Annotated in this window: 215 protein-coding genes, 1 tRNA gene and 1 other RNA gene (1 of these 217 cut by a window edge); 108 read left to right on the top strand and 109 right to left on the bottom strand. The window is 72.2% G+C overall.

Annotated elements, in window-relative coordinates; all coding sequences use genetic code 11:
- Window positions 1-421: 421 nt before the first annotated feature.
- The 3 genes from JJI54_RS13260 to JJI54_RS13270 form a co-directional block, all read right to left on the bottom strand.
- The gene (locus JJI54_RS13260; RefSeq protein ID WP_203073494.1) at window positions 422-1,393 is read right to left on the bottom strand and encodes a Bug family tripartite tricarboxylate transporter substrate binding protein; all 972 of its coding nucleotides are present in this window, start codon (window positions 1,391-1,393) and stop codon (window positions 422-424) included.
- 97 nt (window positions 1,394-1,490) lie between these two features.
- The gene (locus tag JJI54_RS13265; RefSeq protein ID WP_226381747.1) at window positions 1,491-2,468 is read right to left on the bottom strand and encodes a tripartite tricarboxylate transporter substrate-binding protein; all 978 of its coding nucleotides are present in this window, start codon (window positions 2,466-2,468) and stop codon (window positions 1,491-1,493) included.
- A 75-nt stretch (window positions 2,469-2,543) separates the two neighbouring features.
- Window positions 2,544-3,452: a LysR family transcriptional regulator gene (locus tag JJI54_RS13270; RefSeq protein ID WP_203073495.1), complete on the bottom strand. Its 909-nt coding sequence runs from the start codon at window positions 3,450-3,452 to the stop codon at window positions 2,544-2,546.
- Between the two features lie 143 nt (window positions 3,453-3,595).
- Here JJI54_RS13270 and JJI54_RS13275 point away from each other — a divergent pair, with 143 nt between their 5' ends.
- The 4 genes from JJI54_RS13275 (at window position 3,596) to JJI54_RS13290 (ending at window position 10,563) form a co-directional block, all read left to right on the top strand.
- On the top strand, window positions 3,596-3,835 hold the full coding sequence (locus tag JJI54_RS13275) for a DUF1127 domain-containing protein (RefSeq protein ID WP_203073496.1): 240 nt from the start codon (window positions 3,596-3,598) through the stop codon (window positions 3,833-3,835).
- An 89-nt stretch (window positions 3,836-3,924) separates the two neighbouring features.
- The gene (gene gltX, locus JJI54_RS13280; RefSeq protein ID WP_203073497.1) at window positions 3,925-5,322 is read left to right on the top strand and encodes a glutamate--tRNA ligase; all 1,398 of its coding nucleotides are present in this window, start codon (window positions 3,925-3,927) and stop codon (window positions 5,320-5,322) included.
- A gap of 208 nt (window positions 5,323-5,530) precedes the next feature.
- Complete coding sequence (locus tag JJI54_RS13285; protein ID WP_203073498.1) at window positions 5,531-6,292, top strand: hypothetical protein; 762 nt, start codon at window positions 5,531-5,533, stop codon at window positions 6,290-6,292.
- 83 nt (window positions 6,293-6,375) lie between these two features.
- Window positions 6,376-10,563 (top strand): calcium-binding protein, encoded by a 4,188-nt coding sequence (locus JJI54_RS13290; RefSeq protein ID WP_203073499.1) that lies wholly within the window; start codon window positions 6,376-6,378, stop codon window positions 10,561-10,563.
- 3 nt (window positions 10,564-10,566) lie between these two features.
- On the opposite strand, the gene JJI54_RS13295 is transcribed toward JJI54_RS13290, so the two are convergent.
- From JJI54_RS13295 to JJI54_RS13310, 4 genes are all read right to left on the bottom strand, one after another.
- Window positions 10,567-11,847, bottom strand: a complete 1,281-nt coding sequence (locus tag JJI54_RS13295) for a TRAP transporter large permease (protein ID WP_203073500.1) — start codon at window positions 11,845-11,847, stop codon at window positions 10,567-10,569.
- A 4-nt stretch (window positions 11,848-11,851) separates the two neighbouring features.
- Window positions 11,852-12,388, bottom strand: coding sequence for a TRAP transporter small permease (locus tag JJI54_RS13300; RefSeq protein WP_226381777.1), 537 nt, complete (start codon window positions 12,386-12,388; stop codon window positions 11,852-11,854).
- A gap of 2 nt (window positions 12,389-12,390) precedes the next feature.
- Window positions 12,391-13,392, bottom strand: coding sequence for a TRAP transporter substrate-binding protein DctP (gene dctP, locus JJI54_RS13305; protein ID WP_203073502.1), 1,002 nt, complete (start codon window positions 13,390-13,392; stop codon window positions 12,391-12,393).
- A gap of 88 nt (window positions 13,393-13,480) precedes the next feature.
- Window positions 13,481-13,555 (bottom strand) — tRNA-Val (locus JJI54_RS13310).
- 85 nt (window positions 13,556-13,640) lie between these two features.
- Here JJI54_RS13310 and JJI54_RS13315 point away from each other — a divergent pair.
- The 4 genes from JJI54_RS13315 (at window position 13,641) to JJI54_RS13330 (ending at window position 17,743) form a co-directional block, all read left to right on the top strand.
- Window positions 13,641-14,489: a GGDEF domain-containing protein gene (locus tag JJI54_RS13315; protein ID WP_203073503.1), complete on the top strand. Its 849-nt coding sequence runs from the start codon at window positions 13,641-13,643 to the stop codon at window positions 14,487-14,489.
- Window positions 14,486-15,865 (top strand): hypothetical protein, encoded by a 1,380-nt coding sequence (locus JJI54_RS13320; protein WP_203073504.1) that lies wholly within the window; start codon window positions 14,486-14,488, stop codon window positions 15,863-15,865. Before JJI54_RS13315 ends, JJI54_RS13320 begins: the two co-directional genes overlap by 4 nt.
- A gap of 76 nt (window positions 15,866-15,941) precedes the next feature.
- A complete protein-coding gene (locus JJI54_RS13325) occupies window positions 15,942-16,817 on the top strand; it encodes an N-formylglutamate amidohydrolase (RefSeq protein ID WP_203073505.1) in 876 nt (291 codons plus the stop codon).
- A 536-nt stretch (window positions 16,818-17,353) separates the two neighbouring features.
- Window positions 17,354-17,743: a hypothetical protein gene (locus JJI54_RS13330; RefSeq protein WP_203073506.1), complete on the top strand. Its 390-nt coding sequence runs from the start codon at window positions 17,354-17,356 to the stop codon at window positions 17,741-17,743.
- Here the strand turns inward: JJI54_RS13330 and JJI54_RS13335 are convergent.
- Window positions 17,737-18,906, bottom strand: a complete 1,170-nt coding sequence (locus JJI54_RS13335) for an acyl-CoA dehydrogenase family protein (RefSeq protein WP_404817622.1) — start codon at window positions 18,904-18,906, stop codon at window positions 17,737-17,739. The two genes, JJI54_RS13330 and JJI54_RS13335, sit on opposite strands and share 7 nt — an antisense overlap.
- Window positions 18,907-18,982: 76 nt before the next feature.
- Window positions 18,983-19,927, bottom strand: coding sequence for a LysR family transcriptional regulator (locus tag JJI54_RS13340; protein WP_203073507.1), 945 nt, complete (start codon window positions 19,925-19,927; stop codon window positions 18,983-18,985).
- 95 nt (window positions 19,928-20,022) lie between these two features.
- Between JJI54_RS13340 and JJI54_RS13345 the strand changes: the two genes are divergently transcribed.
- On the top strand, window positions 20,023-20,550 hold the full coding sequence (locus JJI54_RS13345) for a thiamine pyrophosphate-binding protein (protein WP_203073508.1): 528 nt from the start codon (window positions 20,023-20,025) through the stop codon (window positions 20,548-20,550).
- Window positions 20,547-21,131: a thiamine pyrophosphate-dependent enzyme gene (locus tag JJI54_RS13350; RefSeq protein WP_203073509.1), complete on the top strand. Its 585-nt coding sequence runs from the start codon at window positions 20,547-20,549 to the stop codon at window positions 21,129-21,131. The genes JJI54_RS13345 and JJI54_RS13350 overlap by 4 nt, the downstream gene beginning before the upstream one ends.
- A gap of 14 nt (window positions 21,132-21,145) precedes the next feature.
- Here JJI54_RS13350 and JJI54_RS13355 read toward each other — a convergent pair whose 3' ends face one another.
- The 7 genes from JJI54_RS13355 to JJI54_RS13385 form a co-directional block, all read right to left on the bottom strand.
- On the bottom strand, window positions 21,146-21,439 hold the full coding sequence (locus JJI54_RS13355; RefSeq protein WP_203073510.1) for a glycine zipper domain-containing protein: 294 nt from the start codon (window positions 21,437-21,439) through the stop codon (window positions 21,146-21,148).
- 13 nt (window positions 21,440-21,452) lie between these two features.
- Window positions 21,453-21,896 (bottom strand): Rap1a/Tai family immunity protein, encoded by a 444-nt coding sequence (locus tag JJI54_RS13360; RefSeq protein WP_203073511.1) that lies wholly within the window; start codon window positions 21,894-21,896, stop codon window positions 21,453-21,455.
- Between the two features lie 70 nt (window positions 21,897-21,966).
- Window positions 21,967-22,554 carry a LysE family translocator gene (locus JJI54_RS13365; RefSeq protein WP_226381748.1) on the bottom strand — a complete coding sequence of 196 codons (588 nt, stop codon included), beginning with the start codon at window positions 22,552-22,554 and terminating at the stop codon, window positions 21,967-21,969.
- Between the two features lie 62 nt (window positions 22,555-22,616).
- The gene (locus tag JJI54_RS13370) at window positions 22,617-22,976 is read right to left on the bottom strand and encodes a hypothetical protein (RefSeq protein ID WP_203073512.1); all 360 of its coding nucleotides are present in this window, start codon (window positions 22,974-22,976) and stop codon (window positions 22,617-22,619) included.
- A 102-nt stretch (window positions 22,977-23,078) separates the two neighbouring features.
- Window positions 23,079-24,545, bottom strand: coding sequence for an N-acyl-D-amino-acid deacylase family protein (locus tag JJI54_RS13375; protein WP_203073513.1), 1,467 nt, complete (start codon window positions 24,543-24,545; stop codon window positions 23,079-23,081).
- A gap of 9 nt (window positions 24,546-24,554) precedes the next feature.
- Window positions 24,555-24,863 carry a type II toxin-antitoxin system RelE/ParE family toxin gene (locus JJI54_RS13380; protein ID WP_203073514.1) on the bottom strand — a complete coding sequence of 103 codons (309 nt, stop codon included), beginning with the start codon at window positions 24,861-24,863 and terminating at the stop codon, window positions 24,555-24,557.
- Entirely contained in the window at window positions 24,860-25,111 is a 252-nt protein-coding gene (locus JJI54_RS13385) for a ribbon-helix-helix domain-containing protein (RefSeq protein WP_203073515.1), read from the bottom strand. Before JJI54_RS13385 ends, JJI54_RS13380 begins: the two co-directional genes overlap by 4 nt.
- 136 nt (window positions 25,112-25,247) lie before the next feature.
- Between JJI54_RS13385 and JJI54_RS13390 the strand changes: the two genes are divergently transcribed.
- The 10 genes from JJI54_RS13390 (at window position 25,248) to JJI54_RS13435 (ending at window position 32,346) form a co-directional block, all read left to right on the top strand.
- Window positions 25,248-25,919 (top strand): hypothetical protein, encoded by a 672-nt coding sequence (locus JJI54_RS13390; protein ID WP_203073516.1) that lies wholly within the window; start codon window positions 25,248-25,250, stop codon window positions 25,917-25,919.
- Between the two features lies 1 nt (window position 25,920).
- A complete protein-coding gene (locus JJI54_RS13395) occupies window positions 25,921-26,541 on the top strand; it encodes a hypothetical protein (RefSeq protein ID WP_203073517.1) in 621 nt (206 codons plus the stop codon).
- Window positions 26,542-26,551: 10 nt separating this feature from the next.
- Window positions 26,552-27,166, top strand: a complete 615-nt coding sequence (locus tag JJI54_RS13400; RefSeq protein WP_203073518.1) for a hypothetical protein — start codon at window positions 26,552-26,554, stop codon at window positions 27,164-27,166.
- 10 nt (window positions 27,167-27,176) lie between these two features.
- Window positions 27,177-27,791 carry a hypothetical protein gene (locus tag JJI54_RS13405; RefSeq protein ID WP_203073519.1) on the top strand — a complete coding sequence of 205 codons (615 nt, stop codon included), beginning with the start codon at window positions 27,177-27,179 and terminating at the stop codon, window positions 27,789-27,791.
- 76 nt (window positions 27,792-27,867) lie between these two features.
- Window positions 27,868-28,461 carry a hypothetical protein gene (locus tag JJI54_RS13410; protein ID WP_203073520.1) on the top strand — a complete coding sequence of 198 codons (594 nt, stop codon included), beginning with the start codon at window positions 27,868-27,870 and terminating at the stop codon, window positions 28,459-28,461.
- Window positions 28,458-29,093, top strand: a complete 636-nt coding sequence (locus JJI54_RS13415) for a hypothetical protein (RefSeq protein ID WP_203073521.1) — start codon at window positions 28,458-28,460, stop codon at window positions 29,091-29,093. Before JJI54_RS13410 ends, JJI54_RS13415 begins: the two co-directional genes overlap by 4 nt.
- Window positions 29,094-29,173: 80 nt before the next feature.
- Entirely contained in the window at window positions 29,174-30,394 is a 1,221-nt protein-coding gene (locus JJI54_RS13420; RefSeq protein ID WP_203073522.1) for an ABC transporter substrate-binding protein, read from the top strand.
- A 5-nt stretch (window positions 30,395-30,399) separates the two neighbouring features.
- Window positions 30,400-31,653: an anthranilate 1,2-dioxygenase large subunit AndAc gene (gene andAc / locus JJI54_RS13425; protein ID WP_226381749.1), complete on the top strand. Its 1,254-nt coding sequence runs from the start codon at window positions 30,400-30,402 to the stop codon at window positions 31,651-31,653.
- A complete protein-coding gene (andAd, locus tag JJI54_RS13430; RefSeq protein ID WP_203073524.1) occupies window positions 31,650-32,126 on the top strand; it encodes an anthranilate 1,2-dioxygenase small subunit AndAd in 477 nt (158 codons plus the stop codon). The genes andAc and andAd overlap by 4 nt, the downstream gene beginning before the upstream one ends.
- Before the next feature lie 31 nt (window positions 32,127-32,157).
- Window positions 32,158-32,346, top strand: coding sequence for a hypothetical protein (locus tag JJI54_RS13435; RefSeq protein ID WP_203073525.1), 189 nt, complete (start codon window positions 32,158-32,160; stop codon window positions 32,344-32,346).
- On the opposite strand, the gene JJI54_RS13440 is transcribed toward JJI54_RS13435, so the two are convergent.
- Genes JJI54_RS13440 through JJI54_RS13460 form a run of 5 tightly spaced genes read right to left on the bottom strand, consistent with a single transcriptional unit; the run spans window position 32,343 to window position 39,182 of the window.
- Complete coding sequence (locus JJI54_RS13440; protein WP_203073526.1) at window positions 32,343-33,341, bottom strand: serine hydrolase domain-containing protein; 999 nt, start codon at window positions 33,339-33,341, stop codon at window positions 32,343-32,345. The genes JJI54_RS13435 and JJI54_RS13440 overlap by 4 nt on opposite strands.
- A 46-nt stretch (window positions 33,342-33,387) precedes the next feature.
- Window positions 33,388-35,043 (bottom strand): hydantoinase B/oxoprolinase family protein, encoded by a 1,656-nt coding sequence (locus JJI54_RS13445; protein ID WP_203073527.1) that lies wholly within the window; start codon window positions 35,041-35,043, stop codon window positions 33,388-33,390.
- Window positions 35,043-37,118: a hydantoinase/oxoprolinase family protein gene (locus JJI54_RS13450; protein WP_203073528.1), complete on the bottom strand. Its 2,076-nt coding sequence runs from the start codon at window positions 37,116-37,118 to the stop codon at window positions 35,043-35,045. Before JJI54_RS13450 ends, JJI54_RS13445 begins: the two co-directional genes overlap by 1 nt.
- The gene (locus JJI54_RS13455; protein WP_203073529.1) at window positions 37,115-38,380 is read right to left on the bottom strand and encodes a Zn-dependent hydrolase; all 1,266 of its coding nucleotides are present in this window, start codon (window positions 38,378-38,380) and stop codon (window positions 37,115-37,117) included. Before JJI54_RS13455 ends, JJI54_RS13450 begins: the two co-directional genes overlap by 4 nt.
- 13 nt (window positions 38,381-38,393) lie before the next feature.
- Entirely contained in the window at window positions 38,394-39,182 is a 789-nt protein-coding gene (locus JJI54_RS13460) for an SDR family oxidoreductase (RefSeq protein WP_203073530.1), read from the bottom strand.
- A gap of 114 nt (window positions 39,183-39,296) precedes the next feature.
- Here JJI54_RS13460 and JJI54_RS13465 point away from each other — a divergent pair, with 114 nt between their 5' ends.
- The 5 genes from JJI54_RS13465 (at window position 39,297) to JJI54_RS13485 (ending at window position 44,390) form a co-directional block, all read left to right on the top strand.
- Window positions 39,297-40,274 (top strand): 2-hydroxyacid dehydrogenase, encoded by a 978-nt coding sequence (locus JJI54_RS13465; RefSeq protein ID WP_203073531.1) that lies wholly within the window; start codon window positions 39,297-39,299, stop codon window positions 40,272-40,274.
- A 169-nt stretch (window positions 40,275-40,443) separates the two neighbouring features.
- Window positions 40,444-40,806, top strand: a complete 363-nt coding sequence (locus JJI54_RS13470; protein ID WP_203073532.1) for a hypothetical protein — start codon at window positions 40,444-40,446, stop codon at window positions 40,804-40,806.
- A gap of 154 nt (window positions 40,807-40,960) precedes the next feature.
- Entirely contained in the window at window positions 40,961-41,602 is a 642-nt protein-coding gene (locus JJI54_RS13475; RefSeq protein ID WP_203073533.1) for a flavin reductase family protein, read from the top strand.
- A 10-nt stretch (window positions 41,603-41,612) separates the two neighbouring features.
- Window positions 41,613-43,325 (top strand): ABC transporter permease, encoded by a 1,713-nt coding sequence (locus JJI54_RS13480; protein WP_203073534.1) that lies wholly within the window; start codon window positions 41,613-41,615, stop codon window positions 43,323-43,325.
- A gap of 81 nt (window positions 43,326-43,406) precedes the next feature.
- Entirely contained in the window at window positions 43,407-44,390 is a 984-nt protein-coding gene (locus tag JJI54_RS13485; RefSeq protein WP_203073535.1) for an MBL fold metallo-hydrolase, read from the top strand.
- A 6-nt stretch (window positions 44,391-44,396) separates the two neighbouring features.
- On the opposite strand, the gene bfr is transcribed toward JJI54_RS13485, so the two are convergent.
- From bfr to JJI54_RS13505, 4 genes are all read right to left on the bottom strand, one after another.
- Window positions 44,397-44,882, bottom strand: a complete 486-nt coding sequence (gene bfr, locus JJI54_RS13490) for a bacterioferritin (protein WP_203073536.1) — start codon at window positions 44,880-44,882, stop codon at window positions 44,397-44,399.
- Between the two features lie 39 nt (window positions 44,883-44,921).
- On the bottom strand, window positions 44,922-45,098 hold the full coding sequence (locus JJI54_RS13495; protein ID WP_203073537.1) for a (2Fe-2S)-binding protein: 177 nt from the start codon (window positions 45,096-45,098) through the stop codon (window positions 44,922-44,924).
- Window positions 45,099-45,134: 36 nt separating this feature from the next.
- The gene (locus JJI54_RS13500; protein WP_203073538.1) at window positions 45,135-46,181 is read right to left on the bottom strand and encodes a Fe(3+) ABC transporter substrate-binding protein; all 1,047 of its coding nucleotides are present in this window, start codon (window positions 46,179-46,181) and stop codon (window positions 45,135-45,137) included.
- A 79-nt stretch (window positions 46,182-46,260) separates the two neighbouring features.
- Window positions 46,261-47,154: a LysR family transcriptional regulator gene (locus JJI54_RS13505; protein ID WP_203073539.1), complete on the bottom strand. Its 894-nt coding sequence runs from the start codon at window positions 47,152-47,154 to the stop codon at window positions 46,261-46,263.
- Window positions 47,155-47,258: 104 nt separating this feature from the next.
- Between JJI54_RS13505 and JJI54_RS13510 the strand changes: the two genes are divergently transcribed.
- Together JJI54_RS13510 and JJI54_RS13515 are read left to right on the top strand one after the other, a co-directional pair.
- On the top strand, window positions 47,259-48,095 hold the full coding sequence (locus JJI54_RS13510) for an oxidoreductase (protein WP_203073540.1): 837 nt from the start codon (window positions 47,259-47,261) through the stop codon (window positions 48,093-48,095).
- A gap of 603 nt (window positions 48,096-48,698) precedes the next feature.
- A complete protein-coding gene (locus tag JJI54_RS13515) occupies window positions 48,699-49,511 on the top strand; it encodes a family 16 glycosylhydrolase (RefSeq protein WP_203073541.1) in 813 nt (270 codons plus the stop codon).
- Between the two features lie 336 nt (window positions 49,512-49,847).
- On the opposite strand, the gene JJI54_RS13520 is transcribed toward JJI54_RS13515, so the two are convergent.
- Window positions 49,848-50,408 (bottom strand): GNAT family N-acetyltransferase, encoded by a 561-nt coding sequence (locus JJI54_RS13520; protein ID WP_203073542.1) that lies wholly within the window; start codon window positions 50,406-50,408, stop codon window positions 49,848-49,850.
- Between the two features lie 134 nt (window positions 50,409-50,542).
- On the opposite strand from JJI54_RS13520, the gene JJI54_RS13525 reads away from it, so the two are divergent.
- Complete coding sequence (locus JJI54_RS13525) at window positions 50,543-52,600, top strand: DUF4139 domain-containing protein (RefSeq protein WP_203073543.1); 2,058 nt, start codon at window positions 50,543-50,545, stop codon at window positions 52,598-52,600.
- 163 nt (window positions 52,601-52,763) lie between these two features.
- Here the strand turns inward: JJI54_RS13525 and JJI54_RS13530 are convergent, their stop codons facing one another.
- On the bottom strand, window positions 52,764-54,365 hold the full coding sequence (locus JJI54_RS13530) for a cisplatin damage response ATP-dependent DNA ligase (RefSeq protein WP_226381750.1): 1,602 nt from the start codon (window positions 54,363-54,365) through the stop codon (window positions 52,764-52,766).
- Between the two features lie 41 nt (window positions 54,366-54,406).
- On the opposite strand from JJI54_RS13530, the gene JJI54_RS13535 reads away from it, so the two are divergent.
- Together JJI54_RS13535 and JJI54_RS13540 are read left to right on the top strand one after the other, a co-directional pair.
- Complete coding sequence (locus JJI54_RS13535) at window positions 54,407-54,598, top strand: hypothetical protein (protein ID WP_203073544.1); 192 nt, start codon at window positions 54,407-54,409, stop codon at window positions 54,596-54,598.
- Window positions 54,599-54,622: 24 nt separating this feature from the next.
- Window positions 54,623-55,192 carry a hypothetical protein gene (locus JJI54_RS13540; protein ID WP_203073545.1) on the top strand — a complete coding sequence of 190 codons (570 nt, stop codon included), beginning with the start codon at window positions 54,623-54,625 and terminating at the stop codon, window positions 55,190-55,192.
- Here the strand turns inward: JJI54_RS13540 and JJI54_RS13545 are convergent.
- Window positions 55,091-56,215: a ligase-associated DNA damage response exonuclease gene (locus JJI54_RS13545; RefSeq protein WP_203073546.1), complete on the bottom strand. Its 1,125-nt coding sequence runs from the start codon at window positions 56,213-56,215 to the stop codon at window positions 55,091-55,093. The two genes, JJI54_RS13540 and JJI54_RS13545, sit on opposite strands and share 102 nt — an antisense overlap.
- Before the next feature lie 185 nt (window positions 56,216-56,400).
- Between JJI54_RS13545 and JJI54_RS13550 the strand changes: the two genes are divergently transcribed.
- The 4 genes from JJI54_RS13550 to pdeM all read left to right on the top strand — a co-directional run bounded on the left by JJI54_RS13550 (window position 56,401) and on the right by pdeM (window position 62,735).
- Complete coding sequence (locus JJI54_RS13550; protein WP_203073547.1) at window positions 56,401-56,970, top strand: GNAT family N-acetyltransferase; 570 nt, start codon at window positions 56,401-56,403, stop codon at window positions 56,968-56,970.
- Between the two features lie 129 nt (window positions 56,971-57,099).
- A complete protein-coding gene (locus JJI54_RS13555; protein ID WP_203073548.1) occupies window positions 57,100-59,442 on the top strand; it encodes a glycosyltransferase 61 family protein in 2,343 nt (780 codons plus the stop codon).
- 9 nt (window positions 59,443-59,451) lie between these two features.
- Window positions 59,452-62,010, top strand: a complete 2,559-nt coding sequence (locus tag JJI54_RS13560; RefSeq protein WP_203073549.1) for a ligase-associated DNA damage response DEXH box helicase — start codon at window positions 59,452-59,454, stop codon at window positions 62,008-62,010.
- A complete protein-coding gene (gene pdeM, locus JJI54_RS13565; protein ID WP_203073550.1) occupies window positions 62,007-62,735 on the top strand; it encodes a ligase-associated DNA damage response endonuclease PdeM in 729 nt (242 codons plus the stop codon). Before JJI54_RS13560 ends, pdeM begins: the two co-directional genes overlap by 4 nt.
- A 57-nt stretch (window positions 62,736-62,792) precedes the next feature.
- Here pdeM and JJI54_RS13570 read toward each other — a convergent pair whose 3' ends face one another.
- A complete protein-coding gene (locus tag JJI54_RS13570; RefSeq protein WP_203073551.1) occupies window positions 62,793-63,392 on the bottom strand; it encodes a fasciclin domain-containing protein in 600 nt (199 codons plus the stop codon).
- A gap of 150 nt (window positions 63,393-63,542) precedes the next feature.
- Here JJI54_RS13570 and JJI54_RS13575 point away from each other — a divergent pair, with 150 nt between their 5' ends.
- The 4 genes from JJI54_RS13575 to JJI54_RS13590 all read left to right on the top strand — a co-directional run bounded on the left by JJI54_RS13575 (window position 63,543) and on the right by JJI54_RS13590 (window position 67,835).
- Window positions 63,543-65,024 carry a cryptochrome/photolyase family protein gene (locus tag JJI54_RS13575; protein ID WP_203073552.1) on the top strand — a complete coding sequence of 494 codons (1,482 nt, stop codon included), beginning with the start codon at window positions 63,543-63,545 and terminating at the stop codon, window positions 65,022-65,024.
- Window positions 65,021-65,764: a metallophosphoesterase gene (locus JJI54_RS13580; protein ID WP_203073553.1), complete on the top strand. Its 744-nt coding sequence runs from the start codon at window positions 65,021-65,023 to the stop codon at window positions 65,762-65,764. Before JJI54_RS13575 ends, JJI54_RS13580 begins: the two co-directional genes overlap by 4 nt.
- 76 nt (window positions 65,765-65,840) lie before the next feature.
- On the top strand, window positions 65,841-66,833 hold the full coding sequence (gene ppk2, locus JJI54_RS13585; protein WP_226381751.1) for a polyphosphate kinase 2: 993 nt from the start codon (window positions 65,841-65,843) through the stop codon (window positions 66,831-66,833).
- A gap of 45 nt (window positions 66,834-66,878) precedes the next feature.
- Entirely contained in the window at window positions 66,879-67,835 is a 957-nt protein-coding gene (locus tag JJI54_RS13590) for a hydroxymethylglutaryl-CoA lyase (RefSeq protein ID WP_203073554.1), read from the top strand.
- Between the two features lie 49 nt (window positions 67,836-67,884).
- Here JJI54_RS13590 and JJI54_RS13595 read toward each other — a convergent pair whose 3' ends face one another.
- The 6 genes from JJI54_RS13595 to JJI54_RS13620 form a co-directional block, all read right to left on the bottom strand.
- Entirely contained in the window at window positions 67,885-68,460 is a 576-nt protein-coding gene (locus JJI54_RS13595; RefSeq protein WP_203073555.1) for a hypothetical protein, read from the bottom strand.
- A 124-nt stretch (window positions 68,461-68,584) separates the two neighbouring features.
- Window positions 68,585-69,406 (bottom strand): TIGR00282 family metallophosphoesterase, encoded by an 822-nt coding sequence (locus tag JJI54_RS13600; RefSeq protein WP_203073556.1) that lies wholly within the window; start codon window positions 69,404-69,406, stop codon window positions 68,585-68,587.
- The gene (locus JJI54_RS13605; protein ID WP_203073557.1) at window positions 69,406-69,984 is read right to left on the bottom strand and encodes a 5-formyltetrahydrofolate cyclo-ligase; all 579 of its coding nucleotides are present in this window, start codon (window positions 69,982-69,984) and stop codon (window positions 69,406-69,408) included. Before JJI54_RS13605 ends, JJI54_RS13600 begins: the two co-directional genes overlap by 1 nt.
- Window positions 69,985-70,106: 122 nt before the next feature.
- Window positions 70,107-70,263: non-coding RNA, 6S RNA (ssrS, locus tag JJI54_RS13610), on the bottom strand.
- A gap of 9 nt (window positions 70,264-70,272) precedes the next feature.
- Window positions 70,273-70,602 carry a cell division protein ZapA gene (locus tag JJI54_RS13615; RefSeq protein WP_092958122.1) on the bottom strand — a complete coding sequence of 110 codons (330 nt, stop codon included), beginning with the start codon at window positions 70,600-70,602 and terminating at the stop codon, window positions 70,273-70,275.
- A 2-nt stretch (window positions 70,603-70,604) separates the two neighbouring features.
- Entirely contained in the window at window positions 70,605-70,835 is a 231-nt protein-coding gene (locus JJI54_RS13620; RefSeq protein WP_203073558.1) for a hypothetical protein, read from the bottom strand.
- Window positions 70,836-70,955: 120 nt separating this feature from the next.
- Here JJI54_RS13620 and JJI54_RS13625 point away from each other — a divergent pair, with 120 nt between their 5' ends.
- The 5 genes from JJI54_RS13625 (at window position 70,956) to thiE (ending at window position 74,387) form a co-directional block, all read left to right on the top strand.
- The gene (locus tag JJI54_RS13625; protein WP_203073559.1) at window positions 70,956-71,426 is read left to right on the top strand and encodes a hypothetical protein; all 471 of its coding nucleotides are present in this window, start codon (window positions 70,956-70,958) and stop codon (window positions 71,424-71,426) included.
- A gap of 47 nt (window positions 71,427-71,473) precedes the next feature.
- The gene (locus JJI54_RS13630) at window positions 71,474-72,385 is read left to right on the top strand and encodes a class I fructose-bisphosphate aldolase (RefSeq protein ID WP_203073560.1); all 912 of its coding nucleotides are present in this window, start codon (window positions 71,474-71,476) and stop codon (window positions 72,383-72,385) included.
- A 125-nt stretch (window positions 72,386-72,510) separates the two neighbouring features.
- Window positions 72,511-73,239, top strand: coding sequence for a sulfite exporter TauE/SafE family protein (locus JJI54_RS13635; protein ID WP_203073561.1), 729 nt, complete (start codon window positions 72,511-72,513; stop codon window positions 73,237-73,239).
- A gap of 43 nt (window positions 73,240-73,282) precedes the next feature.
- Entirely contained in the window at window positions 73,283-73,696 is a 414-nt protein-coding gene (locus JJI54_RS13640) for a DUF4345 domain-containing protein (protein ID WP_203073562.1), read from the top strand.
- A 49-nt stretch (window positions 73,697-73,745) separates the two neighbouring features.
- Window positions 73,746-74,387 carry a thiamine phosphate synthase gene (gene thiE, locus JJI54_RS13645; protein WP_203073563.1) on the top strand — a complete coding sequence of 214 codons (642 nt, stop codon included), beginning with the start codon at window positions 73,746-73,748 and terminating at the stop codon, window positions 74,385-74,387.
- Here the strand turns inward: thiE and JJI54_RS13650 are convergent.
- Window positions 74,379-74,831 (bottom strand): hypothetical protein, encoded by a 453-nt coding sequence (locus tag JJI54_RS13650; RefSeq protein ID WP_203073564.1) that lies wholly within the window; start codon window positions 74,829-74,831, stop codon window positions 74,379-74,381. The genes thiE and JJI54_RS13650 overlap by 9 nt on opposite strands.
- An 85-nt stretch (window positions 74,832-74,916) precedes the next feature.
- Between JJI54_RS13650 and JJI54_RS13655 the strand changes: the two genes are divergently transcribed.
- The gene (locus tag JJI54_RS13655) at window positions 74,917-75,819 is read left to right on the top strand and encodes a PhzF family phenazine biosynthesis protein (protein ID WP_226381752.1); all 903 of its coding nucleotides are present in this window, start codon (window positions 74,917-74,919) and stop codon (window positions 75,817-75,819) included.
- A gap of 10 nt (window positions 75,820-75,829) precedes the next feature.
- Here the strand turns inward: JJI54_RS13655 and JJI54_RS13660 are convergent, their stop codons facing one another.
- Entirely contained in the window at window positions 75,830-76,204 is a 375-nt protein-coding gene (locus JJI54_RS13660; RefSeq protein ID WP_203073565.1) for a hypothetical protein, read from the bottom strand.
- 263 nt (window positions 76,205-76,467) lie between these two features.
- Here JJI54_RS13660 and JJI54_RS13665 point away from each other — a divergent pair, with 263 nt between their 5' ends.
- The 3 genes from JJI54_RS13665 to JJI54_RS13675 are packed head-to-tail and all read left to right on the top strand — an operon-like array spanning window position 76,468 to window position 78,518.
- A complete protein-coding gene (locus JJI54_RS13665; protein WP_203073566.1) occupies window positions 76,468-76,944 on the top strand; it encodes a peptidase S1 in 477 nt (158 codons plus the stop codon).
- Between the two features lie 59 nt (window positions 76,945-77,003).
- A complete protein-coding gene (locus JJI54_RS13670) occupies window positions 77,004-77,726 on the top strand; it encodes an FkbM family methyltransferase (protein ID WP_203073567.1) in 723 nt (240 codons plus the stop codon).
- 42 nt (window positions 77,727-77,768) lie between these two features.
- Window positions 77,769-78,518, top strand: coding sequence for a sulfite exporter TauE/SafE family protein (locus tag JJI54_RS13675; protein WP_203073568.1), 750 nt, complete (start codon window positions 77,769-77,771; stop codon window positions 78,516-78,518).
- Here JJI54_RS13675 and JJI54_RS13680 read toward each other — a convergent pair.
- Window positions 78,487-78,960, bottom strand: coding sequence for a hypothetical protein (locus JJI54_RS13680; RefSeq protein ID WP_203073569.1), 474 nt, complete (start codon window positions 78,958-78,960; stop codon window positions 78,487-78,489). The genes JJI54_RS13675 and JJI54_RS13680 overlap by 32 nt on opposite strands.
- Window positions 78,961-79,036: 76 nt before the next feature.
- Complete coding sequence (gene epmA, locus JJI54_RS13685) at window positions 79,037-80,140, bottom strand: EF-P lysine aminoacylase EpmA (protein ID WP_203073570.1); 1,104 nt, start codon at window positions 80,138-80,140, stop codon at window positions 79,037-79,039.
- Between the two features lie 38 nt (window positions 80,141-80,178).
- Here epmA and JJI54_RS13690 point away from each other — a divergent pair, with 38 nt between their 5' ends.
- The gene (locus tag JJI54_RS13690) at window positions 80,179-81,177 is read left to right on the top strand and encodes a lysine-2,3-aminomutase-like protein (protein ID WP_203073571.1); all 999 of its coding nucleotides are present in this window, start codon (window positions 80,179-80,181) and stop codon (window positions 81,175-81,177) included.
- Here the strand turns inward: JJI54_RS13690 and JJI54_RS13695 are convergent, their stop codons facing one another.
- Window positions 81,178-82,095 carry a hypothetical protein gene (locus tag JJI54_RS13695; RefSeq protein WP_203073572.1) on the bottom strand — a complete coding sequence of 306 codons (918 nt, stop codon included), beginning with the start codon at window positions 82,093-82,095 and terminating at the stop codon, window positions 81,178-81,180.
- Window positions 82,096-82,614: 519 nt separating this feature from the next.
- Window positions 82,615-83,676 carry a hypothetical protein gene (locus JJI54_RS13700; RefSeq protein ID WP_203073573.1) on the bottom strand — a complete coding sequence of 354 codons (1,062 nt, stop codon included), beginning with the start codon at window positions 83,674-83,676 and terminating at the stop codon, window positions 82,615-82,617.
- 166 nt (window positions 83,677-83,842) lie between these two features.
- On the opposite strand from JJI54_RS13700, the gene efp reads away from it, so the two are divergent.
- The 8 genes from efp to JJI54_RS13740 all read left to right on the top strand — a co-directional run bounded on the left by efp (window position 83,843) and on the right by JJI54_RS13740 (window position 93,249).
- A complete protein-coding gene (gene efp, locus JJI54_RS13705; RefSeq protein ID WP_203073574.1) occupies window positions 83,843-84,412 on the top strand; it encodes an elongation factor P in 570 nt (189 codons plus the stop codon).
- Window positions 84,413-84,525: 113 nt separating this feature from the next.
- The gene (locus tag JJI54_RS13710; protein ID WP_203073575.1) at window positions 84,526-85,377 is read left to right on the top strand and encodes an inositol monophosphatase family protein; all 852 of its coding nucleotides are present in this window, start codon (window positions 84,526-84,528) and stop codon (window positions 85,375-85,377) included.
- Window positions 85,378-85,459: 82 nt separating this feature from the next.
- The gene (locus JJI54_RS13715; RefSeq protein WP_203073576.1) at window positions 85,460-85,936 is read left to right on the top strand and encodes an OmpA family protein; all 477 of its coding nucleotides are present in this window, start codon (window positions 85,460-85,462) and stop codon (window positions 85,934-85,936) included.
- A gap of 5 nt (window positions 85,937-85,941) precedes the next feature.
- Window positions 85,942-87,081 (top strand): flagellar motor protein MotA, encoded by a 1,140-nt coding sequence (locus tag JJI54_RS13720; RefSeq protein WP_203073577.1) that lies wholly within the window; start codon window positions 85,942-85,944, stop codon window positions 87,079-87,081.
- Window positions 87,081-89,942, top strand: coding sequence for a peptidoglycan -binding protein (locus JJI54_RS13725; protein ID WP_226381753.1), 2,862 nt, complete (start codon window positions 87,081-87,083; stop codon window positions 89,940-89,942). The genes JJI54_RS13720 and JJI54_RS13725 overlap by 1 nt, the downstream gene beginning before the upstream one ends.
- Before the next feature lie 43 nt (window positions 89,943-89,985).
- Entirely contained in the window at window positions 89,986-90,618 is a 633-nt protein-coding gene (gene upp / locus JJI54_RS13730; RefSeq protein ID WP_203073578.1) for a uracil phosphoribosyltransferase, read from the top strand.
- On the top strand, window positions 90,615-91,466 hold the full coding sequence (locus tag JJI54_RS13735; protein ID WP_203073579.1) for an isocitrate lyase/PEP mutase family protein: 852 nt from the start codon (window positions 90,615-90,617) through the stop codon (window positions 91,464-91,466). Before upp ends, JJI54_RS13735 begins: the two co-directional genes overlap by 4 nt.
- An 85-nt stretch (window positions 91,467-91,551) precedes the next feature.
- The gene (locus JJI54_RS13740) at window positions 91,552-93,249 is read left to right on the top strand and encodes a methyl-accepting chemotaxis protein (RefSeq protein WP_203073580.1); all 1,698 of its coding nucleotides are present in this window, start codon (window positions 91,552-91,554) and stop codon (window positions 93,247-93,249) included.
- 34 nt (window positions 93,250-93,283) lie between these two features.
- Here the strand turns inward: JJI54_RS13740 and JJI54_RS13745 are convergent, their stop codons facing one another.
- Entirely contained in the window at window positions 93,284-93,616 is a 333-nt protein-coding gene (locus JJI54_RS13745) for a DUF1491 family protein (RefSeq protein WP_203073581.1), read from the bottom strand.
- A 121-nt stretch (window positions 93,617-93,737) separates the two neighbouring features.
- Between JJI54_RS13745 and JJI54_RS13750 the strand changes: the two genes are divergently transcribed.
- A complete protein-coding gene (locus JJI54_RS13750) occupies window positions 93,738-93,959 on the top strand; it encodes a hypothetical protein (RefSeq protein ID WP_203073582.1) in 222 nt (73 codons plus the stop codon).
- A 7-nt stretch (window positions 93,960-93,966) separates the two neighbouring features.
- Here the strand turns inward: JJI54_RS13750 and JJI54_RS13755 are convergent, their stop codons facing one another.
- On the bottom strand, window positions 93,967-94,548 hold the full coding sequence (locus JJI54_RS13755) for a cytochrome b (protein WP_203073583.1): 582 nt from the start codon (window positions 94,546-94,548) through the stop codon (window positions 93,967-93,969).
- Window positions 94,549-94,615: 67 nt separating this feature from the next.
- Between JJI54_RS13755 and JJI54_RS13760 the strand changes: the two genes are divergently transcribed.
- Together JJI54_RS13760 and JJI54_RS13765 are read left to right on the top strand one after the other, a co-directional pair.
- Complete coding sequence (locus JJI54_RS13760) at window positions 94,616-95,536, top strand: DUF429 domain-containing protein (protein ID WP_203073584.1); 921 nt, start codon at window positions 94,616-94,618, stop codon at window positions 95,534-95,536.
- Window positions 95,537-95,568: 32 nt separating this feature from the next.
- Window positions 95,569-95,979, top strand: coding sequence for a hypothetical protein (locus JJI54_RS13765; protein WP_203073585.1), 411 nt, complete (start codon window positions 95,569-95,571; stop codon window positions 95,977-95,979).
- On the opposite strand, the gene JJI54_RS13770 is transcribed toward JJI54_RS13765, so the two are convergent.
- Together JJI54_RS13770 and JJI54_RS13775 are read right to left on the bottom strand one after the other, a co-directional pair.
- Window positions 95,961-96,944 (bottom strand): ketopantoate reductase family protein, encoded by a 984-nt coding sequence (locus tag JJI54_RS13770; protein WP_203073586.1) that lies wholly within the window; start codon window positions 96,942-96,944, stop codon window positions 95,961-95,963. The two genes, JJI54_RS13765 and JJI54_RS13770, sit on opposite strands and share 19 nt — an antisense overlap.
- Window positions 96,941-98,116: a M20 metallopeptidase family protein gene (locus tag JJI54_RS13775; protein ID WP_203073587.1), complete on the bottom strand. Its 1,176-nt coding sequence runs from the start codon at window positions 98,114-98,116 to the stop codon at window positions 96,941-96,943. The genes JJI54_RS13770 and JJI54_RS13775 overlap by 4 nt, the downstream gene beginning before the upstream one ends.
- Before the next feature lie 124 nt (window positions 98,117-98,240).
- On the opposite strand from JJI54_RS13775, the gene JJI54_RS13780 reads away from it, so the two are divergent.
- The 6 genes from JJI54_RS13780 to JJI54_RS13805 all read left to right on the top strand — a co-directional run bounded on the left by JJI54_RS13780 (window position 98,241) and on the right by JJI54_RS13805 (window position 102,997).
- The gene (locus JJI54_RS13780; RefSeq protein WP_203073588.1) at window positions 98,241-99,221 is read left to right on the top strand and encodes a Bug family tripartite tricarboxylate transporter substrate binding protein; all 981 of its coding nucleotides are present in this window, start codon (window positions 98,241-98,243) and stop codon (window positions 99,219-99,221) included.
- A gap of 208 nt (window positions 99,222-99,429) precedes the next feature.
- A complete protein-coding gene (locus JJI54_RS13785; protein WP_203073589.1) occupies window positions 99,430-99,876 on the top strand; it encodes a tripartite tricarboxylate transporter TctB family protein in 447 nt (148 codons plus the stop codon).
- A gap of 19 nt (window positions 99,877-99,895) precedes the next feature.
- Window positions 99,896-101,398, top strand: a complete 1,503-nt coding sequence (locus JJI54_RS13790) for a tripartite tricarboxylate transporter permease (protein WP_203073590.1) — start codon at window positions 99,896-99,898, stop codon at window positions 101,396-101,398.
- A 112-nt stretch (window positions 101,399-101,510) separates the two neighbouring features.
- Window positions 101,511-102,263, top strand: coding sequence for an SDR family NAD(P)-dependent oxidoreductase (locus JJI54_RS13795; protein WP_203073591.1), 753 nt, complete (start codon window positions 101,511-101,513; stop codon window positions 102,261-102,263).
- Window positions 102,264-102,346: 83 nt separating this feature from the next.
- On the top strand, window positions 102,347-102,835 hold the full coding sequence (locus JJI54_RS13800; protein WP_203073592.1) for a DUF1003 domain-containing protein: 489 nt from the start codon (window positions 102,347-102,349) through the stop codon (window positions 102,833-102,835).
- Window positions 102,836-102,838: 3 nt separating this feature from the next.
- Entirely contained in the window at window positions 102,839-102,997 is a 159-nt protein-coding gene (locus JJI54_RS13805; protein ID WP_203073593.1) for a hypothetical protein, read from the top strand.
- 10 nt (window positions 102,998-103,007) lie between these two features.
- Here JJI54_RS13805 and JJI54_RS13810 read toward each other — a convergent pair whose 3' ends face one another.
- Complete coding sequence (locus JJI54_RS13810) at window positions 103,008-105,455, bottom strand: FG-GAP-like repeat-containing protein (RefSeq protein ID WP_203073594.1); 2,448 nt, start codon at window positions 105,453-105,455, stop codon at window positions 103,008-103,010.
- Window positions 105,456-105,593: 138 nt separating this feature from the next.
- Window positions 105,594-106,541 carry a S1C family serine protease gene (locus JJI54_RS13815; protein ID WP_203073595.1) on the bottom strand — a complete coding sequence of 316 codons (948 nt, stop codon included), beginning with the start codon at window positions 106,539-106,541 and terminating at the stop codon, window positions 105,594-105,596.
- A 101-nt stretch (window positions 106,542-106,642) separates the two neighbouring features.
- Here JJI54_RS13815 and JJI54_RS13820 point away from each other — a divergent pair, with 101 nt between their 5' ends.
- The 3 genes from JJI54_RS13820 (at window position 106,643) to JJI54_RS13830 (ending at window position 113,732) form a co-directional block, all read left to right on the top strand.
- Window positions 106,643-108,217, top strand: a complete 1,575-nt coding sequence (locus JJI54_RS13820; RefSeq protein WP_203073596.1) for a Na+/H+ antiporter — start codon at window positions 106,643-106,645, stop codon at window positions 108,215-108,217.
- A gap of 9 nt (window positions 108,218-108,226) precedes the next feature.
- Window positions 108,227-112,774: a DUF4011 domain-containing protein gene (locus tag JJI54_RS13825; protein ID WP_203073597.1), complete on the top strand. Its 4,548-nt coding sequence runs from the start codon at window positions 108,227-108,229 to the stop codon at window positions 112,772-112,774.
- A gap of 136 nt (window positions 112,775-112,910) precedes the next feature.
- A complete protein-coding gene (locus tag JJI54_RS13830; protein WP_226381754.1) occupies window positions 112,911-113,732 on the top strand; it encodes a peptidoglycan-binding domain-containing protein in 822 nt (273 codons plus the stop codon).
- 60 nt (window positions 113,733-113,792) lie between these two features.
- Here the strand turns inward: JJI54_RS13830 and JJI54_RS13835 are convergent, their stop codons facing one another.
- The 8 genes from JJI54_RS13835 to JJI54_RS13870 form a co-directional block, all read right to left on the bottom strand.
- A complete protein-coding gene (locus tag JJI54_RS13835) occupies window positions 113,793-115,097 on the bottom strand; it encodes a TRAP transporter large permease (RefSeq protein WP_203073598.1) in 1,305 nt (434 codons plus the stop codon).
- Between the two features lie 4 nt (window positions 115,098-115,101).
- Window positions 115,102-115,653 carry a TRAP transporter small permease gene (locus tag JJI54_RS13840; RefSeq protein ID WP_203073599.1) on the bottom strand — a complete coding sequence of 184 codons (552 nt, stop codon included), beginning with the start codon at window positions 115,651-115,653 and terminating at the stop codon, window positions 115,102-115,104.
- Window positions 115,654-115,839: 186 nt separating this feature from the next.
- A complete protein-coding gene (locus JJI54_RS13845) occupies window positions 115,840-116,823 on the bottom strand; it encodes a TRAP transporter substrate-binding protein (RefSeq protein WP_203073600.1) in 984 nt (327 codons plus the stop codon).
- A gap of 63 nt (window positions 116,824-116,886) precedes the next feature.
- Complete coding sequence (locus JJI54_RS13850; protein WP_203073601.1) at window positions 116,887-117,870, bottom strand: TRAP transporter substrate-binding protein; 984 nt, start codon at window positions 117,868-117,870, stop codon at window positions 116,887-116,889.
- Window positions 117,871-117,956: 86 nt separating this feature from the next.
- Window positions 117,957-118,223 carry a hexulose-6-phosphate synthase gene (locus tag JJI54_RS13855; protein WP_203073602.1) on the bottom strand — a complete coding sequence of 89 codons (267 nt, stop codon included), beginning with the start codon at window positions 118,221-118,223 and terminating at the stop codon, window positions 117,957-117,959.
- 78 nt (window positions 118,224-118,301) lie between these two features.
- Window positions 118,302-119,894, bottom strand: a complete 1,593-nt coding sequence (locus JJI54_RS13860) for an ABC transporter substrate-binding protein (protein WP_203073603.1) — start codon at window positions 119,892-119,894, stop codon at window positions 118,302-118,304.
- The gene (locus JJI54_RS13865) at window positions 119,851-120,288 is read right to left on the bottom strand and encodes a CBS domain-containing protein (protein ID WP_203073604.1); all 438 of its coding nucleotides are present in this window, start codon (window positions 120,286-120,288) and stop codon (window positions 119,851-119,853) included. Before JJI54_RS13865 ends, JJI54_RS13860 begins: the two co-directional genes overlap by 44 nt.
- Before the next feature lie 144 nt (window positions 120,289-120,432).
- Window positions 120,433-122,202, bottom strand: coding sequence for a glucan ABC transporter ATP-binding protein/ permease (locus JJI54_RS13870; protein WP_203073605.1), 1,770 nt, complete (start codon window positions 122,200-122,202; stop codon window positions 120,433-120,435).
- Between the two features lie 223 nt (window positions 122,203-122,425).
- On the opposite strand from JJI54_RS13870, the gene JJI54_RS13875 reads away from it, so the two are divergent.
- Window positions 122,426-123,427 (top strand): Bug family tripartite tricarboxylate transporter substrate binding protein, encoded by a 1,002-nt coding sequence (locus tag JJI54_RS13875; RefSeq protein ID WP_226381755.1) that lies wholly within the window; start codon window positions 122,426-122,428, stop codon window positions 123,425-123,427.
- Between the two features lie 27 nt (window positions 123,428-123,454).
- On the opposite strand, the gene JJI54_RS13880 is transcribed toward JJI54_RS13875, so the two are convergent.
- Complete coding sequence (locus JJI54_RS13880) at window positions 123,455-124,423, bottom strand: Bug family tripartite tricarboxylate transporter substrate binding protein (RefSeq protein ID WP_203073606.1); 969 nt, start codon at window positions 124,421-124,423, stop codon at window positions 123,455-123,457.
- 51 nt (window positions 124,424-124,474) lie between these two features.
- Here JJI54_RS13880 and JJI54_RS13885 point away from each other — a divergent pair, with 51 nt between their 5' ends.
- Together JJI54_RS13885 and JJI54_RS13890 are read left to right on the top strand one after the other, a co-directional pair.
- The gene (locus tag JJI54_RS13885; RefSeq protein ID WP_203073607.1) at window positions 124,475-125,509 is read left to right on the top strand and encodes a TauD/TfdA family dioxygenase; all 1,035 of its coding nucleotides are present in this window, start codon (window positions 124,475-124,477) and stop codon (window positions 125,507-125,509) included.
- A 78-nt stretch (window positions 125,510-125,587) separates the two neighbouring features.
- Complete coding sequence (locus JJI54_RS13890) at window positions 125,588-126,562, top strand: Bug family tripartite tricarboxylate transporter substrate binding protein (protein WP_203073608.1); 975 nt, start codon at window positions 125,588-125,590, stop codon at window positions 126,560-126,562.
- Window positions 126,563-126,574: 12 nt separating this feature from the next.
- On the opposite strand, the gene JJI54_RS13895 is transcribed toward JJI54_RS13890, so the two are convergent.
- The 3 genes from JJI54_RS13895 to JJI54_RS13905 form a co-directional block, all read right to left on the bottom strand.
- Window positions 126,575-128,974 (bottom strand): Calx-beta domain-containing protein, encoded by a 2,400-nt coding sequence (locus JJI54_RS13895; RefSeq protein WP_203073609.1) that lies wholly within the window; start codon window positions 128,972-128,974, stop codon window positions 126,575-126,577.
- A gap of 124 nt (window positions 128,975-129,098) precedes the next feature.
- Entirely contained in the window at window positions 129,099-131,543 is a 2,445-nt protein-coding gene (locus JJI54_RS13900; protein WP_203073610.1) for a Calx-beta domain-containing protein, read from the bottom strand.
- A 140-nt stretch (window positions 131,544-131,683) separates the two neighbouring features.
- A complete protein-coding gene (locus tag JJI54_RS13905; RefSeq protein WP_203073611.1) occupies window positions 131,684-133,132 on the bottom strand; it encodes a M81 family metallopeptidase in 1,449 nt (482 codons plus the stop codon).
- Window positions 133,133-133,188: 56 nt separating this feature from the next.
- On the opposite strand from JJI54_RS13905, the gene JJI54_RS13910 reads away from it, so the two are divergent.
- A complete protein-coding gene (locus tag JJI54_RS13910; protein WP_203073612.1) occupies window positions 133,189-134,130 on the top strand; it encodes a TAXI family TRAP transporter solute-binding subunit in 942 nt (313 codons plus the stop codon).
- On the opposite strand, the gene ypfJ is transcribed toward JJI54_RS13910, so the two are convergent.
- The gene (ypfJ, locus tag JJI54_RS13915) at window positions 134,127-134,987 is read right to left on the bottom strand and encodes a KPN_02809 family neutral zinc metallopeptidase (protein ID WP_203073613.1); all 861 of its coding nucleotides are present in this window, start codon (window positions 134,985-134,987) and stop codon (window positions 134,127-134,129) included. The two genes, JJI54_RS13910 and ypfJ, sit on opposite strands and share 4 nt — an antisense overlap.
- A gap of 41 nt (window positions 134,988-135,028) precedes the next feature.
- Window positions 135,029-135,907, bottom strand: coding sequence for a LysR substrate-binding domain-containing protein (locus JJI54_RS13920; protein WP_203073614.1), 879 nt, complete (start codon window positions 135,905-135,907; stop codon window positions 135,029-135,031).
- Window positions 135,908-135,994: 87 nt separating this feature from the next.
- Between JJI54_RS13920 and JJI54_RS13925 the strand changes: the two genes are divergently transcribed.
- Complete coding sequence (locus JJI54_RS13925) at window positions 135,995-136,738, top strand: TSUP family transporter (protein WP_203073615.1); 744 nt, start codon at window positions 135,995-135,997, stop codon at window positions 136,736-136,738.
- Window positions 136,739-136,754: 16 nt separating this feature from the next.
- Window positions 136,755-137,000 carry a hypothetical protein gene (locus tag JJI54_RS13930; RefSeq protein ID WP_203073616.1) on the top strand — a complete coding sequence of 82 codons (246 nt, stop codon included), beginning with the start codon at window positions 136,755-136,757 and terminating at the stop codon, window positions 136,998-137,000.
- Here the strand turns inward: JJI54_RS13930 and JJI54_RS13935 are convergent.
- Window positions 136,978-138,375, bottom strand: coding sequence for an L-lactate permease (locus tag JJI54_RS13935; RefSeq protein ID WP_203073617.1), 1,398 nt, complete (start codon window positions 138,373-138,375; stop codon window positions 136,978-136,980). The two genes, JJI54_RS13930 and JJI54_RS13935, sit on opposite strands and share 23 nt — an antisense overlap.
- A 47-nt stretch (window positions 138,376-138,422) precedes the next feature.
- Between JJI54_RS13935 and JJI54_RS13940 the strand changes: the two genes are divergently transcribed.
- Window positions 138,423-138,845 carry a gamma-glutamylcyclotransferase family protein gene (locus JJI54_RS13940; protein WP_203073618.1) on the top strand — a complete coding sequence of 141 codons (423 nt, stop codon included), beginning with the start codon at window positions 138,423-138,425 and terminating at the stop codon, window positions 138,843-138,845.
- Here the strand turns inward: JJI54_RS13940 and JJI54_RS13945 are convergent.
- Together JJI54_RS13945 and JJI54_RS13950 are read right to left on the bottom strand one after the other, a co-directional pair.
- Window positions 138,764-139,663, bottom strand: a complete 900-nt coding sequence (locus tag JJI54_RS13945) for a DMT family transporter (protein ID WP_318987504.1) — start codon at window positions 139,661-139,663, stop codon at window positions 138,764-138,766. The two genes, JJI54_RS13940 and JJI54_RS13945, sit on opposite strands and share 82 nt — an antisense overlap.
- Window positions 139,660-140,523 (bottom strand): DMT family transporter, encoded by an 864-nt coding sequence (locus JJI54_RS13950; RefSeq protein WP_318987505.1) that lies wholly within the window; start codon window positions 140,521-140,523, stop codon window positions 139,660-139,662. Before JJI54_RS13950 ends, JJI54_RS13945 begins: the two co-directional genes overlap by 4 nt.
- A 133-nt stretch (window positions 140,524-140,656) precedes the next feature.
- On the opposite strand from JJI54_RS13950, the gene JJI54_RS13955 reads away from it, so the two are divergent.
- The 3 genes from JJI54_RS13955 to JJI54_RS13965 are packed head-to-tail and all read left to right on the top strand — an operon-like array spanning window position 140,657 to window position 142,957.
- Window positions 140,657-141,718 (top strand): ketopantoate reductase family protein, encoded by a 1,062-nt coding sequence (locus JJI54_RS13955; RefSeq protein ID WP_318987506.1) that lies wholly within the window; start codon window positions 140,657-140,659, stop codon window positions 141,716-141,718.
- Window positions 141,715-142,473 (top strand): SDR family NAD(P)-dependent oxidoreductase, encoded by a 759-nt coding sequence (locus JJI54_RS13960; RefSeq protein WP_203073619.1) that lies wholly within the window; start codon window positions 141,715-141,717, stop codon window positions 142,471-142,473. The genes JJI54_RS13955 and JJI54_RS13960 overlap by 4 nt, the downstream gene beginning before the upstream one ends.
- Window positions 142,460-142,957, top strand: coding sequence for a hypothetical protein (locus JJI54_RS13965; protein ID WP_203073620.1), 498 nt, complete (start codon window positions 142,460-142,462; stop codon window positions 142,955-142,957). Before JJI54_RS13960 ends, JJI54_RS13965 begins: the two co-directional genes overlap by 14 nt.
- Before the next feature lie 9 nt (window positions 142,958-142,966).
- Here the strand turns inward: JJI54_RS13965 and JJI54_RS13970 are convergent, their stop codons facing one another.
- Both JJI54_RS13970 and JJI54_RS13975 read right to left on the bottom strand, forming a co-directional pair.
- Window positions 142,967-143,347, bottom strand: a complete 381-nt coding sequence (locus tag JJI54_RS13970; RefSeq protein ID WP_203073621.1) for a hypothetical protein — start codon at window positions 143,345-143,347, stop codon at window positions 142,967-142,969.
- Window positions 143,344-144,513, bottom strand: coding sequence for a M20/M25/M40 family metallo-hydrolase (locus tag JJI54_RS13975; protein WP_203073622.1), 1,170 nt, complete (start codon window positions 144,511-144,513; stop codon window positions 143,344-143,346). Before JJI54_RS13975 ends, JJI54_RS13970 begins: the two co-directional genes overlap by 4 nt.
- A 113-nt stretch (window positions 144,514-144,626) precedes the next feature.
- On the opposite strand from JJI54_RS13975, the gene JJI54_RS13980 reads away from it, so the two are divergent.
- The 8 genes from JJI54_RS13980 (at window position 144,627) to JJI54_RS14015 (ending at window position 152,142) form a co-directional block, all read left to right on the top strand.
- On the top strand, window positions 144,627-145,625 hold the full coding sequence (locus tag JJI54_RS13980; RefSeq protein WP_203073623.1) for a TauD/TfdA family dioxygenase: 999 nt from the start codon (window positions 144,627-144,629) through the stop codon (window positions 145,623-145,625).
- A gap of 5 nt (window positions 145,626-145,630) precedes the next feature.
- Entirely contained in the window at window positions 145,631-146,362 is a 732-nt protein-coding gene (locus JJI54_RS13985) for an aspartate/glutamate racemase family protein (RefSeq protein WP_203073624.1), read from the top strand.
- 280 nt (window positions 146,363-146,642) lie between these two features.
- A complete protein-coding gene (locus tag JJI54_RS13990) occupies window positions 146,643-147,275 on the top strand; it encodes a YjbE family putative metal transport protein (RefSeq protein WP_203073625.1) in 633 nt (210 codons plus the stop codon).
- Window positions 147,276-147,400: 125 nt separating this feature from the next.
- Window positions 147,401-148,390 carry a DctP family TRAP transporter solute-binding subunit gene (locus JJI54_RS13995; protein WP_203073626.1) on the top strand — a complete coding sequence of 330 codons (990 nt, stop codon included), beginning with the start codon at window positions 147,401-147,403 and terminating at the stop codon, window positions 148,388-148,390.
- A gap of 74 nt (window positions 148,391-148,464) precedes the next feature.
- Window positions 148,465-149,061 carry a TRAP transporter small permease gene (locus JJI54_RS14000; RefSeq protein ID WP_226381756.1) on the top strand — a complete coding sequence of 199 codons (597 nt, stop codon included), beginning with the start codon at window positions 148,465-148,467 and terminating at the stop codon, window positions 149,059-149,061.
- Window positions 149,062-149,066: 5 nt separating this feature from the next.
- Entirely contained in the window at window positions 149,067-150,335 is a 1,269-nt protein-coding gene (locus JJI54_RS14005; protein ID WP_226381757.1) for a TRAP transporter large permease, read from the top strand.
- 83 nt (window positions 150,336-150,418) lie between these two features.
- Window positions 150,419-151,051, top strand: a complete 633-nt coding sequence (locus tag JJI54_RS14010; RefSeq protein WP_203073944.1) for a DNA-3-methyladenine glycosylase family protein — start codon at window positions 150,419-150,421, stop codon at window positions 151,049-151,051.
- A gap of 95 nt (window positions 151,052-151,146) precedes the next feature.
- Window positions 151,147-152,142 carry an ABC transporter substrate-binding protein gene (locus JJI54_RS14015; protein ID WP_203073628.1) on the top strand — a complete coding sequence of 332 codons (996 nt, stop codon included), beginning with the start codon at window positions 151,147-151,149 and terminating at the stop codon, window positions 152,140-152,142.
- Here JJI54_RS14015 and JJI54_RS14020 read toward each other — a convergent pair.
- The 8 genes from JJI54_RS14020 to JJI54_RS14055 all read right to left on the bottom strand — a co-directional run bounded on the left by JJI54_RS14020 (window position 152,118) and on the right by JJI54_RS14055 (window position 160,263).
- Window positions 152,118-153,308: an FAD-binding domain-containing protein gene (locus JJI54_RS14020; RefSeq protein WP_203073629.1), complete on the bottom strand. Its 1,191-nt coding sequence runs from the start codon at window positions 153,306-153,308 to the stop codon at window positions 152,118-152,120. The two genes, JJI54_RS14015 and JJI54_RS14020, sit on opposite strands and share 25 nt — an antisense overlap.
- Window positions 153,309-153,354: 46 nt before the next feature.
- Window positions 153,355-154,665, bottom strand: coding sequence for a PAS-domain containing protein (locus tag JJI54_RS14025; protein WP_203073630.1), 1,311 nt, complete (start codon window positions 154,663-154,665; stop codon window positions 153,355-153,357).
- Window positions 154,662-155,810: an FIST signal transduction protein gene (locus JJI54_RS14030; protein ID WP_203073631.1), complete on the bottom strand. Its 1,149-nt coding sequence runs from the start codon at window positions 155,808-155,810 to the stop codon at window positions 154,662-154,664. Before JJI54_RS14030 ends, JJI54_RS14025 begins: the two co-directional genes overlap by 4 nt.
- Window positions 155,811-155,972: 162 nt before the next feature.
- The gene (locus JJI54_RS14035; protein WP_203073632.1) at window positions 155,973-156,740 is read right to left on the bottom strand and encodes an alpha/beta fold hydrolase; all 768 of its coding nucleotides are present in this window, start codon (window positions 156,738-156,740) and stop codon (window positions 155,973-155,975) included.
- Window positions 156,741-156,753: 13 nt separating this feature from the next.
- Window positions 156,754-157,617: a DMT family transporter gene (locus JJI54_RS14040; protein WP_203073633.1), complete on the bottom strand. Its 864-nt coding sequence runs from the start codon at window positions 157,615-157,617 to the stop codon at window positions 156,754-156,756.
- 80 nt (window positions 157,618-157,697) lie between these two features.
- Window positions 157,698-159,041, bottom strand: a complete 1,344-nt coding sequence (locus JJI54_RS14045) for an NAD(P)H-dependent oxidoreductase (protein WP_203073634.1) — start codon at window positions 159,039-159,041, stop codon at window positions 157,698-157,700.
- Window positions 159,042-159,063: 22 nt separating this feature from the next.
- Window positions 159,064-159,258, bottom strand: a complete 195-nt coding sequence (locus tag JJI54_RS14050; RefSeq protein WP_203073635.1) for a hypothetical protein — start codon at window positions 159,256-159,258, stop codon at window positions 159,064-159,066.
- Window positions 159,259-160,263 carry an NAD(P)H-quinone oxidoreductase gene (locus JJI54_RS14055; RefSeq protein ID WP_203073636.1) on the bottom strand — a complete coding sequence of 335 codons (1,005 nt, stop codon included), beginning with the start codon at window positions 160,261-160,263 and terminating at the stop codon, window positions 159,259-159,261.
- A 218-nt stretch (window positions 160,264-160,481) separates the two neighbouring features.
- On the opposite strand from JJI54_RS14055, the gene JJI54_RS14060 reads away from it, so the two are divergent.
- Window positions 160,482-161,723, top strand: coding sequence for an ABC transporter substrate-binding protein (locus JJI54_RS14060; RefSeq protein ID WP_203073637.1), 1,242 nt, complete (start codon window positions 160,482-160,484; stop codon window positions 161,721-161,723).
- Window positions 161,724-161,728: 5 nt separating this feature from the next.
- On the opposite strand, the gene JJI54_RS14065 is transcribed toward JJI54_RS14060, so the two are convergent.
- From JJI54_RS14065 to JJI54_RS14075, 3 genes are all read right to left on the bottom strand, one after another.
- The gene (locus JJI54_RS14065; protein WP_203073638.1) at window positions 161,729-162,739 is read right to left on the bottom strand and encodes a Bug family tripartite tricarboxylate transporter substrate binding protein; all 1,011 of its coding nucleotides are present in this window, start codon (window positions 162,737-162,739) and stop codon (window positions 161,729-161,731) included.
- Between the two features lie 126 nt (window positions 162,740-162,865).
- Window positions 162,866-163,843 carry a Bug family tripartite tricarboxylate transporter substrate binding protein gene (locus JJI54_RS14070; RefSeq protein ID WP_203073639.1) on the bottom strand — a complete coding sequence of 326 codons (978 nt, stop codon included), beginning with the start codon at window positions 163,841-163,843 and terminating at the stop codon, window positions 162,866-162,868.
- 81 nt (window positions 163,844-163,924) lie between these two features.
- Window positions 163,925-165,094, bottom strand: a complete 1,170-nt coding sequence (locus JJI54_RS14075) for a diaminopropionate ammonia-lyase (protein ID WP_203073640.1) — start codon at window positions 165,092-165,094, stop codon at window positions 163,925-163,927.
- 66 nt (window positions 165,095-165,160) lie between these two features.
- Here JJI54_RS14075 and denD point away from each other — a divergent pair, with 66 nt between their 5' ends.
- The 6 genes from denD (at window position 165,161) to JJI54_RS14105 (ending at window position 169,897) form a co-directional block, all read left to right on the top strand.
- Window positions 165,161-166,147, top strand: coding sequence for a D-erythronate dehydrogenase (denD, locus tag JJI54_RS14080; protein WP_164693185.1), 987 nt, complete (start codon window positions 165,161-165,163; stop codon window positions 166,145-166,147).
- Between the two features lie 12 nt (window positions 166,148-166,159).
- The gene (locus JJI54_RS14085; protein ID WP_203073641.1) at window positions 166,160-166,678 is read left to right on the top strand and encodes a hypothetical protein; all 519 of its coding nucleotides are present in this window, start codon (window positions 166,160-166,162) and stop codon (window positions 166,676-166,678) included.
- Window positions 166,679-166,744: 66 nt separating this feature from the next.
- The gene (locus JJI54_RS14090; RefSeq protein WP_164693187.1) at window positions 166,745-167,716 is read left to right on the top strand and encodes a tripartite tricarboxylate transporter substrate binding protein; all 972 of its coding nucleotides are present in this window, start codon (window positions 166,745-166,747) and stop codon (window positions 167,714-167,716) included.
- An 89-nt stretch (window positions 167,717-167,805) separates the two neighbouring features.
- Entirely contained in the window at window positions 167,806-168,477 is a 672-nt protein-coding gene (locus JJI54_RS14095; RefSeq protein ID WP_203073642.1) for a hypothetical protein, read from the top strand.
- Between the two features lie 77 nt (window positions 168,478-168,554).
- Entirely contained in the window at window positions 168,555-169,634 is a 1,080-nt protein-coding gene (locus tag JJI54_RS14100) for a WD40/YVTN/BNR-like repeat-containing protein (RefSeq protein WP_203073643.1), read from the top strand.
- Window positions 169,631-169,897 (top strand): MoaD/ThiS family protein, encoded by a 267-nt coding sequence (locus JJI54_RS14105; protein ID WP_203073644.1) that lies wholly within the window; start codon window positions 169,631-169,633, stop codon window positions 169,895-169,897. The genes JJI54_RS14100 and JJI54_RS14105 overlap by 4 nt, the downstream gene beginning before the upstream one ends.
- Before the next feature lie 3 nt (window positions 169,898-169,900).
- Here the strand turns inward: JJI54_RS14105 and JJI54_RS14110 are convergent, their stop codons facing one another.
- The 21 genes from JJI54_RS14110 to JJI54_RS14210 form a co-directional block, all read right to left on the bottom strand.
- Window positions 169,901-170,860 (bottom strand): SLAC1 family transporter, encoded by a 960-nt coding sequence (locus JJI54_RS14110; protein ID WP_164693191.1) that lies wholly within the window; start codon window positions 170,858-170,860, stop codon window positions 169,901-169,903.
- Window positions 170,857-171,741, bottom strand: coding sequence for a PhzF family phenazine biosynthesis protein (locus tag JJI54_RS14115; protein WP_203073645.1), 885 nt, complete (start codon window positions 171,739-171,741; stop codon window positions 170,857-170,859). The genes JJI54_RS14110 and JJI54_RS14115 overlap by 4 nt, the downstream gene beginning before the upstream one ends.
- Window positions 171,738-172,553, bottom strand: coding sequence for a bifunctional hydroxymethylpyrimidine kinase/phosphomethylpyrimidine kinase (gene thiD, locus JJI54_RS14120; RefSeq protein WP_203073945.1), 816 nt, complete (start codon window positions 172,551-172,553; stop codon window positions 171,738-171,740). The genes JJI54_RS14115 and thiD overlap by 4 nt, the downstream gene beginning before the upstream one ends.
- Before the next feature lie 5 nt (window positions 172,554-172,558).
- Entirely contained in the window at window positions 172,559-173,950 is a 1,392-nt protein-coding gene (gene glmM, locus JJI54_RS14125; protein ID WP_203073646.1) for a phosphoglucosamine mutase, read from the bottom strand.
- Between the two features lie 43 nt (window positions 173,951-173,993).
- Window positions 173,994-174,767, bottom strand: coding sequence for an ATP-binding cassette domain-containing protein (locus JJI54_RS14130; RefSeq protein WP_203073647.1), 774 nt, complete (start codon window positions 174,765-174,767; stop codon window positions 173,994-173,996).
- Window positions 174,764-176,005, bottom strand: a complete 1,242-nt coding sequence (locus tag JJI54_RS14135; RefSeq protein ID WP_203073648.1) for a sugar ABC transporter permease — start codon at window positions 176,003-176,005, stop codon at window positions 174,764-174,766. The genes JJI54_RS14130 and JJI54_RS14135 overlap by 4 nt, the downstream gene beginning before the upstream one ends.
- 92 nt (window positions 176,006-176,097) lie before the next feature.
- A complete protein-coding gene (xylF, locus tag JJI54_RS14140; protein WP_203073649.1) occupies window positions 176,098-177,162 on the bottom strand; it encodes a D-xylose ABC transporter substrate-binding protein in 1,065 nt (354 codons plus the stop codon).
- A 99-nt stretch (window positions 177,163-177,261) separates the two neighbouring features.
- Window positions 177,262-178,311, bottom strand: a complete 1,050-nt coding sequence (gene folP, locus JJI54_RS14145) for a dihydropteroate synthase (protein WP_318987507.1) — start codon at window positions 178,309-178,311, stop codon at window positions 177,262-177,264.
- A 175-nt stretch (window positions 178,312-178,486) separates the two neighbouring features.
- Window positions 178,487-180,412: an ATP-dependent zinc metalloprotease FtsH gene (gene ftsH, locus JJI54_RS14150; RefSeq protein WP_203073651.1), complete on the bottom strand. Its 1,926-nt coding sequence runs from the start codon at window positions 180,410-180,412 to the stop codon at window positions 178,487-178,489.
- Between the two features lie 116 nt (window positions 180,413-180,528).
- Window positions 180,529-181,752, bottom strand: coding sequence for a tRNA lysidine(34) synthetase TilS (tilS, locus tag JJI54_RS14155; RefSeq protein WP_203073652.1), 1,224 nt, complete (start codon window positions 181,750-181,752; stop codon window positions 180,529-180,531).
- 33 nt (window positions 181,753-181,785) lie between these two features.
- Window positions 181,786-182,703, bottom strand: coding sequence for a tol-pal system YbgF family protein (locus tag JJI54_RS14160; protein ID WP_203073653.1), 918 nt, complete (start codon window positions 182,701-182,703; stop codon window positions 181,786-181,788).
- A gap of 76 nt (window positions 182,704-182,779) precedes the next feature.
- Window positions 182,780-183,256 carry a peptidoglycan-associated lipoprotein Pal gene (pal, locus tag JJI54_RS14165; RefSeq protein WP_203073654.1) on the bottom strand — a complete coding sequence of 159 codons (477 nt, stop codon included), beginning with the start codon at window positions 183,254-183,256 and terminating at the stop codon, window positions 182,780-182,782.
- Window positions 183,257-183,462: 206 nt separating this feature from the next.
- Window positions 183,463-184,821 (bottom strand): Tol-Pal system beta propeller repeat protein TolB, encoded by a 1,359-nt coding sequence (gene tolB, locus JJI54_RS14170; RefSeq protein ID WP_203073655.1) that lies wholly within the window; start codon window positions 184,819-184,821, stop codon window positions 183,463-183,465.
- Window positions 184,818-185,975 (bottom strand): hypothetical protein, encoded by a 1,158-nt coding sequence (locus tag JJI54_RS14175; RefSeq protein ID WP_203073656.1) that lies wholly within the window; start codon window positions 185,973-185,975, stop codon window positions 184,818-184,820. The genes tolB and JJI54_RS14175 overlap by 4 nt, the downstream gene beginning before the upstream one ends.
- A 16-nt stretch (window positions 185,976-185,991) precedes the next feature.
- Window positions 185,992-186,516 carry a protein TolR gene (gene tolR / locus JJI54_RS14180; protein ID WP_226381759.1) on the bottom strand — a complete coding sequence of 175 codons (525 nt, stop codon included), beginning with the start codon at window positions 186,514-186,516 and terminating at the stop codon, window positions 185,992-185,994.
- A gap of 3 nt (window positions 186,517-186,519) precedes the next feature.
- Window positions 186,520-187,305, bottom strand: coding sequence for a protein TolQ (gene tolQ, locus JJI54_RS14185; protein ID WP_203073657.1), 786 nt, complete (start codon window positions 187,303-187,305; stop codon window positions 186,520-186,522).
- A 30-nt stretch (window positions 187,306-187,335) separates the two neighbouring features.
- The gene (locus tag JJI54_RS14190) at window positions 187,336-187,761 is read right to left on the bottom strand and encodes a YbgC/FadM family acyl-CoA thioesterase (protein ID WP_203073658.1); all 426 of its coding nucleotides are present in this window, start codon (window positions 187,759-187,761) and stop codon (window positions 187,336-187,338) included.
- Complete coding sequence (gene ruvB / locus JJI54_RS14195; protein WP_203073659.1) at window positions 187,761-188,813, bottom strand: Holliday junction branch migration DNA helicase RuvB; 1,053 nt, start codon at window positions 188,811-188,813, stop codon at window positions 187,761-187,763. Before ruvB ends, JJI54_RS14190 begins: the two co-directional genes overlap by 1 nt.
- Complete coding sequence (ruvA, locus tag JJI54_RS14200; RefSeq protein WP_203073660.1) at window positions 188,810-189,433, bottom strand: Holliday junction branch migration protein RuvA; 624 nt, start codon at window positions 189,431-189,433, stop codon at window positions 188,810-188,812. The genes ruvB and ruvA overlap by 4 nt, the downstream gene beginning before the upstream one ends.
- The gene (gene ruvC / locus JJI54_RS14205; RefSeq protein ID WP_203073661.1) at window positions 189,430-189,954 is read right to left on the bottom strand and encodes a crossover junction endodeoxyribonuclease RuvC; all 525 of its coding nucleotides are present in this window, start codon (window positions 189,952-189,954) and stop codon (window positions 189,430-189,432) included. The genes ruvA and ruvC overlap by 4 nt, the downstream gene beginning before the upstream one ends.
- 18 nt (window positions 189,955-189,972) lie before the next feature.
- Window positions 189,973-190,722, bottom strand: coding sequence for a YebC/PmpR family DNA-binding transcriptional regulator (locus JJI54_RS14210; RefSeq protein WP_203073662.1), 750 nt, complete (start codon window positions 190,720-190,722; stop codon window positions 189,973-189,975).
- A gap of 170 nt (window positions 190,723-190,892) precedes the next feature.
- Between JJI54_RS14210 and JJI54_RS14215 the strand changes: the two genes are divergently transcribed.
- A complete protein-coding gene (locus JJI54_RS14215; protein WP_203073663.1) occupies window positions 190,893-192,761 on the top strand; it encodes a putative bifunctional diguanylate cyclase/phosphodiesterase in 1,869 nt (622 codons plus the stop codon).
- 25 nt (window positions 192,762-192,786) lie between these two features.
- Window positions 192,787-193,263, top strand: coding sequence for a GNAT family N-acetyltransferase (locus JJI54_RS14220; protein ID WP_203073664.1), 477 nt, complete (start codon window positions 192,787-192,789; stop codon window positions 193,261-193,263).
- On the opposite strand, the gene JJI54_RS14225 is transcribed toward JJI54_RS14220, so the two are convergent.
- Genes JJI54_RS14225 through JJI54_RS14235 form a run of 3 tightly spaced genes read right to left on the bottom strand, consistent with a single transcriptional unit; the run spans window position 193,157 to window position 196,127 of the window.
- Window positions 193,157-194,797, bottom strand: coding sequence for a cryptochrome/photolyase family protein (locus JJI54_RS14225; RefSeq protein WP_203073665.1), 1,641 nt, complete (start codon window positions 194,795-194,797; stop codon window positions 193,157-193,159). The two genes, JJI54_RS14220 and JJI54_RS14225, sit on opposite strands and share 107 nt — an antisense overlap.
- A complete protein-coding gene (locus tag JJI54_RS14230) occupies window positions 194,794-195,405 on the bottom strand; it encodes a DUF6134 family protein (RefSeq protein WP_203073666.1) in 612 nt (203 codons plus the stop codon). Before JJI54_RS14230 ends, JJI54_RS14225 begins: the two co-directional genes overlap by 4 nt.
- Window positions 195,405-196,127 carry an SDR family oxidoreductase gene (locus JJI54_RS14235; RefSeq protein ID WP_203073667.1) on the bottom strand — a complete coding sequence of 241 codons (723 nt, stop codon included), beginning with the start codon at window positions 196,125-196,127 and terminating at the stop codon, window positions 195,405-195,407. The genes JJI54_RS14230 and JJI54_RS14235 overlap by 1 nt, the downstream gene beginning before the upstream one ends.
- Window positions 196,128-196,236: 109 nt before the next feature.
- Between JJI54_RS14235 and JJI54_RS14240 the strand changes: the two genes are divergently transcribed.
- The 7 genes from JJI54_RS14240 to JJI54_RS14270 all read left to right on the top strand — a co-directional run bounded on the left by JJI54_RS14240 (window position 196,237) and on the right by JJI54_RS14270 (window position 204,398).
- On the top strand, window positions 196,237-196,794 hold the full coding sequence (locus JJI54_RS14240; protein WP_203073668.1) for a SixA phosphatase family protein: 558 nt from the start codon (window positions 196,237-196,239) through the stop codon (window positions 196,792-196,794).
- A 5-nt stretch (window positions 196,795-196,799) separates the two neighbouring features.
- Complete coding sequence (locus JJI54_RS14245) at window positions 196,800-198,227, top strand: CHAD domain-containing protein (RefSeq protein WP_203073669.1); 1,428 nt, start codon at window positions 196,800-196,802, stop codon at window positions 198,225-198,227.
- Window positions 198,228-198,392: 165 nt separating this feature from the next.
- Window positions 198,393-198,893 carry a thermonuclease family protein gene (locus tag JJI54_RS14250; RefSeq protein WP_203073670.1) on the top strand — a complete coding sequence of 167 codons (501 nt, stop codon included), beginning with the start codon at window positions 198,393-198,395 and terminating at the stop codon, window positions 198,891-198,893.
- A gap of 248 nt (window positions 198,894-199,141) precedes the next feature.
- Complete coding sequence (gene gltA, locus JJI54_RS14255; protein ID WP_203073671.1) at window positions 199,142-200,446, top strand: citrate synthase; 1,305 nt, start codon at window positions 199,142-199,144, stop codon at window positions 200,444-200,446.
- 423 nt (window positions 200,447-200,869) lie between these two features.
- Window positions 200,870-201,520: a hypothetical protein gene (locus JJI54_RS14260; RefSeq protein ID WP_203073672.1), complete on the top strand. Its 651-nt coding sequence runs from the start codon at window positions 200,870-200,872 to the stop codon at window positions 201,518-201,520.
- 225 nt (window positions 201,521-201,745) lie between these two features.
- Window positions 201,746-202,735, top strand: a complete 990-nt coding sequence (locus tag JJI54_RS14265; RefSeq protein ID WP_203073673.1) for an ABC transporter substrate-binding protein — start codon at window positions 201,746-201,748, stop codon at window positions 202,733-202,735.
- A 10-nt stretch (window positions 202,736-202,745) separates the two neighbouring features.
- Window positions 202,746-204,398, top strand: a complete 1,653-nt coding sequence (locus tag JJI54_RS14270) for an ABC transporter permease (protein ID WP_203073674.1) — start codon at window positions 202,746-202,748, stop codon at window positions 204,396-204,398.
- Here the strand turns inward: JJI54_RS14270 and JJI54_RS14275 are convergent.
- Entirely contained in the window at window positions 204,395-205,216 is an 822-nt protein-coding gene (locus JJI54_RS14275) for a sulfite exporter TauE/SafE family protein (RefSeq protein WP_203073675.1), read from the bottom strand. The genes JJI54_RS14270 and JJI54_RS14275 overlap by 4 nt on opposite strands.
- A gap of 160 nt (window positions 205,217-205,376) precedes the next feature.
- On the opposite strand from JJI54_RS14275, the gene JJI54_RS14280 reads away from it, so the two are divergent.
- From JJI54_RS14280 to JJI54_RS14295, 4 genes are all read left to right on the top strand, one after another.
- Window positions 205,377-206,147, top strand: coding sequence for a sulfite exporter TauE/SafE family protein (locus tag JJI54_RS14280; protein ID WP_203073676.1), 771 nt, complete (start codon window positions 205,377-205,379; stop codon window positions 206,145-206,147).
- Window positions 206,147-206,839, top strand: coding sequence for a cysteate racemase (gene cuyB / locus JJI54_RS14285; protein ID WP_203073677.1), 693 nt, complete (start codon window positions 206,147-206,149; stop codon window positions 206,837-206,839). The genes JJI54_RS14280 and cuyB overlap by 1 nt, the downstream gene beginning before the upstream one ends.
- A 112-nt stretch (window positions 206,840-206,951) precedes the next feature.
- The gene (locus JJI54_RS14290) at window positions 206,952-208,502 is read left to right on the top strand and encodes an ABC transporter substrate-binding protein (protein ID WP_203073678.1); all 1,551 of its coding nucleotides are present in this window, start codon (window positions 206,952-206,954) and stop codon (window positions 208,500-208,502) included.
- 171 nt (window positions 208,503-208,673) lie between these two features.
- Window positions 208,674-208,913 carry a hypothetical protein gene (locus JJI54_RS14295; protein WP_203073679.1) on the top strand — a complete coding sequence of 80 codons (240 nt, stop codon included), beginning with the start codon at window positions 208,674-208,676 and terminating at the stop codon, window positions 208,911-208,913.
- 38 nt (window positions 208,914-208,951) lie between these two features.
- On the opposite strand, the gene JJI54_RS14300 is transcribed toward JJI54_RS14295, so the two are convergent.
- Entirely contained in the window at window positions 208,952-212,914 is a 3,963-nt protein-coding gene (locus JJI54_RS14300) for a PAS-domain containing protein (protein ID WP_203073680.1), read from the bottom strand.
- Window positions 212,915-213,039: 125 nt separating this feature from the next.
- Between JJI54_RS14300 and JJI54_RS14305 the strand changes: the two genes are divergently transcribed.
- Complete coding sequence (locus JJI54_RS14305; RefSeq protein ID WP_203073681.1) at window positions 213,040-213,777, top strand: response regulator; 738 nt, start codon at window positions 213,040-213,042, stop codon at window positions 213,775-213,777.
- Between the two features lie 44 nt (window positions 213,778-213,821).
- Window positions 213,822-215,030: a benzoate/H(+) symporter BenE family transporter gene (locus JJI54_RS14310; RefSeq protein ID WP_318987508.1), complete on the top strand. Its 1,209-nt coding sequence runs from the start codon at window positions 213,822-213,824 to the stop codon at window positions 215,028-215,030.
- Here JJI54_RS14310 and JJI54_RS14315 read toward each other — a convergent pair.
- From JJI54_RS14315 to JJI54_RS14340, 6 genes are all read right to left on the bottom strand, one after another.
- Window positions 215,006-216,019 (bottom strand): ABC transporter substrate-binding protein, encoded by a 1,014-nt coding sequence (locus JJI54_RS14315; protein ID WP_203073682.1) that lies wholly within the window; start codon window positions 216,017-216,019, stop codon window positions 215,006-215,008. The genes JJI54_RS14310 and JJI54_RS14315 overlap by 25 nt on opposite strands.
- A 146-nt stretch (window positions 216,020-216,165) precedes the next feature.
- Window positions 216,166-217,038 carry an ABC transporter permease gene (locus JJI54_RS14320; protein WP_226381761.1) on the bottom strand — a complete coding sequence of 291 codons (873 nt, stop codon included), beginning with the start codon at window positions 217,036-217,038 and terminating at the stop codon, window positions 216,166-216,168.
- Window positions 217,035-218,069, bottom strand: coding sequence for an extracellular solute-binding protein (locus tag JJI54_RS14325; RefSeq protein WP_203073683.1), 1,035 nt, complete (start codon window positions 218,067-218,069; stop codon window positions 217,035-217,037). The genes JJI54_RS14320 and JJI54_RS14325 overlap by 4 nt, the downstream gene beginning before the upstream one ends.
- Window positions 218,070-218,102: 33 nt before the next feature.
- Complete coding sequence (locus tag JJI54_RS14330) at window positions 218,103-219,155, bottom strand: ABC transporter ATP-binding protein (protein ID WP_203073684.1); 1,053 nt, start codon at window positions 219,153-219,155, stop codon at window positions 218,103-218,105.
- 4 nt (window positions 219,156-219,159) lie between these two features.
- On the bottom strand, window positions 219,160-219,969 hold the full coding sequence (locus JJI54_RS14335) for an ABC transporter permease (RefSeq protein WP_203073685.1): 810 nt from the start codon (window positions 219,967-219,969) through the stop codon (window positions 219,160-219,162).
- A protein-coding gene (locus JJI54_RS14340) for a TetR/AcrR family transcriptional regulator (RefSeq protein WP_203073686.1) crosses the window boundary here: on the bottom strand, window positions 219,969-220,024 show its 3' end. Its footprint extends 670 nt past the window's final position; 56 of the gene's 726 nt are visible here — the last part of the coding sequence; its start codon lies beyond the right edge, outside the window; it ends in the stop codon at window positions 219,969-219,971. The genes JJI54_RS14335 and JJI54_RS14340 overlap by 1 nt, the downstream gene beginning before the upstream one ends.

Consider the following 220,024-nt stretch of genomic DNA (forward strand, 5'->3'; position numbering starts at 1 on the left):
ACCCTTCCCCCCGTGTCCACCCCCGCCACATGACCCAAAAGCCACACAGCAAAAGCAGCAGGAAGCCAAAAGGCAACCTAACTTCTCTTCCCTCAACAGATGCACAGCTTGAATGAACAAGTGAGGCAACCACCAACCGCCCCCCTCTCAGGGCAACCGGCCTCGGCTGTCTCGATCACCGCCTCCAGGGCGGGCCAGAGAAGCTAGCGGATCTCCCGCTCACCTTCAAGACCACCTCGTCGTCGGTGAGCGCTTTCTAAGTCCGCCACCCACAACTGTCAAACACCACCGCCAGCGCCGCCAAAGACCCGCAAAACCTAGGGAACTCCTGGCCCCGCCATGCAGAAGGGGCGGCCCCGGAAGGACCGCCCCTGCACATCGTCTCAACTTATCCACAGAAATCGCGCGGTGACCCGCCCGCTCAGCTATCCGCGCGGATGTTGTTGTCGCGGATCACCTGGCCCCAGCGCTCGATCTCGTTGGCCACGAAGCGCCGGCAGGTCTCGGGGTCGCTCGCCTGGATGTCGCAGCCCTGCTCCTCGATCCGCGCCTTCACCTCCGGCTCCCGCAGCACCTGCGTCAGCGCGGCATGCATCCGCTCCAGGATCGGCTGCGGCGTGCCCGCCCGCCCGAACATGGCCCACCAGGTCGGCGCCTCGAAATCGCCGAAGCCCTGCTGCGCGAAGCTCGGCGCGCCCGGCACGTGCCGGCTCTCGGTCCGCGTCGTGACGCCGAGCGGCCGCAGCGTCCCCGCCCGGATGTGCTGGGACACGATGACCACATTGGTCATGAACAGCGGCACCTCGTTCGCCACCGCCGCCGTCACGGCCGGCCCGCCGCCGCGATAGGGCACATGGGTCAGCTTGAAGCCGTTCTGCTGCTGCAGCAGCGTGGTCGCGATATGCGCCAGGCCGCCGGCGCCGGAGGTCGCGTAATTGTACCGGTCCGGCTCCCGCTTCGCCGCCTCCACCACGTCCCGGAAGTTCCGGAAGGGCGTGGAGGCATGGCACACCATCGCCAGCGGCCCCGTCGCCACCAGGCTCACCGGCGCGAAGGCCTCCAGCGTCCGGTAGGTCAGCCGCATGAGGGTCTGGTTCGGCCCCTCATTGTCGTACTGGAACATCCAGGTGGACCCATCCGCCGGCGCCCGCGCCGCTTCCGCGGCACCGATGGCGCCGGAGGCCCCTCCCCGGTTCTCGATCACCACGGGCTGGCCCAGCACCGCCGCCAGCCGCGGCTGGAACAGGCGCGCGATCGTGTCGGTGGAACCGCCCGGCGCCCAGGGGACGATCAGGCGGATCGGCCGGTCGGGCCAGGTGCCCTGGGCACGCAGGGTGGCGGGCGCGGCGATGCCCGCGGCGGACAAGGCGATCAGACTGCGGCGCTGGAACATGCGCTCGACTCCTCCCGGCAATGGCGGGCTACTGCCCTTTGCGGTCCCATGCCATCCGCCGCGCCGCCGCACAAGCGACGCGGCCCTGAAGGCCCCTTCAGCTATCCGCGCGGATGTCGTTGTCGCGGATGACCTTGCCCCATTTCTCGATCTCGGACCGGACGAAGGCCTCCGTCTGCTGCGGCGTGCTGGCGACGATCTCGGCCCCCTGGTCCGCCATGCGGGCCTGCACCGTCGTATCCTGCAGCGCCTGCGCCACCGCCTGCTGCATGCGCAGCGTGATCGGCGCCGGAATCCTCGCCGGCCCCACCAGCACCCAGTAGGTTAGCGCCTCGAAGTCGGGAAAACCCTGGTCGGCGAAGGGCACGACATCGGGCAGGAAGCGGCTGCGCGTCTTCTGCGTGATGCCGAGCGGCCGCAGCGCCCCCTGCCGGATATGCGGCAGGATGATGACGATGTTGGACATGAACAGCGGCACATGCCCGGCCAGGCTGTCCTGCAGCGCCGGCCCGCCGCCGCGGTAGGGCACATGCTCCAGCTCGAACCCGCCGCGCTGCTGCAGCAGCACGGTCGCGATATGCGCGCCGCTGCCCACCCCCGTGGTGGCGTAGTTCAGCGATTTCGGCGCCCGCTTCGCCGCGGCCGTCATCTGGGCGAAGTTCTGGAAAGGCTGCTGCGGATGCGTCACCAGCGCGTAGGGGCAGGTGCCGACCACGGTGCAATAGGTGAAGCTCTCCCCCGCCCGGTAGGGCAGCGACATCAGCGTGTCGTTGGTGGCCAGCGTGTCGTTGGCCAGGCACCAGGTGTAGCCATCCGGCGCCGCGCGCGACGCCTCCCCGTTCCCGACCGAACCCGAGGCCCCGGCCCGGTTCTCCACCACGATCGGCCTGCCCAGGATCTCCTGCATCTTCGGCTGCAGGATCCGCGCCACCGTGTCGTTGGACCCGCCTGGCGGGAAGGGGATGATGATCCGGATCGGCCGCTCCGGCCATGCACCCTGCGCGCCCGCGATCCGCGGCGCGGCCAGCCCGGCGCCGATCGACGCGGCGGCCAGCAGGTGGCGGCGATTCATCATCTTGGTGGCTCTCCCTGATCCCTTCCCCGCATTGCCGCACGGCGCGGGCGGTCGATCAAGCTCCGAACCGATCCTTCACGCCGCGATGGGAACGCCGCCCCCCGCCGCCCGGCCGAAGCCCTCCGCGATGTGCCGCGCCAGGGCGTCCGCCGCCGGCACGCCGATCGCGGCTTCGTGACGCAGCAGCAGGATGCCCATCTCCGGCAGTACCGGCAGCCCCTCCGCCTCCCCCATCCAGGAAAGCCCCTCGGGCAGCGTCGTCGGCGTGCTGACGGTCAGGGCGAGCCCCGCCAGCGCCACGGTGAAGCACCCCGTCTGGGTGGCGGAGTTGTAGGTGACGCGCGCCGCCCGCCCCGCCTTGCGCAGCGCCCCCAGCGCCGCGTTCCGCCAGGGGCAGCCGGAGGCCGGCAGCGCCATGGCCAGCGGCAGCGGATCGCGCCGGTGCAGCGCGTGACGCGGGCTGCCGACCCAGCGCAGCGGCCCCCGCCAGATGCGCTGCGCCGCGCTGCCCGGCGCCTCATGCCCCTCCGTCAGCAGCGTCATGTCGAGCCGCCCCTCCCGGAACCGCTCGGCCAGCACGTCCGAATTCAGGCAGGTGACGTCGAGTTCGACGGCCGGATGCGCCTCCGCGAAGCGGGCCAGGATCTGGGGCAGCCAGTTCAGCGCATAATCGTCCGGCGTGCCGAGCCGGACCGTCCCCACCATCGGCGGCGCGCGGAAATTGCCGATGATCTCGTCGTTCAGCGCCAGCATCTCCCGCGCCCGGTCCAGCAGCCAGGCGCCCTGCGGCGTCGGCTGCACCCCCTTCGGCGTGCGCATCAGCAGCGGGTGGCCGAGCATCTCCTCCAGCCGCCGGATCTGCATTGAGATCGCGCTCTGCGTCCGTCCCACCCGCTCCGCCGCGCGGGTGAAGGATCCGCCCTCCGCGATGAAGACGAAGCTGCGGAGCAGATCGGGGTCGAGGCCGGGGGGTGGGGCTGCCATGGGCCCATCATCAACAACTCTGATGCGCAACGTCAACAGAACTCGTTTTACTGATCCTTCCCGCCATCCGATCCTTCCGGTGTCACCAGACACGCCAGCCTCCGCCCTGCCGGGGCGGGGCGGCAGCAGAAGGAATGCAGACCATGTCCGGCTTCGTGATCTCTCCAGGCGCCCTGCGGCAGGCCGGCCGCGCCGCCTCCCGCAAGGTCGCCGGGGCGCACACCTGGCTGGATTGGCTCAGCCAGGCCCTCCGCGCCATCACCACGCGCCGCTACCTGGCGGAGATGGATGACCGCATGCTGCGAGACATCGGCATCACGCGGATGGAGGCCAGCCAGGAAGCGAACCGCGCCCCCTGGGATTTCGGCCCGCGCCCCATGTAGCGGCCAGCCCCGCGCCCGCCGGCAGTTCCGGCGGGCGCGGTTCTGCGCTACCGGAGCGGCCTTCACTGCCGTCTCCGGAACTGGAACCCATGTCGGTCCGCACCCGCTTCGCCCCCTCCCCCACCGGCTACCTCCATATCGGCGGTGCCCGCACGGCGCTGTTCAACTTCCTCTTCGCGCGGCGCCACGGCGGCCAGTACCTGCTGCGCATCGAGGATACCGACAAGCAGCGCAGCACGAAGGAAGCGGTGGACCAGATCCTGGAAAGCCTCGCCTGGCTCGGCCTCTCCCCGGATGAGCCGCCGGTGATGCAATCCGCCCGGGAAGCCCGCCACGCGGAGGTCGCGCGCGAGCTGCTCGCCAAGGGCCAGGCCTACCTCGCCTACGACACGCCGGAGGAACTCGCCGCCGCGCGCGCGGAGGCCGAGGCCCAGAAGCGCCCCTTCAAATATGATGGCGGCCGCTGGATCGGCCTCGCCCCCTCCAAGGCCCCCTCCATCGCCCCCGCCATCCGCATCAAGGCGCCCAAGGGGGGCGAGACGCTGGTGCCGGACCTGGTGCAGGGCGATGTCCGGGTGAACCATGCGGAGCTGGATGACATGATCATCCTGCGATCCGACGGCACGCCCACCTACCTGCACGCCGTGGTGGTGGATGACCACGACATGGGCATCACCCATGTCATCCGCGGCGACGACCACCTGACCAACACCTTCCGCCAGTGCATGGTCTATGACGCCATGGGCTGGCGCCGGCCCGCCTTCGCCCACATCCCCCTCATCCACGGGGCGGATGGCGCCAAGCTGTCCAAGCGCCACGGCGCCGTCGGCGCGCTGGAGTTCCGGGAGCAGGGGCTGCTGCCGGAAGCCGTCTGCAACTACCTGCTCCGCCTCGGCTGGGGCCATGGGGATGAGGAGATCGTCCCCCGCGACCGCGCCATCCAGCTCTTCGACCTCAAGGATGTCGGCCGCGCGGCCTCGCGGATGGACTATGCCAAGCTCTCCCACGTCAACGCCGTCTATCTCCGCGCCGCGGATGACGACCGGCTGCTGGCGGAGGTCACGGCGCGGCTGACCCGCCGCGGCATCGATTTCGGCACCACCGCCGCCGCCCGGATCCGCGCCCTGATGCCGGACCTGAAGGAACGCGCCCGCACCATCGAGGACCTGGCCAATGCCACGATCTTCGCGGTCGGCAACGGCGCGCCGGAGCCCGATGCCAAGGCCGCCGCCCTGCTGACGCCGGAAGCCCGCGCCCGCCTCGCGGACCTCGCCGCCTTCCTCGCCGACGCGCCGTGGGAGAAGCAGGACCTGGAGCGCTGGCTGCGGGACTATGCGGAGGTGAAGCAGGTGAAGCTCGGCCAGGTGGCCCAGCCGCTCCGCGTGGCGCTGACCGGCAGCACCCAGTCGCCGCCAATCGATTCCGTGCTGGTGGCGCTCGGCCGCACCGAATCCCTCACCCGCATCGCGGCCGCCGCGAACGGCTGACCGCCGCGCCGCCCCCGCCCCGCGCCCCTGCCGTTGAGGCAGGGGCGGCGGCGTCCCGGATTGCCTCACCCCCTGAAATTATCTAAATAATAAGAATATCCGCCAGATTAGGCATAATCTGGCGTTTGTGCTTGACCGCGCGCCCCTGGCACATCTAAAAAATAACTTAAGGAAGGCGATTTGGGTCGCTTCCGGTCAGGAGGATGTCATGCGTGGTCTGCCCAAGCTGGCTTTCTGGATCCTCGGCCTCACCGGCGTCGCCCTCTGGACGGCGCTCATCATGGCCCTCGCCCACCTCCCCCTCCCGGTGGAGCTCGCCCTCGGCGGCATGGGGCTCGTGACCTGCTTCTGGGGCCACGCCGTCCTCTTCCCCACCGAACGCGCCACCATCGCCGCCGCCGCCCCCGGCCGCATGGCGCGGGAGGACATGCTCCAATCCGTCGCCTCCCGCCCCCTGCCGGTCGGCGCCGCCCGCACCCTCGCCACCCGCCGGCCGCGGGACCCCGCGCTGCTCGGCCGCCCCGTGGCGGATAACGACATGCCCCCGGGCGACCTGCCCCCCCTGCTGCGCTCCCCCTTCGAGGAAGCGGCCCGCATGGAAGCCCGCCGCTTGGCGGAAGCCGTGACCGCCACCGGCATCTTCGGCCCCGTCACCGTGACGCTGGAGCCGGACGGCAACGCCATCGTCGCCCCGGTCCAGGCGGAGCGCGGGGTGCGCGTCCCGGCCCTGACCCTGCTGCGCTTCGCCATGCTCGCCACCCAGCCCGACGGGCTCGCCCCCGGCAGCGCGCCGATCGCCAACCGCGTCGGCCAGGGCAGCTGGCCGGGCGAGGATCTGCGCGCCGCGCTCGATGCCCATATCCTGGCGGCCACGGGCGAAGCCCCCACCCCCATCCCGCCGGCCGCCCTGCCCACCCTGCCCGCCCCTGCCTGGGCCGCGCCGCAGGGCGCGCAGCCCCGCACCGCCTGACCGGCACGGCCAGCGTTGCGCAGCCGGGCCGATACGCCCGATAATGGGCCGCCAACCCGCCGCGCCGCGGCCAGGATGCCCGCATGCCCGTGATCGTCGGCGGTGACGGCGACGACGTCGCCACCCCCAGCTTCCAGTCCATCGATGTCACCGGCGGCGCGCCGGGCGGCGGGGCCGATACCCTCTTCGGCCTGCGCGGCCACGATACGCTGGATGGCGGCGCCGGCGACGACCGCCTGCATGGCGACGAGGGCAACGACGTCCTGGTCGGCGGCGAGGGTGCGGACACCATCTTCGCCCTCGCCGACAACGATGCCGTCTATGGCGGCCCGGGCGCCGACAGCCTCTTCGGCGGCGAGGGCGCCGATTCGATCATCGGGGGCGAGGAGGCGGACACCCTCTTCGGCGGGGAATCCGACGATACGCTGGATGGCAGCACCGGCGATGACCGCCTGTTCGGCGAAGCGGGCGCGGACAGCCTGAACGGCGCCGATGGGCAGGACACGCTCTCGGGCGGCATCGCCGCCGATTCGCTGGATGGCGGCGCCGGCAACGACCAGGTCAATGGCGATGACGGCACGGACCGCCTGTTCGGCGGCGCGGGCACGGACACGCTGAATGGCGGATCGGATGCCGATACGCTGGAAGGCCAGGCCGATGCCGATGAGCTGAATGGCGAGGCCGGCACCGACAGCCTGCTCGGCGGCGCGGGCGCCGACACGCTGAATGGCGGCGACGACGCCGATGCGCTGGATGGCGGAGAGGGCGAGGACCGCCTGCAGGGCGAACAGGGCACGGACAGCCTCTCGGGCGGAGAGGGTGCGGATACCCTGATCGGCGGGCTGGATGGCGATACGCTGGAAGGCGGCGCCGGGGCCGACCTGCTCGATGGCGGCGAAAGCCAGGACGTGCTCCGCGGCGATGGCGGGGATGACACGCTCTCCGGTGGCGACGCGCCCGATACGCTGCTCGGCGGCGAAGACCAGGACATGCTCTCGGGCGGCGCCAGCGCCGACAGCCTGGATGGCGGCGCGGGGCGGGACACGCTGCGCGGCGGGCTCGACGTCGATACCCTCGATGGCGGCGCGGGCAACGACAACCTCGATGGCGGCGAAAGCGCCGACAGCCTCTGGGGCGGAGAGGGCGACGACGTCCTGCTCGGCGGCGTCGATGCCGATACGCTGCGCGGGGCGGAGGGCAACGACACCCTCCTCGGCGGCACGGGCTATGAGCTGATCGATGGCGGCGCGGGCGACGACTACATCGCCAATGGTGCCGGCGAGGACCAGATCGATGGCGGCGCCGGCATCGACCGCATCGATTTCTCCGCCGTCGCGGGCGCCCCCGCCGGCAGCGTCTTCACCGTCAACCTGGCCGGCTTCACCTTCGGGGAAGGCGCCTTCGCCACCGGCGGCCTCGCGAATATCGAGAAGGTGACGGGCACCGCCTATGCCGACCGCCTGCTCGGCGACGGGGCGGACAATGAATTCCAGGGCGGCGCGGGCATCGACACGCTGTTCGGCGCGGGCGGCCAGGACAGCCTGTTCGCCGGCGCCGATGGCGCCTCCCTCTCCGGCGGCGAGGGTGACGACTACATCGATGGCGGCACCGGCGCCTCCACGCTCCGCGGCGATGCGGGGCAGGATGTGCTGCAGGGCGGCACCGGGCATGACCTGCTGGATGGCGGCAGGGGCAACGATACCGTCGCGGGCGGCGCGGGCAACGATACGCTCGGCGGCGGCGACGGCAGCGCCGACATCCTCTCCTACCGCGATGCCACCGCCGGCACGTCCATCAACCTCGCGACCGGCACCGCGGCGGACGGCTTCGGCGGCACGGACAGCCTGGCCGGCGGGTTCGAGGGCCTCTACGCCGGCGATTCCGCCGATACCGTCACCGGCAGCGAAGCCGCGGACAGCATCTGGGGCTTCGGCGGCGCGGACCGCATCGCGGCCGGTGGTGGGGAGGACAGCGTCTTCGGCGGCGATGGCGCGGACAGCCTGCGCGGCGGCGAGGGCCGTGACCTGCTGGAAGGCGGCGCGGAGGCCGATACCCTGCAGGGCGAGGGCGGCCACGACACGCTGCTCGGCGCGGCCGGGGACCTGCTGGAGGGAGGCGCGGGCAATGACGTGCTGGCCGCCACCCTGCCCGGCGCCGTCAGCCTTTCCGGCGGTGCCGATGACGACACGCTGCTCGGCGGCGCCGATGGCAGCCTCGATGGCGGCACCGGCAACGACTACCTCTCGGGCGGCCTGCTGCTGGATGGCGACGAGGGCAACGACACGCTGCTCGGCCTGGACGGCTCGCGCCTCGATGGCGGCGGCGGCAACGATATCCTGACGGGCGGCGCGACGCTGTCGGGCGGGGATGGCGACGACCAGCTCGCCACCAGCATCGCGGGCGCCGCCAGCCTGGAAGGCGGCGCGGGGCATGACACGCTGACGGCGGGCCTCGCCTCCATCCTGGATGGCGGCACGGGCAATGACAGCCTGGAAGGCGGCGCGACTCTGCTGGGCGGGGATGGCGACGACACGCTGCTGGGCTACGCCGCCTACTCCAACGTCACGCTGCCCAGCGGCGCCGACGGCCTGTTCATCTGGAACGTCACCATGCCCCCGGGATCGTCGCCCGTCGCGGTCGCGGTGCTGGTGGACGCGACCTCCCTGCTCTCCGGCGGCGCCGGCAACGACAGCATCCTGGGCACGCCGGGCGCCAGCACGCTCGAGGGTGGCGAGGGCAACGACACGCTGGTCGCCCCTGGCCCCAACCTCGCCCATGGCGACGCCGGCCGGGATTCGCTGCGGGACGCCGGCACGACCGGCGCCACCCTGTCCGGCGGCGAGGGGGCGGACACCCTGACGGGCGGCACCGGCTCCTCCCGCCTCTCCGGCGATGCCGGCGACGACAGCCTCATCGGCGGCAGCGGCGCCTCGCGCCTGGCCGGCGGCACGGGGCACGACACGCTTTCCGCCGGCGGCGCCAACCTCCTGCTGGGCGAATCCGGCCGCGATTCGCTGCGGGACCTCGGCGCCGGCGGCGCCACCCTCTCCGGCGGGCTCGGCGCGGATGCCATCACCGGCGGCACCGGCGCCTCCCTGCTCATGGGCGAAGGCGGGAATGACGTCATCACCGGCGGCCTCGGCGCCGATACGCTGCTGGGCGGCGCGGGCGACGACACGCTGACCGCGATGGGCGCGCAGTACCTCAGCGGCCAGGGTGGCCGGGACCTGCTGCGCAACCTCGGCGACGGCGCCGCCACCCTGTTCGGCGGCAATGGCGATGACAGCCTGGTCGGCGGCGATGCGGGCGACCGGCTCTTCGGCGGCGCGGGCAACGACACCCTCACCACCGAAGCCGGCGCCGCCGTGCTGGACGGGGGCGAGGGCAATGACAGCATCGTCGCCGGCGGCACCGTCGCCGTGGTGCAGGGCGGCGCGGGCGACGACGCCATCCGCCTGACCGGCAGCGCCGCCCATGTCGATGGCGGCACCGGCAACGACACGATCCAGGCCGGCGACAGCGCCGCCCGGCTGTTCGGCGGCGCGGGCGACGACCAGCTGACCGGCGGCATCGGCGCGGACACGCTGCTGGGCCAGGCCGGCGCCGATACCATGGCGGGCGGCGCGGGCGATGACCGCTACGAAGTCACCGATGCCGGCGACCGCGTGATCGAAGCCGCGGGCGGCGGCAGCGCGGATTGGGTGATCGCCTATCTGGACCACGCCCTGGCGGCGGAGGTCGAGAACCTCAGCCTGCTGCCCGGCACCGCCCGCGCCGGCACGGGCAACGACCTGTCGAACCTCATCCTCGGCAATGCCCGCGCGAATATCCTGTCGGGCCTCGGCGGCGATGATTCGATCGATGCCGGCAAGGGGGACGATACGCTGCTCGGCGGCGGCGGGCGCGACCTGCTGCGGGGCGGCATCGGCGCGGACAGCCTCTCCGGCGGCGATGCGGCGGATACGCTGGAAGGCGGGCTGGGCGCGGATACGCTGGCGGGCGGTTCGGGCGCCGACCACTTCGTGCTGGAGGACGAGCCCGGCGCCGGATTCGACCGCTTCCGCAGCGAGGATCCCGACATCATCACCGATTTCGATGCCGGGGAGGATCGCCTGGTGCTGGCCGGCTACGGCTTCGCGGACATCGCCGCGGCCAAGGCCGCCATGGCGCAGTCCGGCGCGGATGTCGTGCTGACCCTCGGCACGGACAGCGTCATCCTGCGCGGCATCACGCTGGACCTGCTGGACGCGGACAATATCGAGCTGCGGTAGCGCTCAGCTGCCGTAGCCCGCCTGCCGCGGCAGCCACAGCGCGATCTCCGGGAAGGCGATCAGCAGCGCGGTGCCGAAGGCCAGCATCAGCATGTAGGGGTAGATGCTGCGGTTCACCTCCGACAGCGGCGCGCCGGTGATGGCCTTGATCACCACCAGGTTTAGCGCCACGGGGGGAGAGATCAGCGCCATCTCCAGGCTCAGCGTCAGCAGGATGCCGTACCAGACCTTGTCGATGTCGAGCGCGCCCAGCAGCGGCAGGATCGCCGGCATGGTCAGCAGGATGATGGAGAAGCTCTCCAGCACCAGCCCCAGGACGAACAGCAGCACCATCATGGCCACCAGGAAGCCCGTGCGCCCCAGGCCGAGATCGGCGACCAGCTTCGTCAGCTCCTGCGGCACCTGCAGCTTGGTCAGCATGAAGCCGTAGATGGCGGCGCCCGCGATGATCATCAGCAGCATGGCGGAGGTGCGCGTCGCCTCCTCCACCCCCTGCACCACGTCGCGCCAGGTCAGCGTCCGGTAGATCAGCCCCGCGATGACCAGCGCGTAGATCGTGCCCGTCCCCGCCGCCTCCGTCGCGGTGAAGACGCCCATGTAGATGCCGCCGAGCACGAAGACCGGCAGGCTCAGCGACCATCCCGCGCGCGCCAGCGCGTGATGCGCGGCCTCCGGCACCGGCTCCTCCGCCGGCACCACGGCCTTGCCCTCGGTGATGAAGCAATAGGCCGCGAACATCGCCGCCATCATCAGCCCCGGCACCACGCCCGCCAGGAACAGCGCCGCGACCGAGGTTTCCGTGACATAGGCGTAGAGCACCATCGGCGCCGAGGGCGGGATGAGGATGCCGAGCGTCCCGCCGCCCGCCACCACGCCGAAGGCACCCTGGCGGGATATGCCGTATTTCAGCATCTGCGGGATGGCGATCTTGCCGATGGTCAGCGCGGTGGCCACCGAGGAACCGCTGATGGCGGCGAAGATCGTGCAGGCCGCGACGGTCGCGATGCCGACGCCGCCGCGCACCTTGCGCAGCAGGGCGAAGGCGGCGTTATAGAGGTCATCCACCACCCGCCCGCGCACCATGATGTGCGCCATCAGCATGAAGAGCGGGATGGCCACCAGCAGGTAGCCATCGAGCTTGCCGATGACCATCTCCCCCAGCGCCGGCACGCCGCCTTCCAGCCACAGCAGCACCGACAGCGGCAGCAGGAACAGCGCCGCGAACATCGGCATGCCGAGGTAGAGAAGGCCGATCAGCGCGGCCAGCAGGATCAGGAAGGTCACGCCGTCACTCCCCGCGCGCCAGCGTGTCGCGCGGCAATTCCTCGTCGCCCGTGGGCAGGTGCTCCGGCCGGCCGCCGAGTGCCAGCACCAGCGTCTGCACCAGCGCCACCAGCAGCAGCAGCCCCGCGCCGATCGGCAGCAGCAGCTGGATCCACCATTCCGGCACGCCCTCGATATCCGTCATCATGCCGACCATCAGGCTGAACTCGATGGCTTCCCAGCCCGCATAGACCAGCACGGCGGCCACGATCGCGACGCTCAGCGTGCCGGTCAGCTGCGCCGCCCGCGCCAGCCCGGGGCCGAGCTTCGAGACCGCGACATCGACGCCGATATGCTCGAACTTCCGCTGCGCTTCCGGCGCCGCCAGCATGACCAGGCTGAGCACCAGCCAGCCCGCCACCTTGTCCACCCAGGGCTGCGGCGCGTTGAAGGCGTAGCGCATGACGACGGAGTAGCCGACCAGGAACAGGCAGGTCACGGTGGCCAGGGACCCGATGGCCACCGCGATCCGGCTGAGCCCCGCCGCCAGGCGCTGCACCATCCTCACGCCGCGGGAATGCCGCGCAGGAGTTCCAGGATGCGCGCGCCGCCTTCCGGCGCGATGCGCAGGAAGGCATCGATCACGGGCTGCTGCATCGCCGCCCGCCAGGTCGCCAGCTCCTGCGGCGTCTGCTCATGGATGGTCATGCCCTTGGCGCGGAGTTCCGTCACGGCCGCGGCCGCCGTCTCCTCCGTCACGCGCAGCTGGTCCTGCTCCGCCTTGCGCGCCGCGGCATCGATCGCCGCGCGATGCTCCGCGCGCAGCCCGTTGTACCAGCGCGGGTTCACATAGACATGGCTGATGACGGCGAAGTACGGCGTGACGGTGCCGAAGCGCTGGATCTCGTAGAAGCGGCGCGACACGGCGGCGGACAGGTCCGTCAGCCCCGCATCCAGCACGCCGGATTGCAGCGCCTGCGGCACCTCCGGCCCGGGCATGGAGGACGGCGCCGCGCCGACGGCCGTCAGCGCATGGTCCGTCAGCGCGTTCAGCCCGCGGATCTTGAGGCCCCGGAAATCCTCGAGGTTGACGATCGGCCGCCGGCCGCTGGTGAAGATGCTCTGGCGCGTGGTGTAGAGCCACATGAGGTTCTTCACCGCGCGGCGCTCCAGCGCCGCTTCCAGGAACCGGGCCGCGTCGCTGCCGATGAAGCGCTGGATGCGCGGGAAATCCGTGAAGAAGTAGGGCACGGTCATCGCGTTCATCTCCGGCAGGGTCGTGCCCCACTGAAAATTCACCGCGGCCGCGGCCTCGAAGGACCCGCGCGCGACACCCGGGAAGTTCTCCCCCGCGCGGGCCAGCTGCTCCGCCGGGAAGACCTGCACCTGCACCTGGCCGTTGGACCGCGCGGCCACATCCTCGGCGAAGGAGGCGATGACGCGCGCATTGTGGTGCGCGGGCGGGAACTGGTGGGACAGGCGCATCGTCACCGCGGCCTGCGCGCGGGCCAGGCCCGGCGTGGCAAGGACGGCGGCGGAGGCGGCGAGCAAATGGCGGCGGCGCATGGCGTTGTTCTCTCCCCGATCTGGCGGGCGAGGTTTGCGGCAGCAATCGCCGCCGGTCAACGTCATGCGAAGGGGGGAGAGGGGTGGGTGGTGGGCGCTACAGGGATTGAACCTGTGACCCCTACCGTGTCAAGGTAGTGCTCTCCCGCTGAGCTAAGCGCCCCACCGCCGGGAAGGCCCGCTGATTAGCGCCCATCCCGGGGGGAGACAAGCCCCCCAAGACGGCACTCCTCAGGCGCCCGGACTGCATGACCACCGACAATCTCCTGTTCCTCCTGGCGCGGCTGCTGATGGGCGGGCTCTGCGCCCTGGCCGCGGTGCTGGCGCTCTGGCGCCTCGCCGCCGCGTCGCGCGCCGGGCGGCGGGAGCCGGTGCTGGGCCTCATGGCGCTGGTGCTCGGCGTGGGCGTGGCGGAGGCGGTGCAGGACGCCTGGTGGAACGTGGCGCAGGCGCCGACCGATCCCATCGGCTTCAACGCCTGGCTCTGGATCGGCTTCGACCTGGCCGTGCCGCTGCTGGCGCTGCGCGTCATGCAGGTGATGGCGGAACGCGATGCGGCGCTCGCGCGGCTCGCCGCGCTGTCCGTGACGGACCCGCTGACGGGCCTGGCCAATCGCCGTGGGTTCGAGGCCAAGGCCCATGCCGCCATCGCCACCTGCCGCCGGCAGGGCCAGCCCGTCGCGCTGCTGGCCTTCGACCTCGACCGCTTCAAGCGCATCAATGATGGCTGGGGCCATGCCGCCGGCGACGTGGTGCTGGCCGGCGCCGCCCGCGCCATGGCCGGCCAGCTTCGCGCCGGCGACGTGCTGGGCCGCCTGGGGGGGGAGGAATTCGCCGCGCTGCTGCCCGCCACCACGCCCGAGGAAGCCGCGGGGCTGGCGGAGCGCCTGCGCCTCGCGGTCCGCGCGGAAGTGCCCCATCCCGAGGGCGGCAGGGCGCTGACGACGGTCTCCATCGGCGTCGCCGCCCTCGGCCCCGGGGAGGCCGCCGAAAGCCTCGCCGCGGCGCTGGCCGCCTCCGACGCCGCCCTCTACGCGGCGAAGGAGAAGGGTCGGGACCGGGTGGAGATGGCGCCCCCGCGCCTGGCGGCGCCATGACCGCCGCGCCACCGCCCGCCGCCCCGGCCGATGCGGCCGCGACCGAACGGCATGTCCGCAAGGTGGGCTCGCTGGTGGTGCATGGCACCATCCATCGCCGGCACCTGGCCGGCTGCATCCCGGCGCTGGAACAGCCGGGCCCGCCGGGCCATGCCTGCCGCGTCATCCTGCACCGCGCCTTCACCCGGCTGCAGCTGCGCTACCAGCAGGACGAACCCGGCCTGCCCGCCCCCGCCACCGTCATCGCCGCCGCCGACGCGGCCTTCGAGGAAATGGCGACCCGCTGCCCCTTCCTCGCGGAGCGGCTGATGGACCTCGCCCTCAACCTCGGCCACACCGACCCCACCGCCTGGCACGTCGTCACCGGGCGGCTGGTGCCCAGCCGCCGGCTGCTCGATTTCGGCGCGGCCTGGTCGGCCCGGGCGCGGGCGCTCTCCCCCGCCTCCTTCTTCCGGCATGTCCATCTCGGCGTCCGGCACACGCTGCTGCGGAACGAGGAAGCGGCCTACCGGCATTTCCTCGCCGCCCGCCAGGCCCGGCCGCCGGACGACCTGCTGCCCTCCTACTACGCCGCGCTGCGCAGCCTCTGCGCGCCCATCCTGGCGGCGGAGGAGGAGCTGGCCTGGCGGCGCCCGGCGGCCTTCCGCGACTGGTTCCCCATGGCGGCGGATGCGGCGATCCTCCGCCCGCCGCGGCCGGGCGAGGGGCTGCTCTACCTCTGCGGCGCCGACAGCCGCTACGCCACCGCCTTCGCGCCGGAGGTCCTGGCCGCGCTGGCCCGGCATGGCGGCAGGCGGCTGCACCTGCACCTGGTGGACCCCACGCCCGGCTGCCTCGAATTGCTGGACCTCCTGGCGCGGGAAGGCGAGGCCGGCGGCGTCGCCCTCTCCGCCACCGCGGAATACCGGCCGGCGGTGGCCGACCTGCGCGCCTACTACAGCGTCTCCCGCTTCTTCGCGCAGCGCTGGCTGCAGGCGGAAGGCCTGGGCCGCGTGCTGCTGGCCGATATCGACATGGTCCCCTGCGACGATCTGCGGAAGCTGGACCACGCCACGGCGGGGCAGGACCTGGCGCTGCTGCGCGGCCGGCTGCCGCTGTTCCGCTTCCCCTGGGCCGGGGTGCGCGCCGGCGCCCTGCTGGCCGGCCCCGCGCCAGGGGCGGGCACCTTCCTCCAGCTTCTCTGCCGGACCATCGAGCGGGAGTTCGACCGCCAGGCCACCGGCCTCTGGGGCATCGACCAGAACGCGCTGTTCGTCGCCGCCAACTACCTCGACGCGCTCTCCCACGGGCTGCGCATCGGCAATCTGCGGGAAGCCTTCCCGAACCTCATCCAGGGCATCGCCGACAAGCGCGCGAAGCTCGCCGCCCTGCCATGAACGATCCCCCCTCCCCGCCCCGACGCAGCAAGCGGGGTGACAGCACCGCCCGCGCTGTGGCTTGATCGGCCCCTCCATGGACCTCCCCCTGAACACCGAGGCGCCCGCCGCGGACACGCCGCCCTTCCGGGTGGCGCGGCCGGACCGCCAGACCGTGCCGCTCGTCTTCGCCTCCCCGCATAGCGGCACCAACTACAGCGCGGCCTTCCTGGCCGGCGCGCGGCTGGACGCGACGGCCCTGCGGCGGAGCGAGGACAGCTTCGTCGATGAGCTGTTCGCCGCCGCCCCCGGCTTCGGCGCCCCCCTGCTCACCGCCACCTTCCCGCGCGTCTATTGCGATGCGAACCGGGAGCCCTGGGAACTGGACCCCAGCATGTTCGACGGGCCCCTGCCCGCCTGGGTGAACAGCGCCAGCCCCCGCGTCGGCGCCGGGCTCGGCACCATCGCCCGGGTGGTGGCGAGCGGCGAGCCCGTCTATCGCCACAAGCTGCCCTTCGCGGAGGCCGAGGACCGCGTCCGCCGCTGCTGGCAGCCCTACCACGCGGCGCTCGGCGAGCTGATCGCCGACACGCGCGCGGCGTTCGGCGTCTGCCTGCTGATCGACTGCCATTCCATGCCCGCTCACCCCGCCCATGGCGGCAACCCCGCTGATTTCGTGCTGGGCGACGCGCATGGCACCGCCTGCGCCCCGCGCGCGACCCGCCTGGTGGAGGAGACGCTGGCGGGCATGGGCTACCGGGTGCGCCGGAACGACCCCTATGCGGGCGGCTACGTCACCCGCCACTACGGCCGTCCGCGGGAAGCCGTGCATGCCCTGCAGATCGAGATCGCGCGCCGCCTCTACATGGACGAGGTCCGGGTGGAGCGGGCGCCCGGCATGGGCCCGCTGACGCGGGACCTGAAGCGGCTGATCGGCATCCTGGCGCAGACCGACTGGACCTTTCTGCGCTGAGGTCCGGTCCCGGCCATCGGCCGGGGCGCCACCAGTTTCTCAGTGTAACTCCCTAAGCCCTTGATCCGCGCCGCCGGGGATGAGGGCAAAAAAAAGGCGGTCCCGTGAGGGACCGCCGAGTTTAGGGAGGAAACGTCCAAGAAAGACAGACAACCCGGCGGTGCCGTGTTGCTGCGATGCACAAAATAGGGACCGCCTCCCCTTCCCGCAAGGTCTTTTTGGGCCCGCAGGACTGATATGCGTTGGCTGCATGAAAACGTTAATGATCTGCGCCCAACGCTTAACGAACGCTCAAGCAATCATCCGAAAGCTGGCATCGGTAGCAAGCTTTGCCCACCAGCGGTGCAGCGCCCAAGACGCCCTCCCGCCGCCCCGGCCGCCGCCCGCCGCCTTGCCCCCGCCGAATCGCCCCGCAGGCGCCCTTCCGGCGATGGCGCCGGCACGCGACTCAGCAGGATCGATCAAGCCCGCCCGCCTTGCCCGGCGCGCCCCGCGCTCCCCATCTCCGCGGCCGGACACCACGCCGGGACCGCCGCATGCCGAAAAGCTGGGATCAGAAGTATCAGGGCGCCAGGCCCGCCCATGTGGCGGTGCTGGACAAGCCCTTCGCCGGCCTCCGCGCCGGCCAGCGCCTGTTCATCGCCACCCCCGCCCTGCTGGAGGCGCGCATCCGCGCCATCCCCCCCGGGCAGACGCAGGATATCGCCGCGCTGCGCGGCGACCTGGCGCGGGAGCATGGCGCCGACGCCACCTGCCCCACCTCCACCGCCATCTTCCTCCGCATCGTCGCGGAGCGCGCGCTGGAGCGCATGGCGGAGGACCCGGCCCCCTTCTGGCGCCTGATCGCGCCGGAGACGCCGCTGGCCCGCAAGCTCTCCTGCGGCCCCGACCTCATCCGCCACCAGCGCGCGATGGAGGCTCAATAGCTCCGCGGCATCCCCAGCACATGCTCGCCGATGTAGCTCAGCACCAGGTTCGTGCTGATCGGCGCCACCTGGTACAGCCGCGTCTCGCGGAACTTGCGCTCGATGTCGTATTCCTCGGCGAAGCCGAAGCCGCCATGCGTCTGCACGCAGGCCTCGGCCGCGGCCCAGGCGGCATCGGCGGCGAGCATCTTGCCCATATTCGCCTCCTCCCCGCAGTTCAGGCCGTTCTCGAACTTCTCCAGGCCCTGCTTCACGATGGCCTCCGCCGCGCGCATCTGCGCATAGGCCTTGGCGATCGGGAACTGCACGCCCTGGTTCTGGCCGATCGGCCGGCCGAACAGCACGCGCTCCTTCGCATAGGCCACGCTGCGCTGCGTGAACCAGCGCGCATCGCCGATGCACTCGGACGCGATGAGCAGCCGCTCCGCATTCATGCCGTCCAGGATCTGCCGGAAGCCTTTCCCCTCCACGCCGACCAGGTTCTCGGCGGGGACTTCCATGTTGTCGAAGAAGACCTCGCAGGAATTGTGGTTCATCATGGTGCGGATGGGGCGGATGGTGAGGCCGTTGCCCAGCGCCTTGCGCATGTCCACGATGAAGGTGGAAAGCCCGTCCGTCTTCTTCGCCACCTGGTCCTTCGGCGTGGTGCGGGCCAGCAGCAGCATCAGGTCGGAATGCTCCGCCCGGCTGGTCCAGATCTTCTGGCCGTTGACGATCCACTTGTCGCCCTCGCGCCGCGCCGTGGTGCGCAGCGCCGTGGTGTCCGTGCCGCTCGTCGGCTCCGTCACCCCGAAGGCCTGCAGCCGCAGCGACCCATCCGCGATGCCAGGCAGGTACTGCGCCTTCTGGGCCGGGCTGCCATGCTTCAGGATGGTGCCCATGATGTACATCTGCGCATGGCAGGCCGCGCCGTTGCTGCCGCTCGCGTGGATTTCCTCGAGGATCGCCGCGGCGCCCGACAGCTTGAGGCCCGCGCCGCCATATTCCTCGGGGATCAGCGCCGCCAGGTAGCCGCTCTCGGTCAGCGCCGTCACGAACTCCGTCGGATAGCCGCGCCGCGCATCCAGCTCCCGCCAGTATTCGCCGGGGAATCGCGCGCAGAGCTTGCGGACCTCGGCCCGGATCTCGGCATGCGGGTCGGTGGCGGGGTGTTGCATGTCCATGGCGGCGTCCTCCGGCGATTCCGGCGCAATCTGGCGCGGCGGGGACCGCGCGGATACTACAATCGCGGCCGATCACCTATGCCCGTAGGGTATCGCCGCCCAGCAGCTGCCCGTCCCAGACGCCGGCCTCCACCATCGCCCGCACCTCCTCCCGCAGCATCTCCGCGAAGCGGCGCACGGCATTGCTGGGCTGCCGGCCGAGCGGTTCCGCCACCACCAGCTTGCGGGAGAGATGCGGGTCGATGATTGGCGCGGCGTGCAGCCGCCCGGCCTCCACCTCCTCATGCACCGCGGCCCGCGGCAGGATGGTGGCGCCGAGGCCCCGCAGCACCAGCCCCTTCAGCATGGTCAGCTCATCCGCCTCCACCGCCACCTCCAGCGCCAGGCCCCGCCGCTCCGCCTCCGCCTCCACCAGCAGCCGCAGCCCGTGCTGCGGCCCGGGCAGGATCAGGCGATGCGCAGCCACGGCGGCGAAGCCGATGGCGTGGTGCGGGGATGGCACCTGGCCGGAGGCCGTGACGAAGCACAGCGTCTCCACCAGCAGCGGCGAGGCGCGGACCCCCGCCGCCCGCGCCCCGGCATAGACCACGGCGATATCCACCTCGCCCCCCTGCAGCCATTCCAGCAGGTAGCCGCTGAAGGCCTGCACGACGCGCAGCTTCACCTCGGGATGCGCGGTCAGGAACCGCTCCACCAGGCGGTTGGCCACCACCGCGCCGACCGTCGGCGGCATGCCGAAGATGACGCGGCCGCGCACCGCCCCCGCCTCCTCCATCAGCCCCGCCCGCGTCTCCTCCACGTCGCGCAGGATGCCCGCCGCCCGCGCGCGCAGCCGCTCCCCGGCCGGGGTCAGCACCATCCCGCGGCCGTGCCGGGTGAAGAGCGCCACGCGCAGCTCCTCCTCCAGCAGCCGGATCTGCCGGCTGAGCGCGGGCTGGGCGATGCGCAGCCGGTCGGCCGCCCGGCTCAGGCTGCTGAGTTCCGCCACCTGCACGAAGGTATTGAGCTGCCGGAGGTCCATGACCCATCCCATCACGGCATAGCTCAATGCACAACCTTATAGTCCCGCTATGCCAGCCGCCGCGCCATCATCCCTCCCGGAAGCAGGAGGAACCCATGACCCCACCCGAAACCCCCGATTGGCGGCGCCAGGTCTTCGATGTGCTGAAGGCCGCCGGGGTGAAGCACATCGCCTATGTGCCGGATGCCGGCCACGCCACGGCCATCCGCCTCGCCGAGGCCGACCCCGCCATCAACGCCGTGGTGCTGACGACGGAGGAGGAGGGCATCGGCTACCTCGCCGGCGCCTGGCTCGGCGGCGAGCGTGGCGCGCTGCTGATGCAATCCTCCGGCGTCGGCAACTGCATCAACACGCTGGGGCTGGTCGCGATGGCGCGCTTCCCCTTCCTCACGGTGGTGACGATGCGGGGCGACTGGGCGGAGTTCAACCAGCACCAGAACCCGATGGGCCAGGCGACGGAAGCGGCACTGAAGCTCATGGGCGTCATGACCTGGCGCGCCGACCACGCGGCCGACGTCGCGCCCCTGCTGAAGGGCGCCGCCACCATGGCCTTCGAGGGCGATGGCGCCTGCGCCGTCCTGCTCGGCCAGCGCCTGATCGGCGAGAAGGCCTGGGTCCAGTGAGCGCCGGAACCCTCGACCGCCGCGCGGTGGTCGCCGACCTGCTGCGGGACCGCGGCGACCTGCTGGTCGTCAGCGGCCTGGGCTCGCCGAGCTATGACGTCATGGCGGCCGGCGACCACCCGCTCAACTACTACCTCTGGGCCGCCATGGGCAGCGCGATGACGGTGGGCCTCGGTCTCGCCACCGCGCAGCCCTCGCGCCCCGTCGCCGTCATCACCGGGGATGGGGAGGCGCTGATGGGCTTCGGCGCGCTGGCCACCATCGCGCTGCGGCGCCCGCCCAACCTCTCCATCATCGTGCTGGACAACGGCCATTTCGGGGAGACGGGGATGCAGGCCAGCCATACGGGCCAGGGCATCGACCTCGCCCGCGTGGCGGCAGCCTGCGGCTTCCCCGTGGCGGATCGCGTCACGGAACGGCAGGGCATGGAGCCGCTCCGCCGCCGCATCCACGCCAAGGCCGGGCTCAACCTCGCCGTGGTCGGCATCACCGCGGAAAACCTGCCCCGCGCCCTGCCGCCGCGCGATGGCGTGCAGGTCAAGAACCGCTTCCGCCAGGCGCTGGGCTTCCCCCACGCCTGACGGGCCACGTCACCTCACCAGCCCCGGTCGCGGTAGGGCCCGCGGCCGCGCGGCTGGCGGTATTGCTGCTGGTAGTATTGCCGCTGCGACTGCTGCGACTGGTCATAGAGGTAGCCGCCCGCGCCGCCGACACCGGCGCCGAGCAGCGCGCCCAGCCCCGCATTGCCGCTGAAGCTGCCGAGGATGCCGCCGATGGCGCCACCGCCCAGCGCGCCCGTGGCGGTGCGCTGCTGCGTCGGGTTGAGGTCCCCGCAGGCGGAAAGGCCGAGCCCGGCCGCGAGCAGGATGCCGAATTTCATCATGCGCATGGTGGCGTCCTCCTCAGCGCGCAGCGCGCGGCGCGCGGGCCGGCGGCGTAGTCGGTTGCGGGCAGGGGTAGGTCGCCTGTGCCCAGCGCAGCATCCCGTCCAGCGCCGGCTCCCGGGCATATTGCGGGTTGGCCCGCGCCCAGTTGCTGAAGGCGATGCCGGATTCCGCGATGCTCGGCGCCGGGTTCGGCGTGCAGAACAGCGGCCGCATCGGGCCGCCCGAGGGATGCAGCAGCGTGTGGTACTGCCCCGCCGCCGTCAGGAAGCCCTGGCAATAGGCGATCGCCTCCAGCCGCGGCACGCCGCCCCAGCTCGGCTGGCAGACCGCGGCGAGGTCCGCCACCGTCTGGACGTTGTCGATCAGGTCTTCCTGCTGCCGCGTGGCCGCGGGCTGCGCGAAGGCCGCCCCCGCCGCCAGGCATAGCGCGAGTGCTGCCGGTATCGTCGATTGCCGCATGGCGTGCTCCCCTTCGGCCGAAGCGTCCGGCCGCGCAAGGAACGCCGCCGATGGGGAACGGTTGCGCCCGCTACCGCAGCATCGGCACCAGGCTCGCCACCAGCAGCAGCGCCATCAGGATGTTGAAGGCGCGCAGCCGGCCCGGGCTGCCCAGCAGCCGCCCCGCCCCCGCGCCGATCCCCGCCCAGACCAGCAGGCAGGGCATGGAGACCGCGACGAAGACCAGCGCGATGGCGACGACCTGCGGCAGCAGCGGCTCCCCCGGGCGGGTGAAGGCCGGCATCACCGCGGCGGCGATCATCCAGGCCTTGGGGTTCACCCATTGGAACAGCGCCGCGCCCCGGAAGCCCATGGGCGGGCGGCGCGGGCCCTCGCCAGGCGGCGGGGCACTCGCGATCTTCCAGGCCAGCCACAGCAGCCAGGCGGCGCCCGCCCAGCGCATGCCCTCATGCAGCCAGGCGCTGGCCGCCAGCGGTCCGGCCAGGCCAAGTCCCACCAGCAGCAGCATGGCCCCGAAGCCGACGGTGATGCCCAGCATGTGCGGCAGCACGCCGCGCACCCCATGCCCCGCCGCGCCCGCCGCGACCATCAGCACATTCGGCCCCGGCGTCACGGAGGTGGCGATCGCGAAGCCCAGCAGGGGAAGCCAATCCATCATGCGCCCAGCCTGCCAGACAGGCGGATCGGGTCAATAATACTGACCCATATGGCAGCCATGCGTCACGGGTTGGTCAGCGCCATGCGCGCCCCGATCGACTGCACCCGCACCCCGTCATGCGCGACATCCAGCATGACGGAGACCAGGCGGTTGTCATCCCGCCGCGCCCGGTACCGGCATTCCACCGGCGCCCCCGGCGCGGCCGGCGCGCCGCAGGTGAAGCCGAAGCGGGACAGCCGGGCGAAGAGCGGCCCGATCTCGCTGCCGGCGGGGTGCGCCGCGCGCAGGTCCCGCTCCAGCTCCTGCGCGCCGATGCGCGGGCCGGACCGGACGTAGCGCTCCATCTCCGTCGGCCCCGCCGTCCAGCCGCCGCGGAACACCTGCGACGCCACCAGCAGCGCGCCGAGCATCAGCGCCACCATGATCAGGGCGTTGCGCGCGGTATGCGTCTTGCCCAGCGGCGCATCGTCATTGGCGACGCGCCGCTTCCAGGGCAGGGATGGCGGGACCAGGCGGGACAGGGTTCAGGCCCTGTGCCGGGTGACGAGCCGCCCGGGCCGCTCGCCCGTCGCGCCGCCCTTGTCGCCGAAGCCGTGGCGGAAGGTGGGCACGCCATTGGCCCAGACCTCCTCGATCCCGATCGAGGGCAGCGTCGGCGTCTCGAAGGTCGCGGCATCGATCACCGTCGCGGGGTCGAACAGCACCAGGTCGGCATAGGCGCCTTCCCGCAGCACGCCGCGATCGACGATGCCATAGGCCTCCGCGCAGCGGCCGGTCATCTTGTGGATCGCGACCTCCATGCTGAACAGGTTCATGCCCCGGCTGTAGTGGCCGAGCACGCGCGGGAAGGTGCCCCAGAGCCGGGGATGCGGATGCGCGTCATGCGGGATGCCGTCGCTGCCGATCATGGACAGCGGATGCGCCATGATGCGCTGCACGTCATCCTCATCCATCTGGAAGCTGATCTGCCCCGCCGGCGTCAGCTTCTGCGCGGCCGCGCGGATATCCGTGTTCCAGCCGCGGGCGATGTCGGAGAGGTACTTCCCCGCCATCTCGGGATGCGGCACCGACCAGGTGATCATCACCGGCACGTCGTCCCTGAGGCGATCCGGCATCAGCACCGTCGAACCCGCGGGATAGGGATAGACGTCGTAGGCCACTTCCTGGCTGCGCGAATAGGCCTCGATCAGCGGCAGCGTCTGCACGGAGCGCCCGTAATTCTCCGGCAGCGAGCATTTGTGGTGGCTGATCTGCACCGCGACGCCGGCCTTCTTGCCGATGCGCATCGTCTCCTCGATCGAGGCCAGCACGCGATCGGCCTCATCGCGCATATGCGTGGAATAGAGCCCGTCATAGGGCTTCAGCGCCTCGGTGATGGCGATGACCTCGTCGGTCGTCGCATGCTTGTTGGGGTCGTAGTAGAGGCCGGTCGAGAAGCCGGAGGCGCCTTCCTGCATGGCCTGCTTCACGCGGGCATGCATGTGGTTGATCTCCCGCTCATTGGCCGGGCGCATCACATCGCCCTCCATCGCCTCCACGCGGAGCGTCTGGTTGCCGACCAGCGCGTAGACATTCACCTCCGACCCCTTGGAGTTGATGGCGTGGGCGTAGTCCCCGAAATCGCCGAAGCGCCACCAGCCCTCCGCCCCGATCAGGTCGAGCGGCGGCGGCGGCGCCGTCTTGAACCGCGCCGGCGCCAGGGAAACACCGCAGCAGCCGCAGACCACCGTGGTGACGCCCTGGCTGGTCTTGCAGGTGGTGGCCTGTTGGCCCATCAGCACGGCGCGGTCGTCATGGGTGTGCGCATCGATGAAGCCCGGCGCCACCGCCTTGCCCGTCGCGATGATCTCCCGGTCCGCGGACGCGCCCCCGAGGTCGCCGAGGGCCGCGATCCGGTCCCCCTTCACCCCGATATCGCCCACCCGGCGCGGCGCGCCCGTGCCGTCGAACAGCGTCGCGTCACGGATGATGAGGTCGCAGCGGAGGGCCATGGGATGTTCCTAGGCGTCAGGGATCGGTGACACGATGCGGGGCAGGTCGCGCTGGCCGTGGATGTTCTGGACGCGCTCCCCGGTGTAGCGAAACAGAATCACGTAGTCCCGCCAAGCCAGGGGCCGGATATCGCGGCCCAAATCGTCGCGCGGCCGGCCGAGCGTACCCGGCAGGCCCGCAATCTCGTCACAGCGCTGCCGAAGCCGGGCGATGAAGGCCAAGGCCACACGCTGGCTTTGCGCCTCGGTCGCGATCCAGGCGGCGATGTCCGTCAGATCGGCCAGCGCCCCCGGCAGAAGGCGGACGCGCGGCCTCACTCCGGAATGCCGCGTGCCGCCAGGCCGTGCATCGTCTCGGCCAGTGCTGCCTCGATCTCTGCCTCGCCGACTTCCCGCGGATCGGCCAGCGCCTCCGCGATGGACTCCCGCAGCGCCTGGTGCCGCGCCTGGTCGGCCGCGAACAGCCGCAGCGCCTCCGTCACCACATCCTCGGCCGAGGTATAGAGCCCGGATTCCACCGCATCCGCGATCACGCCCTTGAAGCGATCACCGATCTCGATCTTCACCCCGGCGCCCTCCTCGGCCTGCGCGGCGGGATACTAGCACGCGCGGGGGGCATCGCAGGAAGCGGGGCGGACGCGGAGCGCCCTTCGCCCGCCGCCAAACCGCCACGCGCTGAATTCTGTTCCTTCTGCGTTCTTCATGCGCAACCCCCGCTACTGGCAGAGTGGCAACCCGGAGAGGAAGGCCTATGTCGACTGGGTCACCAGGGGCTTCCAGGCCCTGTATGGCGAGGGTAACGCGAGCAAGGCGGGCTCGGTATGGGTCGAGCCCTATTCGCGCATGCGCGACGGCCGGAAGGAGGACGTCTCCGGCCATTGGCGATCCCACAAGCCCGGCGCGGGCGGGGTGGACGACGCGACGCCCATCGCACGCCGCCCGCGCGACGACATGTTTCCCAAACATTCGGAGGGCGGCGGCCCGATGGGACCCGGCGGCGGCGGCGGCGGCACCCGCCCCCAGCCCGGCCGGCCCACCCAACCCACACCGGCCACCCCCGCCCCGCCGCGCCCCGGCGCCCAGACGCCGGAGGAACTGGCCAGCCGGTCGATCCCGGAGAACCGCACATCCAGGCGAACCTACGTCATGCGCGTACCGGAGGGGCCAGAGCAGATGATGCCGGATTTCGGAGCCATGACGGCCGGCCGGCCGGTGATCAGGAAGGCGGGGAACCGCGGTCCTGTTGACGTGGGAACGACAGCCGATGGGAGGAGCGTCATCGCGCGCGGAAGCGCCGATGGCCGACCAACGATCGAGATTCAGCGCGCCGGTGGCGGGCGAACCACACACGAATTCCGCTACGGAGAGAAGTGAGATGACCGAATCGCACCAGACCTCGAGCCTCCCCGACTATTGGCCGATCGACGATCTGGCCCTGAAGGGCATCCTGCCGCATGGCGATGACGACGCCATGCGCCGCGAATTCGCCGAGGCCATGGCCTTCATCGATATCTATCCCGCCGCCTGGGGCAGGCCCGCCACGCGGCTTTCCCTGCCGGCCGTGACCCGTCGCGGCTGGTCGGTCATCGCCACCTTCCTCAACGCCAGCGAGGAGGAGGACGAAGCCCTCGCCCGGGCCGCCCGCCATCGCGCGCCTCATGACCTCGCCGGCAGCATCGTCGCCGGCGACCCGCCGGTGCCGAGCGTCGTCTGGCGCGTGCCATCGACCACGGACGGCGTCCGCCATTTCTGGGCCTGCCACAAGGGCCTGCAGACCCTGATGCTGCCCCCCGATCGCGGCTTCGCCATCTTCGGCGATGGCGAGCAACTCGTGATCCTCGCCGGCCCGCCCGATTTCCTCCGCGCCGCCGTGCCCCACCCCGCCGCCATGCATCGCGAAATCACGGCGCATGCCGCCGACATGGACCGCATCAACGGCCACAGCCACAACACCGATATGCTGCGCCACTATGCGCCCGTGACGATCGACCATTGAGCGCGCCCGCATGACGACCAGCCGCCAGCCCCTCCCCGACTATTGGCCCATCGATGATCTGGCCCGGAGGGGCATCCTGCCGCATGGCGATGACGACGCCATGCGCCGCGAATTCGCCGAGGCCATGACCTTCATCGAGATCTATCCCGCCGCCTGGGGCAGGCCCGCCACGCGGCTTTCCCTGCCGGCTGTGACACGTCGCGGCTGGTCCATCATCGCCACCATGCTCGACGCCACGGACGAGCAGGACGAAGCCCTCGCCACGGCCGCCCGCCATCGCGCGCCCCACGACCTCGCCGCCAGCATCGTCGCCGGCAACCCGCCGGTGCCGAGCATCGTCTGGCGCGTGCCATCGACCACGCACGGCCTTCGCCATTTCTGGGCCTGCCACGGCGGCAAGCAGACCCTTATGCTGCCCCCCGATCGCGGCTTCGCCATCTTCGGCGATGGCGAGGAACTCTGCATCCTCGCCGGCCCACGCGATTTTCTCCGCGCCGCCGTCGCTGATCCCGCCGCCATGCATCGCGAGATCGCCGACCATGCCGCCACGATGGACCGCATCAACGGCCACAGCCACAACACCGATATGCTGCGCCACTACGCGCCCGTGACGATCGACCATTGAGCGCGCCCGCGTGACGACCAGCCCCCAGCCCCTTCCCGATTTCTGGCCCGCCGAGGATTTGGCCGCCCATGGCATCCTGCCAGTCGGCGACGAAGCCATGATGCGCGCCCTGTTCGCGGAGGCACTTCCGCTGATCGAGGTCTACGACGCCCCCTGGGGCCGGCCGGCCACGCGCCTCTCCCTGCATGCCGTCAGGCGGCGTGGCTGGTCGGTCATCCCCGGCTTCCTCGAAGCGCCCGAGGATGGGGAGGAAGCGCTGGTGGCCGCGGTGCAGGCCCGGGCCGCACAGGGTCTCGCCGGCGGCGTCATGGCCGGCCCCGCCCCGCGCCAGAGTATCGTCTGGCAGGTGCCGGCGACGGTCGAGGGAATGCGAAAGTTCTGGCAGTCCCACAAAGGCATGGAAACCCTCCTCCTCCCTCCCGACCTCGGCTTCGCCCTGTTCGGGGAAGGCGAGCAGTTGCGCATCCTCGCCGGCCCGTCCGATTTCCTCCGCGCCGCCGTGCCCGACCCCGCGCGGATGCACCGCGACATCACGGCACATGCCGCCGGGATGGACCGCATCAACGGCCATACGGACGCCACCGACCTGCTGCGCTACTATGCGCCCGTGACGCTGGCGCGCTGAGGTCTTCGCAAGGACCAACCTGGCGTCGCTTCGATGTCGTCGCACACGCCGAGGTGATCGTCCGCATGCGCCTGCCGTGACCCCCGCCAGCGATCCACCAGCCAGCGGCCTCGGCCTCTCGATGGCCCGCCCGGGCTTCGAGCGCCTTCCGCCCGCCGCCGAACGCGACCAGGCGGTGGCCGCGCGCGGCCTTCTCGTGCCCCTCCCCTCCTCCGGCCAGCCGGTCTTCAGCCGTGACGTACTGCGCCATGGCGGCATGCAGGTCGCCTTCCTGCCCTGCGACTTCGCCGACCCGGCCGATCTCGACCGCCTCTGCGCGGCGTTGCGCGCGGCCGGGGTGACGGTGCTGCACGGCACCGCAGTCGCGCCGGGGGCGGCGCCGACAGCGGTGTGGCACTTCCCGGCCGACGCCCCGCTCTACGATGCCTTCACGGCCGATCATCGCGAACCGGCCCTCGCCTGGTCGCCCGACCTGGCCGTCGCGATGCTGACGGATGGCGAGGACATCAGGACCATCGCCGCACCGCCCGCCCTGCTGACCGCGGCGCTGAACGGCCGCGCGAGGATGCTGCGGGAAGCGCTGGCAAGGGAGATCGGCCCCGGCGCTGCGGCGTCCATCGCGGAGATGCTCGACCACTACACCGGCCTGGTGTTCGATCCCGCGCCATGACCCCCCGCGGCAGCGCCTCGGCCCTCCCCGATTTCTGGCCCGCCGAGGACCTCGCCCGGCGCGGCATCCAGCCGCTGGGCGAGGAGGCCGCGATGCGCGCCGCCTTCGCCGAGGCCATGGCCTTCATCGAGATCCACCCCGCCGCCTGGGGCGCCCCCGCCACGCGCCTGTCCCTGCCGGCGATCCGTGCCCGCTTCTGGTCCGTCATCCCCTGCTTCATGGAATCCGGCTTCCGGGCCAGCGGCGACGATGACGACAGGCGCCTGGCCGACGCCGTCCGCGCTTGGGCGAAGGATGGCGTGGCCGGCATCATCGTCACCGGTCCCACGCCCGCCCCCAGCATCGTCTGGCACGTCCCGCCCAGCATCATCGGCGTACGAAGCCTCTGGATGTGCCACAAGGGCATGGAGACCCTGATGCTGCCCCCGGATCGCGGCTTCGCCCTCTTCGGCGATGGCGAGCAACTCGTCATCCTCGCCGGCCCGCCCGATTTCCTCCGCGCCGCGGTGCCCGACCCCACCGCCATGCACCGCGACATCACCGCCCACGCCGCGGAGATGGACCACATCAACGGCCACAGCCACAACACCGATATGCTGCGCCACTACGCCCCCATCACGCTCACCACCTGAGCGATCCCCGCTCGCCACCCGGTTGCGTCGGGCCGCCGGTTGTTCTCTAGTTGCGGGAAAGCAACAGGGGGCTACGACCGATGCAGCGTTCCGTCTTCCCGCCCGTCACCCGCCGCGCCTGGCTTGCCGCCACCGCCGGCACCCTGGCCTTGCCGGGCCTGGCCCGCGCCCAAGCGGCGCCGGTGAAGATCGGCCTCGTCACGGTGCTGACGGGCCCCCAGGCCGCGCCCGGCACCCATCTGCGGGACGGCTTCCTGCTCGGCATGCGGCACCTGGAAAACCGCATCGGCGGCCGGCCCGCCGAGGTGCTGGTCATCGATGACGAACTCCGCCCCGATGCCGCCGTCACCAAGGTCCGCGCGGCGCTGGAGCGGGACCGCTGCGACTTCATCGTCGGCACCCTCTTCTCCAACATCCTCGCCGCCATCATCCGGCCGGTGACGGAAAGCCAGACCTTCCTGATCAGCCCGAATGCCGGGCCCTCCCCCATCGCCGGCCGCGGCTGCAGCCCCTTCTTCTTCGCGACCTCCTACGTGAACGACCAGAACCACGCGGTCCTCGGCGCCGCGGCGAATGACGGGATCGAGGTCGGTGGCACCCGGCGCCCGATCCGCCGCGTCATGATCATCACCCCCAACTACCAGGCCGGCCGCGACGCCGCCGCCGGCTTCAAATCCACCTTCCGGGGGGAGGTGATGGACGAGACCTATGTCGCCCTCACCACCACCGATTTCTCGGCGGAGCTGGCGCAGATCGCGGCCAGGCGGCCGGATGCCATCTACACCTTCATGCCGGGCGGCCTCGGCGTGCAATTCGTCCGGCAGTATCGCCAGGCCGGCATCGCCATCCCCGTGCTGTCCGCCTTCACGGTGGACGAGGCGGTGCTGCCCGCGCAGGGCGATGCGGCGCTCGGCCTCTACACCGGCACGACCTGGACGCCGACGCTGCCGAACGAACAGAACACGCGCTTCGTCGCGGACTTCCTGACGCAGTTCAACTACGTCCCCGCCAGCTACGCGGCCCACGCCTATGACACGGCGATGCTGCTGGACAGCGCCGTGAAGCGCACCAGCGGCAACCTGGCCGACAAGGGCGCGCTGCGCGCCGCCATCCGGGCCGCCGATTTCCGCAGCGTCCGCGGCCCCTTCCGCTTCGGCACGAACAACTTCCCCGTGCAGGATTTCTGGCTCGCCCAGGTCGGCCGCCGCCCGGATGGCCGGCTGCAGACGGAGCACGTCCGCAAGGTGTTCGAGAATGCGGTCGATCCCTTCGCGGCGGAATGCCGCATGCCGGCGGGCTGACCATCATGGACCAGGTCCCCGTCTTCCCCCGCGCCGACGCCTCCCGCGTGCCCTATTCCGTCTTCACCTCGCCGGAGGTCTATGCACGGGAACAGGAACGCATCTTCCGCGGCCCCACCTGGAATTTCCTGGGATTGGAAGCCGAAATCCCGAAGCCCGGCGACTTCAAGAGCACCTATATCGGCGACACGCCCGTGGTGATGACGCGGGCGGAGGACGGCACGCTGGCCGCCTGGGTGAATCGCTGCGCCCATCGCGGCGCCGCCGTCTGCCGGCTGCGGCGCGGCAATGCGCTGAACCACACCTGCGTCTATCACCAGTGGAACTACACGGCGAAGGGCGATTTGCAGGGCGTGCCCTTCCGCCGCGGCATGAAGGAAATGGCGGGCATGCCCGCCGATTTCGACCCGAAGAACCACAGCCTGCGGCAGCTGCGCGTCGAAAGCTATCGCGGCCTGGTCTTCGCCACCTTCGATGACAGCCTCGGCGACGTCGCCAGCTATCTCGGCCCGGAAATGCGGCGCTACGTGGACCGCATCTTCGCCAAGCCGATCGTCTATCTCGGCTGCACGCGGCAGTATTCGAACAGCAACTGGAAGCTCTACCTGGAGAATGTGAAGGACCCCTACCACGCCTCCCTGCTGCATCTGTTCCACACCACCTTCAACATCCTCCGCGTCGGCATGAAGGTCAGCACGGTGACGGACAGCACCGGCCTGCACAGCGCGCTGCTGGTGGTGAAGAACGAGGAGGAGAATGCCGGCGCCTACAAGCAGCAGGCGATCCGTTCCTATGACGAGGGCTTCCGGCTGGAAGACGACAGCGTGCTCGGCATGATCAAGGAGTATGACGAGCTGAGCACCAACCACATCCAGCCGATCTTCCCGCAGCTGGTGATCCAGCAGATCCACAACACCCTCGTCGCGCGCCAGGTCATCGCCAAGGCGCATGACCGCTTCGAACTCGTCTTTCACTTCTTCGGCTATGAGGACGACACACCCGAACTCCGCGCGCTGCGCATCAAGCAGGCCAACCTGGTCGGCCCCGCCGGCTACATCTCCATGGAGGACACGGAGGCGACGGAGCTGGTGCAGCGCGCCGTGACCGGCGGCGGCGAATCCCACTCGGTGCTGGAGATGGCGCGCGGCGCGGCGAATGACCTCGACAGCATGGTGAGCGAGGGCCTGGTCCGCCGCTTCTGGCGCGGCTACCGCGACCTCATGGGCTACGAGACCATCCCGGAACGAGGCATCGCATGAGCCCCGCTTTGCTGCTGCGGATCGAGATGCAGGACCTGCTGGACCGCTACATCGCCGCCATCGATGACGACCGGCTGGAGGAATGGAGCAGGTTCTTCACGGAGGACTGCCTCTACGAGATCATCCCGCGGGAGAATGAGGAGCTCGGCCTGCCCGCGCCGCTGATCCGCTGCGACAACGCCGCCATGCTGCGCGACCGCGTCGCCAGCCTGCGCCACGCCAACATCTATGAGAAGCCGGCCTATCGCCACATGGTCTCCGGCCTGGTGGTGACGGGATCGACGGAGACGGAGGCGAGCTTCCGCGCCAACTATGTGGTGGTGAACACCAGCCAGGAAGGCAGCTCCGCCATCTACCAGGCCGGCAGCTACGCCAGCACGGCGGTGCGCACGGCGGATGGCTGGCGGTTCCGGTCGAAGCGCGTGATCTACGACACATCCCGCGTCCAGACCCTTCTCGCCTACCCCATCTGATCCCGGGCGGCTTTCGCGCGTTCCGGTGGGCATGACCGACACACCCAAGCCCACCGGCGCTGCCGAGCGCATGAACAGCGCGGACCCGACAACGCCCAACACGGCGGCCAAGGTCCAGAAGGCCGGAGTCACCCGGAACCCGGACGCCAAGGTTCCCTCCGACCTCTACCCGGACCCGCCCGGCGTGACGGACGACACCAAGGGCGGGCCGGACGATTAGGCCGCCGCCCCGAAGGCCGGCAGGATCGCCTCCGCCAGCAGCGCGTGGCGCGTGAAGACCTGCCCCGGCACGCGCGGCACATCGGGGTCGGACGTCATCACCACCGTCAACTCCAGCCCCGGCACCAGGTAGATCATCTGCCCGCCATAGCCCCAGGCGAAGATCACCTGCTGGCCCTGCGCCTGCCCGATCCACCACCCCATGCCATAGGCCTGCCCGCTGAAGGCGGATTGGCCGAGCGGCCGCCAGGCCTCCGCCAGCAGCCGGCCCGGGATCACGCGCCCGCCCCCCAGCCGGCAGCATTCCCCGAAGGCCAGCATGGCCCGCGGCGTCAGCGCCATGTCGTTGCCGCCGACATGCAGCCCCTGCGGATCCCGCCGCCATTCCGGCACGGCGAAGCCGAGCGGCGTGCCGATCCATTCCTGCGCCAGGCTGCGGAGATCCCGCCCCGTGGCCCGCGCCAGCGCGGCGCCCAGGATGTGCGACGTGCCGGTCGAATAGACCATCGCGCCGCCCGGCTCCGCCACCATCGGCCGCGTCAGCGCGAAGCGCAGCCAGTCCGGGCTGCTGACCCAGCGGCCATAGTTGCGGCCGGAGGTGCTCTCCAGCCCCGCCTGCATCGCCAGCAGATGGCGGATGGTGATCCGCTGCACCGCCGGATCGGCCTCCCGCGGCAGGCGCGGGCCGAGCAGCGGCGCCACCCGATCCTCCAGCCCCACCACGCCGCGGGAGATCGCGACCAGCGCCAGCATCGCCAGCACGGTCTTGGAAGCCGATTTGATGTTGGCCGGCCGGTCCAGCCTGGCGCCGCGCCAGGCGCCCTCCAGCACCGCCTGGCCGCCCTGGGCCACGATCAGCGTGCGCAGGTCCGGCGTGGCCGCGGCGCGGGCCCGGGCGCCCTCCAGAAGCGTGGCATCGGGCGGGTCGGCATGGGCCAGGGGCCGGGCCGCCAGCAGCAGCGCGGCCGACAGCGCCGCGCGACGGGGAAGGGTCATGCGCGGCAGATGGCCCGGCGCCGGGCCGGGCCAAGCCCGCCGCCGATCACGCCCCGTAGAGCGACTTCGCCTGCTCCGGGCTCACCAGCCCATCCGCCACGTCGCGCGCCACCAGCGCGCGGTCGCGCAGCTTCGCATCGCCCATGCCCCCGCCGCCCGGCAGCTTCAGCAGCAGCCGCTTGCCCTTGGGGATCACCTGGTAGCCCTTGGTGCGGATGGTGGAGCCGTCATTCAGCCCGACCCAGCCCGCCGCCCCGTCGCCGCCGCCATCCCGCCCCTTCGGCGCATTGGCGACGCGGTCGAAGATGGCGTTGACGGCGAACTCCGCCTCCCCCTTCGCACCGATCTCCATCACCTTGCCGAAGCCGCCCCGCGTGCGCCCGGCGCCGGCGGAATCCGGCCGGATCTGGTTCTGCCAGAAGATCACGGGCGCGACGTTCTCCGTCGCCTCCACCGGCATGGTCCGCACGCCGGAGGGAAAGGCCGTGCCATCCAGCCCGTCCTTCGTCGGCCGCGCGCCGGTGCCGCCGGAGTTGAAGGTGATGATCTCGAAATCCGGCAGCTCCGCCACGGCACCGCTGACCTGCGAGCCCCCCCGCAGCGGCGGGTTCCACAGCGCGGAGGACCCTTCCGCATTCACGCGGTCCGGCACCGCCTGGTGCAGGCAGCCCATCATGAGGTCCGGCAGCAGCTGCCCCACCACATGGCGCACGCTGACGGGATAGGGCCGCGGCGCATTGAGGATGCAGCCCTTCGGGATGATCATGCGGAAGGGCGCCAGGCTGCCCCAGTTGTTGGGCACATCCGGCGCCACGACGCATTTGATCCCGAAGCAGGCATAGGCACGGCAATAGGCGGCCGGCACGTTGATGCCGCGGCCGGAGAGGCCGGAGGTCCCGGCGAAATCGACCTCGATGCAATGGTCCTCGATGGTCATCGTCGCCTTCAGCGTGACCGGCGCCTCATAGCCATCGGAGGTGATCTGCGCGACGTAGTCGCCCGGCGGCAGCTTCGCGATCTCCTCCAGCGTCGCGGTCAGCGAGGCGACGAAGATGTAGTCCGCGAGCGGGTCGATGCTCTCCATCCCGTACTCGTCCATCATCTCGACCAGCCGCTTGGCGCCAGCGTCGTTGCAGGCGCAGAGGGAATAGACATCCCCCTCGAGCTCCACGGGAGTCCGGCTGCCCATCCGGAGAAAATCGAAGAAGGTCTCGTTGGGCTTGCCCTGGTCGAAGCACTTCACGATCGGGATGTAGAGCCCTTCCTCGAAGACGCTCCGCCCCTCCGGCCCCATGCCGAGGCCGCCGACATCGATGACATGCGCGGTGTTGGCGAAGAGGCCGACGATCCTGCCGTTGCGGAAGGCGGGCGTCACGACGGTCAGGTCATGCAGATGCCCGGTGCCGAGCCAGGGGTCGTTGGTGATGTAGTGGTCGCCCGGCTTCATGGACGCCGCCGGGAACTTCGCGAGGAAGTGGCCCACGGATTCCATCATCGAATTCACATGCCCCGGCGTGCCCGTCACGGCCTGCGCCAGCATCCGGCCCTGCAGATCGAAGATGCCGGCGGAGAGATCGCCCGCCTCCCGCACCGTGGTGGAGAAGGCGGTGCGGATCATGATCTGCGCCTGCTCCTCCACCACCGCGACCAGGCGGTTCCACTGGATCTGGCGCTGGATCTTCTCGAGAGCGTTCATCGCCATCACGCAGCCTCCCCGCGGGTGAGTTCCAGATAGCCCAGCCCATCCACCCGGCAGCGCCAGCCCGGCCCCACCAGCGTGCTCGTCTCCGCCTCCGCCACGATGCAGGGGCCAGGCACGGTGCAGCCCGGCGGCATCGCCGGCCGGTCATAGACCTTCCACTCCGCGACCTTCCCCGTCGCGGTGTCGCGCACCTGCTGCACGCGGATGGGCGCGGGCGCCGGCGCATCCGCGACCTCCGCCACCGGCAGCACCTCCTCCGACACCGTCGCGACGGTCACGGCGAAGGCCAGGATCTCCACGTCGCTGCCCGGCACCGGCCGGTCGTAGAAGCGCGTGTATTCGGCGTCATACGCCGCGCGGATCGCGGGGATGTCGTCGGCCGTCAGCGGGCGCGCCGGCAGCACGACGCTGATCTCATGCCCCTGTCCGACATAGCGCATGAAGGCGAGCCGATGCTCGGCCAGCTCCGCCCCGAAGGCGCCCTCCGCCACCACGCGCCGCGCCTCCTCCGACATCGCGCCGAGCAGCGCGTTGACGGCGGCCACGTCGAACGACCGAAAGCGCTGGTAGAGGGACTTCACCACCTCATACCCCACTGGCGCGCGCAGGAAGCCGATGGCGGAGCCCACGCCCGCGCCACTCGGCACCAGCATCCTCGTCACGCCGATCTTCTCCGCCACGCGGTAGCCATGCACGGGCCCGCCGCCGCCGAAGGCGATGATCGCGCGTCCCGCATAGGATTTCCCGCTTTCGATGGCATGGACGCGGGCCGCATTGGCCATGTTCTCGTCCACCATCTCCACCACGCCGAGCCCCGCCATCTCCGGCGTCAGCCCCAGCCTCTCGCCCACATCGCGAAACAGCGCGGTGAGCGCGGCGGGCTTGTCAAGCTTCAGCGCGCCGCCCGCAAACAGGTCAGGCTCGTAGCGCCCGAGCGAGAGGTTCGCATCCGTCACCGCCGGATGCTCGCCGCCGCGGCCATAGCAGGCCGGCCCCGGATCGGCGCCGGCGCTTTCCGGCCCCACCTGGATGCGCCCCATCGCGTCGCAATGCGCGATGGAGCCGCCGCCCGCGCCGATCTCCACCATCTCGATCACGGGAATGCGCAGCGGCAGGCCCGATCCCTTCTTGAAGCGCCCGACGCGCGCGACCTCGAAGCTGCGGGATGCCTGCGGCGCATAGTCGTCGATCAGGCAGACCTTCGCCGTGGTGCCGCCCATGTCGAAGGACAGCACCTTCTGCCAGCCGCGCTGCTTCGCCACATGGGCGGAGAAGATGGCGCCGCCCGCCGGCCCGCTTTCCACCAGCCGGATCGGGAAGCGCGCCGCCGTATCCAGCGTCGTCAGCCCGCCGCCCGACAGCATGAGGAAGAGCGGGCAGGTGAAGCCGCCCTCCCGCAGCCCCGCCTCCAGCCGCTTCAGGTAGCTCGCCATCAGCGGCTGCACATAGGCGTTGGCCGCCGTCGTGGAGAAGCGCTCCCACTCCCGCATCTCCGGCGAGACTTCGGAGGAGAGCGAGACGTTCAGCTCCGGCCACAGCGCGTGCACGATCGCCGCCGCGCGCTGTTCATGCGCGGGGTTCACGAAGGCATGCAGGAAGCCGATCGCCAGGCTCTCGATGCCCTCCGCCTTCATGAAGGCGACCTCGTCGGCCACCGCCTTCTCATCCAGCGGCAGCAGCACCTTGCCTTCGTTGTCCAGCCGCTCCGGCACCGTCAGGCGCCAGCGCCGCGGCACCAGCGGCTGCGGCAGGTCGATGTTCAAATCGTACTGGTCGTAGCGGCTCTCATTCCCCAGCGCGAGGACGTCGCGAAACCCCTCGGTCGTCAGCAGCGCCGTCTTCGCACCCTTGCGCTCGATGATCGCATTCGTCGCCAGGGTCGTGCCGTGGATCAGCAGCGTGATGTCGGCCGGCGTCATCGCCGCGCGTTCCATCACCACGCGCACGCCTTCCAGCACGCCGAGTTCCGGCGCATGCGGCGTCGTCAGCACCTTGCCCGTCCAGCGTTCGCCCTCGCGTTCGATGGCGACGTCGGTGAAGGTGCCGCCGATATCGACCGCCAGCCGAGCCGTCACTGCGCCGCCCCCGCCACCCAGCGCTGCACCACCGCGCAAGCCTGCGCAAAATCGTCCATCCGCATCGCTTCCTTCGGATTGTGGCTGCCGTGCTGGTTGCGCACGAAGATCATCGCGGCGGGGATGCCCGCCAGGTTGAAGGCGGCCGCGTCATGCCCTGCGCCGCTCGCCATGCTGAGGTGCTTCACCCCCAGCTCATCCGCCGCCTTGGCCAGCCCCGCCTGGATCGCCGCATCCATCGGCGCCGCGCGGCTCGTCGTCTCCCGCCCCAGCTCGAAGGTCACGCCGCGCCGCGCCTCGATCTCCGGCACCGCCTCGTAGAGCGTCTCCATCAGCGCATCGACGCTGTGCGGATTGACGCTGCGCACATCCAGCTGGAACTGGGCCTCGCCCGCGATCTTGGTGAAGCCGGCCTCCGCCGTCGTGCCCATCACGCAGAAGGTTACCACCAGCCGGTGCCCCTGCGCCTCCAGTTGCACCCAGCGTTCGTCGCAGCGGAAGGCGAGTTCCGCCAGCGCGATCGCCGCATCCCGCCGGTACTTCCGGGGCGTCGCGCCGGAGTGGTTGTATTCGCCCAGCACGCGGGCGGCGCGCAGGCGCCGCGATCCGGGGATGCCGGTGACGATGCCGATCGGCACGCCCTCGCCCTCCAGCACCGGCCCCTGCTCGATATGCAGCTCCAGGAACGCGGCGGTGTCGGCGGCGGAGAAGGTCTTGCCGCCCGCCTCGACGAAGCCGGGATCGAACCCCTCCGCCCGCATATGGTCGGCGAGCGTGCGGCCATTATCCTGCCGCTTCACCTGCAGCTCCTCGGCCTTCAGCAGGCCGAGCGCCCCGCGCGAGCCGGGGTAGGAGATGGGGAACCAGCTCCCCGCCTCCTCCGCGCGGATCGCCAGCACCGTGACGTCACGCGCGGGCACGAAGCCCGCGCGCTTCATGCCGGCGACGGCCGCGAGCCCCGTCAGCACGCCCGCCGCGCCATCGAAATTCCCGCCATTCGCCACGCTGTCGAGGTGACTGCCCAGCACGATCCGCTTGGCCGCGCGATCGCTGCCCGGCAGCGTCATCAGCAGGTTGCCGACGGGATCGGCCCGGCATTCCAGCCCGATCGCCTCCGCCGCCGCCCGGGCGATGGCGTGGGCCTTGCGCTCGCCCTCCCCATAGGCGTCGCGGGTGATGCCGATGCCGTCGAAGGTCGCCTCCCGCAGTTCATCGAACAGGCGTTCGGCCAGCGCCACGTCGGGCGTCAGGTTCGGCAGCATCGGCAGGTTTCCCTCAGAAGGCTTTGACGATGCCACCATCCACGCGGATGATGTTGCCCGTCATGTAGGAGCCGAGCTCGGAGGCCAGGAAAGCCCCCATCGGGCCGAATTCCTTCGCCTCCCCGATGCGCCCGGCCGGGATGGTCGCGGCGCGCTCCTTCATCACCTGCTCCACCGGCACGCCGCGCTTGGATGCGATGTTGCCCTGCGTCTCCCGCTGCCGGTCCGTCAGGATGGCGCCGGGGGCGAGGATGTTGCAGGTGACGTTGTCGCCCGCCACCTCGCTCGACAGCGACTTGTTCCAGCCGACGATGCTGGCGCGCAGGATGTTGGACAGCGCGAGGTTCGGGATGGGCTGCACCATGCCGGTGGAGCCCACGGTGATGATGCGCCCCCATTTCTGCGCCCGCATCGCCGGCAGCAGCTTCATCGCCAAGCGGATGGGGTGCAGCACGATCTTCGGGAACCACTCGGCGATCTGCGCCTCCGTGATCTCCAGCGCCGTGCCGGGCGGCGGGCCGCCATGGTTCAGCACGAGGATGTCGACGCCGCCCATCAGGCGCACCGCCTCATCCCCCAGCCGGTCCATGTCCGCCGCGCTGGCGACATCCGCCGGCACGCCATGGGCGGAAGCCGCCCCCGCCGCCACCAGCTCCGCCGCCACGGCATCCAGGCTGGCCTGCGTCCGGCCGGAAATGACGAGATGCGCGCCCTCCGCCGCCAGGCTGTCCGCGATCGAGCGGCCGAGCCCCTTGGAGGCCCCCATCACCAGGGCGCGCTTGCCCTTCAAACCCAGGTCCATGGCATGATTCCCTCTCCGGCCGGATGCGGCGGACCCTGACGCCGCCGCGCGGCGCTGGCAAGCCGGGCACGGTCTGCTAACCCTGGGCCCCTGCCGTCGAGGGAAGAACGCGCCATGCCGAAGCCTGTCCTGCTGCTGACCCGCAAGCTGCCCGAGGCCATCGAGGCCCGCGCCGCGCGGGACTTCGACGCGCGGCTGAACAGCACCGACGACCCCTGGTACAAGGATGGCGCGGAGATCGCGCGCCGCGCGGCCGCCTGCGGCGCCGCGGGCATCCTCTGCGCGGCCGGGGACCCGATGGGCAGCGCGACGATCGAGGCGCTGCCCCCCTCCGTGAAGATCATCGCCACCTTCTCCGTCGGCACCGACCACCTGGCGATCCCGGCCGCCACGGCGCGGGGCATCACCGTCGCCAACACCCCCGGCGTGCTGTCCTTCGCCACCGCCGAATGCGCCTTCACCCTGATGCTGATGGCCGCCCGCCGCGCCGGGGAAGGCGAACGCCTGGTGCGCGCCCGCGCCTGGACCGGCTGGGCGCCGACCCAGCTGATGGGCGTGACGCTGGAGGGCAAGAAGCTCGGCATCGCGGGCTATGGCCGCATCGGCCAGGAACTCGCCGCCATGGCGCGCGGGCTGCGGATGGAGATCCACTACCACAACCGCAACCGCGTGCCGCCGGAGGTGGAAAAGGGCGCCATCTTCCACGCCGACGCCAAATCCTTCCTCGGCGCCATCGATGTGTTGTCCATGCACATTCCGGGCGGCGAAGCGACCCGGAAATGGCTGAACGCGGAGCGCCTCTCCTGGCTGAAACCGGGAGCAATCATCGTCAATACGGGCCGCGGCGGCACGGTCGATGATGTCGCCCTTGTTACGGCGCTGTCATCTGGCCATATCCGGGCGGCCGGACTCGACGTCTATGACGGCGAGCCCGCCGTCCACGAAGGATATTTCGGACTCGAAAATGTTGCGCTGCTCCCACATCTCGGCAGCGCGACGGAGGAAACGAGAAACGCCATGGGGCATCGCGCATTGGATAATCTCGATGCCGTCCTGCTGCGTGGGACGATCGCACGCGATGCGCTGAAGTGATCGAATTTTTGGCAGCACTGAATGATTGACATTCGGGGGGTGGTAGCGCCCAACTATTTATGGTTGCAGAAAATCAATAAACTTTTCAACTTCCACGTTGCCGGCGCGCCGGTGGAACGTGGATCATTCGAACCAGGGGGACCCGCCCCCCAAGGCGGGTCGTGATGGGATGAGAAAGGCGGCAAGGATCACCCTGTTCGTCCAGGAACGCGATGGCGGCCTGGACACCACGCCGGACCTCGAACTCCTGCACGCCCTGCTCCAGCAGACCCCCCTGGTGACCCGCAACGATGACGGCAGCCGGACCTATGTCTTCGACCTGGTCGATCCCGCCAGCGCCGCGCGGGACCTCGGCATCGCCAACCGCATGCTCTCGCTCGAATCGCTGAAGGCCTGCAGCACGGCGCTCAGCCGCACGGCCCGCGCCATGGGCCTTCCCCTCACCGCCGCCCTCGCCGATTCTGCGGAGGTGGTGGCCGAGGCCGAGATCCGCTCCCAATTGCCGGCATCGCGCCAGCGCATGCAGGCTTAGCCACGCCCAGCCGGTCTCACCGGACGGGACATGTGCGACAGGGCCATGCCCTGCGCCGCGCCGCCACCGCCGCTCCACAGCCCCTCGACAGCCACCGCGCCCGGCGTCAGTTTCCCGCGCGCCCATCGTGGCACGCCGCAACCGGGACAGGCCCATGCTCTTCGACTTCGACGCGATGCCCCATGGCAACCGCTACAAGCTGCTCGTCTCCTGCGTCGTGCCCCGGCCCATCGCCTGGGTGGTGTCGCGGGATGCCGCCGGCGTGCTGAACGCCGCGCCCTATTCCTTCTTCAACGTGTTCGGGGAGGATCCGGCCGTCGTCGCCATCTCCTGCGGCCCGCGGCCGCAGGGCTCGGCCAAGGACACGCTGGCGAACATCGAGGCCACGGGCGAATTCACCCTCTGCCTGGTGCCGCATGCGCTGACCGAACAGATGGTCGCCACCGCCGCCGATTTCCCGCCGGAGGTCGATGAGCTGGCGGAAGCCGGCCTCGCCACCCTCCCCTCCACGAAGATCGGCACGCCGCGCATCGCCGGCAGCCCGGTCGCCATGGAATGCACGCTGTGGAAGACCATCCCCATCGGCGTCCACACCATGGTGATGGGGGAGGTGAAGGCGATGCATGTGGCGGATGAGGCGGTGATGAACGCCGAGCGCGCCTATATCGACACGCCGAAGCTCGACCTGGTCGGCCGCATGCATGGCCGCGGCTGGTATTCCACCACCCGCGACCGGATCGAATTCCCGCGCGTGACGCCGGAGGAATGGGCCGCCCGCAAGAAGCCGGCCGGGTAGCCAGCCGCCCATGTCCGCAGGCATGTCCGGCGGCCTGGCCAGCACGGGGGCCGCCCTGCCCCCCCGCCAGCCCGCGGCGCCGCGCCGCCGCCGGGCGGCGCCCGCCTGGGCCTGGGCGGCGGTGCTGGTCGCGCTGCTGATCACCGCGCCGCTCGCCTCCGTCCTCCTCACCGCCGCGACGCCGCTGCTCTCCCCGGCCGGCGGGCAGGCCTGGGCGCATATCCTGCGGACCATGCTGGCGGAGTTGCTGGTCAATTCCGTCCTGCTTTCCGTCCTGGTCGGGCTGATGGCGGCCAGCATGGGCGCGGTCGCGGCCTGGCTGGTCTCCACCTGCGCCTTCCGCGGCCGGACGGTGCTGGAAGTCGCGCTGCTGCTGCCCATGGCCATGCCGGCCTATGTCTGCGGCTATGCCTATGTCTGGCTGCTGGACGTGGCGGGCCCGGTGCAGGAAGCGATCCGCGCCGCCACCGGGCTGCGCTACGGCCAGTACTGGTTCCCGGAAATCCGCAGCCTGCCGGGCGCGGCGCTCATGCTCGCCGCCGTGCTCTACCCCTATGTCTACCTGCTCTGCCGCAACGCCTTCCTGCAGCAGAGCGTCTGCCTGCTGGAAGCCAGCCGCACGCTGGGCCACGGGCTGCCCCGCACCTTCCTGCATGTGGCGCTGCCCATGGCGCGCCCGGCGCTGGCCGCCGGCATCGCGCTGGTGACGATGGAGGTCCTGGCCGATTTCGGCACGGTGCAGCACTTCGCCGTCCGCACCTTCACCACCGGCATCTACGATGCCTGGTTCGGCCAGGGGGATCGCCCCGCGGCCGCGCAGCTGGCGGCCTGCCTGATGGGCGTGGTGGCGCTGCTGCTGCTGCTGGAACGCCTGTCCCGCGGCGGGCGGCGCTACCACCCCACCACCACCCGCCACCCGCCGCTACGCCCGGTGGTGCTGCGCGGCTGGAAGCAGGCGGCCGCCATCCTGGCCTGCGCCGCGCCGGTGATGCTGGGCTTCGTCATCCCCGGCGCCACGCTGCTGGCGCTGATGCTGCAATCCGGCGATCCGCTGGATGCCCGCCGCACCCTGCCCTTCGCGCTCAACAGCCTCACGCTCGCCACGGTCACGGCCGGCATCGCGGTCACGCTCGCGGCGCTGCTGGCCTGGGGCCACCGGCTGCATCCCTCCCGCCTCCGCGCCGCCGCCAACCGCCTCGCCTCGCTCGGCTATGCGCTGCCGGGCTCCGTCATCGCGGTGGGCACGCTGGTGCCCTTCGCGCTGTTCGACAATGCGGTGGATGCCTGGATGCGCGCGCGCTTCGGCATCTCCACCGGCCTCCTGCTCTCCGGCACCATGGCGGCGCTGGTCTTCGCCTACCTGGTCCGCTTCCTCGGCGTGGCGCTGTCCGCCGTCGAATCCGGGCTGACGCGCGTGAAGCCCAGCCTCTTCGCCGCCGCCCGCGTCCTCGGCAGCACGCCCGGCCAGGCGGTGCGGGAGGTGGAGCTACCCCTGGCGCGCGGCGCCCTCCTCACCGCCGCCATCCTCGTCTTCGTCGATACGATGAAGGAGCTGCCCGCCACCCTGATCGTCCGGCCCTTCGACTTCGACACGCTGGCGGTGCGCGTCCATTCCCTGGCCTCCGACGAACGCCTGGCGGAGGCCTCGACCAGCGCGCTGCTGATCGTCGTGGTCGGGCTGCTGCCCGTCATCGCCCTGGTGCGCGGCATGCGGAAGGGCTGAGGCTGCGCCCTGGCGCCCCGGCCCGGGCGCCCCAGATAGGGCGTGCCGTGCCGACCATCCCCCGCGGAGAAGGTCCCCGCCATGATCCCGACGCGCCGTGCCCTCCTCCCCGCCTGCCTCGGCGCCGCCGGCTTCGGCGCCGCCCTGCTGTCCCCGCCCGCCGCCACCGCCGCCGCGCCGCCCCGCGGCGGGCAGGTGGCGGGCTGGTACCGCTTCCGCCTCGGCGCCTTCGAATGCACCGTGGTCTCCGACGGCGCCATCGCCCTGGCGCCGCCCTTCCCCACCTTCGGCGGCAGCGTGGCGACGGAAGCGGAGGTGCGCGCCGCGCTCCGCCGCGCCTTCCTGGCGGAGGACCGGCTGCCCACCGCGATCAACTGCCTGGTCGTCAATACCGGCAGCCAGCTGATCCTGCTGGATGCCGGCGTCGGCGCGCAGCCCGTCTTCGGCCCCGGCACCGGGCGGCTCGTGGAGTTGCTGCTGGCGGCCGGCATCCAGCCCGGGGAGGTCGACCTGGTCGCCTTCACCCATGCCCATCCCGACCATGCCTGGGGCATCGCGGATGCGGCGGGCAACAGCGTCTTCCCGAACGCCCGCTACGCCATGTCCTCCACCGATTTCGACACCTGGACGAATGAGGCGCTGCTGGCCCAGCCCGATCCCATCCGCGGCTTCGTCCAGGGCACCCGCGCCGTGCTGCTGCCGCGGCGGGACCGCTTCGCGATGCTGGGGGTGAATGCGGAGGTGGCGCCCGGCATCCGCGCCGTGCCGACGCCGGGCCACACCCCCGGCCATGTCGCCTTCCACCTGGAAAGCGAGGGCGCGCGCCTGCTGGTGCTGGGCGACATCGCCAACCACCATGTGCTGGCGCTGTCGCGCCCCGACTGGCCCTTCGTCTTCGACAGCGACCCCGCTCAGGCCAGCACCACGCGCCGCCGCACGCTGGACATGGCGGCGACGGAGCGGCTGCAGGTGCTGGGCTACCATTTCCCCTGGCCGGGCCTCGGCCATGTGGAGGCCTCGGGCCAGGGCTTCGCCGTCGTCCCCACGCCCTGGCAGTGGGGGTAGCCGCGCCTATTCCTGGTCGGGCGCCGCGTCGCTGTTCAGCAGGATGTAGCGCTCGATCCCGATCTGGCGGATCAGGTCGAACTGGCGGTCGAGGAAGTCCTCGTGCTCCTCCTCATTCGCCAGGATCTTCAGCATCAGGTCGCGGCTGACATAGTCGCGCACGCTTTCCGCATGCGCGATGCCGTCGCGCAGATCGACCAGCGCCTTCTCCTCCAGCTTCTGGTCGGCCTCCAGGATCTCCTGCACGCTCTGCCCGACGAGCACCTGGTTCAGCCGCTGCACGTTCGGCAAGCCGCCGAGGAAGAGGATGCGCTCGATCAGCCAGTCCGCGTGCTTCATCTCCTCGATCGATTCCTCGTATTCCTTGCGCGCCAGCTTGGTCACGCCCCAGTGGCGCAGCGTCCGGCTGTGCAGGAAGTACTGGTTGATCGCGGTCAGCTCGTTGGTCAGCTGGGCGTTCAGGTACTCGATCACCTTCTGGTCACGCGGCATCGGTGGCATCTCCGGCTTATGGTGGCAGCGACCGGATCGTCACCGGGTCGCAGCGCCGGCGCCGGCCCGCACCATCTCGAGGATGGTGCGGGTGCAGCACCCGCATTGCGCCTGGCACCCGCAGGCCGCGTAGACATCATGCGGCCTGTCGGCACCCGCCGCCACCGCGGCGGCAATCTGCTGGTGGGTCAGCACGTTGCAGAGGCAGATCACCATGGCGCCAGCCCTCCGTTAACGCTCGACTCGCGGCCTTCAGCGCCAGCCGGCGCGCTGCATGATCCGCAGCGCCTCGGCCGCGTTCTCGGCCGACTGCGTCGCATGCACCGGCTCCGCCCGGAATTCGCCCATCGCCACCAGCGCGGGGTGCAGCGGCACGCCCGCCACCACCGGGTATTCCATGTTGCCCAGCGCGAAGATCTGCTGCGCCTCCGGCGTCGTCATGAATTCCATGAAGCGCACGGCGTTGTCCCGGTTGGGGGAGGTCCGCACCAGCGCGACGCCGGAGATGTTCACATGCGTGCCGCGATCCCCCGCGCCCTGGTTCGGGAAGATCACGCCGATGCGCTGGAACAGCGCCTGGTCCGCCGGGTTCTGCGACGCGCCGAAATGGCCGAGGTAGTAGGTGTTGCTGATCGCAAGCGTGCACTGCCCCGGCGGGATGGCGCGGAACTGGTCGCGGTCGCCGCCCTGCGGCGGGCGGGCCAGGTTGGCGGCCACGCCGCGCGCCCAGGCCTCCGTCGCCTCCTGCCCGTCGGCGGCCAGGATGCTGGCGGCCAGGCTGACATTGTAGGGGTGGTTGGCGGCGCGGACGCAGATCTGGCCGCGGAAGCGCTCGCTGGCCAGGTCCTCGTACCGCGTCAGGCCCTGCGGCACGCCGCGCGTCTTGTCGTACATGATGACGCGCGCGCGCTGGGAGACGGCGAACCAATGCCCCTCCGCATCGCGCAGCCCGGCCGGCACCCGCTGCTCCAGCACCGCGGAGCGCACGCCCTGCGTCACGCCGGCATCCTTGGCGCGCGCCAGCCGCGCCGCATCCACCGTGATCAGCACATCGGCCGGGCTGTTCGCCCCCTCCGTCCGGATGCGCTCCACCAGCTGGTCGGCATCGCCCTCGATCAGGCGGACGCGGATCCCCGTCTCCCGCGTGAAGGCGTCATAGAGCCGGCGGTCGGTGTCGTAGTGCCGGGCGGAATAGACCGCGACCTCGCCGCGGTTCTGGGCCTGGGCCTGCGGCGCCAGGGCGGGCGCGGCCATCAGCAGCGCGGCGAGCATGAGGCGGCGGGGGGCAGTCGCGTTCATTGGGGGCCTTTCCGTGTGGCGTGGCCCGGGAATATCGCAATTGAGAAGCGTTCGCAAGAACAACCGGCACCGCCCACCGCTACCCACCCGCCCGCGCCGCCGCCAGGAAGGCGCGGATGGCCGGCGTGCCCGCCAGGCGCCGCGGGTAGTAGAGGAACAGCCCCGGCTCCGTGATCGCGCTGTCCGGCAGCAGCTGCCGCAGCCTGCCCTCCCGGATCGCCCCCCGCACCGCCGGTTCGAAGACATAGGCGATGCCGAGTCCCGCCAGCGCCAGGTCCCGCGCGAAGCCGGGGTCGCTGACGCGCACGGTCCCCGCCACCGCCACCGCCACGTCCCGCCCACCCTCCCGCAGCTCCCAGGCATAGACGCGGCCGGAGGCCAGCAGCCGGAAGCCGATGCAATTGTGCCGCGCAAGCTCCGCGATCGCCGCGGGCTCCCCATGCGCCGCCAGGTACCCCGGCGAGGCCACCAGGATGGCCTGGAAGGGCGGCGTGAGGCGCATCGCCACCATGTCGGCCGCGATCATCTCCCCCAGCCTGATCCCGGCATCGAATCCGCCGGCGACGATGTCCGTCAGCGCATCGTCGCTCGCCACCTCCACCGTGAGCGCGGGATGCGCCCGCGCCAGCCGGGCCAGGATCGGCGCCATCACCATCTCCACCGCGATGCGCGGCGCGTTGATGCGGAGCAGCCCGGCCACCTCCCCCTGCCCCGCCCGCAAGGTGGCCGCCAGCCCGCCGATCTCGTCCAGTGCGCGGCCGGCGACCGCCGCGAAGCGCTCGCCCGCCTCGGTCAGCGCGACGCTGCGGGTGGTGCGGCGGAACAGCGGCGTGCCCAGCCGCTCCTCCACCAGCCGCACGGCGTGGCTGACGGCGGAGGCCCCCATGCCGAGCTCTGCCGCCGCGGCCGCGAAGCTGCGATGCCGCGCCACGGCGACGATGGCGGGGAGATGCGGCAGCAGGGTCCGGTCCATTCATGAGCCATATCGCATGACCCCTGCCGAATGCACGGTGTTATCGCAGGACGCCCCGCGCCCCATCCTTCGCCCAACCGGAACCCCGCGAAGGATCTGCCTCCATGACCGCCCCCGTCTGGTTCATCACCGGCGCCGCCACCGGCTTCGGCCGCGCCTTCGCCCTCGAAACCCTGGCCCGCGGCGGCCGGGTGGTGGCGACGGCGCGCGACCCCGCCCGCCTGGCGGACCTCGCCGCCGCCGATCCCGCCCGCGTGCTGGCCGTGGCGCTCGACGTCACGCGCCCCGGCGACGCGGCACGCGCGGTGGAGGCCGCCATGGCGCGCTTCGGGCGCATCGACACCGTCGTGAACAATGCCGGCTTCGGCCTGGTCGGCGCGGTGGAGGAGACGCCGCTCGACGAATTCCGCGCGGCGCTGGAGACGATGGTGATCGGCGCCGTCGCCGTGACGCAGGCGGCGCTGCCGGTGCTGCGCGCGCAGGGCAGCGGCGCGGTGGTCAACATCTCCAGCATGGGCGGCCAGCTCAGCTTCGCCGGCTTCGGCGCCTATTCCGCCGCGAAATTCGCGCTGGAGGGGCTGTCCGAGGCCCTGGCGCAGGAGGTCGCGCCGCTCGGCATCAAGGTGCTGATCGTGGAGCCCGGCGCCTTCCGCACCGATTTCGCCGGCGCCGCGCTGCGCCGCATGCCGGGGATGGAGGCCTATGCCGCCAGCGTCGGCCCCATCCGCGCCTTCGCCGAGGGCATGCACGGCACCCAGGCCGGCGACCCCGCCAAGGCCGCGCGCGCGGTGCATGCCGCGCTGGCGGCACCGGTCACGCCGCTCCGCCTCGCCCTCGGCCAGGACGCCATCGACGCGGTGCGCGGCCATGCGCAGGCGCTGCTGGCGGAGATGGCGGCGTGGGAAGCGGTGGGCGCGGATACGCGGGTGGAGGCGGGGTGACGGGCCAGGCCCGCGGACTGACCCGCAAGGTTGGCGGCTGGTGGCGACGCCGCCGCCCGGCACGCCGGCCCTGACGCTTGCACGGTGCGTCCGCCGCAATCGGGCGGCGTGACCGGCGCCTCCTCCCGCGCCCCTTCACGCCAGCCAAGCCCCGAACCCGCGCGCCCAGGTTGATCAACGCTCCGTGTCTTTGGCCCGGCCAGCCGCCAGGAAACCGTGTACACGTCCTGAACGAGAACGGGAGCGGCCGACGGGCGCCAGCAACCCGGCCGCGCAGCCGCGCCGCGCCCATGGGCGGCTGACAACAGAACCACGCGCCTGTCCGCACGGAAGGCGTGACGACCCTGCCTGGCGCGCCGGTCGCGCCGGGCACCGCATCCGCGGACGCGCCGTGCACGGCACCGCCCGCGGAGCACCCACCACCGACCAGTGCCGCATCCCGGCACGACCCGGTTCCGGACACCCGGATCCGGGACGAAGGCGGCGCGCCCGGCCCATGGCTGGCGCGGCCAATCCGCCCATGGCTGGCGCGGCTACGCCGCCCATGGCTGGCGCGGCTACGCCGCGACGCTCCGACGATTTCAAGCAAGGGACTTGCGAACCATGGCTGCAACGGACGCTCTTCACATCTCCTTCGACGATGGCTTCGGCTCGATCGGCAATCTGTGGAACGTGGACGCCTCGGTCAGTGGCGAGGTGACGCTCTCCGGCTATTCGGCGATGATGGAATGGGCCGTGGGGCGGGATGCCGGCCACGGCTACGGCACCTACACCATCAATGCGAAGGCCGAGGGCAATGAGCCCGGCCCCGCCATCATCTTCTGGCCGGGCGACAACCAGTGGCCGGGCCAGGAAATCGACCTGCTCGAGATCACGCCGGACGGCTCCGGCCGCCAGTACGGCACGCTGCACTGGAACGAGGGCGGCCACGATGCCTATGAGGCCGTGGTCTATGACGGCGTCCAGGGCGGCGTCTTCCACGACTACACCATGGTCTGGGAAGCGGGCCGCATCACCTTCAAGGTCGATGGCGTGGAGAAGGCCGTCTTCACCGACAACGTGCCGGCCGATTTCGCGCATGGCGGCATGAAAAACACCATCGGCTTCCTGAACAACAACCCGGACACCTCCATCACCGTCCGCGACGTGACCTACACGCCGCTCGGCGGCGCGGCGCCGGCACAACCGGCCGCGCCCGCCGTGGAAACGCCTCCGGCCATCGCCGAGGTGGTGACGGGCGAGGAGCAGTCCTGGGATGACTATGCCTACGAGGTGCCCGAGCAGCAGGCGGCCTGGGCTGCGGAGCCCGAGGGCGACCCGCGCTTCCAGCCCGGCCCGGACGGCGTCATCGACTGGGATGCCCTCGCCGCGAAGGTGATGGCGAATTACGAGGCCACCGGCAGCTGGTTCGTCTGACGGCGACCGGCGGCGGCATCCTCGCGGTGCCGCCGCCAATGCCTGGTTCCGCACGAAGCCCGGTTCGCTCACGCGCGGGGTATCGCGGACTTCTCCGCAATGTCCGGCCCTCCTTCCCGCATCTCCCACGCAGGGCCGCCTATCCCGTGGCGGCCGGCCTCGTCCGCGCTTTCGCCAAGCGCATGCGCCGCCACGGGAAGGCGCGGCGCTCAGGCTGCCGGGAACGACGACGACGGTCCTCGCGCCAGCCAGCGGAGACGATGCCTGCACCGGCCGGGTCATCAATCGGGTGCCTCTGCGCGCCACCGTCCCGGCAGCGCGATGGGGCGGATGCCGTCAGCGGGACCTGGAACTGGAAAGGTCCCTCGCGCCCGTCATCACCTTCTCGAACTGGAAGGCCTCGCCATCACCGCCGGGCAGATCGTCCTGGAGGGGCTCGTTCGGATGGCGATGGTGCGCGTTGAAGAACTCGATGATCCTGAAGCCGCACTTGTTCACGTAGAAATGGATGTTGCGTTTCTCGAAGTATGGCGTGTGCGTCTGCCATGTGATGGTCTCGGGAAACATCCGCTCGATGGCAAGCCAGGCCCGCAGGCCGATCCCCCGCCCTTCCTCGCCCAGCTTGACGAAGAAGAGATCGAGCTCGTTGTGGTGGGTTTCCCGGTCGATGGTGAGGACGGCGCCACCGACCTTCCGGCCATCGCGGAGGATTCGCAGCACCACCGCCTTCGGGGCGGCGATCGCACTGTCGAGTACCTCGTCGGACGGGATCGGCCCATCCGGCAGCGCGCCGAACTCACGGATGACGGAGACGGCGAAGGCGTCCTGCAATTCCTTCTTGAAGGCGGGGATATCGGCAGGATCGGCCGGGGCGAGGGAGATCAGGTCGCTTGGCATGGCGCGTCTATCATCGCCGCGCCCGCGATGGTCAAACGGCGATGGCCGGTTCCGGGCCACCGCCAGCCGGCGCTCCCCGACACCCTTCCCCTCCGCCCCGCCCCGCCCCACCATGCGCGCCGGAGGACACCGCCATGCGCAAGCGCCTGCTGCTCGCCCCCCTGCTGCTGGCCCTCCCCGCCATGGCGCCGGCCTGGGGGCAGGACCTCCCCGTCACCGCCGTCACCCTCTCCAATGCCGGCCTCGCGCAGATCGAGCGCGCCGGCCGCCTCGCCCCCGGTGCCGCCCTCTCCTTCCGCGTGCCGGTCGAGGATGTGGACGATGTCCTGAAATCCCTCCTGGTCCGCGACCCCGCCGGGCGGGTGGAAGGCGTGCGCCTGCCCGCCCAGGACCTGGTGGCGGAGGCCTTTCGCGGCCTGCCCCTCAAGCCCGAGGATTTCGCCAACCGCGCCACCCTGCTCCGCGCGCTCCGCGGCCAGGCCGTCGAAGCGGCGGGGGCCAGCGGCCGCCTGGTGGATGCGGAGGAGGTGCAGGCCCCGAACGCCGCCCCCGCGCTCCGCCTGACGCTGGTCACGGAGCAGGGCCTGCGCAGCCTGGCCCTGCCGGATGGCGATGGCATCCGCTTCGCCGATCCCGCCCTCGCCGCCCGCCTCCGCCGCGCGGCGGAGGCGCTGGCCGCCGCCAGCACCGCCGACAGCCGCGTGGTGGAGATCCGCCTGGCCGGCGCCACCGCGCCGCGGGAGGTCTCGCTCGGCTACGTCGCCGCGGCCCCCCTCTGGAAACCCTCCTGGCGCCTGGTCGTCCCGGCCTCGACCGGGGAGGCGCGGCTGCAGGGCTGGGCGGTGGTGGAAAACCGCTCCGGCGCGGATTGGGACCAGGTCCGGCTGGCGCTCGTCTCCGGCAATCCCGCCGCCTTCCACCAGGCGCTCTACGCGCCCATCCGCGTCGCGCGGCCGGAATTGCCGGTGCGGGTGGCGGAAGGCGTCTCCGTCCGCGCCGATACCGGCGCCACGCCGCCGCCCCCGCCCATGCCCGCCCCCGCCATGGCCGCCATGCCCATGCCCGCCCCGGCGCCCGCCGCCCGCGCGCTGGGTGGCGCGGCGCCGGAACAGGCGGTGCGCTTCGCCGACAGCATCGCCGCCGTCCCCGCCGCGCTCCCCGCCTCCGCCGCCGGCCGCGTCGCCTTCGCGCTGCCCAACCCCGTCACGGTCCGCAGCGGAGAGACGGCGAACCTCCCCTTCCTCGATGCCGCGCTGCCGGCGGAGCGGGTCTGGTGGGTGCAGGACCTCTCGGCCCGCAACCCGCTCTCCGCGCTGCGGCTGCGCAACACCTCCGGCCACACGCTCCCCGATGGCCTCGCCACGCTCTATGGCGCGGAGGGGCCGGAGGCCGGCGCCTTCCTGGGCGATGCCGAGATCCGCGCCGTGGCGCCCGGGGAGACGCGGCTGATCGGCTTCGCGCGGGACCGCGACCTCCGCCTCTCCGCCGCCAGCGCCAGCGGGGAACGGCCGGTCGGCGCGGAATTCCGCCGCGGCGTCGTGGTGCTGCGCGTGGTGCTGCGCCAGGAATCCGCCCTGGCGCTGGACCCCGGCGGCGCCGAGGCCGGCCGCGGCGCGCGCATGATCGTGGACCTGCCCCGCCGCCCCGGCTTCTGGCCCCGCTTCCCCGTCGCGGCGGAAGGCGATTTCGGCCTGCGGCATGAGGTGGTGCTGGATGGCGGCCCGCAGACGCTCCGCTTCGCCTGGGAACAGGAGAACCGCCGGGAGCTGCCGGTCTGGGATGCCGGGCTCGGCGATCCCCTGCTGCTGCGCTGGCGCGACATCGATGTGGAGCAGAGCCTGCGCCGCCTGCCCGGCGGGCCCGCGACGCTGGAGAACCTGCGCGCCACGCTGGAACGCCTGCCGGCCGAGGCCCCGGGCCGGGACCGCCTGGCCGCGCTGGCCGATCGCCTGGCGGAGTTGCGCGGCCTGCTGGATGCCGCCCGCACCGCCATCCGCGGCTACCGCAGCGCGGAAGCCGCCCTGGCCCGCGCCCGCAGCGCGGCGGAGGACCGCACGGGCGCGGAGCGGGAGGAGGCGCGCCGCCGCCTGAACGCCGCGAGCGTCGCCGCCGAACGCGCCGGCGCGGCCGCCGATTCGGCCTGGGATGGCTGGGCCCGCGCGGCGCAGGAGATGCTGGCACGGATGGAGTGAGCCGGCGCCGGATTTTCCTGGCCGCCGCGCTGCGTTCCCTCTATGTTCGTCATATCACCCCCGGAATCGCGCCCGCACCCCCGCTGAATCGCGACTAAAGGTGCATAAACGGCATAATCGGCTAAATCGGGTTAGCGACTAAAATGCCACACTGACCGCGCGTTCAGGCTTCCTCGCCGGCGATCATCGCCTCCAGCGTCGGCAGCTCGTCGGCCTCCTCCGCCGGCTTGTCGGCGCGGATGCGGGCGATGCGGGGGAAGCGCAGCGCGACGCCCGATTTGTGCCTGCCGCTGCGCTGGGCGGCGTCGAAGATCACCTCCAGCACCAGGCCCTTCTCCACCTCCCGCACCGGGCCGAAGCGGGCGGTGGTGTGGTTGCGGATCCAGCGGTCCAGCCACAGCAGTTCCTGGTCGGTATAGCCGGAATAGGCCTTGCCGATCGGCACCAGCTCCCGCCCGCCCGCGCCATCGGGCCGCCAGAGGCCGAAGGTGTAGTCGGAATAATAGCTGCTGCGCTTGCCGTGCCCGCGCTGCGCATACATCAGCACCGCATCCACGCCGAGCGGCGCCCGCTTCCACTTCCACCACAGCCCCTTGGTCCGTCCGGCGACATAGGGGCTGTCGGCCCGCTTGATCATCAGCCCCTCGATCGCCGCCGCCCGCGCCCCGTCGCGGATGGCCGAGAGCTGCTCGACGGAGGCGAAGGCGATCTGCGCGGAAAGGTCCATCCGCGCCGGCCTCACCCGCGCGAGCCAGGCCTCCAGCCGCGCGCGGCGTTCGTCGAAGGGCAGCGCGCGGAGGTCCTCCTCGCCCTCGAAGAGGATGTCGTAGAGCCGGACGCCCACGGGATGCGCCGCCTGCATCTTCGCGCTGACGATCTTGCGGTTCAGCCGCTGCTGGAGGTCCGCGAAGGGCGCGACCTCCCCATCCCGGATCACCAGCAACTCGCCATCCAGCACGGCCCGGAAATCCATGGCGCCGATGATCTCGGGGAAACCGGAAGAGATGTCCTCCGCGCCCCGGGACCACAGCCGCCGCCCGCCGCCGGTGGCGGAAAGCTGCACGCGGATGCCGTCCCACTTCCACTCCGCCCGGTGCTGCGCGGGGTCCAGCGCCGCCAGGTCCGGCTCCTCCAGCGGATGCGCCAGCATCAGCGGCCGGAACACCGGCAGGTCCCGCGCATCGGGCTGCGGCCCGCGCTTCTCCAGCCAGGCGAAGAGGTCGAGGTAGGGGACGGTCAGCCCGTGCCACACCTCCTCCACCGCGCCGACATCCTCGCCCGCCCATTCCGCCAGCGCGGTCTTGGCCAGGCGCGCGGAGATGCCGACGCGCAGCCCCCCCGTCACCAGCTTGATCAGCGCCAGCCGCCCATTGGCGTCGAGCGTGTCGAGCCACCCGGCGATGAGGCTCGGCAGCTCCGCCTTCGCCGTCGTCTCCAGCGCCTCCACCACCTCGGCCAATGAGGGCGGCGGCGCGTTGACGCCGGCGCGCGGCACCCAGATCAGCGCCACCGTCTCCGCCAGGTCGCCCACATAATCGTAGGAGAGGTCGAACAGCACCGGGTCGCTGCGCGATGCCGCCAGTTCCCGCACCAGCGCCGGCTTGGCGGCGCTCAGCGTCAGCTCCCCGGTCAGCGCCGCCAGGCCGACGCCGCGATCCGGGTCCGGCTGCGTCGCGAACCAGTGCCGCAGCAGCGCCAGCTTGGCGTTGCGCCCGGGGGTGAAGGCCAGGCGCTCCAGCAGCGCCGCGAAGGCCGGCAGGCTCATCGCTTGTCGCCCCGCCGAGGCTGGCTTATCCACACGGCGCCGTGAACAGCCTGACGCCCCTGCCCCTTTCCCCCGCCGACCCGGCGGTGGCGGAGGCGTCGGCGCCCGAATTCTCCATCTGTACCTTGGTGACGGACCACGCCCAGTGGCGCGCCATGCAGGCCAGCTTCGTGGCGCATGGCTTCGGGGATGCGGAGTTTCTCCAGCTCGACAACAGCCAGTCGAACCGCTGATGCGGCTATGCCGGCCTGACGGAGATGATCCGCCGCGCCCGCGGCCGCTATGTCATCTGCTGCCACCAGGATGTGCGCCTGATCGGCGACGGCGCCGCGGTGCTGCGGGAGAGGCTGGCGGCGCTGGAGGCGCATGACCCCTCCTGGGCCATCGCCGGCAATGCGGGCGCCTCGCCCGAAGGGGACCTCCTCATCCGCATCACGGACCCGCATGGCGCGGACCAGAAGCGCGGGCCCTTCCCCGGCCTGGTCCACAGCCTCGACGAGAACTTTCTTCTGTTGAAGGGCGGCACAGGGATCGTGCCGTCTCCGGACCTCGCGGGCTTCCACCTCTACGGCACCGATCTGTGTCTTGCCGCGCGGCAGGCCGGGCGCAGCGCCTGGGTGATCGATTTCCACCTGCATCACCTCAGCCCCGGCCGCGTCGATGCCGGCTTTCTCCGGTGCCAGGCAGCCTTCGAGAAGGCCTGGGGGCGGCGGATCGGCCAGGCGTCACGCATCCGCACCACCTGCACCACCCTCACGCTGCGCGCCGGGCTGCGCGGGCATCTCCTCGGCGCCTGGCGCCTCGCCCGCCGGCGCTGGCGCCTCTAGCGCCTCATCCTCCTCCCCCCGGCCGAGCAGGTGCAGCGCGCGGCCCTTCACGCCGCGCAGACCCATGGCATGCACCAGCGCGTCGTCCCGCCCATGCGTCACCCAGACCTCCGGCGCCCGCACCTCCTCCACCGTCTGTAGCAACTCCTCCCAGTCGGCGTGGTCGGAGACGATCAGCGGCAATTCGACGCCCTTCGCCTTGGCCCGCTGGCGCACGCGCATCCAGCCGCTGGCCGCGCAGATCACGGGCTCCGCCAGGCGCCGCACCCAGGGCGTCGCCTCCGCGCCCGTCGGCGCCAGCACGATCTCGCCCGCCAGCAGCCCGCCGCCGCCGCGCCTGGCCGGCATCGGCACGGGTTGCAGGTCGCCAAGGTCGATGCCGTGCCGGCCATACAGCTCGCACATCGCAAGCAGCCCGCCATGCAGCCAGATCGGCCGGTCCCACCCCGCCCGGCGCAGCAGCGCGATCAGGCGCTGGCACTTGCCCAGCGCATAGACGCCGATGAGGTGCGCGCGGTCCGGGAAAAGCCGCACGCTGTCCAGCAGCCGCGCCACCTCCGCCTCCGCCGGCGGGTGGCGGAAGACCGGCAGGGCGAAGGTGGCCTCGGTGACGAAGACGTCGCATTCCACCGGCTCGAACAGCGTGCAGGTGGGGTCCAGCCGCCGCTTGTAGTCGCCGGAGATCACGATCCGGCTGCCCTGCCAGTCCAGCACCACCTGCGCCGATCCCAGCACATGCCCGGCCGGCACCAGGCGGATGGAGACGCCGTTGCGCACCACCCCCTCCCCGTAGCGCAGCGCCTGCTGGACATGGCCGGCCCGGCCCTCCCCCATCCGCTGGGTCATGATCGCCAGCGTCTCCGGCGTGCCGAGCACGGCGCCGTGGTCCGGCCGGGCATGGTCGGAATGGCCATGGGTGATGACCGCGTGCGGCACGGCCCGGACGGGATCGATGAAGAAGTCGCCGGGTTCGCACCACAGCCCCTGGGGCGTGACGCGCATCCAGGTCGCGGGGTGCGGCATGGGCGGGAGATCGGGCGCCCGCCCGCCGGGTCAAGCCCCCGCCGGCCGCGCGGCGCGGCGGACGATCACGGTCGCTTGATTACACGCGGGGCGTTAGGACGCGCCCAATCCCTCGCCAGTAAGATGTACCCGGCGCCTGGGCCGCGGGACCGGGCCGGGCGCCGGCCACCCCTACGGAAGACGCCATGACCGAGATCGACATCGCCGCGACCGACGCCCTGTCGGAGGAGCTGAGCCGCACCATCCGCAGCGCCCTGAAGAAGCAGCGGGGGGAGGCGGTGGAGCGGGGCCTGAAGCGGATGACCGGCTGCTTCGTCGCCAGGAACGCGGCCGGGGAGAGCGTGGGCGCGATCCAGCTGCGCGGCGCGCTGGGCGTGGCGGAGATCGAGTACCTCTGGGTGGCGGAGACGGCGCGTAAGGCGGGCATCGGCCGCCGCCTGCTGGAAGCCGCGGAGGATGGGGCCCGCGCCGCCGGCCTCGACCACGTGCTGGTCCGCACCTATGGCTACCAGAACCCCGGCTTCTTCCGCCGCCACGGCTACCGCGAACAGGGCGTGCTGCCCGCGCGGCAGGAAGCGGCGTCCATCACCTGGCTGGCCAAGCCGATGCAGGAAGCGGCGGAAGCGGCCCCCGCCCCGGCTGAACCCGTGGCCGCGCCGCCCGCCCCGGCCCCCGCGCCGCCGCCCGCCCCCGCCGCCCGCAAGCCGCCCGCCAAGCCCGCCGGCAAGCAGGCAAGGCGCCGCCGCCGGCGCTGAGCGCGCCCGGCCGGCCCGGCCCCTGCCGGTCTGGCCAGCCGCCGGCCGATCGGCCATGGTGCGCGGCCAGGCTGCCGGCGCGGCCGCCGCGCGCGGCCCGCCTCACCGCCCCGGCCCGGATGCGCCTGGATGCGCGCCGGGCAGGGGGAGCAGCACGCCGCGATGAGGATCGCCGCCTTCACCATGGTGTTCAACGAGCCGCTGTTCCTGCGGCTCTGGGCCGCGCATTACGGCCGGGAACTGGGCGCCGGGAACCTCTTCTGCCTCGACCATGGATCGACCGATGGCAGCGTCGCGGGCGTGGTCGCCAACACCATCCGCCTGCCGCGCGGCGAATTCGCGGAGGTGCCGCGGGCGAATTGCGTCAGCCACTACCAGGCCGCGCTGCTGTCCTACTACGACGCCGTCATCTTCTCCGACGCCGATGAATTCCTGGTCGCGGATCCCGCTCGCTATGCGGGCCTCGCGGATTTCATCGCGCGGTCGCCGCATGCCACGGTGCGCGGCATCGGCTGCGACGTGGTGCAGGTGGCGCCGCAGGAAGCGCCGCTCGATCCCACGCGCCCCATCCTCGCCCAGCGCGGCTTCGCGCGGTTCAGCCCGCGCTACTGCAAGCCGCTCATCTCCCGCGTCCCGGTGACCTGGCGGCCCGGCTTCCACAATTGCGCGCAGCCCGCGCCGGTGGATCCGGACCTCTACCTGTTCCACCTGAAATTCGCCGATGCCGCGCTGTTCCAGGCCGCGCAGGCCAAGCGCCGGGCCGTGGTCTGGTCCGAGGAGGCGATCGCCAGCCACCATGGCGGCCATTGGCGGGTGGAGGCCGAGAGCCTCGCCGCCCGCGCCTTCCCGCGCGGCGCCCCCGCCGATGCGCCGGAGCTGGGGGAGGCCGCCTTCCGCGCCCTGCTGGCGGAACCGGCGGCGGCGCGCGACCAGGCCCGGCTGCGCGCGGCCTTCCGCATCCCGGCCCGCTTCCACCTCTCCATCCCCGCCCTGCCCGGCGCCGCGCCCCCGCCCGAGCCCCCACCCGAGGACCCCCCCGAGGACCCAACCGCGGCGGCCCCCGAGGCACCACCCCCCGAGACAACACCCCCCGAGGCACCTGCCATCGCGGCCACGCCGCCGGACCGGCACCCGGAGGCCGAGCGGAACCGCGCCCTGCTGCGCGCCTTCCTGGCCGAGCCCGTGGCCTATGACGCCGAGCCCGCGATCGAGCACCACGAGAACGCGCTCCTCCTGCCCTCCCTGCGCCTGGCGTCGATGAGCGACCCGGCCATCCAGGCGGAGCATGGCGGCCCCCGCTATGGCGGCACCGCGGTGGATGGCGGGCCCTACACCGCCGCGGGCGCCATCATCCGCCGCGCCCTCTACCGTGCCGGCGGGCGCATCCACATGCCGCGGCCCGACCCCGCCCTGGCCATGGAAGCCTGCGCCGCCGGCTTCCGCACGCCGGTCACGCAGCGCGGCCGGTGGGTCTATGCCGGCGGGCTGCACCACCATTTCGGCCACTTCATGATGGAGAGCCTGAGCCGGCTCTGGGCCATGGAGACGCTGCGGGACTGGGCGGACGGCATCGTCTGGACCCTCGCCTCCCCCCGCCCGCACAACGGCGCCCGCTTCGCCAGCGTCACGCTGCAGCGATCCTACATCCGCGACACGCTCCGGCTGCTCGGCCTGGGGGAGAAGACGCTGCACGTCGTCACCCGCCCGACCGTCTTCGAACAGCTCGCGGTGCCCTCCAACCTGATGTTCAACGCATCCCCCAATGTCGCGGCGGGCCACGCCGCCTTCCGCGACTTCGTCCGCCGCATGGCGGCGGGCGCGGAGGCCGCCCCGCTGCCAGGCCTCTACGTCTCCCGCGCCGGGCTGGTCGCGCCGGCGCGCTTCGCGGCGGAGGATGCGCTGGAGGATGCCTTCGCCCGCGCGGGCTGGCAGGTGCTGCGGCCGGAGGAACGCTCCGTGCCGGAGCAGATCGCGCTCTACCGCGCGGCCCGGCGCCTGGTCTTCGCCGAGGGCTCCGCCCTCCACCTCTACGCCTATGTCGCCCGGCCGGACCAGCGCGTCGGCATCATCCTCCGCCGGCTGCCCGCCAAGGCGAAGTTCGCCCAGCAATTACTGGGCTTCGGGGTGGAGGAGGTGCATGTCGCCGACGCCGTCGCCGGCATCGCCCTGCCGGAAGGCGCGGCCGAGCTGAAGGGCCGCTCCGCCGCCGCGGCCAAGGGGGCGACGGTGCTGGATTACCGCCGGCTGGGCGACTGGCTGGTGGCCAAGGGCTTCCTTTCCGCCGCGGAGCGCGAGGCCGGCTGGGGTGAGCTGGATGCGCTGCCGCTGCCGGCGGAAGCCCCGGCGGGCGCCACCAGCGGCCCCTTCATGGTGCCCCGCGCGACCCTGTTCCCCGCCCGGCCGCGCGCCAGGGCGGCCCCGCCCGATGCCGGGGCGGACCACCCCTTCCCCAATCCCGAAGCGGCGCCATAATGGGGAGGGATGCGAACATTACCGGAACCATTTGCCGCCTGGTTCGCCAGCCGCGGCTGGGCGCCGCGCGCGCACCAGCTGGCGCTGCTGGCGGCGGCGCGGCGGGCGGAGAGCGCGCTGCTGGTGGCGCCGACCGGTGGCGGCAAGACGCTGGCGGGCTTCCTGCCGAGCCTCATCGACCTGCATGAGGCACCCCGGGAGGGGCTGCACACCCTCTACATCTCGCCCCTCAAGGCGCTGGCCGTCGATATCGCGCGGAACCTGACCGCGCCGGTGGAAGAGATGGGCCTGCCCATCCGCATCGAGACCCGCACCGGCGACACGCCGCAGAACCGCCGCGCCCGGCAGCGGGAGAATCCGCCGAACTTCCTGCTGACCACGCCGGAAAGCCTCGCGCTGCTGCTGACGCTGCCGGATGCCGGCAGCTTCTTCGGCGGGCTTCAGGCCGTGGTGGTGGATGAGATCCATGCCATCGCCGGCACCAAGCGGGGCGACCAGCTGGCGCTCGGCCTGGCGCGGCTCGGCACGCTGGCGCCGGGGGCGCGGCGCGTCGGCCTCTCCGCCACCGTTGCCCACCCGGACCCGCTGCGCCGCTATCTCTCGCCCACCGGGGGCGTGCGGGACGTGGCGCTGGTGGTGGGCGAAGGCGGCGCGGAACCCCGGCTCGACATCCTGCTGCCCGATGGCCGCCTGCCCTGGGGCGGGCATATGGGCCTGGCCTCGATGCCGGAGGTCTATCGGCGGATCCGGGAGGCCGGCGTCACCATCGTCTTCGTCAATACCCGCGCCCAGGCGGAGCTGTGCTTCCAGGCGCTGTGGAAGATGAATGACGACAATCTGCCGATCGGCCTGCACCACGGGTCCCTGACCGTGGAGCAGCGCCGGAAGGTGGAAGCCGCGATGGCGGCGGGCCGGCTGCGGGCGGTGGTGGCGACGGCCTCGCTCGACCTCGGCATCGACTGGGGGGCGGTGGACCAGGTGGTGCAGGTGGGGGCGCCCAAGGGCGTCGCGCGGCTGCTGCAGCGCATCGGCCGCGCCAACCACCGGATGGATGAGGCGAGCGAGGCCGTGCTGGTGCCCGCCAACCGCTTCGAGGTCATCGAATGCACCGCCGCCCGCCAGGCCATCGCGGCGCATGAGCTGGATGGCGACCCGCCCCGCCCGGGCGGGCTCGACGTGCTGGCCCAGCACATCCTGGCCTGCGCGGTGGCTGGCCCCTTCCTGCCGGATGATCTCTATGCGGAGGTGACGCGCGCCGCGCCCTATGCCCGGCTGGCCCGGCGCGATTTCGACGATGCGCTGCGCTTCGTCGAGGATGGCGGCTACGCGCTCCAATCCTATGACCGCTTCCGCAAGCTCTTCCGGGACGCGCAGGGCTACGTCCATGTGAAGACCACCGCCGTGGCGCGGCAGCTGCGGATGAATCTCGGCACCATCGTCGAGACGCCGCTGATGAAGGTCAGGCTGCGCGGCGGCGGCGTGCTGGGGGAGGTGGAGGAATGGTTCGTCTCCACCCTCACCCAGGGGGACTGCTTCATCTTCGCCGGCCAGCTGCTGCGCTTCGAGGGCCTGGACACCACCGCCTGCCTGGTGACGCGGGGCGGCGAGGGCGAGCCGCGCGTGCCCGCCTATGCCGGCAGCCGCATGCCGCTGACGACCTACCTCGCCGCCCGCGTCCGCGCGATCCTGGCCGATCCCAAGGCCTGGAAGGCGCTGCCCGCCCCCGTGCAGGAATGGCTGCGCCTGCAGCAGAAGCAGTCGGAACTGCCGCCCCGCGACGGGCTGCTGGTGGAGACCTTCCCGCGGGGCGAGAAGTGGTTCCTCGTCGCCTATTGCTTCGAGGGGCGCCTCGCGCACCAGTCGCTCGGCATGCTGGTCACGAAGCGGATGGAAAAGCTCGGCATGGCGCCGCTCGGCTACCTCGCCACCGATTATGTCCTCGCCGCCTGGTGCGCCTTCGAACCCATGGGCGTGGAGCGGCTGTTCGAGGAGGACATATTGGGGGAGGAGCTGGAGGAGTGGATGGCGGAAAGCTCCATGCTCCGCCGCACCTTCCGCAACATCGCCACCATCGCCGGGCTGATCGAGAAGAACCATCCGGGGCAGGAGAAGTCGGGCCGGCAGATGACCATGAATGCCGATTTGATCTACGACGTGCTGCGCAAGCATGAGCCCGACCACATCCTGCTGCGCGCGACGCGGCAGGAGGCCGCCGCGGGCCTGACCGACGTGGCGCGGATCGGCCTGATCCTGGCCCGCGCGCGGGCGGGCGGCATCCGTCACCGGGCGTTGGACCGCGTCTCGCCGCTCGCCGTGCCCGCCCTGATCGAGGAAGGGCGCGAATGGGTCGCCGGCGGGGCAGAGGATGCGCTGCTGGCGGAGGCCGAGGCGCTGGTCGCGGATGCCACGCTCGGCACCGATGCCTTCAACGAGGTCCTGGCCCAGGTGACGGAGGCGATTCCCCCCCGCGGGGATCGTGACAGGGCCCGCCGCCCCCGCGACAAGAAGGCCCGCTACAACCGATTCATCCGCAGCGCCCCGAAGCATCTCGGAACCCCGGAACGATGACTGCCGCCCCCCTCCACATGGCCGGCCAGCGCCTGATGCTGGACCCCGCCGGTGTCTGCACCTGGCCCGCCCAGAAGCTGCTGGCCGTGACCGACCTGCACCTGGAGAAGGGCAGCCACTTCGCCGCCCGCGGCCAGTTCGTGCCGCCCTATGACACGCGGGAGACGCTGGAGAGGCTGGGGGCGGTGATCCGCAAGTGGAACCCCTCGCGGCTGGTCCTGATGGGCGACAGCTTCCATGACCGGCATGGCTGCGCCCGCCTGCCCGCCGCCGATTGCGCCACCTTGAAGCGGCTGCTGGAGGGGCGGGAGGTCACCTGGCTGCTCGGCAACCATGACCCGGAACCGCCGGAGGGCCTGCCCGGCACCGCCGTCACGGAACTGCGCATCGGCGCCATCGTCTTCCGGCATGAGGCCGATCCGGCGCGGCTGCCGCTCGGCGTCGTGGAGGTCTCCGGCCATTTCCACCCCAAGACGACCATGCCGGTCCGTGGCGGTGGGGTGACGCGTCCCTGTTTCCTCACCGATGGGCGGCGGCTGATGCTGCCGGCCTTCGGCGCCTTCACCGGCGGGCTCGATATCCGGGATCCCGCCATCGCGCGGCTGTTCCACCGCGGCGGCCGCGCCTTCCTGATCGGCCAGGAACGCCTCTACAGCTTCGCCACCGGCCCGCTGCGCGGCGCGATGCGCGCCATGGAGGCCGAGGCCGCCAGCACCACGCCCTGAACGCGAAAAGCCCTCCCCCGCGCTGGCGGGGGAGGGTTGGATGGGGTCAGGCGCCCCTTACGGCCAGATCACCTGGTCGATGGCATGGATGATGCCGTTGCTGGCCAGGATATCGGCCTGCACCACCTGCGCCGGACGGGCGGAGACATTGGCACCCGCCGCGCCGAAGCCCGCGATCTGCTGCGCCGGCGCCGGGTTCTGCACCGACACGCGGCCATTGGCGGAGGACAGCGCGATATCGGCGCCGTTCACCGTGCGCAGGCGCCGGTCGCCGGTCAGCTCCGCCGCGCGGATCGCGCCCGGGACGGTGTGGTAGTCGATCAGCGCGCCGAGGCGCAGGCGATCCACCTCGTTGCGGTTCTCATTGGACTGGGACCCGCCGAGCAGCTGGTCGATCAGGCCGGAAGGCGCGCCCGCGAAGGCCGCGTCGATCGGCGCGAAGACCGTCATCGGCGCCGCCTGGCGGAACTTCTCCACCATGGAGCCGCGGGTGATCAGGTTGAGGAATTCGGTGAAGCGGTTGTCGCCCGCCAGCGTATCGGCCAGCGTGCGAAGCTGCGTCTGGGCGCGCAGCACCGTCGGCGCGGCCAGGCCGGCCCCCATCGCGGCGCCCGCCGCGGCGAGCGTGAACAGCCCGCGCCTCTGCATCGGGATCATGCGTCTCATCCTTGTTCCGTTTCCCGCAAGGCCAGGCATCCACCGGGGGTGGTCGTTCCGGTCTCTCGCGGTCGGCCATCCAACGCGGCGAACCCGCGATGGTTCTCTCGGCATGCTCGCGCCGCGCGCGTTTCGTCCTACATGAGGGGGATGACTGCGAACGCCGCCTCCCCTCCCCCCGCCCTGCTGTGGTTCCGCCACGACCTCCGCCTTTCCGACCACCGGGCCCTGCAGGCCGCGATGGCCGGCGGCCGCCGCGTGCTGCCGGTCTTCGTGCTGGATGACACGGCGGCCGGGGATTGGGCGCATGGCGGGGCCGCGCGGTGGTGGCTGAAGGGCAGCCTCGATTCGCTGGGGCGTGCCCTGGCCGCGCGGGGCGCGCCCCTGCTGCTGGCGAAGGGACGGGCGGAGACGGTGATCCCGGCGCTGGCCGCCGCGACCGGCGCCGCGGAGGTGCATGCCGGCCGCGGCTACGAACCCTGGGCGCGGGAGCAATCCCGCCGGGTGCATGAGGCGCTGCAGGGCGCGGGGCGGGCGCTGCACCTTCACACCACGGCAATCCTGCGGGAGCCGCACGGCTTCGGATCGGGCAGCGGCAAGCCCTATGCCGTCTATTCGCCCTTCGCGAAGACCCTGCTGGCCGCCGGCGACCCGCCGCCCCCCCTGCCCGCGCCGGACCGCATTCCGGGGGTGGAGCCGCCCGCGGGGGGCGAGACGCTGGAAAGCCTCGCCCTCTATCCCGTGAAGGGGGAGCCCGACTGGGCGAAGGGCTTCGGCGCGCCGTGGCAGCCCGGGGAGGAAGGGGCCGCCGCGCGGATCGCGCGATTCACCGCGAAGGCGCTCGGCCGCTACGACAGCGACCGCAACCTGCCGGGCATCGAGGGGTCCTCGGGCCTCTCGCCCCATCTCCGCTGGGGCGAGGTCTCGCCCGTCCAGGTCTGGCACGCGGCGCGGGCGGCGGGCGCGGCGGCGGGGGCGACGGAGACCTTCCTGAAGGAGATCCTCTGGCGGGAATTCGCCTATCACCTGCTGTGGCACCGGCCGGAGATGCCGGCGCGCGCCCTGCGAGGGGAGTTCGACGCCTTCCCCTGGGCGCCCGACCAGGCCCTGCTGGAAGCCTGGCAGCAGGGCCGCACCGGCTACCCCATCGTCGATGCCGGCATGCGGCAGCTCTGGCAGGTGGGCTGGATGCACAACCGCGTGCGCATGATCGCGGCGAGCCTGCTGGTGAAGCACCTGATGCAGCCCTGGCAGGCCGGCGAGGCCTGGTTCCACGACACGCTGGTGGATGCCGACCTCGCTTCCAACAGCGCGTCCTGGCAGTGGGTGGCGGGCTGCGGGACGGATGCGGCGCCCTATTTCCGCGTCTTCAACCCGGTGCTGCAGGGCGAGAAGTTCGACCCGGAGGGCGCCTATGTCCGCCGCTGGGTGCCCGAACTGGCGAAGCTGCCGGCGGCCTTCATCCACAAGCCGTGGGAGGCGCCGGCGGGCATCCTCTCGGCCTGCGGCATCCGGCTCGGCGCCAGCTATCCGCGCCCGGTGGTGGACCATGCGGAGGGCCGCGCCCGCGCCCTGGCGGCCTTCGCGGCGCTGCGGAAGCCCGAGGCGCTGCCGGCCGGAGCGGACCGGTGACGCACCCCCTGCCGACCCCGGTCGGCCATCTCTGGCGCGGCTTCGCGGGGCTGCGCGTGGTCGCGGATGTGCATGGCGATGCGGAGGCCTTCATCCACGCGATCGAGGGCGCGCTGGCCGAGGACATGTTCATCATCCAGCTCGGCGACCTGACCGACCACGGGCCCGACAGCCCGGAGGTGCTGCGCCGGATGTTCGCGCTGATCGACGAGGGCCGCGGCCTCTTCATCCTGGGCAACCATGACCACAAGCTGCGCCGGGCGCTGACGGGCGCGCCGGTGCGCGGCCAGCCGGAGGGGCTGCACCGGACGCTCGCGCAGCTGGACGCGGCCCCGGACGGGGCGGCGCTGAAGGCCCGGGCGGTGGAGGAGATCGCCCGCGCGCCGGCCTGGATCCATGATGGCGGGCGGCTTTTCGTGCATGGAGGCTTCCACCCCGGCATGCTGCACAGCGCGCCGCCGCCCGATGCCGGCGAACGCAAGGCGCAGGGGCTGATGACCCGCGCCCTCTATGGCCAGGTCACGGGCCGCATGCGCCCCGATGGCTTCCCCGACCGGGTGCATGACTGGGTGGACCGCATCCCGGCGGACATGGTCGTGGTCTGCGGCCATGACCGGCGCAGCACGGATGGCCGGCCCTATGTCGCGGAGGGCGCGCAGGGCGGCCGCGCCATCTTCGTGGATTGCGGCGCGGGCAAGGGCGGGCACCTCGCCTGGATCGACATGCCCGCCTGGGCGTGACGCCGCCCGCTTGATGCAGATCATCGTGGCCTCGCCCGGCCCGGCGCAGCCTGCGCCCGTGATGGAGACGCCCGCCATGACCGAAGACGGCCCCACCCCGCCCCTTCCCGCGGCCGCACCGCTGCTTCCCGAACCGGCGCCGGAAGGCGCGGCCAGCATCGCGCATGCGGCGGCCGACCTGGTGCGCCCGCATCGCCGCTCTCCGCCGCGGCATGACCCCGAGGCGGTGCGCCGCGCCTTCGAGACCGGCGAATACCCCTACGCCACCCGCCTGACCGAGAAGGAATACCTGGCGCGGGTGAAGCCGCTGCAGGTGGAGCTGCTCAAGGCGCAGGCCTGGGTGAAGGACGCCAACGAACGCATCGTCATCCTGTTCGAGGGCCGCGACGCCGCCGGCAAGGGCGGCACCATCAAGCGCTTCATGGAACACCTGAACCCGCGCGCCGCGCGCGTCGTGGCGCTGGAGAAGCCGAACGAGCGCGAGCGCACGCAATGGTACTTCCAGCGCTACGTCCAGCACCTGCCGGCCGGCGGCGACATGGTCTTCTTCGACCGCTCCTGGTACAACCGCGCGGGTGTGGAGCGGGTGATGGGCTTCTGCTCCCCCTCCGAGTACCTGGAGTTCATGCGCCAGGCGCCGGAGCTGGAACGGATGCTGACACGCTCGGGCATCCGCCTCTTCAAGTTCTGGTTCAGCGTCACGCGGGACGAACAGCTCAAGCGGTTCGAGGCGCGGGAGACCGATCCGCTGAAGCAGTGGAAGCTCTCGCCGATCGACAAGGCGAGCCTCGACAAATGGGACGACTACACCGAGGCGAAGGAGGCGATGTTCTTCTACACCGACACCGCCGACGCGCCCTGGACCATCGTGAAGTCGAACGACAAGCGCCGCGCGCGGCTGGAAGCGATGCGCTTCTTCCTGCACGCCCTGCCCTATGCCGGCAAGGATGAGGCGGTGGTGCACGCGCCGGATCCGCTGATCGTTGGCGGCGCGGGGCATGTGATCGGCCGGTCGGCCCACATCCTCGGCACCGCGCTGCATCCGGACCAGCGCCGCGCGGCGAAGTAGCGGCCAGGCCGCCGGCGGGGTAGAGAGACCGCCGGAGGACCCGCCATGACCGACCTGCCGACGCGCGTGGAGATCCGGGAGGAAGGCCCGCGGGAGGGCTTCCAGATCGAGCCCGGCCCGATCCCGACCGCGCGCAAGATCGCGCTGGTGGATGCGCTGTCGGCGACCGGGCTCCACCACATCCAGGTCTGTTCCTTCGTCAGCCCGAAGATCGTGCCGGGCTGGGCGGATGCGGAGCAGGTGGCGGCGGGGTTCGACCCCAGGCCGGGCGTGACCTACACCGCGCTGTGGTTCAACGCCGCCGGCATGAACCGCGCGCTCAGTTTCCGCGACCGGATGAAGGTGGAGACGGCGGTGACGGTGGTGGCCAGCGAGGCCTTCTCGCTGAAGAACCTCAACCGCGACCGCGCGAAGAACATCGAGGCGCAGCACGTCAATGTCCGCGCCCACCAGGAAGCGGGCGTGCCGGTGACGCGCATCAGCGTGCAGGCCGCCTTCGGCTGCAACTATGCGGGCGACGTGCCGGTGGGGGCCGTGATCCAGGCGCTGGACGATGCCTTCGCCATCGGGGCGGCGCATGGCCTGTCGCTGCCCGAAGCGACGCTGGCCGACACCATGGGCTGGGCGACGCCCGCGCGGATCGAGCGCGTGGTTGCGGAGGTTCGGAGCCGCTGGCCGGACCTGTCGATCATCCTGCACCTGCACGACACCCGCGGCCTCGGCATCGCCAATGCCCATGCGGGGCTACGCATGGGCATCCACCGCTTCGACACGACGGTGGGCGGGCTGGGCGGCTGCCCCTTCGCCGGCCAGCCCGGCGCGCCGGGCAACATCGCCAGCGAGGAGCTGGTGCTGCTGTGCCAGGAGATGGGGATCGAGACCGGCGTCGATCTTGACGCGTTGGTGGAGGCCGGGCGCCTGGCGGAGGATGTGGTCGGCCACCGCCTGCCGAGCACTCTGCTGCGCAGCGGGACGCTGGCCAGGTTCCGGCGCGCGGCCTAGGCGGCAGGGCTTGAAGCGCCGGGCGTTCCCGCCCGGCGCTTCCGGATAGTCATGTCACGCGCGCGGTGGATCGCTGGGTCGCGAGCTGGGCGAGCACCGCGTCCCGCTCCGCCTCGATCGCGGCAATGCGGGGCCCACAGCCGGGATCGCTCGAGTTGCAACTGCTGCGGGCCTGCGTGATGCGTTCCGCGAAATCCCGCTGGACCGCCGCGACCCGCGCATCGAAGAAGCTGTCGCGTTCAGCCAGGGAGGCGAATTGCTGCGGTGGCAGGATGACGGTGACAGTCGCGGGATACTGCGCCATCGCGCCGGAGGCCGCGTCCACCGCGAGGCCTATGAACCCGCCCAGCAGGATGTTCCCGGCCGTCATGCCCTGGAACTGCGACGACACGGTCTGGACCGCCGGCATCGAGCCAGACCGCGTGCAGTTCACCGCAAGGTCCTGCCCGGACTTGCTGACATTCGCCGTGCCCGGCGTCGGATTGACGACCGCGACCACATTGCCGGAGCGGACCAGCTGGCACGTGGCTCCCGGCGGTTCGGTGATGATGGAGACGTTCTGCGACGTTCCGGTGGTGATGGTTGCGCAAGCCGGCAGCAGCGTGGCCAGCATGAGCAGGGACAATAGTCGCTTCATGGTATTCCATCGATGCGAGATGCATCAAGGCGATGCTGGCCGCGCATCACTTCCAACGCAATGGTTCGGGAACGATACGGTTCCCTGATCACGAAAAAGCGATCAAAGGCGGTCAGGCCACCGGCATCGCCTGGCTCAGCCGCCCGCCCATGCGCACCGGCTCCGCCCGCAGCGCGAGGCCCGTCGCGTCATCGGTCTCGACGAACAGCCCGCAGACCGTCGCCTCGCCCTCCGCCGGGGCCAGCTTTTCGCCCGGCACCTTCTTCCAGAACCGCAGCGCGGCGGCGCCCTTCTGCATGCCGATCACGCTGTCATAGTCGCCGCACATGCCGGCATCGGTCTGGTAGGCGGTGCCGCCCGGCAGCACCTGGTGGTCGGCGCTCGGCGTATGCGTGTGGGTGCCTACCACGAGGGAGAGCTTGCCGTCGAAGCTGTGCCCCATGGCCAGCTTCTCGGACGACGCCTCCGCATGGAAATCGAGGATGATGGCCTGCACCGTGCCGCCCGCGCCCATGCGGTGCGGCGCGATCATCGCCTGCACGCCGCGGAAGGGGTCGTCCAGCGCGTCCATGAAGAGCCGGCCCATGGCCTGCATCACGAGAGCCTTCCGGCCATCCGGCAGAACGGCCACGAAGCCGCCCTTCCCCGGCGTGCCGGGCGGGTAGTTCATCGGGCGGATCAGGCGGGGCTCCCCCTCGATATAGGGGATGATCTCCTTCCGGTCCCAGGCATGGTTGCCGAGGGTGATGACATCGGCGCCCGCCGTGAAAAGCGCCCGCGCCATGTCGGGCGCCAGGCCGAAGCCGTGGCTGGCATTCTCCCCATTCACCACGACAAGGTCCAAGGCCAGCCTTTCGCGCAGCAGGGGGATGGCCACGCCGGCGGCATCGCGGCCGGAACGGCCGACCAGGTCGCCCAGGAAGAGGATACGCATCAGCCAGGCACTCCGGCGCGGATGACACCACGCTCGGTAACGATCGCGGCGAGGAGCGCGTCCTCGGGCCCCGCGGGCACTTCGTCAACCTCCTGGCACGCGAAGGCGGTACCGATGGCCACCGCGGCGGGCAGCGTGGCGAGCGTCCGGTCGTAATAGCCGCCGCCATAGCCGAGGCGCCGGCCGGCGCGGTCGAAGGCCAGAAGCGGCACCAGCAGCCAGTCCGGGACCAGCGCCTCGGCCTCCGCCCCCGGCTGCGACGTGCCCATCGGCCCGCGCGCCAGCGCGTCGCCGGGCCGCCAGCGGCGGAAATGGAGGGGCTGGCCGCGCTTCGGCGTGACCGGCAGCGCGATGGGGTGGCCGCGTTCGTGCAGGGCCTGCAGCAGCGGGCGGATATCGATCTCCGGCCCCATGGGCCAGAAGCCGGCCACGGTGGCGCCGGGGGGCGGCGGCAGGTCCCGCAGCAGGTGGTCCGCCAGCGCCGCGCCGCAGGCCAGGGCGTCCTGCCCCAGCCGCCGCGCCAGCGCGGCCTTCCGCGCCTCGGCCTTCAGTTCAGCGAGCAGGACGGGACAGAGCATCGAGTTCTTTCGGCCCGCGACAGCGGGCCCGCGCGCAGCGCAACAACGCCACCTGCGCGACAGTGCGTCGGCGCGAAAGCCAAGCCCGCGGAGCGGGCGCCGGCGATTGAGGCAGGAACAAGCGCGGAGCCACCATGGCCGTGGGCGTGATAACCCTCCTGAGACCTGCTGTTGCAGGTGGGAACCAGATACCCGGACCACGGTCCGGACAGCGCCAGTCCCCGGAGGATGCTCATTGGCCCCGGGGGTTAAAGTGCCTCACCAACCGGGCAGCCCCGCCGATCCTAGTTAGGGGCGGTCGAGGGTCTGGGCAATGCCCTCGATGCGGTCGGCGATGCGGGCCAGGCGCTCCGCCAGCCGCGGATCGGGCTGCGGCGCCGCCGCCACCTGGCCGGCGCGGGCCTGGGCGAGCGCCACCTTCAGGTCATGCACCTCATCCGCCAGCAGCAGCGCGCCCAGCAGGATCAGCCGGCTTTCGCCGAACTGCCCGCCCATCGCCTTGATGGAATTGACGCGCTTGTCCACCTCGGCCGCCAGGGAGACGAGATGCGCCTCCTGCCCGTCCTCGCACGAAACGGGGTGGCTGTAGCCGCCAACGCGGACGGTGACCTGACCCATGCCTACTGATCCTCTCCGAGCGCCGCGCGAAGCCGCGCAATCGTCTCGTCCAGCCTGTCGGCGATGGCCGCAACCGCGGCGCGGGACACGCCTTCGCCAGCGACCGCCTCCGGCCTCGGCCGGGCCGCGGCATCCGCCAGGCGCTCCACCGCCGCTTCAAGCCGCGCCAGGGCGCGACCCGTCGGATCGCCCCCGGCATCGATCCCCGCACCTGCCGCGCGTGCCCCTGACACGGTTGTTCCGAAGCCCCCAAGCCTGATCCGATGCCGGTGCCCGCGCGGCGCCAAGGGCGCTTGCCGCAGACGTTGCCGGCATGCTGCAACGCTTTGCATGCAAGGCCCTGCGGGTCAACGGTGAGCGCGAGTCCCCTGCCCTTCGCCGCCCCCTTTCCCCCCGCCGTCACGGTGGTGTCGCCAGCGGAGGCGATGGCCGCGCTGTCGCTGGCGGGCCCGCGCGGCGTGACGCTGCTCTCGGCCGAGGGCGCCGCCGGCTTCCTCGGCCCCCGCGCCTGGCGCGTCCTGGTCGATTCCGCGCGCGCGGCGCATCCCGGCGTGGCGGCGGCGGATCTGCTGTGCTGCGGCCGGGCGCCCGGCGATGCGCTGGCGGCGTTGCGCGCGGGTTGTCGCGGCATCGTGCTTGATGGGTCCTCGCCCGCCTTCGCGGCCATCGCCGCGGCCTGCGCGGAAGGCGGCGCAGCCCTGCTTCCCGGCCGCCCCCCGGCGCTCGAGGCCCGGTCGCTCGACCTCCGCCGCGCCGCCGGAAAGGCACGGCTCGCCGCCTGGCTGGCCGTTCCGCCGGATGACACGCGCGGACACCTGCGCTAGACCCCCGGCCAAGCCCGCAACCGCCGTAGACCGAGGAAAATTCCACGATGCGCCTGACGCCGAAGGTCCAGGAAATCCTGTCCTGGTACGAGAGCGACAACCCCGGGGTGAAGGCCAACCTCGCCCGCATCCTGATGCAGGGGAAGCTCGGCGGCACCGGCCGCATGGTGATCCTGCCGGTGGACCAGGGCTTCGAGCATGGCCCCGCCCGCAGCTTCGCGCCGAACCCCGCGGCCTATGACCCGCGCTACCTGTTCGAGCTGGCGCTGGAAGCCGACCTCAACGCCTATGCCGCGCCGCTCGGCATGATCGAGGCCGGCGCCGCCACCTATGCCGGCTGCATCCCGACCATCCTCAAGATGAACAGCAGCAACAGCCTGTCCACCACCAAGGACCAGGCCGTGACGGCGACGATCGGCGATGCGCTGCGCCTCGGCTGCTCCGCCATCGGCTTCACCATCTATCCGGGCTCCGAATACCAGTTCGAGATGATGGAGGAGCTGCGGGAGCTGGCGGAGGAGGCGAAGTCCGTCGGCCTCGCCGTCGTCGTGTGGTCCTATCCGCGCGGCCCGATGCTGGACAAGGTCGGCGAGACCGCGCTCGACATCTGCGCCTATGCCGCGCACATGGCCGCGCTGGCCGGCGCGCACATCATCAAGGTGAAGCCGCCGACCGCGGCGATCAGCCTGGATGCCGCCAAGGCCACCTACACGAAGAACCCGGTCGAGGACGATGCCGCGAAGCGCTTCGCGCATATCGTGCAGGCCTGCTTCGGCGGCCGTCGCCTGGTGGTGTTCTCCGGCGGCGAGGCGAAGGGGCAGGAGGACATCCTGAAGGAGGTCCGCGCCATCCATGCCGGCGGCGGCAACGGCTCCATCATGGGCCGCAACGCCTTCCAGCGCCCGAAGGCGGAAGCGGTGGCGCTGCTGAACGCGATCATCGACGTCTACAAGAACTGATCGCCCTGCCCCTGGCAGGCGGTCGCGAGGGCGGCGGGGGGAACCCCGCCGCCTTTGTCGTCCAGGGAGGGGCCGTTTCGGGCCGGGCCGAAGCATGGCCGGCGCGGCGCGGGCCAGGATGAGCCATGGACAACCTTCCCCTCATCCTCCTCGTCTTCCTCCTGGCCGGGCTCGCCAAGGGCATCATCGGGCTTGGCCTGCCGACCATCTCCATCGGCCTGCTGGCGCTGGTGATGCCGCCGGCGGAGGCGGCCTCCCTGCTGCTGCTGCCCTCCCTCGCCACCAACGTCATGCAATGCGCGGGGCCGGCGCTGCGGCCGCTGCTGCTCCGGCTCTGGCCCATGCTGGCGGCGCTGGTGCCCGGCTGCTTCGCGGGCATAGGCCTGCTGACGGCGGGCGGCCCGGCGGCGCTCGGCCTGCTCGGGGCCGCGCTGGTGGCCTATGCCGCCTGGGGCCTCGTCTCGCCCCCGCTGCTTCTGCCGAAGCGGGCGGAGCGGCTTTCCGCCCTGCCGGTCGGCCTGCTGGGCGGCGTCATCACCGGCGCCACCGGCGTCTTCGTCATGCCGGTGGTGCCCTGGCTGGGCGCGCTCGGCCTGGCGCGGGATGCGCTGGTGCAGGCGCTGGGGCTCGCCTTCCTGGCGGCGACCGTCGCGCTCGGCCTGGCGCTGGCCTGGGCGGGCGCGGTGACGCCCGCGACCTCGCTCGGCTCGCTGCTCGCCCTGCCGCCGGCGCTGCTCGGCATGGCGATCGGCACGCGGCTGCGCGGGCGCATCGCGGCGGCGCTGTTCCGGCGGCTGTTCTTCCTGGCGCTGCTCGGCATCGGCGCGCAGCTTGCCTGGCGCGCAGTATCGTGATTGTGCGTTGCATCCAATCGCCGTCATCGCGCGTATCGCGGGCATGCTCATCCTCGCGATCCGTATTGCCGCCCTGGTTCCCCTGATCGCCGGCGCCGCCGGGGTGGTGAGCGGCGCGGGGTTCCTGGGTGAGCCGGCCGGCCCGGCGACGGACAGCCATTTGCGCTACCTCTCGGGCCTGCTGCTCGGCCTTGGCATCCTCGCCTGGTGGTGCGCGGCGGACATGAAGCGGCGCGGCGGGGTCTTCACCATCCTGGTGCTGATCGTGGCGCTGGGGGGGCTGGCGCGGCTCATGGGCGTGCTCGGCCATGGGCGGCCGCCGATGCCGCATCTGCTGGCGCTGGGCATGGAATTGGTGGTCACGCCCGGGCTGTGGCTGTGGTGGCGCGCATCGAGGGTGGAGGCGGAGGCCGATCCGCGCCCGGCGGACCTCTATCGCTGGCTGGGTGGCGCCTGAGGCGCGACGCCCCCTTCCCAAGCCGCCGCCGGCGCGCGACATCCCGCCCATGCCCGCGCCCGAACGAGACTGCCGCCTCTACCTCATCACCCCGCCCGCGCTGCCGGACCTGCCGGGCTTCGCGGAGAGCCTGCGCCGCGCCCTGGATGCCGGGGATGTCGCCGCGCTGCAGATCCGCCTGAAGGACGTGCCGGACGAGGCCATCCTGCGCGCGACAGAGGTGATCCTGCCCATCGGCCAGGCCGCCGGCGTCGCCGTGCTGATGAATGACCGGATGGACCTGGCGAAGCGCGCGGGCTGCGACGGCGTGCATCTCGGCCAGGGGGATGGCGACCCGGCCGCGGCGCGCAAGCTGCTGGGGGCGGAGGCGACGATCGGCGTGACCTGCCATGCTTCCCGCCACCTGGCGATGGAGGCCGGGGAGGCGGGCGCGGACTACGTCGCCTTCGGGGCCTTCTTCCCGACCACCACCAAGGACGCGAAGCACCACGCCGACCCCGAGATCCTGGAATGGTGGAGCGAGATGTTCGAGCTCCCCTCAGTCGCCATCGGCGGGATTTCCGCGGCGAATTGCGCGCCGCTGGTCCGCGCGGGGGCCAATTTCCTGGCCGTGGTCGGCGCGGTGTGGAGCCATCCGGAGGGCCCCGCCGCCGGCGTGCGCGCGATGAACGCGGCGATCGCCTCAGCCTGAGCGGGAGGGCCGCCAGACCGCGCGGAAGACGAGCCCCGCCACCGCGCCGATCGCCGCCCCCTGCAGGAAGGGCCGCCAGCCCAGCCCGGCGCCGGCGCCGCCGATCAGCCCGCCCAGCAGCAGGCCACCGCCCAGCGCCCCCGCCAGCGCACAGGCCAGCAGGCCCTGGCGGCGGATCGCGGCCAGGCCCAGATGCATCGGCAGCCCGCCCAGCAGGGTGAAGAGCATGGCGAAGGGCAGCAGCGGCAGCGAATCGAGCCAGAGGTCCAGCGCCGCCCGCCACGCCGCGGCGTCCTCGGGCATCGCGGCCTCCCCGCGCAGCATGGCCAGCAGCGCGATGGCCGGCACGCCGACCGCCATGGCGGCAAGGGAGGCTAGCAGGATGCCGGCCGCCAGCCGCCGCAGGCCGCTGCCGGTGACGCGTGCGAGGAATTGGGAACCCATGCGCCGACCCTGCCACGGGCCGCCATCCGGGTCACGCTGCCTCCCTTGACCCCCGGTGCCTTGACCCACGGTGCCGGGCCGGCGCATGCCGCCCGACCTGGAGGATCCCGCGATGCGCCTGGCCTATGAGACCTGCGACGTCTTCACCGACCGCCGCTTCGGCGGCAACCCGCTGGCCGTCGTGCGCGATGCCGCCGGGCTGGACACCGCGGTCATGCAGGCGGTGGCGCGGGAGTTCAACCTCAGCGAGACGGTCTTCGTGGAGGCGGCGGACGAACCCACCGCCACCGCGCGGATCCGCATCTTCACCACCGCGATGGAACTGCCCTTCGCGGGCCATCCCAATGTCGGCGCCGCCGTGCTGGTGGCGCGCTACCTCGGCATCCAGGGGGACCGGCTGCGGCTGGACCAGGCGGCGGGGCGCGTGGAGGCGACGCTGGGGCGGGACGAGACCGGGCATGTGGTGGCCGCCACCATCACCGCGCCGAAGCCCTTCACGCTCGGCCAGGCGCTGGATCCCGCCGCCATGGCCGCCTGCGCCGGGCTGCCGGGCGGCGTGGGGGATCCCGTCATCGCATCCTGCGGCACGCCCTTCGCGGTGGCGGAGGTGGCGGATGAGGCGACGCTCGCCGCCGCGGAGCCCGATGTGGCCGCCTTCCGGCGGCACCTGCCGCCCGGCCTCGCCATCGGGCTGCACCTCTTCTGCCGCCAGGGGGAGGCGGAGGGGGTGGTGCGGCTGCGCAGCCGCATGTTCGCCCCGCTGGGCGGCATGGCGGAGGACCCGGCGACGGGCTCCGCCAATGTCGCGCTGGGCGGCCTGCTGCTGCACCGCGGCGGCGGCGATCGCCTGGTCCTCTCGATCGAGCAGGGCATGGAGATGGGCCGGCCCAGCCAGCTGGACGTGACGGCGTGGCGGGAGGCCGGCGCGATCCGCGTCTCGGTCGGCGGCGGCGTCGTCGCCGTCAGCCGGGGCTGGCTGTACCTGTAGCGCCCCGCCATCAGGGCGACCGGAAGCGGGCCCCATCCGCGCGGATGAAGACGCGCAGCGGCGTGGTGCCGGCGCCGCTGCCATCCAGCCCGCGCCAGCGGCCATTGGTGCAGAGCACGCCGCCGCCCGCGACCGGCACGGCATCGAAGACGACGGTGTTCAGGATGCGCTCCCCGGCCGGGGAGACGGCGGTGAAATCCGTGCGGCATTCCCCACCGACGCGGACGGGGTCGTAGTCGTCGATCATCCAGCCGCCGCCGCCCGTGCTCTCGAACCGCCGTTCCAGCGGCGGCCAGGCGGCGAAGTCGGCGGGGGATTGGGCCCGTGCCGGCGCGGCCGCGGCCAGCGCGACCAGCAGGGCGGAGAGGATGGATCGGTGCTGCATGGCGTGGTCCCCGTTGCGGCAGGGTCCTGCACCCTGCCCCCAAGCTACGGGCCGGCAGGCGCCCTGGATGCAACGCGCGGCGGAATCCCCGCGCCGGGCGCGCGCCACGAAACCGGCACCGGTCGCTTCCGCAACGAAGCCGGATCGTTCTAGGCTTCGCCGTCGCCTCACGGCGCCTAGGGCGGACGGCGCCCGGATGGCCCGCCCTCGACGCGAAACGGGCGGCCAACCGTGCGCCGTCCCGGCGCCCCAGGAGGAAGACCATGCCCCGTCACACCCTGGCCGCCGCCGCCGCGGCCGCCCTTCTCCTCGCCGCACCGGTGCTGGCGCAGAACTTCAACCGGCCCCCTTCCTTCGGAACGCTCAACCTCAGCGCCAATTTCGCGCCGGACCCGACGGTGGTGGCGGTGACGGCGGGCGGCAACCTGCCCGCCGAACGGCTGGGCGGATCGCAATGCGTGGGCTCCATCGCGGATGCGCCGGATGTGCGGCTGAACTACCGCGCCGGGCAGGGGCTGCCGCTCTACATCTCCGCCGTCTCGCGCGCCGATGTCACGCTGGTGGTGAACCTGCCGAACGGGCAATGGGCCTGCAACGACGACCATGCCGGCAGCACCAATGCGGGCCTGGTGTTCCGCAACCCGCAATCCGGCCAGTACGACATCTGGATCGGCCATTACGACCGCGGCAGCCGCGTGCCGGCACAGCTGCGGATCAGCGAGATTCCACCGGCCCGCTGACCTGACGCGGCGCGGTGCCCGCCCCACATGCGGGCGGGCATCACGGCGCGGGCGAGACCATGGATGAGCTGACCTTCCACACGCGCCTGCACCAGGGCGGCACCATCCTGGATGTCGGCGCGCATGACGGGCTGCTCACCCTGCCCTTCGCGGCCCTGCCGCGCAGCCAGGTGCTGGCCTTCGAGCCGCTGCCCAGCGCCTTCGCGCGGCTCGATGCCGCGATCCGCGCCGCGCATGGCGGCGCCGTGCCCGCGCATGTCGCGCTGCGCCGCGAAGCCCTCGGCGCGGCGCCGGGGCGGCTCACGCTCTCGGTCCCGGTGCTCGATGGCGTGGTGCAGGAGCAATGGGCGAGCGCGGCCAAGGACTATGCCGGCTTCGGCTCCGTCACCGTCGAACGGCATGCGGTGGAGGTCGTGACCATCGACAGCCTCGGCCTGCATGACCTGGCGCATGTGAAGGTGGATGCCGAGGGGTTCGAGGAGGAGGTGCTGCGCGGAGCCGCGGAGACGCTGCGCCGCTGCCGCCCCGTGCTGAGCCTGGAGGTGGAGGAACGCCACCGCGCGGGCAGCACGCGGGACGTACCGGCGCTGCTGGAGGGCCTGGGCTACGCCGTCCACTACCACCACGCCGCCGCCTTCCAACCCCTCGCCACCTTCGATGCCGCGACGATGCAGGTGGCGTCGCCGGATCCCGCGGTGTTCGCGGCCTCCGACCCCTACATCTTCACCTTCTATGCCTGGCCGGTGGAACGGCAGGCGGAGGTCATCGCCCGGCTTGCGTGACCGGCTTGCGTGACCGGCGACGGCGCGGGACGCTGGCGCGGCATGGATCATTCCTGGCTCGCCTGGCTGCTCGCGCCCGTCGCCACCACCCTGATCGCGGGGCTGAAGGGCGCCTTCGGCGGCGGCTTCGCGCTGCTCGGCATCCCGCTGCTGGCGCTGGCGATGGACCCGGTGGAGGCCGGCGCCATGCTGGCCCCGCTGTTCCTGGCGATGGATGTGGCGGCCTTCCGCTACTGGAAGCCCGGCACCTGGTCGAAGCCCGACCTCAAGGTGCTGCTGCCGGGGCTGGCCATGGGCGTCGTCATCGGCACCGCCATCGTGGCGCTGCTGCCGCGCGATGGCGTGGCGCTGGCGATGGCCGTGGTCACGCTGGGCTTCGCGGCGAAGTATTTCCTCGGCCAGGGGGAGGTCGCGCCGCGGCCCCGCAGCGCGCTGCGCGGGGTGGCGGCGGGCACGGCATCCGGCATCACCACCATGCTGGCCCATTCCGGCGGGCCGCCGCTGGCGATGTACCTGCTGCCGCTGCAACTGCCCAAGGCCGTCTATGCCGGCACCACCAGCATCTACTTCACCATCGCCAACCTGCTGAAGGTCGGCCCCTGGCTGATGGCGGCACCGCCGACGCCCGGGACCTGGCTGCTGATGGCGGCCTGCCTGCCCTTCGTGTGGCTCGGCGTCTGGGGCGGCTGGACGCTGCACCAGCGGCTGGACCAGAAGCGGCTATACTGGTGGTGCCACCTGCTGCTGGTGGCGACGGGGCTCAAGCTGCTGTGGGACGGGCTGGCGGGCTGATCAGGGCGTTCACCTGCAACGCCAGCGCGGTTGCCACCAGCAGGGCGCAGGCGGCGTGCCCCGCCTGCCATTGCCGGCGCCAATTCACCCAGTCCGGCGGGATGGCGCCGAGGCGCGCCCCGGCGATGAGCGTATTGACCGGTGCGACCACCACCCACCAGGTCATGAAGGCCGCGACGATCAGCAGCGTGGCGAGCAAGGCGACGTGCCCTTCCTCCGTCCCCCGCCGCCACCAGGCTAGCGCCAGGCAGGCGATCGGCGCGCCGACATAGCCGACGGCGCCGATGATGGCGTAGCCCGCATACATGCGCTGCTGCACCGTCAGCCACACATCCGGCGGCAGGTTCCACTTGCCCGGCGCTTCCAGCACATGGCCGATCGGCCCCGCCAGCGCCAGCACCAGCAACCCCACCACGACAAGGCGCGCCCAATGCAGGCCCATGGCTTCATCCCCCATTGGCGCGGGCAACGCCGGCCGGCGGGATCGGTTGCGGAAACCGCTGTTGGCGTAACGGGATTCAGCGTTCCGGCGCGGCCAGCAGCCTGACCGGCGGCGGCAGCGCGAGCGGCGCGTCGCGGGCCACCGCGGGCAGCCACAGCACATCCTCGATATCCCGCGCGCCGGCCACCAGCATCGCCAGGCGATCGAAGCCGAGCGCGATGCCCGCGCCCTCCGGCATCCCCGCCTCCAGCGCCGCGAGGAATTCCTCATCGACGCCCCAGCCTTCCTCCCCGCTTTCCGCGCGCCGCGCCGCCACGTCGCGTTCGAAGCGCGCGCGCTGCTCCACCGGGTCCGTCAGCTCATCGAAGGCATTGGCGAGTTCGAGCCCTGCCACGAAGAGCTCGAACCGCAGCGCCACGCGGCCATCGCGCGGGTCGCGCCGCGCCAGCGCGGCCTGGGGCGCCGGCCAATGCGTCAGGAAGGTCGCGCGCCCGCGGCCGAGATGCGGTTCCACCCGCTCCAGCATCAGGCGGAAGAACCCGTCCTCCCACCCATCCGTCTCCGGCACATGCAGGCCGACGCGGGCGGCATTGGCGCGCAGCGTCGCGGCATCGCCCTCCCCGGTCGCGGGATCGACGGTGCCGAGGATGTCCATGCCCCGGCAATGGCGGCTGAAGGCCTCCGCCATGGTCAGACGCTCGAAGGGCAGCGAGAGGTCGCAGGCGGCATCGCCATGCGCGACATGGCGGGGTGCCACGGAGCGCAGCAGCAGCTCCGTCTCCTCCATCAGCGCGGCCATCCCCTGCCCCGGCGCATACCATTCGAGCATGGTGAATTCCGGCGCGTGGCGCGGGCTCGCCTCCCCGTTCCGCCACACCCGCGCCAGTTCGAAGACCTTCCCCGATCCGCCGACCAGCAGCCGCTTCAGCGCGAGTTCGGGCGAGGTGCGGAGCCAGAGCGGCAGGCGGGCCCCGACGCCGAGATGCGGTTCATAGGCGCTGGCGAAGGCGCGCAGATGCACCTCCATCCCCGGCACCGGCACCAGGCAGGGCGTCTCGGCCTCCGCATAGCCGCGGCCGGCGAAGAAGGCGCGCACATCGGCGGTGAGGCGCGCGCGGCGCCGGAGGAAGGGCAGCCGGGCCTGGAGCCTGGCCCAGGGATGATTAGCGGCCTCGGCCATGGACGCGCGCCCCGCATTGCGGTTTAGGGGGCGCGATCATGCCCGAAGCGCCCGCCCCCCACCACACCCGCACCATCCGCGATGCCGCCGGCCTGGCCGCCGCCGGCCTGGTGCCGGCCGCCGCCGTGCCGGGGCTGGAGGCGGTGCAGGCGCGCTATTCCATCGCGGTGACGCCCGCCATGGCGGCGCTGATCGATGCCGCCGACCCCGCCGACCCCATCGCCGCGCAATACATCCCGCGCGCCGAGGAACTGGTCACGGCCCCGCATGAGGTGCTGGACCCGACCGCCGACGAACCCTTCACGCCGCTTCCCGGCGTGGTGCATCGCTACCCCGACCGGGCGCTGCTGAAGCCGCTCCTCGCCTGCCCCGTCTATTGCCGCTTCTGCTTCCGGCGGGAGGTGGTGGGCCCCGATGGCGGGCTGCTGACGGAGGCGGCGCTGGAGGCGGCGCTCGCCTGGTTCGAGCGCACACCTGATGTGCGGGAGGTGATCCTGACCGGGGGCGATCCGCTGATCCTGTCGCCTCGGCGCCTGGGCGCCATCCTGGCGCGGCTGGCCGCCATCCCGCATGTCGAGATCCTGCGCATCCACAGCCGCGTGCCCGTCGCCGACCCCGCCCGCGTGACGGCGGCGCTGGCCGAGGCGCTGGCCACGGAGAAGCCGCTCTACCTCTGCGTCCATGCCAACCATGCGCGGGAGTTTTCCGCGGATGCCGCCACCGCGCTACGCCGGCTGACGCAGGCGGGCGTGGTACTGCTCGGCCAATCCGTGCTGCTGCGCGGCGTGAATGACAGCGCGGAGGCGCTGGAGGATTTGTTCCGCGCCATGCTGCGCCACCGCGTGAAGCCCTACTACCTGCACCAGCTGGACCACGCCCCCGGGACGGCGCGGTTCGAGGTTCCGCCGGAGGAAGGCCGCGCCCTGCTCCGCCAGCTCCGCCACCGCGTCACGGGCCTGGCCTGGCCGACCTATGTCCAGGAACGGCCGGGCGGCGCGGGGAAGGTGCCGCTGGGGCCGGTGTGGGACGTCGGCTAGCTACACGCCGTACACCCCGCCGACATGCCAGCCGCGATGCGGCAGGTCATCCAGGCTGCTGCCATCGAAGAAGATGCGCTTGGCGGGCTTGCCGCCGGGGTCCGTGCCATCGAAGGCCAGGACCTCCTTGGTCGGCATTTCCGCACAGAATTTGCCGGACGTGATCTGCACCTGCTTCGGCTTGCCGGGCGGCGTGCGGTGCTTCTCGATGTTGCCCTTGGTTCCCCATTCCGCGAGCCAGAGGTTGTAGGTGGAGCCCTGCACGAGCTCGCACTTCTCCACCAGGGCGATGTGCCGCCAGCGGAAACCCCGGGAATCCTTCTCCCCGAAGGTGCAGGCGACCGTGCCCTCGGTGATCGCGGCCGCGTCCGTGACCAGGTCGAGCGGCAGGCGGTTGCGCGTGGCATAGACGTCGGGCGTGGCGCCCAGCAGCTTCTCGCTTTTCCCGTAGCCGGTGGCGTAGGCGAAGATGGCTGAGGAGGGCGAGATGCCGAGCCAGTTGCCGACGAAGGTGTTGCAGTCCAGCCCGAACCACTTCTCCCCATAGGCCTTCGGGTTGCCGTTGGTCATGCCGCAGAAATGCGCGAGCCGCACGGCATCCGCGATCTCGTCCGGGGAGGCGCGGCAGGCATAGGCGCGGGAGAGGGAGGGGTCGTACCACTCCTCCGCCGGGTTGATCAGCGAATCATGCCCCTTGATGAAGAAGGGCTGCGACTGGGCGCGGACGGCGGCGGGGGATTTCAGCTTGAGCTTGGCGGCGAGCTTGGAGAGCAGGACGTAGTATTCGGCCTGGTTCTCCGGCGTCCATCCATTGACGTAGCGCTGGATGTCGAGCGTGACGGAGATGCCGAGGCGCGGATCGGCGATGGGGATGGCGTGGTAGAGGCCGGCATAGGCGGCGGGGGAATAGTAGGTCATGCGGGCGGGCTTCCTGGCTGCGGCCGGGCGGGGCGCCGGTGGGCCGGGAGGCTAGCGCGGGGGCGGCGGGGGAATGTGTTGCGCGTGTTGCGCGCGGGTCGATAGAATCAGGCGCGATGACGATCTGAGCGCTCCAATGTCTGAAGCCAAGCGAATCAGCGCTACTGAGTTCAAGGTCCGATGCCTCGAACTGCTAGACCGGCTACATGCCCGAGAGTGGGAGCGAGTTGAGGTAACCAAGCGCGGCAGGGTCGTGGCGGTGGTGACGGCGCCGGCGCCAACGACCGATGCCGCGGCTGGGCTGCACGGCTTCATGCGCGGAACTGTTAGTGGAACAGCGGATATCGACCCCACCGAACCGGCGTACCATTGCACTTACGCTAGACCCTCGCAGTAGGGGTATTTATTGCCCCCTTCGCCTCCGCATAAATTTAGGCCGTCGCATTCGTGGATGTTTTCGTCAGAATTTTCCAATAAACACCCATAACGTGCGCCGAGACCGCAATTTGTTCTCAACGCTCACGACAGGCGTCGCGAGTATTCTGACAAAAGGCCCGCACATTTCAAATCCGGCCTCAAAATTGGCGAGCGCCCGCTGTTTCCTTCAAGGATATCATACAGCATATCCGATATCATCTCAATGTTAGGCGCAGACAGACCGACGGCTGTGCCCATCACGTCAACGCCGCGCGCATTACCTGAATCGCGAAGAAATTCAATATTCTTCGGATGAAACGCACAGCCCAGAAACAGCAAATTCTCCGCTCGGCGAACCGCCATCTTTATGCCTTCACTTAAGGCTTGATCAGCCAATCCCTCGGTGAAGGTTTTTATCTTTCTTGCTGCAGCAAGAATTTTGCTTTCGTCAGCGGAAGCGCCGTATCCTATTTCGGGCAATTCACCGCTCTGCCATGCGAGCCGACCGATGGCTCCATACACGTGATAAATAGGAATTCGTGCTACAACCTGGGCAGCATCTTTTGAAGGGATCCAGAAATAATTAGTAACGGCCTGATGAAGGAAATGCTCAATACATCTGTCATAATTAAATACAATGAATGAAACATTCTCAAAGATGCGCGAAATATCCGATTTCTTCGCGTTCTCAAATAAAATCTTTTGCAGAACGCCTAGCCACGTGTGCTCAACATTCGAAAAATTTATGTGCTTCCGTATAGGATCTCCCCAAGAATCTTTCTCGACCTCTGTAGCGGTCAGCTTAGAACTCGCCTCCGCGCCGAGCAACTCCACAGCTATGGCGATTTTTCCAGCCAACTCAATGTCCACATCCCCACCGTGCGCGTCTATATAGTTGTCGATAGAAATTGCCTGCGGCATACCTGCGACGATTTTCTTAGCAGCGGCTACGAGTGGGTTCAGATCGCCAAGTCGACCATCTTTAAGCCGGACGGCTCGCCGAAAGGCGGCCAATATAGGCTCTGATCCGGACTGAACCCGACCTGCATCGGTTCGAATTGCGAGTGCTCTAGTGATGCGCTGCTTAAGTTCGAAGCCAACAGGCAACCCAAACTCGCTACTCGCGCCCGCCCCGACAACGAAAACGGTTGGCCGCCTGATCATTCGGCTCCCCTCGAACCGCACGCACTGACCGAAGTCAAAGGTACGATATAGTATCATTCTTGGTGCGCAAGACGCGGAACTGTCGCCGCCGCTTGCCCTCCCCTCCCCCACGTTGTAAGCGCCCCCGCACACTCCACACCCCGCTGATCCAGGACGCCCACCCGCCATGGCGAAGATGCAGGCCAACCAGATGCGTGCCGGCATGGTCATCGAATTCGAAGGCCAGCGCTACACCATCCTCAAGCAGAACATCATGATCCCCGGGAAGGGCGCCGCCGTCATCCAGGTGGAGATGCGCAACGTCCGCTCCGGCGCCAAGAAGGACCAGCGCTGGCGCACGGCCGATACTGTCGAACGCCTGACGACCGAGGACAAGGAATTCACCTTCTCCTACACTGAAGGCGACATGCTGGTCCTGATGGACCCCGAATCCTACGAACAGACCCAGGTGCCGAAGGAAATCCTCGGCGATCGCCTGCCCTTCCTGGTCGAGAACATGACGGTGAACGTCCGCCTGATCGAAGGAGAGCCCGTCTCCATGGACCTGCCGGAACAGGTGGTGCTCGAGGTTGTGGAGGCCGATCCCGTCGTGAAGGGCCAGACCGCCGCCTCCTCCTACAAGCCCGCCGTGCTCTCCAACGGCGTGAAGACCATGGTGCCGCCCTTCATCACGGTCGGCGAGAAGATCGTGGTGAAGACCGAGGACGGCTCCTACTACGAGCGCGCCAAGGGCTGACGCCCCGCCCTGGCACCAGGCCAGGGCCAAGACACCGCCTTCCCGGCCCGCACCCCGCAAGGGGGCGGGCCGTTCCGCTCTTTCCACCCCCGCATCCGGACCCCGCCCGCACCATGGCCGTCTCCCCTCGCCTCTCCCCCGCCATGTCCGTCGTCGTCAGCGCCGTGCAGAAGGCCGCGCGCCGCCTGCTGCGCGACTTCGGGGAGGTCGAGAACCTCCAGGTGACGTCGAAGGGCCCGGGCGATTTCGTCAGCCAGGCCGATTTCCGCGCCGAGCAGACGCTGCGGGAGGAACTGTCCCGCGCCCGCCCGGGCTGGGCCTTCCTCGGCGAGGAAGGCGGCCAGGCGGAGGGTGACTGGGAATGGCGCTGGGTGGTCGATCCGCTGGACGGCACCACCAACTTCCTGCACGGCATCCCGCACTGGGCGATCTCCGTGGGCATCGAGAAGCGGGTCGGCGACACCACCGAACTCGTCGGCGGCTGCATCTACAACCCCGCGGGGAACGAGCTCTTCTGGGCGGAGAAGGGCATGGGCGCCTACCTGAATGACAAGCGGCTGCGCGTCTCCGCGCGGCGGGACATGGTCTCGGCCGTCTTCGCCACGGGCATCCCCTTCGCCAAGGTGCAGCGCAAGGCCGAATTCACCGCGACGCTGGCGCGGCTGATGCCGCAGGTCGCGGGCGTGCGGCGCTTCGGCTCCGCGGCGCTCGACCTCGCCTGGGTCGCGGCCGGCCGCTACGAGGGGTTCTGGGAACTCGGCCTCAACAAGTGGGACATCGCCGCGGGCCTGGTCATCGTGAAGGAGGCCGGCGGCTTCGTCACCGACCCCGCCGGCGGCGACACGCATTACGAAACGGGCGACCTCGTCGTCGGCAACCAGGCGCTGCACCCGAAGCTCCGGGAAGTGGTGGCGGAAGGCATCGCCGCCGCCCAGGCCGCCCGCGCCACCATCGCGGAGCGGTAGGCCCGGGGCGCCTCACGCTGACAGGCCCGTCAATTCCGGTCTGGTGATTCCGCCGGGCCGGAAGTTCCTCTAGGGTGGCGCGATGCTCACGCGCCGCGCCCTCCTGGCCGCCCTGCCGGCCCCGCTGCTGCCCGCCCTGCCGGCGCATGCGCAGCATCGCGCGGCCCCGCCGCCGCCCCTCGCCCTGCCCGCCGGCATGTCGCCGCTGCGCGATGGCGCCTACCGGGTCGCCTTCCTCACCGGGCAATCCACGCTGCAGCCCGGCATGGCGCCGACCTTGGCCGAGATCGGCCGCCGCCTGGCCGCCGCCCATGCGCAGGGCACCGGCCGGATCACCATCGAAGGCCATGCCAGCGGCCCCGCGGCGGATGCCTCCACCGCGCGGCGCATCAGCCTCGCCCGCGCCAATGCGGTGCGGGATGCGCTGGTGGCGGGCGGGCTCGACGAGACTCGCGTCGATGTCCGCGCCCTCGGCCGCACCAGCGAAGCGCTCGACGCCGCCGATATCCTGCCCCCCGGCGCACTCCGCGCCGGCGAACGCCGCCCCGGGAGAAGCTGATCCGCATGACCAGCCCGACCACCTTCCTCTGGCGCATGCTGGCCTTCCTCGGCGCCGTCGCCGTGCTGGTCGCGCTGCTCTCGGGCGAACTCGCCCATGCCTTCGGCGCCAACATCCTGCTGAACAGCGTCATCGCCGCGGTGCTGCTGCTCGGCATCGGCTGGAACATCCGCCAGGTGCTGGCCCTGACGCGGGAGGTCGAGTGGCTGGATTCCTTCCGCAACCCCGCCATGGCCGGCACGGCGGAGCGTGCGCCGCGGCTGCTGGCGCCCATGGCCAGCATGTTCGCGCAGCGCCGGTCGGAACGCCTGACGCTTTCCGCCCAGGCCATGCGCAGCGTGCTGGATGGCATCGAGTCGCGCCTCGATGAGAGCCGGGAGCTGTCGCGCTACGCGACGGGGCTGCTGATCTTCCTCGGCTTGCTCGGCACCTTCTGGGGCCTGCTGCTGACCATCGGGTCCGTCTCCGACGTCATCACCAACATGTCGGTCGGCAGCGGCGACATCAACCAGCTTTTCAACCAGCTGAAGCAGGGGCTGGCGGAGCCGCTGCGCGGCATGTCCATCGCCTTCTCCTCCTCCATGCTCGGCCTCGCCGGCGCGCTGGTGCTGGGCTTCCTCGACCTCCAGGCCGGCCAGGCGCAGAGCCGCTTCTACGTGGAGCTGGAGGATTGGCTCGCTTCCGCCACGCGGCTTTCCTCCGGCGCCCTCGGCGCGGATGGGGAAGGCTCCATGCCCGCCTATGTCCAGGCGCTGCTGGAGCAGTCGGCCGAGAACATGGAGGAGCTGCACCGCGCCATCGCCCGCGGCGAGGAAGGGCGCATGCAGTCGAACCAGGCGCTGATGACGCTGACGGAGCGGCTTTCGATCCTGGCGGACCAGATGCGCGCGGCGCAGGTGCTGATGTCCCGCATGGCGGAAAGCCAGGCGACGCTGGCGCCCACCCTGGCGCGCATGGCGGAAGCCTCGGCCCAGGGCGCGCTGGATGAGGCGAGCCGCGGCCATATCCGCAACCAGGAACTCTACCTGGCGCGGATCCTGGAGGAGATGACCCAGGGCCGCATGCAGGCGACCAGCGAGATCCGGAGCGAGATCAAGGTGCTGGCCCGCACCATCGCGGCGCTGGCCGAGGAACCCCCGCGCTGATGGCACGCCGCGGCAGGCGCAATGGCGGGGGGGGCCTGGAGGCCTGGCCGGGCTATGTGGACGCGCTGTCCACGCTGCTCATGGTCATCATCTTCGTCCTGCTCGTCTTCGTGCTGGCGCAGGGCTTCCTCTCCGTCGCGCTGTCCTCGCGCGACCGCGCGCTGGAACGGCTGAACCGGCAGGTCAGCGAACTCTCCGAATTGCTGGCGCTGGAACGCGGCCAGGCGGAGGAGCTGCGCACCTCCCTCTCCCGCACCGCGGAGGAACTGCGCGCGAGCAGCGCGGCGCGGGAGGCGCTGGCCCGCAACTTCTCCATCCTGCGGGAGGAACGGGACCGGCTGGCGCAGGAGCGGGAGGCGACGCGGGCGGAGCGCGATCGCCTGGCCGCGCGCATCGCCGACCTCGACCTCGCGGCCGGCGGCGGCGCCGCGCGGATCGCGGAACTGGAGGGACGGCTGGCGGAAGCGCTGGCGCGCGCCGAGGCGGCGGGCGGCGACGCGGCCGCGACGGTCCGCACGCTGACGGATGCGCAGCGCCTGCTGGCCGCGGAACGCGCGGCGCTGGAAGCCGTGCGGCGGGACCTCGCGGCGGCGCGCGACCAGTCCGCGGCGCTGACGCGCGACCTCGCGCAGGAACGCGGGACGCGGGAGGCGACGCAGCGCGACCTGGCCCAGGAACGCGCGACGCGGGAGGCCACGCAGCGCGACCTCGCCGTGGCGCGCAACGAGATCACCGCTCTCAGCGGCAACCTCGGCGCCGAGCGCGACCAGCGCGCGCAGCGCGAGCGCGAGCTGGCGGAGGCGCGCGCCCAGGGCCAGGCGCTGGCGCGGGACCTCGCCGCCACGCGCCAGGCGCGCGACACGGCGACTGAAAGCCTGGAAGCCCGGCAGCGGGAGGCGGAGGCGCTGGCCCGCGACCTCGCCGCCGCCCGTGCCTCGCTGGCCGCCGCGCAGCGCGACATCGCGACGCTGCGGGAGGAGGCGGCCGCGCTGGACCGCACCGTGCGCGCCGATCGCGCGACGATCGAGGCGCGGCTGTCCGACATCGCGCGGCTGACGGACCAGATCCGCGGCCTGGAAGCGCTGCGGGACCAGCTGGAACGCCAGGCCGCTGCCGCGCTGGCGCGCGCGAATGACGAGGAGCGGCTGCGCGGCACCGCGGAAGCCGCGCTGGGCGAGGCGCAGCGCCTGCTGGCCAACGTTACCGGCCGCGCCACCACCGCCGAACGGGATGCCGCCGAGGCAGCCACCCGCGCCGCCGCCGCCGATCGCGCCGCCGCGGAATCCCGGCAGGCAACCGCCGCCGCGGAACGCGCCACCGCGGAAGCCAACGCCCGCGCGACCAATGCCGAGCGTGCGGCCGGTGAGGCGCGGCAGGCGGCCGGGGTCGCGGATGCGCGCGCCGCGGCGGCCGAGCGGGTGGCGCAGGAATCGCAGCGCGCCGCCCAGGACGCCGACCGCGCCCGCGCCGCCGCCACGCTGCTGGCCACGGAGGCGAGCCGCCGCGCGCAGGAGGCCGAGCGCGCGCGCGGCACGGCCGATGGCCAGGCGGCCGAATATGCCCGCCTGTCCGAAAGCGCCCGCGCCCAGGTCGCGCTGCTGACGCGCCAGCTGGAAGCGCTGCGCGCCGAACTCGCCCGCGTCGCCGCGACGCTGGAGGCGGAGGAGAATGCGGGCCGGGACAAGGACGCGCAGATCGTCAATCTCGGCCAGCGGCTGAACGCGGCGCTGGCCGCGCGGGTGGAGGAGTTGCAGCAATACCGCTCCGACTTCTTCGGCCGGCTGCGCCGCGTGCTGGGCGACCGGCCGGAGGTGCGGATCGTCGGTGACCGCTTCGTCTTCCAGTCGGAAGTGCTCTTCCCCGTGGGCGGGGCGGAGCTTTCCGCCGGCGGGCAGCAGCAGATCCGTGACCTCGCGCGCGTGCTGATCGACCTGGCCGCGCAGTTCCCGCCGGACCTCGCCTGGGTGCTGCGCGTGGATGGCCATGCGGATCGCAGCCCCATCCGCGGCGGCGGGCGCTTCGCCAGCAACTGGGAATTGTCGGCCGCGCGCTCCATCGCCGTGGCGCAGCTGCTGATGCAGGAAGGCCTGCCCTCCAACCGCCTGGCCGCCGCCGCCTTCGGCGATACCCAGCCGCTGGATGACCGCGACACGCCCGATGCCTTCGCCCGCAACCGGCGGATCGAGCTGCGGCTGGAAGCCGGCCCCGCCGGCACCCGCGCCGCGGCCCCGACGCCCGCGCGCAACACGCAGGAAGCCATCCGCGGCCTGGCCTGCGGGCGGGTGGCGGAGTTGCAGGGCGGCAGCCTGGTCGCCGGCATCGGGCCGCGCGGCAGCCAGGCGCGGCTGCGCGCCGCCCTGCCGGGCGCCACGCCGCGCCTCGCCATCGTCGAATTCGATGGCCCCTACTGCCCGGTGCTCGAAGCGCTGCGGCCGGTGGAGCCCTCCGCCAGCCCGGCCGCGCTGCGCATCGGCCTCGGCAACGGCAATCCGGTGCGGGAAGGCGATCCGCTGCTCTTCGACCTCGCGCTGCCGGACTGGGCGGCGCATGTGACGCTGATCTACCTCTCCGGCGACAACAAGGCCGTGACGCTGGAGACGCTGGGCCGGCAGCAGGCGGGGCAGCGGCTGCGGCTCGGCACGCCGCGCGCCAATTTCCCGGGCTGGCTGGCGGAGCCGCCCTTCGGCACGGACCTCGTCCTGGCCGTGGCGTCGGAAGCGCCGCTCTTCGCCACGCCGCGTCCCCTGATCGAACCGGTGGCGGATCTCGCCGCCGCGCTGCGCGGCGCCATCGCCGCATCCCGCGCCGCCGGCCAGCGCATCTCCGCCGACCTGACGGTGGTCGAGGTCACGGCCCGCTGACCGCGTCCCCCGCAACACGCCAACCCCTGCCTGGAAGCCCATGATGGTCCCGCAACTCCACATCGTCGATCACGCGCTGCTCGCCCATCGCCTGGCCGCGCTGCGCGATGCCGCCACGCCGTCCGCCCGCTTCCGGCGGCTGCTGGCGGAAATCGGCGCGCTGCTGACCATGGAGGCCACGCGCGGCCTGCCGACGGTGACGGCCAAGGTGACGACGCCGCTGACGGAGATGGACCACCGCATGCTGGCGGCGCCGGAGCCCGTGCTGGTCGCGGTGCTGCGCGCCGGGCTCGGCCTGATGGAAGGCGGCATGCAGGTGCTGCCGGAAGCGCCGGTCGGCCATGTCGGCCTGGTGCGGGACGAACACACGCTGAAGCCCAGCCAGTACATGCTGCGCATGCCGCCGGAGGTGAAGACGCGCGGCGCCATCCTGTTCGACCCCATGCTCGCCACCGGCGGCAGCGCCATCGCCGCCGTGCAGCGCGTGAAGGAAGCGGGCGCGCCGCAGCTGCGCTTCGTCTGCGTCGTTGCCGCGCCGGAAGGGGTCGCGAAGCTGGCCGCCGCGCATCCGGACGTGCCGATCTTCACCGCCGCGCTGGATGAGAAGCTGGACCATCGCGGCTTCATCGTGCCCGGCCTCGGCGATGCGGGCGACCGCTGCTTCGGCACCGAATGAGCGACCCCTTCGCCGCGCGCCGCAGCGCCTTCCGCGCGCTGCACCGGGAAGGCTGCTTCCTGCTGCCCAATCCCTGGGATGCCGGCAGCGCCCGCTACCTGGCGCGAGAGGGCTTCAAGGCGCTGGCCACCACCAGCAGCGGCGCCGCCTGGTCCCGCGGCCTGGCCGACGGGGCGATGGCGCTGGAGGCGACGCTGGAGTCCATCGCCACCATCGTCCAGGCGACGGAGTTGCCGGTGAACGCCGATTTCGGCCATGGCTTCGGCCGCGACGCGGCCGAGGTGGCGGAAGCCGTGACGCGCTGCGTCGCCACCGGCGTGGCCGGCCTGTCGGTGGAGGATGCGACGGGCGATCCGGCCCGCCCGCTCTTCCCGCTGGCCGAATCGGTCGCCCGCCTGCGGGCCGCGCGCGATGCCATCGATGCCAGCGGCGCCGATGTCATGCTGGTGGGCCGCGCCGAGTGTTTCCTGACCGGGCATCCGGACCCGCTTGCCGAATCGCTGCGCCGCGTCGCCGCCTATCGCGATGCCGGCGCCGCTGTGATCTACGTGCCGGGCCTCGCCACGCCGGCGGCGATCGAGGCCGTGGTCCGCGCCGCCGGGGACTGCCCCGTCAACGTCCTCGTGCATCGCCCCATCGGCCTGTCGCTGGCCGATCTTGCCGCACTCGGCGTGCGCCGCGTCAGCATCGGCGGCGCGCTGGCCGCCATCGCCTGGCGGGCCGTGACGGAAGCGGTCTCCCGCCTGAAATCAGGCGACCTCGAAGCGCTCGGCGCGCGGATGCCGGGCTCTCATCTGGATGAATATTTTGCTTGGCGTGGAGATATCTCCATGAATCCCGCGCAGTAAGACAGCGTCAACAGCCGGATTGGCAATTGAGGCGGAGGCCCGGGGCGCGAAGCCCCGGCAACAACTGCATCCGAGGCCATACGCCATGCTGACCGCGCTGAACCGCCTTCGCCTGCTGCCGAAACTGCTGGCCGCCATCGCGCTGGTCGGCGGCGTGGCCGCGATGCTGGGCTACAACGCCTACAGCGTGTCGAGGGATATCGAGGAGCGGTCGGACCTCAACCGCATCGCCAGCGACCGCGTCTTCGCCGCGGGACGGGCGACCAGCAACCTCCTCTCCTACGCCCGGGCGGTGGAGTTCCTGCCGATCGACCTGCCCGCGGAACGCCGCCAGACCTTCGAGCGGACGATGGAGCGCGAGCGCGCGCTGCTGAACGAGCGGATGGAGGAGGTCGCGCGAACCGCCTCCCCCGACGGGCAGCGGGACCTGGCCAAGGTGCGGGAGACGCTGGCCGCCTATGACCCCGTCGCGCTGCGCATCCGCGACATGTCCCGCGAACGCCGCTTCGAGGAAGCCGGGACGCTGGCGCTGGAGGCGGCGCGCCAGGTCGCGGAGGCCCGCAACCTGCTGCGCCAGGTCGAGGAGCGCGCGGCCAGGCTCTCCGCCGCCCAGCATGAGGAGACGGATCTCGCGCTGGCCAGCATCCAGCGCACCACCATCCTCTCCGTCGGCCTCGGCGTGCCGGCGACGCTGCTGCTGGCCGGGCTGATCGTGCTCTTCGCCGTCATCCGGCCGCTGCGGATGCTGACGGCCACGCTCTCCTCCATCGCCGATGGCAAGCTGGACCAGGCGGTGCCCGGCACGGATCGCGGCGACGAACTCGGCGCCATGGCGATCGCGGTGGAGACGCTGAAGCAGAACTCCATCCGCGCCCGCCACCTGGAAGCGGAAGCCGCGGAGGCGCGCGAGACCGCCGACCGCGAGCGCCGCGCCACCTCCCTGAAGCTGGCCGAGCAGATCGAGACCTCGCTCGGCGCCGTGGCCGCCACGCTGGGTGCGGCGGCGACGCAGCTCGATGCCTCCGCCACCACGGTCGGGCAGACCGCGATCCATACCCAGGAACAGACCGCCGGCGCCGCCACGGGCGCGCAGCAGGCCAGCAATTCGGTGCAGACCGTCGCCGCGGCGGCGGAGGAGCTTTCCGCCACCGTCTCCGAGATCGCCCGCCAGGTCGCCTCCTCCGCCACCGCGACCGGGGAGGCCGCGGACCGTGCCCGTGCGACGGACAGCACGGTGGCGGCCCTGGCCGATGGCGCGCGCAAGATCGGGGAGGTGACGCGCCTGATCGGCGACATCGCCGGGCAGACCAACCTCCTCGCCCTGAATGCCACCATCGAGGCGGCCCGCGCGGGGGAGGCCGGCAAGGGCTTCGCCGTGGTGGCCGGCGAGGTGAAGACGCTGGCCGCCCAGACCGCCAAGGCGACGGAAGAGGTGAACCGCCAGATCGCCGAGATCCAGGCCACGACCCGCGCCGCCGTGGAGGCCATCCGCGGCATCGGGGAGGCGGTGGACAAGGCCAGCACCACGGCCACCGCCATCGCCTCCGCCGTCGAGGAGCAGGGCGCCGCGACGCGGGAGATCGCGCGGGCGGCGAATGACGCGGCCATCGGCACGCGCACCGTCTCCGGCGGCATCGCCGGCGTGGGGGAAGCGGCGCGGGAAGCGGTGATGGCGCTGCAGGAAGTGAAGCGCGCCAGCGGCGAGGTCGCCCGCCAGGGCGAGGCGCTGAAGGGCGCGATCGGCGACCTGGCGAGCCAGCTTCGCCGCCAGGCCGCGGCCTGAGGCCGGCGCCCCCGCCCACCGGCGGGGGCTTCGCCTACAGGATCGTCGCCTCGAAGGGTGTCTTCAGGTCGGGCGCGTCGAACTCCACCACCCAGAGATCGGGGTCCCGCTTCACCTGGCGGGCGACATAGGCGTCCGCCGCCTCGTCATCGACCGGCGCGGGGCCCGTGCCGCGCAGCCAGGCGGGGCGGCCTTCGGCGTCCCGCACCTGGGACAGGACCACGATCCCCTCCCTGCCCCGCAGCACACAGAGGATGCCGCCCGAATCCGGGTCCCCCTTGCGCAGCACCGCGCCCGACCGCCCGGCGATGTCGGACAGGCGCAATGCCATCGAAACCCAGATGCCGGCCTTCACGCGTGGATCCATGGGGCCGCACCCTCGGCCCAGCCGGGCCCGGTGGCAAGCGGCACCTGTCGCCGCCGGCACTACCCTTGCGAAGCGGGCCGCGCCGCGCCATTCACTGGCGCGAGAGGGAGTGCTTCCGCCCATGGCCAAGCCGCAGGAACTCACCGAGGGTCAGCGCGCCTATGAGGCGAAGCGCGCCGCCAAGGCCGGCATGACGCTGGAGAAGTGGCTGGCGGAGAAGGAACGCCGGGCGAAGCAGGAAGCGGCCGAGGCCGCCAAGGCCGCGGAGGCCGAGAAGCCGCCCGCGCCCAAGGGCTGGTTCGGCCGGCTGCTCGACAAGGCGCACCAGCCCCTGAAGAAGTAGCGGCCGGTCACAGCATCCGCATCAGCGTGCCGTCCTTGCGGATGGCGTGGTGGAAGATGGCGCCGCCGATATGCGCCGCCAGCAGCGGCAGGAACAGCCAGCCGATGATGCTGTGCGCCCAGTGCAGCGCCACGGCCAGTCCCTCCCACGGCTCCATGAATTTCGGCAGGTCGATGAAGCCGAGGAAGGCGGTCGCCCCCTGGAGCGGGAAGCCATAGGCATTGGTGGTGAAGAAGCCGAGCAGCGGCTGCAGGATCAGCGCGGCGTAGAGCGCATGGTGCACCCCCGCGGCCGCGGCGCGCATGGAAGCCGGCAGGTGGTCCGGCAGCGCGGGCGGCCGGCTGATGCCGCGCCAGGCCAGGCGCATCACGGCCAGGGCCAGGATCAGCAGCCCGATGCTCTCATGCAGCGCGTAGAAAGGCATCTTCGGGTCATCCTTGATGAAGCGGATGACCAGGCCGGAGGCCAGCGCCAGCCCCATCAGCGGCACCGTGACCCAGTGGAACAGCTTCGCGAGTGCCGAATACTGGCCATCGGGGTGCATGGCGTCCTGGCCGCGAAGGGGCTGAACCGCGCTGGTGCTCGACATCGGACATCCTCTCCCGGCCTCGATGCCACTATGGCATGACCGGCCCCGGCCAGAGGAAGCGAAAGCCGTGATCGCCGCCCATGCGGATTGGAGCATCAGCCCCGGCAAGCGCTGGATCGCCGTGGCGCGCCGGCAGGGCGATGCCTGGCGGGCGGAGGCGCCGCGCCCGGTGGGCGATACCGCCGCGCTGCTGCCGGGGCTGCTCGCGCATGGCGATCCCGTCGCGCTCGGCCTCGACCTGCCGCTTGGCGTGCCGCGGGAATGGGCGGCGGCGCGGCCCGAATCGGGGTTTCGCCAATTCCTGTCCGGCCTCGGCGCGACGCCGGAGTTCTTCGCCGTCAGCGCGACGCTGGAGACGGTCTGCCCCGCGCGCCCCTTCTACCCCGCCCGCGGCGTGAAGGGCATGACGCGCGCGGCGCATGCGGCGGCGCTGGGCCTGGCATCGGCCCAGGGCCTGTCCCGCTGGTGCGACCGCGCCACCGCGCTGCGCCCGGCCGGCGCGCCGGTGTTCTGGACGTTGGGCGCCAACCAATCCGGCAAGGCGGCCATCGCCGCCTGGCGGGACTGGCTGGTGCCCGCCCTGGCGGCCGGCGCGCCGGTCTCGCTCTGGCCCTTCGATGGCCCGCTGCACGCCCTGCTCGCCCCCGGCCGGGCCGTGCTGGCGGAGGTCTATCCGGCGGAGGCGCTGCGCCAGCTCGGCCTCGTCATGCCCGGCAGCAAGCGGGCGGAGGCACCGCGCCGGGCGATGGCCGAGCCCCTGGCGGCCGCCATGGCGCGGCTCGGCGTCATGCCCTCCCCGGCGCTTTCGGCCATGATGCGCGATGGCTTCGGCGCCGATGCGGCGGGTGAGGACCGGATGGATTGCGTGCTCGGCCTGCTCGCGCTGATCGCGGTGCTGGATGGGCGGCAGCCCGACCATGTGCCGGAGGATCCCTGGATCCGCCGCTGGGAAGGCTGGGTGCTGGGGCAGGTGGAGATGCCGCGATAACCTTCGAGGATGATGCGGCGCTCGCCGCCCATGTGCAGGCGCTGCGGGACGCCACCCTTCCCAAGGCGCGATGGACCCACAAGGGCCATGTCGCCGCGACGGCCGGGCTGATGCTGCTGCACCCCGGACTGCCGCCGGAGGATGCGCTGCCCGGCCTGATCCGCAGGCTGAACGACAGCCACGGCGTGCCCAACAACGACATGCGCGGCTACCACCACACCATCACGCTGTTCTTCGTGGCCGCGCTGCGCGCCGCGCTGGCGGCGGATGACGCCAGCCTGCCGCCGCATGCACGGGTCAACGCCGTGCTCGCCGGGCCGCTCGGCGCCGGCAAGCGCATCATGGCCTCCTACTGGTCGGAAGCGGTGCTGTTCTCCGTCGCCGCGCGGCGCGGCTGGGTGGCGCCGGACCTGGCGCCGATCCCCTACCCGATCGGCGGGTAGAGGCCCGCGCCCCGCGCGGCCTGCTTCACCAGCGCCACCAGCAGCGACAGGTTGGGCGCGCTCGCGCCGGTCAGTGCCGCCAGTTTCAGCGGCACGCCGAACAACGCGTCGATCTCCATCGGCCGGCCGAGTTCCAGGTCCTGCAGGATGGATGGCTTGTGCTGCATGTTGCTGGCGGCGACGCGATCGATGACGTCGTCGGGGATGGTGATGCCGAGCGAGGCGGCGATGCCGCGCCCTTCCTCCGCGATGGTACGCGCCATGGCGCGCAGCGCGGGATCGGAGAGGCTGTCCCGCACCCCGCGCCGCGTCAGCGTGCAGATCGGGCCGGAGGAGAGGTTGCCGAGCAGCTTGGACCAGACCGCCGCGCGGATCGTGGGCGTGACCGGGCTCGGCATGCCGCCGGCTTCCAGCACCGCCGACAGCGCCTTCGCCCGGTCGCTGAGCCTGCCATCCGGCTCGCCCAGGATGACGCGGATGTTGCCGTGTTCGGACTTCACCACGCCGGGCGCGATCACCTCCGTCGCGGAATAGACGACGCCGCCGATGGTGCGGTCGATGCCGACCGCACGCTCCAGCACACCCTCGGGATCGATCTCCGGCAGCCGCAACCCGGGCATGGGCACGTCGCCCGCCAGGAAATACCACCAGGGTATGCCGTTCATGACGAAGGCGACGGGCGTCGCGGGCCCCAGCAGCGGGCCGATGCCGGCGGCCACGGCGGGCAGCGCCGGCGCCTTCACCGTCACGATCACGGCATCCTGCGGGCCGAGTTCCGCGGGATCAGCGCTGGCCCGCACGGGCACGACATGCGTGCCGTCATGCGCGTGCACGGTCAGGCCATTGGCCTGCATGGCGGCCAGGTGCGCGCCGCGCGCCACCACCGAAACCTCCGCGCCCCCGCGTGCGAGGCGCGCCGCCAGATGCCCGCCGATGGCGCCCGCGCCGAAGACGCAGATCCTCAAGACAGCAGTTCCAGCGCCGCGCGGCTCAAGGCCTGCACGCCGAGGCCGATGCAGCGTTCGTCGGGCTGGTACTTGTCGTTGTGCAGCCGGTCGTCGCGCCCTTCCGCGCCGCTGCCGATGCGCAGCTGGAAGGAAGGCGCGCGGGCGGCGAATTCGGCGAAATCCTCGCTGCCCATGGAGGCTTCGCCCTCCTCCACCACCTCGCCGAACTGCGCGCGCACCGCGGCCATCGTCGGCTCCAGCACGCGATCGTCATTCACCAGCGGCGGCACCTTGCGCTGGTAGTCCAGCGTGCAGGCCACGCGCATCGTCGTCTCCAGCCCCGCGACCAGGCGGCGGATCGCGTCCTCCGCCGTGTCGCGCGCCGCAGCGTGCAGCGTGCGCACCGTGCCGCGCAGATGCACGCGCTCGGGGATGATGTTGTAGGTGGTGCCACCGGTGAACTGCGCGATCGTCACCACGGCGGGATGCAGCGGCTTGATCTCCCGGCTCACCACCGTCTGCGCCTGCGCGACGAAGCTCGCGGCGGCGACGATGGGATCGATGGCGGCGTAGGGATGCGCCGCGTGGCCCGACTTGCCGCGCACGATGAGGTCGAAGCGGTCGGAGGCCGCGAGGCAGGCGCCGCGCGCGAAGCCGAAGGTGCCGACCTTCATGTCGGGATGGTTGTGGAAGCCGAGCGCGAGGTCGATGCCCTCCGCCGCCCCGTCCGCGATCATCGCGCTAGCGCCTTCAAGAATCTCCTCGGCCGGCTGGAACACCAGCATCACGCGGCCCGCGAGCTGCGGCGCCAGGTCGCGCAGCACGGCCGCGACGCCGAGCAGCGTGGTGGTGTGGATGTCGTGGCCGCAGGCATGCATCTTCCCCGCGACGGTGCTGGCATAGGGAAGGCCGGTATCCTCGTGGATGGGCAGCGCATCCATGTCCGCGCGGATCGCGAGCGTGGGTCCCGGGCGCCCACCTTCGATGACGCCGAGAACGCCGGTGCGGCCAAGCCCCGTGCGGTGCGGGATCGCCAGACGCGCGAGCTCGGCGGCAACGATACCCGCGGTGCGTGTCTCCTCGAAGGCCAGTTCGGGGTGCGCGTGCAGGTCCCGGCGGATGGCGACCAGCGCGGGCTCCATGGCCGAAACGGCGTCCCGGATGCGACGCCCGGGATCGTTGATGAGCATCAGCGTTGACTCCGCGCAACTTCCTGGCGCCATGGTAGGTGAAGAAGTGGTCATGGCAAGAAGCAGCGGCTTGCGATTGCTGGAAACTGCGTGCCATACGCCTGCCAACGTCCAAGGAGGCCGAATGCCGGGGCTTTTCCATCGTCGTGGCTTGATCGCGGGTGCCGCCGTGGCGGTGGCCATGCCGTCCGTCCTGCGCGCGCAGGGCTGGCCCTCCGGCTCCATCCGCCTGGTCGTGCCCTTCGCCCCCGGCGGCAGCACGGACCTGACGGCGCGCCTCGTCGCCGATGGGCTGGCGCAGCGCCTCGGCGTGCCGGTGGTGGTGGAGAACCGGCCCGGCGCCGGCGCCACCACGGGCAGCCAGGTGGTCGCGGATGCGGCGCCGGATGGCCAGACCCTGGTGATGAGCAACATCGCGAGCCACGCGATCAGCCCCGCCCTCTACGGCAACCGCGTTCGCTATGATCCGGTGCGGTCCTTCACGCATATCGCGATGGTGATCACCAATCCCTCCGTCTGGGTGGTCAATCCGCGCAGCGAGATCGGCAACCTGGCCGACCTGGTGCGCATCGCGAAGACGCGGCGCGGCGGGCTCGACATGGCATCCTCCGGTGCCGGTTCCTCGAACCACCTGCTGCTGGTCCGCTTCAGCGAGCTGGCGGGGATCGAGCACACCCATGTTCCCTTCCGCGGCGCCGGCCCGGCGATGACGGCGGTGATCGCGGGCCAGGTGCCGATGATGTCGGACAGCCTGCCCTCCGCCGCCGGCCATGTGCGGCAGGGCAGCGTGCGGGCGATCGCGATGAGCAGCGCGGAGCGGCACCCGGCCTTCCCGGACGTGCCGACCTTCCGCGAACAGGGCTTCGACCTGGTCAGCACCTCCTGGTTCGCGCTGTCCGGCCCGGCGGGGATGCCGGCGCCGATCGTGGAGCGCCTGCACCGGGAGACCATGGCCCTGATCGCGACGCCCGAATCGCGGCAGCGCTTCGCCGAGCTGGGCGGCACGGCCGGGGACATGACGACGGCGCAATTCGCGGCGTTCGTTGCGTCCGAGGTCGCATCCTGGGCCCCCGTTGTGCGGAGCTCGGGGGCGACGGCAGACTAGACAAGTCATCGGAACGGTGCAGGCTCCCCGACGCTCGCGATTGCGTGATCCGAGGAGCCCGGCATAGGGTGAGAACAGGGTGCAGGAAGCGGTCCCGGCCGTCTGTCCGCCTTGTTGGGGAGTTGCAGGACCGGCAGTGTCGCCGCCCTGCAAGGGTTGACGGGAACGGACTAGGCACCGGCGCAAGCCGGGCAGGAACGAGGTGCTGATGAAAATCAATGCGAAGGACGTAGCGTCCGGGGCCTTGCTGATCGCGATCGCGGTCGCCGGGCTTTGGCTGAACCAGGACCACACGCTGGGCACCGCCCGGCGCATGGGCCCTGGCTACATGCCGATGATGACCTTCTGGCTGCAGATGGGCCTCGGCGCCATCGTGCTGGTCATGGGTCTGTTCAACGGCCCGGACAAGCTGGACCGCTGGGCCTGGCGCGAGCTGACGCTCATCCTGGCCTCGCTCTGCGTCTTCGCGCTGCTGCTGGAACAGGGCGGGCTGTTCCTGGCCATCGCCGCGACGGTCGCGGTCGCCGCGCTGGGGGACCGGACGCACCGGCCGCTCGGCGTGCTCGGCCTGATCGTCTTCCTCATGGCGCTCTGCTGGTTCGTGTTCATCCGGGAATTGGACATCCGGGTGAATCTCTGGCCGTCCTTCTTCTGAGCGCGGGGAAAAGGGGACCATGGATCTCTTCGCCAATCTCTACCTGGGCATGAGCGTCGCGCTCAGCCTAGACAACATCACCTTCGCGCTGCTGGGTGCCTTCATCGGCACGGCGATCGGCGTGCTGCCGGGCATCGGCCCGGTCGCCACCATCTCGCTGCTGCTGCCGATCACCTTCGGCATGTCGGCGACGACCGCCATCATCATGCTCGCCGGCATCTACTACGGCGCGCAGTATGGCGGCTCCACCACCTCGATCCTGCTCAACCTGCCGGGCGAGGTGTCGTCGGTCGTCACCACGCTCGAAGGCTACAAGATGGCCCGCAAGGGCCGCGCGGGCGCGGCGCTCACCATCGCCGCCGTCGGCTCCTTCTTCGCGGGCACCATGTCCACCCTGCTGGTGGCCGCGTCGGGGCCGATGCTGACCTCGGTCGCCCTCTCCTTCGGTCCCGCCGACTACTTCTCCCTGATGCTCCTCGGCCTCATCATCTCCGCCGTTCTGGCGCAGGGCTCCATCGTCAAGGCCATCGGCATGGTGGTGCTCGGCGTGGCGCTCGGCCTGGTGGGCACGGACGTGCAGACCGGCCAGCAGCGCTTCACCTTCGGCGTGCCCGAACTGTCGGACGGCATCGGCTTCGTGGCCGTCGCCATGGGCATGTTCGGCATCGCGGAAATCATCCTGAACCTCGAACGCCCGGAAAGCCGCTCGGTCCTCACCAACAAGGTGGACAGCCTGTGGCTGACGCGCGCGGAATTCCAGCGCTCCGTCGCCCCGGTGCTGCGCGGCACGGCCATCGGCTCGGTCCTCGGCATCCTGCCGGGTGGCGGCGCCTCCCTCGCGGCCTTCGGCTCCTACATGCTGGAGAGCAAGGTCTCGAAGTACCGGCATGAATTCGGCACCGGCGCGATCGAGGGTGTGGCCGGTCCGGAATCCGCCAACAACGCCGCGGCCCAGACCAGCTTCATCCCGCTGCTGACGCTCGGTATCCCGGCCAACGCCGTGATGGCGCTGATGGTCGGCGCGCTGATCATCCAGGGCATCCAGCCGGGGCCCCGCATGGTGGAAGCCCAGCCGGACCTGTTCTGGGGCCTCATCGCCTCCATGTGGATCGGCAACCTGATGCTGCTGGTCATCAACCTGCCGCTGATCGGCATGTGGGTGAAGCTGCTGGAGGTTCCCTACCGCCACCTCTACCCGGCGATCCTGATCTTCTGCGCCATCGGCGTGTACTCGCTGAACAACAACGTGTTCGACGTGTACCTGACCGTGGCCTTCGGCCTCTTCGGCTACCTCTGCTCCAAGCTGAAGCTGGAAGGCGCGCCGCTGCTGATCGGCTTCGTGCTCGGCCCGATGATGGAGGAACACCTCCGCCGCGCCATGCTGCTGAGCCGTGGCGATCCCATGGTGTTCATCCAGCGCCCGATCTCGGCCACGCTGCTGGCCATCGGTGCGATCGCGCTGATCACCATGCTGCTGCCCGCGCTGCGCAAGAAGAAGGAAGCCGCGCTGGCCGAGGGCTGAACCGCCCTCCTCCACCGCACCCGCCAGGAAGGGGCCGCTCCGCAAGGGGCGGCCCCTTTCGCTTGCGCGCCACCCGTCGCACCCTCAACCGCATCACGGAGGATCAAGCCGCATGGACCTGCAACTCACGGGCAAGGTCGCCCTCGTCACCGGCGCTTCCGCCGGGCTCGGCCGCACCATCGCCCGCCTGCTGGCGGAGGAGGGCTGCAAGCTCGCCATCCTCGCCCGCCGCCGCCACCTGCTGGAGGAGCTGGCCGCCAGCCTGCCCGCCAGTGCGGAGCCGCTGGTGATCGTGGACGACTTCACCGACAAGGGCGCGGCGGAGCGGACGCGCGATGCGGTGCTCGGCCGATTCGGCCGCTGCGACATCCTTGTGAACAACGCCGGCGGCAGCCGCCCGCAGACCGACCTCGGCGCGGATGAGGTCTGGATGGAGGCGATGGAGATCAACTTCCACGCCGGCCGGCGCATGACGCACGCCTTCGTGCCCGCCATGCGCGCGCAGAAATACGGACGAATCGTCAACCTGACGGGGTCGGACGAGCCGCATATCATCAACGCCGCCAATGCCCCCAACGGCGCGGTCCATATCTGGGCCAAGGCGCTGTCGCGGCAGTTGGGGCGGGATGGCATCACGGTGAATTCGGTGCCACCCGGCCGCATCCGGTCGGAGCAGATCGACGCCCGCATCCTGCCGACCGAGGAAGCCCGCCAGGCCTGGGCGGCGGCCGAGGTGCCCGTGGGCTTCATCGGGGAGCCCGAGGATCTCGGCGTGCTGGTGACCTTCCTCTGTTCGCCGCGCGCCCGCTACATCACCGGCCAGGTGATCCATGTGGATGGCGGCACGCTGCGCCACAGCCACTGAGGCAGCGCAGCCATCGGCAGGGCGCAAGGCTGCGGCCGCGCCATGGGTATAGGCTGGGATCGAAACGGGATGGACCACCCCGCATGACCCAGCCGCATACAGCCACCCATCTGCGCCGCACCATCGCCCGCGCCAAGCAGCGGCGGGGCGGCGCGCCGCTGCCACCCTCCTTCGGCGCGCGCCTGGCGGACAGCGTGGCCGCCACGGTCGGGTCCTGGCGCTTCATCCTGGTCCAGTCGGCCCTGCTGATCGCCTGGATCATCGGCAACGCGCTGGCGGGCGCCCGGGCCTGGGACCCCTACCCCTTCATCCTGCTGAACCTGATGCTGTCCTTCCAGGCCGCCTACACCGCGCCCATCATCATGATGAGCCAGAACCGGCAATCCGACGTGGACCGGGACCGCGCCCTGGCGGACTATCAGGTCAACCTGCGCGCGGAAGCCGACATCACGCTGCTGCATGAGAAGATCGACCTGCTGCGCGAACGCGAATTGCTGGAGATGATGCAACTGCTCCGCCGCGCGCTCGACCGGATCGAGGCGCTGGAACAGCGCCCGCCGAAGGAGGCTTGAGGCATGGCCTGGCTGCTCCGCATCCTGCTGGTCGCCGCCGGCGCCATCGCCGCCATCTTCGTCGCGCGCGATGCGCCGAACTTCCCGGTGGTGGAAGGGATGGTGGCCGTCGCCCTGATTGCCGCCATCGTGCTGGTGCTGGCGCTGACGCGGAAGAAGTGAAGCGGCGGCGTCATTCCAGCCAGATGTCGCCCGCCAGCACGGTCGGCGCACCGCTGAGCCGCGCCACCAGCACGCTCGCCTCCCCGCCGCGGCCATCGGCATCGAAGTAGAGCCGGCCCGCATCGCTCTCATAGATCAAGCGGGCCTCCGCCGTCGCGGCGGTGCCCGTCAGGCTGGCCTGGAAGCGGCCCGCCTGGCCCGAGAGCGACCCTGCGACGAGGCCCGTCGCGCCGGCCGGATCGAAGGCGGCCAGGCTGATGACGATGCGGTCACCCTCGGCAGCCGAGAAATCGTAGATGCGATCGGCCGCCGCCGAGATCGGCGCCGCGCTGAAGCGGAAGCTGTCGGCGCCGAGCCCGCCGGTCATCCAGTCGAATCCCGCGCCGCCATCCAGCGAATCAGCGCCGTCTCCGCCCAGCAGCGCGTCGCTCCCCGCCTGCCCCGCCAGGGTGTCGTCGCCCCTCTCGCCCAGCAGGCGGTCATTGCCGCCCCCGCCGGTCAGGCTATCCCGCCCATCGCGGCCGGCCAGGCGGTTCGCGGCATCATTGCCCGTCATCGCATCGCCCGCGGCGCTGCCGAAGCCGTTGATGGCCGCCGTGCCAGTCAGGTTCAGGAACACATGGCTTCCCGTCAGCCGCCAGGTCACCGCCGATTCGACCAGGCCGGAGGAGGAGGGATCATCGATGATGACGTCGCCCGCATCATCGATGATGAAGACGTCGAAGCCCGCGCCACCGATCAGCACGTCGGCGCCGGTGCCGCCATCCAGCGTATCGGCGCCATCGCCGCCGACCAGCATATCCTGCCCCGCACCGCCCTTCAGCAGGTCCCCGTCCCGGCCGCCATCGACCAGGTCGTCGTGATCGCCGCCTTCCAGCGTGTCGCCACCCGCGCCGCCGAGGAGCGTGTCCTCGCCGCCCCGGCCGCGCATCCAGTCATTCCCGCCGCGGCCGGACACGACGTCATCGAGGTTGGTGCCGGACTTCCTGTCGGCGCCATTCGTGCCCGCCCAGTCCAGGGCCTCGACCTGGCCATAGACGAGAAACGGCGCCGACCAGGTCTCGAATATGTCGAGGAGCAGGTCGTCCGCGCCGTCCCCATTCACGTCGCCGACGCCGGCCGGGAACGGCTGGATCACGTAGGTACCGCGCTCGAGATCGAGCAGGCTGTGGCTGATCCGGAAGCCCTGCTCCTCATCCAGGTTCGCCAGGTCGATCAGGGCGGGCAGCCCGCCGAGCTGCCCATAGACGACATAGGCGGCCATGCCGTTGGCTGTGAAGCCGCTGTCCGTAATGACGACGATGTCGTCGATGCCGTCGCCGTTCATGTCACCAGCCGACGCCATGCTGGCACCCGTCAATTCGGCCGCGCCACTATGGATGATCCGGGTGGCCTGGCCCGCGGACAGTGTCGCGAGATCGATATCGGCGCTGAAGCCTTCGGCGCGGCCATAGACGATATGGACCGGGGTCTCGCCATGACCGACCCAGAAGCCGGTGCCACTGAGCGGCGGGGTCTGCGTGATCAGCATGTCGGCGATGCCGTCGCCGTTCAGGTCCCCGGCCCGCGCCACATGCCCGATGCTGCCCGTCACCCCCGGATTGCTGGTCAGGATGCGGATGCCGCGGTCGGGCGTCAGCGTCCCGTAATCCACGGGGCCCCATGCGCCATCCTGGCCGAAGAGAAGCACGGCGACGCCATCCGTCGCCAGCAGGACGTCATCGCGACCATCGCCGTTGACGTCGCCGACACCCGCCAGGCTGTTCCCGTTGTTGGTCCAGGTCAGTCCCTGGTCGGCCGGAACGCCATCGAGCCGCACGGTACCGTCATCACGATCGGCGTCACCATAGACCACGGCCGCGTAGAGGGGCCGAGGGGCGCCCCCACGTTGCGTCAACGCCGCGATGTCGCCCAACCCGTCGCCATCCACGTCGCCCAGCATGGCGACGTCGAAGCCGAAGCGCCGCGAACCGAACGGCGCTTCCCTGGCCGTTGACAGGCCCTCGACCACGAAGCCCTGCTCGGCGGTCAGGGCATTCGTGTCCAGGGTCGCGCCAAGGCCGCCATCCCTGCCATAGATCACCAGCACGCGACCAGGATCGGCACCGAAGGTCGTGATTTCGCTGGGAACGCCGATGACGATGTCGTCGATGCCGTCCCCGTTCACGTCGCCTCCGGCATCCACGGAGAACCCGAAGCGCGCACCGTCGAGCGCATAGGGGAGGACGAAGGTCTGCTGCGTGGGGCCAAGCGTCGCGAGGTCGAGCGTCGCCCCGAAGCCGCCGGCCTGGCCATACAGGATCCGAATGGCGTCATACCCTAGCAGAATCAGGTCGGCGATGCCGTCATTGTTGATGTCGCCTGCGGCGGAAATTCCCTGCCCGAACCTGAGGAAGTCCTGCATGGCGATGCGCGTGCCCTGCGCCGCGGACATGGTGTTCAGGTCGATATCGGGCATGGCGTGGCCTCGGGACGTTCGGGATGCCACGAATGATTAACGAAGGTTGAGGGGGGCCACCAATCCCCCTATACTCTAGGTTGTATTTCACCCTCATCTGCCTGCCGCCCCGCCAGGGCAGCGAGATAGGAGGGGCGTTCAGCCCCGCTCCGCCGGCACCACCATCCGCCGCCGCAGGTCGCCGCGCCGCAGCAGCACCGCCTCCGCCGCCTGCCCCACCCGTTCCCCCGTCAGCCAGCGCAGCAGGTCGGCGACATGGGCGATGGGATCGCCGCCGATCGACAGCAGCAGGTCGCCGGCCTCGATGCCCGCGCGGTCCGCCGGGCCCTCCTTCGCGACGCTGGCCACCAGCAGCCCGGTCGGCTGCGCGATGCCATGGGCGCGGGCGAAGCGCCGCGGCACCGCTTCCTGCTGCCCGGACAGGCCGAGGAAGGCGCGCCGCACGCGGCCGAAGCGGACCAGGTGGCCCAGCACCAGCCGCGCCGTATCGGCGGCCACCGCGAAGCACAGGCCCTGCGCGCCGCCGATCATCGCCGTGTTCACGCCGATCACGGCGCCCCGCGCATCCACCAGCGCGCCGCCGGAATTGCCGGGGTTCAGCGCCGCATCGGTCTGGATCAGGTCCTCGATCGGCCGCCCGCCGGGCCCCGCCAGCGTCCGTCCCAGCGCGCTCACCACGCCGGCCGTGACGGTGTTGGAAAAGCCGAGCGGATTGCCGATGGCGATCGCCACCTGGCCGACGCGCAGCGCCGCACTCTCGCCCAGCGTCGCGGCCGGCAGCGCGACCGCCGTCTCCGCCCGCAGCAGCGCCAGGTCGGTATCCGCGTCGTCGCCGAGCAGCCGCGCGGCGAAGCGCGCCCCTTCCGCGGTCGCGACCTCGATCCGCGACGCGCCGGCGACCACATGGCTGTTGGTCAGCACGAATCCGTCCGGGGAGACGATGACCCCCGATCCGCCGCCGCGCCCACGCGGCCCGGAGACGGCAACATTGACGACGGAGGGGCCGGCACGGCCCACGGCGGCGGTGACGGCGGCGGAATAGGCGTCCAGCAGCCCCGCATCAGGCGGGATAGGCGCATCGAGCATGGGGAGGGTGGTCCTTTTACCGCCCAAAATGGGAAGCCGCGATCGCGACCCCAAGCCCCGGCGGTTGCCGGGCACCCCCCCGCTTCCGCTATGGTCGAGGCATGGAAATCGTCGAGGCCGTGCTGGCCCTGATCGCGGTCTGCATCGGCTTCGCGCTGGTCGCCCGCCGCCTGAACATGCCCTATGCGGTGATCCTCGTGCTGGGCGGCATGGCCTTGGCCTTCGTGCCGGGGCTGCCCTCCGTCACGCTCGATCCGCAGATCGCGCTGGCCTTCTTCCTGCCGCCGCTGCTGCAGGCCAGCGCCTGGCGGACGGATTGGCGGGCCTTCCGCGCGAATATCCGGCCCATCCTGCTGCTGGCCGTGGGCGCGGTGCTGTTCACCGCCGTGGTCATCGCCATCGTCGCCAAGCTGCTGATCCCGGGCCTGCCCTGGGCGGCGGCCGTGGCACTCGGCGCCATCGTCGCGCCGCCGGATGCCGTGGCCGCGGCGGCCGTGCTGCAACGGCTGCGCATCCCGCGCCGCATCGTGACGGTGCTGGAGGGCGAGAGCCTGGTGAACGACGCGACCGCGCTCGTGCTCTACCGCTTCGCCATCGCGGCCGTCGCGGCGGGCGGGGTCGCGATCGAGCAGGCGGCGGCCTCCTTCGTCCTGGTCGCGGCGGGGGGGATCGCCATCGGCTATGGCGTGGCGCTGGCCGGGGCCTGGGTCTTCCCGCGGCTGCAGGACACGCTGCTGGTCGTGGCCGCCAGCTTCATCGCCTGCTTCGCGAGCTTCATGGCGGCGGAGGCGCTGCACCTGTCCGGCGTGATGGCGGTGGTCACCACGGGGCTGGTGCTGGGGCAGAAGCAGCATGGCACGCTCTCCCCGCAAAGCCGCATCGCCGCCGTCACCGTCTGGCAGTTCGTCGAATTCGTGCTGACCAGCCTCGTCTTCATCCTCACCGGCCTGCAACTGCGCGCCATCCTCGACCGCATCACCACCCACAGCGTGGGAGAGATGGTGGTGCTGGCCGTGGCGCTCTCCGCCGCGCTGATCGTCGCGCGGTTCCTCTGGGTATTCCCGGCGCTCTACGCCTCCCGCCTCATCCCCACGGTGCGGCGCCACCAGCCGCCGCCGCCCGTTGGCCATGCCGTCGTCATCTCCTGGGCCGGCATGCGGGGCGTGGTCTCGCTGGCCGCCGCGCTGGCCCTGCCGCTGGATTTCCCGGAACGGGACCTGCTGGTCTTCCTGGCCTTCTGCGCCATCCTGGCCACGCTGGTGGTGCAGGGCACGACGCTGGAATGGGTGATCCGCCGCTGGAAGGTGGAGGAACCGGCGGTCAACGGCATGGCGCCGGAGGAAGCGGCCGTCCGCCGCCACGTCGCCGGCGCGACGCTGGCTGAGATCCAGCGCCGGGCGGAGGACATCCTGGAAGGCCCCGTCGCGCAGGACCTGCTGGCCGAGTACACGGACAAGGCGCGCGTCTTCCACGGCATCGCCAAGGGCAGCGGCCAGGCGGTGCTGGAGGCCCGGATGCGCATCCGCCTGGCGGCGCTGCGGGAGGGCCGGCGCGCCCTGCTCGACCACCACCGCGACGGCAAGCTGGATGATGAATTGCTGACCGCGCTGGAACTGGAGCACGACCTGGAGGAGATCCGCATCCTCCGCCTTCTCGGCGCCGCACCGGCGCATTAACTGCGCGCCATGGATGACGCCGCCCTCGCCGACCGCCTGCAGGAAGCCCGCCGCGGCCTGCTCGACCTCTCCACCCGCAACCGCCTGCTGGCCCTGCCGAAGCCGGGCCGGTCCCGCGGCGTCGTCATCCTGGATGACGAGGATGCCGATTTCGTGCTGGAGGCGCTGGGCGCCGGCCGCGCCTTCGGCTTCGAGGCCGCGCCCGCCGAGGCCGCCGCCCCTCCCCCGGCGCCGGAGGGCGAGGCCCCCGCGCCCCGCCGCCGCCGCGCCGCCCGCCCCCGCCGGGCGGAGGGCATCGCCACCGCCGATGCCGCGCAGAGCGCGGAGGATGCGCGGCGCGACACCAAGCTCCGCGTCCGCCTCTCGCCCGAGGAGCTGTCCCGGCGCCTGCGCGACCTGATGCAGGATGCCCGCACGGCGCGGGAGGAGACGGGCGTCGCGACCCTCTCCCTCGCCCTCGGCACGCTGACCTGGCGGGACCCCGCGACGCCGGAGACGGAGCGCCTGGCGCCCCTCGCCCTGCTGCCCGTGACGCTGGAGCGCGAGGGCGTCGGCCAGACCTACCGCCTGCGCGCCGCGGGGCTGGAGGTGCAGGAGAATCTGAGCCTGCGGGAGAAGCTCGCCACCGAGTTCCGCCTGGAACTGCCCCCCTTCGATGCCGAGGCCTATGACCCCACCGCCTGGGCCGATGCCGTGCGCGCCGCGCTGGGCGGGCGGGAAGGCTGGGGCGTGGACCCGGATGGCCTGGCGGTCGGCCTGTTCAGCTTCCAGAAGTTCCTGATGTGGCGGGACCTCGACCCCGTCGCCAATCCCGGGCTGCTGTCCCACCCCATGGTCCGCGCGCTGGTCGGCGGCGAACCGCTCGCCAGCCCGCCCCCCTTCCCCGACGATACCGACGTGGATGCCGAGATCCCGGTGGAGCGGCTGGACCACGTCATGGATGTGGATGGCAGCCAGGCCCTGGCGGCGGAAGCGGTACGCCGCGGCGGCCACACCGTCATCCAGGGCCCGCCCGGCACCGGCAAGTCCCAGACCATCGCCAACATCATCGCCCAGGCCGTGCTGGATGGCCGGCGCGTGCTGTTCGTGGCGGAGAAGCTGGCGGCGCTGGAGGTGGTGCAGCGCCGCCTCGGCTCCATCGGCCTCGGCGCCGCCTGCCTGGAGTTGCACAGCGAGAAGCAGTCGAAGCGCGCGGTGCTGGATGAGCTGCGCGCCACCCTCGCCCTGCCGCCGCCGCGGCGGCCGGATCGCGATGCGCTGATCCGGCGCCTCGGTTCGCTGCGCGGCCGGCTGAACGGCCATGCCCGCGCCATGGCGGCGCCGGTCGGCGAGAGCGGCCGGCCGCTGCATGCCGTGGTCGGCCGGCTGGTCGGGCTGCGCGCCAGCGGCCAGGCCGCGCCCGATTTCCTCCTGCCCGCCGGCGACTGGAGCGCGGACCGCATCGCGGCCGCCGAGGCGGCGGTCGAGGAACTCGCCGCCCGGGCCGCGGAAGGCGGTCCGGCCAGCGCCTGGCGCGGCATCGGCGCCGACCTCGCCCCCATCGACCAGGAACGCCTGCTGGCGCGGCTGCCGGCGCTGATCCGCACCCTGTCCGCCGGCGCCGCCGCGCTGGCGCCCGCCGCGCGGGCGCTGGGGCGCCCCGCCCCGGGCGCGGAGGCCGCCGCCGCGCTCCTCGCCCTGTCCCGGGCCGTGGCCGCCGCCCCGGCGCATGACCGCGCCGCCCTGGCCCATGCCGCCTGGGCCGCGGACCCCGCCCCGCTGCGCGCCCTGGCGGAGGCGCAGGCCGCGCTGGCCGCCGCGCAATCCGACCGCCGCCTGAAGCCGGGCGCCCTGGCCGAGGCCGGCATCGCCGAGGCCCGCCAGGCGCTGGCCGCGGGAGGCGGGTTGTTCGGCTTCCTCTCCGCCACTCAGCGCAACGCCAAGGCCCTGGCCGCCCGCATCGCCGCCGATGCGGCGGACCCCCTCCCCGCCCTCGACGCCGCCCTGGCGGGGCAGGAGGCCGCCCGGACGGTCGCGGGCGGGGAGGCGCTGGGCCGCGCCGCCTTCGGCACCCTCTGGGGCGATGCCCCCGCCATGCAGGCCCTGCTGGCCTGGCGCGACACCCATGGCGCGGAGGCGGCGGCGGCCCTGGCCGCCGGTATGCCGGTGCTTGACCCGGCGCCCGTGGAGGCCGCCCTCGCCGCCCATGCCGACCTGGTCGCCGAGACCGCGCTCGACCCGATCGCGGCCTTCGGACAGGCCGACCCACCCCTGGCCGACATCGCCGCGCGCCTCGGCGACTGGGCCGGGCAGCCGGAGACGCTGCCCCTCTGGCTCGGCTGGCGCCGCGCCGTCGCCGCGGCCGGGGATGACCTCAAGCCCCTGGTGGAGCGCCTGGCCGATGGCCGCCTGGCGCCGGAAGCCGCCCGCCCCGCCTTCGACTACGCGCTGGAGGAAGCGCTGCTGAAGGCCGCCATGCGCGCGCGCCCGGAACTCGCCGCCTTCGACGGCGCCGGCTTCGACCGCCTGGCGGAGGAATTCGCCGAGGCCGATCGCGCGCGCATCGACCTGGCGCGGCGCGAATGCGGCGCCGCCCATGCCGCCCGCATCACGGGGTTGCGTGACCTGCCCGGCTTCACCCTGCTGATGGGGGAATTCGAGAAGAAGCGCGGCCACCTGCCCGTGCGCGAATTGCTGCTGCGCGCGGGGCAGGTGGTGCAGGCCGCCAAGCCGGTGCTGATGATGTCGCCGCTCTCCGTCGCGCAGTTCCTGGCGCCGCCGCATGGCCTCCGCCCCGGCCTCTCCTTCGACCTGCTGGTGATCGACGAGGCCTCGCAGGTGGAACCCGTCGATGCGCTGGGCGCCATCGCGCGCTGCGGCCAGGTCGTCGTCGTGGGCGACGACAAGCAGATGCCGCCGACCCGCTTCTTCCAGCGCATGACGTCCGAGGATGACGAGGGCGCCGACATGGAGGAGACCGGCGAAGCGGTGGCGGCGCGGGAGATGGAGAGCATCCTCGGCCTCGCCAATGCGCGCGGCGTGCCCAACGTCATGCTGCGCTGGCACTACCGCAGCCGGCACGAAAGCCTGATCGCGACCAGCAATGCGGAATTCTACGGCAACCGCCTCTTCGTCCTGCCCTCCCCCCGCGCGCGCTCGGCGGCACTCGGCCTCTCGCTGATCCGCGTCGATGGCACCTGGGAAGCCGGCGCCGGCGTGAACCGCACGGAAGCCCGCGCCGTGGCGGAAGCCGTGCTGCGCCATGCGAAGGAAACGCCGGGCGAGACGCTCGGCGTCGCCGCCTTCTCCCTCAAGCAGCGGGACGCGATCCTGGACGCGGTGGAAGCGCTGCGGCGCGAAAGCCCGGAGACCGAGGCGTTCTTCACGGCGCATGAGCACGAACCGTTCTTCGTGAAGAACCTGGAGAACGTGCAGGGCGACGAACGCGACGCCATCATGATCAGCGTCGGCTATGCGCGCGGGTCGGACGGCAAGCTCGCCATGCGCTTCGGCCCGCTTTCCGCCGATGGCGGCGAACGGCGGCTCAACGTCCTCATCACCCGCGCCAAGAAGCGCTGCATCGTCTTCAGCGGCATCGGCGCGGAGGATATCGACCTCGCCCGCGCCGCCGGCCGCGGCGTCGCCGCCCTCAAGACCTTTCTCCAGGCGGCCGCAAGCGGGCTGGGAAGCGGGGCGCCGGCTTCGGGCATGGTGCGGGCGGGGCTGGGGACGGTGATCGGGGCGGAGATCCAGGCGGCGGGGAAGGAAGCGGTGGGGCGCGTGGGGACGGCGGGGCTGTTCCTCGATGTGGCGGCGCGGGAGGGCGACGACTTCATCCTGGGCGTGGAAGCCGATGCCGGCGACTGGACCAGCATCCGCGCGGCGCGGGACCGGGAACGCGGGCGCGCGGCGGCGCTGGGCCAGATGGGCTGGCGCCTGCACCGCGCCTGGTCGCTGGCCTGGCTGCAACGCCCGGAAGCCGAACGCGCAAGGCTGCGCGCCGCCCTCGGCGCCCGGCAGGAAGCGGCGGAGGCCGCGCCGGTTGGCGGACCCGACCCGGGCCTGGCCATTCCCTATGCGGAGGCGACGACGGAGGCCGACACCAGCATCGCCATCCCCGCCATGCCCTTCGCCGCGCTGTCGGAGGTGCTGGCCGCCATCATCCGCACCGAACAGCCGGTCCACGCCGACGCCGTGCTGGAACGCATCCGCCTGCTCTGGGGCAGGGAAAGGCTGGAAGCCGCGGACCGCGCCGCGCTGCAGCAGGCGCTGCGCCTGGCCGGACAGTTGCAGGGCGTGTCGGAAGCCAACGGCTTCTGGACCGCCGAGGACGCGCCGCCCGTGCAGCCGCGGGACCGGCGCGCCGCGGCGCCGCACCTCCGCCGCCCCGCCATGGTCGCGCCGGCCGAGATCGAGGCCGCGGCCCGGACCCTGCTGGCCGCCATGCCGCAGACGACGGAAGCGGAACTCGCGCCAGGGATCGTCCGGCTGCTCGGCCTCGATGCCGCGGCGACGCCCGCCATCGCCGCGCGCGTCGCCGCCCTGGTCGGCGCGGGCACGATCACGACCGCGGGTTGAAGCCGCTTCCGCTCACGCTCGACGAACCCGGCCACGCAACCATCGCCATCCCCTTCGCGTTCTTCGCGCGTCGGATGATCCGGAACGCTGCCCCGGCCTTCACGGGGACCGCACCGGAAGAACGAGGAGCGAAGCGATGTACGCGAAGATCATGAGTGCGGCGGCCCTCGGGCTGCTGGTGGCGGCCTGCGGCACGGACCCGCAGGAGCGCGTCCAGGGCGGCGCCGCCGCCGGTGCGGCGACCGGTGCCGGCATCGGCGCGCTGGGCGGGCCGGTCGGCGCGCTGGCCGGCGCGGCCATCGGCGGAGGCGCGGGCGCCATCACCGGCGCCACGACGGATGCGCGCGACGTGAATCTCGGCCGCCCGGTCTGGGAGAATCCGGAAACCCGCGTCCCGGGCGTCACCAACACCGGCGGCCGCGCCGCCAGCGGCCCGGCGCGCCAGGCGCAGCAGGCGCTGGCCGCGCGCGGCTACAACCCCGGCCCCGCCGATGGCGTCTGGGGCGAGCGGTCGCGCCAGGCGACGATGGACTTCCAGCGCGCCAACAACATCGAGCCGAGCGGCCGCCTGGACCGCCAGACCATGGCGGCGCTCAATGTCAGCGCGACGACCACGGGTGCCGCGCGCGGCAACGTGGCGGAGCGTGACCGCGCCTATATGGGCGGCGGCCAGGTCAGCCAGAGCCAGGCGCCGTCCCCGGGCATGTCCGACCAGCGCGGCATGGGCACGCCGAACGCCGCGCCGATGGGCTCCGCCAGCAACCCGCCGATGACCGGCACGGGCCCGATGACGACGCCGGCTTCCCCGGGCGTCGCGACCAGCCCCTCCAACCCGCCGAACGTGGCGGCCGGGCAGCAGGTGCCAGGCGCCTCGCGCGGCTCGACGCCGGGCGACGTGAACACGGGCGGCGGCAGCGGCGCGGGTGCCTCCGGCAGCGGCGGCGGCGCGGGCCGGTAAGCGCAGCGCCAGGGCTGAACGGGCGCGGGCGGGGGAAATCCTGCCCGCGCCTTTCGCCGTTCAGCGCGCCAGCAGCCACTCCGGCAGGCCCGTGACGAGCGTCACAGGGAACAGCGTGATCAGCACCAGCGTCACCACCAGCATCAGGAAGAAGGGCAGCGAGGCCAGCGCCACCTCCCCCTGTTCCTTCCCCGTCATCGTCTGCATGACGAAGAGGTTGAAGCCGACCGGCGGCGTGATCTCCGCGATCTCCACCAGCAGCACGATGAAGATGCCGAACCACACCAGGTCGAACCCCGCCTGCTGGATCATCGGCACGACGATCGACGTGGTCAGCACGATCATCGACACGCCATCCAGCGCGGTGCCGAGCACGATATAGACCACGACCAGCACCGCGATGATGCCGTAGGGGCCGAGGTTCAGCGCGGCGACGCCTTCCGCCAGCGCGGCCGGGATGCCGGTCAGCGCCATCGCCTTGGTCAGGAAGGCGGCGCCGGCCAGGATGAACATGATCATGCAGGACAGCCGCGTCGCGCCCAGCAGGCTGTCGCGGAAGCTCTCCCAGCTCAGCGTCCGCGTCACCGCCGCCAGCACCAGGCTGCCCAGCACGCCGAAGGCCGCGGCCTCCGTCGCCGTCGCCCAGCCCACGAACATGCTGCCGATGACGACGATGATGAGGATCGCGCAGGGGATCAGCTGGGCGGAGGCGCGCAGCTTCTCCCGCATCGACATGCGCGGCTCCATCGCCGGCTGCTTGTCCGGGTTCAGCATGGCCCAGACGATGATGTAGGCGCTGAACAGCAGCATCACGAGCAGCCCGGGCAGGCACCCCGCGATGAAGACGCGGACGATCGAGACCTCCGCCGCCACGGCATAGACCACCATGATGATGGAGGGCGGGATCATGATGCCGAGCGTGCCGGCCGTGGCCAGGCTGCCGATCGCGACCCGTTCGTCATAGCCGCGCCGCTGCAATTCCGGCAGCGCGATCTTGGAGACGGTGGCGCAGGTGGCGGCGGAGGAGCCGGAGACGGAGCCGAAGATGCCGCAGGCCAGGATGTTCACATGCAGCAGCCGGCCGGGGATGCGCCGCACCCAGGGGGCGAGGCCGTTGAACAATTCCTCCGACAGCTTCGTACGGAACAGGATCTCCCCCATCCACACGAACATCGGCAGCGCGGCCAGCGTCCAGGACCCCGTCGATTCCCACATCGCACCGGCCAGGAACAACCCCGGCGTCGGCGATGCGGTGATCATCGCGAGGTAGCCGACCGCGGCCAGGCTCATGGAGATCCACACCCCCGCGCCGAGCAGCATGCACAGCACGACGAGGAGGAGGAGCGACAGCGTGATCAGGTCCATGGCGCTACACCTCCGCCGAGAAGTCGCCGCGCGCCGCGCGGTCTTCCGCGGCCACGACGTAGGTCGGCTTGGCTCCGCGCAGCACGATGACGAGCTCGTCGAGGATGGCCACCAGCAGCAGCCCCGCGCCGAGCGGCATGGCGAGCTTCGGGATCCAGATCAGGAAGGGCACCGTGCCCTGCGCCACCTCCTCGATCTCCCAGCTGAACATCACGTCCTGCGCGGTCCACCAGGTGATGTAGGCGACGACCGCGCCCGCGATCAGCAGCGCCAGGATCTCCGCCCCCCGCCGCGCGGGCGGGGACAGCTTGTCGATCCCCATGCCGACGCGGATCAGCTCCCCCCGCTTGAAGGTGGCAGCCAGCGCGAAGAAGGTGGTGGCGACGCAGAGATAGGCGCTGAGGTCGTCGGAGCCCGGCACCTGCAGGCCGACCTCCCGCAGCCCCATCTGCGCGATCATCACGCAGAAAATGCCAAGCAGCGACAGCGCCGCCACATAGGCCGCCGCCGCATAGACTGCGTCGAGCGCGCGACGCACCAGGCCCGGCGGGTTCATGCGGGGAAGCGCCGGCCAGCAGGCCGGGCCGCCACCGCGTGGCGGTCGATGGTCATTGTCGTGAAGCCCCCGCGTTGCAACCTTGGGCAGGGATCATCGGAGGCCCCTGCCAGGGGCGCAAGACCCGCGGCGGCACCCGCCGGCGCCCCGCGCCGCGCCCTGCCCAGCTTCGCGGCGGCGGCTGCCTCAGCGTGAGGCGCGATAGGCCTCCAGCATCCGGCGACCATCATCGCCGGCGCGGGTCGCCCATTCGTCGATCATGGTCGCCCCGGCCTGGCGGATCGCGGCCAGCAGCGCGGGAGAGGCATCCACCACCTGCACGCCGCGGGCCACCATCCGCGCCTCGGCTTCGGCCTGCGCCTCTTCCGCCATGCGCCAGCCCCGCGCTTCCGCCTGGCGGGCCGCGGCCAGCACGGCGTTGCGCTGCGGCTCCGTCAGCGCTTCCAGCGACCGGCGGCTGACGAAGACCGCATTCTTGCTGGTGGCGATGGAGGCGCGGATGAAGACGCGCGAATAGTCCCACACGGCGGTATCGGCCGCGACCGGCGCGGTGGTGAGCTGCGCCTGGATGATGCCGCTGGCGAAGGCCTGCGGCACTTCCGGCGCCGTCACCAGCACGCCCTGCGCGCCGAGCAGCGCGGCGAGCCGCGTGGAGATCGGGCTGTAGCTGCGCAGCCGCAGGCCGCGGAACTGCGCCGCATCGGTGATGGGCTGGTTGGCGGTGATCGCCACCTGCGGCCAGGGCGCCATGTAGAGCAGGGCGAGGCCCTGCCGCGCCAGCCGCGCCTCGATGAAGGGGGCCTGCACGGCGGCCAGGCGGCGGGCATCGTCCAGGTTCTGCACCAAGCCCGGCACGGCGTCCGCATCGAAGAAGGGATCCTCGTTGCCATAGGCCGTCAGCAGGATCTCGCCGAGCTGGATCTGCCCGGACTGGACGCTGCGCTTGATCTGCGGCTGCGGCACCAGGCTGCCGTTGCTGTGCAGCTGGATCTGCAGGGCCTCGCCACTGGCCTGCGCGACATCGGCGATGAAGGCGCGCAGGTTGCGCGTGTGGTAGTTGCCATCCGCGAAGCCGGTCGCGGCCTGCCAGCGCGTGGATTGCGCGGAAGCACCGCGCGCCAGCACGGCGGCGGCGGCGGCACCCAGTGCCGCGCGACGTCCCAACACCATTGTCCCGTTTCCCCCGTTGGAATCCCCGGCGCCCGTGGCGCCGGGGTCGCAGTCACGTCGCGATCAGGCGCGGTAGGCGTCGATCAGCTTCTTGCCGTCCTCGCCCGCGCGGCCGATCCATTCCTCCGTCATCGTCGCGCTGACGCGGCGCAGGCCGGCGAGGAATTCCTCGGTCGGCGGCACGATCTGCATGCCGCGGGCGCCCAGCGTGGCCTCGGTGGTGCGCTGCGCCTCGCTGCTCAGCTCATAGCCCCGGCGCTCCGCCGCCGCCGCCGCGGCGCGGATCACCTGCTGGTCCGCCGCGGAAAGCGATTCCATCGCGCGGCGGGACACCATCACGGCGTTCTTGGTCATGGAGAAGCCGAGCGGCGTGAAGACCCGCGCATAGTCCCAGGCGGAGGTATCGACGCCGGTCTGGGCGGAGGTGATCTGCGCCTGCACCACGCCGGTGGCGAAGGCCTGCGCCAGTTCCGCCGCCTGCACCAGCGTGGGCTGCGCGCCGACCAGCGCCGCGAAGCGGTTGGTGGCCGGGCTGAAGGTGCGGAAGCGCAGCCCGCGCAGCCCCTCGATCGTCGGGATCGGCGCCTGGGCATAGAGCCCCGCCGGCGGCCAGGGCACGGTGTAGAGCAGGCTGAGGCCCTGCCGCGACAGGCGCGTCTCGATATAGGGCTTCTGCAGGTCGGCCAGCTTCTTCGCCTCGGCGAAGTTGGTGACGAGCTGCGGGATGGCGTCGGCGTCGAAGAAGACGTCCTCGTTCGAATAGGCGGTCAGCAGGATCTCGCCCAGCTGCACCTGGCCCTGCTGCACGCCGCGCTTGATCTGCGGCATGGGCAGCAGGCTGGCGTTGGAATGCAGCTGCACCTGCACGCGCCCGCCGGTGCCGGCCTGGATCTCCTCGATGAAGCTGCGGATGTTCCGGGTGTGGAAGTTGCCGTCGGGATAGGGCGTCGCCATCTGCCAGCGCGTCTGCGCGCTGGCGGGGCCGGTCAGGGCGGGGGCGGCGAGCGCCGCGCCGGAGGCGGCAAGAAGGGTACGGCGGCTGAGCATGTAGGGGTCTCCCGGGGGTGTCGTCTCCGGGGCGGAAGCATCGCCCCCAACCCCTTGGCGAAGCAAGCCCCCGGGAATCCGCGCGGCTACAGCGGGTAGTCCCGGGCCGGGTCGATGCCCGCCCCCTCCAGGAACTTCCGCATCGCGCCCACCTCCTCCTTCGACAGGCTGTGGTGGCTGTCATGGAAGGCCTGGGCGTGGCCGTTCAGCGTCACCTTCACCTGGCCATGCCCGCCATGGCTGACCTCCGCGCCCAGCGCCTCGAAGACGGAGGCGACGTGCTTCGGATCGATGTTGCTGCTGACGGGGTGGGAGAACAGGGCGTGCAGGGTCTTGCGGTGGTGGTGGTTCATGGAATCCATTCCTCTGCCGTGGTTGGATGCCATGGTGGGACGCCGCGCCGGCGGCGTCCTTGATGCGGATCAAGGCGATCAGGGCGCCGGCCGCGTCCCCATCGCGACGGTCCGCTCATCCATCCGCGGCTGATGCACCAGGCCGCGCCGCGTGGCCCAGGAATTGGTGATGTTGAACAGCGGGACCATCGCGACGTCGTCGGTGGCGAGCCGGATGGCCTGGCGCAGCACCGCGGCCCGTTCCTCCAGCGGCAGCAGCGTCGCCGCGCGGTCGGTCAGCGCATCCAGCGCCGGATTGGAATAGCGCGCGGCATTGGCCGCGCCGCGCTGCGCCGCGCGGTCGAAGGTGCCGATGACGGAGATCAGGAAGCTGCCCGCCTCTCCCGTGCTGCTGCCCCAGCCCGCGAGGCGCGCCGGGAATTCCTGCCGGGCGGAACGCGCGGAGTAGCTGGTCCAGGGCAACGCCTCCACCTGGGTGCGCACGCCGATCCGCGTCCACATCTGCGCAACCGCCTGGGCGGTGCGGGCATCGTTGGGATAGCGGTCATTCGGCGTGAACAGCGTCATGCGGAAGCCCTGGGGGTAGCCGGCTTCCGCCAGCAGGCGCCGCGCCGCATCGGGATCGAAGGGCGGCACGGGCACGTCCGGCGCATGGGTCGTCGTGCCGGGCGGCATCCACTGGCCGGCCGGCGCCGCCGCGCCCTCCATCACCCGCTCCACCAGCGCATCGCGGTTCACCGCGATGTTCAGGGCGCGGCGCACCCGCACATCCATGAAGGGGTTCGCCGCCAGCGGCCGGCCTTCATGGTCGCTCACCTGCGGCAGGTTGCCGCTGCGCGAATGGTCGAAGGCGATGAAGATCAGCCGCAGGCCTTGGATCTCCGCGACCGTCACGCGGGGGTCGCGCTTCAGCCGTGCCAGGTCCGTCGATGGCACCTGGTCGATCAGATCGGCATCGCCGGAAAGCAGCGCCGCCGTCCGCGCCGTGTCATTGGCGATGACGCGGTAGGTCACGCGCGCCCAGGGCTCCCGCGCGCCGAACCAGTTGTCGTTGCGCACCAGCTCGAAGCGGTCGCCGGGGATGGAGGAGGCCAGGCGATACGGCCCCGTCCCCACCGCCGCGCGGCCGCTGTTGAAATCCTCCGTCGTCCGCCCCTCCGCCGCATGCTTCGCGACGATGGCGATGGAGCCGAGTTCGATGGGCAGCAGCGGATGCGGCAGCGCGGTGTGGAAGCGCACCGTGTGGCTGTCGATCACCTCCGTCCGCTGGATGGCGCGCACGAAGGGGCTGAAGCTGGCGGGCGAATTCGGCACCAGCGGTGGCCGAGCCACGCTGAAGGCCACGTCCTCGCTGGTGAAGGGCCTTCCGTCATGCCAGGTCACGCCCGGCCGCAGCCGGAATTCCCACACCGTCGGCGCGATGGCTTCCCAGGACGCGGCGAGGCCCGGATAGGCGCGCACCTCCGCATCGCGCTCCACCAGCCGGTCGAAGATGTGCATGGAGAGGGCGAAGTTGGGCGCCGCATTGTAGAAATGCGGATCGACCGAGGTCGGTGGCGCACCCGTCGCCACCGTCAGCAGGTTCTGCGCGCCCGCCGGGGCGGCCAGCAGCGCGAGGAGAAGGCCGCTAGCCCGCGCTTTCCACGTAGTGGCGGAGTTCCTCGGCTTCATGCACCGCTTCCTCGATCCGCGCCTTCACCAGGTCCCCGATCGAGACCAGCCCGGCGAGGCTGCCATCGTCCTCCATCACGGGCAAATGCCGGCAGCGGCGGTCGGTCATCAGCGTCAGCGCCTCACCGATCCGTGTCCGCGGCGTCACGGTGTGCAGCGCGCGCGTCATCAGCTGCGCGGCGGGCATGGCCACGGCATCCGCCCCATGCAGCGCCATGGCGCGGACGATGTCGCGTTCGCTGACGATGCCGAGCACGTCGCCCGCGCCGTCGCGCACCAGCGCCGCGCCGATGCGGTGCCGCGCCAGCGTCTTCGCCACCTCCGCCACGCTGTCATGCGCCTGGATGGCCACCACGTCGTGGCCCTTGCGCTGCAGGATGATGGCAATCGTCATGGTCGTTGTTCCTCCCGTTGCGGGAGGGGGCGCGCGGGGATCAGCCGGCGCCGCCTCCACCATGCGGGGGATGGTGGCACCGCCGGGCGCCGCGGTTCAAGGATTGCGTGCGCTTCACGGACGATTGCGCGCAACGGTTGAACCTCAGGCGGCGGGAACGGGCTCCGGCCCCGTCAGCTGGGTCCGCACGAGATCGGCGAAGCGCCCGCCCTGCGCCACCAGTGCATCGAAGCTGCCGCGCTCCGCAACCTTCCCATGCTCGAAGACCAGGATCTCATCCGCGTCGCGCACGGTGGACAACCGGTGGGCGATGACGAAGGTGGTGCGGCCGGCCATCAGCGCCTTCAGGGCGCGCTGCACCCGCGCCTCCGTCGCCGCATCCAGCGCGCTGGTCGCCTCGTCCAGGATCAGCACGGGCGGGTCCTTCAGCAGGGCGCGCGCGATGGCCAGGCGCTGGCGCTGGCCGCCGGACAGCGCCGCGCCGCGTTCGCCCACCATCGTGTCGTAGCCCTGCGGCTTGGCGCTGATGAAGTCATGCGCCTCCGCCATCCGGCAGGCGCGCTCCAGCTCCTCCTGCGTCGCATCCGGCCGGCCGATCAGCAGGTTGTCGCGGATGGACCGGTTGAACAGCAGGCTTTCCTGGAACACCACGCCGACATTGCGGCGCAGGCTGTCCAGCGTCAGGTCCCGCAGATCATGGCCGTCCAGCGTCACGCGGCCCTCCACCGGGTCCCACAGCCGCTGCAGCAGCGCCATGGCGGTGGACTTGCCCGCGCCGGTCTGCCCGACCAGCGCGATGGTGCGGCCGGGCGGCGCATCCATCGACACATCGGCCAGGATGCGCGGCCCGCCGGGATAGGCGAAGGCCACGTTCTCGAACCGCACCGCACCCTCGACCCGCGGCAGATCCTTCGCATCCGGCTTCTCCGCCACCGAGGACCGGGCGTCGAGGACAGTGAAGAACTCCTCCAGCGAGGGCATCTGGAACACGAGGCGGGAGACGAAGCCGACCGCACCCTCGAGCCGCCCGATCAGCAGGGTGGCGAACCCCATGAAGGAGACGATCTCCCCCACCGTCGCCTGGCCGCGCACATGCAGCACGGTGCCCAGCACGAAGACGGCGATGACGGTGATGGTGGAGGCGCCGCGCGTCAGCACCGCGACCACGGCCCACCAGTTCAGCACGGGGAACTGGTGGTCCAGCACCTGGCGCACGATGTCGCCGAACAGCCGCGCCTCGCTCGCCAGGCGGGAGAAGGACTGCACGACGACGACGTTGGACAGCGCGTCCTGCGCATTGCCGGCCAACCGCGTGTGCAGCGTCTCCACCTTGCCCTGCGCGGCCTCCGTCTTGCGGATCACCCAGGCGGAGACGATGGCGAAGAGAATCACCAGCACGATCAGCAGCAGGCCGAGCCGCCAGTTCATCGCCAGCGTCAGCGGCAGCAGCACGAGGCAGGCGATGAAGGTCGTCAGGTGTTCGCGGAAGAAGGACAGCCACAGGCCGAACAGGTTGTCCGACCCCACCAGCATCACCTTCATCAGCCGGCCGGATTGCGTGTCACCGTGGAACGACAGCGGCAGGGACAGCACATGCTCGAAATAGCGCGCCATGACGGCCAGGCGGTTGCGGTGCGCCATGCGGTCCGACAGCAGCGCCACCGCCACATTGGCCCCGATGGCCGAAAGCCCGACCGCGGCCCAGAGGCCGAGCAGCGCGAAGGCTTCCGCCCATAGCGCCGCCTCCGCCATCCGGTCGGAACGGGACAGAAGGTCGATCACCCGGCCGAACAGCACCGGCTCCAGGAAGGACAGGCCGGCCAGGGCCAGGGCAGCGAAGGTCAGGCCATAGGCAACCCAGCGGTCCGGGCCCAACAGCCGCAGCACCCGCAGGTAGAGCCTCATGAAACGCATGCGCAGCGCCCCTCCATCCCGCCCCGCGCGTATCCCGAGTCCCGGCCGGGTGGCAGATCCAGTGTAGCAGTGTCGTGCCCCCCCGGCCGCTTGCAAGCCCCCGTCGCTTGCAAGCGGGGGCCTTCTTGCGGCAGGAACGGCGTGGAAGCGGTGGAGCGGGACGGAAGTTCCCGCGCCCGCTGCGCGGGGCAAGGCGCCCCGCGTCATCGAGGAGGACATCGTCTTGCGCATCACCCGCCGCGCCACCCTGGCCAGCGCCCTCGCCCTGCCCTTCGCCACGCCGGCGCTGGCCCAGGGCACCTCCTGGGCCGCGGGCCGGCCCATCCGCCTGATCGTCGGCTTCACGCCCGCCGGCACCACGGACATCGCCGCCCGCCTGCTGGCGGAACCGCTCGGCCGGCGGCTCGGCACCCAGGTGGTGGTGGAAAACCGCCCGGGCGCGGGCGGCAACATCGGCAACCAGGTGGTCGCGCAATCCGAACCCGATGGCCACACGCTGCTGATGCAGACCATCAGCGGCGGCGCCATCAACTACTCCCTCTACGGCGCCCGCATGCCCATCAAGCCGGAGGAACTGGCCGCCGTCGCGCTGATGCTGCGCGTGCCGAACGCCATCTTCGTCAACCCGGCCCTGCCGGCGCGGACGCTGCGGGAACTGGTGGACCTGGCCAAGGCCCGCCCCGGGCGGCTGAACATCGGCTCCTCCGGCGCCGGCACCTCTCTGCACATGACCGGGGAGCTGCTGAAGCTGGAGGCCGGGATCGACATGACGCATGTCCCCTTCCGCGGCGCCGGCCCGATGATGCAGGAGATCATCGCCGGGCGCGTCGAGGTCGGCGTGGACAACCTGCCCTCCGTCATCGGGCACCTCCGCGAAGGCCGCCTCCGCCCGCTGGCCGTCACCACGAAGGAACGCAGCCCGGCGATGCCGGAGGTGCCGACCACCGCCGAGGCCGGCCTGCCGGGCGTGGAGGCGACAGCCTGGTTCGGCCTGCAGGCCCCCGCCCGCACGCCCGCGCCGATCATCCAGTCCCTGTCCGATGCCATGAACGCCATCATCCGGGACCCCGACATGGCGCGCCGCCTGGCGGATCTCGGTGGCATGGCGCCCGCGCTGACACCCGATGGCGGCACCAGCCCCGAGACCTTCGACGCCTTCATCAAGGCCGAGATCGCGAAATGGGGCGAGGTCGTGCGCCGCTCCGGCGCCACGGCCGACCAGTAAGGGGGGCGGGGGGCGCGGCGCGCCCCCTCACTCCACCTTGATGCCCTGCGCCGCGATGATCTGCCCCCAGCGCGCGCGTTCCGCCGCCACGCGCGCGGCGAAGGCACCGGGGGCGTTCGGCAGGTAGATCAGCCCCTGCTCCGCCAGGAAGCGCTGCCCTTCCGCGCTTTCAGCGACCTTCACGTATTCGGCGTGCAGCCGGGCCAGGATCGGCGCCGGCACGGCGGCGGGCGCGATCACGCCATACCAGGTGGCGACATCGATGTCGTAGCCCTGCTCCATCAGCGTCGGCACGTTGGGCAGCTGCGGCACGCGGGCCGGCGTCGTCACCGCCAGCGCCCGCACCTGCCCCTGCTCCACCGGCGCCCGCATCAGCGGCAGCGTGTCGAACATGGCCTGGACGTCGCCGCGCAGCATGGCGGGCAGGCTCTCATTGGTGCCGCGGAAGGGGACATGCTCCATCGCGATGCCGTCGCGGCCGCGGAACATCTCGAAGATCAGGTGCTGGGCGGTGCCGATGCCCACGCTGGCATAGTTGCCCCGCCCCGGCCGCGACCGGACCCAGGCGATGAACTCCGCGACATTCGTCGCCGGCACGTCGTTGGAGACGACCAGCACCAACGGCGCTGCGGCGAACATGACGATGGAGGCCAGGTCGCGGCCGGACTCGTAGGGAATGTCCCGGAACAAATGCGGGAAGATCGTCAGCGGGCCGAGATTGCCCATGCCGATCGTATAGCCATCCGGCGCCGCGCGCGCGACCTCCGCCACCCCGATCCGCCCGCCCGCCCCCGCGCGGAAGTCGTTCACGATGGGCTGGCCCAAGGCGCGCGACACGGGATCGTTGAAGGCCCTGGCGACCAGGTCGTTGAGCCCCCCGGGCGGCCATGGCACGATGAAGCGCACCGGCCGGGCCGGCCAGGGCGCCTGGGCCCGGGCCAGGCCCGGCAGGACGAGGAAGGGAGCGGCGAGGGCAAGGGCACGGCGGCGGATCATGCCGCCAGCGTCCACCGGCCCTGCCTCGCTGACAAGCGGGAGAGCGACGACGTGCAGCACCTGTCACCGATCGGCGGCCGCGTCGCCTGGACGGGCAAGACGCTTGGCGACTGGGCCGTGGCGCTGACCCCGGCCGAGATCGCGGAGATCGAGGCCGCGCTCGCCGGCCTCGGCGATCGCGACATCCCCCGCATCACCGCCGCCCATTTCCCCCTGCCCCGCACCGCGCCCCGGCTGCGCGCCCTGGCGGAGGAGGTGGAAGGCGGCGCGGGGCTGGTGCGGCTCACGGGCCTCGACCCCGCGCGCTACGCCGCGCGAGACCTGAAGCGCCTTTTCTGGGGCCTGATGTGCCACATCGGCACGCCGCTGCCGCAGAACACCACGGGCGAGGTGCTGGGCGAGGTGAAGGACGAGACCGGCACGGGCGAGGCGCGGGCCGATGGCTCCGCCCGCAACCGCAGCCGCTCCACCGGCCCGCTCCGCTTCCACACGGACAAGTGCGACCTGCTGGCGCTGCTCTGCGCCAGCAACGGCATCGCGGGCGGCGTGTCGCGCATCGTCTCCACCATCGCGATCCATGACGCGATGGCGGAACGGCGGCCGGACCTTCTGGCCGTGCTCTACCAGGATTTCTGGCGCGCCCGCCCGGCGGATGAGGAAGGGGAAGGCATGGCATCCCGCCCCTTCCCCATGCCCGTCTTCGCGCGGGGGCCGGATGGCGCCTTCACCTGCCAGTACAGCCGCACCTATGTGGAGATGGCGCAGGGCCAGCCCGGCGTGCCGCCCGTGACGCCCGCGCAGGTGGCGGCGATGGACATGCTGGCAGCGCTGGCCGACGAACTCTGCGTCGAAGCGCCGTTCGAGGCCGGGCAGATCCAGATCATGAACCAGCACGTCACGCTGCATGGCCGCACCGCCTATGCGGATGACGCCGCCGCGGGGGCGCGGCGCAACCTGCTGCGCATCTGGCTTTCCAGCCCCCTCTCCCGCGCCCTGCCCGCGGGCCATGCGGGGCAATGGGGCAGCACGGCGGCCGGCGCGCTGCGCGGCGGCGCCATGCCGGGGCGGAGCGCCCTCGCGGCGTAGCCGCCTCCTGCCCTCCGCCTGACCTTGCGCGCCGGGCGCGGCTGTCGTTAGTGGCCGCCAACCGACAGGGAGACGACCATGACGATCCTGACCCGCCGCGCCGCGCTGGCCGCGAGCCTCGCCCTGCCCGCGCTGTCCGCCCAGGCGCAGGCCCCCTGGGCGCCGTCCCGCCCCGTGCGGATCATCGTTCCCTTCCAGGGCGGCGGCGCCACGGACCTGACCGCCCGGCTGCTGGCGGAGCGCCTGGGCCCGATGCTCGGCCAGCCCGTGGTGGTAGACAACCGCCCGGGCGCCGGCGGCAACCTCGGCGCCGACATGGTCGCGAAGTCGGACCCGGATGGCCACACGCTGCTGATGTGCACGATCGGCACCGCCAGCATCAACCAGTTCCTCTACAGCCGCATGCCCTACCGGCCGGAGGATCTGTCGGCCGTCGCGCTGGTGAACCTGGTGGCGAATGGCGTGGTGGTGAACCCCAACGTCCCCGCGCGCACCTTCGCGGAGTTCCTGGCCTATGCGAAGGCCAATCCCGGCCGGCTGAACTACGGCACGCCCGGCAACGGCACCTCCGGCCATCTCTGCGGCGAATACCTGAAGGCGCGCGCCGGCATCGACATCACCCATGTCCCCTACCGCGGCACGGGCGGCGTGGTGCCGGACCTGATCGGCGGCAACATCCAGGTCGCGATCGACAACATGCCGGCCTACCTGCCGCATGTCCGCGCCGGCACGCTGCGACTGCTGGCCGTGACGACGAAGGACCGCTACTTCGCGGCGCCGGAGGTTCCGACCGTCGGCGAAAGCGGCGTGCCGGGCTTCGAAGCCGTGGCCTGGTTCGGCGTGCAGGCCCCCGCCCGCATGCCGGCCCCCATCCTGGCGCGCTACGCCACGGCGATCGCCGAGATCTCCCGCGACCCCGCCATCATCGCCCGCCAGCGCGAATTCGGCGCGGAGCCCAACTACCTCGGCCCCGCGGAGTTCGAGGCCTTCATCCGCGCCGAGAACGAGAAGTGGCGCGAGGTGGTGCGCCTGTCCGGCGCGAAGCTGGACTGAGGGCGCCGGCCCTCACAGCACCCAGTCATCATCCGCGATGCGCCCGATGCCGAGCGCATCGGCGATGGTGGCGCCATCGGCGGAGAAGAGTTCCAGGCGGAACTCCTCCGCGCGCTCCGCCACCTCATCGGCGCGCAGCGCCACCTCGATCACCTGCCGCGTCTGGCCGGGCTGGAAGGTCAGCACGCCGGAGGCATGGACATAGTCGGTCGCATCCGCCGTGCCCGGCGCCGTGCGCCAGCCCACCGTCACGGGATTGCTCACGGGGTCGCTCAGCGTCACCGTGAAGCTTGCCTTGCGCACGGCCTCCGCCTGCTCCGGCAGGATCTCCTGGATCGCCGCCACCTTCTCCGTCAGCACGGTCTTCCAGTCATCCGCCAGGATGCCGCCGGTATCGCCGGAATTCGGGTTCCAGGACCACCAGGCGTAGGAGACGCCGGGGCCGGCGATGTCCTTGTCGCCATCGGCATCCACGTCGCCGCCCATATAGTCCACGATCTTGTCGAGCCAGGCGCGATCCTTCGGATCGACCAGCCGCGTGCCGAACTCACCGACGAAGACCGGGGCCGTCCCGCTTTCCCACAGATAGCCCCACATCTTCTCGAACAGGTCGGGCAGCTTCGCCGCGAAATCCGCGCCCTGGAAGAAGCTCTGCGGGTAGATGGAGTTCGGATAGTCGTGCGGCGAATAGACCAGCTTGTTGGCGACGTTCAGCTGCACCGGCCGCTCCGCCGCGCCCATCAGGTTGCCGCCCCACCAGTAGTAGTTGTTCTGGTGCTCGGCGACGCCCTCCACGAAGATCAGCCAGTCCGGGTTCTTCGCCAGCGCGGCATTGCCCGCCAGTTCCGCGGCGCTCGCCCAGGCATTCCAGCTCGCGCCATGCGGCTCGTTGCTCAGGTCGGCGCCGATCACGGTAGGGTCGCCGGCGTAGCGGGCGGCCAGCTTCTCCCACATCCCCACCCAATCGGCCTGGGTGAAGCCGCCATCGAACCACAGCCCGTTGCCGTTCGGTCCCGCGCCCGCCGCGCTGCGGTGGTGGTCCAGGATGATGCGCAGCCCGATATCGCCGGCGAAATCGACGATCCGGTCCATGATCTGCAGCGGCGTCAGGCCCGCCAGATCCGGGTTGAGCGCGAAGTTGATGCCGTTCGGCGTGCCGCCGCGCAGCACGGCCTCCGCGCTGAAGGGCAGGCGGATGGCGTTGAAGCCGGTCTCCGCCATCTGGTCCATCATGTCCCGCCAGTTGCGGACATCGAGGCCATGCGGCGCGAAGGTCGTGCCTTCCATCCCGAACCAGTTCACGGCCGCGATCTTCACGGCCTGGCCGGTGGCATCGACGATGTCGCGCCCGCTCGTGGACAGCACGCCCACCATGCCCTGCGCGCCCGGATCGCCCTCGGTCGCCGTCGCATCGGCGATGGCGATGCGCGGCAGGTCGTTGTTGACGATGGTGCCGACGCCCGTGCCATCGACGATCACGCCGCGCTGCGGGGCGGACAGCGTCACCACCATCGTCTCGTCCCGCTCCACCAGGCGGTCGCCGATGACGGTGACGGTGACGATCTTCTCGGTCTGGCCAGGGGAGAAGCTGACCATCCCGCTGCGCGCGACGAAATCGACGCCTGATTCGGCGGTGCCGCCGGCGGTCGCGTAGTTCACGAAGACGGAGCTGCCGGAGGCCTCCGCCAGCGTCACCTTGAAGGACAGCACCCGGTTGCCGCCATCGCCCTCCACCACCGAGGCATCGCTGATCGAGATGCGCGCCGCGTCGTCGTCGCGGATGGTGGCGATGGCGGTGTTGTCCGCGATGGTCGCGCCCGTCGCGCCGCTCAGCTTCAGGCTGAAATTCTCCGTGGCCTCGAAGATCCGGTCATTGGCCAGCGCCACGGAAACGCGCTTCACCGTCTCCCCGGCCGCGAAGGTCAGGGTGCCGCTGAGCGCGGCGTAGTCGCTGCCCGCCCGCGCCGTGCCGTTGGCCGTCGCGAACTTCACCGTGACGGGCCCGGCCGCGGCGGCGGAGAGCTTCACCTCGAAGGTGGCGAAGCCCGCGCCTTCCAGCACCTCCACATCGCCGACGCTGAGGCTGGGCGGCCCCGGCGGCACCAGCGGCACCCCGCCGGCCCCGCCGAGCGTGAAGCCGGTGGGGTCCGGGACCGCCCCGGGGCCGGAGGCGGAGAAGCCGAAGCCCAGCGTGCCGCCCGCCGGCGCCGTGCTGTTCCAGGACTGCCCGCGCACCAGGTACCGCCCGGCGGAGAAGGAGACGATCTCCGCCCCCCAGATGCTGTCGATGGTGAAGGCGGCGTCGAAGGCCAGGGTCCAGCCATTCAGCGCCGCATCGGGCGTCATCGTCACCTGGCCGACGAAGCCGGTGGTCCAGCTCGCGGTGCGCTGGAAGAGGATCTGGGCAGGCATGGGCAGGCGGTCCAGGAGGCTATCCTGCCGCTTGATCCCATGCTGGGCCGGGATCGTAAAGTTTCAATTTACGCGAATTGTCTCATTAACCGGCTATTGGGATCTATTTGTCTTTTTGCGTCCCTCACGCCGCCAGCAGCCAGTCCGAGGCCGCCGCCCGCGCCGCGGCAAGGCCGCCATCATCATCCAGGATCGTCGCCACGCCGACCCCGTCCCCGATCGCCGCCCCCTGCGGCTGCGTCAGCTCCAGCCGGAACGTCTCCGTCCTTTCCCCCTGCTCATCGGGCCGCAGCGCCACCGCGATGCGCTTCGTGCTCTCCCCCGGCGCGAAGGTCAGCACGCCGCTGGCCGCCACGAAATCCTCCTCGCTGGCCGTGCCGGCGCGCGTCCGCCAGTTGACCGTGACCGGCGCGATGGCGGCCTGGCTGAGGCTGACGACGAAGACCGCCTCGGCCGGCGCCGATGCCGTCCCGGGCATGATGGGCGCCAGCCGGTCGGTCTTGGTGGTCAGCACCGTCTGCCAGTCATCCGCCAGGATGCCGCCCGTATCGCCGGAATTGGGGTTCCAGGACCACCAGGCGAAGGACGCCGCCGGGCCGCCGATGTCCTTGTCCCCATCGGCATCGATGTCGCCGGACAGGTAGGCGATCAGCTTCTCCGCCCAGGCCTGGTCCTTCGGGTCCACCAGCCGCGAGCCGAATTCGCCGACCAGCACCGGCGCCGTGCCCTCCCGCCACAGATAGCCCCACATTTTGTCGAAGAGCCCCGGCAGGTTGGCCGGGAAGTCCGGCCCCTGGAAGAAGGGCTGCGCATAGACGGAATTGGGGTAGTCATGCGGCGAATAGACCAGCTTGTTCGGCACGTTCAGCTGCACCGGACGCTCCGCCGCGCCCATCAGGTTGCCGCCCCACCAGTAGTAGCTGCCCTGGTGGTCGCCCACGCCCTCCACCAGCACCAGCCAGTCCGGATTGGCGGCCAGCACCGCATTGCCGGCGCGTTCCGCCGCGCCCGCCCAGGCATCCCAGGCCACGTTGTGCGGTTCGTTGTGCAGGTCGGCGCCCACCACCGCGGTGCCGCGGTAGCGCACCGCCAGATCCTCCCACATGTCGATCCACCGCGCCTCGGTGAACCGCCCCTCATGCCACAGGCCGTTGCCGTTCGCGCCGTTGCCCGCGGCACTTCGGTGGTGGTCGAGGATGATTCGGAGCCCGATCTCCCCCGCGTAGTCCACGATCCTGTCCATGATCTGCAAGGGCGTCAGCCCGACAAGGTCGGGGTTCAGGGTCCAGTTGATCGCGTTCGGCGTGCCGCCTTCCTGCACCGCCTGGGCGGAGAAGGGCAGCCGGATGGCGTTGAACCCCGTCTCCAGGATCTGGTCCATCATGTCCCGCCAGTTCCGGGTGCCGAGGCCGTGCGGGGCGAAGGTGCTGGTCTCCAGCCCGAACCAGTTCACCGCCACCAGCTGCACGGCATTCCCCTGCGCATCGACGATGCTGCCGCCGCGGGTGGAGAGCACGCCCCTCGGCGGCGCGACGCCCGCGAAGGGGTCGCCCTCCGTCACCGCCACCGCATCCGCCACGGTGATGCGCGGCAGGTCGTTGTTGACGATGGTGCCTGTCGCCTCGGCGTCCGTGTAGGCGGCGCGGACGGGGTTGGTCAGGCGCAGCAGGAAGCTCTCGTCAGCCTCCACCACTGTGTCGCCGGTGATGGCGATGCGGATGGTCTTGCTGGTCTCGCCCGGCTGGAAGGAGACGGTGCCGCTGCGCGCCGCATAGTCGCTGCCCGCCACCGCCGTGCCGTCCACTGTCTGGTAGCGGGTGGAGACGACGACATCCTGCGCCTTGGACAGCGTCACGGTGAAGGTCATCGCCTTGGTGCCGGCATTGCCCTCCGTCACGCGCGCATCGGCCACGCTGAGGCGCGCGATGTCGTCATCCTCGATGGTCGCGATGCCCTGCCCATCCGCGATGGTGGCCCCCGTCGCCCCGGTGAGGTTCAGCAGGAAGCGCTCCGCCTGTTCGCGCGTCGCATTGTCCACCAGCGCGATGGAGACGACCTTGCTCGTCTCCCCCGCCGCGAAGGTGATGCTGCCGGTCGCCGCGCGATAGTCGCTGCGCGCCAGCGCCGTGTCGTTCGCCGTCGCGAAGCTGACGGTGACGGGCGTCGCACTCGCCTTGGACACGGTCACGACGAAGCGCGCCGCGCCGTCATTCTCCCAGGCCAGCACGTCGCCGACCGAAACCGTGGGCGCCACGACCACCGGCGGCGGCACCACGCCGGGCGCCGCCAGCACGAAGCGGCCGGGATCGGCCGCGGGCCCCGTCGTCGCCGCCTGGAAGCCGAAGCCGATCTCCCCGTCCCAGCCCGTGGCGTTCCAGCTGGCGTTGCGGATGGTGTAGACGCCATCGAGGAAGGAGACGATCTCCGCCCCCCAGATATTGACGATGCTGAAGGCCGCCTCGAAGCGCAGCGTCCAGCCGTTCAGCAGCATGTCCGGCCGCATCGCCACCTGCGCGACGAAGCCCGAGCCCCAGTCGCTGGACCGTGTCACGGTGAAGGTCGTGGGCATGGTGGCGGCGATCCCCCTGGCATGGCGCCGGCCCTCCCCCCCGGGCAGCCGGCCCCATCTTCCTAGCGGGGCCTGTCGTCAGGCAGGGTACCGTTGTGTCGTCTTGTGTCGCCGCCGCGGCGACAATGCGGGCGCGCCGCTCAACGCCAGGATGCGGGCACGTGGCGGAAGGGCAGCGCCGCCAGGCCGAGCGCGGCGGGGCCCGGGCAGTCGCATTCCACGATGGCGCTGCACCGCCCGGCGAAGGCGGCGCGGAAATGGTTCTTCGCCTTGTTGGCCAGCAGCCGCGTTGCGGCCAGGTCGATGCCGTGCAGCGCGAAGAAGGCCGGGTCCACCGCCGCCTCCTTCCGGCTGGTCAGGATCACGCGCAGCAGCCCCGCCCGCAGCACCACGGTCGGGCCGAGATCGACCGGCGCGCCGCGCTCCATCGGTCCCTCATTGACGAAGCGCCCCTCGGTCAGCCGCTCCACTACCGCCTCCAGCGCCACCGGCGGGCCGAAGGTGTCCGTGCTTTGCCCACCCAGCGCGAAACGCCCTTGCGCACCGGTCCCCAGCGCCATCGCCCGCGCCACCCCGCCGGGATCATGCAGGAAGGCGAAGACGGTCGGCACCGGCGGCCCGGCCTCCACCAGCACGCGCAGCAGGCCGGGCGTATCCGCGACGCCGCCGGAAAGCGGATTGTCCGCGGGGTCGAGCAGCGCCACCAGCCCCGGCGGCGCCGCGAGCGCCGTGGCCAGCGCCTCCCGCGGCGAGGGCAGCGTCACCGCGAAGCGCGGCAGCCGGGCGACGATGGCGTCCCGCACCGCTTCCGCGGCCCGCCTCGCCGCTTCCGGCGTGGTCGCCCAGGCCATACCGCTCGGCCCCGCATGGGGCGTGTCGCCCCAGGAGAAGCCGCCGAAGGGCGCGGCCTCCAGCACCTCCCCATGCTCCAGCGCCGCGGCCTCCGCCCAGACTTCCGCCATGGGGCCCGCCTCGCTGCGCATGTGGAAGCTGTGCAGCACCACGGGATGCTTCGCGATGGCGCCGAACAGGCGCTGCCCGGCCATCCGCCGTTCCAGCATCGCCAGCGCCCGCCGCGCCACCGCATCCATGTCGAGATGCGGGTAGGTGCGATAGACGCTCGCCCCATCCAGCAGCGTGGCCAGTTCCGGCGCCATGTTGCCGTGGAAGTCGAAGCTCGCCACCAGCGGCGTCGCGCCCACCGCCGCCCGCACCCGCCGCACCGTGGCCAGGTCCGCCGCCGGCTCATGCTCCGCCACGCAGGCACCATGGAGCGAGAGATAGACGCCATCCCAGGGCCCGCCCGCCGCGAGGCCCTCCAGCACCTCGCCGAGCCAGCCCTCATGGGCGTCGCGCGTCAGCGGCCCACCCGGTTGGGCGGAGGTGCAGCGCAGCACCACCGCCTGCCAGTCGGGCCGCGTCGCGAGGAAGGCCCCGAGGCCGCCAAGCTCCGTCGCCGTGCCGGCATAGCGCGCCAGCGCCGCCTCCCCCGCCACCCATTCGCGGGACATGAGTTCGGGCAGCCCGGTCGGGACCGGGGTGAAGGAATTGCCCTCGAACCAGAGGCGGGCGACGGCGATGCGTGGCATGGTCGCATCCTAGCGGCGGGCAGGACGCCCTGCCCACCCACCCGGAGGCACCCGCCATGCACCGTCGCAGCCTGCTCGCCGCGCCCGTCCTGCTGACCGGCGCCGCCGCCATGGCCCAGGGCGGCGCGCCGCTCCGCCTCTACACCGCCGGCGCTGTCAGCGCCTTCCTGCCCTATGGGGAGGGGCTGGCCGCCTTCCTGGCGCGCCAGGGCCTGCCGGTGGTGGTGGAGTGCAGCGCCGGGTCGCTGGAGAATCTGGCCAAGGCACAGGATGACGCCGCCGCCATCGGCACCGCCTTCCTCGGCTCCGCCGCCGATGCCCTGGCCGGAACGCCCGCCGCCGGCGGCCGCGTGCATGACAGGGTCCGCGCCCTGACCCCGATGTACGAGACCAGCTTCCAGGTCGCGGCGCTGCGCGCCTCCGGCATCACGAAGCTCGGCGATCTCGCGGGCAGGCGCGTCGGCGCCGGCCCGGCGCGCGGCCCGGCGGAGGTCTTCTTCCAGGCCGCCATGGCAGCGGCGGGCATCACGGCGGAGATCGTGCCGGGCGACCCGGCGGCGCTGGCCACGGCGCTGGCCCAGGGCCGGATCGACGCGCTGTGGCAGGGCGCCATCGTCCCCATCCCGTCCCTGCTGGCCGCGCAGGCGCAGGCGGATGCCATCGTCTTCGGGCTGGATGCGCCGCTGGTCGCGGCCGTGGTGGCGCGGCTGCCCTACCTGGCGCCCACCACCATCGCGCCCGGCACCTATCGCGGGCAGGACGCGCCGATCCTGTCCTTCGCCGCCTGGAACTTCATCGTCGGCAATGCCGCGCTGCCCGATGCCGTGGCCTACGCCTTCACCCGCGCCACGCTCTCCGCCACCGACCCTGTCGCGGAGATCCATCCCAGCGCGGCGGGCACGCGGGCGGCGAATGCGCCCGCCAACAGCGTCGTCCCCTTCCACCCCGGCGCCGCGCGCTTCTACGCGGAGCGCGGCATCACCGTCCGCGCGGGTTAGGGACGCGCCGGGCGGAAGGTGTCGCAGGCCTCCAGCTGGCCGGATTGCAGACCGGTGCGGAACCACCGCACCCGCTGTTCGGAACTGCCATGGGTGAAGCTGTCCGGCTGCACCTGGCCGCGGGCGCGGCGCTGCAACCGGTCATCCCCCACCGCCGCGGCGGCGTTCAGCCCTTCCTCGATATCGCCATCCTCCAGGATCTGCCGCGCATCCTGTGCCCGCCGCGCCCACATCCCCGCCAGGCAATCCGCCTGGAGTTCGACGCGCACCTGCAGGGCATTGCCCTCCGCCTCCGACGCCCGGCCGCGCAGTTCCTGCACGCGCCCCAGAACGCCAAGCTGGTTCTGCACGTGGTGCCCGACCTCATGCGCGATCACATAGGCCGCGGCGAAATCCCCGGGCGCCCCCAGCTGCCGCTGCATCTGCGCGAGGAAGTCGAGGTCGATGTACACGCGCTGGTCGCCCGGGCAGTAGAAGGGGCCGACCGCCGCCTGCGCCATGCCGCAGGCGCTCTGCACCGCGCCGGAGAACAGCACCAGGCGCGGTTCCTGGTAGCGGCGGTTCATCTGCTGGAAGACGGGGTTCCACACATCCTCCGTCTCCGCCAGCACGCGGCGGACGAAGCGGCTGCCGGCATCATCGGCCGGCGGCGCGCCGCCGCCCTGCGTCTCCGTCCGGGCGGGTGCCGGATCGCCGCCCGAGAGGATCACGCCGGGATCGACGCCGAACAGCAGCGCCAGCACCACCAGCACCACGCTGCCGAGCCCGCCGCCCACGGCGATGCCCCGCCCCCCGAAGCCGCCGCCGCCGCGCCGGTCCTCGACATTGCTGCTTTCGCGTCCATCGCCGAGTTGCATCGCGTCCCGTCCTCCGTGGCGGGCTGGCAACGTCCATCGGCCTAGGCGGTTTCGGCGCCCGCCTGTTCGCGCATCCAGGCGCGGAAGGCCTGGAAGCCCGCCTCCTCCGCCCGCGCCGGGCGGTGCACCAGCCACCAGCGGCCGCGCTTCGGCACCTTCAGCGCGAAGGGCGCCACCAGCCGCCCCGCCGCCAGGTCATCATCCACATAGGGCCGGATGCCCATCGCGATGCCGAGCCCGTCCGCCGCCGCCTGCTGGGCCTGGCCGTAGAAGTCGAAGACCGGCCCCGTGGCCGCCACCCGTCCCTCCCCGGCCGCCGCCAGCCATCGCCCCCAATCCTCCGGCGCGTGTGAGACGCGGAGCAGGCATTGCCCGGCCAGATCCGCGGGCCGTGCCAGCGAAGCGGCCAGGTCCGGCCGGCAGACCGGCTGCAGGTCGGCCGTGAAGAGGGGCATCGCCTCCAGCCCTGGCCAATTGCCCTCGCCCAGGCGGATGCCGCAGGTCCAGCCCTCCGCGAAGGGGGCCGCCGCGCCGCCGGTCGTGATGCGGACCTCGATCCCGGGGTGGCGGCGCTGCCAATCCGCCAGACGGGGGATCAGCCAGCGGATGGCGAAGGTGGGGCCCACGCCCACCGTCAGCACGCCGCGCCCGCCGCGTTCCGCCACCTGCTCGGTCAGCCGCGCGATCGCCTCCAGCAGTGGCGCCAGCCCGTCGCGGTACTGCCGCCCCGCCTCCGTCAGCGCCAGGCGGTTGGCGTGGCGGATGAACAGCGCCACGCCCATGCGCGCTTCCAGCAGCTTCACCAGGCGGCTGACGGCGGCTGGCGAGACATGCAGCGCCGCCGCGGCGGCGGTGAAGCTGCCGGCGCGCGCCGCGGCATCGAAGGCCCGGATGCCGTTCAGGAAGGGGACATGGACCATCAGGAAAGCTGTGGCTCAGGATGAGTTTTCCCAGTTTGTGCCGGGGCCCGGACCGGCGCAATCAGCAGGCTCGGGAGGAGCCGTTGCATGGGCCTCGGGATGATGGCGCTGCTGCTGGCGGTGATGGTCGGCACCTCGCTGCTGTCGGGCATCTTCGGCATGGCGGGCGGCCTGGTGCTGGTGGGCGTGCTGCTGGTGCTGATGCCGCTGCCCGATGCGATGGCGCTGCACGCCGTGACGCAGGTGGCATCGAATGCCTGGCGCGCGGCGTTCCTGCTGCGCCATGTCCGCTGGCGGATCGCCGGCGCCTATGCGCTGGGCTGCATCCTGGCCACGGCAGGCTGGTCCCTGTTCCTCTGGGTGCCGGACAAGCCGCTGGCGCTGATCGCGCTCGGCATCAGCCCCTTCCTGCTGAAGCTGCTGCCGGCGGCGGCGAAGCCGGATGCCGCGAGGCCGAGCCATGGCACCGCCTGCGGCATCGCCAGCATGTCCCTGATGCTGCTGACCGGCGTTTCCGGCCCGCTGACCGACGCCTTCTTCCTGGGCGGGCGGATGGAACGCCATGCCATCGTCGCGACCAAGGCGGTGTGCCAGATGCAGGCGCATCTGCTGAAGCTGCTCTATTTCGGCGCGATGGTCGCCGATCCCGGGCAGCTCGATCCGCTGCTGGCCGGCGGCGCCGTGCTGGCCTCCATGCTCGGCACCGTGCTGGCGCGGAAGATCCTGGATGCGCTGACGGAAGCGCAGTTCCGCCGCTGGGCCGGGCGCATCGTGACCGCCATCGCCGTGACCTACATCGCGCACGGCAGTTGGCTGCTGGTGATGACGTGAGAGGAGGAGCCTGCCGATGTCCGCCACCACCGAACCGCTGATCCTCGACCTGGTCGCCTGGGTCGCCGCGCGGCCCCGCCCCTATGCGGAGGTGATCGACGCCTGGCGCACCAGTTGCCCGCGCCTGACGGTGTGGGAGGATGCGTCGGAACGCGGCCTTGTGGCCTGCGTCACCGGCCCCGCCGGCACCCTGATGGTCTCCGCGACCGAGGCCGGGCGCCAGGCGCTGGCCGCGCGCCTCAGCCCAGCAGCGCCACCATGACCCAGCCCACGACGACGACGCCCAGCAGGGATGGCAGCAGCAGCCGCCAAACCTGGCCCGGCCGCGCCCCATCCGCCAGCAGCCCGCAGACCATGGCCGTGACGGCGAAGGACATGCCCGCGCCGGCGGAACCCGCGAAGTTGTGCAGCGCCGGCGCCAGCCCCTCCGGCATACCCGCCGCGCGGCCGAGCGCGAACTGCACCGGCATCAGCGCGGCGTTGGACCCCACATTGCTGCCCGTCACCATGCCGGAGACGAGGCCCATCACCGGCACCGCATAGGGCGCGGCGGGGCCCAGCGCCTCCGCCGTCGCGGTCGCCAGGCTGGCGGCGATGCCGGACCCCGCCATCCACCGCGCCAGCACGACGTAGAGCAGCATCGCGGTCGCGGGCTTCAGGGCGCGCCGGAACGCCCCGGCGGCGACGGCGGGCGCATCCGCGCGCATCGCCAGCAGCACGCCCGCCGCCAGCCACAGCACCACCGCCACATGCGTCAGCGGGAAGCCCGGCAATTCGGGAAACGGCGTCCAGGCCGGCGCCGCCGCCCAGCTTCGCGCCAGCAGCAGCGCCGCCGTCAGGCCGAGATAGGGCGCCATCGCCCGCCCCGCTCGCCGCCATCCCGCCGCGCCCGAGGGCGGGTCGAGCCGCCACAGCGCCAGCAGCAGCGGCAGGCCGGAGGCGAGGACGCCGATCACCTCGAAGGGCAGGACGGGGTGCAGCAGCACCAGCATGGCCGCCATGGCGCCGAGGAAGCCCATCTGCGCCAGCTTCTCCGCCGGCGGGACGACGATCCCCGCGGCGGCGCAAAGCCGCCACAGCACCGGCCCCATCAGCAGCAGCCAGGCCGCGTTGGGCCAGGACGCCATGGTGGCGATCTGCTGCGCCGGGATGCCGACCAGCGCCGCGCCCAGCGCCGTGCCGGGGCCGAGCCCGCCCCAGGGCACCAGCGTCAGCGACAGCAGCGCCATGGCGGCGGCCGGCGCGCCGCCGATCCCCATGCCGCGCAACGCGGACAGCGCGAAGACCGCGCCGACCGCGAAGCCCGTCACGCTTTCCATGAAGACGCCCATCAGCAGCGTCGCCACGAAGATGCGCCGCGCATCGGGCGCGCCCTGCCCCGCTTCCGGCCTGGCCAGCGCCGCATGGAACAGCAACCCGCCCACCACCACCGCGATGGGCTTGGAAGCGAGGAAGGCGCCGCGCAGCGTCTCCTCCCCCAGGAAGGGCAGCGCCGCCACGCCCTGTGGCAGGGAAAACAGCACCGCCGGCAGCGCCACCGCCAGCGCCGCCAGCACCGCCGGCACAGGCCCCGCGCGGCCAGAGACGAGAAGGCCCAGCAGCAGCAGCAGCGGCGCGGCCTGGAGGAACAGCATCATGCGGGCATCCTTGCCACATCGCAGCGGTGGCGCCAGCCTGCCGCCCCATGCTCTACGCCGCCTATGGCAGCAACCTCGACCACGCCCGCATGCTCGGCCGCTGCCCCGGCGCCGCCGTCATCGGCGCCGCGCTGCTGCCGGGCTGGCGGCTCGCGGTGAACCGCTTCGCGACCATCGAGCGGGATGCCGCCGCGAGCGTGCCAATCGGCCTCTGGCGCATCACCGCGCAGCACGGCCGCGCGCTGGACATCGCGGAGGGTGTGGCGCTCGGCGCCTATCGCCGGGTCGTGCTGGACATCGAAGGCCACGGCCCCGCCTTGACCTATGTCGAGCAGCGGCTCCGCCCCGGTCCGCCCTCTGCTGGCTATGTCGCGCATCTCCGCCAGGGCTACGCCGATTTCGCGCTGGACCCGGCGGCGCTGGAGGCCGCCCTGGTGCGCTGGAGCATCGCTTCCCGCCGCGTGATGTAGAGCGTCGATCCGATGATCAGCGCGCCGCCCGGCAGCAGCCACCATTCCGGCACCTCCCCGAACAGCGCCACGCCGAAGCCCGCGGCGAAGAGCAGCCGCACATAGGACAGCGGCGCGATGAAGCTGGCATCGGCCATGCGGAGTGCCGAAATCCAGACCCACATGGCCGATGGCCCGAGGAACCCGGCCGCCACCAGCAGCCCCATGTTCCACCAGCCCGGCCAGGCCAGGCCCGGCAGCGCCACCGGCAGGCTCACGGCCAGCGCGACGACGCCGACATAGAACATGATCGTGACGGTCCGCTCCGTCCGCGCCAGGCGCTTCGTCGTGATCAGGATGCCCGCGCCGAAGACGGAAGCGGCGATCGCCGCCAGCACGGGGATGCCCACCGGCACCATGCCGGGCCGCATGATGATCAGCACGCCCGCGAATCCCGCCAGCGTCGCCGTCCAGCGCCGCCAGCCCACCTTCTCTCCCAGCAGCGGCGCCGCCATGGCGGTCACGAACAGCACCGTCGTGAAGGACAGCACCGTCGCGGTGGCCAGCGGCATGCCGGAGAAGGAGACGTAGTAGAGATACCACGCCACGGCGGAGAGCAGCCCGCGGAACACCTGCATCGGCAATTCGTTGGTGTGGACCAGGCGGGCGGGACTGCGAATGAGGTCCGGCACCGTCCAGGCGAGCTGCCCGATGGCCCGCGCCAGCACCAGCGTCGCGATCGGCACGCCGACCAGCGCCTTCACGGCCAGCGTCTCCAGCGTGAAGAGAAGCGACGCGGCCAGCGCCAGCAGCGCGGCCTTCGTCGTGGGGGTGATCACCGTCGCCGCGCTTCCGCGATGGTCACCACCATCGCCCCGCCCAGGATGATCGCGGCGCCGATCCAGCCGAAGAGGTCCGGGACCTCCCCGTACAGGATCCACCCCGCCACCGCGACGACGACGATGCGGAGGTACTGGAAGGGCGCGATGGCGGAAGCCTCGCCCGCGCGCAGCGCCTCCGTCACCAGGAAGATGATGCCGGGGCAGACCGTCGCCACCAGCAGCATCAGCGCCATGTCGCCCCAGTCGAGCGGCACCCAGGCATGGATCGCGAAGGGCAGCACGCCGCTGAAGGTCACCAGCCCGACCCAGGCCAGCACCGTCTTCGTCGTCTCCGTGGTCGTCAGCATCCGGCTGGTCACGGTGATGCCGCACCAGGCAATGGCGGCGCCGATCGCCGCGGCGGCGCCGATCCAATCCACCTGCGCGCCCGGCCGCAGCATCACCGCCACGCCGATCAGCCCCACGATGGTGCCGGTCCAGCGCCAGCGATCCACACGTTCGCCCAGCAGCACGCCGGCCAGCATCGTCGTGAACATCACGTTGGTGAAGGACAGGACCGTGCCCGTCGCCATGTCGAGCCGCGTGAAGGAGTAGTAGTAGAGCCCCCAGCAGATCAGCGAGGACAGGCCGCGGAACACATGCATCGGCGCCCGCTTCGTGCGGAACACGCCGATGCCGGTGGCGAGCATGGTCGGCATCACCCAGAGCAGCTGCCCGAAGGCGCGGGACGCCAGCTGCACCTCGGTCGGGATTCCGCGCAGCGTCATCCAGCGGATGAACAGCACCTCCGTCGCGAAGAAGACGGCCGCCGCCGCCATCAGCGCGGCGCCCTTGAGATTATTGGTGGTCGCGCTCACGACGCGTGACGCCGATGCATTGACCTCTGTTGTATCCCAGCTAGCGTGGCCCCCAGGGTGGGCCGCCCCGCCCGCGTCGCGCAAGCGCGGTGCCTGCATGGCGGCCCCCCGCTGGATGGAAGGGAATTGCCACGTGGCGAAGGAAGCCGAACAGGCCGCGGCGCGGGATGCGGTGGATCACGGCCCCATCCTGGTCTGGGGCGCGGGGGCCATCGGCGGCACCATCGGCGCCCATCTCGTGCGCGCGCGCCATGCCGTCGTCTTCTGCGACGTGGTGGCGGATCACGTCGCCGCCATCGCGGACCCCGCCCGCGGCCTGGTCATCGAAGGCCCGGTCACGCAATTCAAGGTCGTCGCCCCCGCCGCGACGCCGGACCAGGTGAAGGGCGTCTTCCGTCGCATCATCCTGGCGGTGAAGACGCATGACACGGAAGCCGCCTGCCGCGCCCTGCTGCCGCATCTGGCGCCCGATGGCTACGTCCTCTCCGCCCAGAACGGTCTCTGCGAGCGCGTGATCGCGGAGGTCTGCGGCGCGCATCGCACGATGGGCGCCTTCGTCAATTTCGGCGCGGATTGGCTGGAACCCGGCCGCATCACCTATGGCAACCGCGGCGCCGTCGTCGTCGGCGAACTCGATGGCACGAAGACGCCCCGCGCCGCCGCGCTGCACGCGCTGCTGCAACAGGTCTTCGAACCCGATGCGGTGCTGACCGACAACATCTGGGGCTATCTCTGGGGCAAGCTCGCCTATTCCTCCCTGCTCTACGCCCAGGGCCTCGCCGCGCATGGCATCGCGGACATGATGGCGCGCACCGAATTGCTGCCCATGGTCCGCGCGCTGTGCGGGGAGGTCATCACGGTCGCGCGGGCGGAGGGTGTTCGGCCCCTCTCCTTCAACGGCTTCGACGCCACCGCCTTCGGGCCCGGCGGCACGGAGGAGAAGGCCCGCGCCTCCATGGCGGCGATGGAGGCCTTCAACCGCCCGAACGGCAAGACCCATTCCGGCATCTGGCGCGACCTCTGGGTGCGCCACCGCGCCACGCCCGCGGATGCGCAGATCGGCGCCGTGCCGCCCATCGGCCGCAACCACGGCATCCCCTGCCCCACGCTCGAGAAGCTGATCGCCATGATCCATGAATGCGAGCGTGGCGAACGCCCCATGTCCGACGACAACCTGCTGGAGCTGCTGCCATGAACATCCGTTTCGACGGCCAGACCATCGCCGTCACCGGCGCCGGCCACGGCTATGGCCGCGCCATCGCCCGCAGCTTCGCCGCGCTGGGCGGCCGCGTCTTCGCCTGCGACCTCTCGGCGGAGGAGCTGGCGGAGACCGCGCGCTGCGAGGGCAGCATCACCACCGCCGCCTTCGACCTGACCGCCAGGGGCGCCGCCTTCGACTGGATCAAGTCCATCGAGGCCACGACCGGCGGCCCGCTTGCCGTGCTGGTCTGCAATGCCGGCGGCGTGCGCGGCCAGGTGAACCGCCCGGTGGAGGATGTGCCGGAGGAGGACTGGCACGCCATCTTCGACATCAACACCCACGCCACCTTCAACATGGCCCGCGCCGTCACGCCGGGGATGAAGAAGGCCGGCGCCGGGCGCATCGTCACGATCAGCAGCGGCGCCGGCCTCAAGCCCAGCAAGACCGGCATCCAGGCCTATTGCTCCGCCAAGCACGCGCTGGTCGGGCTGACGAAGCAGCTGGCGCGGGAGCTCGGCCCCTTCGGCATCACCGTCAATTCCGTCGCACCCGGCTTCGCCCTTTCCAACCCCGCCACCATCAAGCAGTTCGAGAGCTACGGGCCGGAAGGGCAGAAGGCGCTGGTGGAAAGCATCGCCATGCGCCGCCTGGGCGATCCGCAGGACATCGCCAATGGCGTGCTCTTCTTCGCCTCCGCCTATGCGGGCTGGGTGACGGGGCAGATCCTGTCGGTCGATGGCGGCAGCTGAGGACACGCCGCCCGGCTTCGCGCCGGACTTCTTCGACAGCGCCTCGGGCGGCCAGGAGCCGCCCGATCTGGCGCTGCGTCGCTTCGCGACCGACCTCGAGGCTACGGCCCGCGAGAACCCCGCCTGGGTGATCGACACGGCCGGTTGCAGGCCCGTGCGCCTTTCCCCGGCGCGCGAGGGCGCCATCGCCTTCGAAAGCCTTGGCGTGCAGGGCACCGTCACCCTGTCCGCCGGCGCCGCCGGCTGGGTACGCGTCACGGTCACGATCGACGGCGCCGTCGCCTTCGCCGCCTTCGCCGAGCGGGTGTGGGAGGATTGCGACCTCTACCCGCCCGCCAGCCCAGGCCGCGCGATGCAGGAGAACGCGCCCGGCACGCTGGGCCGCCGGCGCAACCACCTCTCCCTCTCCGCCCGCGCCTGGCCGCAACTCGCCCCCTTGGCGAACCCGGAGGGCTGGGTCCTGCTGCAAATCGCGGAAGACTGAGCCGCCGGCCTATCGCCCCAGCCGCACCCCGTCCTGCGCTTCCACCGCGCGGCGCTGCGCCTCCCGCTGCCGGCGCATCGCCTCGTTCACCTGCGCCTCATGCCGCATCTCGCTCGACGAGGTGCGCCCACCCTGCGGCCCCGTCGCCGTGCGCGGATTGACGGTGCCGAGCGGCGATGTGTTGCGCGTCCGCGGCTGCGTCGTCGCCGCCTGGCGCTGCGGCCGCGCCGCCGGTGCCGCCTGGCCCGTGGCGGGTGCGGTCAGGTTCTGCCGCGGCGTCGGCGCCTGCCCATGCACCGCGGCCGCGTTCGGCCCCGTCAGCGGCGCGCTCTGCGCCATGGCCAGCCCCGGCGCCAGCAGCGCCGCCAGCAGCAGAACCCGCATGGTCACGCCCCCAGCCTGGTGAACAGCCCCGCCAGCAGCCGCGCCCGCGGCACCAGCGAGGAGACGACGATATGCTCATCGAGCGTATGCGCCCCAGCCCCCGCGACGCCGAGCCCATCCAGCGTCGGGATGCCCATGGCCCCGGTGAAATTGCCATCCGACCCGCCGCCGGAGGATTGCGGCGGGATGTCGAAGCCCATCCCCATCGCGATCGCCCGCGCTTCCGCATGCAGCGCGCGCACGCCCGCATCGGGTTCCCATACCGGCCGCGTCACGCCGCGCCTCACTTCCAGCACCACGTCGGGGTTGGAGGATTGCAGCGCCAGCATGCGCGCCACGCCCGCATCCAGGTCCTCCTGCCGCTTCGCCATGCTCAGCACTTCCGCGTCGCAATGCGTCGCCACGCAGTTCACCCATTGCCCTGCATGGATGACGCCGGCGGAGAAGGTGCAGCTTTCCGTCGTCATCGCCTCGATCGCCAGGATCTGCCGGCACATCTCCCGGATCGCGCTGCGCCCCTCCCCCAGCGTGGCGCCGGCATGGGAAGGCCGGCCCGTGGTGCGCAGGTTGAAGCGCGCGATGGCGTAGCGCCCCGTCACCACCCCGCCATCGGGCCGCGCGGGTTCCGGCACCAGCACGAAGCGCGCGCGCCGGGCCTCGGCCTCGATCAGATCCCGCGTGGAGGGGCTGCCCACCTCCTCGTCCGGCGTCAGCAGGAAGGTCACGGGCAGCGGCGTCGTGATGCCGGCGCTCACCAGCTGGCGCATCGCCTCCACCGCCAGGTAGGTGCCGCCCTTCATGTCGAAGATGCCCGGGCCTCGGCAGAGCGCGCCCCGCCGCTCAAAGGGCAGCTTCGACAGCGTCCCCACGGGATGCACGGTGTCGAGATGCGCCAGCACCAGGATGCCCGGCACCGCATCCCCGGCCGGGTGCGGGAAGCGGGCGCGGATGCAGCCGGCATAGCCCATCCGCCCCGCGATATGCTCGATCCGCGCGCCGAGCAGCGCCAGGTCCCGCGCGGCCAGCGCCAGCATCCGCTCCACCGCCGCGGCGTCGAAGGTCGGGCTCTCGCATTCCACCCAGCCGCGCAGCCCCCCCAGGATCTCCTCCGCATCGAAGGGAAGGCCGAGCCAGGGCTGGCTGGCATCGAGGCTGCTGGCAGGCGCGTCCATGCTGGTTCGTCTCCGTGTCCCGGCGCCAGCCTGCTGCCTCGGAACGATGCGGGCAAGCCGCCTGACGCAGGGCTCATGTGGCGGCGGACGCGGCATGCTGTAGGCTGCGCCCGATGAGTGCGACATCCCCCGCCACCACCCCCCCCACCCCTGGCCGCCCGAGGCTGATCCCCCAGGCCGGCCCCGCCGCCTGGCGCGCCGCCGATCTCCGCGCCTCCGACTGGATGATCCCGGTCGGCGCGGAGGATGCGGCGGAGCTGGAGGCCGCGCTGACGGCGCTCGGCGGCCGCGCCCCGCAAGTGGCCGCGGAGGCGCCGCTGCCGAAATTCGGCGCGGTGCTGCGCAACGCGGCCGCCCGGCTCGATACCGGCCGGGGCCTCGCCCTGCTGCGCGGCCTGCCGCTCGACCGGCTGGGGGAGGCGATGGCGGAGCCCCTGCTGCTGGCGCTCGGCGCCCATCTCGGCCGTCCCGTCGGCGCGGGTGGGCAGGCCGCCGCGGTGCAGCGCGTCTCCAGCCCCTCCGGCGGCGCGCTGCGCTGGCGCTTCCACGCCGATGCGGCGGACATCGTCGCGATGCTCATCCTGCGCCAGCCGCCGGAGGTCGATCCCGTCATGCTCGTCGCCGCGGCCACCGTGCACAACGAGATGATGAAGCGCGCGCGCCCGGCGCTGGAGGCGCTCTACCGCCCGCTGCCCCATGCCGCCCCGGCCGGCGGCGTGGTGGACCTGCCGGTCTTCAGCACCGCCTCCGGCGCCTTCGTCGGCCGCTACGCCCGGGATGCGATCGAAGCCGCGCAGGCCATCCCGGAAACCCCGCGCCTGACCGCCGCGCAGATGGAGGCGCTGGACCTCCTCGACACGCTCTGCGCGGAACCCGGCCTGGCGCTCCGCCTCGATGTCCGGCCGGGGGACGTGCTGCTGTTCAACCCCCTCCAGGTCTGGAAGCGCAATGCGGAGGCCCTGGCACCGGCGGAGCCCGATGCGCCGCCCGGCGTCACGCGGCTCGCGCTCCGCCTGCTGCTGCTGAGCGAGACGTCCCGCGCGCTGCCGGAGGGGCTGGTCGCGCTGGGCAGCGCGCCGCCCGCGGGCGATACCGGCATGGTCGGGGGATAGGGCCGATGCGCATCCTGATTGCCAACGCCAACACCACCGCCGCCATCACGGATGCCTGCGCCGCCGTCGCGCGCCAGGCCGCCGCGCCCACCACCGTGATCATCGCGGGCACGCCGACCTTCGGCCCCGCCGTGATCTCGACGCGGGTGGAGAACGCCATCGCCTCCCACGCCCTGCTCTCCATGCTGGCGGAGCATGCGGGGCGGGTGGAGGCCGTGGTGCTCGCCGTCAGCCACGACACGGCGCTGGAGGCCGCGCGCCAGCTCATGCCCTGCCCGGTGATGGGCATGACGGAGGCGGGCTGCCTGACGGCCTGCATGGTCGGCGGGCGCTTCGGCATCCTGACCCTCGGCCAGGTCGCGGCCTATGAGGATCTGGTGGCGCGCCACGGCCTGGCCGCCCGCTGCGCCCTGGTGCGCGGCGTGGCCGCCACGCCGCTCGATGCGCTGCGGGATCCCGATGGCGTGGCCGCGCTGGTGCTGGCGGAGGCGCGCGCCATGGCGGAACGCTGCGACGCCATCGTGCTGGCCGGCGCCGCGCTGGCCGGCATGGACCGGAAGCTCCAGGAAGACTGCCCCGTGCCCCTGCTGGACGGCATCGCCTGCGCCGTGAAGCTGCTGGAGGGCCTGGTCGGACTCGGCCTGCCGAAGCCCCTTGGCGGCAGCTATGCCCCACCGGTGGGCCGCGCCAGCACGGGCCTTTCCACGGCGCTGGATGCGCTGCTGCGCGGCGGCTGAACGGCGCCGCATGAACCCGCCTTGCCGGCGCATGGGCCGCCGGCAATGCAGGGGATTACACGAAGGTCAGCCAGGGCCAGCGTGATCCGCCTGAACTGCAAGCCGCGCCGGTGCCCACCGGGCGCCGCGATGCGGCATGGCCCGGCGCGGGCTGAACAAGATGCCATGTTTCATCTGTCGCCGATGACATGACACGGAAACTTCGGCTTCCCAGCCTCAGCTTGTAGCCTTGCCACAGGGGGGAAGCGGCCGCCTGTTGCGCCGCCCCTGGAGATTCGGAATGGACTATCTGCTCGGGCAGGGCGCGCAGTTCCTGCAGATCCTGTGGCTCAACATCATCCTCTCCGGCGACAATGCCGTGGTCATCGGCCTGGCCGCCGCGGGCCTGCCGCCGGCCTTGCGCAACAAGGCGGTGCTGTTCGGCATCGTCGCCGCCGCCGTGCTGCGCATCGTCTTCTCGGTCTTCGCCACCTACCTCCTCGGCCTCTGGTGGATCGAGATCGTGGGCGGCCTCGCGCTGCTCTACATCGCCTGGGGCTTCTGGAAGGAGCTGCGCGGCAAGGAGGAAGGCGAGGGCGAGGAAGGCCACGAGGTCAAGGAGAAGACCCTCGGCCAGGCCCTGTGGCAGATCATCGTCGCCGACGTGTCGATGAGCCTCGACAACGTCCTCGCCGTCGCCGCCATCGCCCGCAACAACCTGCCCATGCTGGTGATCGGCCTGCTGATCTCCATCGTGCTGATGGGCGTGCTCGGCGGCGCGCTGGCCAAGCTGCTCGATCGCTACAAGATCATCGCCTATATCGGCCTGGCGCTGATCGCCTATATCGGCGTGGAACTGCTGTGGGAGGGGCTGCAGGCCGCCAATGTGGCGCTGTCCCTCGGCCTGCCCATCCCGGCTCCGCATCCGCACTGAAACCAACCCGCCGGTAGCCTCGTCCCGCGCCGCGGCGCGGGATTGATGCGCCGGCGGCACCTCTCCTATACGGGGGCCGCATGGGGCTGCCGCGAAGGCCGCCCCGCCCTTGGGGAGACGCCTGCATGAACCTGACCCGCCGCGTGGCGTTCGCCGCCGCGCTCGCCGCCCCCCTGTCCTTCGCCCCCTTCGCGGCCGGACAGGCCCAGGCCCAGACCACCATCACCGTCCAGCACCCGCTGCCGCTGGCCAGCCACTACGGCGCCGGCGCCACCGCCTTCAAGGAAGCGCTGGAACGCGCCACGGGCGGGCGCTACCGCGTCAACATCCAGCGCAACGACAATGAGCGCGAGGCGATCGAGAGCGTGCAGATCGGCACGATCGAATGCTCCCTCACCTCCACCGGCCCGGTCGGCAACTTCGTGCCTGAAGTCCGCAACTTCGACGTGCCCTTCCTGTTCCGCGACTACGCCCATGCCCGCGGCGTGCTGGATGGGGAGATCGGCCAGCAGATGCTGGCGCGCTTCACCGCGCGCGGCCTGGTCGGCGTCGTCTGGATGGAGAACGGCTTCCGCCACCTGACGAATTCGCGGCGGGAGGTGAATGCCCCGGCCGACATCCGCGGCCTCAAGGTCCGCACGATGGAGAACCAGGTGCATATGCGCGCCTTCACGCAGCTGGGCGCGCTGCCGACGCCGATGGCCTTCTCCGAACTCGTCCCCGCCCTGCAGCAGGGCACGGTCGATGGGCAGGAGAACCCGATCGCGGTGATCCTGGCCAACAACCTGAACCAGGTGCAGCGCTTCCTGACGCTGACCGGCCACGTCTATTCCCCGGCCGTCCTGATCTGCAATCCGGGCCTGGTGAACCGCATGAACGCCGCCGACCGCGCGGCCTTCAACGAGGCCGCCCGCGCCGGCGCCGCCGCCAACCGCGCCAAGAACTCGGCCGATGAGGCCGCGGGCGTGGAGGAGCTGCGCCGCCGCGGCATGACCGTCGTGACGCAGGTGGACAGCGCCGCCTTCCAGCAGGCGCTGGCGCCCGGTGCCTCGCAGATCGAGCAGCAGCTGGACAGCGCGCTGCTGCGCCGCATCCGCGAATGGCGCGCGAACTGACCGGCAAAGGCCGGATGGACTGAGGGGGCGCGGGGACCACCCCGCGCCCCTGCTGCTTGAGGGGGTAGGCAGGCATGAATGCGATGAACACGCTGCCGCTGCAGGTGACGGGGGTGCTCACCCTCCTCGCCGTGGCGCTGGCGATCTGGGTGCGGGAGGGTGACGGCCCCCGCGCCGCCATGCGCGGGGCCATCCTCCGCCTCGACCGCCTGAGCACCGGCCTTGCCTCCATCATCGCCTGCCTCGCCCTCACCATCGCGGTCGCGGCGGGGCTCTGGCAGGTGGTCGCCCGCTTCGCGACCGAAACCCCGGCCGTCTGGTCCGAAGCGCTGGTCCGCACCGCGCTGATCTGGATGGCCTATCTCGGCCTGGCCGTCGCGCTGCGCGCCGGTGCCCTCGTCTCCATCGATGTCGCGCACCGCTATTCCCGCGGCGCGCTGCGGCGCTCGATCGAAGCGGCCTCGCTGGCCTGCTCGCTCTCCTTCATGGGGGTGATGTTCTGGTTCGGCTGGACCATGGCGCAGCGCGTGCAGTTCCAGGAAATGGCGGGGCTCGAGGTCTCGATGTCCTGGGGCTACGCCGCCATCCCGCTGGGCGCGGTCTTCGCCACGGTCGGCGCGCTGGCGCATTTCCTGGATCGCCGCAGCGAGGAACTGGAGAGCGCGGTATGAGTGGCATGATGCTCACCGTGATGCTGGTGCTCTTCGCCGCCAGCATCCCCGTCGCCATCGCGATCGGCCTTGCCGCCATCGTCGGCATCCAGGGCTATACCAGCTTCCCGCTGATCGTCGCCGCGCAGCAGCTCTTCGTGGCGCTGGACAAGTTCCCGCTGGCCGCCATCCCCTTCTTCATCCTGGCCGGCAACCTCATGGATGTCGGCGGCATCAGCCGGCGGCTGGTGGATTTCGCGAAGTCGATCGTGGGCGGCATCCAGGGCGGCCTGCCGGCCACCTGCGTCGTCACCTGCATGATCTTCGCCGCCATCAGCGGTTCCTCGGTCGCCACCACCTTCGCCATCGGCGCCATCATGATCCCGGCGCTGGTCCGCGCGGGCTACCCCGTGGCCTTCGCGGCCGCGCTGCAGGCGACGGCGGCGGAGCTCGGCGTCATCATCCCGCCCTCCATCCCGATGATCCTCTACGGCGTCACGACGCAGACCAGCATCCCGGAGCTGTTCATCGCGGGCTTCGGTCCGGGCTTCCTGATCGGGGCCGCGCTGATCGCCACCGTGCTGGTGTGGTGCCGCATCAAGGGCTGGGGGAAGAACGATGGCGATGGCCGCCTCCCCTTCCTCACCGCCACGCGCCAGGCCGGCTTCGCGCTCCTGATGCCCGTGGTCATCCTGGGCGGCATCTATGGCGGCATCACCACGCCGACCGAGGCCTCCGTCATCGCCGTCGTCTATGCCATCATCGTCGGCATGTTCCTGCACCGCGAACTCGGCTGGCGGGACCTCTATCCCATCTTCCGCAAGTCGGTGATCAGCAGCGCGGTGATCATGTTCATCATCGCCTGCGCCGCGCTCTTCTCCTGGCTGCTGAACCGCCAGGGCGTGCCGGACCTGGCCGCGGCCTGGCTGGTGGAGACCTTCAACGGCCCGGGCCTCTACCTGCTCGGCGTCAACATCTTCCTCTTCATCGTCGGCATGTTCGTGGAGACCTCGGCCTCCATCATCGTCCTCGCGCCCATCCTGCAGGAAGCGGCGGAGCGCTTCGGCATCGATGGCGTGCATTTCGGCACGATCATGGTGGTGAACCTGGCCATGGGCATGATCACGCCGCCCTTCGGCGTGAACCTCTTCGCCGCGGCACAGGTGGCGAACACCAGCGTCGACCAGATGATGCGCTATCTGCCCATCTTCATCGGCGTCATCTTCGCCTGCCTGATGGTCATCACCTACGTGCCCTGGATCACGCTGTCCCTGCCGCATTTGGTGTTCCGGTGACGGAGGATCCCGCCACCGCGGGCGGCGCCGGGGACCTGCCGTCCCTGGCGCCGAAGCGCGGGGCGGACCGGCCCGCGCGGCTGATGGCGGGGCCCGCCGCGCTGGCGCATCTGCGCCGCGATCCCGTGCTGAAGCGCGTGATCCGCCAGATCGGCCCCTGCACGCTGCGGCCCGTGAGCCGCGAACCCTATGAGGCGCTGGTCCGCGCCATCGCCCACCAGCAGGTGCATGGGAAGGCGGCGGAGGCGATCCTCGGCCGCTTCGTCGCCCTCTTCCCCGGCCAGGATTTCCCGCCCGCGACGCAGGTGCTGGAAGCGCCGGTGGAGGCGCTGCGCGGCTGCGGCTTCTCCGGCGCCAAGGTCGCCGCCATCCGCGACATCGCGGAGAAATCGGTCGCCGGCCTGGTCCCCACCCGCGCCGCCGCCGCGCGCCTGCCGGACGACAGGCTGATCGAGCGCCTGGTGCAGATCAGGGGGGTGGGCCGCTGGACGGTGGAGATGCTGCTGATCTTCACCCTCGGCCGGCGCGACATCCTGCCGATCGACGATTTCGGCGTGCGGGAGGGCTGGAAGGTCGCCGCCCGCCTCGACGCGCAGCCGAAGCCCAAGGAACTCGCCGCCATCGGCGAAGCCTGGTCGCCCTTCCGCAGCATCGCCGCCTGGTATTTGTGGCGCGCCGCGGATGCCGCCAAGGCCAGCACCTTCAAGCCGCAATAGCGCCCTTCTTCGAAACCCCGCCCTTCTTCGAATATCGGCGTTGACACCCCGAAGCCGCCATCGCGAGATGGCGGGCAACAAGGGGGAACGCATCCATGGCCATCACGCTCCGGCGCCGCGCGGCGCTGATCCTGCCGCTCCTCTCGCCCGCCATCGCCCGCGCCCAGGCGCCGCTCCGCCTCAGCGTCTTCCCCTCCGGCAGCAACTGGCCGATCTGGGTGGCGCAGGAGAAGGGCTTCTTCCAGCACCACGGCGTGGCACTGGCCGTGACGCCGACGCCGAGTTCAAGCGCCCAGTTCACCGCGCTGATGAACGGCACGGCGGACATCGCCAGCACCGCGATCGACAACGTCATCGCCTATGTCGAGGGCCAGGGAGAGGCCCCCGGCGCCGCGGCCAACCCGCCGGACATCGTCGCCGTGGCCGGCATCAACAACGGCTTCCTGCGCCTGGTCACCGCGCCCGATGTGCGCAGCTTCGCCGACCTGCGCGGCCGGGACCTTTCCGTCGATGCGCTGACCACCGGCTTCGCCTTCGTGCTGCGCCGCCTGCTGGAACGCGGCGGCCTGGCGGAGGGCGAGGCCCGCCTGGTGCGCGTCGGCGGCACGACGCAGCGCCTGGAAGCCCTCTTCGCCGGCCGCCAGGCGGGCACGCTGCTGACCGTGCCGCTGGATGCGGTCGCGGCGCAACGCGGCTTCACCATCCTGGCCGACCCCAGCGAGGCGCTGGGCGCCTACCAGGGCCTGACCTTCGCGCTGAAGCGCGACCGCGCGGCCGCGGAGCGCCCCCGCCTCGTCGCCTTCCTCCGCGCCTATCTCGACGCCCTCGGCTGGCTCTACGCGGCCCCGAACCGGGCGGAGGCCGTGGCGATCATGGGCCGCAACCTGCCGGAGGTGACGCCCGCCCTGGCGGAGGCCTCCTACGACGCCATGCTGCACCCCGTGACGGGCTTCCCCCGCCGCGCGGCGCTGGACATGCCGGGCATCGCCACCGCGCTGTCGCTTCGCGCCGCCTATGGCCCGCAGGGCCGGCCGCTGTCGGACCCCGAACGCTACGTGGATCGCCGCTACCTGGCCGAGGCGCTGGGCTGATCGGGCAGCAGTCGGCCCAGCAGCGTCGGGATGCTTTCGCGGAACGGGAAGAAGCCCTTGGTCGCGCGCGGCCAGCAGGCCTCGTCCCAGTCCCGCCGCAGGCGGCGCATCGCCACGCCACTGCCGGCCAGCCTGTCCGCCGTCCAGCCGACCGGGGCCCAGGGCGTGACCACCGGCAGCCCATGGCCGGCCGCCCAGGCCGGCAGGTCCGTGACCGCGATGCGCGCCGCCGGCATCCCCCAGCGGGCGGCGGCGCGGGCCAGCCCATCCGCCAGCGCAGCCTCCACGCCCTGCGCCACCAGCGAAGAGCATCCGAGCGGCGACCGCGCCTCCGGCACCGCGACGCCCGCGATGGCGGCGACGCGCGCGCCCGCCGGCAGCAGGCTTTCGGGGTGCAGGTCGTCCTCATGCAGCAGCAGCGCGAAGGGGCCCTCCGGCAGCCGGTCCGCGCCGGGCAGCGCGCCCGGGCGCGGCGGCGGCGGGGCCTCGACCGGGGCCGGATCCTCCTCCAGCTCCCCCGCCGGGTCGAAGCGCCCCTCCGTGTAGCGGGCGATGTTCGAGGCCCGCGCCACATAGTGCTTGCCCGGCGTCTGGATGCCCGCCACCCAGCGCCAGGACAGCGTGTTGGAAGCCGCGTCCCCGTCCCGCAGGTGCCGCAGCATGAAGTCGGCGCCCAGCGTCCAGGGCAGCCTCAGCGTGAAGATCCAGATGCTGGCGAACCACATGCGGGCGTGGTTGTGCAGCCACCCCGCCTCCCGCAGCTCCGCCACCCAGGCATCGAAGCACGCGATGCCCGTCGCGCCGCCTTCCGCCCGCGCCAGCGCGTTGCCCCGGATCGCCGCGCGATCCGCGTCGCGCGCCGCCTGGTAGGCCCTCCACATCCCCGGCCGCAGCTCGAGAAAACCCTTCCAGTAGCTGCGCCAGAACACCTCCTGGATGAATTTCTCCGCACCCCGCGGACCATGGGCGGCCACCGCCGCGCCCGCCACCTCCGCCTCCGTCACCAGGCGGTGGCGGATGGCGGGGGAAAGCCAGGAGACATCGCGCCGCTGCCCGGGCCCGGGGTCGGTGTTGCGGCCCTCCGCGTAGTGGCGCCCCATGCGGGGGGTGAAATCGCGCAGGCGCTGCAGGGCCGCCGCGCGGTCGGCCGGGAAGGGTTCAGTCATGCCGCGCCATCTTGGGCCGAAGCCCCGCGCGGCAAGCCGCCACCCGTCAGCCCGGCGCCGGTTCCAGCGTGATGCGGAAGATCGCCCCCGCCGCGCCGTTCTCCGCCTCGATCGTCCCGCCCATGGAGGTGACGAGCCCGTGGCAGATGGACAGGCCGAGACCCGTGCCGCGATCCGGCCCCTTGGTGGTGACGAAGGGCTGGAACAGCCGCGCCATGACGGAGGACGGGATGCCGCCCGCATCATCCGTCACCTCCATCACCACCTGGCCTTCCACGGCCTGGCAGGCGGTGATGCCGATGCGGCCGCCGGGCCCTCCCCGGCTGCTGGCCAGCGCGTCGCGCGCATTGGCCAGCAGGTTCAGCAGCACCTGTTCCAGCGCCATGCCGTCGCCCCGCACCGGCGGCAGGCCGGGCGCCAGGTGCAGGGCCAGCTCGATGCTCGCCTCCCGCAGCGCGCCGCCCATCAGCGTCAGCGCGCCCTCCACCGCGGCCGGCACATCGGCCGTGGCATCCGCATCCGCGCTTTCGCCACCGCGCGCGAAGCGGCGCAGATGGTCGATCAGCACGCCACCCCGCGCCGCCTGGTCCGCGATGCGGCCCAGCCGCACCAGCGCGGCCGCGGTGTCGCCCCGCTCCGCCGCGCGCCGCGCATTGGCCGCCGCCAGCGCGATGGCGGTCAGGGGCTGCTTCAGCTCATGCGCCAGCCCCGCCGCCATCTCGCCGAGCGAGGTCAGCCGCCCCGCCGCCGCGGCGCGCGCCTCGGCCGCCCGCTCCGCCGTCACGTCCATCACGGTGACCACGCAGCCCCCGCTCGGCAGGCGCTGCGCCGCCACGTCCAGGCGCCGCCGGTCCTCGGTGAAGATCTCCTCCCGCGCCGGCCCGGCCTGGCCATCCACCCGCGCGATCCGCGCCGCCAGCAGCTTCTGCAGGTCCGCGCCCGGGTGCAGCCCGGCCGCCTGTTCGGTCGCCAGCTGTTCGGCGTGGGAGATGCCGGGCACCAGCGTGCCGGGCGGCAGGCCCAGGATGTCGTGGTAGCGACGGTTCACCACCACCAGCCGGTCCTGCCGGTCATAGAGGCAGAGGCCCTGCAGCATGTTGTCGAGCGCGGCCTCGAACCGCAGGTTCTGCACCCGCAAATTCTCCACGAGCCCCTCCAGCCGCCGGTTCGCGCCCTCCAGCTCCTCCGCCATCAGCGAGATCGCGCGGTCCGTCCGCTCCCGGTCCCGGGCCGAATCCTCGTACCAGGCCACCACCAGCTGCTGCAGCTGGTCGAGGTCGATGCTGCCATCGCCACGGGTGGCGCGCGCCAGCTGCCGGCGGAACAGCCGTTCGGCGGCCATGGTCGAATCCCTCATGGCGTCGCCTCCGCCAGGGTCAGCACCGTCATGGTCTGGTTGTGCAATTCGCTGCGGCCGCTGACGGGGTGCGGCGCGATCTCCCCGTAGGAGTAGAAGCCGAGCACCCGCATGGCGGGCGGCAGGCATTCCCGCGCGGCCAGCACCTCCTCCTCCACCCGCTGGCCCATCATCAGCCGGCGGCCGACGCAGCTGACGATGAAGGCCGCGCCGTCGCCGGCCAGGCCCTGCCCGCCCTTCGCGCGGCCCGCCGCCGCCGCGGCGCCATCGGCCAGGCCGCCGAACCGCCCCCGCATGAGCTGCGCCCGCCATCCGACCGGCAGGTCGGCGGCGAAGATCAGGCTCCGCGACTCCCGGTCCACCGCCAGCAGGGTGCGCAGCACGTCGTGCCGCGGCTCCTCCGCATCCCAGATCCGCAGCGGGTAGAGCAGCCCCGTCCCCGGCAGGCCGGCCGCTTCCGGCCCCAGGTAGCGTTCATAGAGGTCGAGCGCCGGTTCCCCATCCAGCTCCCGCAGCACCCGCCCCTCGGAGGCGGTGATGGACCGCAGCGGCCCGAAGGCGTCCCAGCCGGAGGCGCAGCCATGCCCGAAGCGGATATCGGGCCCCGCGAAGCCGATCGCGGCGACCAGGCCGGGCATCGGCATCTCCGCCCCCGCCCCCACCAGCGTGCGGCGGAAATGCGGGCCATCCCCGGCCAGCCCGCCCACGATGGGCACGGCGGCGCCCACCGCCTCCTGAAGCCCCGCGACCAGGTCGCCGGCATTCACCGCCAGCCCCTCCGCGATCAGCAGCACGCCCGCCAGGTCCGGCGCCGCCAGCGCCGCGCCCAGGCGCCGGCCGCAGGCGCGGGATGCGCCCTCGCCGGCCACGCGCTCCGTCGCCAGGCGCAGCCGCGTCGTGTCGAATTCCAGCTTCAGCGCCTGGACGCCCGCATCCACCACATCGGCATCGTCGATCTGCCCGCCGGTGCTGCACCCCGCGACGATCGCGCCGGGGAAGGCGGCCTGCAATTCGCGGTGCCGCGCCCCGCTCTCCAGCGCCTCCCGCCACGCGACGTAGAGGACGAGGCAGGCGCGCCCCGCCGGTGCCGGGACCAGCCCGCGCCATCCCTCCGTCGGCGACCATCGCAGGGTGAGCGCACGCATTCCATCGACCCCTTCCGGCACGTCCCCCGGGGCATGTCCCCGGTCCGCCATGCCAAGACCGGCACATTACGCAGCCGCAGCCTTCCTGGCCGTTACCGCGGCATGGACGGAAGGGCCCGGGGAAGCGAGTCGGGGTTTGTCACGAACTGTCGGCGCCGGGGGTCAGGCGGGGGCCAGGAACCCCTCCACCGCCGCCAGGAAGGCGCGCGGATTCTCCGCATGCAGCCAGTGCCCGGCCGCGATGGTCGCGAAGCGCGCCGCCGGGAACAGCGCCAGGATCGCCGGGTGATGCGCCGGCTTCACATAGGCGGAGGCATCGCCGGACAGCACCAGCACCGGCCCCGCATAGCGCCCGGCCAGGTCGGGCCAGCCGCCAATCTCCCCCATCCCCGCCGCGATCTCCTCCAGCCCGATCCGCCAGCGCGGCGGGGATTCGGCGAAGACCAGGTTCTGCAGCAGGAAGGCGCGCAGCGGCGCTTCCGGCACCGCCTCCAGCAGCGCGGCATCGGCATCGCGCCGCGCCAGGCCATCGCGCAGCGGGATCGCCCGCATGGCGGCGATGTAGCGGGTGAAGACGGGCGTGGGGTAGGTGACCGGCGCGATATCCGCCACCAGCAGCCGCGCCACCCCCTCCGGCCGCGCCAGCGCCAGCGCCATCGCCACCTTGCCGCCCATGGAATGGCCGATCACGGCAGCGGGCCAGGCGCCCTCGGCCTCCAGCGTCTCCGCCACATCGGCGGCCATGGCGGCGTAGCCCATGCCCGCGGCATGCGGGGATTGCCCGTGGTTGCGCAGGTCCAGCGCCAGCACCCGGTGCCCCCGGGCCGCGATCGCCTTCTGGATCGCGCCGAAATTCTGCGCCGCGCCCAGCAGCCCGTGCAGCAGCACCACCGGCGGGCCCTCCCCCGCCGCGATGACGTTCAGCCGCATCGCGGCACCTCCCTCAACCCAGTGCCGCCAGCACGACGGAGGCGACGATCAGGATGCCGCCCAGGATCACGTCCCAGCCGATCGGCTCCCCGAGCCAGAGCGCGGAGATGGTGACGCCGAAGGCCGGCACCATCAGGAAGCCGACGGAGGCGACCGCGCCCGGCAGCTTCCGCCCGGCCTCGATCACGCACCAGGTGCCGATCGGCGCGGCGAAGAAGCCGATGTAGAGCAGGTAGGGCCAGGAGGAGAGGCCGACGCCGCCATCGGGTTCCATGATCTGCGCCAGCGGCGCCAGCAGCAGCGCGCCGATGCCGAAGCACCAGGGCAGCAATTCGAACATCGGGGTCTTCGGCGGCCATTTCCGGCTGGCGATGATGGCGATGGTCCAGAGCAGCCCGGCCAGCACCAGCATCAGGTGGCCGACCAGCGCGTCATGCGACGACCAGTCCACCGCCCAGGGCCCGATCAGCACCCCCGCCCCCGCCAGGCCGAGCCCCGCCGCCGCCCAGCGCTGCGCGGACACCTTCTCCCCCAGCACCAGCACGGAGAGCGGGATGAGCCAGTAGGTCACGACATTGGACAGCACCGCGGTCCGCCCCGCCGGCACCAGCGCCACCGCCAGATGCGTCAGCGCGAAGAAGGCACCGAGCTGGAAGATGCCGAGGAAGGCGACCGTCAGCCGGTCCTCCGCCCGCGGCAGGCGCAGCCGCCCGAGGCAGGCCAGCAGGATCGCGGCCCCCAGCGCCGCGAGCGCCGAGCGCCCGGTGCCGAACCACAGCGGCGACGCGTCCGCCAGCGCGGCCTTGGTGATCGGCCAGGCGCCACCGAACAGGATGACGGCCGCGAAGAGCAGCCGGAAGGCGGAGGCCATGGGCATTGGGGCGGCAGCCTAGACGTGCGACGCGCGTTGCGGATAGCCCGCCGCGCGCGGAAGCGCCGCACCCATGGCCGGCGGGCTCAACCGGATGCCAGGGCGGCGCGCATCGCCAGCGCTTCCGCCGCCGGCCCGCCCGCCGCGCGCGGCATCAGGTCGGCTTCCGTCACCAGCGCACCCGCCGCCACGTCGCGCGCCAGCGCGACGCCATGCGCCAGCCCGATCGGCACGGCGCCCAGCGCCTGGGACCGCGCGGCCGGGATGCACTTGCCCCAGACGGTCGCGCCCCCTTCCCCGTCCAGCACCTCGCCCCGCTTCAGCGCGCGCTTCGCCACCGCGACGCAATCCGCCGACCAGGTCTCCGAACAGCCCGTCGGTTCGCGGCGCAGCGCGGCGGAGGCGACGGAGACGCCGAGTTCGAGCCCGATGAAGTGATAGGGCCGCCACAGCGCCGCATAGCGGCCGGAGGGATCGGTCGCGACGCCGTATTCCGCGAAGCAGCGCCGCGCGTACTCCGTCTCCCCCTCGAACACCACATAGACGCCCCAGCGGAGGTTGTCGGGAATCTCCTGCCCCTCGCGGGTCAGGGAGGAGATGACCTCCACCATGCCCTTGCGCGGCAGGATGCCCCCCTCATTGTGCGGCCGCAGCAGCGACGGCAATTCGCCAGTGCCGCAGGGCGGGAAGGCGAGGCCATCCTCCGGCGGCGCCAGCCCCGTGGCATTGGCGATGGCCGCCATCTCGATCCCCGACTTGGTGCCATCGAGGAAGCTGTTGAACATGCGCGGGTTCATGCCCCCCGCCTCGGCCTGCTCCGCGCTCAGCCCGTAGAAGTCCCACACCGTCTCCGGCGTGGAGGCATGGTAGTGCGGCAGGTACTTCGTGCCCTTGCCCGCCGCGACGATGGAAAAGCCGCCGGCGCGGATCGTATCCACCATCTCCGCCACCAGCGCGGGCTGGTCGCCATAGGCCATGGAATAGACCACGCCCGCCGCCGCCGCTTCCCGCGCCAGCACCGGCCCGGCCAGCACATCGGCCTCGACGTTCACCATCACCACATGCTTGCCGTGGCGGATGGCGTGCCGGGCGTGGCGCAGCCCGGCGGCGGGGTCGCCCGTGGCCTCCACCACCACCTCGACCTCGGGCGCGGCGATCAGCGCCAGGCTGTCCTCGGTCAGCCAGGTGGCGCCCGTGCGCGCCGCGGTCGCGGCATCCGGCGCGGCGGAAGCCTCCGCGCCCCAGCCGATGCGCGCCAGCGCGGCCCGCGCGCGGGGGACCGACAGGTCGGCGATGCCCAGCACATGCAGCCCCGGCGTGCGCGGCGCCTGGTGCAGGAACATCGATCCGAACTTGCCGGCGCCGATCACGGCGACCCGCACGGGCCGCCCTTCGGCCGCGCGCTTCAGCAGCAGGCGATGCAGGTTCATGGCGCGCTCCGGCCCTTCGTCGTCACGGCTGGGTCCATTGCCGCGGCCCCCATCCCGGCAGGTGGATGGGGCTGCCCGGGCGGCGGAAGGCCATGATGACGCCCGTCGCCACCAGCAGCACCGCCAGCCCCTGCGCCGCGCCGCGCGCCGTCCGCCCGCGCAGCGCGGCACTCAGCGCCAGGATCGCCACGCCCAGCACCATCGGCACCCAGTGCATTCAGCCGACCGTCAGCATGATCTTGCCGACATGCGCGCTGCTTTCCATCAGCGCATGCGCTTCCGCCGCACGCTCCAGCGGGAAGGTCGCGTGGATGCGCGGGCCGGCCTTGCCGGCTTCCAGCAGCGGCCAGACCTTCGCCTCCAGCGCCTGCGCGATCCGGCCCTTCTCCGCCGTCGTGCGCGGCCGCATCGTGCTGCCCGTCACGGTCAGGCGCTTCACCATGATGGGGCGCAGATCGACGCTGTCCGCGACATGCCCGTTGAGGAAGGCGATCATCACCAGCCGCCCATCCAGCTTCAGGCAGCGGATGTTCTTCGCGAAATAGGGCGCGCCGACCATATCCAGCACGACATCCACGCCCTTGCCGCCGGTCTGCGCCTTCACCGCCTCGAAGAAATCCTCGCTGCGGTAGTCGATGGCGTGGTCGGCGCCGATCTCCCGGCACGCCGCCACCTTCGCCGGGCTGCCCGCCGTGGCGAAGACCGTCGCGCCGAAGGCCTTGGCCAGCTGGATCGCGGTGACGCCGATACCGCTGGTGCCGCCATGGACCAGCACGCTCTCCCCCGCCTGCAGCCGCCCATGGCCGAACAGGTTGGCCCAGACGGTGAAGTAGGTCTCCGGCAGCGCCGCCGCGCGCAGCGCGTCATAGCCCGCCGGCCAGGGCAGGGTCTGCGCTTCCGGCGCCGCCGCGTATTCGGCATAGGCGCCGCCATTGGTCAGCGCGCAGACCCGGTCGCCCGCCTTCCAGCGCGTGACGGCGGCGCCCACGGCCACCACCTCTCCCGCGCATTCCAGGCCGATCACCGGGCTCGCGCCCGGCGGCGGCGGATAGCTGCCGCTGCGCTGCGCGACGTCCGGCCGGTTCACGCCGATGGCCATGGTGCGGATCAGCACCTCATCCGCCCGCGGTGCCGGCACGGGCCCGCGCGCGGGCACCAGAACCTCCGGCCCGCCGCCTGCCCCATGGTCGATCAGCAGCATCTCCGCGGGCAGCTCCGGCATGCACGGCTCCTTCGTCATCGCAGGGCATCATGCCCCCGTCTTGGGCAGCAGGAGGGACCATGCGGCGAGGCGCAGCGTCAAGGCCCGGCTCCATCACACCCGGCCGCGCATCGTCCCGTGAATTGGGACGAAAGAACGATCCTGGCGCAGGCCCGGGCTTGCGCGCCCGCGGCGGCCCATGGGAACCTGCGGGTCGTGGCCTCGGGGGCGTGAACAGCATGCAGCGTATCGGCCGCCGGGCCTTCGTCGGGCTGGCCGGTGCGGCATGGGTGGCCCGAACCGGCCACGCCCAGGCGCCGGCGCAGGACCTCCGCCTCGGCGCCATCTTCCCGCTCTCCGGGCCCTCCGGCCTGCTCGGCGACGAGTGCTTCCGCGGCGTCGAACTCGCGGTGGAGGAGCGCAACGCCGCCGGCGGCGTGTTCGGCCGTCCGGTGCGGCTGGTGCGCGCCGATGCACCGGACGATGCCGCCGCCGCCGCCGAGGCACGCCGCCTGGCCCAGGGGAATGAGCGCGTGGCCGCCTTCCTCGGCAGCTTCGCCACCCCCATCGCGTTGCCGGCCAGCCAGGTCGCCGAACTCGCCGGCATTCCGTATTTCGAGCTCGGTGCCCTGGCCGATGCGGTGATGGAGCGCGGCTTTCGCTGGACCTTCCGCCTCTCTCCCCGCGCCGCCGATTTCGCCGCGACCGCGATCGATGCCGTCAGCGGCATCGTCGCGCCCTCGCTCGGCGTCGCGCCCGATGCGCTCCGGATCGCGATCCTGCATGAGGAAGCGGCCGGCGGGCAGAGCGTCGGCGCGGCGCAGGAAGCGCTGATCCGCGTGCGGTCGCTGACGCTGGTGGAACGCATCGCCTATGCCCCCCGCCCCGCGGACCTGACGGCCGTGGTGGCCCGCCTGCGGGGGCAGGAGGCGCAGGTGGTCCTGCATTGCGGCGCGCCGGGGGACGAGGTCTCCCTGTTCCGTGCGCTCCGTGATGCCGGCTGGCGCCCCCGAATGGTGATCGGCGCCGCCGGCGGCTACGGACTGACGGAAAGCGCGCGCAGCATCGGCGACGACATGCTGGGCACGATGAGCGCGGACTGGACGCCCTTCGAGGTGAATGAGCGGATCGCCCCCGGCGCCCGCGCCTTCCCCGACCTCTACCTGCGCCGCTACGGCGCGGAACCGCGCTCCGGCCACGGCCTGGCCGCCTTTGCCGGGGCGCGCGTCGTGCTCGATGCGCTGCACCGCGCCGGATCGACGGAGCGCGACCGCATCCGCGCCGCCGTGCAGGCGACCGACCTGGCGGAGGGCACGACGCCCGCCGGCTGGGGCGTGCGCTTCGACGATCGCGGCCAGAACCTGCGCGCCGCCCCCGTGCTGTGCCAGTGGCAGGCGGCACCCGCCGGCGGCCTGCGCCAGGTCGCCATCGGCCCCGCAGCCGCGGCGGTGGCGGATGCCCTGCCGCGGCTCGGGGGGTAGCGCCCTCAGTTCGCGGTGATGTTCGCCGCCCGCACCAGCGGCTCCCACACCGCCATCTCGCTCCGCAGATAGGCGGCGGCCGAAGCGGGCGTGCTTTCCGGCACCAGCTGCATCGCCAGCTCCGTCAGCTTCGCCTGCACCGCCGGCAGCGCCACCGCCTGCGCCACCGCGCGCGCCAGCGCATCCACCACCGGCTGCGGCGTGCCGCTGCGCACCATCACCATGTGCCAGGTATAGGCCTCGTAGCCCGCCACCCCCTGCTCGATCATGGTCGGGATATTGGGCGCGAGCGGCGAGCGCTGGCGGGTGCTGATGCCGAGCGCCCGCAGCTCCCCCGACCGCGCATAGGGCAGCGCGGAGGCCGCGATGTCGAAGATCATCGGGATGCGGCCCGACAGCACGTCCGGCATGGCGGCGGAGGATCCGCGGAAGGGCACATGGTTCACGCGCAGCCCGCCGGCCGCATGCATGAACAGCTCCGTCGCCAGGTGCACCGCGCCGCCATTGCCGGAGGAGGCGTAGTCGTAGCGCCCCGGATTGGCGCGGATCACCTCGATGAACTCGCGCAGGTTGGTGGCGGGGAAGCTGTTGTGCACCAGCAGGATCACCGGCACCTGCCCCACCAGCGACACCGGCGTGAAATCGGCGATCGGGTCGAAGGGCAGGCGCGGGAACATCGCCCGCGTCACCGCATGGGCGACGGTGGTGTAGAGGACGGTGTGCCCGTCCTGCGGCCCCTTCGCGACCGCGTCGGTCCCGACGACGACGCCTGATCCCGTGCGGTTCTCCACCACCACGCGCTGCGGCAGCAGCTTCGACATCTCCTCCGCCAGCAGGCGCGCCGGCACGTCGGTGGGGCCACCGGCGGCGAAGGGCACGATCATGCGGATGGGCTGGGTCGGCCAGGCCCCCGCGGCGCTGCCCTGCGCATGGGCGGCGGAGCCGAGCATGGGCGCTGCCAGCGCGCCGGCCCCGAGGGCGAGCACGCTGCGGCGGCGAATGGTCGGATGCGTCATCGACGAAGTCTCCCTTGGCCTTGTGGCGGCCGTTTCAGTCCTGGACGGACTGATGATGGGGAGACTCCTCGCCCGCGGCAACCGCCGATGTCCCGCCATCCGGGACACCGGCAGGGCCGCGCCGGGTCAATCCACGCGGACATTGGCCTCCCGGATCAGGCCTTCCCACTTCACCGTCTCCCGCCGCAGCCAGTCCGCGGCGCTGGCCGGGGTGCTGTCGCTGACCAGGCGCATCGCCAGGTCCGACAGGCGCCGCTGGACGGAGGCATCGGCCGCCACGCGGTTGAAGGCCTGGTTCACCGCCGTGATGACCGGCTCCGGCGTGCCGGACGGCGCCATGACCATGTGCCAGGTATAGGCCTCGAGACCCGGGAACCCGGCCTCGGCCGTCGTCGGCACGTCCGGCAGCTGCGGCAGGCGGCGGCTGTCCATCACCGCCAGGCCCCGCGTCTCGCCCCGCTGCACATAGGGCACGGCGGAGGTCGCGACATCGACGATGATGGGGATGGTGCCGTTCAGTACGTCCGGCATGGCGGCCGCCGTGCCGCGATAGGGGATGTGGTTCCCGCGCACGCCCATCTGGCGCAGCATCAGCTCCGTCGCCAGGTGCAGCGCGCCGCCATTGCCGGAGGAGGCGTAGTCCAGCCCGTTGCGCTCCGCCCGCAGCCGCGCCTGCAGTTCCTGCAGGGTCCGCGCCGGGAAGTCCTTGCCGACGGTGATCACCATCGGAATCACGCCGACCAGCGCCACTGGCACGAGGTCCGCCTGCGGGTCGAAGGGCAGGCGCGGGAACAACGGCCGCAGCGAGGCATGGGCGACCGTCGTGTAGAGCAGCGTATGCCCGTCCTTCGGCGCCTTCGCGGCCATGTCGGTGCCGACGACGACCCCGGCGCCCGTCCGGTTCTCCACGATCACGCGCTGCGGCAGCGCCTTGCCGATCTCCTCCGCGAACAGCCGGGCGGGAATGTCGGTCGGCCCGCCGGCGGCGAAGGGCACCACCAGGCGGATGGGCTGGTTCGGCCAGGCACCCTGGGCGAAGGCGGGGGCAGCGAGGGGGGCAGCGAGCGCGACCGCGCCGGCGCCCAGAAGGTGGCGTCGAAGCATGGGACGGTTCTCCAGGACAGGACCCGCCAGCGCGTCAGCACCGCGGGGGTTCCGTGCCTCTGCCGTCCCGGACCTTCCCGGTCAATCGTCCGGCTTGGTCAAGCTCTCGTAGAGGTCCGGGTCCGTCGCCCCCTCCGTCCCGAACAGCAGCACCCGGCTCTGGCCGTCCAGGCCCAGCAGCCCGCGGGACATCGGATCGGCCGCCGCCAGCAGCAGCGCCGCGAGGCCCGCCACCGCGCTCTCCCCGGCCACCACCGGCGGCTTGCGGCGGGCCAGCAGCCGCATGCAATCCACCGCGCTGGCATCCGGCACCGCCGTGAAGGCGTAGGTCCCGCGCTCCAGCTCCTGCCAGGCCAGCAGGCTCGGCTCCCCGCAGGCCAGCCCCGCCATCAGCGTGTCGAGCTCCCCGGGGACGGAAACCGCCTCCCCCGCCTCGGCGCTCGCCAGCAGGCAGGCGGCCTTCTCGGGCTCCGCCACGATCACCCGGGGGCCGGCGCCGAAGCGCGCCCGCATCTGGATCGCGACCGCCGCCGCCACGCCGCCGACGCCGCCCTGGATGAAGACATGCGTCGGCGCCTTCCCCTCCAGCTGCTCCGCCGCCTCATCGGCCATGACGCGGTAGCCCTGCATCACGTCGCGCGGCACCTCCGTATAGCCTTCGTAGGAGGTGTCGGAGACGACGAACCAGTTCTCCCGCTCCGCCGTATGGGCGGCGGCGCGCACGGCATCGTCATAGGTCCCCGGCACCACCCGGATCTCCGCGCCGTATTTCGCGATGGCGTCGCGGCGGCCCTGGCTGACGGTTTCGTGCACGAAGATCACGCAGCGGCAGCCGAAGCGCTGCGCACCCCAGGCGACGGACCGGCCGTGGTTGCCATCGGTCGCGCAGGTCACCGTGATGGCGTGCGTGGCCTCCCGGTGAGTCCCCGCCGCCAGATCGGCGGAGCTGGCCGCATTCGCGACGCCCCGGCGCGCCAGCTCCGTCACCAGCAGCCGCAGCACCGCATAGGCGCCCCCCAGCGCCTTGAAGCTGCCGAGCCCGAAGCGCGGCCCCTCATCCTTCCAGTGCACGGCCGCGACCCGCGCCGCCTTCGCCACATCCTCCAGCGCCAGCAGCGGCGTCACCGCATAGCCGTCCCAGGCGGTGATCTCCGCCTTCGCGCGGCGGAAGCCGCCATCCGGCAGCACGACGACGCCCGGCGTGCCGTGCCGGCGGTTGAGAAGCAGGCGGTAGGGGCGGTCGGGGATCATGCCCCCACCTTGGCGCGGCGGCGCCGGGGCGGCAACGTGGCGCCCGGATTCGATGCGGGGGCGACGATGCAGGTCACGATCCTGGGTGGCGGGGGGTTCCTCGGGCGCAAGCTGGCGGCCCGCTTCGCCGCCGATGGCGCCATCGGGGGCAAGCCCATCACCGGCCTCACGCTGTTCGACCTGAACCAGCCCGCGCCGCTGGATGCCCCCTTCCCCGTGCGCTGCCTGGCCGGTGACGTCGCCGATGTGGCGACGCTGAAGGCCGCGATCCCCCCCGGCACCACCACCATCATCCACCTGGCCGCCGTGGTCAGCGCGGCGGCGGAGGCCGATTACGACCTCGGCATCCGGGTCAACATCACCGGCACCCAGGCGCTGATCGAGGCCTGCCGCGCCCTGCCCGCGCCCCCGCGAATCGTCTTCACCTCCTCCGTCGCCTCCTTCGATGGCGGGCAGGATGCGATGGTGCCGGATGAGGGGCGCCAGCTTCCCACCAACAGCTACGGCGCGCAGAAGGCGATCGGGGAGCTGCTGCTGGCCGATGCCACCCGCCGCGGCTTCCTCGACGTCGTCTCCATCCGCCTGCCGACCGTCATGGTCCGCCCCGGCCGCCCCAACCGCGCCGCCAGCTCCTTCGTCTCCGCCGTGCTGCGCGAACCCCTGCTCGGCCTGCCCGCGCAGTACCCGGTGCCGGACGACTTCAAGGTCTGGGTCTGCTCCCCCCGCCGCGCGGTGGACTGGCTGGCCCATGCCGCGGCGATGGACACGGCGCCGCTCGGCCGCGACCGCGGCATCAACCCGCCCGGCATCTCCGCCAGCATCGCGGAGATGCTGGATGCCCTCGCCGCCGTCGCGGGGCCGGAGGCCCGGGCCCTGGCGAAGCGCGTGCCGGATGCGGAGGTGGAGGCGATCGTCGCCGGCTGGCCCGCCGCCTTCGCCGCAACCCGCGCCCCCGGCCTCGGCTTCGTCGTCTCGGAGACGCTGGAGGAGCTGGTCCGCGCCTTCATCGCGGATGACCTCGACGCCACGCGGCGCGACCGGGGCATGGCCTGACCCTTTCGCGCCATGCGTGCCTCCCTCCGCCTGCTGCCCGCCGTGATCCTCGCGGCCTGCGCCGCCCCCGAAAGCCCCGCGGCCCCGGCCGCGCCGGGCACCGGCGGCTGGGCCGCCCGCATCGGCGCCGGCACCTGCCTGCTGGAAGCCGCGACCGCGGCGGGCAAGGTCCAGATGGTCGCGCGGCCGGCCACGGTCGCCTTCGCCATGGGCCGCATGGACGGCGCCGGGCCGCGGCTCGATCCCGCCAGGACCGCGACGATGATCTTCGAAGGGCCCGGGGCAGGCTGGTCCATCACCGGGCTTCCCGTCGCGCCGCGCTCCTTCGGCTTCTCCCGCCCCCGCCCGGAAGGCGGGCTGGAGATCCTGCGCGCCACCCTGCCCGGCGGCACCTTCCGCGCGCCCGAACTGGACCTGGCCATCCCCATCCCCCCGGCCGGTGAGGTGGGGGAAGCCTTCCTGCGCTGCGTGGAGGCGCTGACCGACAAGCCGCTGACCGCGCCGGCGGAGGCCGGCCCGAAGGCGCGCTGACCATCGCCCTTGCCGCCTCCTGCGGCGCCCTCCATCCTCCCCGCCAAGACCCAGGGAGGAACCACCATGACCACCCGCCGCGCCCTGCTGGGCGCCGCCGCCGGCGCGACGCTGCTCGCCGCGCCCCGCATCGCCCTGGCCGCCTGGCCCGCCGACCGCGCCATCGAGGTCATCGTCCCCTTCCCGCCCGGCGGCGGCGTGGACAACATGGTGCGCCCCATCATCCACTTCGTGCAGCCGCGCCTGCCGGGCGCGCGCTTCGCCGTGGTGAACCGCGCCGGCGCCGCCGGGCAGCTGGGCTTCGAGGCCAATTTCAACGCCGCCCCCGATGGCTACACCCTCGGCGCCGTCACCAACACCGCCATGCACGCCATCGCCGTCGAACGCCGCCCGCGCTACCGGCCGGAGGACTTCACCTACATCGCCAATGTCGTCGATGACCCCGGCGGCTTCTGGGTCCGCGCCGACAGTCCCTGGCGCACGCTCGCCGATGTGCGGGACGCCGCGCGCCGCAACCCGGAGAGCATCGGCGTCGGCACCGCCGGCATCGGCAGCGACGACCACCTGCTGCAGCTGGGCTTCGAGGAAGCGGCGGGCTGCCGCCTGCTGCACGTCCCCTACAACGGCACCGCCCCCGTCATGCGGGACGTGCTCGGCGGATCGCTGCCCATCGGCAGCCTGAACATGAGCGAGGGGCTGCAGATGCTGCGGGAGGGGCGGATGCGCTGCCTCGGCCAGGGCGGCCCGCAGCGCTGGGCCCCGACCGGGGAGGTGCCGACCTTCCGCGAACAGGGCTTCGACGTGCTGGGCGGCTCCGCCCGCGGCATCGCCGGCCCGCCCGGCATGCCGGCGGAGATCGTGGAGCGCCTGCGCCAGGCGTTCCGGGAGGCGCTGTCCGACCCCGCCATGATCGCGGATGCCGAGCGCACGGGCATGCCGCTCCGCCCCCTCATCGGCGACGACTACAAGCGCATGATGGCGGAGGATTTCGCGGCGATCCGCGGCCTCTGGCAGCGGCGCCCCTGGCGGGAAGGATAGGCGCCGCGCCGCGGGCGGGGGGCGGAATCGCTTCGCCCCGTGCCGGCCGCCGTGATACTCCCGCCCCGATCATGCCGGGACCGTCACCAATGCCGCGCCGCCCCCTTCTTGCCTGCCTTCTGCTGCTCGCGGCCTGCACGCCGCAGGGCCCGTCCCAGCCCGTGACGGGCGCGGAAGCCCCGCCGGCGGCGCCCGCGAATGCCGGCGACACGGTCGAAAGCCTCGCGGCCTCCGCGGCGCATCGCAGCCGCCTGGAGGCGGCGGCGCGGCGCAGTGCCGTCGAGTATGGATGCGCCCATGCGCAGCCGGGCCAGGCCGAAGCCCCCCTGCCGTGGCGCCCCCCCGTCGCGCCCTTCATGCTGAACGACCGCCCGGTGCGGCATTCCTGGATCCAGGCCATCGCGGTGCAGGGCTGCCCCGCCTTCGACCGCGTCGTGACCGTCACCTCGGTCGCCGATAATGGCAGCGCGGCGACGAACACCTACATCATCGGCGGCAGCCAGGTGGATCCGTGGCTGGCGCGGGATGTGCTCAACCAGGCCGTCAGGCCCCTGGGCCGCATGCGCTTTCCCGGATGCGACAGCGTCGCCGTCGCCGGCACGCGGGTGACCCGCCCGCTCACCGCCAACCGCGCGGCGGGATGGGCGGAGGCATGGACCCTGTCGGGCTGCGGCCAGCGACGGGACATCATCCTCACCTTCACGCCGACACCGACCGGCACGGGTTTCACGGCCAGCGAACCCCGCGCCACGACCCTGTGATGCGGCCCGGCCGGGCTTGACCCGGCCGCGCCTGGCGCCATACGCTTAACCATAAGGTTAATCGTGAGGGCACCGCCATGGCTGCACGCCTCTTCCTGCTCCTCGGCACGCGCAAGGGCGCCTTCATCCTGGAGGGGAGCGCGGGGCGGCAGGGCTGGTCGCTGCGCGGCCCCTTCTGCGACGCCTGGCCGATCAACCACGTGATCGGCGATGCCGCCACGGGCCGCATCCTGGCCGGCGGCGGCAATGAATGGTTCGGCCCCGCCGTCTGGCAATCCGACGATGCCGGCGCCACCTGGACCCATTCCAGCCAGGGCCTCGCCAACCCCGAGGGCGAGCCGCCGGTGAAGGCGGTGTGGAGCCTGGCGCTGGCGCATGGCGTGCTGCATGCGGGGGTGGAGCCCGCCGGCCTGTTCCGCAGCACCGATGGCGGCCGCAGCTTCACGCCCCTGCCGGCGCTGCAGGCCCATCCGTCCCGCCCGCACTGGCAGCCCGGCGGCGGCGGGCTGATCCTGCACCACATCGTCCCGCACCCGCAGGACCCCGCCAGCCTCCATGTGGCGATCTCCGCCGCCGGCGTCTTCCACACCGCGGATGGCGGGCAGAGCTGGGAACCCCGCAACCGCGGCACCCGCCAGGACTACGCGCCGGAAGACCAGCGCTACCCCGAGGTCGGGCAATGCGTGCACAGCATCGCCATGGCCGCCGGCAACCCCGACCTGCTCTACCAGCAGAACCATTGCGGCATGTACCGCAGCACGGATGCGGGGCGCAGCTGGACCAGCATCGAGGCCGGGCTGCCCTCCAGCTTCGGCTTCCCCGCCGCCGCCCATCCGCGCGACCCGGATACGGTCTTCCTGCTGCCGCTGAACGGCGACACCGCCGGCCGCTACATGCCCGATGCCTCCGCCGCCGTCTGGCGATCCCGCGACCGGGGAGAGACTTGGCAGGCGCTGCGCAACGGCCTGCCCCAGGGCAATGCCTTCTTCGGCGTGCTCCGCCAGGCCATGGCGGTGGATCGGCTCGACCCCGCCGGCGTCTATTTCGGCACCGGCAGCGGAGAGGTCTATGCCAGTGCGGATGAGGGCGAGACCTGGCGCTGCATCGCCCGCCACCTGCCCACCATCACCTCGGTGGAGACGATGGTGCTGCCGTGACGGTCGCCGTCACCATCCCCGCGGCGCTGGCGCGGCTGTTCCCCGGCGCGCCGCGGCATTTCGAGCTGGAGGCGGGCACGGTGGCGGAGGCGATCGCCGCGCTCAATGCCCTGCACCCCGGCATGGCGGACCGCATCCGCGACACCACCCCCGCCATCCGCCGGCACCTCAACGTCTTCGTCGGCGGCGAGAAGGCGACGCTCGCGACCCCCCTGCCCCCGGGCAGCGAGGTGCTGGTGATGACCGCGATCAGCGGCGGATAGGCGTCAATGCCCCTCGGGCTGGAAGAAGGTGCCCACCGCCGCCGCCATCGCCGTGCGCCAGGCGACATAGCCGGTGATCCCCGTGGCGATCGCCAGCGCCGCCCAGCACAGGGCGGGATGGAAATCCTCCACCATCAGCAGGATGGCGAAGGCGGCCGCGGGGAAGGTGAAGCTCCACCAGACGATGCTGAAGGGCAGCGCCGCGAAGTGCCGCGCCATGGAGAGCAGCACGGCGGCGATCAGCACGGCGAGGCCCGTCAGCGACAGGCTCGCCCCGCCCGCCTGCCCCGTCAGCGCCACCAGCGCCAGCGCGCCGACGGCCGGCGGCGCCAGGAAGATGGCGACCGAGGGCAGCAAGGGCGCCGGCAGCTTCGGCCCCGCGAAGAAGCGGTGCAGCAGCAGCGGCATCATGATCAGCCAGAGCAGCAGGCCCACGCCGAACATCATCCAGGACGCGTCGAGGAAGCCCATCCGCGCCCCCAGCGCCGGCGCCAGGATGTTGCCGACGAAGGGGATCAGCAGCGGCGGCGCCAGCATCGCCGCATCGGCGCGCCCCAGCAGCACGCGGCGCAGCAGCAGCATCGCCACCAGCAGGTGCAGCGGCACCGCCATCGCCCAGAGCGCGGCGCCGAGGCGCGGCGCATAGGGCCAGGCGGCGGCGGAGACGATCATGAAGCCGATGGTCGGCGCCGCCAGGAAGGCCAGCCGCACGGGATTCGCCGCTTCCTGCGCGAAGGCATCCGGGTGCCGCCACCATCGCGCCGCCTGCGCGGCGACGATGCCAAGCCACACCACGAAGGTCAGCGCCAGCAGCGCTTCCCCCACCAGCCCCGGCACCCCCAGCGTCTGCGCCGCCTGCCGCCAGGCCAGGCCGGCGCCGCCCAGCCCCATCGGCATGGCAAGCAGCGGCAGCGGCAGGAAGGCCAGCGTCGGCGCCGTGCGCATCACCCGGTCGATCTTCACAGCGTCACGCTGCCCCTGAACATCGGCACGCAGCCGCCACCGACCGTCGCCCGGATCCCATCCGCGGTCCGCCGCGCGGTGGTGCGCAGCACGCTCGGCCGCCCCATCTCGACACCCTGGGTCATCACCCAGGCTCCCTCCTCGGCCCCCGACAGGTGCAGCAGGAAGCCGGCGAGCGGCGTGGCCGCGCTGCCCGTCGCCGCATCCTCCCAGGTGCCGACCAGCGGGGAGAACATGCGCGTCCGCAGCCCCTCCCCCGCCTGGCGGTACAGATACAGCGCGAGCTTGCCGCCCAGCGCCGGCTCGGAGGCCACCGCGCGGCGGAAGGCGCCGATGTCCGGCGATGCGGCCGTCATCGCCGCCTCCGTCACCTCCACCAGCAGCCGCGGATTGCCGCCATCGCTGGCGATGGTAGGCGGGTGATGCGCGGTGACGACACCGGCCGGGTCGATCCCCGCGCAGGCGGCCGCGATCTCCACGCTCATCGTCGGCCCGACCTTGAGCGCCTGCGGCGCCGCGATGGTGGCGCCCGTCACGGCCCCCGCGCCATCCCGCTCGATCCGCACCTCGACCAGCCCGGCGATCTCCTCGAAGCGCAGCACGCCATCCACCGCGCGGTCGGCCAGCACATAGCCCGTGCCGACATTGGGATGGCCCGCGAAGGGCATCTCCGCCGTGCGGTGGAAGATGCGCACGCGCGCGGTGTTCGCCGCATCCGCCGCCGGCAGCACGAAGGTGGTCTCGGAGAGATTCATCTCCGCCGCCAGCGCCTGCAACTCGGCATCCGTCATGCCCCGCGCATCGGGGAAGACGGCCAGCTGGTTGCCGCCGAAGCGACGGTCGGTGAAGACATCGACCGTCACGAACTCGAATCTTCTCAAGAAAGCTGCCCCACTCTCGCCGGGTCCATCGTCACTCCATGGCCGAGCGGCCCATGCCCCTGGCCGAGCCCCGGCGCCGCCAGCATCGCCGCCCGCACATAGGCCCGCGCCCGCACCACGGCGTCCCGCAGCGCCATCCCCTGCGCCAGCCCGCAGGCCAGCGCGGAGGCGAGGGTGCAGCCCGTGCCATGGGTGTGGCGGCTCTCGATCCGCGCGCTCTCGAAACTCTCGGTACCCTCCGGCGTCGCCAGCAGGTCCGTCAGCACCGGGCCTTCCAGGTGTCCACCCTTCAGCAGAACGGCCCGCACGCCGCGGCCCAGCAGCGCATCCGCCGCGCGCCGCATGTCATCCACGGCGGTGATCGAAAGCCCTGTCAGCGCCTCGGCCTCCGGCAGGTTGGGGGTGATGACGGCCGCCATGGGCAGCAGCCGCGCGGTCAGCGTGGCCACGGCCTCCGCCGCCAGCAGCGGATGCCCGCCCTTGGCCACCATCACGGGGTCCGCGACCAGCGGGATGCCGGGGCCGAATTCCTCCAGCGCGCCGCACACCGCCTCGATGGTCGTAGAATCCGCCAGCATGCCGGTCTTGAAGGAATCGGCCCCGATATCCTCCAGCACCATGCGGATCTGGAGGCGGATGAACTCGGGCGCCACGCCGAGCACCCCCTGCACCCCCAGCGTGTTCTGCGCCGTCAGCGCCGTCACCGCCGTCGCGGCATAGCCGCCCAGCGCCGAGATCGCCTTGATATCCGCCTGGATCCCCGCGCCGCCGCCGCTATCCGACCCCGCGCAGACCAGCACCCGTCCCTGCATCGCGCTCATTCCGCGGCGCCCGCCTTGCGGATCGCCCCCGCCGCCGCCCGGGCACGGATCAGCGCCGCCAGCTCATCCACCGTGGCGCGCATCTCCCCCTCATCCTCCGCTTCCGCCATCACCCGGATCAGCGGTTCCGTCCCGCTCGCCCGCACCAGCACGCGCCCCCGCTTGCCGAGCCTGGCGCCGGCCGCCGCGATGCCCTCCGTCACCTCCGCATCCCGCAGGGGGGAGGCGCCGGTGTAGCGGATGTTCACCAGGCGCTGGGGCAGCGGCTCGAACCGCCGGCAGACCTCGCTGGCGGGGCGCCGCTCCTCCACCAGCATCGCCAGCACCTGCAGCGCCGCCACCAGCCCGTCCCCCGTGGTGCCGAAGTCGGACAGGATCACATGCCCGGACTGCTCGCCCCCCAGGTTGCAGCCGGCCTCGCGCATCCGCTCCCCCACATAGCGGTCGCCCACCTGGGTGCGGTGCAGCGCCAGGCCCAGCCCCTCCAGGTGCCGCTCCAGCCCGAGGTTGGACATGACGGTCGCCACCACCCCGCCGCCCACCAGCCTTCCCTGCCGGTGCCACGATCCCGCGATGGCCGCCAGGATCTGGTCGCCATCGATCACGCGCCCCTGCTCATCCACCAGCACCAGCCGGTCGGCATCCCCATCCAGCGCGATGCCGAGATCCGCGCGCCGTTCCCGCACCAGCTCCGCCAGCTTGGCCGGCGCCGTCGCCCCGCAATCCCGGTTGATGTTGAAGCCATCGGGCGTGACGCCGGTGGAGACCACCTCCGCCCCCAGCTCCCACAGCACCGTCGGCGCCACCTTGTAGGCCGCGCCATGCGCGCAATCGATCGCGATGCGCAGCCCGTCCAGGCTCCGCCCCTTCGGGAAGCTCGCCTTGGCGCTCTCGATGTAGCGCCCCGGCGCGTCCTCCAGCCGGTTCGCCCGCCCCAGCTTCGTCGGCGCCGCCAGGCTTTCGAGGAAATTGGGCGCGTCCATCAGCGCCTCGATCTCCGCCTCCTGCGCGTCGGACAGCTTCAGCCCGTCCGGCCCGAACAGCTTGATGCCGTTATCCTCGAAGAGGTTGTGGCTGGCCGAGATCATGACGCCGAGGTCGCAACGGAGGCTCCGCGTCAGCATGGCGATGGCCGGCGTCGGGATCGGCCCCACCAGCATCACATCCATCCCCGCGCCGACGAAGCCCGCCGTCAGCGCCGGTTCCAGCATGTAGCCGGACAGCCTGGTATCCTTGCCGATGACGACGCGGTGCCGGTGGCTGCCCCGGTTGAAGAAGCGCCCCGTCGCCTGGCCGAGCCGCAGCGCGGTGCCCGCATCCATCGGCGGCTGGTTGGCCTTGCCGCGGATGCCATCGGTGCCGAAAAGCTTGCGAGGGGGCGTGCTCATGCCGGGCCTTCTAGCGCCCCGCCCGGCGCTTTGAAATGCGGCGCTACTCCGCCATGGCCCCCGGCCCCCGCACCGCCGCCGCCGGGCATTTGCCGAGGATGATCATCCCCAGCACCTCATCCTTCGTCACGTCGCTGGTCCGCGCCGTGCCGACCAGCCGCCCGTTCTTCATGACGCTGACGCGGTCCGCCAGGTCGAAGACGTCATGGATGTCGTGGCTGATCAGGAAGATGCCGATCCCCTGCGCCTTCAGCTGCTTCACCAGCTCCCCCACCTGCGCCGTCTCCGCGGGCCCCAGCGCCGCGGTGGGTTCGTCCATGATCAGGATGCGGGCGTTGAAGTGGATGGCCCGCGCGATGGCGACGGATTGCCGCTGCCCGCCCGACAGCGCCCGCACCGGTTCCTTGAAGCGCCGGAAATGCGGGTTCAGCCGCGCCATCACCTGGCGCGTCGCCGATTCCATCGCCGCATCGTCAAGCATCCCCCAGCGCGTCACCAATTCGCGCCCGAGGAAGATGTTGGCCGCCGCATCGACATTGTCGGCCAGCGCCAGCGTCTGGTAGATCGTCTCGATCCCGTAGCGCTTGGCATCGCGCGGCGTCGCGATATCGGCCGGCTCGCCCTCCACCAGGATCTCCCCGGCATCGGCGCGATAGGCCCCGGACAGGATCTTGATCAGCGTGGACTTGCCCGCGCCGTTATGGCCGAGCAGGGCCACGACCTCCCCCGGCATCAGGTCCACCGACACGTCATCAACGGCCTTGATGCCGCCGAAGGCGATGGAGACGCCGCGCATCTCCACGAGGGGTGTCGTCATCGGATGCGCTTCCTCCACGCCCCGTCCAGCCAGACCGCGAAGACCAGCACCAGCCCCACCACGATGTTCTGCAGCGGCGTATCGACGCCCAGCAGCACCATGCCGGATTGCAGGGACTGCATCACCAGCGCCCCCAGCATCGCCCCCGCCACGGTGCCCATGCCACCGGCCAGGGAGGTGCCGCCGATCACCGCCGCAGCGATGACATACAGCTCGTCCAGCGTCCCCGCCGCATTCGTCGCCGCGTTCAGCCGCGCCGTCGCGATGCAGGCCGAAAGCCCCGCCAGCGCGCCCATCAGCCCGAAGACCATCATCAGGCTGCGCCGGGTGTTCACGCCTGACAGTTCCGCCGCCTCCGGATTGCCGCCGATGGCGAAGACATAGCGGCCGAAGCGCGTGCGCGTGGCCAGCACCGTCATCGCCACGCCGACCAGCAGCGCGACGATCACCGGGATCGCCAGCCCATGCGGGATGAACAGCCCGCCCGGCGGCCAGGCGATGCCCTGCGCCTCCGCCATCCGCCGCGCGACGCCGACCGGGATCGGGTAGCTGTTCGCCACCGCGACGGCGCCGATCACCACCAGGCAGGCGAGGCCCATCAGCACCCCCTCCGCCCAGCCCGGCCGCACCGGGAAGCCGAAGGCCAGCCGCCGGCGCCGCAGCATCACCATGCCAGCCACGATGGCGGCGCAGGCGATGCCGGCCAGCACCCAGGACGCCGTGGCGCCGATCGCGCCCTCGATCCCGCCGCCCAGCATGCGGAAGCGCCCATCCATCGGCGCCACCGTCTGCCCCTGCGTCACCCACCAGGCCGCCCCGCGCCAGACCAGCAGCCCCCCCAGCGTCACGATGAAGGAGGGAATGCCGAGATAGGCAATGAGGCTGCCCTGCATCAGCCCGATGGCCCCGCCCAGCGCAATGCCGACCGCGACCGCGATGAAGGCCGTCGCGGGATGCTCCAGCCCCAGCATCTCCGGCAGCCAGCGCGCCTGCACCACGCCCACCACCATGCCGACGAAGCCCAGCACCGCGCCGACGCTGAGGTCGATGTTCCGCGTGACGATGACCAGCACCATCCCGCAGGCCATGACGGCGACGGAGGCGGTCTGCACCGACAGGTTCCAGAGGTTCCGCGGCGTCAGGAAGGCGCCGCCCGACAGCAGGTCGAACCCCACCCAGATCACCGCCAGCGCGCCGAGCATCCCGACGAGCCGCGGATCAACCTCGAGATGCCGCATTCAGGCGCTGCCCCGCATCGCGCGGATGGCCCTCTCCCCCCTCAAAGGGAAGGAGGATGGGGAGAGGGCTGGAAGAGGGTGGCGTCCCACCCTCAATTGCACGCCTGCACGCGCCCGGCCGGAATCCCCTGGCACACCGCGGCCCGCGGCGCCCAGCCGGCCTCGATCACCACGCCCAGATTCTCCCGCGTCACCGGCACCGGCGCCAGGAAGCGCGCCGTCATCCGCGCGCGCTGCGGGCCCTCGTTCCACTGGACCGCGCCCGGCACCTCCGCCAGCCGCGCCCCGCCGGCCAGGCGGATCGCGATCTCGGCGGCGTTCTTGCCGAGTTCCCGCGCATCCTTCCAGATCGTCACGGTCTGCGTGCCCGCCGCGATGCGGTTCAGCGCCGCGCGATCCGCATCCTGGCCGGAAACCGGCACGCTGCCCGCCAGGCCCTGCGCCGCCAGCGCCGCGATGGCGCCGCCCGCCGTGCCGTCATTCGCCGCCACCACCGCATCGATGCGGTTGTTGTTGCGGGTCAGCATCTGCTCCATGTTCCGCTGCGCATTGGCGGGCAGCCAGCCATCCGTATAGGCCTCGCCCACATTGCGGATGCGGCCGGCATCGATGTGCGGCTTCAGGATCTCCATCGATCCGCGGAACAGGAAATCGGCGTTGGGGTCCGACGAGCTGCCCTTGATGAAGGCGTAGTTGCCCTCCGCCTTCTGGGCCAGGACGCTGCGCGCCATCATGCGGCCGACCTCGACGTTGTCGAAGGTCAGGTAGAAGACCTCCGGCATCTCGATCAGGCGGTCATAGCCGACCACGGCCACGCCCTCATTGATCGCCTTCTGCACGCCGGGCCGCACCGCGGCCGCATCCTGCGCCAGCACGATCAGCGCCTTGGCGCCACGCGCCAGCAGGCTCTCGATATCCGTCAGCTGCTTGCCCGGATTGGACTGCGCATCGGCCGAGAGGTAGCTGCCGCCCGCCGCGCGGATCGCCGCCTGGATCGCGGCCTCATCCGTCTTCCAGCGTTCCTCCTGGAAGTTGGACCAGGAAACGCCGATGACCGGCCCCCTGCCTTGGGCTTGGGCCCCCCGGGCCACCGCGCCCAGCGCCGGCACCGCCAGCGCGGTGCCCAGCAGCCCGCGCCGCGTGAATCGATGGATCATTCTCGCCTCCCCATTCCACCGGTCGTATGCACGACCTTGCTGAAAGGGAGGCTCCCGCGACCTGCCGCCCCGCGTCAAGCGCGGCGTGCGTTTCCGGCATCAGCCATCGTCATCCTCCACGCCGCCCGCCGATACCGCGTTCCAGACCGCGAGCGCCTGGACGGTTTCCGCGACATCATGCACCCGGATGATCGCCGCCCCATGCGCCGCGGCATGCAGCGCCGCCGCGACCGACCCCGCCACGCGGTCCACCGGCGTCTCCACCCCGGACAGCTCCCCGATGAAGCGCTTGCGGCTGGCGCCGAAGACGATGGGCAGGCCGAGTCCCGCCAGCAGCGGCAGGCGCTCCATCAGCGCCAGGTTGTGCGGCAGGCGCTTGCCGAAGCCGATGCCGGGGTCGATCGCCAGCCGCCCGCGGGGGATGCCCATCCGCTCCACCGCCGCCACGCGGTCGGCCAGGAACTGCGCCACCTCCAGCGCCACGTCGCCGTAGCGCGGATCCTGTTGCATGGTGCGCGGATCGTCGCCCAGCATGTGCATCAGGATCACGCTGGCCTCGCTGCGCGCCAGCACCCGCGCGGCGGCGGGATCGTGGCGCAGCGCCGTCACGTCGTTGACGATCTCCGCCCCGGCCTCCAGCGCCGCCAGCATGGTGGCCGCGTTGCGGGTATCGACGCTGATGGTGGCGGCCTTCGCGAGTTCCCGGATGACCGGCAGGATGCGCCGGCACTCCTCCTCCGGCGCCACGGGCTGCGCGCCGGGGCGCGTGCTCTCCCCCCCGATGTCGAGGAGATCGGCCCCCGCCTCCAGCAGCATGTGCCCGGCATCGATGGCGTTCGCATGGTCCGCGAAATGCCCGCCATCGCTGAAGCTGTCCGGCGTGACGTTCAGGATGCCCATCACCAGCGGGCGCCCGCCCTCATGCGGCAGGGCGAGGCCCGCGAAGCCGGCGGGCGGGCGCGTCAGCGCCAGCACCCGCTCCTGCCACCCATCCGGCACATCGGCCAGCGCCAGCGCGCCCTCCGGCGCCCCCGGGCCCATCAGCCGCACCATGGTGAAGGCGCCCGGCCCGCCGGCCAGCGGCAGGGCGAGGTCGGCGGCGACGGCCGTCGCGGCGGCGCGGCCCTGCAGCAGGCCCAGTGGCTCCACCCAGCTTTCTGTCACGACTCGCCGCCCCGGTATCCACCCTGTGTCCGACGATGCCGCGCGTCCCGGGAATCGGGAACCCGGAATCGGAAACGGCCCGCACCAGGCGGTGCGGGCCGTTTCGCGTCAGGCGATGCGGGCGGGGGCCGGGCCCCCGCCGCCTCAGGTTCCGGGCGCGTCAGGTCCCGGGCGCGGGGGCGAAGCCGCCGCCCGTGCTCGGGCGCGGGTTCGGCCGCCCGCTGGTCGGCACGCTGCCGCGGCCCTGGTTCACCGGCTCATCCGGCCGGACCCGCACGATGGGTTCGCCCTTGATGATCTGCTTGATCTCGTCGCCGCTGATCGTCTCGTGCTCCAGCAGGCCCTTGGCCAGCAGGTGCAGCTCGTCGATGTTCTCGCTCAGCACCTTCGTCGCGCGGGCATAGGCCGCATCGATGATGGAGCGGATCTCGGCATCGATCTTCCGCGCCGTCTCCTCCGACAGGTTCTTGGACTGGGTCACGCTATGGCCCAGGAAGACCTCCTGGTCGTTGGAGCCATAGGCGATCATGCCGAGGTTGTCGGACATGCCCCATTCCGTGACCATCCGGCGCGCCTGGTCGGTCGCCATCTTGATGTCGCCGGAGGCGCCGTTGGAGACCTTGTCGGCGCCGAAGATCAGTTCCTCCGCCACGCGCCCGCCCATCGCCATGGCGAGTTCCGCCTTCAGCTTGGACTTGTGCTTGGAGTAGCGGTCGCCGGCCGGCAGCGACATCACCAGGCCCAGCGCCCGGCCGCGCGGGATGATGGTCGCCTTGTGGACGGGGTCGCATTCCGGCTCATGCATCGCGACCAGCGCGTGGCCGGCCTCGTGATAGGCCGTCATGCGCTTCTCATCCTCGGACATGACGAGGCTGCGGCGCTCCGCGCCCATCATCACCTTGTCCTTGGCAGCCTCGAACTCCGCCATGCCGACCGTGCGGCGGCCGGTGCGGGCCGCGAGCAGCGCCGCCTCGTTCACCAGGTTGGCGAGGTCGGCACCGGAGAAGCCCGGGGTGCCGCGCGCGATGGTCTTCGGATCGACGTCGGAGGCCAGCGGCACCTTCCGCATATGGACGCGGAGGATCTTCTCCCGCCCGTTCACATCGGGGTTCGGCACCACGACCTGGCGGTCGAAGCGGCCCGGGCGCAGCAGCGCGGGGTCCAGCACGTCCGGCCGGTTGGTGGCGGCGATGATGATGACGCCCTCGTTCGACTCGAAGCCGTCCATCTCCACGAGCATCTGGTTCAGCGTCTGCTCGCGCTCGTCATTGCCACCGCCGAGGCCCGCGCCGCGGTGGCGGCCCACCGCGTCGATCTCGTCGATGAAGATGATGCAGGGCGCGTTCTTCTTGCCCTGCTCGAACATGTCGCGCACGCGGCTGGCGCCCACGCCCACGAACATCTCGACGAAGTCGGAGCCGGAGATGGTGAAGAAGGGCACGTTGGCCTCGCCGGCGATGGACCGCGCCAGCAGCGTCTTGCCCGTGCCGGGCGGGCCCACCAGCAGCACGCCCTTCGGGATCTTGCCGCCCAGGCGCTGGAACTTCTGCGGGTCGCGCAGGAATTCCACGATCTCCTCCAGCTCGGACTTCGCTTCCTCGATGCCCGCCACGTCGTCGAAGGTGACGCGGCCCTGCTTCTCGGTCAGCAGCTTGGCCTTGGACTTGCCGAAGCCCATGGCGCGGCCGCCGCCGCCCTGCATCTGGCGCATGAAGAACACCCAGACGCCGATCAGCAGCAGCATCGGGAACCAGCTGAGCAGATAGTGGAACAGCGGGTTGACGTCGCTTTCCTCCGGCCGCGCCACCACCCGCACGCCCTTCTCGGTCAGGCGCGTCACCAGGTTGGGGTCTTCCGGCGTGTAGGTCTGGAAGCCGCGCCCGTCATTCAGCTGGCCGGTGACGGTCCGGCCCGTGATGGTCACGTCCCGGACATGGCCGGCGCTGACCTCGTTCAGGAAGTCGGAATAGGCCACCTGCTGCGCCGCGCGGCTGCTCCCGCCCGAGGGCTGGAACAGGTTGAACAGCGCCACCAGCAGCAGCGCCACGATCACCCACAGCGCCAGGTTCCGGCCGAAATTGTTCACGTTGGCATCCCTTTGGGGCTTCCCAGGCTGGCCCTTTCGCAACGACGCGAGGGGCGGGCCGCTCCACTGCACAGATAGGAACGCTGCCGCCCTCTTCCATCCCAGGACCGCAATGCTCAGGCACAGGCCCCGCCCGCCGGCGCGAAGCGCAGGCGGAAGCCGGGACCGGCCCCGGATGAAGGATAGGACAGGCCGGGCGCCGCGACCAGCACAGTGTCGCGACGGATCGCCGGCATCGTCGCCGCCACGCAGGCCGGCAGCCAGCCCGGCCGCGGCACCCGATCCGCCCCGAGCGGCCCGATGACGCAGCCCGGCGGCGGCGTCCCCTCCAGCACGAAGCGCCCGTCCCAGCAGGCGCCCGGCGCGGCCGGCACCGGCGGCGCCATCGCCGCCGCCTCCCGCAGCAGCAGCCCGCCCCGCATCAGCCGCGCGCCGCCCAGCGTGCCCGCGCCGCGCGCCAGCAGCCCCGCCGCGGCCCCGGCGGGCGGCGCATAGGCGGCGCCGGACACCACCCGGATCAGCGCCGCGAAGGCCGCCGCGGCCACCCCGTCCCGCCCCAGCGCCCCGGCATCCACCCGCGCGAAACCCTCGGGATGCAGTTCGGCCGCGGCGGCGATCCGCGCCGCCACCGCCGCCTCCGCCCGTTCCCGCCGCCGCCCGAAGGCCGCCGCCGCCGCCGCCAGCGCGGCCACGGCCGGCCCATCGCCCGCCGCATCATCCAGCGCAGCGCGCAGCCGGACCCGCGCAAAGGCCTTGTTTCCGTTGGAGGGATCGCGCAGCGCCGCAAGCCCCGCCGCCGCCACCACCGCCTCCAGCCGCGCCGGCGCCACGCCCAGTAGCGGGCGGATCACCAGCGCCCCGCCGGCCGGCCTGGCCGCCGCCATGCCCGCCATCCCCGCCGGCCCGCTGCCCGCCAGGCCCCGCAGCAGCAGCGTCTCCGCCTGGTCGGCCCGATGCTGGCCGAGCGCCAGCCAGGGCGCCCCCACCGCGTCGCAGATCGCCAGCAGCGCGCGCAGTCGCCCCTCCCGCGCCCGCGCCTGCGCGCCCGGCCCGGGGTCCAGCCCCAGCGCCGCCACCCGCGCCTCGATCCCCCGCGCCGCCATCCAGCGCCGGACGGTCGCGGCCTCCGCCGCGCTGTCGGCCCGCAGGCCGTGATCCACCACCCCGGCCACCACCCGCCCACCCCGCGCTGCCGCCCAGCGCGCCAGCAGCAGCGCCAGCGCCAGGCTATGCGGCCCGCCGGAGACGCCCGCCACCAGCACCGGCGCAACGCCGAACGGCCCGAGCGGCGCCATCAGCGCGTCGAATTCCGACGCCCCGATGGCCCCCGGGCCATCCATCACGTTTGCGAGAGCTTCGTTAAGGCGCCGCGCTCAGCGGCACTGCGCCCGGCGCCGCGCATCCGCCACGCGCTCCGCCAGCGGGCCCGACAGGTTCGGGTAGCGGCTGCGCAGATCGCCCAGCTGGCTGCAGGCATCGCGGTTGTTGTTCAGGCCGATCAGCGCATTCGCCACGCCGAGCATGGCTTCCGGCGCGCGGGATCCCTGCTGGTTCCGGCGGAAGCCGTCATCATAGGCGATGGCGGCCGCGGCGAAGTCCCGCTTACCCGCCAGCGCATCGCCCAGCAGGATCTGCGCATCCACCGCCCGCGCCGAGTCGCGCGCCGCGATCACTTCCCGCGCCGCGGCCTCGGCGCCGGCGAAGTCCCGCCGCGCCAGCGCCGCCTGGCCTTCCTGCAGCGCGCGCTGCGGCGGCCGGGCCAGCGCGGCGGGCTGGGCCTGGGGCGCGGTGCCGGCCTGGGCCGGCGCGGCGGGGGCGGGCGCCGCCGCGGCCGGGCGCGCGGGCGCCGCCGCGGGCGCCGCGCCGGACCGCTGGCCTTCCATCTGCTGGAAACGGAAATCGACGTCGCCGGTCAGCTTCTCCACCCGTTCGCGCAGCTCGCGCTCCCGGAACTCGGCCTGCTCCGCGCGGCCGCGCACGCTGCGCAGCTCCTCCTCCAGGCGGGAGACGCGATCGAGCAGCTGGCCCACCAGCTCACCCTGCGGTGCCTGCTGCGGCTGCGCGGGGCGCGTCGCGCCGCCACCGAAGCCGAGCACGGAACTGCCGGCGGACGGCGCCGGCTGGCCCGCCATGCCCCCGCGCCGCAAGGCCTCCATCTCCTGCCGCAGCTGGAGAATCTGGTTCTGCAGGGCGATCCCCTCCCGCGTCTCGACCTGGGCCGCGGCGGGCGGGGCCAGGACCATCGGCGCGGCAAGCAGCGCGGCGATGAGGAGGGGGCGAACGAGGCGCATGGCGCTTTCCTTTGTCACTGTCCGGGGAAGCGGGGATGGGGGCGGACCATCCGCCCCCATCCCCGCCGCGTCCCGGTCAGCGAACGACCGTGACCGCGCGGCGGTTCTGCGACCAGGCGGTCTCGTCGGAGCCGAGCGCCGCCGGGCGGTCCTTGCCGTAGCTTATCGTGGAGATGCGGGCGGAGGCGACGCCGCCGGCCACCAGCACGTCGCGCGCCGCATTGGCGCGGCGCTGGCCGAGCGCCAGGTTGTATTCGCGCGTGCCGCGCTCGTCGGCATGGCCTTCCACCGCAACCTGCACCTGCGGGTAACGGCCGAGCCACGCCGCCTGGCGCTCCAGCACCGCGCGCTGGTCGGCGCGGACGCTGCTGCGGTCGGTGTCGAAGAAGACGCGGTCGCCGACATTCGCGACCAGGTCTTCCTGGCTGCCGGGGCGCGGGCCGCTCGCCGTCGTCGCCGCGCCACCGCCGGCCGCACCGGCCGTGTCGGAGCCGGAGCCGCAGGCGCCGAGCAGGGTGAGCGCGGCAAGCGCGCCGAGGACCTTGATGTTCATGGCTCTGAAAATCCTTTCAGGGTTGGGCTTGTCTTGTGCCGCGGGCGTTAACGGCACGCGCCCGCAAGGTCAAGAATCCGTGCGGCGGCATCATGGCAACGTGCGCAACGCCTTTTGCGCGGAACCAAGTTAACACCGCAACAGCAGGAACAGCCTTTCCCCGGTATCGAATTGCATCCGGCGCGCCCGCGAAGGCCGCCGGCCCCTCAGCTCAGCAGCGGGCTCCAGGCGGGGTCGGAGGCATCGGTCGGCGTCACCATCCGCCGTTCGTTGAACCCCGCGATGTCGATCTGCGACAGGGTGGAGGAATAGCCGCCGCCCCGCGCATCCCGCGCCGGCGTCTCCCGGTAGAAGGCCAGCACGCGCCCGTTCGGCGCGAAGGTCGGCCCCTCCATCGCCCAGCCCTCGCTGAGGATGCGCTCCCCCGACCCGTCCGGCCGCATCACGCCGATGCCGAACTGCCCGCCGGAGATGCGCGTGAAGGCGATCAGGTCCCCGCGCGGGGACCAGACCGGCGTCGCGTAGCGCCCATTGCCGAAGGAGATGCGCCGCGCGCCCCCGCCATCCGCCGACATGACATAGAGCTGCTGGTCGCCGCCCCGGTCGGAGTTGAAGACGATCTGCGTCCCGTCCGGCGAATAGCAGGGCGAGACGTCGAGCGACCCGCCGCTGGTGAGCTGCCGCTCCCGCCGCGACGCGATGTCGACGCTGTAGATGTTGGCATCCCCGCCGCGGCTGGCGGAGAGCACGACGCTCCGCCCATCCGGATGGAAGCGCGGGCTGAAGGTCATGCCGCCGAAGCTGCCCAGCACCTGCTGCTGCCCGCTGTCCAGGTTGAACAGGTAGACGCGCGGCTCGTTGCGGAAATAGGACATGAAGGCGACCTGCCGCGCGGTCGGGTGGAAGCGCGGCGTCAGCGCCTGGAAGCTGCCATCGGTCAGGAAGCGATGGTTCTCCCCGTCCTGGTCCATCATCGCCATGCGGCGCGTGCGCCGGTCGCGCGGCCCGGATTCGGCGATGTAGACGATCTGCGTGTCGAAATAGCCCTTCTCGCCCAGCAGCCGCTCATAGATCACGTCGCTGATCAGATGCGCGATGCGCCGCCACTGCGCGGCCGGGGCGGTGAAGGCGGTGCCCTGCAGCTGCTGTTCGGGCAGCACGTCCCACAGGCGGAATTCCACCCGCAGCCGGTCGCCGCTGGCTTCCACGCGCCCCGTGGTCAGCGCCTGCGCGCCGATCACGCGCCAGTCCTGGAAGCGCGGCCGGTCCGCCGCCGCTTCGGGGGTCTGGATGAAGGCCTGGCGCTCCACCGGGCGGAACAGGCCGGAATTGCGCAGATTGGCCTGGATGACCTGCGCGATCTGCCGGCCCATGCGCTGCGCATCCGGCCCCACCCCCGCCATGTCCGGCACCGCGATCGGCACCGGGTCCGTCCGCGCGCGCGTCACGTCGATGACCGTGGTCGGCTGGGCCAGCACTGCCTCCGGCAGCAGGCTTGCCACGATCGAGCCGCCGGCGCCGGCGAAGACCTGGCGGCGCGAGAGACCGAAGCCCGGCAACGTCATCGGATGAAACCCCTCGGCGAGAAGTTGAACTGGAACTCATTCACCGCCTGGAGCCGCGCGCGCGGCACCGGCAGCGGGCTGCAGGCCGGGTCCAGCAGCGCCCGGCGGGCCTGCTCATACAACGTCCTGGCGCGGGGATCACGGGGCACGCCCTCCGGCCCCGGCCTCACTTCCCGGATAACGCCGCCCTGGTCCACGATGGCGCGCAGGCTCACGGTCAAGTCACTGAGACCGAGCATCCCCTGGTCCACCCGCCAGCATTCGGCCACGCGGTCCCCGACCGCGCGGCGATCGCCGGCGGAAAGCGGGTCCTGCCCCTGCGGCGCGCCGCCGGATGGCGCGGGCCGCCCCGCGGCCGGGTTCGGGCGCGCGGTCGGCGGCTGCTGCTGCGCCTGCTGCTGGCGCAGCCGCTCCAGCGTGTTGAGCACGCTGTTCGAACGCTCCTCCGGCCGCGCCACGGGCGGCGTCTGCCCCGTGCCCGCCGGGGTGGATTGCGGCTGGGGCGGCGCCGGCGGCGGGGGCGGCGGGGGCAGCGGCACGGCCTGTTCGGCCGGGCGCGCCGGCGCGGGCGGCGTCGGCGGCGCGGGCTGCGCCGGTGCCGGCTGCGGCGGGCGCGGCGTCGGCGGGGGCGGCGGCGGTGGCGTCGGCGTCACCGCGCTCGGCGCCGGGGGCGGCGGCGGCGTCACGGGGCGCGGCTCGGGCGGGCGCGCTTCCGGCGGCTGCGGCGCGGGCGGCGTCGGCGGCGGGGGTGTCACGGGCCGCGGCGGCACGGGCACCGGCGGCGTCGCCGGCACGGGCGGCGTCGGCGTGGCGGGCGCGGGCGGTGCGGGTGGCGGCGGGGGCGGCGGCGGCGCGGGCTGCACCGGCTCCGGCCGCGGCGGCGTCGGCGCCGGCGGCACGGGGGAGACATCGGGCGGCGCCGGCACGGGATCGGGGGTGGAGGTCGGCGCCGGCCGGTCGCCCTGCGCCTGGGTTGGCGGCACGGGGGAGGTGAATTCCACCACCACCGCCGTCTCGATCGGCGGGGGCAGCGGCTTGACGAAGCCGTAGATGAACCCGGCCAGGGCCAGCATCGCGTGCAGGCCGAAGGACACCGCGATCCAGCGCCGCAGCGCGCGGTCCTCAGGCTCCGGATTCAGCAGCAGGCCGGACAAAGGCGCCCTTCCCCCTTCAGCGCGTCGCCGGGCGGTTCTGGGCGGGCGCGGGGGCGCGCGCCGCCGGGGCGGCGGCGGGGCGCCCCGCCGGCTGTTCGGCCAGCAGCGCCACCCGGCTGAAGCCGGCCGCGTTCACCGTGCCCATCACCTCCATCACCCGGCCATAGCTGATGGCGCGGTCGCCGCGGACGAAGATGCGCCGCTCCGGCTGCCCCGGCTGCGTGGGCTGGGAAGCGAGGATGGCGCGCAGCTGCGCCACCAGCGCCTCCATCTGCACCTCCGTCTCCTGCAGGAAGATCCGGCCCTCCGCATTGACGGAGATGGTCAGCGGTTCCTGTTCCTGGTTCAGCGGCGTCGCGTTGGTGCGCGGCAGGTCCACGGGCACGCCGACCGTCATCATCGGCGCCGCCACCATGAAGATGATCAGCAGCACGAGCATGACGTCCACGAAGGGCGTCACGTTGATCTCGCTCATCGGGCGGTAGGCGCCGCGGCGTCCCCGCCCGCCGCCCGTGCGCCCGCCCATCAACCCGCCGGCCATGGCTCAGTCCCCCGCCGCCTGGGTCTGCCGCCCGGCCCGCGCCGGCTCCGCCGCCGCTTCGGACTGGCGCGACAGGATGGCGGCGAATTCGGCGGAGAAGGCTTCCAGCCGCCCGGCGAAGCGCGCCAGGTCGGTCGCCAGCTTGTTGTAGGCGATGGTGGCCGGGATGGCGGCGATCAGGCCGATGGCGGTGGCGAACAGCGCCTCCGCGATGCCGGGCGCCACGACGGACAGGCTGGTGTTCTGCATCCCCGCGATGGCGGAGAAGCTGTTCATGATGCCCCAGACCGTGCCGAACAGGCCGATGAAGGGCGCGGCGGAGCCGACCGTCGCCAGGAACACCATCCAGCGCTCCAGCCGGTCCATCTCCCGCTGGATCGCCACCACCATGGCGCGCTCCACCCGTTCCTTCAGCCCCGTCACGGCGAGTTCGGAGGAGAGGTTGCGCGCGGCGGAGCGCTTCCATTCCCGCATCGCCGCGCCGAAGACGGCGGCGATGGGATGGGCGGGTTCCTCGCCTTCCTTCGCGAACAGATCCTCCAGGCTGCCGCCCGACCAGAAGCGGTCCTCGAAGCCATCGGCCGCGCGGTTCACGCGTCGCAGCGCCGTCATCTTCTCGAACACGATGGCCCAGACCCAGACGGAGGCGAGCAGGAGCGAGATCATCACCCCCTTCACCACCCAGTCCGCCTGCAGGAACAGCGCCCAGAGCGACAGGTCGTGCGCCACGGGGGCCAGGGCCTGCGCGGTGACGTTGCCCAAAGCCGTAACTCCTTCACCAGATCCCATCCGGGCCAGGCCCGGAACCGCTAACCGCCCCTATGCCGGCGTGCTCGTCCCGCCCAGCGCATCACGCCAGGGTGCCGGGATGCGCACCGGCCGCAGGCCGTCCGGGCGCACGCACACCAGCCCGACCACCAGCGTCGCCAGCAGCACCGTCCTCCCCTCCTCCTCCCGCAAGACAGTCTGCGTCAGGTCGAGGGTGGCGGCGCCCATGGCACGCAGGCGGGTCTCGACGATCAGGGCGTCATCGAGCCGGGCGGGGGCCGAATACTCCACTTCGATGCGCCGCACCACAAGCATCGCATCGTAACGCTCCATCATAAGCGCATGGGGCAAGTGCATGGCGCGCAAGGATTCGGTCCGCGCCCGCTCCGCCCATTTCAGGTAGTTGGCGTGATAGGCCACGCCGCCCGCATCCGTATCCTCGAAATAGACGCGAAGGGGGTAACGATGCGCTGCCATCAGGCGTCAGGGTCCGGCGGGGTCATGTCCCGCAGAAGGTCGAGCTGTGCCGAAACCGAGGCAGGGGGCGCGAGGCCGAGGTGCCGCCACCCCGGCTCCCCCAGCATCCGCCCGCGCGGGGTGCGCAGCACCAGGCCCTCCTGGATCAGGAAGGGCTCGATCACCTCCTCCAGCGTGTCCCGGCTTTCCGCCAGCGCCGCCGCCAGCGTCTCCACCCCGACCGGCCCGCCATTGTGGTGCTCCGCGATGCGGCGGAGGTAGCGGCGATCCTGCGCGTCGAGGCCGAGGTGATCGACCTCCAGCCTGGCCAGCGCCGCATCCACCATCACGCAGTCCGCCACCTTGCCCGTCACCAGCGCGAAGTCCCGGATGCGCCGCAGCAGCCGCCCCGCCACGCGCGGCGTGCCGCGGGACCGCCTGGCGATCTCCAGCGCGCCATCCTCGGCCAGGGCGAAAGCGAGCTTCTCCGCCCCCCGCCGCACGATCAGCAGCAATTCATCCACCGTGTAGAATTGCAGCCGCAGCGGGATGCCGAAGCGGTCCCGCAGCGGCTGGGTCAGCAGCCCCGCCCGCGTCGTGGCCCCGACCAGCGTGAAGGGCGGCAGGTCGATCCTCACGGTGCGCGCCGCCGGCCCCTCCCCGATGATCAGGTCGAGGCAGAAATCCTCCATCGCGGGATAGAGCGTCTCCTCGATCGCCGGCTGGAGCCGGTGGATCTCATCGACGAAGAGCACGTCCCGCGGCTGGAGGTTGGTCAGGATCGCCGCCAGGTCGCCCGATTTCTGCAGGATCGGGCCGGAGGTCGCCCGGAACCCCACGCCCAATTCGCGGGAGACGATCTGCGCCAGCGTGGTCTTGCCGAGGCCGGGCGGCCCGAAGAGCAGCACATGGTCCATCGCCTCCGCCCGCTGCCGCGCGGCGCCGATGAAGACCTCGAGGTTCTCCCGCAGCGTCTTCTGGCCGATGAACTCCCGCAGGTTCTGCGGGCGGAGCGAGCCTTCCGCCCCGTCCTCCTCCTGCCGCGCGCCGCCGGTCAGCCTCTCATCACTCATCGCGGCGCCATGTCCTTCAGGGCCTCGGTGATCAGGGTGTTGAGCGTGGCCCCCTCGCCCAGCCGCTTCGCCGCCCGGGCGACGGCCGCCGCCGCCTCTGGCCGCTTCCAGCCGAGATTGGTCAGCGCCGAGGCCGCATCCGCCTCCACCCCCGCCACGACGGGCACGGCGATGGCGACGGCACCGACGCCATCCTCATCCGGCATGGCGCGGCCGATCGCCCATTTCTGCATCGCGGGTTCGTCCACGATCCGCGTGGCCGTGGCGGCGCCGAGGCCCTTCACATCGGACAGCCGCTTGCGTTCCTTGCCCGCGATGGCCTGGGCGAGCTGGCTCGGCGTGAGGCCCGAGAGCACCACCAGCGCCTTCTGCGGCCCGACCGTCTTCACCTCGATCAGGGCGAGGAAGGCCTCGCGTTCCTGCGCATCCAGGAAGCCGTAGAGCGTGATGGCGTCCTGGCTGACCCGCGTCTCCACCAGCAGCTTCTGCACGCCGTCGCGCGCCGTCAGCCGGTCCAGCGTCTTGCGCGAGCAATGCACGAGGTAGCCGACGCCGTTCACGTCCAGCACGCAGCCGCCTTCGTGGACGGTCTCCACGAAGCCCTTGAGCGAGCCGATCATCGCCCCGCCTTCGCCACGGCGCGCGCGAAGGCGTTCCGCGTGCTGCGGTGATGCGCGTGGCAGATGGCGATGGCCAGCGCATCCGCCGCATCCGCCCGCTTGAAGGTCACCCCCGGCAGCAGCTGCCGCACCATCGCCTGCACCTGCCCCTTCTCCGCATGCCCGTTGCCGACCACGGCGCGCTTCACCTCCATCGCGCCGTATTCGCGCGTCGGCAGCCCCGCCAGCGCCGGCGCCAGCAGCACCACGCCCCGCGCCTGGCCCAGCTTCAGCGCGCTTTCCGGGTTGCGGGCGACATAGGTGTGCTCCACCGCCGCCTCATCCGGCTGCATCTCCGCGATCACCGCGGCCAGGCCCCGGTGCAGCGCCAGCAGCCGGTCCGGCAGGTCCTCCCCGGCGCTGGTGCTCACCACCCCCTCCGCGCAGAAGCGCAGCCGGAAGCCGTCATGCTCCACCAGCCCCCAGCCGGTGTGCTGGAGGCCGGGGTCAAGGCCGAGGATGCGAATCGGGGCGTTGGCCATGACCCCCTTTAGCCCGTTTCAGGCGCTGAGGCGTTCCATCGCCGCCGCATCGACCTCGAAGTTCGCATAGACGTTCTGCACGTCGTCGTGGTCATCCAGGATGTCGAGCAGCTTCAGCACCTCCCGCGCCCGCTCCTCGTCCAGGTCGATGGTGGTGGAGGGCCACCATTCCAGCTTCGCCGCCTCCGCCGTCCCGAACCGGGCTTCCAGCGCGTCCCGCACCGCGGCGAAATCCTCGACGGCGCAGGACACCTCGTGCCCCTCCTCGCCGCTCTCGACATCCTCGGCCCCGGCCTCGATCGCCGCTTCCAGCATGGTGTCGGCGCTGCCGGCGGCGGCGGGGTAGCGCAGCACGCCCTTCCGCTCGAACTGGAAGGCCACCGAATTGCTCTCCCCCAGCGCCCCGCCATTCTTGGCGAAGATGGAGCGCAGATCGCCGCCGGTGCGGTTCCGGTTGTCGGTCAGGGCCTCCACGATCACGGCGATGCCGTAGGGGCCGTAGCCCTCGTAGCGGACCTCCTGGTAGTCCTCCCCGGGCCCGCCCACCGCGGCGCGCTTGATGGCGCGGTCGATCGTGTCCCGCGTCATGTTGGCGGTCAGCGCCGCCTTCACCGCGGCGCGCAGCCGGGGGTTCATGGCCGGGTCGGGCAGGCCCGCCTTGGCGGAGACGGTGATTTCGCGGATCAGCTTGCCGAAGGCCCGCGCCTTCTTCGCGCCCTGCGCCGCCTTGCGGTGCATGATGTTCTTCGCGTGCGAATGGCCGGCCATCGCCCCGTATTCCCTGTCTTGCCCGATTGAACCGGGCGGGGGTCGGATCCCCCGCTGCGGCGCCCCTATACCGGCCCGCCCCCGCCCGCGGCAAATGCGGGCAGGACCCGGGGTTGAGCATCCCACCCCTACTCAACCCCTGGTTCATCAATGCGGCGCATCATGGTGCCATGGCCCGCCCTGCCCGTCCGGCTTCGATCGCGCCTTCCCCGACCCCGCCCGTCGCGGCCCTGCTGGCCCTGCTCGCGCTGCTGGTCGCCGCGCTGGCGCTGCTGGCCAGCAACGCGATGACGGAACGGCTGCTGCGCGCCGATGCCCGCGCGCGCATCGAAAGCCTGGGCACGGACCTGCTGCGCCGCAGCCCAGAGCTTGGCCCCATGCTGCGCGGCGGCGGCGTCTCCGATGCCGGTCTCGCCACGCTGGAGGGCATCCGCGCCGGCGGGGATGTGCTGCAGCTTCGCCTGCTGGGCACCGATGGCCGGGTCCTGGTCAGCGATGGCGCGCCCGACCTTGCCGCCGCCACCATCGCCACGCGCGTCGCGCTGCGGGATGCGGAGGGCCCGGCCGGCACGCTGGAAGCGGTGCTGGACCAGGCACCGCGCCGCGCCCTGTTCCGCGATGCGGTGCGCCTGGCGGAAGGCTCCATCGCCATGTTCGGCGGCGCCGCCTTCGCGCTCCTCGTCTGGCTCGCGCTCCGCCGCCAGCGCGAAAGCACGGCGGAAGCGCAGGCCAGCTTCCTCCGCCGGCATGACGCCACCACCGGCCTCGCCACCCATGCCGAGTTCCGGGAAAGGCTCGACGCCGCCCTGGCCATGGCGCGGGAGCAGGAATGGCAGGTCGGCGTCCAGGTCATCGACCTCCGCCGCTTCCGCGAGGTGAACGAGACGCATGGCCACGCCACCGGCGACCTCGTCCTCTCCCTCATCGCCAGCCGGCTGCGCGGCGTGATGCGGCGGGGCGACACGGTGGCGCGCCTGGCGGGCGACCGCTTCGCCATCGTGCAATCCGTGCTGCACGAAGCCGGCGCCGCCGCGCGCCTGGCGGAAAGGCTGGCCGCCGCCGTCGCCGCCCCCTTCGCCCTGCCCGGCAATCTCTCCATCACCGTCGCCGCCGATATCGGCCTGGCCATCGCGCCGCATGACGGAGCGGATGCCGAAACCCTGCTCGACCGCGCCGAAAAGGCCCTCGCCATCGCCCGGGCGGAACCGGATGCCGCCATCCGCAGCTTCGAACCGGCCCTGGATGCCGAGGCGCGCCGCCAGCGGGAGATCGAGCGTGACCTGCGCGCCGCCATCGCCGATGGCGCGCTGACGCTGCACTACCAGCCGCAATTCCGCCTGCGCGACCACGCGCTGGTGGGGTTCGAGGCGCTGCTGCGCTGGCACCACCCCGAACGCGGCATGATCCCGCCCGGCGACTTCATCCCGCTGGCGGAGCGCAGCGGCCTGATCATCCCGCTCGGCGCCTGGGTGCTGCGCGCCGCCTGCGCGGAAGCCGCGCGCTGGCCGGTGCCGGTGCGCGTGGCCGTCAACCTCTCCCCCACCCAGTTCCGCCAGGGCGGGCTGGTCGGCACCATCGCCGACGCCCTCGCCACCACCGGCCTGCCCGGCCACCTGCTGGAGCTGGAGGTGACGGAAAGCCTGCTGCAGCACGATGCGGAGGAGACGGAGCGCCTGCTCCGCGCCATCCGCGCGCTCGGCGTCTCCATCGCCATGGATGATTTCGGCACGGGCTGGTCCAGCCTGGCGCATCTCTGGCGCTTCCCCTTCGGCAAGCTGAAGATCGACCGCGCCTTCATCCGCGACCTCGGCCACGATCCGCGCCTCTCCGCCATCGTCGCCACCATCGTCGCCCTCGGCCGCATCCTCGGCATGACCGTGGTGGCCGAAGGGGTCGAGACGGAGGAACAGGCGCGGCTGCTGGCGCATGAGGGGTGCGACCAGGTGCAGGGCTGGCTCTATGGCCGCGCCATGCCGGCGGAAGACGCCCGCGCCCTGATGGCCGCGCAGGCGGAAGCGGCGCCGCGCAAGGTCGCCTGACCGCCGCGCGCGACGGCGGCGGGCCGTGCTACAGCGCCCCGCCATGCCCCTGCTGATCCGCCCCGTCGCCGAGACGCCCCATGTCCCGCTGGTCGCCGCCTGGCTGCACGCGCAGTGGTGGCAGGCCGGCGGCTACAGCTTGGCGGCGACGGAGGCCTTCCTCCGCCAGGCCACCGGCCCCGCCGCCCCCTGCGCCCTGGTGGCGGAGCGCGATGGCGAACCGCTCGGCACCGCGACCTTCGACACGGATGACCTGCCGAGCCGCCCGGACCTGACACCCTGGCTCGCCTCCGTCCTCGTCACCCCCGCCGCGCGCCGCCAGGGCATCGCGACGGCGCTGGTGGCGGCGGTGGAGCGGCTGGCCATCGCGCAGGGCGTCCGCCGCCTCTGGCTCTTCACCCCCGACCAGGCGCCCTTCTACGCGGCGCGCGGCTGGGTGCGGGCGGGGGTGGAGGAATATCGAGGCTCCCCTGTCGTGCTGATGCAGCGGGATCTGGGGTAGCCGCCCCCGCCTCCAGCCCCGCCAGGAAGACCGCCGCTTCCTGCTTCATCGCCGCCACCTTCTCCGGCGCCATTTTCATCAGTGTCCGGATCGGCATCGCCATCCTCGGGTTGCGGCTGAAGCGCTCCACGTGCCGGCCGACGAAATCCCAGTAGAGGTAGTTGAAGGGACACGCGCCCTTCCCCGTCGCCTTCTTCACGTCAAAGGCGCAGCCGCGGCAATGGTCCGACATGCGGTTGATGTAGGCCCCGCTGGCCGCATAGGGCTTGGAGGCCATGACACCGCCATCCGCATGCAGCGCCATGCCATGGGTATTCGGCAGCTCCACCCATTCATAGGCATCGGCATAGACCACCATGTACCAGTCATTCACCTCGGCCGGGTCGATGCCCGCCAGCAGCGCGAAATTGCCCGTCACCATCAGCCGCTGGATGTGGTGGGCATAGGCCAGGTCCCTTGTCTGGGTGATGGCGGCGCGCAGGCACGCCATCCGCGTCTCGCCGGACCAATAGAACCAGGGCAGCTTGCGCGTCGCGCCCAGCGCATTGGTGTCGCGGTAGGCCGGCATGCGCAGCCAATAGATGCCGCGGACATATTCCCGCCAGCCCAGGATCTGCCGGATAAAGCCCTCCACCGCATTCAGCGGCGCGCGCCCCTGGCGGTACGCCGCCTCCGCCGCCCGGCAGGCCTCCATCGGATCCAGCAGCCCGCAATTGAGGGAGGAGGCCACCAGCGCGTGGAACAGCGTCGGCTCGCCCTCCGCCATCGCATCCTGGAAATCGCCGAAGCGCGCCAGGCGATGCGCGATGAAATCGTCCAGCGCCTGCCTTGCCTGGCCGGGCGTGACCGGCCAGGCGAAGGCATCGAGCGTGCCGAAATGGCCGGGGAATTCCCGCTCCACCAGCGCCATCACCTGCTTCGTCACGTCATCCGGCGCGAAGCGGCGCGGCCGCGGCGGCGTCACGCCGGGGTCGAGCGGCTTGCGGTTCTCCGCATCGAAGTTCCAGGCCCCGCCCGTCGGCTCGTCGGGCCCTTCCATCAGCAGCCCCGTGGCGCGCCGCATCTCGCGGTAGAAGAACTCCATGCGCAGCTGCTTGCGGTCCCCCGCCCAGGCGCGGAAGCGGTCGATGGAGCAGAGGAAGCGCCGATCCTCCCGGATTTCCACCGGCAGCCCCGTGGCGCGCTCCCAGCCCCGCATGTCCTCCAGCACCCGCCACTCGCCGGGCTGCGTCACCACGATCCGCGTCGCGCGGACCTGCTTGGCGATGCGCGCCACCTCGCCGGCCAGAGTCTGCGTATTCGCCGCGTCATCCAGCGCCGAATAGGCGACCGTGATGCCCTCCCCCCGCAGCGCCGCCGCGAAGTGCCGCATGGCCGAGAGCACCAGCGCGATCTTCTGCTTGTGGTGCTTCACATAGGTGCATTCGGATCGCACCTCCGCCATCAGCACAACGTCGCGCGCGGGGTCCAACCCCTCCAGCGCCGACAGGCCGCGCGAGCACTGGTCGCCCAGGACCACCCGGAGGATCGTCACGCGCGCTCGTACCGCACGGCGCTGCCATCCTCGCCCGTGGTGGCGAAGCCCACCCAGGTGCCGGCGGCGTCATAGGTGATGTCGGCGCCCTCGCCCCCCACTAGCACCACGCGGGTGCCGCCGCCCGGCAAGGCGCTCCGCGTCACCTGCGGCGCCACCACCATCCCCTGGCGCGGATCGAACAGCGGCACCTCCGTGGTCAGCGTGGCCTGTCGCCACCAGGTCAGCGGCGCCGCCTGCGCCGGCAGCCTGGCCTCCCCCGCCGTGCCGCGCAGCAGCAGCTGCCCGCCCTCCGCCCGCGCCTCGCAGAACCCCGCCGTGCCGTTGCGGTCCATGCGGGAGGTCAGCGCCACCAGGCGCTCCCCCCGCCAGCTCTCCACCGTCTCGTGCCGGTAGCGATAGACGGTGATGCCGACCAGCGTCACCGCCACCTGCACCAGGCTCCGCGCCTCCAGCACCCCGCCCTCCGGCTCCCGGAACGTCACCTGGTGCGTGCCGATGGCGCTGCCGTTGCGGATCAGCCGGAAGGAAAGGGGCGGCCGCGCCGCGCCCGCCGGCGCCGCGGCCAGGACCATCGCCGGCAGCAGCAGCGCGCCCCGGCGCGTCATCACCCGCGCCCCGCCAGCGCCGCGCGGCCGCCATCCACGCCGATCACCTGCCCCGTCATCCACCCCGCGGCGTCGGAGAGCAGGAAATCGGCCAGCGCCGCGCTGTCATCCCCCTCGCCCAGGCGCGGGATCGGGTGCTGCTTCGCGATCGCCTCCGCCATCTGCGGGCTCTTCGTCAGCGGCTCCGCCAGCGCGGTCCGGGTCAGGCTCGGCGCGATGCAGTTCACCCGCACCTTGGGCGCGAGTTCCGCGGCCAGGGAGACCGCCAGCCCCTCCACCGCCGCCTTCGCCGCGCCGATCGCGACGTGATTGGCGAATCCCTTCCGCGCCGCGACGGAGGAGAACAGCACCACCGAACCCTGGCCCGCCGCCAGCGCCGGCGCCGCCGCCTGCACCGCCAGCGCCGGCGCGGCCGCGTTCAGCCGGAAGGCCTCCAGCAGGTCGGCCTCCGTGATGCGCGACAGCGGCTTCAGCACGATGGAGCCGACGCAGAAGGCAAGCCCCGCCAGCGGCGTGCCCGCCGCGGCCACCGCCGCCGCCACCTGCGCGCGGTCCGTCACATCCGCCACCGCATGGCCGGCGCCGAGTTCCGCCGCCAGCGCCGCCAGCCGCGCCGCCCCCCGCGCCACCAGGAAGGGCCGCGCGCCCCGCGCCGCAAGCCGCCGCGCCAGCGCCTCCCCGATCCCGCCCGTCGCCCCGAAGACCAGAACCTGACCCGTCATGAACCCATCATCCGTCGCTATCCGCCCCCAGATGGGCCGCGCCCCCGCGGGGGGAAGGGTCGCCCCCGGGACGGGAGACAGGATCGCCCCGCCATGGCAGGATGCGGCGATGCGCCAATTGCTGCTGCTGCGCCACGCCAAATCCTCCTGGGACGATCCGCGGCTGTCCGACCACGCGCGCCCGCTGAATGCGCGCGGCCGGCGGGCGGCGATGGGCATGGGCAATGCGATGCGCGACCTCGGCCTCTCGCCCGACATCGTCCTCGTCTCCTCCGCCCGCCGCACGCTGCAGACGCTGGAAGCGATCTCCCCGATCGAGGGCACGCCCCTGATCGAGCCGATGGACGACCTCTACCTCACCACCTGGACCTCGCTGCTGGACGTGCTGCGGGGCGTGCGGGAGACGGCGCGCAGCGTCCTCCTCATCGGCCACAATCCCGGCCTGCATGACCTGGCCATGGCGCTGGCCGGCGCCGCCGCCATGGCCGGCGATGGCCCGCTGGTCCGCCGCCTGGCCGCCGCCTACCCCACCGGCACGCTCACCGAATTCGCCGTCGCCCTGCCCTGGCGGCAGCTCGAAGCCGGGGGTGGCCGCCTGCTCCGCGTGCTCTCGCCCGCGGACCTGCCGGGCGCGGAACCCGGCGATGCCTCGGAAGCGACGGCCTGACCGCCATGCCCCCCGCGCCGCCGATCACCTGGGAGGCGGCGCTGGACCCCGCCGTCGCGCCCCGCCTCCTCCGCCACCCCGCCATCGCCGCGCGCCGCGCCGGCCCCACGCGCTCCGCCCCCCTGGTGCTGGAATGGCGCAACACGCCGGATGGCGCGCTGGCGGAAGCCGGGCTGGCGGTGGAGGAACCGCGCGGCGGCCCGCCCCTGCTGCTGCACGCCATCCCGCCCGCCGCCGCCATCGCCTGCCCCGCCACCCCCGCCTGGCCGGCGGAGGGCGATCCCCCCACGGGCGCCACCGCGGTGCTGGCCACCTTCCTCGGCCGCCGCGCCACCCTGGCCCTGGCGGAGGGGGTGGAAGCCCGCCTGCTGCGCGGCGCGCTGCGCCGGGGCGATGACGAAAGGCCGGTCGCCCGCCTGGCCCTGACCGGCCCGGCGGAAGCGGTGGCGGCCACGATGCGGGACCTCGCCGGAACCCTTCCCCTGCTGCCCCCGCTGGCCAGCCTGGCGGAGGAAGCCCGCGCGCTCGGCGCCGGCACCGGCGTGCGGGCCCCCCGCCTCGGCGCGCCGCTGCTCGATCCCGGCATGGGGGTGGAGGATGCGCTCCGCCACGTCATCGGCCACCTCGCCTGCGTGCTGGCCTGGCACGCCCCCGTGGCGCAGGCCGGCCGGCACCCCGCCGGCGTGCACCAGATGCGCGTGGCGCTGCGGCGGCTGCGCTCCGCGCTCCGCGCCTTCCGCCCGGCGGTGGATGGCCCGGCGCTGCGGGAGGCCGACCGCCGGCTCAAGGCGCTCGCGGCCCTGCTCGGCCCGGCGCGGGACTGGGATGTGTTCCTGGGCGGCCTCGGTGCGGAGCTGGCCGGCGCCCTGCCCGGGGAAGCCCGCGTCACCGCCCTGCTGGAAGCCGCGCGGGCCCGGCGGGACCAGGCCTATGCGAACCTCGCCGACCATCTCCGCGGCCCCGCCTTCCGCCTGCTGCTCTGGGACCTCTGCGCCCTGGTGGCCTGCCGCCCCTGGCAGCTGGAGCGCGATGACCCGGTGGAGGAGGTCGCCGCCGGGCTGCTGGCCCGCCGCTGGCGCAAGATCACGGCGGCCGGGGAGGATATCGCCGCGCTGCCGGACGCCGATTTCCACGCCCTGCGGCTGGAAGCCAAGCGGATGCGCTACCTGGCGGAACTCTTCGCCCCGCTCTGGGGGCGCAAGCGCGGCCGGCGCTTCCTGGAACGGCTGGCCGCCGTACAGGAACAGATGGGCCTGGCCAATGACGCCGCCGTGGCCCGCGCCCTGGTCGCGCCCCTGGGGACGGAGGGCGGAAGCTGGGCGACCGGCCTGGCGGAAGGCTGGGTCCTGGCCCGGTCGCGCCGGGCGCGCAGCCGCGCCGCCAAGGCGTGGGAGGAGCTGCTGAAGGCCGATCCCTTCTGGAATCAAGGCTGAAGGCTCGATTCCTTGTACAATTATTGAAGATAAATGAATGGGTTGCGCGCGGCTTGTCGCTTGGGTTACGCGTGGGGCCCATCACCCTTCTCTCACGGCCCCGTGACCCGACATCGCCGCCTGTTCCGTCCCGCCCCCTCCCCCCGCCGCTGGCGCACCCCGGTCATGGCCATCACCGGTGCCCTGATCGTCGGCGCCCTGTCCGGCGTCGGCCTGCCGCCGGACCTTATGGGCTCCGCCCCCCGCGAACAGGACTGGTCGGCGCTCGCCGCCGAGGTCCGGGTGGTGGATGGCGACACGCTGCGCCTCGGCGACCGCATGCTGCGACTCGCTGCCATCGATGCGCCGGAACGCGGCCAGTCCTGCGCCGATGGCGCCGGCCAGGGCTTCGATTGCGGCGCCGCGGCGGCGGAGGCGCTGTCCCGCCTGGTGAATGGCCGCTCCGTCCTCTGCACCGTCCGGGGGCGGGACCGCTTCGGCCGCGGCCTCGGCACCTGCACCGCCGGGGGGGTCGATCTCAATGCCGGCCTCGTCACCGCCGGCTGGGCGCTGGCCTATGGCGAGGATGCCCGGATGATGGCGCTGGAGGCCTCGGCCCGCGCCGCCGGCCGCGGCCTCTGGGCCGGCAGCTTCACCCGCCCCGAGGAATGGCGCCGCCGCAACTGAGCCGCCACGGCCAGGCACGGAAGCAGGGCCGGCCGCGCGCCAGGCGGGGGCGCGGGCGTAACGGCCGAGCCTGTCGCGTCGAAGCCGGCAACAGCGGGGTAACACGCCCGGTGGCACGATCGACCCCGCAAGCTTGAACATTCCCCCACGTTGCCAAGCGCCGCGGCAGGCTCTTATCTTGCGCCGCACCATAACGGTGCCGAGAGCAAGCGGCCCGGCACCCACCCCCGAGTGCGAGGAAGCATCATATGACCACAACGCCCAACGGGTCCGTCACCTTCACGCTCGAGGGCTCGAACCGCAGCACCAGGCTGCCGGTCCTGTCGGGCTCCATCGGCCCCGACGTGGTCGATATCCGCAAGCTCTACGCCGATCTCGGCGTCTTCACCTTCGACCCCGGCTATGGCGAGACGGCGAGCTGCGAGAGCAAGATCACCTACATCGACGGCGACGAGGGCGTGCTGCTCTACCGCGGCTACCCGATCGAGCAGCTGGCCGAGAGCTCCGACTTCATCGAGGTCTGCTACCTGCTGATGAACGGCGACCTGCCGAATGCCGCCCAGCTCGCGGAATTCCGCAAGGGCGTCACCTACCACACCATGGTGCATGAGCAGATCCGCCGCTTCTTCGACGGCTTCCGCCGCGACGCGCACCCGATGGCCGTGATGTGCGGCGTGGTCGGCGCGCTGGCCGCCTTCTACCACGACAACCTCGACATCAACGACCCGCGGCAGCGGGAGATCGCGGCCTTCCGCCTGATCGCGAAGGTGCCGACCATCGCCGCCATGGCCTACAAATACGCGCTCGGCCAGCCCTTCGTGTATCCGCGCAACGACCTCAGCTACGCCGCCAACTTCCTGCACATGCTGAACTCGGTCCCGGCGGAGCCCTACACCGTCTCCCCGATCCTCGCGAAGGCGATGGACCGCATCCTGGTCCTGCATGCGGACCATGAGCAGAACGCCTCCACCTCCACCGTCCGCCTCGCCGGCTCCACCGGCGCCAACCCCTTCGCCTGCATCGCCGCCGGCATCGCCGCGCTCTGGGGCCCCGCCCATGGCGGCGCGAACGAGGCGGTGCTGAAGATGCTGGCCGAGATCGGCAGCGTGGAGAACATCCCTGCCTTCATCGAGAAGGTGAAGGACAAGAACTCCGGCGTGAAGCTCATGGGCTTCGGCCACCGCGTCTACAAGAACTTCGACCCGCGCGCGAAGATCATGCAGCAGTCCTGCCACGAGGTGCTGGCCGAGCTCGGCATCAAGGACGAACCGCTGCTCGACATGGCGATGGCGCTGGAGAAGGTGGCGCTGGAGGACGAGTACTTCGTCAGCCGCAAGCTCTACCCGAACGTGGACTTCTATTCGGGCATCATCCTGAAGGCGATGGGCATCCCGACCAGCATGTTCACGGTGATCTTCGCCGTGGCGCGCACCGTCGGCTGGGTGTCCCAGTGGAAGGAGATGGTGGAAGACCCCGCGCAGCGCATCGGCCGCCCGCGCCAGATCTACACCGGCCCGACGAAGCGGGACTACGTCCCGGTCGCCAGCCGCTGAAGCCCCGCCGGGCACCCGCCCGGCGGCCGCCACGCCAAGCCTGCCCCAGCCCCGCCGGCCCCGCCGGCGGGGCTTTTCGCTGCCCGCATCCCGGGCGGAAGCCCGGATGGGGCGCCCGGCGGCCGGCAAGCGTCGCCGGGCCATCCATCCACCGAACTGCAATTGCGAAGCACCTCTCCGGCAATTGCGGCGAACCGCCAAGCAATTGAATCCCTGTGGAAAACCCGCCGCCTGCAATTGCGAGGCTCCTGCGCGCAGGCCGTGAACTGGCCTCCACAGGCACACCACCGGGCCGCATCTGGCCCGCTTCTACAACCCAGACATGCAGTTTCTTAAGGGATTCGGAAAAAACGCCTTGAAACGCCAACGGGTTCCGGGAATCTATCTATGCAGGGTTGATATCCACAGGGGGAATTTAACCAAATGCGTGAGATGCTCAGGATCGGCTCCGGCAAGGTGCTGGACGAACTGGTGCGGGCCAGGCTCCGGCTCTGGCCCCAGCAGCCACCCGGCGTGACCGTCACGCCGAAGCAGCCCGGCACCTGGCTCCGCGGCCGGCCCGGGGAGCCGACGCTGGTCGCCCAGCCCTTCCTCAAGCTGCCGGGCACCAACACCTACCGGACCATCCCGGACGGGCTCTGGCTGCATTTCAGCCCGGACCCGGCGGACCGCTACGCCGACATCCTCTGCATCGAGGCCTGCGGCTCCATCGCCAACCTCCAGGACAAGCGCGCCCGCTTCGCGCCCTCCACCACCTCGCTCCTGGTCGTCTGTCCGCTGCGCTGGCTGCTGGACCCGGTGGGGCCGGAGGACCGCACCCCGCGCTGGCGGCTGATCCGCCTGCTGCGGGAGGTGCCGACCGAGCCGCTGGTGCTGCCGGTGCGGGACCTGAGGGTGCTCTACGGCCTGAAGTCCCGCCACTACCTGGGCTTCGCGCGGTCGCAGATGCCCCAGCCGCATGAGTATTTCTGCCCGATGGATGCGCTGACGGCGGAGGATGGGCACACGGCGCCGGAGATGCGCTCCCTCATCGGCCGCGCCAGCGCCACCGCCAACTTCATGACGCCGCCCTGACGCCTTGGCCACCACGCCGGGGGGCAGGGGACCCCCGGCGTGGTGGCCGCGCGGCACGGCGACACAGGAACTTCACATACCCCCCCTGCCCGGATGGCCAGGACGCCGGTAGACCTCGCGGCGGAACGCCGCCAGATCGGTACGCGGCGGGACGCCACCGGATCGATACCGCGGCGGAAGGCCGCCGGATCGGCGCCGCGGCAGGACGAAGGGGGAAGACACGGCATGGCCATCGGCAGGCGTTCACTCGGTCTCGCGGCCATCGCCGGCACGCTCGCGGCGCCATCCCTGGCCCAGGGCATCGGCGGCCCGCTCATCCTCTACACCTCACAGCTCGAACCGGATGCCGCGCAGACGGTGGAAGCCTTCCGCCGCCGCCATCCCGGCGTCACGGTGGAATGGATCCGCGCCGGCACCGGCCAGATCATGACCCGGCTGCGCGCCGAGATCGCCGCCGGCCAGCCCCGCCCGGATGTCCTGCTCCTCGCCGATGGGCTGACCTTCGAAAGCCTGCGCGCCGAAGGCCGCCTGCGCGCGAGCCCGGAGGTCGCCACCGCCGGCACGCCGGCGGACCAGGTCGATGCCGGCCGCGCCTATTTCGGCACCAAGCTCATCACCACCGGCATCATGCACCACGCCCGCGCCCCCTTCGCGCCCCGGCGGTGGGAGGACCTGCTCCAGCCCCGCGCGCGCAACCAGGTCGCCATGCCCTCCCCCGCCGTCTCCGGCGCCGCCGCCATCCATGTCACGGCCCTGGTGCAGAACCCGGCGCTGGGCTGGGACTATGTGGAGAAGCTGGTCCGCAACGGCGTCCAGGCCCGGGGCGGCAACGGCCCCGTCATGCAGGCCGTCGCGGGGGCGGAGCGCGCCTTCGGCATCGCCATCGACTACCTGCCCATCCGCGAACAGCGCAACGGCGCCCCCGTCCGCTTCGTCTTCCCGGAGGATGGCGTCTCCGCCATCACGGAACCGGCCGCCATCCTCTCCACCACCCGCAACGCGCCCGCCGCCATCGCCTTCATCGACTTCCTGCTGGGGCGTGAGGGGCAGGAACTCGCCTCCCGCCAGGGCTTCCTGCCGATCGACCCGGAGGTCGCGCCCCCGCCCGGCTTCCCCGACCCCAGGTCGATCCGCATCATGCCCTTCGACGCCGCCCGCGCGGCGCGGGAGCAGGAGGAGATCCTGCGCCGCTTCGCCCAGCTCATCGGCGGCTGAGCCACCCCCCTTGACCAGGACCGAGGGCCCGGGCCGCGCCACGGTGGCGCTGGCGGTCGGCTGGCTCACGCTGGTCGGCGCCCTGCCGCTGGCGCGGCTGCTGGCCGAAAGCCTGGCCGGCACCGCGCTTCCCACGGCCCTGTCGGACCCCGCCACCTGGCGCGCTGCCCTCTGGTCCCTGCTGCTGGCGCTCGGCGCCGCGGCGCTGGCCACCGCCTTCGGCGCCGCGCTGGGCTGGGCGCTGCTGCTGCGCGGCCTGCCCGCCCGCGGCCCGCTCGTCTTCTGCGCCGTGCTGCCGGCGCTGGTGCCGGCGCAGGTCATGGCGCTGGGCTGGATCCAGGCCGGCGGCCCGGCCTCCCCCCTGCTGCTGGCGCTCGACCTCGCGCCGCCCATCGGCACGCCGAACCCCATCTACTCCGCCGCCGGGATGGTGGCGCTGCTGGCGGTGCAGGCGACGCCCCTCGTCCTGCTGGCCATCGCCGCCCTGCTGCGCCGCGTGCCCGGGGAGGTGGTGCTGGCCGCGCGCGGGCTGGGCGCCACCCCCGGCCAGGCGCTGCGCCGCGCCGTCTGGCCGCTGCTGCTGCCCGGCCTGCTGGCCGGCGCCGGCCTCGCCTATGTCGCCGCGCTCGGCAATTTCGGCGTCGGCGCGCTGATCGGCATCCCCGCCCGCGTGCCGGTGCTGCCGGTGCTGATCTGGCAGCGGCTTTCCGCCGGCGGCACCGCCAGCCTGGCCCAGGCCGCCGCGCTCGCGCTGATCCTGGCCGCCATGGCCGCGCCCGCCCTGGTGCTGCAATCCCTCGCCGCCCGGCGCGCCCCCGCCGCCGGGCGCCTGGCCTTCGAGGCCCTGCCCCTGCCCCGCGCCGGCCAGGCGGCGGCGCTGGCGCTGGTGCTGCTCTACCTCGCCATCGTGCTGCTGGTGCCGATGCTGTCGCTGGTCGCGGCCGCGCTCGTCCCCGCCATCGGGATGGAGCTGTCGGCCTCCACCGCGACGCTGCGGCATTTCCTGGCCGCCCTGGCCCCCGGCGCGCAGACGGCGCGCTCCTTCGGCAATTCGCTGCTGCTGTCCACCGGCGCGGCGCTGGTCCTGGCGCTGGCCGCGCTGCCCATCGCCATGGCGATGCGGGCGCGGGCGGTGCGCATCGCCACCACCGCGACGGACCTGCCCTATGCGCTGCCCGGCGCCTGCACCAGCGTCGCCGCCATCCTGGTGGTGCTGTCGCTGCCGGGCGGCGGAGCGCTCTACGGCACGCTGGGCCTCATCGGCCTCGCCTACCTCACCCGCTTCCAGGCCCTGGCGCTGCGCCCCGTCGCCGCCGCCGCCGCGCGGCTCGACCCCACGCTGGACGAGGCCGCGCGCGGCATGGGCGCGGGCGCGCTGCGCCGCCTGTTCAGCGTCCACCTGCCGCCGCTGGCCCCGGCGCTAGCGGCCGGCGCCATCCTCGTCTCCCTGACCGCGGTGAACGAGGTGACGGTCTCCTCCCTGCTCTACGGGCCGGGGACGCAGACGCTGGGCGTGCTGGTCTTCAACCTGCAGGAAAGCGGCCAGTCCCCGCTGGCCGCCGCCGTCTCCTGCCTCGCCCTGCTGCTGAGCGCGGCGCTGATGGCGCTGGCGACGCTGGCCGCCCGTCGCCTGCCGGCGGGGACGCTGCCCTGGCGGCCCTAGGTCGCCAGACTCCAGAACATCCTGAGCACCGTCAGCCCCAGGAACACCGCGAAGCAGCGCTTCAGCAGCAGCGGCGGGATGGAATGCGCCAGGTGCACGCCCCAGGGCGCCGCGATCAGGCTCGTCGGCACGATCAGCGCGAAGCCGATCAGGTTGACGTAGCCCAGGCTCAGCGGCGGCAGCAGCGTGTTCCCCCAGCCGCCATAGATGAAGCCGATCGTGGCGGGGATGGAGATGATGACGCCAAACGCACTCGCGGTGGCCACCGCGCTGCGGATCGGCGCGCCGAACATGGACAGGATCGGCACCCCCACCGTGCCGCCGCCGATCCCCATCATCGCGCTGATGCCGCCGATGAAGGTGCCGAGCGCATGCCGCCGCTTGCCCGTCGGGAAGCTCTCCCGCAGCTTCCAGTCCACGCCGGTGAAGCCCATGTTCACCGCCACCAGCGCCGCGATCACCGCGAAGACCGCGGTATGCGCGCCGCCCTTCACCACGATGCCGAGCAGCGTGCCGATCAGCACGCCGGCCGCGATGGAGGGCACCAGCGAGCGCAGCAGCACCACATCCATCGTCCCCTTCGCGAAGTGCTTGCGCGCGGACTGGATGGAGGTCGGGATGATGGTGGCGAGCGAGGTGCCCACCGCCAGCTTCATCTGCACGGCTTCCGGAATGCCGAAGAAGGGAAAGATGCTGAACAGCACGGGCACGATGACGATGCCGCCCCCCACGCCGAGCAGCCCCGCGAGCAGGCCGGAGAAAAGCCCGGTCGCCGCCATCGCCGCGGCCAGCCCGGCCAGCCACAGCGGATCGTACATATGTTCCAAGGAAGTCACTCTCTGAGGGTCGATGGTGAAGGCGCTCTTGCGCCGTGCGCGCGGGAGATCCCCTTGCGCACCGCGCGCGGCGGTGCAGCAATGGCCGTGCCATACCGCCCGCATCCCGCCGCGTCACCCCCGCCTCCCCAGGACCCTCCCCGTGCCGATCATCGCCGACCCCTGGTTCTGGGTGCTTGCCATCCCCGCCGTGCTGCTGACCGGCATCACCAAGGCGGGCTTTGCCTCCGGCGCGGGCAATTCCATGGTGCCGCTGATGTCGCTGGTCATTCCCGCGCCGCAGGCCGCCGGCATCGCCCTGCCGCTGCTCTGCGCCATGGACATCGCCTCGCTGAAGGCCTGGTGGGGCAAATGGTCTAAGGAACAGCTCTGGATCATCATGCCGGGCGGCCTGCTCGGCGTGCTGATCGGCGCCGCCATCTTCGGCTTCCTGCCGGATGCGGCGGTGAAGCTGATGGTGGGGGCCATCGCGCTGATCTTCCTCGCCCGCAGCCTGTGGCAGGGCCGCCCCGGCCGCGTGCCGCCCCCGCCAGCCACCAGCCACCGGGGCAAGGGCGCCTTCTGGGGCATGATGTCGGGGCTCACCAGCACCATCGCCCATGCCGGCGGCCCGCCGCTCGCCGTCTATCTCTACCCGCTCCGGCTGGAACGCGCGGCGCTGGCCGCCACCACCGTCGTCTTCTTCGGCGTGGTGAACTACGTGAAGCTGGTGCCCTATTTCCTGCTCGGCCAGCTCTCCCTCACCAATGTCCTCACCAGCCTGGTGCTGCTGCCGCTGGTGCCCATCGGCGTGCGCATGGGCATCTGGCTGCAGGGAAGGATGAGCGACAAGGTCTTCTACCGCATCGTCTATGTCATGCTGGCCGTCAGCGGCACCAAGCTCGTGTACGACGGCATGAAGGGACTGATCTGATGCTCGGCGTCCTCGGCGGCATGGGGCCGCTGGCTTCCGCGCAGTTCATGCTGCGCCTCACCCTGCTGACACCAGCGGCGCGGGACCAGGACCACATCCCCGCCCTGCTCTGGTCCGACCCCCGCGTGCCGGACCGCACGGCGGCGCGGATCGCGGGCGGGGAGGATCCGCTGCCCGCTTTGCTGCGCGGCATCCGGGGTCTGGAAGCCGCCGGCGCCACCGCCATCGCCATCCCCTGCAACACCGCCCATGGGTGGTTCGAGGGCATGCAGGCGGCGACCCGCCTCCCCATCCTCCACATCGTCGATGCGGCGGAGGAGGAGCTGCGCCGCCAGGGCGTCGCCCCCGGCCCGATCGGGCTGATGGGCACCGCCGGCACCCTGGCCATGCGGCTCTACCAGGGCCGGCTCGATGCCCGTGGCTGGACCTGCCTGACCCCCACGGCCGAGGAGATGGACCGCCTCGTCACCCCCGGCATCGCGCTGGTGAAGGCGAATGACGTGGCCGCCGCCTACGCGCCCCTGGCGGAGGCCGCGCGCCTGCTGGCCGCCCGCGGCGCCCGCGCCGTGGTGCTGGGCTGCACGGAAATCCCCCTCGGCATCGCCGCCGGCCCGGCGCTGCCCTTCCCGGTCTGCGACACCATCGATGGCCTGGCCCGCGCCGCCATCGCGCGGTGCCACCGGCCCGGCTGATCCCGTCCCGGCATCACGCCGCGCTGCATTATCCGGATTGCCGCCGGCGCGGCCCGGCCCGCATCGTCGTGGCCGCCGCGCGGCCCGGATCGACGCGGCGGAGACCACGCCCATGCCCCGCGCCGCCCGCCTCCTCGCCTGCCTGGCCTTCCTCGCGGCCCCCGCCGCGGCGCAGGACATCCGCCTCGGCATCGAGCTCTTCCCCAACAGCCTCGACCCGCACTGGCACAATTTCGGCGGCAACAAGGGCTTCGCCGCGCATCTCTATGAACCGCTGGTGGCCCTCGATGCCCAGCAGCGCCCGGCGGCCGCGCTGGCCACGGCGTGGGTCGCGACCGATGCCACCACCTGGCGCCTCACGCTCCGCCCGGGCGTGACGTTCCATGACGGCGCGCCCCTCACCGCCGCCGATGTCGCCTACACCATCGCGCGCGCGGCGAACGTGCCCGGCAGCCCCTCCTCCTTCGCCGTCTATCTCCGCCAGATCACGGCGGTGGAGACGCCGGATGCCGCGACCGTCATCCTCCGCACCGCGGCACCCTTCCCGCTGATGCCGGTCTATCTCAGCCAGGTGCCCATCATCCGCGCCAGCGGCGCCACCACGGCGGATTTCGATTCCGGCCGCGCCGCCATCGGCACCGGCCCCTACCGCCTCACGGCCTTCGCGCGCGGCGACCAGGTGACGATGGCGCGCCACGACGCCTATTGGGGCCCTGCCTCGCCCTGGGCCCGCGCCACGCTGCGCAACATGCCCCAGCCCGCCACGCGCGTCGCGGCGCTGCTGGCGGGTGACCTCGATGCCATCGATGCCGCGCCGCCGCAGGACCTGCCCCGGCTTGCCGCCGATCCGCGGCTGCGCGTCTCCACCCTGGTCGCCCCCGCCGTCGCCGGCTTCCACCTGGATGTGACGGATCGCACGCCCCCCGGCATCACCGCCGCCGATGGCACGCCCCTGCCCCGCAACCCCCTGCTGGACCACCGGGTGAGGGAGGCGCTCTCCCTCGCCATCCAGCGGGACGCCATCGTGGACCGCGTCATGGGCGGCCAGGCGCGGATCGCCGGCCAGTTCATGCCGCCCGGCGCCTATGGCCACGCCCCGGGCCTGGCCCCCGCGCCCTACGACCCCGCCCGCGCCCGCACCCTGCTGGCGGATGCCGGCTACCCCCAGGGCTTCCGCCTGACCATCCACTGCCAGAACAACCGCTTCGTGAATGACGAACAGATCTGCCAGGCCGTCGCCCAGATGCTGACCCGCGCCGGCATCCGCACCACGGTGGAGGCGATGCCCCACGTCATGCACGTCGCCCGCAGCCGCAACCGGGAATTCAGCCTCTGGACCGGCCTCTGGAACGTCGAGACCGGGGAGCCCACCTCCCCCCTCGTCACCCTGCTCGGCACGGTGGACGAGGCGCGCGGCCGCGGCCAGTTCAACCGCGGCCGCTACGCCAACCCCGCCTTCGATTCGCTGCTCGACCAGGCGCTGGCCGAACTCGATGACGGGGCGCGGGAGCGGCTGCTGATCCAGGCGACGGAAATCGCCTTCCGCGACGTCGCCCTCACCCCGCTGCACCACCAGATGCACCTCTGGGCCCACCGCGCCGGCCGCCGCCATGCGCCGCGGCTCGACGGCTATACCAGGGCCATGGACTTCACCCCGGACTGACCCCGCCGGGATTGCGACGGCGTCACTTGAACCGACGAGTGCCCTCGTCGTATAAACGCCCGTGCAGATGAGAATTATTCTCAACTGAGTCGCAAGACCGACCTGCCGACGCCTAACGCCGTGCCTCCACCGCCTAGCCTGCACGACCTGACACGACCGACGGGAGCTTCCATGGGCCGCGAATTCAGTCACATCGCCCGCCGCTGCGAACGCGCCGTCGTGACCGCCTACCGCGAACTGCGCGATGGCGGCGAGGCCGATATCCAGGCCTTCACCGCCTGCACCACGCTCTACCGGATCCACCATCCGGAGGCCTCGATGCAGGAAGCGCGGCGACTCGTCTCCGAATGGATCGACCACCACATCATCCGCGCGGCGGAAACGCCGACCGACGGCTGCGCCTGCGACTGATCCCGAAGGCCACGCGGGCGGCGCCGTGCCGCCCGCCCCTATTCGCCGGCCAGCGTCGCCGCCACCGTCCGCTCGGCCAGTGAGGCGAGGCCCGAGGCCGCCGCCCCCGCCTCCACCGGCCGCCCATCCCGCGATGCCTGCTCCACCGCCGCCAGCAGGTCCGCCAGCGGCCGCGCGCCCGCCATGCGCGCCGCCCCCTTCAGCCGGTGCGCCGCCGCCGCCGCGCCGGCCAGATCCCCGGCCGCCAGCGCCACCGCCACCGCCTCCCCATCCCGCTTCACGCCTTCCCGGAAGGTGTTGAGCAGCCCGGCCAGCCGCGCGGGGTCGCTGCCGAACAGGCCGCGCAGCGCCTCCGGGTCGAACAGCTGCGGCCCGGGCTCGGCCACCGCCGTCTCCACCCGCCCCGGCGTCTGCGGCATGAACCGCCCGAGCACGCGGGCCAGCGCATCCAGCGCCAGCGGCTTCGGCAGGAAGGCATCCATCCCCGCGGCGTAGCAGCGCTCATCCTCGCCGCGCATCGCATTGGCCGTCACCGCCACCAGCGCGGTCCGCGCCCCCCCCGGCGCCAGCTGCTCCTCCCGCCGGATGGCGCGGGCCAGGTCCAGCCCGTCCATCACCGGCATGTGCAGGTCCACCAGCGCCACGCGGTGCCGCGCCTGGCGCCACAGCGCCAGCGCCTGCGCCCCGTCCTCCGCCATGTCCGCCTGGCAGCCCAGCAGCTCCAGCTGCCGGGCCAGCACCTCCCGGTTCACCGGGTGGTCGTCCACCACCAGCAACCGCGGCGCCGCCTCCCCATCCAGCGGCGGCAGGACCGGGGATGCCAGGACCGGCGGCGCCTCGATCGGCTCCGCCGGCAGCAGCCGCAGCGTCACGGTGAAGCGGCTGCCCCGCCCCGCCGTGCTCTCCACCGCCACGTCGCCGCCCATCAGCTGCGCCAGCCGCCGCACGATGGAAAGGCCGAGCCCCGTGCCCCCGAAGCGCCGCGTGGTGGAGGAATCGGCCTGCGCGAAGGGCTGGAACAGCCGCCCCACCTGCTCCGGCGTCATGCCGACGCCGCTATCCTCCACCATCAGGGTGACGACGATCGCCACCCCCTCCCCCATCATCTCCGGCCGCGCCGAGCAGCGCAGGCGCACGAAGCCCACATCGGTGAACTTGATGGCGTTGCCGACCAGGTTGAACAGGATCTGCCGCACCCGCACCGGATCCGCCGCCACCATGTCCGGCGCATGCGGCGTGACCGGGCCCAGCGGATCGGCGAAGAGCAGCAGGCCCTTCCGCTTCGCCTCCACCGCCAGCGTCTCCACCGCCCCTTCCACCAGGCCGCGCAGCGAGAAGGGAAGCTGCTCCAGCTCCATCCGCCCCGCCTCGATCTTCGAGAAGTCGAGCAGGTCGTCGATGATCCGCAGCAGCGATCCCGCGCTTTCCCGCATCACCGTCACGCAGCGCGTCAGCGCGGGGCCGGGCGGCGTGCGCTCCATCACCTCGATCATGCCGAGCACGCCGTTCATCGGCGTGCGGATCTCGTGGCTCATGGCGGCCAGGAAGGCGGATTTCGCGCGGTTCGCCGCCTCCGCCGCATCGCGCGCCGCGGCCAGCGCGCCTTCCTGCCGCTTGCGGTCGGTGATGTCGGTGTAGGTGCGGACCATGGATCCGTCCTCCATCCGCCGCGCATGCACCTCCAGCACCGTGCCGTCATGGCGCGCGCGCTCGTAGCGCTTCTCCTCCATGGGCTCGTCGGCCAGCGCGCGCCGCGCCTGCTCCGCCCCTTCCGCGCTGCTGTCGTAGTCGCCGCGGGCGCGCTGGTAGGCCACCATCTCCGCGAAGCGCACGCCGGGCCGCGCCAGGGCATCCGGCAGCGCCAGCAATTCGGCCGCGCGGCGGTTGATGACGCTGACATGCCCGTCGGGCCCCACCAGCAGCAGCCCCTGGCCCATCGCCTCGATCGTCGCGGTCAGCGCGGCATAGGTGCCGCGCGCCGCGTCCCGCGCCTCCGCCAGCGCGGCCTCCTGCCGCTTGCGCTCGGTGATGTCGGTGAAGGTCCGCACCGTGCGGCCATCCGGCAGCGTCACCGAATGCACCTCCAGCGCCGACCCATCGGCCATGCGCCGTTCGTAGTGCCCCTCATGCACCGCGGCACCCGCCAGCACTTCCCGCGCCCGCTCCGCCGCCGGCGGGTCGCGGTCGTATTCCCCGGTCTCCAGCTGCCAGGCCGCGATCTCCTCCAGCCGCGTCCCTTCCCGCGCGAGCTCCGGCGGCAGGCGCAGCAATTCGATCGCCCGGCCGTTGATGACCTGCACCCGCCGATCCGGAGAGAACATCAGCAGGCCCTGGCTCATGTGCTGGATGGTGACCGCCAGGCTGCTTTCCGCCGCCTGGGCCACGTCCCGCGCCTGGCGCAGCTCATCCTCCCGCGCGCGCAGCCGGGTGATGTTGCGGTAGGTGGACAGCACGCTGCCATCCGCCAGCCGCTGGCGCGTGATCTCCATCCAGTACCCGGCCGGGGAGAGCCTGACATCCGGCTCCGCCCCGGCGCCCAGGATGGCCGCGGCGCGCGCCGCCACCGCCGCCTCCATCGCGGCGCCCTCCGCCGGCGGCGTGCCGTAGTCGCCCCGGCGCAGCATCAGGCGCAGGATGTCCCGCCCATCGGCGCCCGGCCGGGCCAGCGCGGCGGGGATGCCGTAGTAATGCGCCAGCTGCCGGTTCATCAGCCGCACGCGGAAATCCGGCGACCACAGCACCAGCCCGTCCTGCATGCTGTCGAGCACCAGCTCATGCGTCGCGCGCGCCGCCTGCAGCTCCTCCTCCCGCGCCTTGAGCGCGGAGATGTCGCGATAGATCACCAGCACGCCGCCATCCGGCGTGGCGACGGAGGAGGCCTCGATCCACTCCCCGTTGCGGCCCCGCACCTGCACCGGCGCGCTGCCGGGGTGCCGGGCGATGGCGAGCCGCGCCTCCACCGCCGCCTCGAAGCCCGCCTCCTCCGGCACCGGGCCGAAATCGCCCCGCCGCATGCGGTAGCGCATCGCCTCCACGGCGGAAGCGCCGGGCGCGCCGATCCCCTCCGGCAGCGCGAAGAATTCCACCGCCGCCCGGTTGCCCAGCAGGAAGTTCAGCTCCTGGTCCATCAGCACGACGCCATCGGTCATGCTGTCCAGGATCAGCCGGTGCATGGCCCGCGCGCCGGCCAGCTCCTCCTCCCGCTGCTTCAGCGCGGTGACGTCGCGATACATCAGCACCGCGCCGCCGCCCTTCACCGGAATGGTCTTCACCTCCAGCCACAGGCCGGAGGGCGTGCGCCGGATGTAGGAAACGCCGCCCGGCCGGTTCAGCAGCGCGGCGCGCTGCGTCACCCGCGCCTCCAGCTCCGCCTTGTCGCGCGGCGGCGGGCCGAACTCGCCGCGCTCATCCTGGTAGCGCATCACGTCCAGCACGCTGACGCCCTTGTAGGCCATGTGCAGCGGGAACTCGCCGACGCGGATGGTCTCCCGGTTGAAGAACTGCAGCTTCATCTCGGCATCCCACATGACGACGCCGTCGGTCATGTGGTCGAACACCGTCTCCAGCGTGGCCCGCGCGGCGGAAAGCTCCTCCTCCTGCCGCTTCAGGTCGGTGATGTCGGCCGCCGTCAGCACCAGGCCGCGCGACATGGCGCGCAGATGCACCTGGAACCAGGCGCCGCAGGCCGTGCGCCACACCGTGGCGCGCTCCGCCTCGCCCGGCGGCGGCAGCCAGCTTGCGGGATCCCCGGGCCGGTCGAAGCCGGGATTGGCGGCCGCGCCCCCCTGGCCGGTCGCCGCCAGCAGGTCCCGCAGCCGGTCGCCCGCCGCCGGCGCCGCGCCGGGCGGCAGCAGCCGCGCGAAATCCGGGTTGCAGGACACCAGCCGCCCATCCGCGGCGAACAGCGCAAAGGGGCCGGCAAGATGGGCCAGCGCTTCCGCCTGGAGGCTGACGACCTCGTCCGGCGGCAGGGCGCCGGCGGGCCAGTCGTTATCGGGCATGCCCGCATTATGCCGCAACCGCGCCGCTTCTTGTGTTTCGCGCCGTGCAACGGTTTGTTTCACCTGTTTCGCCACGCCCCCGCCCGAGTCGACCGGGCCGCATCACAGTGACAGGAGAGCCAGGCATGGCCGGAGGCACGACCAACCTGCTGGTGGTGGAAGACGATCCGTTCCAGCGGGAGACGGTCTGCGCCTACCTGTCGAACCAGGGCTTCGCGGTGGATGGCGTGGCCGATGGCCCGGCCTTCCGCGCCGCCATCGCCGCCGCCATGCCGGATGCCGTGCTGCTGGATGTCGGCCTGCCCGGGGGCGAGGATGGCTTCGCGCTCGCCCGCTGGCTGCGCGCGCTCTCCCCGGCCGTCGGCATCATCATGCTGACCGCGGCCGGGGACCTGGTGGATCGCGTCGTCGGCCTGGAATCCGGCGCCGACGACTACATCACCAAGCCCTTCGAGCCGCGCGAGCTGCTGGCCCGCATCCGCGCCTTGATGCGCCGCGCCCATGCCGAGGCCGCGGCCACCCCCCAGAAGCCCGAGAATTTGGCCCCCGGCCGGGTCCGCATGGGCGGCGCCGTGCTGGACCTGAAGCGCGGGCTCCTCCTCACCGCCGACGGCCGCGAGGACACGCTGACCGAGGGCGAGTTCACCCTGCTCAAGCTTTTCGTGGACAACCCCAACCGCGCGCTGCACCGCGACTGGCTGCTGGAGCGGACGAGCGGGGATGAGGAGCCGGAGGCCTTCGACCGCGCCATCGACCTCCGCATCATGCGGCTGCGCCGCAAGGTGGAACGCAACCCGGCCCGCCCGATGGCGATCCGCACCGTGCGCGGCGTCGGCTACCTCTTCGACCCCGAGGCGGGATGAGCCACGGGCGGTAGCCACCGCCCCATAGCCACACAGGCTGGCGGGTGCTTCAACCCGCCCCCATGCGCGCCTCCTTCTCCGCCCAGGCCCTCTTCGCCGGGCTCCTCGCCGCCTTCGTGGGCTTCGCCTCCTCCTTCGCCGTGGTGCTGCAGGGGCTGAGCGCGGTCGGCGCCAGCCCGGCCCAGGCGGCCTCGGGCCTCACCGCGCTCGCCATCGCCATGGGGCTCTGCGGCGTGGTGCTGAGCCTCTGGCGCCGCCTGCCCATCACCGTCGCCTGGTCCACGCCCGGCGCCGCGCTGCTGGCGGGCTCCGCGGTGCCGGAGGGCGGCTTCCCCGCCGCCGTCGGCGCCTTCATCGCGGCGGCGCTGCTGGTGCTGGTCGCGGGGCTCTGGAAGCCGCTTGGCCGCGCCGTGGCGCGCATCCCCGCGCCCATCGCCAACGCCATGCTGGCGGGCGTGCTCTTCGGCCTCTGCCTGGCCCCCGTCCGCGCGGTGGAGCAGATGCCGGCGCTGGCCCTTCCCGTCATCCTCACCTGGCTGGTGGTCGGCCGCCTCAACCGCCTGCTGGCCGTGCCGGCGGCCGTGCTTGTCACGGTCGGGCTGCTCTGGTGGCAGGCGCCGCCCATGGGCGACCTGTCGCTCAGCCCCGTCGCCATCCTCGTCATGCCGGCCTTCGACGCGACGGCCATGGTGGGCATCGCGCTGCCGCTGTTCCTGGTGGCGATGGCGTCGCAGAACATCCCGGGCATGGCGGTGCTGAACGTCAATGGCTACCGCCCGCATCCCGGCCCGCTGTTCACCACGACCGGCCTGTTCAGCCTGGCCGCCGCGCCGCTCGGCGGGCATGGCGTGAACCTGGCCGCCATCACCGCCGCCTTGTGCGCCGGGGAGACGGCGCATCCCGACCCCGCGCGGCGCTGGTGGGCCGCGGTGGTGGCGGGGCTCGGCTACTGCGCCTTCGGCATCGTCTCCGCCGCCGCCGCCGCCTTCATCGCCGCCGCGCCGCCGATCCTGATCCAGGCCGTCGCCGGCCTGGCGCTGCTGGGCAGCTTCGGCAGCGCCATCGTCGCAGGCCTGTCGGAGGCGGCAGACCGGGAAGCCGCGGTCGTCACCTTCCTCGTCACCGCCTCCGGCCTCACGGTGCTGGGCATCGGCGGCGCCTTCTGGGGGCTGGTCGCGGGGGGCGTGGTGATGGCGGTGGCGCGGTGGCGGCGCGCGCCCGCCCGGCATCAGCCCGGCAATGCTTCCCGGTAGTAGCGCAGGTCGAGGTACTTCATCGGGTCGGTGAGGGTGGTCCCGGCCGGTCCGAACTGGCTTCGCAGCCCCAGCACGGTGCTGATGCCCGGAATGTCGATGGCCGCGCGCGGCGCGAAGCCGCCGGAGGGGTCGAGCAGCACGCGATAGGAATTGGCCGCGACCTGCTCGCTCATCGTCGGCACGTTGCGGCGAAGCAGCGCGATGGCCTCCTCGCGGTTGGCCGGATCGTAGAGCCAGGACAGCGCATCGACCGTGCCGCGGATATAGCCCACGACCTCGGCGCGGTGGCCTTCCGCCCAGCCGCGGCGCGTGGCGGAGACCAGCCCCTGATAGGCGCCCAGCATCCGCGCCGCATCCGCCAGCACGCGGAAGCCCTGGGCCTCGGCCTGCACCTCGAAGGGGGAGATCAGCAGCGTGCCGGCATGCCGCTTCTCCAGCAGCGCCTGGTAGCGCTGCAGCACGCCCCCGGCACGCACATAGCTCACCTCCTCCTGCCGCAGGCCGCCGAGCTCCACCAGCTTGCGCAGCACGAAGGCATAGCCGGTGGTCAGGGCGTCCACCGACAATTCCTTGCCGCGCAGTTCGGCGAAGCTCGTGATCTCCGGCACGGTGACCAGGCGCAGGAAGCCGTTGTCGCCGCCCATCACGACAGCCAGGTCAGGCGTGCCCTGCACGCTCGCCTCCCCCTGGCCTTCCATATAGGCGATGACGTTGTCGATCGCCGTCACCGCCATGTCGAAGCGGCCGCTGATGAGGTTGGTGAGCTGGAAGGTGGAATTGGGCGTGGGCGTCAGCGTCACGCGGACGCCGTGGCGGGCGAAGAAGCCCTTCTCCATCGCGACCCAGATCGGCCAGTTGAAGCCGCCGGGGAAGGTGATCAGCTCGATCGGCCGCAGGGTCTGCCCCACGGCCCCCAGCGCGGGCATCGCCAGCGCGGCGCCGAGTGCGAGTTTCACAGCGCCACGGCGGCCCATGCCCTGGTTCATCGATCCGTTCCCCCGATTATGCCCCCAGGCTGGGGGAGGCGCGGCGGGATGGCAAGGCAGGAATGCCGCGCGCGAGGTCCCGCCCCGCGGCCTTCCCGTGCCTGCGGCGCCAACGGGCGAACCTGCCCTGGACCCTCGCTGGAAGCCTACCGGCCGGCCATCCGCCGGTGCGCCAGCACATGCGCCACCGCCGTCAGCACCAGCGTGGAGGCCATCAGCACGAAGGCGATGGCGCCGCCGAAGGGCCAGTTGTTCTGCTCGATGAACTGCCCATAGACCAGCGGCCCCATCATCTGGAATCGCGGCCCGCCGATCAGCACCGGCGTCGCATAGGCGTTCATGCCGAGGATGAAGGTCAGCACGCCGCCGGCCAGCACGCCCGGCATGGCGAGCGGCAGCAGCACGCGCCAGAACATGCGCGCTGGCGGGGCGCCGAGGTTGAAGGCCGCCTCCTCCACCGACCGGTCGATGCCCTCGATCACGCTCTGCAGGCTCAGCACCATGAAGGGCAGGTTCACCGCGGTGATGCCGATGATGACGGCGGGCTCGGTGTACATGATGTCGATCGGCCCGCTGGTGAGGCCGAGGCCCATCAGCGACGCATTCACCACGCCCTTGGCACCGAAGGCCACCATCCAGCCGGCCGCGCGCACGGCATTGCCGACGAAGAGCGGCAGCACGACGGCGATCAGCAGCAGGTTCTTGTAGCGGCTCTGCGTCCGCGCCAGCACATAGGCCAGCGGGAAGCCGAGCACGAGGCAGATCAGCATCACCACGAAGGCGATGCGCACCGTCCGCCACAGGATGTTCAGGTAGTAGGCGTCGGTGAAGAAGCGGACATAGTTGTCGATGGTCAGCGCATCGACCATGAACTGCCCGGGGACGAAGGCATTCAGGCTGTAGCGGAACAGCAGGCAAAGCGGCACCAGCAGCGCCACCACGACGAAGATCGTGGCCGGCGCCACCAGCCCCGCCGCGCCCCATGGGACGCGGCGGGTATCGGAAGCCGCCAGGCTCAAGCCTTGAACACCCGGTCCCACCAATCCTTCATCGCGTTGTTCTCCCGCGCGAGATAGGCGTAGTCCAGATCCACCAGCCGCCGCTGCTCCTCCGGCGTGAAGCCGATGCGGGCCGAAAGCTCCGGCTCCACCACGGCATTCGTGACCGTCGGGTTGAAGCCCATGTCGATGGCGAAGGCCTCCTGCGCGGACTTCTCCAGCATCGCGTCCATATAGGCATAGGCCCCGGCCTTGTTCGGCGCGTTCTTCGCGATGGAGAAGCCGGAGACATACATCGGCACGCCTTCCACCGGCGCCACCGTCTGCACGGGGATGCCGGCATTCTGCCACTGCACGCCACGCGCCTTCCACATCATGCCGAGCGCGATCTCCTCCGACTGCATCGCCGCCGCGAAGGCCTCATTCGTCGGATAGAGCCGCGCCCCCGCGCGCTTCGCCGCCAGCAGCAATTCCTTGCCCGGCTCGATGTTGGAGACGCTGCCGCCGGCGGCCAGCGCGGCCGCCACCATCACGAACTGGTACTGGATGTCGATGAAGCCGATCCTGTTGCCGTGGCGCGGATCGATCGCTTCCCGGAAGCCCGCCGGCGCGGCGACCAGCTTCGGGTTGTAGAGCACGACCTTGCCCGAATAGATGTGCCCCACGCCGAACTTGTAGCGCATCGCGGGGATGATGCTGGCCGCGTTGCGCAGCCGCGAATAGTCGATCTCCTCCGCGACGCCGGCCTCGCCCATCTCATGCATGTTGGCGGCGGAGAAGCCCTGGATGTCCACGGTCCCGCGCGGCAGGCGGCGTTCGGCCACCATCTTGGCGCGCCGCGGCGCATCGCTGGCCTGGTCCTGCACCACCTCCCAGCCCTGCGGCTTCAGGATCGGGTCCTCGATGTTCTTGGTCAGCAGCCGCGCATAGTCGCCGCCCCAGGTGCCGACCACGACGCGCCCGCGCCCCTGCGCCCGCGCGCTTCCCGCGCCCAGCGCCACCGCGCCCGCCCCCAGCAGCGCCTGGCGCCGCGTCACCGAAAACCTGCTCATGCTCGCCTCTCCTTGTCCTGTTCTCACGGGTCTTCACGCCGCATCGGGAAACACCATGCCGGCCGCGCGCGGCCAGCCGATGGGAACCGTCTCGCCCAGCGCCGGCGGCCTGATCCCCGCGCGGTTGGGCACATGCACCACCAGCTTCTCGCGCTCGGCGATGCGCACATGCAGCTCGATCAGCGGGCCGAGATAGGAGACGAACTCCACCACCCCCGCCAGCCGGTTCTCCTCGCCCTCCGGCGGCGCCAGGTGCACCGCCTCCGGCCGGATCGCGAGCACCGCGGGCCCCGGCGCCGCATCCGGCACCACCACATCCACGCCGCCCGCCGTCACGAAGCGCCCGCCCGCCGCCACGCGCCCGGCCAGGAAGGTGCTGCGCCCGACGAAGCCCGCCACGAAGCGATCCGCCGGCCGCTCATACAGGTCCTGCTGGCTGCCCACCTGCCGGATCGCGCCCTCCGCCATCACCACCAGCCGGTCGGCCACCGTCAGCGCCTCCTCCTGGTCATGCGTCACCATGATCGTGGTCAGGCCCAGTTGCCGCTGCAGCTGCCGGATCTCGACGCGCACCTCCTCCCGCAGCTTGGCGTCGAGGTTCGACAGCGGCTCATCCAGCAGCAGCACGTCGGGATGGATGGCCAGGGCCCGGGCGAGTGCCGCGCGCTGCTGCTGCCCGCCCGACATCTGCCGCGGCAGGCGCGCCGCGTAGGGCTCCATCCGCACCATGCGCAGCGCCTCGATCGCCCGCGCCTCGCGCTCGGCCTTCGGCACCTTCCGCATCTCCAGCCCGAAGGCCACGTTCTCCGCCACCGTCATGTGCGGGAACAGCGCGTAGTTCTGGAACACCATGCCGGTGTTGCGCAGCCAGGGCGGGCTCGCCGTGATGTCCCGCCCGCCGAGGCGGATCACCCCCGCGCTCGGCTCCACGAAGCCCGCCACCATGCGCAACGTCGTCGTCTTGCCGCAGCCGGACGGCCCCAGCAGCACCAGGAACTCCCCATCCGCGACGTCCAGCGTCACGTCCCGCACCGTCGTCACCGCGCCGTAGCGCTTGGTCAGCCCCGCGATCTCCAGCCTCGCCATCGCGTCACACCACCTGGGAGAGTTTGACGAAGCGGTCGGTGACCAGCATCGCGACGCCAATGACCACGATCTGCACCAGCGACACCGCCGCCACCACGGGGTCGATCTTCCAGGCGAGGTACTGGAGGATCGCGATCGGCAAGGTGGTCTGCCCCGGCGCCACCAGGAACATCGAGGCCTCCAGATTGCCGAAGGAGGTGACGAAGCCGAACAGCGCGCCGGCCACCACGCCCGGCCGGATCGCCGGCAGGGTCACGCGCCGGAAGGCCACCCAGGGCGTCGCGCCGAGGCTCAGCGCCGCTTCCCCGATGGAGGGGTTGAGCGTGGAGAGGCTCGCCGTCACCAGCCTGACCGCCCAGGGGATGACGATCAGCGCATGCGCCGCGACCAGCCCGGCCTTGGAGCCCAGCAGCGGCCATTCGGTGGCGATCTCCACCTCCATCTCGCCGACATAGAAGGCCGCGCCGAGCACCACGCCCGGCACCACCAGCGGCAGCATCAGCAGCGTGTTGAGGATGGGCTTCAGCGGCAGCCCGCTGCGCACCAGCGCCAGGCTCGCCGGCACCGCCAGCGCAAGCCCGATCGCCGTCGCCATCACGCTGACCTGCAGGCTGACCATGAAGCCGCTGGCGAAGGCGCGGTTGTCCGGGATGGCGGCGAACCAGCGCAGCGTATAGCCCGTGGGCGGGAAGGACGGGATCTCCTGCCGGAAGAAGGCGAGCCACGCCACCAGCAGCAGCGGCGTGACGATGATCGCCAGCGCGAAGCCGGCGCTGCCGCGCAGCGCCAGGCGCCGCAGGCCGCGCGATCCCATCAGCCGCCCCCCCGCGCCGCGCCGCGCGCGCGGTCCCGCACCAGGCGCTTGCGCG

Origin of the sequence: Falsiroseomonas ponticola (assembly GCF_016805305.1) — a bacterium.
GTDB lineage: Bacteria > Pseudomonadota > Alphaproteobacteria > Acetobacterales > Acetobacteraceae > Falsiroseomonas > Falsiroseomonas ponticola.

Excerpts from the sequence above, each read along its gene's own strand:
- cuyB (WP_203073677.1), top strand. The coding sequence starts at position 206,147 with ATGCTCGGCGTCCTCGGCGGCATGGGGCCGCTGGCTTCCGCGCAGTTC.
- JJI54_RS14240 (WP_203073668.1), top strand. The coding sequence starts at position 196,237 with ATGCGCCAATTGCTGCTGCTGCGCCACGCCAAATCCTCCTGGGACGAT.
- JJI54_RS13485 (WP_203073535.1), top strand. The coding sequence starts at position 43,407 with ATGATCCCGACGCGCCGTGCCCTCCTCCCCGCCTGCCTCGGCGCCGCC.
- JJI54_RS14235 (WP_203073667.1), bottom strand. The coding sequence starts at position 196,127 with ATGACGGGTCAGGTTCTGGTCTTCGGGGCGACGGGCGGGATCGGGGAG.
- JJI54_RS13820 (WP_203073596.1), top strand. The coding sequence starts at position 106,643 with ATGGAAATCGTCGAGGCCGTGCTGGCCCTGATCGCGGTCTGCATCGGC.
- JJI54_RS13680 (WP_203073569.1), bottom strand. The coding sequence starts at position 78,960 with ATGGGCCTGCATTGGGCGCGCCTTGTCGTGGTGGGGTTGCTGGTGCTG.
- JJI54_RS13890 (WP_203073608.1), top strand. The coding sequence starts at position 125,588 with ATGACGATCCTGACCCGCCGCGCCGCGCTGGCCGCGAGCCTCGCCCTG.
- JJI54_RS13800 (WP_203073592.1), top strand. The coding sequence starts at position 102,347 with ATGACCCAGCCGCATACAGCCACCCATCTGCGCCGCACCATCGCCCGC.
- JJI54_RS13830 (WP_226381754.1), top strand. The coding sequence starts at position 112,911 with ATGTACGCGAAGATCATGAGTGCGGCGGCCCTCGGGCTGCTGGTGGCG.
- JJI54_RS14050 (WP_203073635.1), bottom strand. The coding sequence starts at position 159,258 with ATGCACTGGGTGCCGATGGTGCTGGGCGTGGCGATCCTGGCGCTGAGT.
- JJI54_RS14210 (WP_203073662.1), bottom strand. The coding sequence starts at position 190,722 with ATGGCCGGCCATTCGCACGCGAAGAACATCATGCACCGCAAGGCGGCG.
- JJI54_RS13695 (WP_203073572.1), bottom strand. The coding sequence starts at position 82,095 with ATGACCTACTATTCCCCCGCCGCCTATGCCGGCCTCTACCACGCCATC.
- JJI54_RS14000 (WP_226381756.1), top strand. The coding sequence starts at position 148,465 with ATGAATGCGATGAACACGCTGCCGCTGCAGGTGACGGGGGTGCTCACC.
- JJI54_RS13895 (WP_203073609.1), bottom strand. The coding sequence starts at position 128,974 with ATGCCTGCCCAGATCCTCTTCCAGCGCACCGCGAGCTGGACCACCGGC.
- JJI54_RS13355 (WP_203073510.1), bottom strand. The coding sequence starts at position 21,439 with ATGCGCATGATGAAATTCGGCATCCTGCTCGCGGCCGGGCTCGGCCTT.
- JJI54_RS14090 (WP_164693187.1), top strand. The coding sequence starts at position 166,745 with ATGACCACCCGCCGCGCCCTGCTGGGCGCCGCCGCCGGCGCGACGCTG.
- JJI54_RS13325 (WP_203073505.1), top strand. The coding sequence starts at position 15,942 with ATGGACCTCCCCCTGAACACCGAGGCGCCCGCCGCGGACACGCCGCCC.
- JJI54_RS14085 (WP_203073641.1), top strand. The coding sequence starts at position 166,160 with ATGCGTGCCTCCCTCCGCCTGCTGCCCGCCGTGATCCTCGCGGCCTGC.
- JJI54_RS13755 (WP_203073583.1), bottom strand. The coding sequence starts at position 94,548 with ATGTCGAGCACCAGCGCGGTTCAGCCCCTTCGCGGCCAGGACGCCATG.
- JJI54_RS13300 (WP_226381777.1), bottom strand. The coding sequence starts at position 12,388 with ATGGTGCAGCGCCTGGCGGCGGGGCTCAGCCGGATCGCGGTGGCCATC.
- JJI54_RS13515 (WP_203073541.1), top strand. The coding sequence starts at position 48,699 with ATGGCTGCAACGGACGCTCTTCACATCTCCTTCGACGATGGCTTCGGC.
- JJI54_RS13940 (WP_203073618.1), top strand. The coding sequence starts at position 138,423 with ATGCTCTACGCCGCCTATGGCAGCAACCTCGACCACGCCCGCATGCTC.
- ppk2 (WP_226381751.1), top strand. The coding sequence starts at position 65,841 with ATGACCGAAGACGGCCCCACCCCGCCCCTTCCCGCGGCCGCACCGCTG.
- JJI54_RS13570 (WP_203073551.1), bottom strand. The coding sequence starts at position 63,392 with ATGATCCCGATGCAGAGGCGCGGGCTGTTCACGCTCGCCGCGGCGGGC.
- JJI54_RS13785 (WP_203073589.1), top strand. The coding sequence starts at position 99,430 with ATGAAAATCAATGCGAAGGACGTAGCGTCCGGGGCCTTGCTGATCGCG.
- JJI54_RS14250 (WP_203073670.1), top strand. The coding sequence starts at position 198,393 with ATGGCCATCACCGGTGCCCTGATCGTCGGCGCCCTGTCCGGCGTCGGC.
- JJI54_RS13270 (WP_203073495.1), bottom strand. The coding sequence starts at position 3,452 with ATGGCAGCCCCACCCCCCGGCCTCGACCCCGATCTGCTCCGCAGCTTC.
- JJI54_RS14035 (WP_203073632.1), bottom strand. The coding sequence starts at position 156,740 with ATGCGGCTGAACGTCATCGCGGCGGGGGAGGGCCCGCCGGTGGTGCTG.
- dctP (WP_203073502.1), bottom strand. The coding sequence starts at position 13,392 with ATGCGCCGCCGCCATTTGCTCGCCGCCTCCGCCGCCGTCCTTGCCACG.
- JJI54_RS13710 (WP_203073575.1), top strand. The coding sequence starts at position 84,526 with ATGGCCGTCTCCCCTCGCCTCTCCCCCGCCATGTCCGTCGTCGTCAGC.
- JJI54_RS13845 (WP_203073600.1), bottom strand. The coding sequence starts at position 116,823 with ATGGTGTTGGGACGTCGCGCGGCACTGGGTGCCGCCGCCGCCGCCGTG.
- JJI54_RS13980 (WP_203073623.1), top strand. The coding sequence starts at position 144,627 with ATGAGTGCGACATCCCCCGCCACCACCCCCCCCACCCCTGGCCGCCCG.
- JJI54_RS14315 (WP_203073682.1), bottom strand. The coding sequence starts at position 216,019 with ATGAACCAGGGCATGGGCCGCCGTGGCGCTGTGAAACTCGCACTCGGC.
- JJI54_RS13360 (WP_203073511.1), bottom strand. The coding sequence starts at position 21,896 with ATGCGGCAATCGACGATACCGGCAGCACTCGCGCTATGCCTGGCGGCG.
- JJI54_RS13790 (WP_203073590.1), top strand. The coding sequence starts at position 99,896 with ATGGATCTCTTCGCCAATCTCTACCTGGGCATGAGCGTCGCGCTCAGC.
- JJI54_RS13395 (WP_203073517.1), top strand. The coding sequence starts at position 25,921 with ATGACCGAATCGCACCAGACCTCGAGCCTCCCCGACTATTGGCCGATC.
- JJI54_RS14060 (WP_203073637.1), top strand. The coding sequence starts at position 160,482 with ATGCAGCGTATCGGCCGCCGGGCCTTCGTCGGGCTGGCCGGTGCGGCA.
- JJI54_RS14245 (WP_203073669.1), top strand. The coding sequence starts at position 196,800 with ATGCCCCCCGCGCCGCCGATCACCTGGGAGGCGGCGCTGGACCCCGCC.
- denD (WP_164693185.1), top strand. The coding sequence starts at position 165,161 with ATGCAGGTCACGATCCTGGGTGGCGGGGGGTTCCTCGGGCGCAAGCTG.
- JJI54_RS14020 (WP_203073629.1), bottom strand. The coding sequence starts at position 153,308 with ATGACTGAACCCTTCCCGGCCGACCGCGCGGCGGCCCTGCAGCGCCTG.
- JJI54_RS14055 (WP_203073636.1), bottom strand. The coding sequence starts at position 160,263 with ATGCCGGAGCTGCCCGCGGAGATGCTGCTGATCGACCATGGGGCAGGC.
- JJI54_RS13260 (WP_203073494.1), bottom strand. The coding sequence starts at position 1,393 with ATGTTCCAGCGCCGCAGTCTGATCGCCTTGTCCGCCGCGGGCATCGCC.
- JJI54_RS13815 (WP_203073595.1), bottom strand. The coding sequence starts at position 106,541 with ATGCTCGATGCGCCTATCCCGCCTGATGCGGGGCTGCTGGACGCCTAT.
- JJI54_RS13495 (WP_203073537.1), bottom strand. The coding sequence starts at position 45,098 with ATGGTGATCTGCCTCTGCAACGTGCTGACCCACCAGCAGATTGCCGCC.
- JJI54_RS13400 (WP_203073518.1), top strand. The coding sequence starts at position 26,552 with ATGACGACCAGCCGCCAGCCCCTCCCCGACTATTGGCCCATCGATGAT.
- JJI54_RS13415 (WP_203073521.1), top strand. The coding sequence starts at position 28,458 with ATGACCCCCCGCGGCAGCGCCTCGGCCCTCCCCGATTTCTGGCCCGCC.
- JJI54_RS13675 (WP_203073568.1), top strand. The coding sequence starts at position 77,769 with ATGGATCATTCCTGGCTCGCCTGGCTGCTCGCGCCCGTCGCCACCACC.
- JJI54_RS13265 (WP_226381747.1), bottom strand. The coding sequence starts at position 2,468 with ATGATGAATCGCCGCCACCTGCTGGCCGCCGCGTCGATCGGCGCCGGG.
- JJI54_RS13740 (WP_203073580.1), top strand. The coding sequence starts at position 91,552 with ATGCTGACCGCGCTGAACCGCCTTCGCCTGCTGCCGAAACTGCTGGCC.
- JJI54_RS13910 (WP_203073612.1), top strand. The coding sequence starts at position 133,189 with ATGCACCGTCGCAGCCTGCTCGCCGCGCCCGTCCTGCTGACCGGCGCC.
- JJI54_RS14030 (WP_203073631.1), bottom strand. The coding sequence starts at position 155,810 with ATGCGTGCGCTCACCCTGCGATGGTCGCCGACGGAGGGATGGCGCGGG.
- JJI54_RS13445 (WP_203073527.1), bottom strand. The coding sequence starts at position 35,043 with ATGGCGATGAACGCTCTCGAGAAGATCCAGCGCCAGATCCAGTGGAAC.
- JJI54_RS13860 (WP_203073603.1), bottom strand. The coding sequence starts at position 119,894 with ATGAAGCCGAGGAACTCCGCCACTACGTGGAAAGCGCGGGCTAGCGGC.
- JJI54_RS13825 (WP_203073597.1), top strand. The coding sequence starts at position 108,227 with ATGGATGACGCCGCCCTCGCCGACCGCCTGCAGGAAGCCCGCCGCGGC.
- JJI54_RS13600 (WP_203073556.1), bottom strand. The coding sequence starts at position 69,406 with ATGCGTATCCTCTTCCTGGGCGACCTGGTCGGCCGTTCCGGCCGCGAT.
- JJI54_RS14025 (WP_203073630.1), bottom strand. The coding sequence starts at position 154,665 with ATGAGGGATTCGACCATGGCCGCCGAACGGCTGTTCCGCCGGCAGCTG.
- JJI54_RS13905 (WP_203073611.1), bottom strand. The coding sequence starts at position 133,132 with ATGCCACGCATCGCCGTCGCCCGCCTCTGGTTCGAGGGCAATTCCTTC.
- ruvA (WP_203073660.1), bottom strand. The coding sequence starts at position 189,433 with ATGATCGGCTCGCTCAAGGGCTTCGTGGAGACCGTCCACGAAGGCGGC.
- JJI54_RS13700 (WP_203073573.1), bottom strand. The coding sequence starts at position 83,676 with ATGATCAGGCGGCCAACCGTTTTCGTTGTCGGGGCGGGCGCGAGTAGC.
- epmA (WP_203073570.1), bottom strand. The coding sequence starts at position 80,140 with ATGGCCGAGGCCGCTAATCATCCCTGGGCCAGGCTCCAGGCCCGGCTG.
- JJI54_RS13935 (WP_203073617.1), bottom strand. The coding sequence starts at position 138,375 with ATGATGCTGTTCCTCCAGGCCGCGCCGCTGCTGCTGCTGCTGGGCCTT.
- JJI54_RS13655 (WP_226381752.1), top strand. The coding sequence starts at position 74,917 with ATGCCGCCCGACCTGGAGGATCCCGCGATGCGCCTGGCCTATGAGACC.
- JJI54_RS13735 (WP_203073579.1), top strand. The coding sequence starts at position 90,615 with ATGAGCGACCCCTTCGCCGCGCGCCGCAGCGCCTTCCGCGCGCTGCAC.
- JJI54_RS13855 (WP_203073602.1), bottom strand. The coding sequence starts at position 118,223 with ATGAACCACCACCACCGCAAGACCCTGCACGCCCTGTTCTCCCACCCC.
- JJI54_RS13505 (WP_203073539.1), bottom strand. The coding sequence starts at position 47,154 with ATGGACCGGACCCTGCTGCCGCATCTCCCCGCCATCGTCGCCGTGGCG.
- JJI54_RS13465 (WP_203073531.1), top strand. The coding sequence starts at position 39,297 with ATGCCGAAGCCTGTCCTGCTGCTGACCCGCAAGCTGCCCGAGGCCATC.
- JJI54_RS13725 (WP_226381753.1), top strand. The coding sequence starts at position 87,081 with ATGGCACGCCGCGGCAGGCGCAATGGCGGGGGGGGCCTGGAGGCCTGG.
- JJI54_RS13630 (WP_203073560.1), top strand. The coding sequence starts at position 71,474 with ATGCGCCTGACGCCGAAGGTCCAGGAAATCCTGTCCTGGTACGAGAGC.
- pdeM (WP_203073550.1), top strand. The coding sequence starts at position 62,007 with ATGACTGCCGCCCCCCTCCACATGGCCGGCCAGCGCCTGATGCTGGAC.
- JJI54_RS13690 (WP_203073571.1), top strand. The coding sequence starts at position 80,179 with ATGCCCGAAGCGCCCGCCCCCCACCACACCCGCACCATCCGCGATGCC.
- tilS (WP_203073652.1), bottom strand. The coding sequence starts at position 181,752 with ATGGATGGCCCGGGGGCCATCGGGGCGTCGGAATTCGACGCGCTGATG.
- JJI54_RS13555 (WP_203073548.1), top strand. The coding sequence starts at position 57,100 with ATGCGCGCCGGGCAGGGGGAGCAGCACGCCGCGATGAGGATCGCCGCC.
- JJI54_RS13470 (WP_203073532.1), top strand. The coding sequence starts at position 40,444 with ATGAGAAAGGCGGCAAGGATCACCCTGTTCGTCCAGGAACGCGATGGC.
- JJI54_RS13965 (WP_203073620.1), top strand. The coding sequence starts at position 142,460 with ATGGCGGCAGCTGAGGACACGCCGCCCGGCTTCGCGCCGGACTTCTTC.
- JJI54_RS13810 (WP_203073594.1), bottom strand. The coding sequence starts at position 105,455 with ATGCCCGATATCGACCTGAACACCATGTCCGCGGCGCAGGGCACGCGC.
- JJI54_RS13670 (WP_203073567.1), top strand. The coding sequence starts at position 77,004 with ATGGATGAGCTGACCTTCCACACGCGCCTGCACCAGGGCGGCACCATC.
- JJI54_RS13480 (WP_203073534.1), top strand. The coding sequence starts at position 41,613 with ATGTCCGCAGGCATGTCCGGCGGCCTGGCCAGCACGGGGGCCGCCCTG.
- JJI54_RS13340 (WP_203073507.1), bottom strand. The coding sequence starts at position 19,927 with ATGGACCTCCGGCAGCTCAATACCTTCGTGCAGGTGGCGGAACTCAGC.
- JJI54_RS13715 (WP_203073576.1), top strand. The coding sequence starts at position 85,460 with ATGCTCACGCGCCGCGCCCTCCTGGCCGCCCTGCCGGCCCCGCTGCTG.
- andAc (WP_226381749.1), top strand. The coding sequence starts at position 30,400 with ATGGACCAGGTCCCCGTCTTCCCCCGCGCCGACGCCTCCCGCGTGCCC.
- JJI54_RS14040 (WP_203073633.1), bottom strand. The coding sequence starts at position 157,617 with ATGCCCATGGCCTCCGCCTTCCGGCTGCTCTTCGCGGCCGTCATCCTG.
- xylF (WP_203073649.1), bottom strand. The coding sequence starts at position 177,162 with ATGATCCATCGATTCACGCGGCGCGGGCTGCTGGGCACCGCGCTGGCG.
- JJI54_RS14330 (WP_203073684.1), bottom strand. The coding sequence starts at position 219,155 with ATGGCGAGGCTGGAGATCGCGGGGCTGACCAAGCGCTACGGCGCGGTG.
- JJI54_RS13985 (WP_203073624.1), top strand. The coding sequence starts at position 145,631 with ATGCGCATCCTGATTGCCAACGCCAACACCACCGCCGCCATCACGGAT.
- JJI54_RS13750 (WP_203073582.1), top strand. The coding sequence starts at position 93,738 with ATGGCCAAGCCGCAGGAACTCACCGAGGGTCAGCGCGCCTATGAGGCG.
- JJI54_RS14070 (WP_203073639.1), bottom strand. The coding sequence starts at position 163,843 with ATGCTTCGACGCCACCTTCTGGGCGCCGGCGCGGTCGCGCTCGCTGCC.
- JJI54_RS13500 (WP_203073538.1), bottom strand. The coding sequence starts at position 46,181 with ATGAACGCGACTGCCCCCCGCCGCCTCATGCTCGCCGCGCTGCTGATG.
- JJI54_RS13665 (WP_203073566.1), top strand. The coding sequence starts at position 76,468 with ATGCCCCGTCACACCCTGGCCGCCGCCGCCGCGGCCGCCCTTCTCCTC.
- JJI54_RS13520 (WP_203073542.1), bottom strand. The coding sequence starts at position 50,408 with ATGCCAAGCGACCTGATCTCCCTCGCCCCGGCCGATCCTGCCGATATC.
- andAd (WP_203073524.1), top strand. The coding sequence starts at position 31,650 with ATGAGCCCCGCTTTGCTGCTGCGGATCGAGATGCAGGACCTGCTGGAC.
- JJI54_RS14260 (WP_203073672.1), top strand. The coding sequence starts at position 200,870 with ATGCGTGAGATGCTCAGGATCGGCTCCGGCAAGGTGCTGGACGAACTG.
- JJI54_RS14015 (WP_203073628.1), top strand. The coding sequence starts at position 151,147 with ATGGCCATCACGCTCCGGCGCCGCGCGGCGCTGATCCTGCCGCTCCTC.
- JJI54_RS13530 (WP_226381750.1), bottom strand. The coding sequence starts at position 54,365 with ATGAGCCTGCCGGCCTTCGCGGCGCTGCTGGAGCGCCTGGCCTTCACC.
- JJI54_RS14300 (WP_203073680.1), bottom strand. The coding sequence starts at position 212,914 with ATGCCCGATAACGACTGGCCCGCCGGCGCCCTGCCGCCGGACGAGGTC.
- JJI54_RS14290 (WP_203073678.1), top strand. The coding sequence starts at position 206,952 with ATGCCCCGCGCCGCCCGCCTCCTCGCCTGCCTGGCCTTCCTCGCGGCC.
- JJI54_RS13605 (WP_203073557.1), bottom strand. The coding sequence starts at position 69,984 with ATGCTCTGTCCCGTCCTGCTCGCTGAACTGAAGGCCGAGGCGCGGAAG.
- JJI54_RS13510 (WP_203073540.1), top strand. The coding sequence starts at position 47,259 with ATGACCGCCCCCGTCTGGTTCATCACCGGCGCCGCCACCGGCTTCGGC.
- JJI54_RS13290 (WP_203073499.1), top strand. The coding sequence starts at position 6,376 with ATGCCCGTGATCGTCGGCGGTGACGGCGACGACGTCGCCACCCCCAGC.
- JJI54_RS14295 (WP_203073679.1), top strand. The coding sequence starts at position 208,674 with ATGGGCCGCGAATTCAGTCACATCGCCCGCCGCTGCGAACGCGCCGTC.
- JJI54_RS13870 (WP_203073605.1), bottom strand. The coding sequence starts at position 122,202 with ATGCGTTTCATGAGGCTCTACCTGCGGGTGCTGCGGCTGTTGGGCCCG.
- JJI54_RS13475 (WP_203073533.1), top strand. The coding sequence starts at position 40,961 with ATGCTCTTCGACTTCGACGCGATGCCCCATGGCAACCGCTACAAGCTG.
- JJI54_RS13375 (WP_203073513.1), bottom strand. The coding sequence starts at position 24,545 with ATGGCCCTCCGCTGCGACCTCATCATCCGTGACGCGACGCTGTTCGAC.
- thiE (WP_203073563.1), top strand. The coding sequence starts at position 73,746 with ATGCCCGCGCCCGAACGAGACTGCCGCCTCTACCTCATCACCCCGCCC.
- JJI54_RS13335 (WP_404817622.1), bottom strand. The coding sequence starts at position 18,906 with ATGGACATGCAACACCCCGCCACCGACCCGCATGCCGAGATCCGGGCC.
- JJI54_RS13455 (WP_203073529.1), bottom strand. The coding sequence starts at position 38,380 with ATGCTGCCGAACCTGACGCCCGACGTGGCGCTGGCCGAACGCCTGTTC.
- JJI54_RS13635 (WP_203073561.1), top strand. The coding sequence starts at position 72,511 with ATGGACAACCTTCCCCTCATCCTCCTCGTCTTCCTCCTGGCCGGGCTC.
- efp (WP_203073574.1), top strand. The coding sequence starts at position 83,843 with ATGGCGAAGATGCAGGCCAACCAGATGCGTGCCGGCATGGTCATCGAA.
- JJI54_RS13560 (WP_203073549.1), top strand. The coding sequence starts at position 59,452 with ATGCGAACATTACCGGAACCATTTGCCGCCTGGTTCGCCAGCCGCGGC.
- JJI54_RS13990 (WP_203073625.1), top strand. The coding sequence starts at position 146,643 with ATGGACTATCTGCTCGGGCAGGGCGCGCAGTTCCTGCAGATCCTGTGG.
- JJI54_RS14045 (WP_203073634.1), bottom strand. The coding sequence starts at position 159,041 with ATGAACCTGCATCGCCTGCTGCTGAAGCGCGCGGCCGAAGGGCGGCCC.
- JJI54_RS13850 (WP_203073601.1), bottom strand. The coding sequence starts at position 117,870 with ATGCTCAGCCGCCGTACCCTTCTTGCCGCCTCCGGCGCGGCGCTCGCC.
- JJI54_RS13370 (WP_203073512.1), bottom strand. The coding sequence starts at position 22,976 with ATGGTGGCGCTGATGCTCGGCGCGCTGCTGGTGGCGTCGCAGGTGTTC.
- JJI54_RS13615 (WP_092958122.1), bottom strand. The coding sequence starts at position 70,602 with ATGGGTCAGGTCACCGTCCGCGTTGGCGGCTACAGCCACCCCGTTTCG.
- JJI54_RS13780 (WP_203073588.1), top strand. The coding sequence starts at position 98,241 with ATGCCGGGGCTTTTCCATCGTCGTGGCTTGATCGCGGGTGCCGCCGTG.
- JJI54_RS13365 (WP_226381748.1), bottom strand. The coding sequence starts at position 22,554 with ATGATGGATTGGCTTCCCCTGCTGGGCTTCGCGATCGCCACCTCCGTG.
- upp (WP_203073578.1), top strand. The coding sequence starts at position 89,986 with ATGGTCCCGCAACTCCACATCGTCGATCACGCGCTGCTCGCCCATCGC.
- JJI54_RS14265 (WP_203073673.1), top strand. The coding sequence starts at position 201,746 with ATGGCCATCGGCAGGCGTTCACTCGGTCTCGCGGCCATCGCCGGCACG.
- JJI54_RS13930 (WP_203073616.1), top strand. The coding sequence starts at position 136,755 with ATGTCCGCCACCACCGAACCGCTGATCCTCGACCTGGTCGCCTGGGTC.
- JJI54_RS13995 (WP_203073626.1), top strand. The coding sequence starts at position 147,401 with ATGAACCTGACCCGCCGCGTGGCGTTCGCCGCCGCGCTCGCCGCCCCC.
- tolQ (WP_203073657.1), bottom strand. The coding sequence starts at position 187,305 with ATGGGATCTGGTGAAGGAGTTACGGCTTTGGGCAACGTCACCGCGCAG.
- JJI54_RS13275 (WP_203073496.1), top strand. The coding sequence starts at position 3,596 with ATGTCCGGCTTCGTGATCTCTCCAGGCGCCCTGCGGCAGGCCGGCCGC.
- JJI54_RS14215 (WP_203073663.1), top strand. The coding sequence starts at position 190,893 with ATGGCCCGCCCTGCCCGTCCGGCTTCGATCGCGCCTTCCCCGACCCCG.
- JJI54_RS13420 (WP_203073522.1), top strand. The coding sequence starts at position 29,174 with ATGCAGCGTTCCGTCTTCCCGCCCGTCACCCGCCGCGCCTGGCTTGCC.
- JJI54_RS14305 (WP_203073681.1), top strand. The coding sequence starts at position 213,040 with ATGGCCGGAGGCACGACCAACCTGCTGGTGGTGGAAGACGATCCGTTC.
- JJI54_RS14275 (WP_203073675.1), bottom strand. The coding sequence starts at position 205,216 with ATGTACGATCCGCTGTGGCTGGCCGGGCTGGCCGCGGCGATGGCGGCG.
- JJI54_RS13640 (WP_203073562.1), top strand. The coding sequence starts at position 73,283 with ATGCTCATCCTCGCGATCCGTATTGCCGCCCTGGTTCCCCTGATCGCC.
- JJI54_RS13285 (WP_203073498.1), top strand. The coding sequence starts at position 5,531 with ATGCGTGGTCTGCCCAAGCTGGCTTTCTGGATCCTCGGCCTCACCGGC.
- JJI54_RS13525 (WP_203073543.1), top strand. The coding sequence starts at position 50,543 with ATGCGCAAGCGCCTGCTGCTCGCCCCCCTGCTGCTGGCCCTCCCCGCC.
- JJI54_RS13540 (WP_203073545.1), top strand. The coding sequence starts at position 54,623 with ATGATCCGCCGCGCCCGCGGCCGCTATGTCATCTGCTGCCACCAGGAT.
- JJI54_RS13575 (WP_203073552.1), top strand. The coding sequence starts at position 63,543 with ATGACTGCGAACGCCGCCTCCCCTCCCCCCGCCCTGCTGTGGTTCCGC.
- JJI54_RS13650 (WP_203073564.1), bottom strand. The coding sequence starts at position 74,831 with ATGGGTTCCCAATTCCTCGCACGCGTCACCGGCAGCGGCCTGCGGCGG.
- ruvC (WP_203073661.1), bottom strand. The coding sequence starts at position 189,954 with ATGGCCAACGCCCCGATTCGCATCCTCGGCCTTGACCCCGGCCTCCAG.
- tolB (WP_203073655.1), bottom strand. The coding sequence starts at position 184,821 with ATGACGTTGCCGGGCTTCGGTCTCTCGCGCCGCCAGGTCTTCGCCGGC.
- JJI54_RS13925 (WP_203073615.1), top strand. The coding sequence starts at position 135,995 with ATGGGCCTCGGGATGATGGCGCTGCTGCTGGCGGTGATGGTCGGCACC.
- JJI54_RS13880 (WP_203073606.1), bottom strand. The coding sequence starts at position 124,423 with ATGATCCGCCGCCGTGCCCTTGCCCTCGCCGCTCCCTTCCTCGTCCTG.
- JJI54_RS14095 (WP_203073642.1), top strand. The coding sequence starts at position 167,806 with ATGCCGCGCCGCCCCCTTCTTGCCTGCCTTCTGCTGCTCGCGGCCTGC.
- tolR (WP_226381759.1), bottom strand. The coding sequence starts at position 186,516 with ATGGCCGGCGGGTTGATGGGCGGGCGCACGGGCGGCGGGCGGGGACGC.
- JJI54_RS14010 (WP_203073944.1), top strand. The coding sequence starts at position 150,419 with ATGGCGGGGCCCGCCGCGCTGGCGCATCTGCGCCGCGATCCCGTGCTG.
- JJI54_RS14160 (WP_203073653.1), bottom strand. The coding sequence starts at position 182,703 with ATGCGCCTCGTTCGCCCCCTCCTCATCGCCGCGCTGCTTGCCGCGCCG.
- JJI54_RS13745 (WP_203073581.1), bottom strand. The coding sequence starts at position 93,616 with ATGGATCCACGCGTGAAGGCCGGCATCTGGGTTTCGATGGCATTGCGC.
- JJI54_RS14325 (WP_203073683.1), bottom strand. The coding sequence starts at position 218,069 with ATGAGCAGGTTTTCGGTGACGCGGCGCCAGGCGCTGCTGGGGGCGGGC.
- pal (WP_203073654.1), bottom strand. The coding sequence starts at position 183,256 with ATGAACATCAAGGTCCTCGGCGCGCTTGCCGCGCTCACCCTGCTCGGC.
- JJI54_RS13920 (WP_203073614.1), bottom strand. The coding sequence starts at position 135,907 with ATGGTCCATGTCCCCTTCCTGAACGGCATCCGGGCCTTCGATGCCGCG.
- JJI54_RS14190 (WP_203073658.1), bottom strand. The coding sequence starts at position 187,761 with ATGGCAGCGCATCGTTACCCCCTTCGCGTCTATTTCGAGGATACGGAT.
- JJI54_RS14335 (WP_203073685.1), bottom strand. The coding sequence starts at position 219,969 with ATGGGATCGCGCGGCCTGCGGCGCCTGGCGCTGCGCGGCAGCGCCGGC.
- ypfJ (WP_203073613.1), bottom strand. The coding sequence starts at position 134,987 with ATGCAACTCGGCGATGGACGCGAAAGCAGCAATGTCGAGGACCGGCGC.
- JJI54_RS13720 (WP_203073577.1), top strand. The coding sequence starts at position 85,942 with ATGACCAGCCCGACCACCTTCCTCTGGCGCATGCTGGCCTTCCTCGGC.
- JJI54_RS13660 (WP_203073565.1), bottom strand. The coding sequence starts at position 76,204 with ATGCAGCACCGATCCATCCTCTCCGCCCTGCTGGTCGCGCTGGCCGCG.
- JJI54_RS13545 (WP_203073546.1), bottom strand. The coding sequence starts at position 56,215 with ATGCCGCACCCCGCGACCTGGATGCGCGTCACGCCCCAGGGGCTGTGG.
- JJI54_RS13975 (WP_203073622.1), bottom strand. The coding sequence starts at position 144,513 with ATGGACGCGCCTGCCAGCAGCCTCGATGCCAGCCAGCCCTGGCTCGGC.
- ruvB (WP_203073659.1), bottom strand. The coding sequence starts at position 188,813 with ATGAGTGATGAGAGGCTGACCGGCGGCGCGCGGCAGGAGGAGGACGGG.
- JJI54_RS13440 (WP_203073526.1), bottom strand. The coding sequence starts at position 33,341 with ATGACCCTTCCCCGTCGCGCGGCGCTGTCGGCCGCGCTGCTGCTGGCG.
- glmM (WP_203073646.1), bottom strand. The coding sequence starts at position 173,950 with ATGAGCACGCCCCCTCGCAAGCTTTTCGGCACCGATGGCATCCGCGGC.
- JJI54_RS13795 (WP_203073591.1), top strand. The coding sequence starts at position 101,511 with ATGGACCTGCAACTCACGGGCAAGGTCGCCCTCGTCACCGGCGCTTCC.
- thiD (WP_203073945.1), bottom strand. The coding sequence starts at position 172,553 with ATGCAGGGACGGGTGCTGGTCTGCGCGGGGTCGGATAGCGGCGGCGGC.
- JJI54_RS13835 (WP_203073598.1), bottom strand. The coding sequence starts at position 115,097 with ATGGACCTGATCACGCTGTCGCTCCTCCTCCTCGTCGTGCTGTGCATG.
- gltA (WP_203073671.1), top strand. The coding sequence starts at position 199,142 with ATGACCACAACGCCCAACGGGTCCGTCACCTTCACGCTCGAGGGCTCG.
- JJI54_RS13330 (WP_203073506.1), top strand. The coding sequence starts at position 17,354 with ATGCCGAAAAGCTGGGATCAGAAGTATCAGGGCGCCAGGCCCGCCCAT.
- bfr (WP_203073536.1), bottom strand. The coding sequence starts at position 44,882 with ATGCCGCGTGACCAGAAGGTGATCGAGTACCTGAACGCCCAGCTGACC.
- JJI54_RS14100 (WP_203073643.1), top strand. The coding sequence starts at position 168,555 with ATGGCTGCACGCCTCTTCCTGCTCCTCGGCACGCGCAAGGGCGCCTTC.
- JJI54_RS14005 (WP_226381757.1), top strand. The coding sequence starts at position 149,067 with ATGATGCTCACCGTGATGCTGGTGCTCTTCGCCGCCAGCATCCCCGTC.
- JJI54_RS13435 (WP_203073525.1), top strand. The coding sequence starts at position 32,158 with ATGACCGACACACCCAAGCCCACCGGCGCTGCCGAGCGCATGAACAGC.
- JJI54_RS14075 (WP_203073640.1), bottom strand. The coding sequence starts at position 165,094 with ATGATCCCCGACCGCCCCTACCGCCTGCTTCTCAACCGCCGGCACGGC.
- JJI54_RS13805 (WP_203073593.1), top strand. The coding sequence starts at position 102,839 with ATGGCCTGGCTGCTCCGCATCCTGCTGGTCGCCGCCGGCGCCATCGCC.
- JJI54_RS13840 (WP_203073599.1), bottom strand. The coding sequence starts at position 115,653 with ATGAACCCGCCGGGCCTGGTGCGTCGCGCGCTCGACGCAGTCTATGCG.
- JJI54_RS13390 (WP_203073516.1), top strand. The coding sequence starts at position 25,248 with ATGCGCAACCCCCGCTACTGGCAGAGTGGCAACCCGGAGAGGAAGGCC.
- JJI54_RS14130 (WP_203073647.1), bottom strand. The coding sequence starts at position 174,767 with ATGACGACACCCCTCGTGGAGATGCGCGGCGTCTCCATCGCCTTCGGC.
- JJI54_RS13345 (WP_203073508.1), top strand. The coding sequence starts at position 20,023 with ATGACCCCACCCGAAACCCCCGATTGGCGGCGCCAGGTCTTCGATGTG.
- JJI54_RS13550 (WP_203073547.1), top strand. The coding sequence starts at position 56,401 with ATGACCGAGATCGACATCGCCGCGACCGACGCCCTGTCGGAGGAGCTG.
- JJI54_RS13775 (WP_203073587.1), bottom strand. The coding sequence starts at position 98,116 with ATGCTCATCAACGATCCCGGGCGTCGCATCCGGGACGCCGTTTCGGCC.
- JJI54_RS13315 (WP_203073503.1), top strand. The coding sequence starts at position 13,641 with ATGACCACCGACAATCTCCTGTTCCTCCTGGCGCGGCTGCTGATGGGC.
- gltX (WP_203073497.1), top strand. The coding sequence starts at position 3,925 with ATGTCGGTCCGCACCCGCTTCGCCCCCTCCCCCACCGGCTACCTCCAT.
- JJI54_RS14065 (WP_203073638.1), bottom strand. The coding sequence starts at position 162,739 with ATGACGCATCCGACCATTCGCCGCCGCAGCGTGCTCGCCCTCGGGGCC.
- JJI54_RS13320 (WP_203073504.1), top strand. The coding sequence starts at position 14,486 with ATGACCGCCGCGCCACCGCCCGCCGCCCCGGCCGATGCGGCCGCGACC.
- JJI54_RS13865 (WP_203073604.1), bottom strand. The coding sequence starts at position 120,288 with ATGACGATTGCCATCATCCTGCAGCGCAAGGGCCACGACGTGGTGGCC.
- JJI54_RS14230 (WP_203073666.1), bottom strand. The coding sequence starts at position 195,405 with ATGACGCGCCGGGGCGCGCTGCTGCTGCCGGCGATGGTCCTGGCCGCG.
- JJI54_RS13460 (WP_203073530.1), bottom strand. The coding sequence starts at position 39,182 with ATGGACCTGGGTTTGAAGGGCAAGCGCGCCCTGGTGATGGGGGCCTCC.
- JJI54_RS13960 (WP_203073619.1), top strand. The coding sequence starts at position 141,715 with ATGAACATCCGTTTCGACGGCCAGACCATCGCCGTCACCGGCGCCGGC.
- JJI54_RS14135 (WP_203073648.1), bottom strand. The coding sequence starts at position 176,005 with ATGCGGCATCTCGAGGTTGATCCGCGGCTCGTCGGGATGCTCGGCGCG.
- JJI54_RS13590 (WP_203073554.1), top strand. The coding sequence starts at position 66,879 with ATGACCGACCTGCCGACGCGCGTGGAGATCCGGGAGGAAGGCCCGCGG.
- JJI54_RS13900 (WP_203073610.1), bottom strand. The coding sequence starts at position 131,543 with ATGCCCACGACCTTCACCGTGACACGGTCCAGCGACTGGGGCTCGGGC.